Raw genomic sequence first — 217,571 nt, 5'->3', positions numbered from 1 at the left:
GGCCTTCGCGAGCATCGTCTTCCCGGTGCCGGGCGGGCCGTGGAGCAGGACGCCGCTGGGCGGGTCGATGCCGACCTCGCGGAACTGCTCGGCGTTGACCAGGGGCTCCTCGACGGCCTCGCGGACCTCGCGGATCTGGTCCTCGAGCCCGCCGATGTCGTCGTAGGTCACCTCGGGACTGGCGTCGACCTCCATGGCCTGTGCGCGCGCGTCGGTCTCGGCCTCCAGCATCTCCTGGATGCTGAAGGAGTCGTTGATGGCGACGCGGTCGCCGGCTTCGAGGTCCTCGGCCAGCTGTGGCGAGACCTCCGTGAGGACCTCCTGGTTGTTGCCGTGCTGTTTGACGATGACGCCCTCGTCGGTGACCTCCTCTGCGGTCGCGATGTACAGCGAGGAGGTCTTGAGCGTCTCGTTTTCCCGCTCCAGCCGGTCGACCTCGTCGCGGAGGTCGCCCCGCCGGTCCTCGGCGGCGTCGAGTTGTTCTGCTAGCTCTTCGTTCACCTGCACCAAATTCAGGAAGTGCTCCCGTAGCGCGGCCAGCCGCTCGTCCGGAGACATGTCCGGATCGAGGTCCAAGCGCGGCCGGTCCGGGAGCGACGGACTCCGGGACATCTGACTGCCGTATGTTACAGCCCCTCGTAAAAGGGCCTTTGGGTCGCGGCCAGCCTGCGAACGCCGGCCGGAACCGCCCGACAGCGAGGTGTCGCGGCCGGATCCCTACAGCAGGTCGGCGAACTCGCCGAGATAGTCGTCGTACGTCGACAGGGCCGCCTCGACGGGCTCCGGCGAGGCCATGTCCACGCCCGCACCGCGCAGGAGTTCCAGCGGGTACTCCCGGGACCCCTTCCGCAGGAAGTCGATGTACCGCTCGGCGGCGGGCTCTCCCTCCTCGAGGATGCCGTCGACCAGCGCCACGGCCGCGGAGATGCCCGTCGCGTACTGGAAGACGTAGAACGCCCGGTAGAAGTGCGGGATGCGCATCCACTCGCGCGCGATGCTGTCGTCGGTCTCCGCGGGATCGTAGTAGTCCGACTTGAGTTCGAGGTAGAGCTCGTCCAGTCGGTCGGGCGTCAGCGCCTCGCCGGCCTCCGAGAGTTCGTGCGCGCGGTGCTCGAACTCAGCGAACATGGTCTGGCGGTACAGCGTCGACCGGAACCGTTCGAGGTACTCGTTGAGGACGTGCCGACGGAGTTTCTCGTCGGCGACGGTGTCGAGCAGGTGGTGGGTCAACAGCGTCTCGTTGACCGTCGAGGCCACCTCGGCGACGAAGATCTCGTAGCTGCTGTAGACGTATGGCTGTTCATCGCTGGTCAGCTCCGAGTGCATCGAGTGGCCGAGTTCGTGGGCGAGCGTGTACATCGACTCCACGTCGTCCTGGTAGTTCATCAGGATGAACGGCTGTGAGTCGTAGGTGCCGCCGCTGTACGCGCCGGATTGCTTCCCCGCGGTCTCGTAGACGTCGACCCACCGCGACTCGAGGCCCTCGGCGAGCCGCGACTGGTAGTCCTCGCCCAGCGGCGCGACCGCCTCGGTGACGTACTCACAGGCCTCCTCGTAGGTCACTTCGGGGCTCTCCCCCTCGGTCATCGGGACGTAGAGGTCCCACATCTGCAGTTCGTCAGCCCCGATCGACTGCCGTTTCAGGTCCGCGTGGCGGTGCAGTTTGCCGAGGTTGTCCCGGACGGTGTCGACGAGATTGTCGTAGACCGCGGGCGGGATGTTGGGGTCGTCGAGCGCGGCCTCGCGGGCGGTGTCGTAGTTGCGCGCCCGCGCCAGCTTGCTGTCGGTCTTGACGCTGTTCTTGTAGGCCGCGCCGACGGCGTTGCGGACCGTCTCCCACTCGTCGTAGAACTGCTCGTAGACATCCTGCCGGAACGCGCGGTCGGGGTGTTTCTGGAGCGTCGTGAAGTTGTTGAGCGTGATGCGTTTCTGCTCGCCATCCGGCGTCTCGACCGCGGGGAACTCCATGTCGGCGTTGGCGAGCATGTTGTACACTTCGCCGGGCGCGCCGGTGACCTCGCCGAGTTCGGCCAGGAGGTTCTCGACCTCCGCCGAGCGGGTGTGGTCTTTCATCCGCAACACGTCGTCGAAGTAGTGGTCGTAGACCTCGAGGTCGGGCTCGGCCGCGATCATCTCGTCCAGTTCGTCGCGGTCCAGTTCCTGCAGCTCGGGCGTGATGAACGACGACGCGCTCCGGGCGTCGGAGGCCAGCGACTGCGCCCGGGCGTTCAGCGCCTGGTAGTGGCCGTCCGTGGTGTCCTCGTCGCGGCGCATCCGGGCGTACGAGGAGACGTTCGACACCTCCCGCATGACCTCCTCGCGGAGTTCCAGCACCGAGAGCAGGGTCTCGGCGTCCTCGGTGACTCGCCCCTCGTATGCTTCCAGGTCGTCCAGTTTCGCCTCGACGTCCTCGTAGGCGGCCTCCCACGCCTCGTCGTCGGCATAGAGACTCTCCAGCGCCCACTTGTACTCCTCGTCGATGTCGCTGCGCTCGGGAACCGAACTCATGGACCGGCGTAAGGGTGGGTCCGAAGTAAGGCTTCCCACCCACGACGTCCCCGTGAGCTGGATGTCTCCGTGAGCGAGTACTAACGGCCGAGAACGACACACAGGGGACGTGCAGCGACGGCGGTACCTGGCAGGACTGCCGACGCTGACCACCGTCTCGGCCGTAGCCGTCCCGTCGGTGAGACCGACGACTCTGTGACGCGGAGACGACGGAGACGCTCGCGCCCGCCGCCAGCCGTCCCTGGCAGAGAGAAATTCTTATGAGGCTCTTCGACGGACCACCGCTTATGGCCGGTCGATACGGCGATCTGGACTATCCGACACTCACGAAACGGAGCGTACTACTCGGGGTCGCGCTGTTCCTGGTCGGCGCACTCGGCGAAGCAGTGATCGCTCTCATGGGATTGCAGGTCCCCGGCTGGGAAGAGACCCTCCTGTTCGACCTCGAAGTGCTCGGTATCGTCGTCGCGTTCCTCTCGGTGGTCGTGTTCGGTGTCGCGCTCCCGCTCACCGAGTAGTCTCGACTGCCGCCGCGACGAGTCCGTCGGCCGACGAGCCCGCCGAGCAGAAGCACCTTGATCACGACGACCGTACAGCCGGTATGGACCTCGACCGGGCGCTGGGGCGTGCCTGGCGCGACGACGCCCCCTGGCGACTGCTGACGCGGCTGACCGAACTCGACTCCCGGCTGGCCGGCCACCCCGGCGAGCGCCGCGCCGCCGAGATCGTCGCCGAGGCATTCGAGACGGCAGGGCTGCGCGAGGTGACAGAACGGACCGTCCCCGTCCGGCGGTGGACCCGCGGCCACACCGACCTCGCCGTGTCGATGCCGAACCGAGACGTCGACCGGGATTTCGGGGCCGCCGCGCTCCCGTACTCGCCGGGCTGCGACCTCCGGGCGGACCTCGTCGACGCCGGCCACGGAACGCCCGCGGAACTCGACGACGTGGCCGCCGACGGTGCCGTCGTCCTCGCGCGGACCGGGACACCGCCCGACTTCGACCGCTTCTACCATCGCATCGAGAAGGTCGGCCACGCCGCCGCGGCGGGGGCCGCGGGGTTCGTCTTCGTCAACCACGTCCCCGGCCAGCTCCCCCCGACCGGCGCGCTGGCGTTCGACAGCGAGGCGCCGATCCCCGGCGTCGGCGTCAGCAAGGAGACCGGCGCGTGGCTCCGGGAGTACGCCGGCGAGGCGACGGTCTCGCTTGACGTCGACGCCGGCACCGACGAGGGGCGGACCCGGAACGTCGTCGGCCACCTCGGTCCGGACACGGACGAGGAGGTCCTCCTGCTCGCCCACCTCGACGCTCACGACATCGCGGAGGGGGCACTGGACAACGGCTGTGGCGTCGCGGTCCTGCTCGGGGTCGTGCGCACGCTCTCGACGCTCGAATCCACCCTCGACACGCGCGTCCGGGTCGCGGCCACCGGCGGCGAGGAACTCGGTCTCGTCGGGAGCGAGGCACTGGCCGCCGCGGCCGACCACGACCGGGTCCGGGCGGTCGTCAACGTCGACGGTGCCGGCCGGCACCGTCGCCTGCAGGCACTGACGCACGGCTCGGACGCGCTCGCCGAGGTCGCCCGGGGGGCCTGTGAGTCGGTCGACCACCCGCTCGCCGTCGACGACCAGCCCCACCCCTGGAGCGACCACTGGCACTTCCTCCGACGAGGGGTGCCCGCCGCCCAGTTCCACAGCGAACGCCCCGACGCGACGGGCCACTGGGAACGGGGCTGGACACACACCCGCGCGGACACCCGCGACAAGGCCGACCCGCGGACGATCAGGACCCACGCGATGCTCGTCGCGCTCGTCGTTCGCGACCTGGCGACCGGCGCGGACATCCCTCGCGTCGATCCCGACGACATCCGCGACGCGCTGGTCGACAGCGGCGCGAAACCGGGGATGGCGGCTGCGGGCATCTGGCCCGAGGCGTGGTGACCGGCGCGCCCGCGGTTCCCTCAAGCGCTCCCGACGACCTCGCCCGACTCGATGCTCGCGAAGTTTATCACGACGAACGCGACGAGCAGGACCGCCGCGACCAGCGCGAACGCCAGCGAGAGTCGGCTCCGGGTGCCTGCCGACAGCCCCGCCCGTCCGCCCACCCGGTCGCTGGCGACCGCACCGGCCACCACGAGCGCGAGGCCGATACCCGCGATCCAGAGCCCGCCGAGCGCCGACGTCGGGACCAGCAGCATCCCGAGCCCGACCACCCCGCCACCGACGATCATCGCCACACTGCTCACGATTCCCCACTGACCGTCGGACGCGGAGACGTCCTTCATACGTCCCCTGCAACGGAGACCAGGGTAACCCTTCTGTAGACCCCCTGTCAGAAGCCGTCGGCGACGTCGCCCGTGACCCGCGCCCGCGTCCGGTGTTCCACGCGCCGCTTTTCGAACACGGCCCGCGCACTCGCCGCGGCGTCCGCGTCGACCGTGAACGACAGGGCTGGATAGGTCACGTCGACGAGCAGGAGCGGCTCGGGTGGCGCTGGCCCGACTCCCTCGGGGCCGGGGAGCTGTTCGGGCGCGAGCACCCGCTCGACGGCCCCGGGCTCGCGCTCGCCACGCCCGACCTCGGCCACGAGCGTTACCAGCCGACGAACCATCTGGCGCGCGAACCCGTCCGCCGTGAACTCACAGACGAGGAAGTCGCCGTCCCGCGCGACCGACGCCGAGAGGTCCCGGACCGTTCCCGTCTGGTCGGGCGTCAGGTTGTGGAAGTCGTGTTCTCCCCGAAGGCGGTCCAGCGCCGCGCGCACGCGCTCGCCGTCGACGCCGGGGCCGTCCGGCTCCCCGCCGACCACCCCCGTTTCCGGTGCGTGGAGGTGATAGCGGTAGGTCCGGCTCGCGGCGTCGTGGGTGGCGTGGAAGCCCGCTGGCGTGTCAGTACTGGCCCAGGCACGGACGTCCGCCGGGAGCTCGCCGTTGAATGCTGCCGGCGTCAGCCAGTCCGGTGTCTCGAACGCGACGGTCTGTGCGAGCGCGGAGACGCCCGCGTCCGTCCGACCCGCCGCGGCGTAGCCCGTGGGCGTCCCGCCGTCGGTCAGGACGCCGAGGTCACGGAGCGCGCCGAGGAGCGCGTCCTCGACGGTCGGCACGTCCGGCTGGCGCTGGAATCCGTGGTAGCTCGTGCCGTCGTAGGCCACGCGGAACGCCCGCATCAGGGCTCCTCCCGGTCGCCCTCGTCGTCGAACTCGGCGGGGTCGACCCCGTCCTCGACGGCCTCGCGGGCCTCGGCGACGGCGTCGGCGTCCAGCCGTTCCTCGACGCGGGCCGCGAACTCCGCCTCCGTGAGGTCGCCGCGCTCGCGTCGCTCGCGCAGTTCGGCTACGTCCGCCGCGGCCTCGGTCGCTTCCGCACGAGAGGCCCGTGCGTCCTCGCTCCAGGCCGGGCCGCTCCGGCGCCGGCGGCGGAGGGCGTACCGACCCAGCACCACCCCTACCAGTAGGACGAACCCAACGACGGCGATCAGCTCAGTCGGCCCCGCATCGAAGAACTCCGAGACTGCGACGACGAGCAGGAGGAGAACACCGAGAATGACGGGCGCGGAGCGGAGCCGACGGGGCGCCATCAGACGAAGTCGTCGTACGTCGGGCGGTCGCGGTCGCCCGGGAAGTCCGCGACCGGGACCTGCGTCTGGTCGCCGCTTTCCATGTCCTTCAGCGTCACGTTGTCGTCTTTGAGGTCCTGCTCGCCGACGATGACGACCGTCTCGGCGCCGACCCCGTCGGCGTAGTCCAGTTGCGCGCCGAAACTCCGCCCGGACACGTCCGTCTCGACGACGTGGCCCCGCTCGCGGAGGGCTCGCGTGATGCGGGCGGCCACGTCCCGGGTGTCGCCGACCTGCAGGACGTAGTAGTCCGTCGTGAACGCCTCGTCGGGCCAGACGCCGGCGCGCTGACAGAGCAGCGACAGCGGCGCGAGGCCGGGCGCGACCCCCACGGCCGGCGTCGGCTGGCCGCCGAAGCTCTCGATGAGGTCGTCGTAACGGCCCCCGCCGAACACCGAGCGGCCGACCTCGCCGGTCGCGTCGAAACACTCGAAGACGACGCCGGTGTAGTAGTCCAGCCCGCGGGCCGTCTCCAGCGAGAGGGTGCAGTACTCCCGCGCGCCGAAGTCCGCCGCGGCGTCCAGCACCGCCTGCAGGTTCGTGACTGCGTCCTCGACGCGCTCGGTCCCGGCGAACTCGATCAGTTCGTCGAGGTCGCCCTCGTCGACCGCGAGCAGGTCGTCGAACTCCGCGGCCTGGTCGTAGCTCAGCCCCGCGTCGTAGAGCAGGTCGTGGTACTCCGTCCGCTCGATCTTCTCCGATTTGTCGACCGCGCGGATCGCTTCGACGGTGTCCACGTCCGCGTCGAACGCTTCCAGCAGGCCGCCGAGGATGTCCCGGTGGGAGACCCGGAACTCGAAGTCGTCGCCGGTCAGTCCGAGCCCCGTGAGCGCGTCGGCGGCGAAAGCGAGCACCTCGGCGTCGGCTTCGGGTTCCGCCGAGCCGAAGATGTCCACGTTCGTCTGGTAGAACTCCCGGAACCGGCCCTGCTGGGGTTCCTCGTAGCGCCAGAACGGGCGCGTCGAGAACCACTTGATCGGCTTCGAGAGCGCCTGCTGTTTGGCGACGACCATCCGCGCGACAGTCGGCGTCAGCTCCGGGGTCAGCGCCACGTCGCGGCCGCCCTGGTCCTCGAAGGAGTAGAGTTCCTCGACGATTCCCTCGCCGCTCTTGTCGACGTACATCTCCGTCCGCTCCATCGCGGGCGTCCCGACCTCCCGGAAGCCGTACTGCCGCGCCGTCGCCTCCAGTTCGTCGATGATGGCCCGGCGCGGCCCCATCTCGTCGGGGTAGAAGTCGCGAAAGCCCTTCAGCCGGTCGTACATGCCCCGGGGTTCACACAGCGCGCGCTTGAAACTGTCCTTCCCGGGCGCCCGGCCCGCCGGCCACGCCGCCCGTGCCCGGCCCCGATCCGGTACCGCGACGACCCCGCCCGCTCACTCCCCGTCCCGCAGCCCGACCACCCGCGTCTGGTCGTGGTCGGGAAACACCTCGTGCACCCGTTCGTCGCCGTACTCCTCGCGGATCAGCGCCCGGAGTTCCGCCTCGTAGTCGCCTTTCGGTAGCTGTTCGCTCGGGCCGACCTCCACCTCCAACTGCTCGGCGACGAGGGCATCGACGGCTCCGCGCCCGAACCCCGACAGCGGCGCGAGGTAGTCCACGCCGTAGCGGTCCTCCAGGCTCTGGGCCTTCGCCCGCGAGACCGTCGGCACGCGGTCGTCGCGCCGGGTCCCGTCCGCGATGGCGTCGAACCCCTGCCCGGCGAGCCGTTCCAGCGCGTGGTCGTGGACCCGCTGGATGCCGTTCCGGGGGTAGCCGTCCGCAACCATCCGTTCGACGGCTTCGTGGGCCACCGCCTCGTCCAGCTCCAGCCGCTCGAAGGGGTAGCCGAGCGCCGCCGCCGCCTCGGCCGCGTGGTCGGCGTCGTCGGTGATCCCGAACGTCCCACAGACGAGCGTCACGTCGTAAAACGAGTCGAGCACCAGGGCGGCGAGCGCGGAGTCTTTCCCGCCGCTGAACGACAGCCCGACGTCCATCTAGCGCCGCTCGATGTCGAAGCTCTTCGAGTCCGGCTTGAGCTCCGACAACAACTCTTTCATCTTCTCCTCGTCGATCTGTCCCTGGATCCGGCCGCTCTGTGCCAGCGCCACGACCTGCTGTTCCACCTTCTCGCCGAACTCCGGCTTCGACATCTTCACCGTGTTCAGGCGCTTGCGCGCCCCGTCGGTCAGGTGCTGGCGGAGCAGGGCCTTCTTCTGGGCCTCGGCCTGCTGGCGCTGGGCCTCCATCTCCTCGCCACCGCCGCCGCCCTGCTGCTGCTGTTCCCGCAGCTTCTCCATCTTTTCCTGGCGCAGTCGTTCGAGTTCCTCGTCGTCAGGCTCGCCACTCATAGCTATCCCCACTTTGGTGGGTGCGCCCAAAAACCCTAACGCTCCGAACCCCACCTTTTTGCTCGTCGGGTCGCGGCGGAGCCGCGACCGCTCCTCGCAAAAACGTGGGTGAAAAAGGCCGGACGCTCCCTGCGGTCGCGTCCGGTACAACCGCTTGCCGCCACCGCACCGCCTCCGCCACCGCCCCGCCACCACCGAAGTATTTGTTTCCGGCGGTTGCACGGCCGGATATGGTCCACAGAGCCCTCCCCTGGCTCGCGACGGTCGCCGTCACCGCACTCGTCGGCGGCGGCTCGTACTGGCTGCTCGGCTTCCCGTCGCTCGCGCTGTTCACCGGCCTCCTCTGGGGCGCCAGCGCCGGCGTCCTCGTCCGTATCTACCAGCGGTACCCCGACCGCGCCACGGGCACGGCCTGGCGCGACAAGCGCTGGACGGGCCTCGGGATCGGTCTCGTCAACGGTGCCGGCCTGCTGGGCGTCAGCCCGTTTCTCCCAATCCCGAACGACCTCCGGCTCGGCCTCGGTCTGCTCGTAATCGGGACCGGTCTCCTCGGCTACCAGACGGCGTCGATGGCCGAAATGGAGCGAGCACCGCCACTGAGTCGGGCGGAAAATACTGCGGCTGAGAGCGTGGAGTGAGACGGGAGAAGAACCGCTCTACAGGCGGTTCAAGGCGAGTGCCACGGGGCTCGACCCCAGCGACGATACGGCGGTGGATATGCTCGACCTGTCCGACGAGTACGACCGCTACGGGCGCGAACAGCGGAAACTCGACCGCAAACAGCACGGCTCGAACAACTGGGAGAGACAACGGCAGAAGGTCGCCACGGCAAAGCGGCAAATCAAACGGAAAGTGCTGGACTATCAGCACAAACTTACGACGTGGCTGGTTCGAGAGTACGATTTGGTGACCGTCGGGGATTTGGACGTAAAGCCGATGCTGGAAACCAGCCAGAACGCCAAGAACAAGCAGGACGCCGCATGGTCACGGTTTCTGGACCTCTTGGAGTACAAAGCCGACCTGCATGGTACCCACGTCGTTCGAGTCGAACCAGCAGGAACGACCAAAGAGTGTTCGGAGTGCGGTGTGGAAACGTCAAAACCACTCTGGACCCGAGAACACTCTTGTCCAGCGTGCGGTCACACCGAGGACAGGGACCCGAACGCGGCGAAGAACATCCTTTCTCGCGGTCGCTCACAGATAGGGGCGGGGCGCTCCGAATCAACGTCCCCAGAAATCAAAGATTTCTGGTGTGCGAACGAATCGCAGAGCGATTCGTCAACGCCCGTGCAGACTGCGCTCCCTACGGGAACCCTCTCAGTTCCTGCAAAGCGCGTCGTAGAAGCAGAAAGCCCCGAGGCTTGAGCTCGGGGTGGGTTCACGCGTACCGTTCGAGTTCGGGGCGGTCGAGGTCCTCGAGGACCGCCTCCGCGGTGTCGTCGAGCAGCGCGCGGCCGTCGCCGGTGACCTTCCGGCCCTCGCCCTGTGCCGTGTGAATGAGGTTCGCCTCTTCGAGCTGCTGGAGGACCGTCCGGATGATCTTCCCGGAGGCGCCGGTCTTCTGGGGCGGTCGGGTCCGGTAGCGCGTGGAGCCTTTCTTGGAGTCGCCGTAGGCCGATTCGAGCGAGCCGACGCCGACCGGCCCGTCGATGGCGACCTTCCGGAGGATCGACGCGGCACGGCGCTGCCAGAAGTCCTCCTGTTCGGGGGGCAGTTCCCGGCCCACGCCGGTTTTCGTGAACTGTGCCCAGTCCGGTTCGTCCACTGCGTCCTCCTCGGCGAGTTCTTCCGCGACCGCCTCGATGAGGTCCTCAGCGGGTACGTCGTAGAGCGTCGTCATTGCAACTCGATTCCGCCCGCCGTCATAAAAGCGCATCGTTAGCGGCTCGGCGCGGGACGGCGACACACGCCCGGTCAGTCGTCGCCACTCCGTCGCTTCCGGCCGTGTCGCGCCCCGAGCGCGGCCGCCGTCCCGCCCCCGAGGACGGTCGGGAACCAGTAGGTCGCGCCGCGGTGGATGACGACGGCCGCACTCGCGACGGCCGGGGCGATCCCCGTCGTCGAGATCAGCAGGACGACGAACGCGGCCTCGATGCCGCCGAGTCCGCCCGGGAGCGGCGTGATTCCGGCGATGGAGCCGGCGGGGATGACGATCAGGGCGGCCGCGAACGGGATCGAGGCGCCGAGCGCGGTCGCCGAGAGCCACAGCGAGGTCACGAGCGCGAGCCAGCCGCCCAGGGAGAACCCGACGGCGATCACGATGGTCGACCGGCTGTTGGCGACCCGGTCGATGGCGGCGAAAAAGCTCTCGATCCGACGCTCGATGGCCGCGGCCGACGGCGGCTCGCGGCCGGGGACCAGCCGCGCGATGCCGCTGATGATCGGCGTGAGGGCCCGGACGACGGCCGCTTCGAGTTCGTATCGGTAGCGCCAGCCGATGTAGACCGCGACCGGAATCGCCAGCGCCAGCGCCCCGACCGCGGCCGCGGCGATGAGGACGTTGCGTCCGAAGGTCACCGTTCGGACCGCGAAGATGCTCAGCCCGACCACTGCGAGGCCGACCGAGGGGACGAAATGAAGCGCGTCGACGCTCGCGATGGCCGCCAGCCCCGTCTCGTACTCGCTGTCGGTGGCCCGCGAGATCAGAAGTGCCGAGAGGGGTTCGCCACCGGCCTGCCCGAACGGCGTGACGTTGTTCGAGAAGACGGCCGCCGAGAACACGAGGACGGCCTTCGGCGCCGAGATCGACACGCCGAGCGCCCCGAGAACGGTGTGCAACGCCATCCCCCAGCAGCTGAGCCAGAACAGCGCCACCGCGGCGACCAGGGCGACGGTTGGGGGATCGGCACTCGTCAGTGCGTCGACCACCTCGCCGACGCCGACGAACCAGAACAGCACGAGGAGGACGACGAGCGCGCCCGCGAACCCGAGGATCGTCGCCGTCCGGTCACCGTCCATGCCCGCTCCGTCGGCCGTGGGGCGCTTGAACCCACCGGACCAGTTCCGCCCCCACGGACCCCGTCGCCTCCGCTCGCGCTCCCGGCGACCTGTCAATTTTTGGTATCGCACCCGAAGGAGGGGCATGGACGAACGAGCGGCGCTCGCTTTGCTCGGCGAGCGACTCCCGGCCGCCGGCGACGACGCCGCGGTCGTCGGCGAACAGGTCCTCACCACCGATATGCTCCACGAGCGCACGGACTTCCCCACCGGGACGACCAGATACACCGCCGGGTGGCGGGCGGTCGGGGCGTCGCTCTCCGACGTGGCCGCGATGGGTGCCGAGGCCACCGCCGCCGTCGCCGTCTACGGCGCGCCGACCTTCGAGGAAGCCGAACTCGTCCCGTTCGTCGAGGGCGCACGCGACGTCTGTGAGTACGTCGAGGCCGAGTACGTCGGCGGCGACCTCGACGGCCACGACGAGTTCACCGTCGCGACGACCGCCCTCGGCCGGACCGACGACCCCGTCCGCCGGTCCGGTGCCAGCCCCGGCGAGGCCGTCTGTGTCACCGGGACGCTCGGACGCAGCGGCGCCGCGCTCCGGCTGTTCGAGGCCGGCGAGACCGAGCGCGCGAACGACCTCTTTCGCTTCCCACCCCGAATCGTCCCCGGCCTGGCGCTCCGCCCGCACGCGACGGCGATGATGGACTCCAGTGACGGCCTCGCGCGCTCGCTCCACCAGCTCGCCGAGGCCAGCGACTGCGGCTTCGCGGTCGAGACGCCGCTGCCCATCGACGACGCCGTCGATGCGGTCGCCGACGACCCTGGCGAGCGACTCGAACTCGGCGCGTTCTTCGGCGAGGACTTCGAGCTGGTCTTCACCGTCCCGGAGGCCGACCTCCCCGCGGTCCGGTCGCTGGTCGACGTGAGCGTCACGCGGGTCGGGACCGCCACCGACCCGACCGAGGGCGTCCGTCTCGACGGCGACCCGCTGCCCGACCGGGGCTATACCCACGGGGAGTAGGCCGACCTTTGTCGGGAAGTGAGCGTCACACCCTGACGATTTCGAGTGGAATCGGCGTGAAACAGGCCAGCCCGAGCGCGAACGTGAGCACGCCGACGGCCACCCGCGTCCGGTCGAGCGGTTCGTCGCGGACGGGCGTCGTGGGGCCAGCGTAGGCCAGGCCGAGCGCGAACAGACCCCAGACGAACCAGATGAACACCGCGCGGCCGCCCTGTGCGAAAAAGAGGTAGCCCGAGAGGCCGAAGAGGCCGGCCGGGACGAAGGCGCTGAACGTCTCCGTCCGCTCGCCGAGGATGGCCCGGACGATGTGGCCGCCGTCGAGCTGGCCGACGGGCAGGAGATTGAGGAACGTGATGAACATCCCGATCCAGCCGCCCATGACGACGGGGTTGACAGACAGCGACGGGTCGGCGTACCGGAGCGGCTGGCCGGTGAGGTCCGCGAGCGCGTGCAGGAGCAGTGGGTAGTTGAAATCGACGAAGACGGCCTCGCCGCTCTCGGGGATGGGGATGGAGACGGGGTCCATATAGAGGCCGACGACGGTGACGACGCCCGTCGCGACGAGCCCGGCCAGCGGACCGGCGACGCCGATGTCGAACAGGGCGCGGCGGTCGGGGATGCGCCCGCGCATCTTGATGACCGCGCCCATCGTCCCGAAGATGGTCGGAAACGGGATGAAGTAGGGCAGGCTCGCGCTCACGCGGTGGTACCGGCTCATGACGTAGTGGCCGAGTTCGTGGACGCCGAGCACGCCGAGGACGGCGACGGTGAACGGCCACGCCTGGACGATGGCCGCCGGGTCCGCGCTCACGTCGATGCCGTACCACCAGTGGCCGGCGAACAGCGTCGAGACGGCGGTCAACACGAACAGCGCGACGTTCAGCCACGGGACGCCGTCGAGACCGACCGACTGCGGTTCCGCGACCAGTACGTAGTTCCCGGGGAGCACCCGTGGTCCGGTCTCGGGTTCGTATCGGCGACGGAGCGAGACCTCGTACCCGTGCTCGCGGAAGACCGGCCAGAGGTCCCGTTCGAGCGCGTCCGAGTCTGCCGTCGGCTGGCCGACGTACAGGACGGCGTCCCCGTCGCGTCTGACCTCCCGGACGCGAAACGCCGACTCGATGCGCTCGACGGGCGGCGCGCCAGCCGGGGCTTCCCGGGCATCCATCGACCACACGTACGACAGGAATCGGGATAAATCCGGTGCCCGATTCGGCGGCGAAACCGGACGACGACAGCCCCGTCGGTGTGCGTGTGAAAAACGGGGAGAACGTCGGGGAGTGGGGGGTCCGGGGAACCGGGGCGGGCCGCTCGGGGGAACCGGTGGCGGAGCGGCCCGGGGAACCGCCGTCGGGCGGGGGTCGGTCGCGGTGCGGTGTCAGTTACGCGGGTTCGATTCGCCAGGTGGTCGCGCTCGTGTACGACCACTTCTCGATCTCGATCTCCTTGGCGGAGTCTTTCAGTTTGACCATCAGGGCGCCGATCTCCTTCGGGGAGAGGCCGACCTCGTCGGCGATGAACTTCGATTTGAAGTATATCTCGCCGTCGCTCGCCTTCTGGTTCAGGTACGACTTGAGTCGCTCTTCTTTGCTGTCGGTGGAGGGCTGCGTTGTTGCGCTCATGTCTGACACCTCACTTCCCCCTTCCCGCCACCACCCCATATAAAGGGTGGAAGCTTCGGTGCGTTTAGGGTCTGTTTCCGACCTTTTGCGGTTCTGTTGGGTCGAAACCGACGTTTTAAAACACCATCAGACACCTTTAGACGTTTTACAAACTTCTCTGACCCTTCTATTTCCCAATCCCGGGAACGGCGTCAGACCTCCGTGTGACACCGCTTGCTCCCCATCAAAGAAGGATTTTGTTGCCGGTTTATCGCGAGTTGGTCCGTCGAGCGCACAGCCGCCCCCCCGGCCGCCGAGCCGTTCGGGCGGGGTCGTGTCACTCCCGTTCGTGGACCCAGAACTCCTCGTCGACGGTGACCTCCTTCTTGAACAGGGGGACCTCGTCTTTGAGCCGATTGATGCCGTCTTCCACAGTTCGGAACGCCTCTCCGCGGTGGCCGGCGAGGACGACGACGAACACGATGTCCTCCCCGTAGTCGATGACGCCCGTGCGGTGGTGCATCACCACGTCGAGGACGCCCTCTCGCTCTTCCAGCTCCGCGCTGATCGCCTCCATGCGGTCGTCGGCGACGCCCTCGTACTTCTCGAACTCCAGGGACTTCGTCGGCTCGTCGTCGGGCGAATCCTTCGCACGGACCCGGCCGGTGAACGTGGCGATTGCGCCGGCCCGTTCCGCCCGCGGGGATTCCTTGACACGCTGGACGAGCGAGCCCAGCGTCTCGTGGGGTTCGGTCTCCGCCAGCGCGTCCAGTATCTCGCCGGTGTCGATGGCGTCGGCCGTCTCGCCGGTCGCCAGCGCCTCGCCGCGGTGCTCGCGGTCGCCGAGCACGACCTGCGGGACTGCGGCGCCGCTGTACCCCTCGATGACGACGTAGTCGTAGTCGGGGGCCAGGTCGTCCAGCGTCTCCCCGAGGCTTCTGTCCGCGCCGGCAGCGAACCAGCCGTCGTCGTCTGTGAGACCGTAGGTCACGTCGGCCCCGGCCGCGCGGTGGCGGGCGGTGTCTTTCCCCGCCGTGTCCACGTCGGGTTCGTGGGTGCAGTGTTTCACCGTCGCCACCGAGCCGCGCTCGCCGAGCCGGTCGACCAGCCGCTCGACGAGCGACGTTTTGCCCGCGTCCGAGGGGCCGACTACGCCGAGTACCTTCATGTTCTCGCCCTGGCGCGCGAGGCGGATAGCCTTTCGGCTCGTGGGCGACCCGGTCGAGCGTCCCGGAGTATCAACCCTTAAGCCCGCCTCGGGGCAACCCGCGGGTAATGAAAGTCGTCGTCTCCGTCGGCGGGAGCGTTCTCGCGCCCGACCTCGACCCCGAGCGCGTCCGCGCCTACGCCGACGTCATCGAGTCGCTGGCCGACGAGGGCCACCAGCTCGGCATCGTCGTCGGCGGCGGTCCGACCGCCCGCGACTACATCACGACCGCCCGCGAACTCGGCGCCAACGAGATTCAGCTCGACGAACTGGGCATCAGCGTCACGCGTCTGAACGCACAGTTGCTCATCGCCGCGCTCGGCGACCGGGCCGCGCCGACCCCGCCCGAGACCTACGAGGAGGCCGGCGCCGCCTTCCACCGCGGGGACATCCCCGTCATGGGCGGCGTCGCCGCCGCACAGACCACGGACGCCGTCAGCGCCGCCGTCGCCGAGTACGTCAACGCCGACCTGCTCGTCTACGCCACGAGCGTCCCCGGCGTCTTCAGCGCCGACCCCAACGAGGACCCCGACGCGACGAGGTTCGACGAACTGAGCCCCGCCGAACTGGTCGACGTCATCGCCGACATCGAGATGGACGCCGGCAGTAACGCCCCCGTGGACCTGCTCGCGGCGAAGATCATCGGCCGCGCCGGCCTCCGGGCCATCGTGCTGGACGGCACAGAGCCCGAGGCCGTCGCGCGGGCCGTCCGGGCGGACGACCACGACGGCACCGAGATACGCCCCGGTGATCCCGAATGAGCGCGGAGGGGAGCGACGACGTCGCCACGGAGTGGACCGACGAGGAAATCTACGACCCCTACAAGAGCACGGCGAGCGAGCGCGCCTTCTGGGCCGACGCCGTCGCCGATGCCATCGAAGCCAGCGACCCCGCCGACCCCATCGTCATCAAGGGCGGCGTCTCGCCCTCGGGCGTCCCGCACATCGGCCACTTCAACGAGATTCTGCGCAACTACTTCGTCGCCGAGGCGCTCCGGGACCGCGGCCACGAGGTCCGGCAGGTGTTCACCACCGACGACCGCGACCCGCTCCGGAAGATTCCCCGGACGCTCGCGGATCTCGACTGGAACGTCGTCGACTTCGGCCACGACTCGGTGGACTCCGGCGCTGTCGGCTCGAACCTCGGCAAACCGTACACCGACATTCCCGACCCGTTCGGCTGCTGTGACTCCTACGGCGACCACTTCACCCAACTTCTGCTCGACAGCGCCGAGCTGGTGGACGTGCCCGTCGAGTTCGTCTCGAACACCGACCTCTACGAGGAAGGGGCCTTCGAGGACGTGACCGCGCACCTGCTCGACCACCGCGAACAGGCCCGCAAGGTCCTCGCCGAGTACCAGGGCAGCGTCGACGATGAGTACGTCCCGTTCACCCCGCAGTGCGGCGAGTGCGGGAAACTCACCGGCCGGGTGACCGACGTGGACCTCGACGAGCGGACCGTCGCGTACGTCTGTGAGGACGTAGAGGCCGGCGACCGCCCCATCGAGGGCTGCGGGCACGAGGGGACGGCCACCTTCCGGGAGGGCAAACTCCCGTGGCGCTTCGAGTGGCCCGCCCAGTGGCAGGTGCTGGGCGTCGACTTCGAGCCGTTCGGGAAGGACCACGCCGAGGGGTCCTGGCCCAGCGGCGTGGACATCGCCCGGAACGTCCTGGACGTCGAACCGCCGGTCCCGATGGTCTACGAGTGGTTCACGCTGAACGGCGACGCCCTCTCCTCGTCGTCCGGCAACGTCGTCACCGTCGCCGAGGTGCTCGACCTGCTCGAACCCGAGGTGTTCCGCTACTTCTTCACCAAGGACCCCCGGAAACAGCGCGATTTCGCCATCGGGACGCTCGACCAGCTCGTCGACGAGTTCGACCGGCTCGAACGGGTCTACTACGGCGAGGTCGACGCCGACGAGGACGAGCAGGCCCTCGCCGACCGCGTCTATCCCCTGCTCGTCGACGAGGTCACGCCCGAGCGGTTCCGGATCCCCTTCACCTTCGCCGCCGTCCTGGGCATGACCGACGACCTCGAACTCCGGGAGACGATGGCCCGCCGGGAGGGACACGTCCCTGAGGACGCCCCCGTGGACGCGGTCCACGACGCGCTCGCTCGCGTCGAGAAGGCCCGCGCCTGGGCCGAGCGCACGGACAACGAGTACAACTACCGGCTGGCCGAGGACCTTCCCGCGGTCGATGTCGACGCCGCGACGGAGGCCGCGCTGGACGACCTCGCGGACTTCGTCGAGACGACCGACGATGGCGAGGAGATTCAGGGCGAAATCTACGAGACGGCGAAGCGCCACGACGTCGAGGTGGCCGATTTCTTCGAGGCGGGTTATCGGCTCTTCCTCGATACCGACAACGGCCCGCGGCTCGGCCCGTTCCTCGCGGCGCTGGACGAGCAGTTCGTCCTCGACCGGCTCCGCCGGGAGGCGTGAACGGAACCCTCTTGACCGACAGGCTCCACGATTCGCACGATGGTACGCACGCTGACGTGGGTGCTGGCCGGTGTGCTCCTCTATACGGTCGTGTTGATGGCGTTGCGGACCCGCGGGATCCTCCCCGAATCCGTCCGGGTTCAGGGTCCGCTCACGACGATCCACACCAAGCGTGGTCGCGCCTTTCTAAACTGGCTGGCGCGGCCGAAACGGTTCTGGCGCGCCTGGGCGAACGTCGGCGTCGGCTCGGCGCTCGTAGTGATGGTCGGCTCGTTCGTCGTCGTCATCTTCACGGCCATCCAGGCGTTCCAGCGCCCGGAGGCACAGCCGGTCCGGAACCCACAGAACGTGCTCGTGATTCCCGGGGTCAACGAGTTCCTCCCGCTCGCGGCCGCCCCGGAGATCGTCTTCGGCCTCCTTCTCGGCCTGGTCGTCCACGAAGGGGGCCACGGCCTGCTCTGTCGCGTCGAGGACATCGAGATCGACTCGATGGGGCTTGCCCTCTTCGCGTTCATTCCCGTCGGGGCCTTCGTCGAACCGGACGAGGAGAGTCGTGACCAGGCCGACCGCGGCGGGCAGACGCGGATGTTCGCCGCCGGCGTGACCAACAACTTCGCGATCACGATTCTCGCCTTCGTCCTTCTCTTCGGGCCGATCATCGGCGCGATCACCGTCGTCGGCGGTGTGCCCGTCGGTGACGTGGCGCCGGAGTCCTCCGCCGACCAGGCCGGTATAGAGCGCGGCGACGTGATCACGAGCGTCGACGGCCAGCCGGTGACCGACGAGGACGCCTTCGACGCCGTCCTCGCGAACACGAGCGGGCGGTCGGTCGAGATCGGGCGCAAGGACAACTCGACGGTGACGGTCGAGCGGACGCTACTGCTGACTAGAGCCGTCTCCGGCATCCTGGACGGCCGGCTGGCCGACGAAGGGGTCGACCTGAGCGGCGACTCACCGCCGCGGATCACGGCCGTCAACGGTTCGGGGGTCTTCACCGAGCGCGACTTCGACCGCGCGGTCGTGAACCGGTCGGTCGCGACCATCTCGACGACGGCCGGAAACGCCACGCTCCCCGTCGGCGCGCTCGTCACGCCCGTCGCGGACGACGTCCCGCTGGTCGCGGCCGGCGCGCCGCCTGACAGGTCGGTCATCGTCACCAGCATCGACGGGACGCGCACGCCGGACTGGGAGACGCTCCGGGACGAACTCCGGGCCCGCGACCCCGGCGACACCGTTCGGATCGTCGCCTACGTGCCCGGCGACGACCGCGACCGCCCGGTCACCTACGACGTGTCCCTCGTCGCCGACGAGAACCGCCAGTGGCCCTCGATGGGCACCGTCCCGAGTTCCGGGACGAGCGGCATCACCGTCGACGACATCGGAATCGACGCGTACCCGGCCGAGACGTTCCTCGCGGTCCTCGGGGGCGGCGGCGAGGGGGCGACCGACCCCTTCGGCGGCAACATCGTCCAGCGCGTGCTGTTCGTGCTCGGCCTGCCGCTGATCGCCGCGATCTCGCCGAACATCGCGTACAATTTCGCCGGGTTCGTCCCGATGATCGCGAACTTCTACGTCCCGAAGGACGGCGCCCTGCTGGGGGCGCTTGGCGGCTGGCTCTTTACCCTCGCCAACGCCGCCTTCTGGACCGGGTGGATCAACCTCCAGCTCGGCTTCTTCAACTGCATCCCCTCCTTCCCGCTCGACGGCGGCCACATCCTCCGGACGAGCACGGAGGCGGTCGTCTCGCGGCTCCCCATCGAAGGCGGCCGCCGGCTGACGACCGCGGTGACCATCGTCACCAGCCTGACGATGGTCGCGGGGCTCGTCGTGATGATCTTCGCCCCGTCGCTGCTGGCCGGCTGAGAACGGAAGCCTCCTTAGGGCGCCGTTCGAACGTCCGCGTATGCCACAGCGCGATCCGCCGCCGACGGACGAGGGCTGGTACGCCCTCCACGACTGCCGGACCATCGACTGGGACGCCTGGGCCAACGCCCCCGAGCGCCGTCGCCGTGCGGCCATCGACGAAGGTGTCGCCCACCTCCAGTCCCACGTGGACGTGGAAGACGCAGAAGAGGGCCAGTCCGCCCTCTACAGCGTCGTCGGGCACAAGGCCGACCTCATGATCGTCCACCTGCGGCCGACGATCGCCGACCTCGAAACCGCGGAACGGCGCTTCGAGCGGACTGCACTCGCCGAGTTCACCGAGCAGTCCTACTCCTACCTCTCGGTCACCGAGGCCTCGGGGTACACGGAGAAGGCCCGCGAGTACTTCGAGGGCGAGGTCGACGAGGACTCCGGCCTGCACCAGTACATCCAGGACCGGCTCCATCCCGACATCCCCGACGCGGAACACGTCTGTTTCTACCCGATGAGCAAACGGCGCGACCCCGAGCAGAACTGGTACGACCTGCCGTTCGACGACCGGGCCGAGCACATGAGCCGCCACGGCGACCTCGGCCGCGGCTACGCCGGCAAGGTCAACCAGATGATCGCCGGGAGCGTCGGCTTCGACGACTGGGAGTGGGGCATCACGCTCTGGGCCGACGACCCCACCGACATCAAGGACCTCCTCTACGAGATGCGGTTCGACCCCTCCAGCTCGAAGTTCGCCGAGTTCGGCCCCTTCTACTTCGGCCGGCGGTTCCCGCCCGCCGACCTCGGGGCCTACCTCGCCGGCGAACGAGTCCCGGCCGACGACGCCGAGGGGGCGACAGCCGACGCGGGCGCTGGGGCGGCCCCTTCGCCGCGCGGCGGCGCGAGCGACGACGCCGGCCACGCCGCGGGCGGCGACACGGGTACCCACGGCGGCGCCCATCCCGGCAGCGCCAGCCAGGGTGACCATCCCCACGGTGGCGACGACCACCCCGACGACGCCGAGGGCGCCGACTCCGAGCACGGGACGGACCCAGACCACGGCGGGGACGACCACGACGACGCCGAGGAGCGGGACGTGAGCGTCCAGTCCGACGCCGACATCCAGCAGAAACTCGCGACGCTCGGGCTCTACCCCGGCAACGACTACGAGGAGGGTGCGGTCGGCATCGTCCTCTACTCCGAGGCCGACGCGGAGGCCCTGGCCGACGAGGTCGACGGCCTGCGGGGCAACTTCGAGCACTACGACACCCACGTCATGACGACCGTCCGCGCCAACGAGGGGCGGGCCGCCATCGTCTCGGTCTGGGACACCGAATCCGCCGCCGAGACCGCCTCCGGCTTCCTCAACGATCTCTCGGGCGTCGTCGAGGGCTACCGCGGCCGCCTCGGTGAGGGCGACGGCGACGCCGAAGCAACCGACGCCGCCGACGCGGAGGCCGACGCCGAATCCATCCGCGAGGAACTCGCCGACCTCGACGTGTACGCCGGGAAACCCCACGGCGAGGACGTGTACGCCCTCGTTCTCTACTCCGAAGCCGATACCGAGGAGCTGTTCGCGGAGGTCGACGACCTCCGGGACGGCTTCGACCGCTACGACACCCACCAGGGGACGAACGTCTACGAAGCGCGGGGCGACGGCCCGGCCGCCGTCGTCTCGCTGTGGGACACCGAGTCCGCCGCCGACACCGCCTCCGATTTCCTCACCGACCTCCCCGGCATCGTCGGCCGCGCCGGCGACGAGGACGGCTTCGGCACCATGGGGATGTTCTACACCGTCGAACCCGCACACCGCGAGGACTTCGTCGAGAAGTTCGACACCGTCGGCGAGGTGCTCGCCGAGATGGACGGCCACCACGGGACCGACCTGCTCGTCAACCACGAGGACGAGAACGACATGTTCATCGCCTCCCTGTGGGCCTCGAAAGAGGACGCGATGGGCTTTTTCCGCTCCGACGACTTCGCCGACACCGTCGACTGGGGCCGTGACGTGCTCGCCGACCGGCCGCGGCACGTGTTCCTGGCCTAGCACGTTTTTCCGGCGGGGGTTTCCTCGCTCGCGCCTTCGGCGCTCGCTGCGGGAACCCCCGCCGGAAAAACGTGCGCGAAAAAACGGAACTCGCGCTCTGCGCGAGTTCCGTGAACCGCGCTCACTCCGTTCGCGCGGATGCTCGCCTCGGCGCGTGCCTTGCTCGTCCCCACACACTTCGAAACCCCTTACCTTCTGCCCGGGCTTGCCTCTCCTATGAGCACCATTCGGGTCGCGTGGGGGACGGCCACGGGCCCGACGGCGACGGCGTCCTACGACCGGGCGCTCGCCGAGGCGAACGTCCACGACTTCAACCTCGTGACCGTCTCCTCCGTCATCCCCGCCGACGCCAAACTGGAGGTCGTCGGCACCGCCCCCGACCTCGGGGCGGTCGGCGACCAGCTGACCGTCGTTCAGGGGCGCGCGACTCACGGGCCGGGCGAGGCCGGTGCGGCCGGCATCGGCTGGGCCCGGAGTGCGAGCGGGCGCGGCATCTTCTACGAGGCGGACGGCCCCGACGAGGCGACCGTCCGCGAGCGAATCGAACGCGGTCTCGACGCGGGCACGGACCTCCGGGACTGGGACTGGCTCCCCGGCGATTCGGACGCCGTCGTCGTCGCGGCCGACCCCGACCCGGACGCCCACACGACGGCGGTCGTGGTGGCTGCCTACGGGGAGAGCCGTCCGATTCTGCGGTAGCCGGCGGTTTTTTACGTGCGTCTCGCCTACGAGTGGGAGAATGTACGGAAACGCCCCTTTCGCGGGTGCTGACGCCGAATCGCCCCTCTCCGCGGACCAGCGGCGCCGCCTCCGCCAGGACCTCGCGAACGTCGCCGCGCGCACGCGGAAACTCCTCCCCGACGACTTCGCCGTCGGGACCGAACTCGCCCACGGTTCCGAGGGTCCCCACGCCACCGTCGCCGTCCAACCGCCCATCGGCTCCGTCGTCAGCGCCGGCTACTCGCCCGAAGACGAGGCCGACACGACAATCGGCGAGGACGAACGCGCCGAACTCGCCCGCGGCCTCGCGGCCAGCGCCGCCCTCCAGATGAAAGAAGCGATGGGCGACGACACCTCGCCCACCGCCCAGTAGCTACGTTTCGCTTCTTCCGTTCCCGACCGGCGGCCGCAGAAACAGCGCGTAGCCCACCGCAGCGGCCGCCGGCAGGCTCCCGACCGCCAGCGCGAGATGCATCGGCACCCCGAGCACCCCGACCGCGAGCAGGGCGAGCAGGAGCGGCCCGGGAATGAACGAGAGGACCAGATCGGGCGTCGAGAGCGACCCGAGATCGCGTCCGAGCATCGCTTACCTTCCTGTTGTCTCGCTGGCTAATTAAATATTATTACTCCCGCGAGACGCGCCGTCGGTCGAACCCCGGCCTATTTCCGTCCGCTGTCGGTCAGAGATGTATGGGTATCCTGGATTCCTTCGGAGCCTTGGTCGGGAGTATCGTCGCGTCGATCGTCCTGCTCGTGTTCGCCATCGTGAGCTTCTTTATCACCGTCTTCATCGTGCAGGTCGGTGCGGGGCTGGCGGGCTACTCGCCGAGCGGCGACTTCGTCGCCCTCTCGGCCGCGGTCCTGGCGACGGGCGCCATCGTCGCCGGCGCGACGCCGATGTCGAGTCTCGCGGGCGTTGAGGAGTAGGGAAACGCGCTCACTTGCCCCAGAAGACACGGAATTGTGTAGACATACGCCCACACGATTTCTTTGATCTACCAATGATTTGGATCGTGGGTTATGAATAGACAAGGACCCCTACCGTGCTAACCCTTCTCTTGGCTGCTCGTGATTTTCCATACTGGGTAACGGATCGCAAGTCAAAACCAAACGGATGAGCTGAAGAGACAGGTATTTGGCTTGTCCGTGAAGTGGTCTGTATCATGAGTCGGTGGACAATTGTCTCGATTATTCTTACTGTGGTTCTAATCGGAATCCCGACCGCTGCGAATTTTTATCCTCCTATTTTTGCGGGCATTGCCGAGCGATTACCGCTCAACGTCATCCTCACATGGATGGCCCGAATGGGAATTCTCTCTCTTGGATTACTGGGCGGTTGGTGGGCAAGGGGATGGTCGATTGATCAGGTGGGATCAGATGATGGCGACGAGGTAGCTGTTTCCGAGATTGAAGGGTGTATTCAGACTGGCGAAAGTTGCTGGCGAGGGAGCGCGGAGATTTCATCAGATGGAATCGTTGACATTGGGCTTGAAAACAGAGCGTATTGCCCAAATTGCCAGACGGTAATGTACGACGGTGAAAGTTCCCGTGGCCCAGTGAGTAGCGAGATCGGTTTATGGGACTGTCCAAATTGCAGCCACACAGCTTTTGATGAGGGTCATCCCTATGGGGATGCCGAGAAGCTTTTTGAAAGACATATCCGCCAAATTGTAGAAAGCGAAGGAGAGGAATATTCGCTTGAGAACCTCATCGACGGGATAGATAGAGACGTTACACCAAGGCGAATCTGGGAGCAGTATGCGAGTGTAATTGACGATTCCAATGTTTCAATGAATTGCTTCCCATAGTGACTAACGTATTGTGTATACATTCGTCAACACATTCTAGTGGGTGGAGCTTGTGGCTACGGACGTGGAACGATGAGCGAACAAGTCCATATCCGCGTGGGTGAATCCCGACATCAGAAGTGGGTCAGCCACGCCGAAGCAGAGTATGACGGCAACATGTCGAAACTGATCCGCGCCGCAGTCGAGAAGGAAATCGATGGCGCGTTGGACGGCGGCAGTCCCTCCGACGGCGCGGAGACGGTCGAGGCAAACGGGCGGATAGATGACATCCTAAACGGTGTTGAGGACAACGGAAGCACCCTCGAAGCGATAGAGGACCGCCTTGAGAACATGCACGACACCATGCTTTCCCAGGGTGGTATCCCTAACAAGGTGTTCTCTGATGTATACGGCGCACTACCCGTGGTGGAAGAAGGCTTCGAGGGGGCGGACAAGGACGCTATCGCCGTGAAGTTCGGAGCAACGGCGGCTGAAATCGCAGATGACGCGGGTGTGTCGGAACTTGAAGCAGGGAAGGCGCTCGTTCAACTCTACTACGAGGACGATTACAGCGACGTGCAGATGTTGATGACCCACGAGTTTGACGCTCCACACTACTGGAGGGAGGTGGGTCAATGAGTGCCATGGACCCTATCGAGAGTTTCCGCGAGAGTTACGTACTCCGTTCACAGTCGGATGCGGCAGAGAACACAGTAAAACGCCACGTCCGCCACCTTCGCAAGTTCGAGATGTGGCTTCAAGACCGTGGGAAGGAGATCACTGGGGAAATCGAGGTGGAGGATGATTTACTGCGGTTCCATCGGTGGATGAAACAGCGGGGTGCGGGGACCAAGTGCCCCGAGTGCGAGACGATGGCGGACCCTTTCGAGGACCTTTGTCCCGACTGCGGGGCCGACGTGTCGGAGGGTGAACCCGTGGGCTACTCGGAAGGGACGATCAAGAACGCTACGGGTGCCATTAGCAAGTTCTTTCAGATACAGCGTCCAGATGATCCCAACCCCGTAGACCAATGGGAAACCACGGGGTCGGACGGCAAATGGTCAATCACCACGGAGAAGAAGCGGGCCACTCGGGAGGGTGTGTTCTACCTCGAATCCGATGAGGTAGACCAGCTCATTGAGGCGGCAGACGGCTTTCGGGACAAACTGATTATCCGTATTTTAGTATCCACGGGCATGAGGCGGTCAGAGTGTATCAGCCTGCGGCTCAGGGACGTTGAGCCTGACCAGAAGTATATCCTCATCTACGAGCGTAAGAACGACGACTATCGGAAGGTCGGGTTTCGCTCGGACAAACTGGCGCGGGATCTCCAAATGTGGATTGATCACTACAGAGAACAGGAATACGGGGCCGCGGAGAGCGACTACCTCTTTCCGCCTGACGGGAAGGGCAACAGCGACCACCTGGGTGAAACCGTGGTGCGAGACATCGTGGTTGAAGCGGCAGAAAGCGCAGGGATTCAAGACGACTACGGGACTGACGCGATGGGTAGAACGCAACATCTGGTAACGCCGCACGCTCTACGGGCCACGTTCGCTGTCCAATGCGCTAAGAATGGAATTCCCGCGCCGATGGTCAAAGAGGCGTTGGGCCACCACTCATTGAACGTTACGGACATCTATACGTCCGTGATTGACGACGATGCAGCAGACATGATTCGGCGCGACGGACCCTCATTCTGAAATCTGGTGTATTGAAAAATGTGCGCTGTGAATATTCCTGTGTAAGATGATTCTCCCCAGTAATAACAATTCAATTCTAAGGCACTTCACAGCCGATTGTAGCGGTTCAAATCATCACCGAGTAGGACACACCGTCAAAAATCCCGAGCGGCTTGTGAAGCAATCTGGGCGGTTCTGAGGGATCCGTGAAATTGAACCTCATCACCATGGTCCCGACTCGAAGCCCCCCGCACGGGCGGCCGCACACACGCGTGAACCGGCCATGGTCGTGGAGCGACAGGAACGTGGTGTTACCACTATAGTATTATTTCGCCCTATGTCGCGCACACGCGCAAGCCATGGCCGTACCAGAATGTGTCCTTATTACTCATCAGAACTATCGTCGCCTATATTGTTCGCCGCCATCTGAACCAATACTCTCCACCGAGGCTGAATCATACCGTCGAGAGTTGGTGGAGGAGAAATGATCAGATGCACCTGAGAGTTTCGGCCGCAGAACCCTTTTGTGTGAATTTGACTTCAGTATCAGCATGAGCAACGAGGAGCCACCCCGACCGTCTCCTCCTCCAATTGAGACGCAAGAGGTTACACATCCTGATAAATATGTGCTGGAATTTACAGGACCATACTCATTCAGGGTCCCCAATTCAATTGACGAAGAACAACGAGAGGCGGCATACACAGTAGTTTTAGATGATATTGAAGCTGAACTCCGTCTGGGAGAATCAGAGGGTGGTAGAAGTGCGTTCCAGGGAGGTGGGGCCGCCAGCTTCCCCCGTGACAGACATGGACTTTTGTTGAATCAGACTGTCCAGATTCATCTTTCAGAGGATTACATCGCCGCGCTACCTGAAGGGATAGAAGAACCTGTGTATGAAGATATGATTCTTGGATCGAGGACTACTGGGTTACACGAGCGACTAATTAATGATTCTGTTGAGTATTATGATAGATTTATTGAGTGTTACAAAGTCGTGACCGAAAGCTACTGGATGAGGGCGGTGATACCTAACGAGATCTTGAATTTTACAATCAAAAAGGTAGAAGATGGAGATATTATTGAGGAAACCAGTGTAGGTCTCTCTGGAGGCATGTTGCAAATGGGAACGATTTCTCCCGAACAAGATGGTGCATTAAGAAAGAACCTCCAAGAAGAGAACAACGTAACGATGTCCCGACAACTTGATCTTGATATACGGGACAAGATGGACCTTGGAGAATATACTATTGCTGTATACAACTCTAGTCAACTGTTTGAATTTTGGACTCGTAGAGAATACATGAAAATGTTGAGAGCTGAAGGGAAAACGAAAGAAGAAGCAGAAGATAGAATGTGGGACTCTGGCAGTGATCAGTATCACCACATAAAAACGATGTATGATATGATAGAGTCAGATATTGGGGTAGATATTAAGAATACCAAAGAGTGGGAGTTGTGGTACACCCACTGCCGAGATACGCGAAATGAGTTAGTCCATGAGGGTCGGCGAGCTGAGGAGATAGATGCAATATACGCATACTACTATACTCAGAAAGCAATGAAGGAATTTAAACAGCGATTCGTTGATGCGTTCAATTGACTGGAGTGAGGCTTGAAGCAACGTATATTGAATATATTACTTCACGTCAAACCAGTGGTCTAATCGCCGCCAAGGTGTGACGTAGCCATCACCGAGATCGAATCTAATTCGACCGCTGTTTACGATGAACTCGTTGACTCTTATATCACGGGCAAGTCGGTAATGAAGATGGTCTTCGTCGTCCAATAGGGCGAGATTGACGAGTACGACAATAACGACAACTCCCACGGCGGGGAGGGAGCCGTCCCCGAGAATAGCAGAGAAAACCCACTCGATATGTGGGTATAGGATGATCGCTCCAACAACGAGAGAGGAGTATCCAAGATGAGATAGTTGGTAATACCCCTTGCCAAGGCTTTCCTGCTCCATGTAGTGAAGGAATCCCCACCCTCCTAGAATCAACCCGAAGTCTGCATACAGCCCAAGCCAGAGGCCCGATTTTCCAATAGTTAGGAAATGGACGTTGAGGGCCAATACGTTGGTGAAACACGTCACTCGACTCACGTAGTGTTTCTCGACAACGTACCCGATGAGGAGTAAGGATAATTCGGGAAGGAGGACCGCAATCGACTTGGGGAGTAGGTCAATAAGCATACCAGGAACGTTCACAATCCAAACACTACTAGATTACTCCGTCGATATACCTCACTTACCTCTCGTGTGAAAACCCTCCCTTCAGATAACCACGTGTGGGGCTAACCCGCTCACTAATCTTGATTCGTGAGAGTAGCCACCGCTACACGTTCCACCGACTTGAATCCAACACGGAGATCTTGTTGGTAAGCTCGATACCTCGAATATGGGTGAAATGAGGGGTCTATACTCTCGAAACGGCGTAAAACTCTTGAATACCAATCCACTCGTACCAAATGTATGACAGTCCCTTGGGGGAAGATAGCCGCTTTCGGATCGCTGCTCACGTTCCTTGCCGTGGCTCCTTACCTGTTCGGGATGGTCAGTATCACCTCCAGCATGAGTCTGCAGAATGCGGATGTAGCGATGGTTCAGCAGTTGGTCTACCTGTTCGCGGGGGCCGTCAAGGCAATGGTCCCGCTCACCATCGTGGGGGCCTTTGTATTCGTATTCTTTCAATTCGCGGGCGAAATGGCGTGAAACCCTCAGAAGGAGAGCGAGTTGTCGGTTCTTCAACTTTCCGTCAATCCTGCATCTACTCTGAATTCCCACATCATCATGTAGAAGATCATGCAAAGGATTGACCACCCCACGACTGCGACCAATCCATATTCAGTGGAACTATTCGTTTGACTCATTGCCACAAGTCCGCCTCCCCAAAAAATCAAAATGCCTGTTGTAACCGCTGGGTCGATATAGCCTAACAGCTCGGATATTTTCTCTCCAAGCCAACTCAATATTCCCATGTTTTCAAATTGCAGGCTATCTGTTTTAAAACGGGGCGTTTTTTCGGAACAAGTGGTTGAAGCAATGTCACAGCTTTGGAGGGCATTTATCCACCCCTACACCTACGTGAGTGGGGACCCGTTCGCTCTGTAATCTTGATGGGGGACCCTTGTGGATAGTGTTGGTTGGGGTTTGAGTGACGCGCGAGAAGTAGCGAAACGGCTATCTATCAGATTGGTAGAGTAGTCTGGCACGGTTGACCCTGACCGTAGGCTAATACGCTCGAATTTGTGTAGTCAGACGGCTACACAAAACGCCTACTTCCCCCAGAAGGGGTCGCGGTCGCGCTGTTTGTCGAGGTACATCCGGAGCGCGTCGCGTTCGTCGGCGGGGATGTCCTCGCTGAGCTCCTGTTCGAGGATCTTGGCGTGTTTCTCCGGGAGCTCGATCCAGAGTTCGTCGCCTTCCTCGATGTCGCGGCCGACGGTGGGGCCGTCGATGGAGACGGCGACGCGGTCGCCCTTCCGGGCCTCGTCGACGTCCTCGCCTTCGTCCTGGATGGACTTCATGCGACCGATCCGCTCGGGAGCACCCCCATTGAACATCGCGACGTTGGAGTTGCGCGTGATCGTTCCCGAGAGGACTTCGACGCCGACGACGGCCGGGTCGTTCTGTCGGAAGGTGTGGTCGGGGAGTATCTGGAACCGCGCGGGCCGGGTGATGTTTTCGAGCACCTGCTCCTGCTGGGACTGTTCCATCTCCTCGACGTACTCCTCGTAGGACTCGATCAGCCGGTAGATCACGTCGTGCTCGAAGATACGGACGTCCTCCTGTTCGGCCAACTGCTCGGCGTCGTCGAGGATGTCCACCGAGAACGCGAGGATGGACTCGTGTTTCGTCTCCTTGGCGGTCCCGGCTACCCGCACGTCCCGCGGGGCCACGTCGCCGACCTCCGCGCGGACGATGGGGATCTCCTCCTCGTCGAGCGTGCTGGCGAGCGCCTCCAGCGAGCCGAGCGTGTCGGCCTTGACGACGACGCCGTTTTCCTGCGTGTTGACGGTGATCTCCGCGAGTTCCTCCTCGACCTCGGCGACCACGTCCGCGGGGTCGCGGTTCCGGACGACCCGGATGGGTGCGCCGGCCATCGCGTCGTCGAGGTCCGGCGCGGCGATCTTGACCCCCGCGGCGGCCTTGACTTCGGGGACCTTCTCGAACTCCTTCTCGGTGCGGATCTCCTTCAGCGGTTTCGGCTGGAGGAGCGCGCGCACGTCGGTGACGATGGGTTCGTTGAGGCCGCCGACGACGATCTGGTCGTCCGCGCGGATGGTGCCGTCGTAGAGGACGGCGTCGATGGTCGTCCCGAAGCCCTGCGTGTCCTTGACCTCCAGTACGGTACCGGCGCCGGGGCCGGCCACGTCGATGTGCATCTCGTCTTTCATGTACCGCTGGGAGAGGCCCATGAGGACGGTCAGGAGGTCGGGAATCCCCTCGCTGGTGATGGCGGAGACGGGGACGACGCCGACGTTCTTCTGGAAGTTCTGGACGCGCCAGTACATGTCCGCGGAGAAGTCGTGGTCCGAGAGTTCGCCGATGATCTTGTAGAGGTTGTCGTTCACGTCGCCCTGGACGCGCTCCGACTGCTTCTCGAGGGTTTGCTGGATGGGTTCGCCCTCGTTGGGGTTCCAGCCGGGGACGGTGTCGACCTTGTTGGCCGCGACGACGAAGGGCGTGGCCGTCCGCTTGAGTATCTCGATGGCCTCGATGGTCTGGGGCTGGAAGCCGTCGTTGACGTCGACGACGAGGATGGCGATATCCGCGAGCGCGCCGCCGCGGGAGCGCAGCGTCGAGAAGGAGTGGTGGCCGGGCGTGTCGATGAACAGCAAGCCGGGGAGGTCGAAGTCGTCCGGGTCGACGAGACTCCCGGCCATCTCGGAGATGGTGTCGAGCGGGACGGCGGTGGCGCCGATGTGCTGTGTGATGGCACCGGCCTCGCCCTCGCTGACGGCAGAGCCCCTGATCTTGTCCAGCAGTGTCGTCTTGCCGTGGTCGACGTGGCCGAGGACCGCGACGATCGGCGTCCGGAGGTCCCGCGACCCGTCCCCTGTGCCCGCGTCGACGTCAGTGTGAGAATCTGCCATGGGAGATCACCGTCGGAAAATCCTTACCAGTTATCAGCCGTGCGCGCCATTTATAACTCTCGGGTTGGGTCGCCGGCCGCGGTCGGACCGCCCGTCCTGCTCGCGGGCCCGCCGGCCGGCGACGACGCGCTGGCACGGTTAGCGCCCGACAGACGGACGTCTGACGGGTCGTGGCGTTTATGTGAGTGGAATACGCACGCGGTGGTATGGCAGAGATACTGGCCGAGAACCTCTCGGGCAAGGCCGTCATGGGGACCGACGGCACCGAGCTCGGGATGCTGTACAACATCACGATGGACGCCAACTCGGGTCGGCTCGCGAACCTCGTCGTCGATCCCGAGGGGTTCACGCGGGACACCGAGTTCAGCCGCGACGAGGGCGGGCGCCTGCTCGTCCCCGTCGAGCGCGTACAGGCCGTCAAAGACCACATGATCGTCCAGACGTAGGCCGCCCGACCAGATGCACGTTCTCGACACGTCAGCGTTCATCCACGAGTATCACACCCAGGCGAGCGTCGCCTCCATCCCGCTCGTCCGCGAGGAACTCGAAGACGAACACGCCTACCGCTTCGACGCGCTCGAAGGCTCCGGGATGCACCTCCACATCCCCGAGGACGAGACCGTCGAGCGGATCGAACGGGCCGCCCGCGAGACCGGTGACCTCGGGGAGCTCTCGAAGACGGACATCCGACTCGTCGCCGCCGCCTTCGAGCTCGACGGCACGCTCGTCACCGACGACTACGCGATGCAGAACGTCGCGGAGAAACTCGACGTCACCGTCGAGGTCATCGCCCGCGAGGGCATCGACGAACAGCGCGAGTGGCGCTTCCAGTGTGCGGGCTGTGGCCGCGAGTTCGACGACGATCACGACCGCTGTCCCGTCTGCGGGAGCGACCTCTCGCGGAAGAACCCGGCCTAGTCGATGTGCTCCAGCCCGATGTCGAGTAGCTGTCGGAGAACCTCCTCCTCGGTGAGGTCGTACTCCCGGGCGAGCCGCTGGATCTCCCGCGCCCGGTCGCTATCGCAAACGACCGTGTAGCGGGTCGGCATACCACATAGTTCTCGCCGCGGCCGATAAAAACCCGTCAGACCGCCGTCTGACGCCCTCTATGGTGGTTTCGCGGCCTGCGGCGACGAAAGGAACGCGACACCGGCTTCGGATCGGGCGGTCGTGTGGGGCTCGCCATCGCACGGTCAGAGGCCGTACGCGGAGAGTCCGCCGGTCAACTGCACGTAGAGGGCGGCGAACTGGATGGCGTTGAACGCGCCGTGGACGGCGATGGGAACGAGCAGGTTCTCGGTCCGGTAGTAGAGCCAGCCGAGCACCAGCGAGAGGGTGAAGACGATGAACAGCGTCGAGAGCGTGGCGACGGGATTCGGGTCGGCATACTGCCGGAAGTGGACGGCACCGAAGGCGAGACTCGCCATCAGGACGGCCGTGCGACGGGAGAAGTCCTCGTAGAGGTACTTCTGGACGACGTTCCGAAAGACCAGTTCCTCGCCCAGGGCGATGGCGACGAACGAGAGCGGCACCAGCGCGAGCAGGAAGACCGGGTTCGCCATCTCCGCGGCCCGTTCCTCGATGGCGCTGGTCGCCGTGGGGACGCCGAGCCGGTCGAAGGCGAGCCCGACGCCGCCGAGGACCACGAGCAGGAGGACGAGACCGCCGACCGCGACCGCGGCGTCGTGGCGGTCCGGCCACGAGATGTCGACGTACGTCGGATCGAAGTCGCGGTACCGGAGGTAGCCGGCGGTGAAGAGGACGAGCCCCAGCCCCGAGCCGACCGTGGTGACGCTGAAGCGGACGTTCAGGCCGAACGGAAGGGCCAGCGAGCCGAACAGGATGGCGACGGCGTAACTCGCAGCGATGGCGAGGAGCCCGAGCAGGACGGCGACCCCGAAGCCGCGGACCCGCATCCAGAGCGAGTCGTTGGGGAGTGCCAGCCAGTCGGCGACGGCCACGAACACGGCGGCGAACGTCGCCACCGCTGCGACGGGGAGGCCGATACCGACCTCCGGCGTGGTACCGCCGACGGCCGGGCGGAGCAACCGGTAGAGGGCGACCCCAGCGACGCCGACGGAGAACAGTCCGGCGACGACGCTCCCGACCCGACGGTCGAGTACACCGTACCGTCGGAGCGCGAAGGTCCCGGTCGCGACCAGTGCCAGGCCAGCGGCGAGCGCGCTCCCGTCGACTGCCGACACGTCGACGACTGGCGTTCCACCGGTCCAGGGCAGGAAGGTCGCGGCCAGCGCGGTTCCGGCGAGGACCAGCCCGAGCGTCGGCGCGGCGCCAGTCGGCGCCACTCCGTCATCGGAGCGTACTGTGCCCATTCGCCCGGAGGCAGGAGCCGAGCGGGTTTAGGGACTGCGTTCCACGACGAGCTCGGTCTTGTCCGCGACCGCGTCGGCTTCCTCGAAGTCGCCGCCGAGCAGGCCCCGCGCCGCGCGCTTGCCCCACTCGACTGCGGGCTGGACGAACGTCTCGACGCCGTAGAGTTCCCCGGCGAGGATACAGGCCGCCTCCATCGCGTAGAGGAGTTCGCCGACGCCGTGGGCGTCCAGCCTATCGAGTTCGACACGGACGTTGGGCTGGCCGGCAGCCGCGAGGCTCGCCTCCGTCGCCTCGAACTCGGCGTCGAGCAGGGCGCCGAGGCTCGACCCGCCGAGATACGAGAGCCCCTCCACGTCGGTCTCGGGGATGGTCCGGTCGGGTCGCTCCCGGGGGCGGACGAGCGTCACGAGCTTGTCCGTCGGGCCGGCCCGATAGAGCTGGAGTTGGGAGTGCTGGTCGGTCGCGCCGAGCGCCCGCGCGGGCGTCTGCCCGAGGTTGTCCTTTCCCAGACTCTCGGCCCACAGCTGTGCGAACCACTCCGCGAAGAACTCCAGGCGCTCGGCGTAGGGCATCATCACGTCGACCGACGCACCGCGCTGGTCGAGGGCGTAAGCGACCGCGCCGTAGGCGTAGGCGGGGCAGTCGAACAGCGATCCCGAGAGGGAATCGGCGGCGGCCTGCCCGCCCGCGAGGACGGCCTCGATGTCGTGACCCTGGATCGCCGCCGGCACCAGCCCGACGGCCGACAGCGCCGCAAACCGCCCGGGGACGCCGGCGGGCACGTCCAGTTCGGGCAGGTCCTCGGCGGTGGCGAGGACGTGGAGCGGCCCCTCCTCGCCCGTCGTCACGACCGTCCGCTCGGTCCAGTCGACGCCCGCTTCTTCCATCGCCTCGCGGACGACGAGGAAGTTCGAGAGCGTCTCGGCGGTCGTCCCCGACCGGGAGACGACGTTGACGGCGGTCTTGTCCAGCGGGAGGTCGGCGAGCCGTTCCCGGATCGCAGCGGGGTCGACGTTGTCGAGCACGTACAGCGGCGGGGCGTCCTCGCCGCCGCCCTCGATGCCGCCGAGGGCCTGCGAGATGGTGGCCGCGCCGAGCGCGCTCCCGCCGATACCCACCGTGAGAACGGCCTCGGCGTCGGTCAGTGGGGCGACGGCCGACCGGATCGCGTCGGGGTCGGTCCGCTCGGGGAGGTTCAGACTGGCGTAGCCGAACTCGTCGTCGGCGCGGCCCTGCGCGATGCGGTCGTGTGCGCGGGCGACGCGGTCGTCCAGCGCGTCGAGGGCGTCCCGCGAGACCCCGATGTCGGCCTCGCTCGCGAGCGCGTTCCCGATGTCGACGTTCATGTTCGTGCGCTTTCCGCCCCGGACAATAACTCCCCCGTTCGACGGCGGCGAGCGTCCCTGCCACGGTCCGCGCCCGTCCGGAACCGCGCCGCTTTTGCGGGCTTCGTCCCTACTGGCTGGCAATGACCGAACCGGCGACGGACGCGGACGCGGGCGGCGACGAGGACGCCTACGACGGGCTCTTCGGGGCACTCCCGTACGCCCTGCGGACCAGCGACTCGCTGCTGTTCAAGTCCTACGCCGTCCTCGGCGGCCTGCTCGCCGCCCTCGTCGCCGTCGTGTTCCTGTTCGCCATCGTCCAGTTGATCGCCGTCACGACTGGGGGTTCGGGCGGCGTGTTCACCTTCTCGCGGGCCTTCTTCGTCTTCGTGGGCTTTCTGGTGGTCTTCCCGCTGCTCGCGCCCGTCCTCTCGGTCGCGCGCCGCCACCGCCGGACCGGGTCCTCGCGGCGCTACGACGCCAGCTTCGCGGCGACGGGGTACCTGTTCGTGTTCGCGCTGTACCTCACGCTCGTCATCTCGACGCCGGCCGAACAGCAGGAGACGCCGCCGGCCGCCATCGCGCCCGTCGTGGAGTTCCTCTACGGCCTTCCAGCTCCCTACGGACTGATTCCCCCGGTCGCCGTCGGTGCCGGTATGGTCCTGCTCCACCGGTACCTGCACTGACCGCCGGGCCGACGCGAAACGGAAAAAAGGCTCCGCGGTGTACCCGGAACCGATGAAAGAGGGGACGTTTCTCGTGACCCACGCCGACGATGACTCGGCCGTGTTGCGCGACGTGGCCGACGGGCAGGTCCACACGCTGGCCGACAACCCCGGCGTCGAGGGCGGCGCCGTCGTCGAGGCCGCAATCGAGCCCGAGCCGCCGATGGAGGTGGCCTGGACGGTCGCGGAGCTGCGGGGACAGCGAACGATCCCCGTCGAGCGCAGCGCCGAGCCGCCGACCCGACAGGCCGAGGAGATCGCTGCCGACCAGGCCGTCGGCGAGGTGACCCGGCAGGAGCGGGCCGGCGAGGGGGAACTCCACGTCCTGACCGTCCCGGCCGACGGCATCGAGGACGCGGTGACGGACGTGCTCGACGACGAGGAGACCGTCGCCCGGGCGGCCAGGATGGACGTCGCCCGCGTCGAGGTCCGGGCTGCCGAGACTGGCGTCGTCTCCGTGCGGTACCTGCCCAACTGAGCGGCCACGCCAGCGCCGTACTCGCCGGTTCGCGACACTACTTATATATAGCCGGAAGCAACCGGCCGTATCGTTATTCAAGAGGGTAATCAAGGGAGACGTAGTCGAGGGGTCGAGGGGGTACGATAGAGTCGTGTTCTCACCATACGTGCTGGCACTCGCGGTGTCAGCCCTCATCACGGCCGGGTTCGCGGCGGTCACGTGGCGACGCCGCCCGGAACCCGGCACGACAGCCCTGAGTATCCTGCTCGTTGCGGTGCTGTTCTGGGCCGGCTGTTACGGCCTCGCGCTCGTGACGACCGACGCGGGCACGCGCGCCCTGCTCGAACGCGCGATCTGGATCGGCTCGGCGCCGGCCCCGGTCGCGTGGCTGGTCTTCGCGCTCCAGTACACCGGACAGAGCGAACTCGTGACCCGCCGGACGGTCGGGGCGCTCTCGGTGCCGCCGGCGGTCGTGATCGCCCTGGCGTTCACGAACGACTGGCACCACCTGGTCTGGACGAACACCACGTCCGTCCAGCGCGAGGGCGTGGTGCTGTTCGTCCAGAGTTACGGCCCGGCGTTCTGGGCCTACGTCGCGTTCGGGTACACGCTGGTACTGGCCGGGATGGTCCTGCTCTTGCGGCTGGTGTTGACCGCCGACCACCTCTTCGCCGACCAGGCGCTGGCGCTGCTGATCGGTGCGCTGGTGCCGCTGGTCGCGAACCTCCTGTCGCTGGCCGGCGTGGCACCGCTTCCGGGACTGGACCTGACGCCGTACGCCTTCGCCGTCAGCGCCGGGACGTTCGCGTACGCCCTCTACCAGTCGGAGCTGCTCCAGCGGGTGCCCGCGACCAGACGCATCGGTCGCAACGCGGTCGTGACGAACATGCGCGACGGCGTGGTCGTCCTCGACGATAGCGACGTGGTCGTCGACGTCAACCCCGTCGCGGAGGGGCTGTTCGAGTGCGACCGCGACGCCGTCGTCGGCGAACCGGCCGGGGCGCTGTTCGACGACGACTTCGAAATCCCCGACGAGGAGGACACCGTCGTCTGGCCGGGTCGGGGCCCGCGGGTCTACGAGGTCAGCGTCTCGCTCCTGACCGACCAGCACGACCGCGGCGTCGGGCGCGTCCTCGTCGTCCGAGACATCACCAACCGGACGAACCGCCGTCAGCAACTCCAGGTGCTCAACCGCGTGTTGCGCCACAACTTCCGTAACGATATGAACGTCATCGACGTGTGCGCGACACAGCTCTCGGACCGGCTCGACGACGAGAACGAGGAGCTGGCCGACCGCATCCGGATGGTCGCCCGTGACCTGACCGAGACGGGCATGAAGGCCCGCGAGATCGAGCGGATCATGTCCCGCCGGCACAACGACCCACAACCCATCGACCTGCCCGGGCTGGTCCAGCGGCTCGTCGACACCATCCGCCACGAGTATCCCGAGGTGCGCGTCGAGACCGACCTCCCGGACCGGCTGGAGATACGCTCGACCGGCATCCTCGAGTCCGTCCTCCAGAACGTCCTCGAAAACGCGGTCATCCACAACGACGACCCGGAGCCCCGGATCGGCATCACCGTCGACCGCGCCGGCGACGAGATCGAGATCAGGGTCGCCGACAACGGTCCCGGCATCCCGGACCAGGAACGCGAGGTGCTCGTGAAAGGGACCGAGACGCCGCTGGAACACGGGAGCGGGCTGGGGCTGTGGCTCGTCAACTGGGGCGTGACGATGCTCGACGGCGAGGTCTCCTTCGCGGACCGCGCCGAGACGGGAACGCCGCTGGTCGCCGGCGACCCCGCCGAGGACCCCCGCGGCAGCGTCGTCACGATCCGCGTCCCGCGCCAGCACCGCCTCCCGCCACAGGGCCCTCCACCGACGCCCTACGGCGACTGAGGGGTCGGGACCGGTTGCCGATGATTTATTTCCCGCGGCCCTGAACGCGGACGTATGCGACGCCGCCCGTCCCTCCTGGTAGCAACGCTTGCACTCGCCCTCCTCGCGGTCACTGCCGGCTGTGCGTCGCTGACCGGCGACGGCCCGGCCGATACCGCGACGGCGACCGATGCGCCGACGGACACCGCAGCCACGACCGACACAGCGGCCACGACCGACACTGCTACCGATGGCTCGACCGGCGACGATTCGGCGACTGACGACTCGATGAGCACCGAGACGCCGGCCGACGACGCCGTCGTCCGCGCGTCGCTCGTCGGCGTGACCGCGACGGACCTCGACCTGTCCGCCGCGGACCGCAACCGTACGACCGCCATCGCCGACGCGCTCGGCGTCGACACGCGCGACGTGCGGATGCGGCCGGCAGAGGGTACGGTCGAAGTCTTCGACGACGGCGTCTCGGCGGCCGAACTGGTCGACGCGCTCGACGGACAGGACATCGACGCCGCGGCCGGAGACGTCAGGCCGGGCGTCACGCGGGCGACCCAGTCGACGGCCGTCCGGACGCTGTCGGAACGGTTCCAGGTGCTCGGCATCGAGGCGAGCGTCGAGACCGCGACCGTCGACGACCGACGGGGTGTGGCCGTCACGCCGACCGACGGGAACGCCTCGCGGGTCCGCGAGGCCGTCCGTGACCGCGGGACCGTCGAGATCGCCGCGCGCTTCCCGGCAAACGAGACCGCCGACACGGCGGCCGCCGACGCCTATCGCGACGTGACGCTGCTGACGAACGGGGACTTCGTGTCGGTCGGGACGGTCCAGCGACCGGGGCCCGGGAGTCCGGCACCGGCCGTGCCCGTCACGGTGACCGACGAGGCGGCCGCGAACTTCTCGTCGGGGCTCGTTGAGTTCGGCTTCACGGGCGAGGGCGTCGCGAACTGTCCGACCGACGCCGCCCGCGCGGATCCGGCGAACGCGACCGGTTACTGTCTGTTCACGGTCCACGACGGCGACGTGGTCTACGCGGCGGGGATGAGCGCGGGGCTGGCGGATCAGATCGAATCCGGCGAGTGGGCGGCCGACCCGCAGTTCGTCATGACGGCGGCAAACGAGAGCGAGGCGCAGGAACTGCGTGCCCATCTGGTCGCGGGGGCGCTGCCGACGCGGCTCTCCGTCGCGGACTGAGCGGAAATGAGATAAGAAGGCTTATTCGGGGCTGTCGCACACCGTGGCGTATGATGGCAGTCGCGGTACCGAGAGCCGACGACAGGGGGTGGGACGGATGAGCGTCGCCGACATCGAGGATCGGTTTCCGGAGATCGACTACGAGAAGTACTCCAACCGACAGCTGGCGGCGATCCCGCTCGCCGTGCTGGCGCTGGCCTTGCTGATCATCGCCGGCTGGTACGTGATGACCGGCGCACCGGTGACGCCGGGGATCACCTTTACCGGGGGAACGGAGGTCCAGATCGAGACGACCGATTCACAGAGCGAGATCCGGAGTTCGCTGAGCGGCTTCGAGATCGACTCCATCCAGCCCGTCGCCGGGAGCGATCGGTACATTCTGACGACCCAGTCGACGGACACGAGCCTCATCGAGAACCAGATATCGGGCGCCGGCTACGAGGTGATCTCCAGTTCGGAGACCTCGGCGAGCTTCGGGTCCGGCGCGCAGCAACTGGCACTGATCGGCGTCGCGGTCGCGTTCGTCGGGATGAGCCTGCTGATTTTCGCCCTCTTCCGGTCGTTCGTGCCCTCGATTGCAGTGGTCATCTCCGCCTTCTCGGACATCGTGATCCCGGTCGCGCTGATGAACCTCTTCGGCATCAAGCTCTCGCTGGGGACCGTCGCCGCCCTGCTGATGATCATCGGGTACTCGGTGGACTCGGACGTCCTCCTGAACAACCACATCCTCCGGCGGCGGGGGAGCTTCTACGAGTCCACGTATCGCGCGATGCGGACCGGCGTGACCATGACGCTCACCTCCCTGGTGGCGATGGCCGTCATGACGGTCACGGCGACGCTGCTTCGGATTCCACTCCTGCCCGACATCGGCATCATCCTGGTGTTCGGGCTGGCGGCCGACCTGATGAACACCTACATGTTGAACCTGAGCCTGCTTCGCTGGTACAAGTACGAGGGGGTCGCACGATGACGGGAGGTGACCGCTGATGGACCTCCGTGATAACTGGCGGATCCTGCTGCTGCTGGTCTTCTGTCTCGCCAGCACTGCGGTCCTGCTCGGGCCGATGATGCTGCCGGGCGGCGGCGGTGGAACCGGCCTCCAGTACGGGCTGGAGCTGTCCGGCGGGACGCGCATCCGTGCGCCGCTGATCGGCATGACCGCCGAGGAGGTGGACATCAACGGGACGGACAACATCACCGGCGTCCGCCGTGACTTGGTCGACCGGCTCGACGTGGCGAGCAACGATATCCGCTTCGGCCAGCGGTCGCGGACCGTGGAGCTGTTCTCGGACAACGTCTCCCAGGCCGAGTTCGCCGCGGCGTTGCGGGCCAACGGCTTCGAGGTTCAGGAGTCCGACATACGGGACGGCGTGACACAGGCGACCCGCGACGAGGTCGTCACCACGCTCAACGACAAGATCAACCGCGGCGGGCTGACCGGCGGCGGCGCCCGCCAGACCACCTCGGGGACCGGCGAGCACTTCGTCGTGGTCGAGGTGCCAAACGCCGACCGCGACGAGGTCCTCCAGCTGATCGAGGGGCGCGGCGAGGTGTTCGTGACCGCGCACTACCCCGTCCAGCGCAACGGGTCGACGGTCTACGAGGAGACGCGGATGCTCGACAACGACGACTTCGCCTCCATCGGGACGGCCCAGTCGCCGGGACAGTCCGGGAGTCAGCCGTTCGTTCCGGTGACGCTCACGGCGGACGCGTCCGATCGGTTCGTCCAGGTCATGACCGAGAACGGCTTCACCGGGGAGGGCGTCGCGAACTGTCCGACCGGGCAGGCGCTCCAGGACCCCGACAACGCCCAGGGCTGGTGTCTGTACACCGTCCTCGACGGCGAGGTCGTCTACGCGGCCCAGATGAGCCGTGACCTCGCTGGCTCGCTGGAGAACGGCGACTTCCAGCAGGACCCGCGGTTCACGATGACGACGACGAACATGAGCGACGCCTCGCAGCTCTCGATCAACCTGAAAGCCGGCGCGCTCCCGACCCAGCTCGACATCTCCTCGGGGACGAGTTACTTCCTCCAGCCGAGCCTGGCCCAGGAGTTCAAGCTGTTCTCGCTGATCACCGGCCTGGTCGCCTGGCTCGCCGTCAGCGGGATGGTCTTCCTGCGGTACGGGAGCCCGCGCGTCGCGATCCCGATGCTGGCGACGGCCGCCGCGGAGGTGTTCCTCCTGCTCGGGTTCGCCTCGGCGATCGGGCTGGCGCTCGACCTCTCGCACATCGCCGGGTTCATCGCCGTCATCGGAACGGGGGTGGACGACCTGATCATCATCGCGGACGAGATCTTACAGGAGGGGAAAGTCGCCACCGGCAGGGTGTTCCAGAACCGCTTCCGGAAGGCGTTCTGGGTCATCGGCGCGGCCGCGGCGACGACCATCATCGCCATGAGCCCGCTGACCGTCCTCTCGCTGGGCGATCTGACCGGGTTCGCCATCGTCACCATCGTGGGCGTCCTCATCGGCGTCCTCGTCACGCGCCCGGCCTACGGTGACATCCTCCGGAACCTGATGCTCGACCAGGAGCAGGCCTCCTCCTGAGGGCGGTCTTTTCACTGCGAGAAAACGCGCCTCTACTTTTGTATAGATAGCACCCATAGCCTCGGGTGCGGCCAGACGCGAACGGGGTTTGCTGGCCACACCCCCCCACCCCGATCCACCCCCACACCACCCATCTTTCCCACCGTTTTCACCCCCAACTTTCCACCCCTTTTCACCCGCGACGGAGAGCGGTAGCTGGACGCTCAGAACTCGTCCAGACTGGCCTGCGCAGCGGCGGCCAGCACGTCCGCGCTCGTCGCCCAGGACTCGCGGGCGCAGTCGGGGAGCCGTCCGTGGGCGTCGACGTAGTCGGCCAGGAACTCCCGTGTCGTCGGGTCGCTCGGGTAGCCGCTGCCGACCGCCGTTCCCTCGCGCTCGCCGATGGCCGCGACGTGGGCGTCGCGTTCGACCTTGGCGACGATGCTCGCGGCCCCGACCAGCGGCTCCGTCGCGTCGGCGCCGTGTTCGGCGGTCAGGTCGACCACGGCGTCGAGCCGGTCGGTGATGCGGCGACCGAAGCGGTCGGCGTCGGTGTCGCCGGCGTCGACGGTCCCGCAGTCCCCCTCGCGGACGACGGCGGCGAGTGCCTCGGCGTGGGCGGCCACGGTGAGCGTGTTCATGTCCGTCTCGGGGTCGTCGATGCGCGCCGGCGGGATTTCGGCGACGCCGACCGCGATCCGGTCGTCGTCCCGGAGCCGCTCGGCCAGTTTCTCGCGGCGGCGCTCGGACAGGGCCTTCGAGTCGTCGATGCCGTCGGGGAGGTGGGCAGGGTCGGCCCGGACTGCGGCGGCGAACATCGAGCCGAGGACGGGGCCTTTGCCGGCCTCGTCGACGCCGAACTGCATGGACACGGCTGCGGGGGCGACCTGCAAAAAACGGGTGGGTTCGCGGCCCGTCGGCGGGTCGGCGAGCGGGGTCGCGGCGTCAATCGTCGAGCTGTGGTTGCTCGATGTCGGGCTCCGCAACCTCCGCTTCACCGATCTCCGGTTCCGCGATGTCGACCTCGGCCGGTTCCTCCTCGTCGTCCGCGTCGGCCTCGTCGATTGCTTCGCGCCAGTCCGTGTACGCCGAATCCATGTGGTGGCACATGGTATGTCACCTCATACCTTGATTGGGCTTCAGGCTGGTAAACGTTGCGCCGGTGCGGGACGTGGCCCACGGGGGCGAACGGTGCGGGGGCACTCGGTCCTCACTCGTCCGTCTCGCGGAAGAACTCGGGTTTCGCGAAGGGTTCGTCTTCCCCCTCGACGTCCAGCACGTCGAGGGCGGTCACTTCGGCGCCGACGCCGAGCAGGCCGGCGAGGGACGGTTCGGTGCGGCCCGCGTCGCCGCTGACGAGTTCCTTGACGTAGAGGCCGCCCTCGCCGTGGACGTCGACGGTGGCCTCGCGCTCGCTCTCCAGTTCGCCCGAGATCTCGTAGACTTCGCGGGTCCGGGTCACGTCGGCGCGGCGGTGGGTGACCCGCTGGGGAGTGTCCTGGTGGATGGTCGTGCCGTCGAGGTCGTCGAGGGCGTCGGCGAGGGCCTCGTCCGTGATCGGCTCCTCGAACGCGACCTCCATGCGGTAGGTCTTCGAGGCGTCCAGTCCCTTGACGCGTTCGACCATGTCGTGGGTCGCCAGTCGCAGGTCCGTGACCTCGACTTTGCCGTCGGCGAACTCGTCGATGTCGGCTTCCAGGTCCGCGGGGTCCACGTCGCGGACGCGGGGCTCTTTGACCTCGATGACGAACGGGCGGCCGGAGCCGAGCATCAGGGCGTCGACGTCCTCGCGGCCGGCGCCGTGGAAGACCGCCTCCTCGCCGTCCATCGCCTCCAGCACGACGGGGGCGGTGAGCTGTTCGACGGACTCGTCGTAGCGGTAGCCGGAGCCGCCACAGCCGTCACAGGACGCGCCGCGTTTCCGCCCGGAGCCGCCACACTCGTTGCAGGGCCACTTCGTCTGGGGGATGTCCCGCTTCAGTTTCCGGTAGCGGCCGTAGACGAACGCGGAGTTGACCTGCACCTCGAGTTCGTCGGTGGCGAGGTCGAGCAGGACGAGCACGTCCGGGCGCTCGAAGTCGACCTCGGTCTCGGTGCGCCGGCCGAGGCGTTTGCCGACCTCGCGGTTGATCTCGCTTTTCAGGAGTTCGCCCGCGTCGGGGTCGAGCCCGGCCTCCTCGCGGAGGAGTTCGTCGTTTTCCGCCAGTAGCGGCGGGACCTTCGTGCCGGTCTGGTAGGTGGAAAAGTCGTACTCGCCGACGGCGCGTTCGGCGCGGGTGGCCCACTCCTCGTAGCGGGCGGACTCGCCCTCACAGACCCAGCACTCCCCGTCGGGTTCGAGGTCCGCGACGGGAACGTCGTCGTCGAGGGCGACGGCGACACGGAGCGAGCGGCCGCGCTCGTCGTTGGTGAGACCGAAACTCCGGTCGGCGACGAGACGGCCGAGACAGGGGTCACAGAGCGGGCCGGTGTCGATGGCCCGGCGTGCGGTGTCGAGAAGCGTCATTACCGCGGACTTGGAGACCCCCGTGTAACTCCCTTGCCATTCAGGTGCCCGAGTGGGCGCCCGCTCCGCTCGCGTCGTCGCTGTCGCCGGCGCTCGCGTCACCGACCTCGCCGGGACGCACGCTCTCGTCGCCGCTCGCACTCTCGTCGGCACCGTACAGGTTCCTGAAGTTGTAGGGTTTCTCGCCGCTGCACCACTCGAAGACGTACTCGGCGCTGGTGAGGCTCGTGCGGACGCCGTCGTGGTCGGCCGCGATGGCGACGTTCTCGGCGCCTTCGAGCGCGGGGCTCTCCGCGCAGTTCCAGAACAGCGGGTCGTTCGTCCCCCGGAGCGTGTAGTAGTCGACGTCGCCGGGCGTCTCGTTCTCGTTGAGGGTCGCGAGTGGGTGGTCGTCGAGTCGCTCGTAGTCGTCACGCAGGAAGTGACTCATCTTGTAGGTGCCGCCGTTGATCCCGGTCCGGGCGGCCATCGAACTCAGGACGGTACCGTGGTTCGCGCCCGCGAGGCCGACGAAGGTCTCCACCCAGTCGAGTCGGTCGTCGCGACACATCCAGTAGCGAAGCCCGGTGACGCCGAGGCTGTGGCCGACGACGGCCACCTCGTCGGCGCCGGTGTGGTCGCGAACGTTCGCGACGAAGTGGTCGAGCTGGTCGGCCATGGCGTCGTGACTCGGACTCCCCGAGCCGAAGGTGATCGCCCAGAGCTCGTCCCCGCCGTACGCCCGGTTCGTGAAGAAGTCGGCGTGGACCTCCCAGTCACAGGCGTCGCGCTGGTTCCCGTGGACGAACACCACCGGCGTCCGGTCGGCACCGGCCTCGGTGTCGTGGTACTCGTGGCCGCCCCAGCCGCCGTAGTCCTCGGTGTCCCAGGGCAACCGCTCGTCGGCGGTCCGGTCGTGGTCACAGTCGATTCGACAACCGTCGTTTCGACGACAGCGCCGCAACCCCGCGAGATTCGACGCGAGGCGCCGCCACAACGACGGGCCCCCTGCAGGGCCCCTATCGGCAGACATACACTCCCATGTGAGTGTCTGTCGTATATAGGTATGGATTTACAACGGTGTTCGAAACGCGGAATAAACGTCTGACTGGTAAGTTCTCGTGAGACTGGCTTACCGACGAACACGTTCGATCCGTCAAAATTTAACTACCTGGAACCGGGGCCCGACAGGACCGTCCGAACGCACGGCTCGGCCCCGATAATGTGACCGTTCGGGAACCCACCGCTCGGCCGCCGTGGGGAGGGCCGGTCTCGCGGCCCCGGGCAGCGGCGCCGGACGGTCACCGGTGCCGTTTCCATCGGTGCCGTCTCAGCCCGGAACGATCTCCGTCAGCACGCGCGCTTCGATCTTCCGGAGGTGCTCCCCGACGGTCACCGGCGCGAGGTCGAGCGCGGCGGCGATGTCCTCGTAGGTCGCCTCTCGCGGCACGTCGTAGTAGCCCATGTCGACCGCCGTCAGGAGGATCTCCTGCTGGCGTTCGGTCAGCGCCGAGAACAGCTGTCGGTCGTCGGGGTGGTAGTCGCCCATCGTCTCCAGTTCCACGTCGATGGCGTCCGGGATGAGCGAGATGGCCGTCGTCAGCGTCTCGTGGTCGCCCAGCGCGGTGACCCTGATACCGCCCTCCGAGAGGCACTCGATGGGTGTGTCGACAACGAGGCTGTACTCCTGTGGGAGCCGAAAGAGGGCGTCGACGATCTCGTTCGGCTCGAAGTGGATGTACGCGTGCAGGTCCCTGTCCGCCCGGGAGATGCTATGGGTCAGCACGTCCGCGTGGGCCGTCAGGATTTCCCGGGCGCGGTCGAGGTCGCCCTGCAGTTGATAGAGAAAGACGATGGTGTCGTCGTCCAGCTGGTTGATGTGGTGGATGGCGACCCGCTCGACCGTCGGGGCGTCGACCAGCGCCCGGTCCGCCGGATGGAACCCCGCCCGTCCCGGCCGCAGGACCAACTCCGCGTGACGCATACACCCCCGTTCCGGCTGGAGCCATATCGTTCTTCGCGATCCAACACTTAAACCTGCCAACGAAGATTTGCACCAGTGGTAGGAGCCGACTTCCCCTACGTGTGGGTGTAACATGACGCAGGTAGAGGACGACAGTCGCGCGATGCGGCTGGACCGGGATTCGTTCGCACAGGGGTACTTCAAAAACGCCGTCTATCGCCACTGGGATCCCTACGAGATCGAGGGGTTGGCGGGTGACAAAGAGCGGTTCCTCGACGAGGAGCCGAGCAAAGCGGAGTTCGAGGAGTTCCGCACCGCAGTCTCGCGCTTCGGCGCGGGCGAGGAGGCGGTGACGGAGGACCTGATGCCGCTGGCGCTGGTGTTGGAGGACATCAACGACCAGATGTTCATCTCCAGTCAGATCTACGAGGAGGCAAAACACACCCAGTTTTTCGACCGCTACTGGCGCGAGGTGATCGACCCTGTCGCGGAGGAACTGGGCTACGAGAAGACGAACCCGACCGCCCAGCGGTACTTCAACGACCACTACGTCGCGCTGTTCGACAAGACCGAGGCCGCGATGGAGCGACTGCTCACGGAGGACACGCCCGAGAACCGGGCGCGGGCCTACTGTCACTACCACCTGACCGTCGAATCCGTGCTCGCCCAGACCGGCTACTACGGGTTCACCTCCGCGTTCTCGCCGGGTGGGAGCGACGAGGTGGCAAAGCGGGAGTGGCCCGACATGGATGGCATCGTCAACGGTATCACGAAAATCCGCAGTGACGAGGGCCGCCACGTCGGCTTCGGCATGCACAAGGTCCGGACGCTCGTCCAGAGCGGCGAGGTCGACGAGGCGGTCGTCCAGGAGACGCTGCAGGACCTGATGCCCCACGTCGCGGGCACGGTCGGCGACTTCGGCGACGCCATCAACCCCGCGCCGCTCGTGGGCTACGCGCGGGACAAACTCACGCGGCGACTCGACATCATCACCGACGCCGACGCCGAAGTGCCGCCCGTCGACGATCTCGTCGACCTCGGAGACGACACCGTGGCCGCCGACTGACGGGCGAACCGAACGGTCTTTTTGTGGGGGCCTCCCGGACAGGGGTATGGACCCGCGCGTGGTAGCCGTCCTGGTCGGCATCGTCCAGGGCGTCCTGGAGTGGTTGCCGGTCTCCAGCGAGGGCAGCGTCGCGTTGCTGCTCACGCTCGTCGGGAACGCCTCCCCGGAGGTCGCCGTCCAGTACGCCCTCTTTCTCCACGCCGGGACGGCCGTCGCCGCGACGACGTACTACCGCGACGACGTGTGGGCGCTCCTGCGGAAACTCCCGCGGTGGCGACCCGCGGGAGCCTTCGACGCGGACCGCGCGGAGTTCACCTTTCTCGCGACCGCGACGCTGTCCTCGGCGCTGGTCGGGGCGGTCGCCTACACCCTCCTCGAAGACCTCGCCTCGGAACTCGCCGGCGGGGCGTTCGTCGCGCTCATCGGCGCCCTGCTGATCGTCACCGGTGTCGTCCAGCGGGTGGCGTCGGACCGTGGTGCTGAGGCGACCGCGACAGCCGACGAGTCGCGGCCGGACGGCGGTGCGGACGCGGATGGCGATCCGTCCGCCCAGCGCCCGACGCTGCTCGATGCCCTCCTCGTCGGCGGTCTGCAGGGGCTGGCGATCCTGCCCGGCGTCTCCCGGTCCGGGACGACCGTGAGCGCGCTCCTCCTCCGTGGACACGCGGGCGTCGACGCACTCAGGCTCTCCTTCCTGCTGTCGATTCCCGCGGCGGCCGGCGCGGGCGTGCTCGTCCTCGCTGACACGGGCCTGCCGGGGATCGACCCGACCGCGGCACTGCTCGCGCTGGCGACCAGCGCCGTCGTCGGCTTTCTGACCGTCGACGCGCTCGTTCGCCTCGTCCGCCGGGTCGCGTTCTGGGGCGTCTGTGTCGGGTTCGGCGCGCTCGCGGTCGTCGGCGGTGCGCTGTTGCTCGTGTGACCGCCGCACCACCGAAACCCGACGGCACGCCCACCTTCGCTACAGATTCTGAGAACGGTCCGGCAACGTTTATTTTTCCGAGGCGGGTACGTGCCGGTAGGAGACCGTCATGCGCCCGCATCGCTCGCCGACCGCTCGTTCCCGGGGCAACCGATGAGCGACGCGGAGCAGAAACTCTTCGACGGGCAGGGCGACTACCTCTACGCGGTGCGGTCCGGGGAGGTGAACGCGGGTGCCGAGTGGGGCTCTTGCCGACTGGTGCTCACGAACAAGCGATTGATCGTCGCGACCAGCGGCAACAAGCAGACGGTGCCGCTGGCGAAGGCCCAGCTCGTCGAGGAGGTGCCCGACATCGACGCCCTGGACCACGTGACCGACGTGACGGCGATCAGGATCGGCTCGAACGTGCTCTGTGTCTCCATCCCGGACGGCGGGTTCGAGGTGGACTTCTGCAGAGCGACGCTGCACGACCGGATCGTCCTCGTCCGGCACCCGGCGGTCGAGGGTGGGGTCGTCCAGGACACCGACTGGGAGAAAGCGAAGTTCCGCTACGTCGACGACACGATCAAGATGGCCCTCTCCGACGGTCGACTCGCCATCGACATGGACAACGTCGGCGGCATCGAGACGACGACGAAGACCGTCCGCGACCAGGAGCGGACCGTCGTCTCCGTCGAACACACGGAAGACGACATCAGCGTCGAGACGTACCTCACCGGGAGCGATCGCGACTCGAAGGCGCTGTCCTCGCTCTTTACGAGCGCCGTCGAGAAGAACGAGGCCGACGTGGGCGAACTCGGCGAGATGGAGAGCCAGGTGTTGATGGCGCTGTACTCGGGGGTCTCCCCCTTCGAGATGTCCGACTTCGTCGGCATCCCGCCCGACGAGGTCGAGGAGATCTACCAGCACTTGCTGGAGATCGGGGCCGTCGACGAGGTGCGAACCCGTACCGAGGTCGCGTTGAACGCGCGTGGACGAAACCTGGCGAGCGATGCCATGAGCGAACAGTAGAAGCTCTATAATTCGACGGTCGGAACCTTATAGGCCGACTACCGCCGAGAATCCGCTAATTGACCGGGAGGACGGTCAGAACGTTGAAAAGGTACGGCGGCGATGTGTGGGTATGAGCGTCAGCACGGCGGTCGTTCTGGCAGCGGGAGAGGGGACGCGGTTGCGCCCGCTGACGCGCAATCGCCCGAAACCCATGCTGCCGGCGGCCGACCGCCCTATCCTCGAATACGTCTTCGACGCCCTCGTCGAGGCCGGCATGGACCGGCTGGTCTGTGTCGTCGGGTACAAACACGACCGGGTCCAGGACCACTTCGGTCCGACCTACCGGGACCGCCCCGTCGAGTACGTCAGACAGCACAAACAACTGGGGAGCGGCCACGCCCTCCTGCAGGCCCGCTCCGCCGTCGACGGCCCGGCACTCGTCGTCAACGGCGACCGCCTCGTCGAGACCGACATGGTCGAGCGCGTCGTCGACACCTTCGAGCGCGACGACCCGGCGGCGGCCCTGGCCGTCCTCCAGCACCCCGACGCACAGCAGTACGGCGCCGTCGTCCTACAGAACGACGAGATCGTCGAGATCATCGAGAAACCGACGACCGACGACTACCGGCTCATCAACGCCGGCATCTACGCCTTCGGCGCCGACATCTTCGACGCCATCGCGGACACGCCGCGGTCGGCGGGCGAACTCGCCTTGACCGACACGATCTCGCGGCTCGTCGACGAGGAGCACGTCCAGGGCGTCCACTGCGAGGGGATGTGGGTCGACGCGACCTACCCCTGGGACCTGCTGACCGTCGCGACGGAGGTCCTCGCTCGCGGTCGCACGGACACGCCCGAACGACGCGAGGGAGTGTGGGTCGACGACGACGCACGTGTCCACGACGCGGCGACGCTGCGTGCGCCCGTCGTCGTCGGTCCCGACTCGGAGGTCGGCCCCGGCGCGGTCGTCGGCCCCGACACCGCCCTCGGGCGCAACGTCACGGTCGGCGCGAACGCGACCGTCGAGGCGTCGGTGCTTGACGCGGACACGCGGATCGACGCCGGGACGATCCTGCTCGACACCGTGACGGGCCAGGACGTCCACCTCGGCGCGGGCTCGGTCGCGCCGGGCGGGCCTGCCGACGTGCGCGTCGGCAACCGCGTGTTCGAGGACCAGCGCCTCGGTGCCGTCCTCGCGGACCGCGTGCGCGCGGCCGGCGACGTGAGCTTCGAGCCGGGGGCGCTGGTCGGCCCCAGCGCGACCCTGCACGCCGGCGTCACCGTCGACGGGCAGATCGGCGAGGACGCGGAGGTGGTGCGCTGATGTGCGGGATCATCGGCTGTGTCGGCCGCGGCGACGAGACCCTCGACACCCTCGTCCACGGGCTGGCGAAACTGGAGTACCGCGGCTACGACTCGGCGGGCGTCGCGCTCGCGACGGACACCGTCGACGTCTGCAAGAAGTCGGGCAAGATCGACGACCTGCGCGCGGCCCTGGAGAGTCGGACGTTGTCGGGACCGGTCGGCATCGGCCACACCCGCTGGAGTACCCACGGGCCGCCGACCGACGAGAACGCCCACCCGCACAGGGACTGTCGGGGCGAGGTCGCCGTCGTCCACAACGGCATCATCGAGAACTACCAGTCGCTCCGGGACGAACTCGCCAGCGCCGGCCACGAGTTCCGCTCGGACACCGACACCGAGGTCGTTCCCCACCTCATCGAGGACGCGCTGGCGGACGGCGCAAACCCCGAGACTGCGGTCCGGGAGGCCATCGCCCGGCTGGAGGGGAGCTACGCCGTCGCGGTCGTCATCGCCGGCGTCGACGCCATCTTCGCCGCCCGCAACGACTCGCCGCTCGTGCTCGGCATCGACGACGGCGAGGAGGGAACCGGAGACGCACCCGGCGGCGCCTACTACCTCGCCAGCGACGTGCCGGCCTTCCGGGACCACACCGACCGCGTCGTCTACCTCGACGACGGCGAGTTCGCCCGCCTCAGTTCGCGGGGCTGGCGCGTCACCACCCTCGACGGCGAGCCCGTCGAGAAGGCGGTCGACACCGTCGACTGGGACCCCGAGGAGACGGGCAAGAGCGGCTACGACCACTTCATGCTCAAGGAGATTCACGAACAGCCCCGCGCGCTCCGGCAGTGTCTCCGGGGCCGCGTGGACGAACTCTCCGGGACGGTCGACCTGGGCGACCTGGGCGACCTCACGCCGCGTGCGGTGCAGTTCGTCGCCTGCGGGACCAGCTACCACGCCGCCATCTACGCAGCCCAGCTGTTCGAGGAGGCGGGCATCCCCGCGAAGGCCTACCTCGCCAGCGAGTACGCGAGCAAGACCCCGCCCATCGGGGACGCGCTGGTCATCGGCGTCACCCAGAGCGGGGAGACCGCGGACACCCTCTCGGCGCTCCGGGAGGCGCGCCGGCGCGGCGCGCGGACGCTGGCGGTGACCAACACCGTCGGCTCGACGGCGGCCCGGGAGTGTGACCACACGCTGTACATCCGGGCCGGCCCGGAGATCGGCGTCGCCGCGACCAAGACCTTCGCCTCACAGCTCGCGGCGCTCAATCTCCTCTCGCTGTCGGTCACGTCGGTCTCGGACAGCCGCGACGTGATCGCCGGCCTCCGGGAACTCCCCGGCGCGGTCCAGGAAATCCTGGACGACTCGAACGCGGAGGCCGTCGCCGAGACCTACGGCGACGCCGGCGCGTACTTCTTCATCGGGCGGGGCCTGCACTACCCGGTCGCGCTGGAGGGCGCGCTGAAGATGAAGGAGATCACCTACAAACACGCCGAGGGCTTCGCGGCCGGCGAACTCAAACACGGGCCGCTCGCGCTCGTGACCGAGAACACGCCCGTCTTCGCGGTCGTGACCGGCGACGACGAGATGGCCCGTAAGACCATCGGGAACGTCAAGGAGGTCGAGGCCCGCGACGCGCCGGTCGTCGCCGTCACTGACGGCCAGTCCGACGTGGAGCGGTACGCCGACCACGTCCTCCGGGTGCCGGACACCCACCGCCGGATCGCCGCCGTCGTGGCGAACGTTCAGCTCCAGCTCGTGGCCTACCACACCGCGGCCCAGCTGGACCGCTCCATCGACAAACCCCGGAACCTCGCGAAGAGCGTCACCGTCGAGTAGTCAGTCCCGCTGTTCGACGGTCGCGTCGTCGGTTTCGCCGGCTTCTGTCTCCTCGTTTCTCTCCTCGCCACCCGCGCGCTCCCGCGCCGGCTCCGCCGGCGGCTCCAGCAGTTTCCAGAGCCCCGAGGCGGCCAGGTCGGCCGCGGTCGCCGACGACTGCGTGCCGAGCAGGGCGGCACCGAGGACGAACAGCCGGAGGGCGAGCCCCGTCCTGGTGAACCCGTCAAGTGCGAGCGAGACGAGCGTGTTCGTCAGGAGCGCGACGAGTACGACGATACTGGCGACCCGGACCGGCCGCCGCTCGACGGCCGCCGACAGCGTCGCGAGGCCGTCGGCGCCTGCTCGGCCGACCCGCGTGTCGGCGACGAACCGTCCCGCGCGGTCCAGCCCCGCGAGAATCGGCCCGACCGTGTAGGTCTCACGGAGGTCGATGACGATCACGTCCGGGTCCGGCTCGGCCGTGAGCCATCGAAAGAGGTACGACCCGCGTACCCACCGCTGGAGTGTCTCGCCCGCGCCCGTCAGCCGAGACCGTTCGAGTGCGACGCCCAGTTTGTTGCCCAGTTCACGCGCTGCCGAAACGAGTGTCGAGTTCTCCCGTGCTTGACTCATGAACGCCCCGTGTCACGCCTTGTCCCGGAATCGACGGCGACCCTGTTAGTTCGTTCGGAACCCGACGACGGTGCCGCGAACGTCGACGCGCTCGAAGTCGAGTGCGACCGCGTCCCCGACGCCGAGCGGCCGGCCGTGGAACCGGAGTTCGTCGCCCACGCGCCGTGCGGTCACGTCGAGCGTCAGCGTCACGTCGCGGTTCCGGGGGTGGGTCGTCTCGACTAGCCGGCCGTCGTCGGTCGCCGTCACGACGGTCGCGGGCTCGGACTCGACGGCCTCGACGGTCGCGGTCGCGCCGCGGTGTCGCTCTTCGAGGCCGGCTTCCAGCTGGTCGGCGACGGTCGGTGACACGTCCGCCAGGCTGACAGTCACGGTCGCGTCGGTCGGCTCGCCCAGCAGTCGCGCCCGGTTCGTTGCGGTTATGACTGCCTCGAACTCAGAGTCGTCGGTCCGGACGTTGACCTCCCGCCCGATGACGACCGGCGAGGCCCCGTACACCAGCCTGTCCCCCTCGGAAATCGTTCGTAGCCGCAATCCGACGACGGCCCGGATGGATTCGTTGTCGCTCTGTGGGTACGCGGTTACCGACGCGACGGTGGCGACCGTCTCCCCTTCAACCGTGAGTTCGTCACCGGCCTGGAGCGCGTCGAGGCGTGCGGGGGACAGGTTCGTCTCGACCACGACCGGCGTCGTTCGGGTCGGGAGCGAGGCGCCGGTTTCGTTGGCCGCGAGGACGCGCGCCTGCGCCCCGAGGTCGTCCTCCCGGAAGTTGATCGCGTTCCCGATGGGAACCGCCGAGCCGTCGACCGTCGGGAGCGTTCCGTTGTACCGGACGCGGGCGACAACGCGGGTCCCGCCGTTGGTCGGTGCGACGTACGTGTCGGTGACGCGCAGCGGCGTTCCCGACGGCAGCGGCTGGATGGTGTCGTTCACGTCGATACGCCCGCTGAGGTTCGCCACGTCGCTCGTCACCGACAGCGTCGCGTAGCGGACGGTGGTCGTCCCGTTCGTCGCGTTCGAACCGGTGTCTGGCTGTTGCCCCTGGTCGTCCCCGCCCGTGAGGAGCGCGACGCCGGCCGCGACGACGGCGACCACCACGAGTACGACGAGCAGGTCGATGACGTTCACGACGCCGAACAACCGGCCTTCCTCGTCGATGACGGCCATGTCGGTCGTCTCGGCTATCTCCCGCCCCCAGTAAATGCGTTCCCCTCCCGGCCGACCGCAGGTGAAAAAGTATTTGTCCGTGCGCGGTTACTCACGAACTGAGTAACTAATGACTATCCTCGTCACCGGCGGTGACGGCTACATCGGGTGGCCGACCGCCCTGCGCATCGCGACCCGAACGGACGACCGCGTGCTGGCCGTCGACAACTTCGCCCGGCGCGACTGGGTCGAGGAGGTCGGCTCCGTCAGCGCCGTCCCCGTCGCCTGGATGGACGAGCGCCTCGAAGCCGCTCGCGAGGTCCACGACGTGCACAACCTCTCGTTCGTCCAGGGCGACCTCACCGAGCGGTCGTTCGTCGACGAACTCCTGGAGGTCCACGAACCCGAGACCGTCGTCCACGCCGCGGCCCAGCCCTCGGCGCCGTACTCCCAGATCAACGGTGAGCGGGCCAACTACACCCAGCACAACAATATGCAGGCCACGCGCAACCTCGTGTGGGCCCTCGAAGAACACGACATGACCGACACCCACTTCATCGAGACGACGACGACGGGCGTCTACGGCGCGCCGGAGTTCCCCATCCCCGAGGGCGGCGCGGTCATGGAGAACCAGGGCGAGCGCGACGAGGTGCCGTTCCCGGCGATGGCGGGGTCGTGGTACCACCTCACGAAATCCCACGATGCGGCGAACCTCCGCCTGGCGGCCCAGCAGTTCGGCATCCCAATCTCGGACGTGCGGACGGCCATCACCTACGGCACCGAGACCGAGGAGACCCGCGCGGACGACCGCCTCAAGACGCGGTTCGACTTCGACTACTACTTCGGGACCGTCGGCCACCGCTTCTGTGCGCAGGCCGTCGCCGGCTACCCCGTGACGGTCTACGGGAAGGGCGAACAGCGCAAGCCGTTCATCAGTCTGGAGGACGCCGTCGAAGGGCTGGCACGGCTCGCCCTAGAGTACCCCGACCCCGCTGGCGAGGTGACGGTCTACAATCAGGTCACGCGGGCCATCTCCATCGTCGAGATCGCCGAAACTATCGCCGAGGTGGGCGACGAGTACGACCTCGACGTCGCCGTGGAGCACTTCGAGAACCCGCGCGACGAGGACGAGACCCACAAGATGGAGATCGAGAACGACCGGTACGTGGACCTGATCGGCGAGCAGGCCCAGGACTTCGAGGACGGCGTCCGCGACATCTTCGGGACGCTCACCCAGTACCGCGAGACCATCGAGGCCCACGAGGATCGCTTCCTCCCGGGCGTCCTCGAAGACGACGAGGACTGAGGCATGGACGTGCTCGTCACCGGCGGCTGTGGCTACATCGGGAGCGCCCTCGTGCCGATGCTGCAGGCCGACGACGTCGTCGACAGCGTAACCATCCTCGATTCGCTGTCGAGTGGCTCGCCGCGGGCGCTGCTCGGGACGCTCGGCGGCGCGACCGACGAGGACAGCGAGTCCGCCGGCGTCGACTTCCGCCGCGGCGACGTCCGGGAGTACGGCGACGTGGAAAACGCCATGCGCGAGGTGGACACGGTCATCCACCTCGCGGCCATCACCGGCGCGGCGAGCACCCACGACCGCCGCGACGAGACCTTCGCCGTCAACTACGACGGCACCGAGAACGTCCTGAAAGCCGCCGGCAAACTCGGCGTCGACAACGTCGTCTTCGCCTCTTCGTGTAACATCTACGGTCGTGCGACGAGCATGGACATCGACGAGTCCGTCGAACCGGACCCCATCAACCCCTACGCCGAGGCGAAATACGAGGCCGAGTCACTGCTCGCGGACTACTGCGACGACCACGACATGCAGGGGACCGCCCTGCGGATGGCTACGAACTACGGCCACTCCCCCGGCGTCCGGTTCAACCTCGTGGTCAACTACTTCGTGTTCCGGGCGCTCACCGGCCGCGCGCTGACGGTCTACGGCGACGGCTCGAACTGGCGGCCCTTCATCCACGTCGAGGACGCCGCCCGGGCGTACAAGGCCGCCGCGCTCTCGCCCGCCGACTGGGACCGCCGAGTCTACAACGTCGGCGCGAACGACGACAACTACCAGATCAGCGAGATCGCCGAGGTCGTCCGCGAGGAGGTCGGCCCCGTCGATATCACCTACCTGGAGGACGAACATCCCGGCCCCTCGTATCACGTCGACTTCGACCGCCTCGCCGAGACGGACTTCGAGACGACCTGGACGCTCCGGGAGGGCGTTCGGGACCTCGCAGAGCGGTTCACCGAGTCCGGGACGTAGGTTTACAGCGCGAACGACCAACTCACTGGTATGACGGAAATCGTGCGGTGGGACGACGTGATGGGGGGTGCCCCACGCATCGAGGACGCCGTATCTCGGTCCTCCAGGTCGCGGACATGGTCCTCGATGCGGCCTACTCGCCGGAACATGTCGCCGACCAACTCGATATCTCGCTCGCCGAGGTGCATACGGCACTCGCGTACTACTACGAGCACCCCGAGGAGATGGAGGCGACGCGTGAGCGTCACGATCGACTGGAAGCGACGCTGGCAGAGAGGGCTGTCGCGCCGGAGCACGTCGAGCAGTGAGCAGGCTGTCCTTCTGCACCGACGAACACGTTCCACAGGCGTTTTCGACGGCACTGGAGTCGACCGGCAGTTCACGACGGCGGAGATGGCGGACACGCTCGTCTGGCTGGAACAGTGGCTCTGATCCGGTCCAGCAGTGAATCCCCGAGCGAACGGAGAACGGTTCCTTTTTTCACTCTCGTTCGATACGGGGGGCATGGACCGCCTGCACGAGTCGTTGCACGAGGCGCCGATCGTCGACAAGGACGGGTACGAGTACCTCGTCCACCCGATCAGTAACGGCGTGCCGATGCTCGACCCCGCACTCCTGCGGGAGGTCGTCGTCGAAGTCGTCAGGCGAGCAGACCTCGCCGGTGTGGACAAGATCGTCGCCCCCGAGGCGATGGGCATCCACCTCGCGACCGCCGTCTCGCTCCAGACCGACGTGCCCCTCGTCGTCATCCGCAAGCGCGCCTACGGACTGGACGACGAGGTCGCGCTCCACAAGACGACGGGCTACTCCGAGTCGGAGATGTACATCAACGACGTCGACGCCGGCGACCGCGTCCTGATTCTGGACGACCTCCTCTCGACCGGGGGGACGCTGGCCTCGATCTGTAACGCGCTCGACGACATCGGCGCCGAGATCAGCGACATCGTCGTCGTCATCCGCAAGGTCGGCGACTCCGCGATGGACGACGTGGACCACGACGTCGAGAGCCTCGTCGACATCACCGTCCAGGACGGCGACGTCACGATCCACGACTGACGCAGTCGTTCTTGCCGCGTCCGCGGCCTCAGTCGTCGGCTTCGGCGTCGCCGTCCCCGTCGACGGCCGCGTGTTTCGTGCTGTCGACGCTGACGGTCTCCCAGTCGTGGTCGGAGTGGGCGCCCTCGCGTTCCTGTGCGCTGGCGGCGACGCGGATGAACGCCGCCGACTCCCGCGCTTCGGGGATGGTGTGGCCGCCACAGTATGAGAGTCCCGACCGGATGCCGGCACAGAACTCGTCGACCACGTCGGCGACCGGTCCCTTGTAGGGGGTCAGCCCCTCGACGCCCTCGTCGGCGGTGACGTTCTCGGCCTTGTCCGAGCGCTCCTCGGCGGCCGTCGTCGTCGCCATCCCGCGCGAGCGCTTGTAGCGGACACCGTCGACCTCGATGGTCTCGCTGGGGGCCTCCGCCGTCCCGGCGAAGAGACTGCCCAGCATGACGGTGTCGGCCCCGGCCATCAGCGCCTTCACGGCGTCGCCGGAGGTCCGGATGCCGCCGTCGGCACAGATCGTGACCCCCTGCTCGGCGGCGGCGTCGGCGCAGTCGTCCACGGCGGTCAACTGCGGGACGCCTGCGCCCGCGACCTTCCGGGTCGTGCAGTGTGACCCCGGGCCGATGCCGACCTTCACGCAGTCGGCGCCGGCCGCCGCGAGGTCCTCGACGCCCGCGGGCGTGGCGACGTTGCCCGCGACGAGGTCGAGCGCCGGGAACGCCTCGCGGATGTCCGCGACGGCGTCGAGCGTCCGCTCCAGGTGGCCGTGGGCCACGTCGACGACGACGGCGTCGACGCCCGCTTCGACCAGCCCCTCGGTGCGGTCCACGTAGTCCTCGTCGATGCCGACCGCCGCCATCACCGGCTGGCCGGCGTCGACGACCGCCGCGACCTCCGCTGCCTGCTCGGGGGGCGTCAGGAAGCGATGAATCGTCCCGATGCCGCCGGCCTCGGCCAGCGCGACCGCGAGGTCGGCTTCCGTCACCGTGTCCATCGCCGCCGAGACGAGGGGGTTCTCCAGGGTGAGTCCCGGCGTCAGTTCCGTCGCGAGGTCGATGTGCTCGCGGCTGTCGACCGGCGAGCGCTGGGGTACCAGTAACACGTCACCGTAGCTCAGGCCCGTTCGCAGATCGTCCATGACCGACACAATGCAATACACTTCGACATAAAAAAGTCGCGGTCGACGCGGACGAGCAGGGCCCTCCGATCCCTGCCGGTCGGAGACCACCGGCTGTATATACCAGCGTGTCGATGCGTCGGCCATGACGGACGCTACGGACGTGACGGTCGCGGTGACGGGGGCTGCGGGCTACATCGGTAGCCGTGTCGTTTCCGAACTCCAGGACCAGCACCCCGACTGGACGGTGACCGCCCTCGACAACTTCTATCTCGGCGACGTGCGGGAGATCGGCGACGTGACAGTCGAGCACGTCGACATCCGCAACCGCGACCGCCTGGAGGACGCCCTCGCCGGCGCCGACGTCGTGCTCCATCTCGCGGCCATCTCGGGGGTCGACGACTGCGACGAACGGTCCGACCTCGCCTACGAGGTCAACGTTCAGGGGACGAACAACGTCGCGTGGTGCTGCCGGAAGTCCGGCGCGGCGCTGGCCTTCCCCTTCTCGATGGCCGTCCTGGGCGACCCACAGTCGTTCCCCATCACCGTCGACCACCCGCGGGACCCGATGAACTGGTACGGCCGGACGAAACTGCTCGGCGAGCGCGCCATCGAGGACTTCGCCGCCGGCGCCTTCCCGGCCCACCAGTTCATGATTTCCAATCTCTACGGCGAGCACGAGATCGACGGCCGGACGGTCTCGAAGGGGACCGTGACGAACTTCTTCGTCGGCCGGGCGCTCGCGGGCGAGCCGCTGACGGTGTACGAGCCCGGCTCCCAATCCCGGAACTTCGTCCACGTAAAGGACGTGGCCCGGGCCTACGTCCGCAGCGCCGAGCGGCTCGCGGAGCAACTCGACGCGGGCGAGACCGGCGTCGAGAAGTACGAGATCGCCACCGACGAGGACCCGAGCGTCATGACGCTCGCGGAGTGGGTCGCCGAGATCGCCCGCGAGGAGCGGGACCTCGACCCCGACGTCGACCTCATCGAGAACCCCCGGAGCGGCGAGACGCTGGTCGACACCTTCGAGGTCGACACGACCGCGGCGCGGGAGCACCTCGGCTGGGAACCCGAGGAGTCGGTGCGGGCGTCGATTCGGGGACTGTTGGCTTCGGCGTAGGGGCCGGCCAGCCAGTGCGGGCCGACGGGGTCGTTTTGGGTGGGTCTTCGATGCTGTGCCGGGCCGACGGTCGTGCTACGCTACGACGACCGCCCCCTTCATGCCGAGTGCCTTGTGGGGATTGCAGTAGTAGAGATACGTCCCCGAGTCGCTGAAGGTGTGCTCGAAGGTCACGTCCGTCCCGGAGACGGCTTCGCCGCTGTCGAAGGCCCCGTCCTCCGCGACGACGTTGTGCAGGCCGCCGCCGCCGGTCCACTCCCAGACCACCGTGGTCCCGGCGTCGACGCGGATTGCTGGGGGCGCGAACGCGAAGCCGTCACCGCCACCGACCGACACGCTCACCTCGCCCCGGCCGGTCCTGTCGGTGATCGACCCGTCGTACTCGTTCGCATCGGAGAGGTAGTCGTCGACTTCCGACCCGCCGCCCGACTCGGTCGGCGACGGTGTCGCGGTGGCCGTTTCGGTCGCCGTTGCCGTTTCTGTCGCGGTGGCCGTTTCGGTCGCTGTCGCCGTTTCAGTCGCCGTGGCCGTCTCGGTCGCTGTGTCCGTGTCCGTCGCCGGCGCGCCGTCGGTCGTCGTTTCGGCCGCCCCGTCACCGCCCCCGGTACAGCCCGCGAGCGGGACGGCGAGGGTCGCGAGGACGCCCACGACTCGTCTGCGAGTGAAGCTCCGTTTCATTCCACTATCAGTACCCCGAGATATCGAATTCACCGAGCGCCGTGAACGTGGAGATGCCCGACGGGTGGGGCGTCTCGTGGATCGGGGCCTCCAGGATGAGCCAGGCGACGACGTCTCGATCCTGGATGAACTCGCCGCTCACGTACTGCGCGGGGTGGTAGAAGTTCTCCTCGGCGAAGGTGTCGACGACGCGGGTCTGCTGGCCGATCTCGTCGTCGTCGGGCCGGACGACCACCATCTCCTTCCGGTCGTCGAGCGGGATGTCGATCGTCTGGTCGCCCTGGCTGTTGGCGAACCGGACGATCGTCCGGTCGTCGCCCTCGACGTAGAACTCCTCTCGGGGCCGTTGCCACTCGTTCCCGTCGAACAAGTGTGTCTCCACGTTGCCACCGTCGCCCGGCGTCGGCCTGAACGCCCAGAACGAGAGGTAGTACTGGACGGGCCCCTCGTGGTCCCGGCGGTCGGGGTTGTTCAGGTACTCCGTGATGTAGCCCGGTCCCTGGCGCTGCCAGGAGGGCATGAACACGCCGTCCTCGTAGAAGTCGAAGTTGATGTAGTAGTTGTACGGGCCGAAGCGATGCCCGGAGTGGAAGTCCCGTGCGTTCGGGAGCGCGCCCGTGTGGTAGTGGGTCCGGAGCCGGAACCCTTCGGGGTGGCTCCCCGTCTCCGGGTGGTCCGTCTTCCCGAGCACGCCCGGGCCGCCGAAGGTGGGGCTGTGGATGTCCCAGTAGAGGAGGTTGCCGCTGAACACCGTGTCGTCGTCGGGGAAGAACCACTCTCGGGTGTTGCGACCGTTCCGCTCTGGCAGGTCGTACCCGGTCGGGGTCGCCACCGCGGCCAGTTCCCTGAACACCTTCTCGCCGTCGTAGTCGGCGTCGACGACGATCCCCTCGGTCACCGGCGGGTCCCACCGCACGTCCCAGTTCGACTGCCCGATCGACTGCGGGGGCACGTCGATGTTGTGGAACCCCTGCGGGCCGGTGATCTGTGGCCGTTTGTCCATCGGCGGCACGGGGAGGTCGCCGAGTTGTGACTCGCCCGTCGGGTCCATCCGCGAGGCGATCTCCATGGGCGACATGCGGACGAACTCGTCGACGCGAGTCACGTCGAGCAGATCGAAACTACTGCCGGACACGTCGACGAACGTACTCAGCAGGGAGAGGCCGCCGTCGTCGTTGATGAAGAAGTACGCGATCGGCGTGACGTCGCCGTGTGGGTAGTCGTCGTAGCCCGTGATGATCTCCGCGACCTTCACGAAGGGGTACCACTGCCGCCCTTCGAGGTGTTGCCAGACCTCGTCCTGGTTGAGCGTGAACTCGTGGCGACGCCGCTGGAGCTCGTTGGTGAAGCCACGCTCCCACTCGACGTCCATCGGGGACGTGAGGTGGACCCCGACGAGTTCGTCCGTCACCCGGTCGATCAGCCCGTATCCGACCTGTCGGTCGACGGCGGTGACGTTGAACGTCGTCTGTTCGGCGGTGATCTCGCCCGGGGACACCTCCGACACGTCGAACGTCTGTGAACCGCGCGAGGCTTCGACCGTCATGTCGGTCGTCCCCTGGATGCTGATGGCGTCGAGGTCGTTCGTCAGCGGGTCGTAGGCCTCGAACGCCGCGAGCCAGTCGCTCGCCGTGTCGTGGACCTCCGGCTCCAGGAGGAGCGTCTCGACGGCCTGTCGTTTCCGGTAGGCCCACAGCATGTGGTAGTTGCGCTTGTCGACGTCGCGCGGCCCGATCCGGCGTGCGCCGGTGATCCGGTCACTGGGCTCGGGCGTGTCCTCCTGGTCGTCCTCCTGTGCCGTCGTCTCGGCCGCGACCGAGCCACCGGCACCGGCCATCGCGCCGGCACCGACGAGCCCGCCGCCGAGGGACGCCATGAATTTTCGCCGCTCGATACTGTCGATCGGAAGGGGTAGGTCATCGTCTGTCATTGTCTGTGGGTGTCACTGTTCGTGACGATACCGAACGTCCCGTGGGTGTGCCCGGGGCGCGTCTCCGTCGGGTACACCGCTCCGCCCGTCACCGCTCCACTGCCCCGGCCCAATACTGCCCATTGTTACCACGGTACGCGAAGGACGAGTCGGTCTCGGCTATAGAAAATATAGGACCACTCGACAGTGGTAAGTGACCTCACCCCACTTCGCTCGGGGGCAACCGCCCCGCTCGCTCGCCGAGGGTGGGGCTTTCGCGTGGACTCCCGTTCTACGCCGCATCAGCGGCGGAAAGATCGTACTCTCCACTCACGTTCAGCGTCCCGCGATTTAAGCGCACACTTACGGGTGCGCCTCCGACGTCTGCGTTTTGCCGACGTTGACGAGACGCGGAGCGTCTCGTTCGCCCGCCAGAAATCTTCGATTTTCGGGATCACGAGAATCTTCGATTCTCGGACGACTCCTTGAGGGCGGGGCCTCCGCCTCAAATTAGGTGAATCGGGACGACGGGCGAGTCGGCGGACCCGGCCTCACGTCCGTTCGGGAACCGGCTCCCCGGCGTGGTGCTCCCACGTGAGGGCGAAGAACTCGGCGAGCGTCTCGTAGAGGTTGGTGCTGTTGATGACGACGCCGACGTACTGGGTGTCCGCGTCGTTGCGGAACGCGACGACGACCTTCGACCCGTCGATCAGGTAGACCCGGCCCGCGATACCCGAGACCGGCCTGACCGTACTCCACTCCCGCGCGGTCTCCCACACCTCGGGGTCGATCGCGTCGGCGTCGGACACGAGCACCCTGATATCGACGCCGTCGGCGGCGCGCTCCGCGAGCACCTCCTTGTGTGCGGCGACGACACGCTCGAAGCTGTACGCCGCCGTCAGCATCAGAATCTCCGACTCGGCCTCCCGACAGAGGTTGCCGAAGTGGATCAGGAGGCGGTTCTTCCCCGCGTACGACCAGAAGATGTCGATGTCGTCGTGGCCGTTCGTCCCCTGCTGTCGCGGTTCGAACTCCTCGACGAGCGCCTCGCCGACGGACCGCGTCTTCGACAGCTCCGCCTCGAACTCGTCGCGCTTGTACTCGCAATACTGCGTGACTGCCGTCTCCGGCTCGATCGCCCCGTACTTCTTCGGCCTGCCCTGCTGGACCTTGACGAACCCCTTCCGTTCCAGGGAGTCGAACACGTCGTAGATGCGCGACTGCGGGATGTCGGTCGACTCCGTCGCCGCACTCGCCGTCAGGATTCCCTGCTGCAATACTGCCAGATACGCCTTGGTCTCGTACGCGGAGAGTCCCATCTCGTGTAGATATGTTTCTAACTCCGCCTGATCGTCCATTACTACTCGTTCTCCGCTCGGAGCCACTTATATTTGTAGCGTGGTAGCACTTCTTGTGGTCAACTCGGGACGCCTGGGGCCTCGACGGCGAGTGTCGGCCACCGCCAGTGGTATAGTGTCTCATTCCATTCACTTCGGGCATGGAGATCAACGACTTCGACCGCCCGGCGGCCGACCGACTGGACGAACTCAGCGGCGTCTCCCCGAACGACCTGGGGCATCGACTCTCCTTTCGCTTCCCGACTGCGGACATCGAGTACCTCGGAGGCGAGCGGCCGGTCGAACTGATCGGGTCCGTCCTCACGGTGCGCATCCCCCCCGAGGATTCGACGATGGTCCACAAGGCGATCGAACTGGCCCAGCCGGGGGACGTCATCGCGATCGACCAGCAGGGTCACGGCGAGAACGCGCCGTGGGGCGAGGTGACGACGCGTGCGGCGCTCGAACGCGGAGTAGCCGGGACCATCGTCGACGGGAGCATCACGGACTCGGCCGCCATCGAGCGGCTGGGGTTCCCGGTCTACGCCCGGGGACGGTCGGCACGGACGACCCGCCTGCACGGGACCGCCGGCGATATCAACGTCCCCATCCAGATCGGCCGCACGAGCGTTCGGCCCGGCGACGTCGTCGTCGGGAACGCGGACGGGCTGCTCTTTCTCGACCCCGACGACATCGAACGAGCGGTCTCGATCCAGGCCGAGGAGGCCGACAGGGAACGCGAGGTACTGGACCGTCTCGCAGCGGGCGAGTCCCTCGCGTCCGCGTCGGGCGCGGCAGACCTCCTCGACGACGAGTGACCGGTGGGGAATCTTCTTTTAGCAGGCTATCGTCTGCCGTGGTATGCCATCCCAGAGTGATGTCGTCTCGCGGTGCGAGTCGGACGATATCCGACTCGTCCGGTTGCTGTACGTCGGCAACGACGGCGTCGTCAGGGGACACGTGGTCGATGGCAACCGGATCGCTCACAGCTTCGAACACGGCGAGAACCTCGCGACAGTCGTGCAGTCGCTGACCGCGACCGACGTCGTCGCGCCGACGGGCGAGTTCGGTGCGACGGGCGAGGTCCGCCTCCGCCCCGATTCGACCACGTTCCGGCCGCTCCCGTACGCCGACCGCACGGCGGCCATGCTCTGTGACCTCTCCACACTGGACGGGGAGCCGTGGGTGGCGGACCCGCGGTCGACCCTCGGGGAGTATTCCGATTCACTCGCGAAACGGGGACTCACGGCCCGGCTCGGGTTCGAGAGCGAGTTCTACTTGCTGGTCGACGACGGGACCGACGCGGGTCCGCGGCCCGTCGACGACAGCCCGTGCTACGCTGCCGAGGGGATGCAGACCGTCGACGACGTAATCCTGGCGACGCTCGAGGCGCTCGACGACCAGGGTATCCCCGTCGGCGCGTACCACCCGGAACTGGGACCGGGACAGCAGGAGTTCGTCCAGGACCACGCCGCCGGACTCGCAGCGGTCGACGACCACCTCTTTCTCCGCCGGACGGTCCAGGCGGTCGCGCGCGCTCACGGTCTCGACGCGTCGTTCGCTCCGAAACCGCTGCCCGACGCCGCCGGCAACGGCTGTCACGTCCACCTCTCGCTGTGGGCCGACGGTCGCAACGTCTTTTTCGACGCCGAGCGGGACTCGCCGTACGGTCTCAGCGAAACGGGCCGATACTTCGTCGGCGGACTGCTCGAACACGCCCCCGGCCTGGTCGCGCTGACGGCCGCCAGTCCCGCCTCGTACCGTCGCCTCCAGCCCAGTTCCTGGGCGTCGGCGTACACGTGCTGGGGTGCCGACAACCGGGAGGCCGTCGTTCGCGTCCCGTCCGCCGACCGGGGCCGGCGCGAGGCGTCGACTCGCGTCGAATTCAAACCGTCCGATCACACGGCGAATCCGTATCTCGCCGTTGTGGGCATCCTCGCTGCCGGAATGGACGGAATCGACGGCGAAATCGATCCGGGGAGGCCGCTCGACGTCGACCCGGCGACCCTCGGCGAGTCGGAACTGCGTGCTCGCGGGATCGAGCGGCTTCCCGAGTCGCTCGACGCGGCCCTCGACGCGCTGGCGGCGGACGAGGTACTGACCGCGGCACTCGGCGAGACGCTGGTCGAGTCCTACATCGCAGTCAAGCGCGCCCGTTGTGAAACGTCCGGGTCGGGTACCGGGGCGCCGTCCGTCTAATCACACGGGCTCCGGGACCGGCGCCGCGCTCTCGGCACCCTACTTTTCTCGCTGCGGGAACTCCTCCAGCGCGTGGGCGTCGCTGAGCGTCGAGACGTTCCCGGCGGGCTGGCCGCGATAGACGGCCTCGATGACGCCGCGCGGAATCTTCCCGGTCTGGGTCCGCGGGAGCGCGGGGACGACGTGGACCGCTGCCGGGCGGTACGGCGCTCCGAGGTCCGTCGCGACGCGCTCGCGGACGCTCTCTGCCAGTTCGTCGTCGCTCTCGCCGCCCTCCCCGCCTCCGCCGCCATCGCCGCCGTCGAGGCGCGTGACGAACGCGACCGGCACCTCGCCTTTCACGTCGTGGGGGACCGGGACGACCGACGCCTCCTCGACCGCCGGGTGGCCCGCGATGACCTCCTCGATTTCGGGTGCGGTCACCCGGCGCCCGGCGACGTTCATGGTGTCGTCGGCCCGGCCGGTGATGTACCAGCAGCCGTCGGCGTCGCGCTCGGCCCAGTCGTTCTGGTTCCAGACGCCCTCGAACTCCCGCCAGTACTCGTCGAGGTAGCGCTCGTCGCCCGCGGTCAGGCTGTTGGTCATCCCCGGGATGGGCTGTTCGATGACGAGATACCCCTCGTTGGCCGGCTCGCCGTTTTCGTCGTAGATGTTCGCCGCGACGCCCGGCGCCGGCCCGGCCAGCGTCGCCGGCTTCAGCGGCGTCAGGGGCGTCGGCACGAGGATGGCGCCGGCCAGCTCCGTCCCGCCCGAGGCGTTGATGACCGGCACCTCGCCGCCGCCGACTTCCTCGAAGAACCACTGCCAGCCGTCCTCGTCCCACGGCTCGCCCGTCGAGCCGATGGCTCTGAGACTACTGAGGTCGTAGTCCTCGCTTGGCGTCTCGTTCGACTGGCGCAGTCCGCGGGCACCGCTCGGCGAGATGCCGAACGCGGTGACCTCGTGTTCTTCGATGGCCCGCCAGACGCGGTCGCCGCTGGGGTGGTCGGGTGCGCCCTCCAGGAGAAGCGTCGTCGCGCCCAGGGCCGGCGCGCCGGCGAGCATCCAGACCGGGACGATGATCCAGCCGAAGTCGGTGACCCACGCGAGCGTGTCGCCCTCGTCGAGGTTGAAGTGGTAGCGCACCTCCTTGTTCCCCATCACCAGCAGCGAGGCGTGGGTGTGGATGGTCCCCTTCGGCGCGCCGGTCGTCCCCGAACTGTAGGCGAGGAAGGAGGGGTCGCCCGAATCCATCACGGCCGTCTCCGCGTCCGTGCCGTAGCCGTCGACGAACCCCGCCCAGTCGTGGGTCGTCGCGTCAGAGACGGGCGTGTCGAGCCCGACGTGGTCCCGGACGACGATGTCGGTGACCGATTCGGCGCCGGCGACCGCGTCGTCGAGTTTGGCGAGGAGGTCGACCGTCTCGCCGCCGCGGACGTAGCCGTCGGCCGCGACCACGAGTTCCGCGCCGGCGTCGTCCAGGCGGAGGCCCATCGCGTCGGCGCCGTAGCCCGGGAAGACCATCGTGAACGCCGCGCCGATCCGCAGGGCGGCGAGACAGGCCGCGAACCCGTCGGGGTGCATCGGGAACGTGACGCCGACCACGTCGCCACGCTCGACCCCGTGGTCACGCATGGCGTTTGCCAGCCGGTTCGTGCGGGCCGCGAGGTCGGCGTAGGTGACCGTCGCCTCGCGTCCGTTCTCGTCTTCCCAGACGTAGACCGCTCTGTCCGGTGTCCGCTCGACCCACTGGTCCAGGATCGTCTCGACGGCGTTGAGCCGCCCGCCAGTGTACCAGTCCGCGAACTCGACGCCGTCGCTCGTGTCGACCACCGCGTCGTAGTCCTCGCGCCAGACGACGCCCGTGTCCTCGGCCGCCGCGCCCCAGAACCGCGCGAGATCGGCCTCGGTCTCCGGAATCAGGTCGTCGGCGCCGTCGTAGTCGTACTCGTCGATGAACTGTGCGAGGTTACTCTCGGTCTCGTGGTATTCGCTCGGCTCCCAGACGAACTCGTCGGCCATGCCCCCAACAGCGGGAGGGGCGCTGGTAAAGCTATGGGCGTCCACGTCGGGGTCCGTGGCCCGACTCTCCGGCGGTCGTGTCGCTGGTCCCGACCGCGTCAGTCGAACAGTTCGCCGCGGTCCCGCTCGGCGACGGCCTGCTTGAACCCGACCTCCTCGCACCGCTCCTTGAACGCGACGCCTTCGGGCGTGTGGCGGGCCATGCCGTCGAAGACGGTCGCGAACATCTGGGTCGATTCGAGCCCCATGTTCTCGTAGGCCTGGTTGACGGCGAGTTTCTGCATCATCAACTGGTTGCGTGGGACGCCGGCGATGCGCTGGGCGAGTTCGTCGACCCGGTCGTCCAGTCGCTCGCCGGGGACGGCCTCCCAGACCAGCCCCATCTCGGCGGCCTCGCTGCCGTCGACGAGATCGCCGGTGAACAGCATCCGTTTCGCCCCTGCAGGGCCGAGCCGGTAGACCCACATCATCGTCGTCGGACAGCCCCAGACCCGCGCCGGCGGGTAGCCGATGGGGGCGTCCTCGTCCACGACGATCAGGTCGGCACACAACGCGATGTCGCTTCCCCCTGCGACAGCCGGCCCGTTCACCTTGCAAACGACGGGCGTGTAGCTGTGCCAGAGGCTCATGAAGTCCTCCGTGTTCGACTTCATCAACCGATAGTCCTGCATCGGGTCCCAGGGCATCTCCTGACTGCCCTCGGTGGGCCGTGGCGCCTCCGCGTATCTCTCGAGGTCGTAGCCCGAACAGAAGGCGTCACCCGCCCCCGTGAGGACGATGACGTGCACGTCGTCGTCCGCGTCGGCCCGTTCGACGGCCTCGCGCAGGTCGCCGGGCATCTCGCCGTCGATGGCGTTGTACCGCTCGGGCCGGTCCAGCGTCAGCGTCGCGATCCGTCCGTCGCGCTCGTATCGCACCGTGTCACTCATACACGTGGGGCAGCGGGCCCGGGCTTGAATCTATCGCTGTGGTCAGCCACTGACCAGCCGGACGGGTGGTCGCTCCCGGACGGATTCTGCCGGCGGAAACCGACGGTAGCCGTCGGTACGCACCCGTTGCCGGCCACCACGAACGTTTATGTGTCACATGGTGTCACGTATATTGGACGATGAACGTCACAGTTAGATTCGGACACCGGATGGAACAGATGGGCGAGGAGACGGCCATCGTCGGGGGAGACGAGCGGACCGAAACGTACGCGGACCTGTTACGCCAGACTCGCCAGGTCGCGGCGTGGCTCGACGAGCGCGGTCTCGGCACGGGCGACTGCGTCGCGGTCTACCTGCCCGACACCCCCTCGTACGTGCCGGTCGTCCTCGGCATCTGGCACGCGGGCGCTATCGCCAGCCCGATCAACACGCGGTTCGGCCTCGAAGAACTCGAATACACCCTGTCGGACCTGGAGCCGGCGGCCCTGCTCGGGTCGGACGTCTTCCAGAACAACGTCGCCGATCTCCGCGAGCGGATCGACGGCCTCGACGACGAGACGACCCTCCTCGTCGACCAGGCGGGGGCGTTCGTCGCCGAGGAGTTACCAGCCGCAGAGGAAGCGCCCGGGATCGCCCGGCGGCTCGACGACGATCCGGCAGTCGTGATGTACACCTCGGGGACGACCGGCCACCCGAAAGGCGTCGTCCAGACGCATCGGAACGTCGACGCACAGCTGGACGTCAACGTCACTCACTTCGATATCAGTGACGAGGACGTCACCGTCTCGGCCGTCCCGCTGTTTCACGTCGGCGGCCTCTACGGCGGCGCACTGCCCGCGATGCTCGAGGGGGCGAAACTCGTCGTCCCCGGGCAGTGGGATGCAGCGCTGTGGGCCCGCCTCGTCGAGGAACACAACGGCACCTTCTCCGGGCTCATCCCGACGATGATGCTGGACGCGCTGAACACCGAGGCAGCCGTCGAACGAGACACCTCGTCGCTGGAGACCGTCGTCTACGGCGGCTCACCTGCCACCGAGGACACGCTGTCGGCCTTCGAGGAGACGTTCGGCGTCGACAGCCTGCGCAACTACTACGGGCAGACCGAGAACACGGGGCTGAGCGTCACCTACGACGCCGACACCGAACGCCGGCCCGGACTGTCGGGGCGGCCGGTCCACGCCGTCGACTACCGCATCGTCGACGTGACGGCCGACGATCTCGTCGACGTAGCGACGGGCGAGGAGGGGGAACTACTGTTGCGTGGCGACATCATCACGCCGGGCTACTGGGACCAGTCACTGAACGCCGACTACTTCACCGACGGCTGGCTGCACACCGACGACGTGTTCCGCGAGGACGAGGACGGCCTGCTGTACTACGTCGACCGCGTCGACGACATGATCCTCTCCGGCGGCGAGAACGTCGCCCCCAGCGAGGTCGAGAACGCGCTCCAGGACCACCCCGACATCGAGGCCGTCGCCGTCTTCGGTACCGACCACGAGCGCCTGGGTGAGACCGTCACCGCTGCCATCGTCTCTGCGGATCCCGATCTCACTGCCGACGGCGTCGAAGAGTGGTGGCGCGAGAACGCGGCTCTCGCCGGGTACAAGCGCCCTCGCCGCGTCGACTTCGTCGAGGAGTTCCCCCGGACGGCGACCCAGAAGATCGACAAGGTAACGCTGAAAGATCGCGTCACCGACTGAGCGGGCCCGACTTCCCGCCGAGACGGGGTCGCGTTCGAGAAATCGAGACCGGGCCTGCCCGAGGGTCGGTGTCCCTGCTGTGCGTGGTTCGGTATCCCTCGCCATCGGCCGTGACCGATTCCGGGCGGTAGTGGCAACGTTTGAGTGGCCGGGCCGGGAGCCTCCGGTAGCAATCGCATGGATCGTTCGGAACTCCCGCTGTCAGGCTGGGGATTCGTCGCCGCTGCCGCCCTCGCGATGGGGACGGCCGGCATCTATCAGTTCGGCTGGTCCTCGATCCGCCTCCCGGTCGGCGCGCGACTGGGCGTCGCCGAGCCCGCGCTGGGGACGGTGTTCACGCTGTTCGTCGTCTTCCAGACGCTCGGCCAGTTCCCCGCCGGGTGGGTCCGGGACCGGTACGGCCCCCGACTCCCGCTTCTGGTCGGGGCCGCGTGCATGGCCGGTGGGTTCGGACTCGTCGCGGTCGCCGACTCGCTGCCCGTCGTGTACGCCGCCTACATCCTCGGTGGCGTCGGCGTCAGCAGCACGTACACGGTCGCCGTGAACACGGCCGTCAAGTGGTTCAGCGCGCGCCGTGGCCTGGCCTCCGGGATCGTCACGATGGCCTACAGCGGCCTCAGTTTCGCCGCGATTCCCGTGATCCGGGGACAGATCGAAACGGGCTTCCAGGCGACGCTGCTCGTCCTCGCGGTGCTGGCCGGGCTGGCGTCGCTGCTGGCCGCAGTCGTGCTCCGTGACCCGGAGAGGGCCGATACTGACGATCCCACGACGGACACCGCGACCGACCGGGCCTGGGGCTGGCGCCAGGCCATCCGTACGTGGCAGTTCTGGCTGCTCTATCTCGTGTTCGTGCTGGTCAACGGCGTCGGCCTGATGCTCATCGGCAAGATCGTCTCCTTCGCTGGCGTGCTCTCCTTCCCCGAATCGATCGCGACGGCGAGTGCCTCCGTCGTCGCCCTCGCCGACGCCGGCGGGGTCCTGCTCGGGGGAAGCCTCTCGGATCGGCTGGGTCGGCGCCGAACCACCGCCGGCTCCCTGCTCTGCTGTGGCCTGGCGCTGGCGGGGGCCGTGTTTCTCGGCCAGCGCGGCCACCCACTCGGCTTCCTCGGCCTGATCGCCGCCGCGGCGCTGTTCCGGAGCCCGCCGTTTTCCGTCTTCCCGGCGATGGTCGGTGAGTTCTACGGGAAACGGTACTCCTCCGAGAACTACGCCGCACTGTACACCGGGAAACTGTTCGGCGGGGTGTTCGGCGGGACGGTCGCCAGCGCACTGGTGGTCTCACTCGGCTGGTCGGAGTCGTTCCTGCTCGGTGCTGGCGCGGTGATGCTCGCGGGCGTTCTCCTCCTCTTTCTCCGCCCCGTCGAGACCGCCAGCGAGTCCGCGACGAACGCGGCGTCGGAGGCCTGACTGCGTGCAGCCGACGGCGACGCGACCGCACTAACCGATAAAGTAAATTTCGAACGACTCCGTCAGCGTCTCCAAGACGGCCACTGTTTTGTCCCCCCGGTACCGCTGCCACCCGGTTATCTTCCCGGGACCGCTCGTTGCCTCATCCTGAACCGCGTCGGTTTCGTCGCCACCCTTCTCGACTTGACCGAGGTGGAAAATCACCGTCCGTCGGAACTCCGGAACGTCGCGACCGAACTCCCAATCAGCCGCCTTCAGAGAGCGTTCATCGCGGTCGTGGCGACGCGGTCGTTCGTGTCGATGCGGAGCCGTTCGAGGACAGACTCCGCCTCGGGGTCCTCGAGATCGGCACAGACCTCGCAGACGGCGACGCGAACCGCCGGATCGTCGGCCCGCGAACAGGCCGCGAGCGTCTTGACGACGGCCTCGGGCGGGCTGTCTGACGGGACCGCTTCGCCCAGTTCCCGGACCGTCTCCGGATCGGGCGGCTCCGCCCGGAGGCTATCGAGGAGGGGGTCGATCTCGTCGGATACTCCATCCGCGGCTGTCTCGTCGTCCCCAGTGCCTTCGTCGTCCGACGCGACTGTTGCTTCCCCGGTGGTCGTGGTCGCGTCCGTGGTCGCGCCCCCAGACTCGGCCTGGTCCGACGGACTCGGGTCGCTGTTCTCGGCCGGGCCGTTCTCAGTTGCCGGGGCCGCGGTCGCAGTACTCGGCGTGTCGGCCGCCGTCGACGCCGCGGATGGCGTCGGATCGTCGCCCGGCCGGTCCCGACTGGCTTCGCCGGCGGCCGTCCTCGAACTCGACGCCTGCGGTGACTGCTCCGCGGCAGCGGGGGACGCCGACGACGCGGTGGTGTCAGCGCCCGCCGATTCCCGCGTTCCGCCACCGCTTTCCGTCGGTTCCGGAGCCACCGCACCGGGCTGGCCGACGGCGGTACGCCCGGTCGCGCCGAAGAACAGTGCTGCGCCGAGGACGGCCAGACTGGCGAGCTGCAGGAGCGCGAGGATCGGCTGGACGTCGAAGACGGAGCTGTTCGGGACGGCGACGGTGAACGCCGTCGTGGTCGCCAGCGACAGGAGGAGCATGATCGCGGCGTACCCCATCGTGACGCCCCACGCGACTTTCGAGCGCGTCCGCGTCCAGTACCACAGTCCAACGGGGACGACGCCGTTGGTCAGGCCGCCGATCACGAACTGCCCGCCGAAACCGTACGCCAGTAGGTTCGTGTCGACGAGCAGCCAGAGAACCGTGAGCGCGTAGAGGCCCGCGAACGCGAGGAGTGACTGCCTGAATCGCCGGTATTTCGATAGCGATCCTGCCGAGGCCGTCGCGGCCGCCGCTCCGCCCGCTGGGGCGGTCGCCTGCTGGCGGTCCGTCGTCTCCGCGCTGGTCGCCGACTGCGTTTCAGTGTCCGGTCGCTTTCCTGTCGCCCCCGCCGTCGTCCCCGCGTTCGTGTTCGCGCGTGAGGGCGTCGCCGAGCGAGACTCCTCGTCGCTGTTGGCGAACCCGGCGAGTTTCATCGTGATCCTGATCGGGAGTTTGACCAGCCAGACCGTGCCCATCACGAGTTTCTTGAGGAGCTTCAGCGCGAGGAAGAACACGGCCGGTCACCTCCCGTATCGCTGGCGTTGGTCGACCGACGCGGCGTCGGCGCTATTCCCCGGTTCGACGCGTCCGTTTCGGGGTGTGGTGTCTCCGTTCGCATCGGTCTAGATGTCGGGGTACTGTGACTCGTCGACGCCGAGCGTTTCGAGGATCTCCGTCGCCGGTGGCATGTCCTCGCTCGATGTCGCACCGACGACGTCGTCGAGGATGTCTTCGAGTTCCTCGAGACGGTCCGTCACCGCTTCGAGGTTGAGTATCCGCGGCGAAAGCGAGAGGTACGTCGACCCCTCGACCTCGACGATGTCGCCCTCGTCCATCTGCGGGAGTGCAGCCTCACCGGTGTCGAGCTCGCCCAGACCAGTGACGACGACGGGCGTCGCGAACTGGATCTCGCCCTCGACGGCCGCCTGCGGGAGCACGATCGACAGCTGCGCCAGCTTCGTCTCGCCGTACGACTTGAACGTGTAACAGAGCGTGTTCTCCGCGACGAACTTCCGCTCGGCGGTGACGAGGCCGATCACGATACAGTCCTCGAGGATCACGTCGGTGCCGACGACGTTCCCGTAGACGACGGAGTCGGTCAGGCGGACCCGCTGGCCGGTCACAGTCCCGTAGACGGTCGCGCCATCGGCGAGGATCTTCCCGTCGGAACCGACCTCGCCGTGGACCGTGGCGTCCTCGAACTCGGCACCCTCGGAGGCCATGACCGACCCGTCGACGGTGCCGCTCTGCACTTCGACGGTCTCACCGTAGACGCTCCCCTGGACCGTCGCACCGGCCTTGATCTTGACCGGCCGACCGAGTTCGGCCTTCACCGTCGGGGTGATTTTGCCGTCGTATGTCTCGTCCTGCTCGACGACGGCGCGTGTCTTCTCGATCGAGGCCACGGTCAGTCACCCCCCTCGACGGCCACGTCGATCTGGCCCGGGATCGCGCCCTCGACGGCGCTCCCGTAGGAGACCAGCGGCCGGTCGTCGGTGACGTTCCGGGTGGCGAGCGCCTGCCGGACCGATCCGCCCGTCATCGTCTGGCTCTGGGCCCGGTTGAGCTCCGTCCGCGAGATCAATTCGTCCATGCCGGGGAGCGTCCGAAGACCGGCATTCCCGTCGTCGTCCGCCTCGACGATCGACGGCCCGATGACGTGGGTCTCGGTCGCCCCGCCGCGCTCGACGGTCACGGCGTAGTAGGGCAACTGGACGCGACCGGGGTCGCCGGTCCCGTCGCCGACGTCTGCACGGACGTTCTCGATCCGGTCGACCAGTTGCTCCTGTCGCTGGACGAAGTCGTGAATGTCGGTGACGACGTCGCCGGTCCGCGATTCGACCTGCTCGCGCCGGTCTTCCTCGACGGCGGCGTTGTGGGCCTGGAGGGAGGCCCAGGCCGACGTGACGTGCTCGACGAACGGCGACTCGATACCGTCCTCGAACTCCCGCTCGTCGACCTCGAAGATGTGCGATCCGAGGTCGCGGATGCGACTGGCCGCCTTCTCGTCGAGTTCCTCGTGTTTCCGCTCGTAGCGCTCCGCGATCCGGTCGAGGCTCTCGTCGAGTTCCGACTCTTCGATCTCGATGCGTTCGTTTTCGGCCTCGAGCTGCGGGACGATCGACTGCACCTCGACGACGTGTTCCATCATCTTCAGCTCCGCCTGGGCCTGGATGTTCTCGTGGATCGCGTCCCTGATCGAGTCCGCCGCCTCCGTGACCGCGGTGTGGACCTTTCGGACCTCGCCTTTCACCTCCTCGACGGTCACCAGCAGGTCGCCGATCGTCTCGTGGATCTTGCTGAGGATCGGATGGAGATCGTCGTTGCCCGTCATCGGTTACTTCCCCCTCCGGTCGGGTTTGTGCTGATTCGTCGCCTCGATCGTCTGGATGACGCCCTTGTCCCGTTTTGCCTGGCGCGCGTCACTGACCTGTGCTCTGTGGGCCGCCTGTTCCTGTTCGAACTCGGCGCGTTCGTCCGCGCGGTCCTGTTCGAACTCGGCGCGTTCGTCCGCGCGCTGCTCCTGATACGCGATCAACTCACGCTGGAACTGCCGTTCCTCCTCACGCATCGTCTCCGCTTTCTCCTTCGCTTCTTTTTCGGCCTCGTCGATGCGGTCCTGCACGATGTCTCTGGTCTCTTCGAGGATCTCTTCGGTCTCCTCGTCGATCTCCTCGAAGGCCTCGGTCACGTTGTCGCGGAACTGCTCTTTTTTGCGCTCGTTGAGCCGCTCGTACTCGACCATCAACTCGCCGATCCGGTCGACGATCCCCTCCTTGGCCTTGGCCTCCGTCTGGAGGTCGCGGATGCGGGCGCGGACGTCCTTGATCCGCTCTTCTGCCGTCCGAATCTCCTCGCGGCGCTGTTCGAACTCGCGTTCCTCGAGTTCGGCCTTCTGGTCCTCGATGGACTCGTAGATCTCCCGGCGCTGGTCGTCTTTCTCGATCCAGAGCTGTTCGGTCATCTCGAGGACGATGTCGTCGCGGATCCGGTGGCGCGGGACGCCGTTGCCGGGCTCGAAGTTCGACCGGCAGGTCTCACAGTACCACTGGCTGTCCGAGCCCCGGACCTCGAGCCGGGACTCGATGTCGTCGTCGATGCAGTCGGGGCAGTAGAAGTGATACGACACCTGCCCGAAGGTGTCCCCGACTGTTCCGATGTGGTCGTTGAGGAGGCCGATCGCGGTCTCCTGCAGTCCCGAGAGCTCGCTGGCGAGTTCGCGGCTCTGCTCGCTCACGTTCAGCAGGACCGACTCGCCGTGGTCCTCGTCGGCCATCTCCTCGAACTCGTCGAAGGCGTCGACCTGCTCGTGAGCGTCGTTCATCGACACTGAGACGCCACCAGCGTCGATGGGGTCGGCCCTCGCCTCCGGGACGAGGCGTGAGAGCGTCTCCATCGCCGGATCGTCACCCTCGATCACCGGTGCGTCGATCTCGTGAGTAGCAGCGTCGTCGAGTGCCGACTCGAGGTCCGAGAGCGAGTCGACGAACGATTCCTCGACGTCCCCCTCCCGTTCGAGGACGACCGGGAACTCCCGGATCGATTCGAGTTCGCGTTGAACCGCCGCTGCCTGCTCGGGGTCCTCCAGCAACTCGAGGGTAAACTGCCGGCGCTCGATCGTGTCTGTCGCGTCGAACACCACCGTGCCGTTCCGGTCCGGAATCATGTAGCCCGTCCAGTAGCCCTTCTCGACCGATTGCACGGACACGTCCGGTTCCTGGCGCCGGCTGTAGGCGACGCCCCCGCCGGCGATGGCGACCCCGAGGACGAGGAGACCGGCTCCGAGCCCCGGACTGTTCGTCGCCAGCAGTCCTATGCCCAGTACGGCGGCGCCAGCACCGACTGCGCCCGCCCGTTTGATGTTCGTCCACTGCTTGTCGAGGTGATCGGAAAGGTGGTCCCCGATCACCTCGTGAACCGCCAGTGCCCGTGCCTCCTGTTCGTCCACAGGAGACCCGCCGTCGAAGACGACAGATGCCAATCGCATGACAGAGGGAAGACACTTGGAAACGAAATATAATTTGCGTGTATTTCGGATATTCACGCTGAGGAGTAATTATAAAACGCCCCGCTCGAACGCCGCAGCGCCCGAGCGGACGGGGCGACCGCTGGTGCCCATTCCATCGGAGGTTCACTTGTAGCAGCCCGCACATCTTTAATCGATGCTAGGGAAGGAATCACCCTCTATATCCAACAGTTGCTGAATCAGCAGGTCAGAGTACTATCTGACTGTCTCGTGCAAGACGGAACGCATGTATGCACCACGTCGCAGGCCGAGGATCGGAATCGTCTGACTCGTACAGTACAGACCACCTTTTTCCCGCTCGGGTTGCGGCTTCGCCGCAATCACTCGCGGCGAAAACGTCCCCAGAAATCGGAGATTTCTGGTGGGCTGCACGAGAGCTGCGCTCTCGTGAACGTGGGCGAAAAAGGCTGAACCCGAGCGAAGCGAGGGTTCGGAGAACCGCGCCTCGCGTTGCTCGGTGCGGGTGCTGGCGTTCAGTTGGCACGCACACTGAGGAGTGTCCTCGAATCGAATGGGTCCGCCCCGCTCAGTCTCCACGCACCGCCTCCGCAATCTCTTCGACGGCTTCGAGGGACACGTCGTGCGCCTCGGCGATTTCTTGCGTGCGGGCCGCCGAGAGCCGCCCGTTCGTCTTCGCCGCGCTCGCGCCGTCCCCCCGTCGGACCGCCGGCTCCAGCGTCTCGTCGCTGATTTCCAGACTCACGGCGTCCCACCGGGTGTAGTGACCCATCGCGTCGAAGTAGGCCTTCGTGGCGCGGCGCTCGTCGCGCTCGAAGTCGGCGGTGAGCAGTCCCTCCTCGCCGACGAGCGGGCCGGCCTTCACGATGCCGGCGGGGTTGATGAGCATGCTCCCGCCGGCGGCGACGTTGAAGCCGAGTTCCTCCTGGGAGAACTCCTCGGGGATGTCGTCGCTCATGTACGCCGAGCAGGCGGCGACGTAGGACTGCGTCTCGAAGGCGTACTCCCGCATCGCGGGGTAGATGTCGCAGGTGTCCATCGCCTCGCTCGACTCCGCGCGGGTCTTGTCGCCGGGGTGGCCGTCCTGCTCCCAGAAGCCCGGCCAGACGGCGGCGTGGATCTCCTCGCCCATCGCCGTCAGCGCGGCCTTCGAGAGCGTCATGTGGTTCTCGTAGCAGATCAGGCCGCCGAGCGTCCCGATGTCCGTGTCGTAGGTCGCCAGGCTGGATGGGTCGCCACGGCCCCAGATGGCCCGCTCCTCGTGGGTGGGCATCAGCTTCCGGTGGCGGCCGACGAGGTCGCCGGTCCGGTCGAAGTAGAAAATCGAGTTGTAGAGCGTGTCGCTGCCCCGGCGGTCGCTCACCTCGTTGGTCCCGAGCGCGAGGTGGACGCCGGCCTCTTCGACGGCCTCGCCCAGGATTTCGACGGCCTCGTCGTCGACGTGCAGGCTGTTTTTCTGGAGGTCGACCATCAGGTCGGTCCAGCGCGGGATGGAGACGCTCCCGCGCCAGTAGGGGTAGCCCGGGAAGTACGTCTCGGGGAAGACGACGAGGTCCGCGCCCGCGTCGCCCGCCCGCTCGACGTACTCGCAGGTCTTGTCCAGCGTCCCCTCCTTGTCGTGATAGACCGGTTCGATCTGTGCCGCCGCGAGCGTGAACGATTCACGTGGCATACTACTACCCCTAGCGGCCACGGACTAACCGTTTTCCCGGGACGGACCGCGCGCTGACCGTCGACAGCGCGCCAGGCACCTGAGAAGGCGTGGTGATGCTGATCGCGGCTCAGTCCCTGTCGACCGGCCGCCCCCGGTACGTGACCGTGAACTCCTCGTCGTCGCCGGCCGTGTCGTCGGTCCCGCCGTCGGTCCCGGACGCGTCGTTGCTCCCCTCCTCGGTCGTGGGATCGTCGGCCGTGTTCTCACCGTCCGAATCGGTGTTCCGTTCGACCGGTCGACCGCGGTACATCACGCGGCTCGCAGTGTCACCGTCGTCGATCGCTTCCGGGTCCTCGGTCTGTCGCTCGGCGACGAACTCGGTCGTGCGTTCGAGCAGCTCCGCGTCGGTCTTCCGGTGAACCCAGCAGTGATACGCGCTCCGCGGCGTTCTGAGGACGAGCCTGTGTTTGCGGAACCCGGTGCTGTACCGGATCTCTGCGACCGACTCGTGTGGAATCTCGATCGTCTCGTCGCCGTCCCGCTGGCCGACGAGACAGAGCGTCCGCCGCCCGGTCACGAGTACCACGGTTCTGTACTCCCCGTCGGGCGTGACGGTGTTGCTCTTGACACCGCGTCCGACGCCCCGTTTCCCGTTGGTCAGGACGTAGACCGGCGCTTCCGTCTCGGCGAGGTACGTCACCGGCGGCTCGTTGAGCGGCTCGGCCCGCGAGAACCTCCCCTCCCGCCCGGCCAGCACGGACATCGTTACTGATTCGTCGGACGCCATCTCCGCGAGCGTGAATGCCCTGTCGGCGATATCCGGGTCCGTCATCGCTCCCCGGGGCGCGTCGCGTCGACAGTCGTCGGGTGGTTCATGTTACAACTGTTTGGTTGGTAGGATATTATACTTACGAACGTTTTACTGCTACCTCATTTAACTCCTATTATAATACTTTCCGCCCCTCTAGCTTGGACAATATATGATATCTCGATCATCGGTGTCGGTATTTGCAGTTCGGGCCGGGGGACTCGGCACTCACGGCGCCTGCGGGTGAGTTTCGCCGCTCCTGGCACTGACCGCTCGGCGGGCGAAACGCGTGTGAAATCGGTTCCAGCGGTTAGAACGCGCCCGCCTGTTTCCCGCCGCCGTCCTGTGCGTTCGCGAGCACCGCGCCGACCGCGCCGAGTACGAGGGGGTAGACCAGGCCCGCGATGACGACGGCGGTCGCGAGTTCCGGGCCGACTGCCAGTTCGGCTCCCAGTATGTCCCCGGAGGCCTCGAAGAGGAACGCCCCGAGCAATCCGAGGACGATGTATCCGGTGACGAGTGTCGCCCCGACGGCAGCCACCTGCGGCGTCTCCAGGCGGCTGGTATCCGCCCGCTGGTAGGCGACGTAGCCGGCACCGAGCAAGACGACGACCGGGACGAGGAAGTAGACGAACTGTGGGACGGTACTGCCCAGTCCGGAGACCCCCTGCTCGAAGAGGTCGACCGTCTCGGACCGCGACCCGAGGTCCGACGACGCCGTCGCCTCGATCCGAGCGTTGTGAGCGGCGTAGAACACCCAGCCGACCGCCTTCCAGGTCGACACACTGCCGGACGTCTCGACCCCGTCGACGACGGTCAAAAGGAACGTGAGGACGTACCCGGTGACGTAGGCGCCGGCACCGACGAGCGCGCCGCTCGCGAGGTTCCGCTGGACCACGTCACCGATGCTGTCGGACTGCCGGCTCAGGCCAGCCATACGAACACGTCCCCCGACAGGGGTAAATATCGACCGGTTTCGGGTCGAAACCGAGTGCCGTCCCCCGACCGTGACGGCCTACCGGCCCCACTCGCGGTTGTCCTTCGGACGGGCGGCGATGTCCTGGACGTTCAGCGGCTGGTCGGCGGACTCGATGGCTTCGAGCGCCGCCTCCGCGCTCTCGCGGGTCGAGAAGTACGTCGTGGTCTCCGTGACGCAGGTCTCCAGTAGCTCGCGGTTGCGCGAAAGGACGATGTCGATATCGCCGTCGGAGACGGCCTGTTTGGCCGCCTCGACGTCCTCGAAGTCGTCCTCCAGATTCAGCGTCTCGAAGTCCTCCTCGAAGCCGATGACCGGGAGGTCGACGATGGCCGTCCCCTCCAGGGGGATGGGCTTGCCGACGGCCATCTGGGCCTTCTGGTACGCTTTCCCGAAGGAGCCGGCCGTGCCCATGACCTCGCCGGTGGACTTCATCTCGGGGCCGAGACGGGGGTCACTGCCCGGCAGCCGGTCGAAGGGCAACACGACCTCCTTGACGCTGACCTGGTCCGGGATGTGTTCCTGTACGTCGAGGTCCGCGAGGTCCGCGCCGGCCATGACCTTCGCGGCGATCTTCGCCAGCGGGACGCCAGTCGTCTTCGCGATGAACGGCACCGTACGGGAGGAGCGAGGGTTCGCCTCCAGCACGTAGACGGTGCCGTCGCGAACGGCCAACTGGACGTTCAGCAGGCCCTCCGTCTCGAGGGCCTCCGCGATGTCCTCGGCGACCTCGCGGATGCGCGGCATCACCTCCTTGATATCCTGGGAGCGGGGCGGGATCATACACGCGGAGTCCCCGGAGTGGACGCCCGCGGTCTCGACGTGTTCCATCACGCCGCCGATGAGTACCTCGTCCTCGTCGGCCACGGCGTCGACGTCCAGTTCGACGGCGTCCGCGAGGAAGTCGTCGATGAGGATCGGCTTGTCCGGGCTGACCCTGACGGCCTCCTCGATGTAGGTCTTCAGGTCGTCGTCGTTGTAGACCACGTCCATCGCGCGGCCACCGAGCACGTAGCTCGGGCGCACCAGCACGGGATAGCCGATGTCGCGAGCGATCTCCAGGGCCTCCTGCTCGGAGGTCGCTGTCCCTCCCTCGGCCTGCTCGATACCGAGGTCGTCCATCAGTTGATTGAAGCGGTCGCGGTCCTCCGCGAGGTCCATCGCCTCGACGGACGTACCCATAATCTCACAGTCGAGACCGCGGCGCTCGATCTCGTCTTCGAGCGGTTCGCCGATGTCGACCGACGTTTGCCCACCGAACTGGACCATCACGCCGTCGGCGTTCGTCGACTCGATCACGTCCGCCACTTCCTCGGCGGTGATGGGCTCGAAAAAGAGGCCGTCGGAGGTGTCGTAGTCCGTCGACACCGTCTCGGGGTTGTTGTTGACGACGTGGGCGTCGATGCCCACCTCCTCCAGCGCGCGGACGGCGTGGACCGAACAGTAGTCGAACTCCACGCCCTGCCCGATACGGATGGGGCCCCCGCCGACCACGACGACGCTCTCGACGTCGGTGTCGACCTGGACCTCGTCGGCCGCCGCCGCACCGAAGTTTTGCGGTTCGCGCGACGAGTAGTAGTACGGCGTCGAGGCGGCGAACTCGCCGGCACAGGTGTCGACCTGTTTGAACACGCGGCCGGTGGTTTCGGCCTCGACCTCGCTGACGGTCACGCCGGCCCCGACGGCGCCACCGTCCGCCTGCACCTCCTCGCTGTCGACCGTGTTCGACTCGTCGCGCCCGGGCAGCCAGGAGGCGTGGGTGTCGTTGAACTCCCCGCCGGCGATGGCGGTGATCTCCTGGTCGGTGAAGCCCACGTCGCCGGCGATCTCGAAGTCGCCGTCCTGGGCGGCCTCGGCGGCGTCGGCGATCCACTGGAAGCGTTCGAGGTACCACTCGCGGATCTCGGTCAGGTCGTTGATCTCCTCGACGGTGAAGCCACGGCGGAACGCCTCGAAGACGGCGTAGGGGCGGTCCGGCGTCGGGCGTTCGAGGTAGTCCTCTGTGAGTTCCTCGTCGTCGACGTCTTCCCAGTCGGCGGCGGGGTCGTACTCGGTCGAGCGCAGGGCCTTCAGCAGCGACTCCTGGAAGGTCCGGCCGATGGACATGGCCTCCCCGGTCGATTTCATCGCCGGCCCGAGCTCGAACTCCACGTCGCGGAACTTGTCCTTGGGCCACCGGGGAATCTTCGTGACCACGTAGTCGATTGCCGGCTCGAAGGCCGCGGTGGTCTGTCCCGTGATCTCGTTTTCGATCTCGTGGAGGCGCTTGCCCAGCGCGACCTTCGCGGTGACGCGGGCGATGGGGTAGCCCGTCGCCTTCGAGGCCAGTGCGGAGGAGCGCGAGACACGGGGGTTGACCTCGACGACGCGGTACTCGCCGCCAGGAGAGCCGTCGTCGTGCCACGCGAACTGGATGTTACAGCCGCCCTGGATGCCGAGTTCGCGGATCACCTTGAGCGCCGTGTCGCGCATGGTCTGGTGGCCCTCGTCCGGGATGACCTGCGAGGGCGTGACGACCATGGACTCGCCCGTGTGGATACCCATCGGGTCGAGGTTCTCCATGTTGCAGATGATGATACAGGAGTCGTCGGCGTCGCGCATCACCTCGTACTCCAGTTCGATCCAGCCGTCGATGGACTCCGTGATCATCACGCGGTTGTCACGCGAGAGATTGAGTCCCTGTCGGACGGCCTCTTTGAGTTCGTCCATCTCGCTGATGACGCCCGACCCGGCACCGCCGAGCGTGTACGTGGTGCGCATGATGACGGGGAGGCCGCCGACCTGTTCGACGGCGTCTTCGACCTCGTCCATGCTCTCGATGGTCACCGACTCGGGCACCGGCTCGCCGATCTTCTCCATGCGCTGGCGGAACTGGTCGCGGTCCTCCGTCGCGTAGATGGTGTCGAGCGGCGTCCCCATGATCTCCACGTCGTGCTCCTCGAGGACGCCTTCCTCGGCCAGTTCCGCGGTGACGTTCAGCCCCGTCTGTCCGCCCAGTCCGGCGATGACCCCGTCCGGCTGTTCCTTCCGGATGATCTCGGCGATGGCCTCGGTGTTGATCGGCTCGACGTACACCTTGTCGGCCATCTCCGGGTCCGTCATGATCGTCGCCGGGTTGGAGTTCACCAGGACGACTCGCGCCCCTTCCTCCTGGAGTGCCCGGCAGGCCTGTGCCCCCGAGTAGTCGAACTCGGCGGCCTGCCCGATCTTGATAGGGCCGCTGCCGATGAGCAGAATCGTCCTGTCCTCCGACGCCGCGTCGGGCGCTCCCGCGTCCGCCGCGTCGTCCGTAGCTCCGTCTGTCATCACCCGGTTCGAGTTCGCACATCGTAATAAACCCGGCGAAAGATTGCGATGCTCGTAGTCCGGTTTCGAAATTCGTATTCTGCCGGGACGGCGCCGGGCGCGGTCGCGCACGGGCGAGAGCGTCGTCAGCCCGTCCGGTTCCGGACGAAAACGAGGACCGTCCGCCCCTCGAACTCCCGTTCGAAGCCGAGCACCGAGAGGGTTCTGTTCTCGGCTCGCAGGAGCAGCGACTCCTCGTGGACACGGTGGTCCGGGAGGCGGTCACGCAGGACGCGCTCGTGGTTCGGCCCGGCGACGACGACCGGCGGCGCGTCGGGCCCGACCGTCCGCGGGTCGGGCGCGCTCGCGACATCTAACCGTGCCGCTTCCGTGTACCAGGGCAGGGGAAGCCGGTCGTACCACGCCGCGGCCGCGGGCGGCGCGTCGTTCTCGCGCTCGTCCGCGACCGCCAGCCGCCCGACGTAGAGCACGTCCGGACCGCTGGTTCCCCCGGTCGCCGCGACGGCCTCGGCCATCGCCGCGTTCAGGTCCGACCCCGGCTGTGCGCCCTGCGCGAGGAGGTTGAACTCGTGTGGCCCCGCCCGATAGCTCGTCTCGGCCGTGACGACCGCGACCTGCAGCCCGGCCAGGAGGAGCAGGGTCGCCAGCGCGACCGCCACGGCCCGCTCGCGGTCGGCGCGCGCCCGTCGGAAGCGTCGACCGACGGCCGCCAAGCCCACGGCCGCCGGTACCGCCAGCGCGACGACGACGTGGACGGCCAGCCAGGGCGCGAAGATGTCCGCGACGAAGGGGTACCCCGCGGCGCTCGACAGCCCCCACCAGCCACAGAACGCCACCAGTGCGCGCCCGCGCCCGCTGACGAGACCCGCCGCGGCGAGGACGACCAGCGGCCCCGCCCCGGCCGCGAGCACCGCCGCGTAGTAGCCGAGATAGAGGAGATAGGGGTGCGCGCGCATCTCCCCGGCCAGCCACACGTCGGCGACCTTCGCGGCGGAGCCGACCGTCGCTTCCCGGACCACGGCCGGCAACAGCGCCGGGTCCCCGACGGCGTTCCACAGGCCGACGCCGCCGGCCGTCCCCGACCGCGGCGCGTAGAAGCCGACGAGAACGACGACCGCGAGCGCCAGCGACGCCAGGAGGTGGCCTCGCCACCCCCACAGCCCGCGGCCGAGCGCCCGGAGTCGCTCGCGGAGGGTGCTCGCCCGATCGTCGGCCGGCATGGTCCGGTACCACCACGCCGCGACGAGCGTCAGCGCGCCCGCCCAGGAGAGGGGGTAGAGGACGACGTTCTCCTTCGCCGTGGCCGCAAGCGCGAACGCGAGCGCGCCGGCGTACACCCACCGGACGCGACCGGTGTCGAGCGCTCGCAGGCCACAGCCGAGGGCGACGAAGGCGAAGGCCGCGAGCACCACGTCACTGCGCATGAACCGCGAGAAGTGGACGAGAAGGGGGTTCGCGGCGAGGGCGACCGCCAGCGCGACGAGTTCGTCGTCGGCCAGCCGCGTGCGATAGAGGAGCGCGGCGAGGGGGAGCAGTCCGCCGACGAGCGCGACGACGGTCCGCATCGTGTAGGGGTTCGGGCCGACCGTCTCGATCACGAGCCGGGTCGTGTGCTGGACGAAGGGGCCGTGGATGATCGGCCGATAGGCCCAGTCCCCGGTCGCGCTCGTCCGGAGAATCCAGTAGCCGACGCGGGCCTCGTCCCAGTGGACCGCGCGCACGCCGAGGGCGAGCAGGCGAACCAGGAGCGCGGCGAGCGCCACGGCGATGACGAGACGGGTGCTCCCGATCCGGGCGAACGCCGACGGTCGGTCGGACACAGCCATGGTCTCAGTCGAACCGTGCTGTGAGGAAGCGGGCCCCGGCCACGCTCGCGACCCCAAGGGCCGCCCCCGCGACCACGTCGACCGCCCAGTGGATGCCGAGATACATCGTGGAGACGGCGACGGCCGCTCCGAGCGGGGCGGCGAGGGACAGCCAGCGGGGATAGAGGTCGCGCCACAGGACCGCCAGTCCGACGACGGTGATGGCGAGGGAACTGTGCAGGGACGGGAAGACGTTGGTGTTGTGGTTCACCCGACTGGTCAACAGCTGTGACTCGGGCCAGCTCGTGTACAGGAGCGGTTGGACCAGCTCCGGGATGAAGTTCCGGGGGCCGTACGCGATGAAGAGGACGTAACACGCCAGCCCGCCGACGTAGTTCAGGGCGTACGCGATGGCCGTCGTCCGGAGCGGCGTCGGGTCATCGGCGGCCAGGTACGCGACCAGCGGGAAGATCAGCAGGAAGACGTAGCCGTACACGTAGATCACCGAGAAGGCGGCGGTGAGCGGGGGCGACGCCACGGACTGGAGGGCCGCGACGAACGGCCCCTCCACGGCGTAAATATTGCCCGTGATGTTGATGCCGACGAGCCACGAGAGGTCGACACCGGCGTCGCGAACGGCCCCGTTCACGACGAGGACCGCGCCGAGCCCGCCCAGGGGGACGCCAGTCTGCCGGAGCCTGGCCGGCAGGGACCCCCACGTCTCACGGAGGCGTCGCGGGCCGACGATCAGCAGCGCCGTGGCCCCGACGAGCGCGGCGACGATGGCGACCAGCCGAGCGACGACTTGGAGCAGTCCCACGGTATCACCGGACCACCAGTCTGTCGTCGCTGTAGTTGTAGCCCGCCGCGCGGAACGCCTCCCGGGCACGGGCCGCGTCGAGCTCGCCCTCGGAGCCGAAGAAGGGCGTCACCGGGTCGGCGTCCTCGAAGGTGAGATCGGCGGGCGCCCAGTCCGTCTCGGCGAGCAACGTCGTCGCTGGTCGGGCGTATCCCTCGAAAACCGTCTCGACCAGCTGTGCTTTGTCGATGAGGTGTCCCAGCCCGTTCCGGAACCGCGGGTTCGTCAGCGGTTGGCGGCGCGTGTTGTACCCGACGAGGTAGAAGGAGTTGGCTGCCGTGACGAGGAGCTCGAGGTCGGACTCCCGCCCGATGCGGGGGACGGCCCGCGCCCCGAGACTGGAGCCGGTCACGTCGGCCTCCCCGTTCGCGACCTGCTCGACGGCGGCCGCGTCGGACCCGACGACCGAGACGACGAGCCGTTCGAAGTCGGGCCCGTCCCGGACCGGCGTCGGCACGGACGCCGGCCCCTCGTCGTAGAGGAAGTGGTCGTCGAACCGTTCGAGGACGAGCGACTGTTTCGGGGTGTTCCGTACGAACGCGACCGGGCCGCTCCCGACCGCGGGGACGTTGGCCGCGACGAGGGCGTCGGTCACCTGCCCGTTCAGTTCCACGCCGCCGACCCGTGCCACGTCCGTCCGCTCGGTCCAGACGTGTTCCGGCAGTATCGGGACGGTGAACGCCCGCCGTGCCACGGGGCGGATCGCGTCGCCGAACTCGAGCGTGATCGTGCGCGAGTCGATGACGGTCGTCGACTCGACCAGGCTGGCACGACCGTAGAACCGCGGCGTCGGGACCGCGTTCTCACCGGCTTCGAGGCTCGTATCGCGCAGGAAGTCGTAGGTGAACGCCACGTCCCCGGCCGTCAGCGGTTCGTCGTCGTGCCAGGTCAGGTCGGACCGCAGGCGGACCGTGGCCCGCAGGCCGCCGTCGACGGTCCGGAACTCGACGGAATCCGCGAGCCAGGGCGTGAGCCCGGTGTCGGTCCGCTGGCAGAGGGTGTCGTAGAGCAGGCCCGTCACCGTTCCGTGGCTCCGGAACTCGACCGCGAGCGGGTTCAGGTTCTCCGTCACGCGCTGGTTCGTGGTCACGACCCGGAGGTCCTCGGCCGCCTCGTCCGTGTCGTCGTGGCGCTCGACCGCCAGATACCCCAGCGGGGAGTCGAGGTCGACCTCCCGCCAGCCCTCGTAGCGGTCGGTCCGGGCGGTGCGGATGTTCTCCGGCGCGGCGACGACGCTGAACGGTTGCGTCTGTGTGACCATCCCGAGCAGTTCGGTGACGGCCGACTGGCGCGCCTGCCCCTGGACCCGGCGTTGCCGGTCGAGGAGTTCGTCGACCCGGAGGTTCGTGTACCCGAAGGGGTTGCGCCAGCCGAGCGCCGAGACGCCGGTCGAGTGCAGCAGCGAGTGCAGGGCGTCGGGCGTCCGGTCGACCATGGGCACCCGCGCGACGAACACGTCGAACCCCTGGTTCAACAGGACCTGTCGTCGCAGCTCCTCGGTCGCCATCGGCGTGATGTTGGCACCGATGCCGGCGGTCTCGAACCGGGATTCGATATCGCGGGCGATCCGCAGCGAGTAGGGGTCGGCGTCCGGCGGTTCGGTCTTGATGCCGAGCGTCACCCGCCCGGACGGCTGGAGCCCGAAGATGCTCCGGAGTCGGTCGAGACAGCCGGTGGTCGCACCCGCGCCGACGACGGCGGCCGCAGCGAGCGCTTTCCGTCGTGTCGTGGAGGGGTCCGACACCGGAGCAGCCATTGCTGCGTGGTTTCTTCGTCCCACCCATATCTTTTCCGCATCGGAGGATTCGTCTGTTGGCTGGTCTCGCACCCGGAACGAAACAGAACCGATAAACGAGCGGGAGTCACTAACCCGGGCGATGACAAGCCCTCGGGTGTGGCGGGTGGCCTTCGGCGCGACACTGGTCCTGTCCGCGCTGGTCCTCGCGGTCGGGTACGTCGGCGGTGCCGGCTACGAGACGGTCGGGAACGCCTCCGTGGAGCGAGCGATGGCGACGGGCGCGGACGACCAGGTCGTCGGCCCCCGCGAGAACGTCACCGTCGTCACGACCGACTCGAACGTCGTCGTCGGGGACGAGGGTGACGGTCCCCGCGCCCGCGCCGAGATCGTCGCCTTCGCGCCCGACGGGCGCATCCTCTACTACAACGACAGCCACACGCGGTACTGGGACGTGGACCCGGTCCCCGGCGAGCGGCTGACCGTCGAGTTCGTCGCCGCCGACCACCTGAGTCCCGACGCGTGTTCGGGCGAGACCGTCTGCACCCGGAACGTCGTCGAACGGGTCAACCTCTCCACGGGCGAGACGACGCGGCTCTACGACCGCGTCACGCCCGGGAAACACTCGACGCGGTGGCACGACTTCGACCGCGTCGACGAGGACAGCATCGCCGTCGCCGACATCCACCAGGACCGGGTGTTCGTCGTCAACACGACCTCCGAACTGATCGAGTGGTCGTGGGAGGCCGAGACCGACTACGCCCGCCCGTCGGGCGGCCCCTACCCCGACGACTGGACCCACGTCAACGACGTCGAGGTGCTACCTGACGGGCGGCTGATGGCGAGCCTGCGAAACCAGGACCAGGTCGTCTTCCTCGACCGCGAGACCGGCCTGGAGGCGTCCTGGACCCTCGGGACGGACGACGACTACGACACCCTCTACGAACAGCACAACCCCGACTTCCTGCCGGCCGAGAGCGGTCGCCCGTCGGTGCTGGTCGCCGACTCGGAGAACCGGCGGGTCGTCGAGTACGTCCGGACCGGTGACGACTGGGACCGCACCTGGGAGTGGCGGGACAGCCGGCTCCAGTGGCCCCGTGACGCCGACCGACTCCCGAACGGGAACACGCTCGTCACCGACTCGAACGGCGACCGCGTGCTCGAAGTCGACCGCGACGGCGAAGTCGTCTGGAGCGTCGACGTCGGGTTCCCCTACGAGGCCGAACGGCTCGGGAGCGGCCCCGAGAGCGCGGGCGGCCCGAACGCGTCGGCGGCCGGCCTCCAGTCCCGGACCGACGGCGAGGCGGCGGACGGACTGTCGGCACTGGCGAGCGCTCGCGACCTCCTCCCCGCCAAGCTGGTCAACGCCGTCACCTACGTCCTCCCGGGCTGGGTCGGGGGCCTCGAAATTCTGGCACTCGTCGCGTTCGTCCTGACCGCGCTGGCCTGGCCCGTCGTCGAGTACCGCCGTGCCGACTTCGGAATCGACCTCCAGCGACCGTTCCGGGTCCGGCGGGACTGACCATGACCGACGAGCCGCTGACGGCCCGGGATCTGCGCTGGCTCGCGCCCGTCCTGTTCGCGGGGGTCGCCGTCGCCGTGGTCTACCTGGCGACGAACCGGTACCCGGCCTTCGGGGCCGGGCTGTACTTCGCCGTCGTCGAGGAACTGCTCGCCTGTTTCCCCTGTCTCCCGGCCACCATCCCACACTACACGGCCGCGGGCGTGCCCTTCGCGTACCCGCCGGCCGCCTACGTCCTGCTCACGCCGCTTGTCGCCGCCGGCGCCGATCCGATCCTCGTGAGTCGGCTCGTCCCGCCGCTGTGGACGGTGCTGTATCTCGTCCCCGCGTACCTGTTCGCCCGCGACCTGCGGGACTCCCGGGCGGTCGGCGCCGTCGCGGCGCTGTTGATCGCGGTGAACCCGCAGATCCTGCAGTGGCACGTCTCCGCCGGGGGCGTCGTCCGCGGGTTCGCCATGCTGGTCGTCCTGACCGGGCTGTACACCGGCCTTCGCCTGTTCCGGACGGGCGACCGCCGGTGGCTCGCGGCGTCGACGGCCCTGTTCGGCCTCGCCGTGCTGACGCACCCGACCTACAGCCTCTTTTTCGTCACCGGGTACGCCCTCCTGTGGGCGACCGTCGACCGCTCCCTTCGCGGCTTCGGCCGCGGGCTCACGGTCGGCATCGGCGGCGTCCTGCTCGCGTCGCCGTGGTGGCTGTCGGTCGTCGCGACACACGGTCCGACGGTGTTCACCGCGGCCGCGGGGACCCACGGCGGCATCGGCGGCGGGATCGCCCGCCTGCTGGACGCGTCGGGCTGGTCGCTTCTCGTCCTCGCCGGCGGTGCCCTCCTGCTCGCCGCCGGCCACGTCCTCCTGCCGGCCTGGCTACTCGCCAGCGAACTCCTCTTCATCCAGCCACGGTTCGCGTACCTCGTCGGCTCGGTCGTCCTCGCGGTCCTGACGGTCGAACACGCCCTGCCCCGACTCGCGTCGTCGGACCGCGTCGCCGCCGCCGTGGGTCGCGTGGCCGCCACGGTGACCGGGGCCGCGAATCGCGGGAGTGACGGCGGGAACGCTTCGTCGAGCGGGGAGGGAGCGGCGAGCGACGGACGCGGCGTGGTCACCACGCTCGCCCTGGGGTTCCTCCTCGTCGGCGCACTGGTCGGGCCCGCGGTCTTCGCCGCACACGTCACCGTCGGGAGCGACTCGACGACTCCGCAGTTCGTCGACGGTTCCGACCGCGAGGCGATGGCGTGGGCACGGGCGGAGACGGCGCCCGACGCGACGGTCGTCGTCCTGAGCGACGCCGCGGAGTGGTTCCCGCTGTACGCCGACCGGACGATGCTCGTCGGGCCGTGGGGCGTCGAGTGGCGCAGTCAGGACGCCTACGACCGACAGCTCGACACCTTCGTCGAGATATCGGCCTGCGAGACCGTGGAGTGCGTCGACTCGGAACTCGCCGCCGCCGGCGTCGCGCCGGACTACGTCTACGTCCCGACCGACGAGTACACGATCCGTGGTCGACGGCACGCCCCGACCGGGCTCGCGGCCGCGATGGACGGCTCCGCCCGGTACGAACGCGTCTTCGAGAACGACGGTGTCGCCGTCTTCCGGCGGACCAGCGGCTGAGTCAGAGGCCGAACAGCGGGACGGCGAGCGCGAGGAGCCAGCAGGCGACACCGAGGGCCAGGAGCCAGCGGTCCCGGCCGTCGAGCGTCCGACGGTCGCGAATCGCCGCCTCGCGGGCGCCGGCCGCCGCGACGATGCCGAGGGCGATTCCGAGTCCGACCCGGTGCTGGAGGAGCCCGGCCGGCGGGATGCCGATGCCGACGACCAGCCCGTCGAGGAGAGTCACGCCGACGAGCGACCCGCCCGCCACGATGCCGGCGACGCGCGGGTCGAGTCCCCCGCCGAGCCAATGCGCGAGAATCGGCGTCCCCGCCGCGAGCACCGGGTACAGCAGCGCGGCGATGACCTTCGGGTGGAGCCACGGGAGGAACCCCTCGATGGCGACGCCGGCGACCCTGATGCCGAGGGAGACGCCCGCGACGCCGACGGCCAGCAGGAGGGCGCGCCGGCGCTTCGCAGTCAGCGTCCCGACCAGCGCGGTCACGCGGCGACGGGTCCCGATTACCAGAACGAGAGCGGCGGCGACCGCGATACGCGTGATGCCCTGGCTGTTTTGCCCTCCGTGAGCGGGGTGGTCGCGTTCGATGCCGTCGACGACCGGCTCACCGGCGAGATCGCGTTCGAGCGACGCCTGCGCCGTCGCGACGCCGGTCACGGTGTGTCGGAGACGGAACCAGTCCCACCACTCGCCGTGTGCCTGGAGCGCCGTCCACCCGCCCGAGGGGGGACCGTACAGCCGAATGTGCCGACGGGTCCCGAGGTACGATCCGTCGTGGATCTGGGCGGTCTCGGTCACCCACCTGCCCCCGGTCGCCCCGGGCCGGACGTAGGTGTACCGCGTCGCACCGTGCGTCGAGCGCCAGACCACCTCGAAGCCGGACGCCGACACCGAGAGGTCGTCGCCCTCGGTCTCGATCTCGATTCCCTCGACTCCCAGCAGCGGCACCGTCACGTTTCCCTCGTCACTCACGTTTCCGTCAACGGTCACGTTCCCCTCGGCAGTTACGTTCTCCCCGTTGCTCGTGGTTCCGTCAGCGGTTGCGTTCCCCGATCCGGGAGTGAGGGTCGTGCGCTCCCCGGTTGCGTTTTCACCGCTCGTTCCCGTCGTATCGGAGACCTCGGTCGCGTTCGCGTCGTCGGTCGCGTCAGCGGTCACGTCCGCCGGTTCCCAGTCGGTGTCGGTCCGTCTGGTCAGGACGCGGACGACGCGGTCGGGGGATGCGTCCACGATGACGTTGATGGCGAGCGTCCGGCCCGCGACCGACTGTGACCGACTCGTGTACGGCCAGAGCCTGTCGCCGCTGTCGACCGGTTCGATGGTCGCGGACGCGGGCGGCGTTGACCCGCCCTGGCCCACGGAGGCACCGCTGGCGGCGAGCAAAAGTGCCAGGATAGCGGTCGATATCCACGCCGGTCTCGGCATTCCCTGTCCACTACGGGACCCGGGCATTCAATAGTTCGCGTCGGTGCGGGGAACGGCGCGGCTCAGGAGCCGTCCTGGAATCGATACCGGTAGGGCTGATCGCGGATAACCTCGACGTCGCCCGTTTCGGCCCGCCGGCCCAGAACCGTCGCGATCCGGTGGGCGCTGTCGAACTCCTCGCCGTGCTCCTCGAGCAGGTCGAGTATCTCGCGTGCTGTCAGCGGCTCGTCGGGATCGGCGCGCCGGAGCACCGAGCGGATCCGTTCGAACTCGCCCTGACGTACGCGCATACACATACACTCAACCTTATCCCTCATTAAACGCCGTCAGACAGCCGTCTGACGGCAGAATACGGAAAACCACGGGACGGCAAACCGTCTGCTACGTCATCTCGTGTCAGACGATGACCCCGTTCACGTCGGCTATCGGAAAAATAATCCCGAACACCGGAGGGTCCGCGCCCGGAACGCCTCGCGCGCGGACGAACGAGTTTCCCTCGTGTGTTTTCGTCTATATACCACTCTACAGAGATATCGAGTGCGAGCGGCGGTCCCGAGACCGCCACAGGGAGTTCGCGTCGAGTCCCGAGATGCCCGTTAGGAGTTCGCGTCGAGCATCGACACGGCTCAGATCGCCGTGTCGTGTTCGGACTCGAACGGCCGGTGGACGCGGTCCACCGACATCCCGGTCGCAGAGCTCCCGGGATTCCCGCTGGGAGTTCGCGTCGAGCCTCGACACGGCTCAGATCGCCGTGTCGTGTTCGGACTCGAACTCCCGCTGGTCGCGGTACTGCTCGACGAACTCGCTCACGTCGAACTCGAGCATCTGCTCCTCGAACTCGGTCATCGCGCCCTCGTCGTCGGCGTGGCTCATCGCGTGTTCCATCAGTTCGACGAGCAGTTCGACGATAATCTCGTGGAGGCGCCTGGAGTCGAAGTCGGTGACCCAGACCATCGCGTACCCGACCTGGCCGTCGTCGGACGTGTCCTCGACGGCGACGGCCTCCGGGAACTCCTCGATGACGACCCCCATCAGGTGCGCCGTCGTGAACTCGTCGAACTCGTCGGCCGGTTCGATGGTCTCCCGCAGGACCGCCGCCAGGGACTCGGGCACGAACCGCCCGAGTGGGTGCATATCCATCACGACCGCGTGGGTGTCGCCACACTCGCAGGCGAACTCCCGCAGTCCCATGTCCAGTTCCGTGAGCGCGACCGTCTCGCCGCAGGGCAGTTCGAGAACCGAGCTGTCGCCCCCCGGGACGCGTGGTTCTGCCATTACCGGCCGTTGTGGCCCCGAGCGGGTAAAACCCGCGCGTTCGTCCCGCGACCGCCGGCGCAGTCAGTCGTCGAACTCCTCGGACGCGTCCGCCTCGTCCGCATCGCGGTCGTCGTCTCCGGCCTCGTGGTCGTCGTCTCCGGCCTCGTGCTCTTCTTCCTCACCATCATCGGCTTCGTCGTCGGCTTCTCCATCGGCTTCGTGCTCATCCCCCTCCTCGTCTTCGCCGCCTTCGATTTCGACCTCGACCTCGACTTCGATCTCCAGCCCGGCTGTCTCGAGTTCGGCCTCGGCCTCGTGGGTGTCGCCCACCTCGATCTCCAGTTCGTCCTCGTCGACCTCTACTTCCACCTCGACCTCGACTTCTGTCTCGGGCATACGGCCGGATTCAGAGGGCACAATCAAAAGTAACGGGAAACCAACGTGTCCTTGCCGGCGGTCCGGTCGACGACAGCGGTTCAGGGCCAGTCGTCGCGGGTCTCGGTCTCGTCCGTGTCGGGCGATTCGGGTTCGCCCAGTTCCCAGTCGGCCGCCGCGGCAGCGTCCTCCAGCGGGAGGTACTCCCAGTCGACCTCCTCGGCGAGGGCGGCGTCCTCTTCGCTGGTCCCGACGAAGACGTGTCGGTCCGTGTCGAACTGTCCTTTGACGTTCGTGAGGCTGTCCCCCCGGCCCCGCGGCCCCGAGAAGAAGTCCTGTCGGATGCGGTGTTTGCGCGTGAAGTTGGTCACGACGTAGGTCGGCTTCTCCGAGACGACGCCGACGTACTCGCTCCACTGGCGCGCGTCGTTGAACACGGCATCCGGGTACGCCAGTTGCTTGAGCGCCTCCAGTTCGAAGGCCAGGGTCATGTCGCTTGAGCCGCCACCGTCCATACCTACTGCTCCGCAATCTCTGGAGAAAAGGCCGTCGGTCCCACCTCCACGTTTTTACTTCGTCGGGTGCGCCTTCGGCGCACCTCCCCTCGTAAAAACGTGGGCGAAAAACTGCCGGACGCTCGGCCGCTGGCCTCGCGTCCGGTGCAACGAACTGCTGCCGACCGCGACCGCACCAGAGTCGACCGCCGGCCGCTCAGTGGTCCCGCTGTGCCTCGGCGAGTTTCTGGGCTTCCTCGCTCGTACGCTCCAGTTCGCGCTCGACCTCCTCGCCCCCGCCGCCGTGGGCGTAGTGGATCGACCGGTCCAGCAACGACCCGCGGAACCGCGAGTCCTCGTCGCGGCGCGTCCACTCGCGGAGCCGCCGGTAGAGGGCACGGAGCATACACGAACGTTTCGTACGGACGGCGAAAAAGGTAGCGGCGCCGCGTTACTCGGACTCGACTTCCGCGGTGTCGTCGAGCTTCTCGAGGTCGACGGTCTGCTCCAGCAGGACCTCCTTCTGGTCGGCGACCTCGCGTTCCTCGCGGATGAGCTGTTTGAACTTCGACTGCGGCGCGAGGTCACCGATGAGAACCCCACCGACGACCTTGCCGTCCTTGAACGCGATGCGGCGCCACTCCGTGTCGGAGTACTTCCGCTCTGCGTGGTCGTCGCCGATGGTCGGGTGGCCGAACGAGAGGAAGGGGAAGTCGAAGTGGGTGATCGAGTACGAGGGGACCCAGCGGAACTCCTCAGCCCCGTCGTCGACGGCTTCGCCGTCTGCTCGTTGCGTCTCCGACGCAACGGTGTCGGCGACCATGTTCTGCCCGGCAACGGCACCCTGCTCTTTGGCCGAGCCCCAGGCACCGTTCTGCGTGTGTTCGCCGAGGATGGTGTCGTAGAAGCGCGTGATGTCGCCGGCGGCGTAGACGTCCTCGGCGTTGGTCTGCATGTACTCGTCGACGACGATACCGTCGTCGAGTTCGATCCCGCTGTCGGCGAGGAACTCCGTGTTGAAGTTCAGGCCGATGGCGACGCCGACGAAGTCGCCGTCGTACTCGTCGCCGTTGGGGTCGACCGCGCCCGTGACGACGCCGTCGTCGTCGGTCGTGAAGTGGTCGACGCCGGAGTCGAAGACGGGCGTGACGCCGTGGTCTTCCAGCGCGTCGTGGATGATCTCGGCGCCGTCGAGCGACAGGGCGTAGCGCCACCAGCGGTTGCCACGCATCAGGTAGTGAGCCTCGACGTCCTGGGCGCCACAGATGGCCGCGAGGTCGATGCCGAGCAGGCCGGCACCGACGACGATCCCCGTGTCGGCATCGTCGGCGTGCTCGCGGATGGCGCGGGCGTCCTGGAACGTCCAGAAGTGGTGGACGCCGTCGGCGTCGGAGTTGTCGACGGGCAGTTGCGTGGGCGTTCCGCCGGTTGCGACGAGCAGTTTGTCGTAGTCGTAGGTCCCGCTCTCGTGGGTGTGGACTGTCTTCTCGTCGGTGTCGACGCTCGTGACCACGGTGTCGAGCGCCAGGTCGATGTCCCGCTCCGCGTACCAGTCTTCCTCGTGGATCGAGATGGGTGCCTCCGGCAGTTTGCCCTTGGCGAACTCCTTGATGAGAATCCGGTTGTAGAGGGCCTCCCCCTCCTCCGTGATGACGGTAACGTCGGCGTCCGGGTCCTGTTCCCGAATGGTTTCCGCCGCGGAACTCCCCGCGATACCGTCACCGATTATGACGTGCGACGCGCTCATGTACAGAGAGTTTGCGCACCGGAACTAAAGTGAATTGCTATCTCCGCGACGCTCGCCGCTCGGCCGACCGAATCGGGCCGCCCATCGCCGCCACGGCCGGCGGAGGGCAAGCCGGGACGTTTTAGAGTATCCCGTCCCTAGTGAACCAACGAGATGAAGATCCGTCAAAACGTCCGCCACTGGGCCGCGAAGAAGGCGCTGACGATGCCCGTCGTCGGTCAGAAGACGAACGACTGGCTGGTCGACCTCCACACGAAGGTCTTCCTCGACAAGGCCGACGAGGAGCGTGCCGAGGAACGGCGCGCGCACCTCGACGACTTCTTCGACGCGACGATGGACACCTACGTCGCGGCGCTGGACTCGGGGTACCCGGAGGCCGAGGCACGCGAGATCACCCACATCCAGGCCAACTTCGACTTCTACAACCACGGCTGGACCGAGATGATGGAGTTCCCGAGCGACGAACTCGAGGACCATTACGAGCGGTACGGGGAGTTCTTCGAGCGGTGGGACATCACCATCGACGACCCGCTGGGCGACTTTCGACCCAACGGCGGCATCGCCGACGCACCCTCGACCCCGGAGAAACTCGACGACCCCGAACACCCCCACGCCGAAGGCGGCTTCGCCGACGACGTCTACGTCGAGACCGACGACGGCGAGATCGTCGTCGGCGGACAGGCCGAGCCCGCCGACGTGGACGTCGAAGACGCTCCCGGCGTCGACGCCGACGACGCCGAGGAAGCCGGCGCGGACTGACGGAGTATCACGGTTGATATTCGCAGGGATATTTTCTTGTTCGCTTCCTCGTTGGCACATCACATGGGCGACTGGAACGTCGAAGCGGACACGGAGAAGGGCCGACTGTACATCGAACTGAGCGGGTACATCGAGGGCGAGGAAGCCGAGCGGTCGACCAACGCAGTCGTCGAGGCCGCCGAGAAGATGGACGAGGGGTTCGACGTCATCACCGACATCGCCGACGTGCAACCGGGTGACGCGGAAGCGGTCGAGAACATCAAACGCGGGAAGGAGGCCGTCGCCGAGAACGGAGCCACGGCCGCCGTTCGCATCACGCCGGAGTCGACGACCGGGCAGATGCAGTTCGAGCGCGCCGGCGACGAGCCGTACGCGGTGGCGATGGCCGACTCCGTCGAGAAAGCCGAAAAGCTCCTCGACCAGCGCCGCGCCGAGCAGTGACGGCCACGGGGCCGTAACCGGCAGCCGGGACCGACACCCGGAGCCGGTCGCGGGACACCGCGCCGGCCCCGCTCGACTCGAACGCGTGAACTTTCGTTTTCATCGAAGATAATCCCATGCCGAGGCTTATGCATACGTATTGGTCACGATAGATTAGAATCATGTCGACGACAACTGACGGCGAGGGCCCCGGGGAGACGGTCATCTCCGCGGACGCGTCCGGGACGGCGCTGTTCTGGAAGTTCAGCGGCGGTGCCTCGAACGCCGTGAAGGGACTGACCCCGGCGGGCTGGCGGCGGACGCTGAACAGACAGCTCTGGGCCCACGCGCTGATCGCGACGGGCGGCCCGCTGCTGATCGCAGTGTTCGTCCTGCAATCGGCACTCATGGCCGCGGCGCTGCTCGTGATGACGCTCGGCGTGGGCGGCTTCATCTACGGTGAGATGTATCTCATCATCAAGAACCTCGAACAGGCGAACGCCGCCATCGCCGACGGCGAGTACGACGTGCGGATCGACGCGCAGCGGACCGACGAAATAGACGATGTCTACCGCGGGACCGAGGAACTCGCAGGCAGCCTCGACGAGCGGATCACGGAGGCAGAAGAAGCCCGCGAACAGGCCGAACGCGAGCAGAAACGAGCGGAGGACGCGCTCGAGGAGGCCGAAGCCGCGAAGCAGGAGGCCGAGGCCATCGCCGAGCGGTTGCGGACGCGGGCTCGCGAGTACGGCGACGTGATGCACGCCGTGGCCGACGGCGACCTGACCCGGCGGCTCGACACCGACGCGGACAACGAGGCCATGGCCGACATCGCGGCGGCGTTCAACGGGATGCTCGACTCGCTGTGTGCGACCCTCGAGGAGGTCAAGACCTTCGCGGAGACGGTCTCGTCGGTCAGCGAGGACGCCGCAGCCAGCGGCGACGAGATTCGGGCGGCCAGCGACGACGTGAGCAGTTCGATGGAGGAGATCGCCAGCGGTGCCGAGGACCAGCGCGAGCAGGTCACGGAGGCTGCCGACCGGATGAACGAACTCTCCGCGACCATCGAGGAGATCGCCTCCTCAGCGACCGAGGTAGCCGATACCGCCGCGGAGGCGGCCGACACCGGCGAATCGGCCCGTGTCGCCTCCGAGACTGCCGTCGACGAGATCGAGTCCATCCGCGAGAACGCGGGCTCGGCCGCGACGGAGGTCGAGACGCTCGACGACCGGATCGAGCGGGTCGGCGATATCGTCGACCTCATCGACGGGATCGCGGAGCAGACCAACACGCTCGCGCTCAACGCCTCTATCGAGGCCGCACGCGCCGGTGAGGCCGGCGAGGGGTTCGCCGTCGTCGCACAGGAAGTCAAGAGTCTCGCCGAGGAGACCCAGGACGCGACCGACCAGGTCGAGGACGTGATCGACGAGATGCGCGAACAGGCCGGGTCGGCCGTCGACGAGATGGAGGCAATGGAAACGAGCGTCGAACGCGGCGCCGACACCGTCGAAGAGGCCCTCGACGCGCTCGCAGCCGTCGTCGACGCCATCGAGGACGTCGACGCCGGGATGCGCGAGATCGACGACGCTACCGACCGCCAGGCCGAGATGACCCAGGAGGTCGTGACCACCATCGACGAGGTCGCGGACATCAGCGACGAGACCGCCGCCGAGGCACAGTCCGTCTCGGCCTCCGCCGAGGAGCAGACCGCCGCCACCGCCGAGGTCACCGAGACCGTCGAGACGCTCTCGGAGGAGTCCGCCTCGCTCCGGTCGCTGTTGGACGACCTCACCGTTTCGGGCGGCAGTTCGGGACGGACCCCGACAATCGACGCGACCGTCGACCCTGCCGACGACTGACGGTCGCGGAGCGTCAGTCACTCCTGCCGACGCACCGCGAACAGCGCGATACACTCGACCTGCGTGCCGTCGTTCGGTCCGTCTCCGTACGCGCCCGTGACCTGAAACGCGTAGACGCCGTCGGCGAGGTCCTGGACGACCGCCAGCGTGTCCCCGCTCATCGGCGCCGGGTGTTGCTGAACCGTCAGCCGCCACGTGTAGGTCTCGCCGGACTCGACGGTGTACCACGGTTCGACGTGTTCCTCGGGTGCAACGAACGACCAGTCGTCCTCGGTCCGGCGCCAGATCGCCCAGTCGTGGGGGTTCAGCCCGAAGGACTGTTCCGACCCGTTGTGCAGGACGAACTCGAGCGAGGCTACCTCCCCGTCGTCCGCCGTCGGCTCGAAAACGACCGACGACGCATCGAGATAGAGCGGCTCGTCGGACAGGTCGCCGTGGGGCCAGCACACCGTCCGGTCGACACCCTCCGCGAAGGACGGACACGGAACCCCCGAGAGCGGGTCCCGAGGGGTGCCGCCGGGACCGTCCGTCGGTTCGTCGGTCGGCTCCGTCGTATCGGTGGGCGTCGCTGTCGGATCGTCGGTGGCCGTCGTGTCGGCTGTCGGCTCGCCGCCGCCGCGGTTCAGACAGCCGGCGGTCAGGGCGGTCGTGCTCCCGAACGCCGCGAGGAGGGCGCGTCGTCGCATGCGCCACCGTACGCGACCGAACCTAAACACCCTTCCGTACCCTCAAAGAGCCGTTTGACTCTCCGAACGGGACCACAGCACCGGCTTCAGCGCCCCTCGAACTCCGCGTCGCGGCCCTCCATGAACGCGCTCGCCCCCTCCTGATGGTCGTGAGTGCCGAGCGCGAGCGCCTGCGCCGTCGCCTCGTCGTCCAGCGCCTCCGTCAGCGACTTGTTCGCGTTCTGTCGGAGCAGGCGCTTCGAGATCTGCAGGCCGACCGTCGGCCCCGTCGCGATTTCGGCGACGATCTCGGCCGCGCGGTCCGCGAACTCGTCTTCGGGGACGGCGTCGGTGACGACGCCCATCTCCGCGGCTTCCTCGGCGGTGAACACCTCGCCGGTCAGGACCAGCCGCTTTGCCGTGTTCTCGCCGACCAGTCGCGGGAGCATCCACGAGGTGCCCGAGTCGACGGCGAGGCCGACCTTCCGGAAGGCGAAGCTCATCTCCACGTCCGCGCGGGCGACCTGAATGTCACAGGCGATGGCGAGGCTCGCACCCGCGCCGAAGGCCTGGCCGTCGATCTTCGCCACCGTCGGCAGGGGACAGCGGACGATCCGCTCGATGGCCTGGTGGAGCCCCTGCATGATCTCCGTGGCCTTCCGGTGGGCCGGCACGTCGGTCCCGAGACCCTCCATCATCGTGTTGATGTCCCCGCCGGCACAGAACGCCGAGCCCGCGCCCTCGATGACGACGACCCGCGCGTCCGACCTCGACACACTATCCATCGCCGCGACGAGGCCGTCGGACACGTCCTCCGTCAGCGCGTTTCGCATCCCCGGGTTGTTCAGCGTCACCGTGGCGATTCCGTCCGCGATATCGACCACAACGGCGTCCTCGCTGTCGCTCATGTGCTCCGAAGCGCGGCCCACACACTAAAAGCGTTGTCCGTTTTCGGCGGTCTCGCCGCCGTGTCTCACTCCGGCACCGGCTCGGCGACGGTCCGCTCGCCGTCGGGCCGGGGCCGCGTCCCGACGATCCGGTTCGCGGCCGCGAAGCCCGCCTCGATGCCGCCGTTGAGGCTGCGCTCGGGGTACTGCGCCTTCGAGGCCATCCCCGCGTAGTAGACCCCCTCTGCGACCGCGTCGGAGAGGTCGTAGGGCACGACCATGTCGAGATACCCCCGCTCGTAGACCGGCGCAGTCCGGGGGTTGCGGGCCGTCTCGACCCAGTTGACCGACGCGGGATCGAACGCGGGGAACAGGTCGGCGATGCCGTCCCGCCAGTGGGCCTCGACCGCGCCGTCGTCCATGTTCCAGAGGTCCTCGCTCGGGTCCTGGACGTAACTCGCGGTGTAGTAGAGGTGTTCCCCGCCGTAGCGCTCGGGCGGGACGAAGTTCGTGTGCTCGATGAACACGCCGAAGGGCGCCTCGTCGGCGAGGTTCAGCCAGTAGGTGTCGGTCAGTGACTCGTCCAGGCTCCAGACCGAGCAGACCGTCCCCTGGAAGTCGATCTCGCAGGGGTAGCCGGTCAGGTCCTCGAGGACGTTCGGCATCGCCGCGACGACGACCTCGTCGACCTCGTGGGTCTCGGTCCCGTCACCCGTCTCGGCGGAGAGCGTCCGGACCGCGCCGCCCGAGCAATCGAGATCCGTCACGCGCGCGCCGGTGGTGATGTTGTCCCGGCCGACGGCACCGATCAGGGCGTCGATCAACTGGTGGAAACCGCCGTCGAGATACCCCAGGATTTCGCCGCGCAGGAGGTCGCGCTCGCCGCGGAACTTCACCCGGCCGAGCAGCCACGCCGCGCTCACGTCCTCCTTCCGGCTCCCGAACTTCGCGTCCAGCAGCGGCTCCCAGAAGTTCTCGTAGACGCCGCGGGTGGTGTGGTCGAGCAGGAACTCCTTGATGGGCACGTCCTCGAAGTCCGCGAGGTCGTCGTACGTGTCGAACGAGGGCATCCCGCCGCGAACGTCGACCTCCATCGTCAGCATCGTGAGCCGGAACTTGTCGTAGACGCTGAGGTGGGGGTAGGCTGCGATCTCCCAGGGGGTGTCGAGCGGCCGGACCTCGCCGTCGGCGAGGAAGGCGTTCTTCCCGACGCGCCACTCGACCGCGTCGCCGAGCCCGAGGTCTTCAGCGAGTTCGACGATGGTCTCCTCCGACTTCGAGAGGTGGTGGTAGAACTTCTCGATGGGGTCGCCGGCGGTCTCGTAGACCGCCGCCAGCCCCCCGAGGTCCTCGCTGGCCTCGAACACCTGCACGTCGTAGTCACACCGCTGGAGGCGGTAGGCCGCTGACAGCCCCGCGATTCCGCCACCGACGACACCGATCATACGCTCCCTTCCCAGTCGAACGGAATGTACCTTTCCACTCCCTCATTCGTCGTCGCTCGGCGATTCCGCCTCCACAAGGCATATCCCGACCTTCCCGGTAGTCACGTTGCGGCCCGGCGGTCGCGGCCGCAGGGCAAGGGGTACGCCCTTGTTTATTTACGTGCGCCAGCGGCGGCTTTTTCCCACCACCGCGTGCAGGAAGGGTATGAGAGTCCCCACCACGGTACTCGCGCTCGTGGCTCTCGCCGCGCTCGCCGGGTGTGCCGCACCGGCCGCCGAGGACGGTGACACGGGACGGAACGTCTCGGTGACGGTCACGAACAACGCCGACACGGCCTACGACGTGCGGGTCGTGCTCGCTACCGAGCCGTTCGACGGCGTCGAGATCACGTACCGAAACGGCTCGACGCGTCGCCTCGCCGTCGACCGCATCGACCGGATTCCGCCCGCGCGTCTCGAACGCGCGACCGACATCGCCGTCGAGGCCGACCCCGTCCAGACCAGCCAGTACACCCTCAGGGCCGGGAGTGGGATCGGCGCGAGCTATACCGACGTGCCCGACGACACGACGGTCGTGTACTTCCTCAGAGCGCGGGCGAGCGACGCCAACGCCAGCATCGGCGCGGTCCGCTGTGGCGGGGGCTCGCGGCTGACCGAGCTGACAGTCGATATCAACCCCGACGGGTCGTTCAGCGTCACGAACGCCTGTTCGGGGACCTGATGGCGGTGCCTACGTGAGCCGGTCCCGTCGTCGCTCGAACTCCTCCTCGTCGATCTCGCCGGCGGCGTAGCGCCGCCGCAGGACCGTCAGTGCGTCGTCGTCCCCGCCGCCGTCGCGGCGCTCGCGAACCAGAACGACCGCGGCGACGAGCGGGAGGCCGACGACCAGCAGCAGTACGACCGGAACCCAGAGCCAGCCGAGACCACCCATCCAGCCGTCGTGGCCCATCACGCCGTCGTGACCCATCACCCCGTCGTGGTGGTGACGGCCGTCGTCCCCGCCGTGTGCGACGGCGACGCCGCTGACCGCGAGCAGTCCCACCAGCAGGACGGTGAGGGCTCGTGCGACCGACGCGGCCCTCGCGGTTGTCTTCCTCATATATACTGGTACGAAACCACCACTTACGCCGTTTCCCCTTCAGAATCCAAGGCCGAAACGGTCGAATATCTTCGGAAAGAAGGTGGCCGGAACACGCTCAGGAGCATGAAGTAGTCACACGAGCATCCGCGCGAGAGCAGCGAGCGCGGTTCACTTCACGCGAGGCCGCAGGCCGAGCGTGAAGCATCGTTTTTCCCCAAGTTTTTGCGACCGAGTGGTTCCCGCAGCGAGCGATAGCGAGCGAGGAAACCCGAGAGAGTAAAAAGTGGTAGTGCGCTGGCCGAGATTTGAACTCGGGTTAGGACCGTGGCAGGGTCCTGTGATACCACTACACCACCAGCGCGCAATCACCAGTTCTGTCGAGAGTAGTATAAGGCTTCCGAATCGCGAGGAAAACCGCAGGGCGGCGTGTCACCGCCTGTCAATCGCGCGCCGCTACGGAGGGGTCGTTCGGTCACTGTCCGCCAGCGTACGGGACCGTCGAGAGCAGTGCGTTTTCGGCCTGCCGGGAGTCAAGACGCGTGTGTTGACAGACGATCGGCTGGTCGGACTCGAGAACGCTGGCGAAGTCGGTACCTCGCGGGATCGGCTCCGGGTCGTCGAGGCCGTTGAATTTGACGTGGCACGTCCGCTCGGCGGGGACCCGCAGCTCGTAGGGACCGACCGGGTCCCTGTCGCCGAAGTAGACGGTCACCTCGACGTGGGCGTCCTGATCGGTGGGGTTGAGCAGACAGACCGTCTCGTGGCTGGTCATCTCGGAGTCCGGGCCAGTACTCGTTTCGGGGATGTACCCCTCCGCGATATCCCACCGGGTGCGTCCGATCAGGACTGGTGCGTACGCGACGGATTCCGATAAACGGTTGACGGCAAGTCCGCTCCGGGTACCGACGGGTCGTCACCGGTTCCCTGCGAACTCGTGTCAAAGTACCTGCGGAGTAAAATCGGCGTCGTAGCCGCTCACTGGCCCGTGTGAACCCGTCCCACCGCGCACGCAAAGCGGGCACTTTTTAAGAAGGGAGTCGAGTATCATTCGGCACAGTCTAGTGGCGTGGCGTGGAAGCGTCACGGCATGACAGTCAGCGTGCTCGTGCCGTCATCGCTGGTCCGGGAAGCCGAGGACAAACGCGAGGCGACTCGCAAACTCGGTTACGTCGCCCGCGCGGCGACGGTCTTCCGGGTCGACCGCCTCGTCGTCTTTCCGGACGACGCGGGCGAGAACCAGTTCGGTGGCGGGTTCGTCGAAACCGTGCTGCGGTACGCCGCGACGCCCCCCTACCTCCGAAAGGAGGCCTGGGGGCAGCGGGACGAACTGGAGTACGCGGGCGTCCTGCCGCCGCTCCGCGTCGCACCACGGACCGGCTCCGGTTCGGACGAATCGGGGTCGTTAAGACAGGGAATCGTGACCGAGGTCGGATCTGAGGGACGCGTCCGGGTCAATTGCGGACTGCAACACCCGATCTCCCTCGTCGTTCCTGACGGTATGGAACTCGGCGAGGGGGAGCGCGTAGCCATCAGGGTCTCTTCGCGACGGCCGGTCCGAGCGAAGATCGTCGACGACCCCCTCCCGGGGTACGACGTGATCGCTTCGGACCTCTCGACGGAACTCTCGCGTGACGACGCCGGCGTGCGAATCGCCACATCGCGGCACGGTCAGCCGCTTAGCGTCGGCCGGCTCGGCGACGTCGTCGCCGACACCGGCGAGCGAGGGATGACGGTCGCGTTCGGAGCGCCCGAGCGCGGCCTGCCAGCGATCCTCGACATCGACGTCGAGGCGGTACCGGGCGGGGAGACCGAGCGAGAATCGACGGTCGTCTCCGACGAACCGGATGGGACCCGGTTCGACCTCTGGCTGGATGCGATTCCGAACCAGGGCAGCGAGGTCGTGCGAACGGAAGAAGCGCTGTTCGCCGTCCTCGCTCCCCTCTCACTCACGGAGTGAACCAGAATGCCACAACCAAGCAGACCACGCAAAGGCTCGTTGGGCTTCGGCCCGCGTAGTCGTGCGGCCAGCGAGGTACCGCGATTCGGTACCTGGCCGGACGACGACGGACAGCCGGGTCTCCAGGGTTTCGCCGGGTACAAGGCCGGCATGACCCACGTCGTGATGATCAACGACGAACCCGACTCCCCCCGCGAGGGACAGGAGGAGACCGTGCCTGTCACCGTCGTCGAGACGCCGCCGATGCGCGCCGTTGCCCTGCGTGCCTACGAAGACACGCCCTACGGCAAGCGACCCCTCACGGAGGTCTGGACCGACGAGTTCCACAGCGAACTCGACCGGACCCTCGACCTCCCCGAGGAGCACGACGCCGACGGGGCACGCGAAGACGTACAGAACGCACTGGAGAACGGGAACCTGGCGGACGTGCGTGCCATCACGCACACCGTTCCCGACGACGTGCCGAACGTCCCCAAGAAGAAACCGGACGTGATGGAAGCCCGGATCGGCGGCGGCTCCCTCGAGGAGCGCGTCGAGTTCGGCCTCGACCTCGTCGAGGACGGCGGGGAACACACGATGAACGACGTGTTCCGCGCCGGCGAGTACGCCGACGTGGCGGGCATCACCAAGGGCAAAGGGACCCAGGGTCCCGTCAAGCGCTGGGGCGTCCAGAAGCGGAAAGGCAAACACGCTCGCCAGGGGTGGCGGCGCCGGATCGGTAACCTCGGCCCGTGGAACCCCTCGCGTGTGCGCTCGACGGTCCCCCAGCAGGGACAGACCGGCTACCACCAGCGCACGGAGCTGAACAAGCGCCTCATCGACCTCGGCGAGGGCGACGACGCCTCCGTCGACGGCGGCTTCGTCAACTACGGCGAGGTCGACGGCCCGTACACGCTGGTCAAGGGCTCGGTGCCCGGTCCGGACAAGCGCCTCCTGCGCTTCCGGCCCGCGGTCCGGCCGAACGACCAGCCGCGTCTCGACCCCGAGGTGCGCTACGTCTCCCAGGAGAGTAACCAAGGATGAACGCGACAGTACACGACCTGGACGGCGGCGACGCGGGCGAGGTCGACCTCCCCGAGGTCTTCGAGACGCCGCTCCGACCGGACCTCATCCGGTCGGCGGTGCTCGCCGCCCAGGCCAACCGGAAACAGGACTACGGCAGCGACGAGTACGCCGGCCTGCGGACCCCGGCCGAGTCGTTCGGTTCGGGCCGCGGCATGGCGCACGTCCCCCGAGAGGGCGGGCAGGCACGCCGCGTGCCCCAGACCGTCGGTGGGCGCCCGGCCCACCCGCCGAAGTCCGAGAAGGATCGCACGCAGGACATCAACGACAAGGAGCGGAAACTCGCCGTCCGGTCGGCCATCGCGGCCACCACCGACGCCGACGTCGTGGCCGAGCGCGGGCACGACTTCGACGACGACGTGGAACTGCCGCTGGTCGTCGACGACGAGTTCGAGGACCTCGTCAAGACCCAGGACGTCGTCGACGTGCTCGAAGCCCTCGGCATCCACGCCGACATCGAGCGGGCCGACGAGACCAAGATCAAGGCCGGGCAGGGGAAGGCTCGCGGGCGGAAGTACCGCCGGCCGAGTTCGATCCTCTTTGTCACCAGCGAGGAGCCCTCGAAGGCGGCCCGCAACCTCGCGGGCGCGGACGTGACGACCGCACGCGAGGTCAACGCGGAGGACCTCGCGCCGGGCACGGAGCCCGGGCGGCTCACCGTCTGGACGGAGAGCGCCGTCGCGGAGGTGGCGGACCGATGAACGTGCTCCATCACCCCCACGTCACGGAGAAGTCCATGAACAAGATGGACTTCGAGAACACGCTCGAGTTCATCGTCGACACGGGCGCCTCGAAAGGCGAGGTCGCTGACGCCATCGAGACGCAGTTCGATGTCGAGGTCGCGAACGTGAACACGATGGTGACCGCACAGGGAACCAAGAAGGCGACGGTGACCCTCGGCCCCGACGACGACGCCGAGGAGATCGCCAGCCGTATCGGGGTGTTCTGATCATGGGACGACGAATCCAGGGACAACGACGCGGTCGCGGTGGCCCCACGTTCCGGGCCCCGTCACACCGCTACAAGGCGGAACTGTCACACCGGAAGGTCGAAGACGGCGACGTGATCGCCGGCCAGGTCGTCGACATCGAGCACGACCCGGCCCGCAGCGCGCCCATCGCCGCCGTCGAGTTCGAGGACGGCGACCAGCGCCTCGTCCTCGCGCCGGAAGGCATCGGCGTCGGCGACGAACTGCAGGTCGGCGTCTCCGCGGAGATCGCGCCCGGGAACACGCTCCCGCTGGCCGAGATCCCGGAGGGCGTGCCGGTCTGTAACGTCGAGGCCAACCAGGGCGACGGCGGACGGTTCGCCCGGGCCTCGGGCGTCAACGCCCAGCTGATCAGCCACGACCGCAACGTCGCGGTCGTGAAGCTACCGAGCGGCGAGATGAAGCAGCTCGACCCGCAGTGTCGAGCCACCATCGGCGTGGTCGCCGGTGGCGGCCGTACCGAGAAGCCGTTCGTCAAGGCCGGGAACAAGCACCACAAGATGAAAGCGCGCGGGACGAAGTGGCCGAACGTTCGCGGTGTGGCGATGAACGCCGTCGACCACCCGTTCGGTGGCGGCGGCCGCCAGCACCCGGGCAAGCCGAAGTCCATCTCGCGCAACGCGCCGCCGGGCCGGAAGGTCGGGGACATCAGTTCCCGGAAGACCGGGCGCGGCGGGAAGGGTGGTAACGAATGAGTTCGGAATACCAGATCGGTCACGAGGGCGAGTTTACCTACCGTGGCCACACGCTCGACGAGTTGCAGGACATGGACCTCGACGAGGTCGCGGCACTGCTCCCCGCACGCCAGCGGCGAAGTATCGAACGTGGCCTGTCCGAGGAGAAAGAGAAGCTCCTCGAATCGGCCCGTGAGGCCGGCGAGGAGGAGACGGCCAACGACCCCATCCGGACCCACCTGCGCGACATGCCGGTGGTGCCGGAGATGATCGGCATCACGTTCGCGGTCCACAACGGCGAGAGCTTCGAGCGCGTCGAGGTGGAGCCGGAGATGCTCGGCCACTACCTCGGCGAGTTCCAGCTCACACGGACGGACGTCGAGCACGGACAGGCAGGGATCGGGGCGACCCGGTCCTCGAAGTTCGTGCCACTCAAGTAACCATGGGAATCAGCTACTCAATCGATCCGGACCCGGACACGACGGCGAAAGCGATGCTCCGGGAGCGGCAGATGAGCCACAAGCACAGCAAGGCCATCGCCCGTGAGATCAAGGGCATGACCGCCGGCGAGGCGGTCGCGTACCTCGAATCGGTTATCGAGGGCGAGCAGTCGGTCCCCTTCAAGTCTCACAACGCGGGCGTCGGCCACCGAGACGACATCGAAGGCTGGGACGCCGGTCGCTACCCCGAGAAGGCCAGCGAGGCTTTCCTCGACCTCATCGAGAACGCGGTCGGCAACGCCGACCACCAGGGCTTCGACGGCGAGGAGATGACGATTCTCCACGTCGCCGCCCACAAGGTCGGCGAGTCCCCGGGCCGCAAGCCCCGCGCGATGGGGCGGGCCGACCCGTGGAACAGCCCCGAGGTCGACGTCGAACTGATCCTGCAGGAAGCCGAGGAGGTGGAGGCCTGATGGCGGACGAACAGCAGTTCATCCGTGACGGTCTCCAGCGGACCCAGATCGACGAGTTCTTCGCCGACGAACTGGGCCGTGCCGGCTACGGCGGCATGGACGTCGCCAAGACGCCGATGGGGACCCAGATCGTCCTCAAGGCCGAGAAGCCAGGCATGGTCATCGGCAAGGGCGGGAAGAACATCCGGAAGGTCACGACGGAACTCGAGGAGCGGTTCAACCTCGAAGACCCCCAGATCGACGTGCAGGAGGTCGACGAGCCGGACCTCAACGCACGGATCGTCGCCGACCGGCTTGCCAACGCGCTCGAACGCGGCTGGTACTTCCGGAAGGCCGGTCACACGACCATCGACCGCATCATGGAAGCCGGCGCGCTGGGCGCGGAGATCGTCCTCAGCGGGAAGGTCACGGGCGCACGCTCACGCGTGGAGAAGTTCAACCGTGGCTACATCAAGCACAACGGCGAACCCGCCGAGGAGATCGTCGACCACGGGCAGGGCGTCGCGGTCATGAAGCTCGGCACTATCGGCGTCGACGTGAAGATCATCCCGCCGAACGCGGAACTCCCCGACGACTTCGAGATCTACGAGGACGTCGAGATCGAGGACTACGTCGCAGACGTCGACGAGGAAGGCGTCGAGGACCTCCTCGAGGGCGAACCCGAGGACGACGAGGCCGGCGAGGCCGAACCCGAGACGGGCGCGCCGCCCGAGGACGACGAGGCTGAAGCGGCCGACGACGAAGCCGAGCCCGACGTCGACGAGGAAGTCGTCGAAGAGGAGATCGTCGAGGAGGACGTCGAGGTTCCGGACGAGGAGCCCGACGACGTCGACATCGACGAACTCGACGAGGCCATCGAGTCGGAGGTCGACGAGGACGCCGAGGCGGAAGCCGAGGACCTGATGGACGAGATGGAAGACGAGGAGGCCGACGCCGAAGCGGAGGCGGACGCCGACGAGGAGGGTGACGACGAATGACCATCCTCCACGCCGAGGAAATCCGGGACATGACGCCGGCCGAGCGGCAGGCAGAGCTGGAGGACCTCGAGACGGAACTGCTGAACTCCCGGGCCGTCCAGGCCGCGGGTGGTGCCCCGGAGAACCCGGGGCGAATCAAGGAGATGCGTCGCGCCATCGCGCGGATCAAGACGATCCAGCGCGAGGAAGGCGACGTCGAACAGTAAGATGCCACTGACACCCGCAACCCTCACGCGACACGAACTCATCGGCCGGCCCGTCAGGGTCACGGCCGCCTCGAACCCCGACCTCGTCGGGATCGAGGGCGAGGTCGTCATGGAGACGACGAAGACGTTCAGTGTCGAGGGCGACCAGCGGGTGTGGCAGGTGCCGAAGGCCGACGCGACGTTCGCGTTCGACGTGGAGGGTGAGACGGTCACCGTCGACGGCGACGTGCTCGTCGCGCGACCGGCTCGACGCACGGAACGAACAGGTGATTCGAAATGGCGCTAGGACTCAACGTAGACACGCCGGAGGAGACCTGTTCCGACGAGAACTGTCCCTTCCACGGCACACTCGGTGTGCGTGGCGGGACGCTCGAAGGAACGGTCGCCTCCACAGACATGGACAAGACCGTCGTCGTCGAACGCGAGTACGACGTGAAGGTGCCGAAATACGACCGGTTCATGAAACGACGGTCGCGTGTGCCCGCACACGCACCGCCGTGCATGGACCTGTCGGTCGGCGACACGGTCCGTATCGCAGAGACACGACCGCTCTCGAAGACGAAAAGCCACGTCGTCGTCGAGCGGCTGGCCGCGGCAGATGCCGTGACGGCCGCCGAGGTGGCTGGCCCCAGCGACGGAGGTGACGACTGATGGAAGCGCTCAACGCCGACGTGACCCAGGGCCTGGAGAAGGGCTCGCTGATCACGTGTGCGGACAACACGGGCGCACGCGAACTGAAGGTCATCTCCATCACGGGCTATTCGGGAACGAAAAACCGCCACCCGAAGGCGGGCCTCGGTGACAAGATCACCGTCTCGGTCACCAAGGGGACGCCGGAGATGCGTCGCCAGGTGCTCGAAGCGGTGGTCGTCCGCCAGCGGCAGTCGATCCGCCGGCCGGACGGGACCCGGGTGAAGTTCGAGGACAACGCGGGGGTCATCATCGACGAGAACGAGGAGCCCCGCGGGACCGAGATCAAGGGCCCCATCGCCCGCGAGGTGGCAGAGCGGTTCGGAACCATCGCGAGTACTGCAACGATGATAGTATGACACGACAACCGAGCAAACAGCGAACGCAGACCGAACGCGCCTCGCTGCACGAGAAACAGAAGCAGGTGCGCGCGACGCTGACCGGCGACCTCCGCGAGGAGTACGGCCAGCGCAACGTGCGCGTCAACCAGGGCGACACGGTCGAAGTCATGCGCGGCGATCACGCCGGCGAGGACGGGGAAGTCGTCACGGTCGATCTCAAGCAGGGCGTCGTCCACGTGGAGGACGTCACGCAGGAGACGGCCGACGGCGAGGAGGTCCCCTTCCCGCTGGAGCCGAGCAACGTCCGCGTGACCGGTCTGGACCTGGACGACGACAAGCGGCGCGACCGGCTGGAGTCGGAGGCGGATAGCGCATGACCAAACACCAGAAGCGACTGTCGGTGCCGAACTCCTGGCCCGTCGAGCGCAAGACGGAGACGTTCACGGTCAAGGCCGACGCCGGTCCGCACGGCGAGGCGGGGGTTCCCCTGCTGATCGTCCTGCGGGACGTGCTGGGCTACGTGGACAACCGGAAGGAGGCCCGCTACGCTCTCAACCAGGACAACGTCCTGATCAACGGGAAGCCGGTCTCCGACGAGGAGCGCCCGGTCGGGATGTTCGACATCGTGGCCTTCGCCGAGCGCGAGGAGTTCTACCGCGTGTTCCCCGACGAGGGTGGTCGGCTCGCGCTGACCCCCATCGACGAGGAGAGCGCGGGATCGAAGCTCGGTAAAATCGTCAACAAACAGCACGTCCCCGGCGGCAAAGTGCAGCTGACGCTGCACGACGGGGAGACGCTGACCGTCGACGAGGACAGCGAGTACAGCGGGAGCGACTCGGTCGTCGTCTCGAACGACGACGGCGAGATCGTCGCCCACTTCCCCTACGAAGAGGGGGCGCTCGTGACCGCGGTCGACGGCGCACACGCCGGCGAGATCGGCGAGATCGACGAGATCCAGGTCACACCTGGGAGTTCGGCCAACAACGTGCTGGTCGAACAGGACGACGGCGACAGCGAGGCGTCAGCCGCAGAAGGCGGCGAAGCCGCCGGTGGCTTCGAGACGATTCAGGAGTACGTCGTCGTCATCGACGAGAACTTCACCGACGGAGGTGACGACTGATGAGTTCCGAATCGGACACTGGCGGCGCGGACTTCCACGAGATGCGCGAGCCGCGCATCGAGAAGGTCGTCGTCCACATGGGCGTCGGTCAAGGTGGCCGCGAACTGGCGAACGGCGAGGAGATCCTGGAGGAGGTCGCGGGCCAGCAGCCGGTCCGAACGACGGCCAAAGAGACCATCGGCGAGTTCGGTATCCGGCAGGGTGACGTGGTCGGTGCGAAGGTCACGCTGCGGGACGATGCCGCCGAGGAGTTCCTGGCGACGGCGCTCCCGCTGACGGAGCTGTCGGCGTCGCAGTTCGACGACACCGGGAACTTCAGTTTCGGCGTCGAGGAACACACGGACTTCCCGAGCCAGGAGTACGATCCGAACATCGGAATCTACGGGCTGGACGTGACGGTCAACATGGTCCGCCCCGGCTACCGCGTGGCGAAGCGCGACAAGGCGTCGCGCTCGATCCCGTCGACGCATCGACTGGACCCGGACGACGCGGTCGCGTACGTCGAGGCGAACTTCGACGTGGAGGTCAACGAATGAGCGAGAGCGAACCCGAAGTCGACGCCGAGGAGGCCGAGGCCGACGAGGATACCCAGACCCAGCGGCGAGAGCTGCGGTCCTGCCAGCGCTGTGGGCGCGAGCAGGGTCTGGTCGGGAAGTACGACATCTACCTCTGTCGGCAGTGCTTCCGCGAGATCGCACGCGGTATGGGATTCAAGAAGTACTCATGACAGGGAACGATCCACTGTCCGCCGCCCTTTCGGGGTTGAACAACGCCGAGAGCGTCGGACACCTGGAGCAGACGATATCGCCCGCCTCGAACATGATCGGGTCGGTACTCGAGGTCTTCTACGACCGCGGGTACATCGACGGATTCAGTTTCGTCGACGACGGCAAATCCGGCGAGTTCGAGGTCGAACTGAAGGGAGCGATCAACGAGTGTGGCCCGGTCAAGCCCCGCTACAGTGCGGGCGCCGACGAGTTCGAGAAGTGGGAGAAGCGGTTCCTCCCCGCCCGTGACTACGGGACGCTCGTCGTGAGCACCAGCCACGGTATCATGAGCCACTACGAGGCCCGCGAGGAGGGCATCGGTGGCCAGGTGATCGCGTACGTCTACTAACAATGCCACGAACAGAACTCGAAATTCCGGACGAAGTCAGCGCCGAGACGGACCACCTCGACCTCACGGTCGAGGGGCCGAACGGCAGCGTGACGCGACGGCTCTGGTATCCCGACGTCGACGTCGCCGTCGACGACGGCGGAGTCGTCGTCGAGAGCGAGGAGACAGACGCGGAGACGATGGCGACGCTCGGCACCTTCGAGAGTCACGTCAGGAACATGTTCCACGGCGTGACCGAGGGCTGGGAGTACGAGATGGAAGTCTTCTACTCCCACTTCCCGATGACGGTGCGGGCCGAAGACGGCGAGATCGTCATCGAGAACTTCCTCGGCGAGAAAGCGCCCCGGCGGACGCCGATCCACGGGGACACCGAGGTCGAGATCGACGGCGAGGAACTCACGCTCAGCGGCCCCGACATCGAGGCCGTGGGCCAGACCGCCGCCGACATCGAGCAGCTCACCCGAGTCAAGGACAAGGACATCCGGGTGTTCCAGGACGGCGTCTACATCACGGCGAAGCCGAACCGAGGTGACGCCTGATGGCCGACGACGAACCCGCGGAGATCGAGGACATCGCTGGCGTCGACCGCGAGACGGCCGCGACACTCCGTGGTGCTGGCTACGAGTCCGTCGAGGACCTCGCGGCGGCCGACCAGGACGACCTGGCCGAGATCGAGGGCATCGGCAACGCGCTGGCGGCCCGGATCAAGGCCGACGTCGGTGGCCTCGAAGTCGACGAAGAGGCCGAAGCCGAGGTCGAGGAGGACGCGCCCGCCGAAGACGAGGGCGAGGCCGACGAGTCCGAGTCGACCGACGACGCGGAGGACGAAGCGGACGAACTGGAGGACCTGACCGACATCAGCGGCGTCGGCAACTCGAAGGCGGCGGCGCTGGAAGGCGCCGGCTACCGGACGGTCGACGACGTCCGCGGCGCGAGCCAGGACGAACTGGCCGAGGTCGACGGCATCGGCAACGCGCTGGCGGCCCGGATCAAGGCCGACGTCGGCGGTCTGGAAGTCGACGAGGAGACCGAGGCCGAGGTCGAAGAGGAAGCGCCCGAGGCGCCCGAGGAGGACGTGGAGACGGAACTGCGTGCCCGCGGGCTGACCGAGAAGACGCCGGACCTGTCGGACAACGAGAAGCGGCTCCTGAAGGAGCGCGGGAAGGTGAACAAGCCGCAGTTCAACCGTCAGGACCACCACAAGAAAAAGCGCGTCTCGACGTCGTGGCGCCGCCCCCGCGGGCAGCTCTCGAAGCAGCGCCGCGGCATCAAGGGCAAAGGCGACACGGTCCAGGCCGGCTTCCGGACGCCGGAAGCCGTCCGGGGCAAACACCCGAGCGGCTTCGAGGAGGTCCGCGTCCACAACGTGGACGACCTCGAGGGCGTCGACGGCGACCGCGAGGCGGTCCGGATCGCCTCGAAAGTCGGCGGCCGGAAGCGCGAGCGCATCGAGGAACAGGCCGAAGAGCAGGGCATCCGGGTCCTGAACCCGACCTACGAGGAAGTGGAGGTCGACTCATGACGAATCTGAGCGCACAGAAACGACTGGCGGCGGACGTCCTCGACGTCGGGAAGAACCGGCTCTGGTTCGACCCCGAAGAGCAGGGCGAGATTGCGGACGCGATCACCCGCGAGGACATCCGCGAGCTGGTCGATCAGGGTATCATTCAGGCCGACGAGCCGTCGGGGAACTCCCGCGGTCGCGCACGCGAGCGCGCCGAGAAGCGGTCGTACGGCCACCAGACCGGTCCGGGCTCCCGTCGCGGGAAGGCCGGCGGTCGGCAGAACGAGAAAGACGAGTGGCGGAACCGGATCCGCGCCCAGCGGCGGCGGCTCCGCGAGCTCCGTGACGACGGCGAGCTGTCGAGCTCGGCGTACCGCAAGCTGTACGATCAGGCCGGCGGTGGCGAGTTCGACAGCGTCGACGACATGGAGCGGTTCATCGACGAGCAGTACGGAGGTGAGTGACTATGGCAACAGGACCACGATACAAGGTGCCGATGCGGCGTCGCCGCGAGGCCCGAACGAACTACCATCAGAGGTTGCGCCTGCTGAAATCCGGGAAACCCCGGCTGGTCGCTCGGAAGAGCAACCGGCAGACTATGGCGCAGCTGATCGTCACCGGGCCACAGGGTGACGAGACAGTCGCGAGTGCACAGTCGACCGACCTGGACGAGTTCGGCTGGGAGGCCCCCACCGGGAACCTGCCGGCCGCGTACCTGACCGGCCTGCTGGCTGGAAAGCGCGCGGTCGCGGCCGGGTTCGAGGAGGGCGTCCTCGACATCGGACTCAACTCCGCGACGCCCGGCAACAAGGTGTTCGCGGTACAGGAAGGTGCGATCGACGCAGGGCTCGAAATCCCGCACAACGACAGCGTGCTGGCCGATTGGGAGCGGACCCGCGGCGAGCACATCGCCGAGTACGCGGAGAGTCTCGACGAGGAGCTGTACGGCGGCGACTTCGACGCCACGGAACTGCCCGCCCACTTCGACGAGGTGCGGGAGACACTGATGGAGACTGAACTATGAGTACTGACGGATGGGAACCACGAACCCGTCTCGGACGGAAGGTCCGGGACGGCGAGATCGATTCGATGACGGAGGCGCTGAACTCCGGCCTCCCGCTGAAGGAGCCGGAGGTCGTGGACCAGCTGGTCCCGGACCTGCAAGACGAGGTCCTGGACATCAACATGGTCCAGCGGATGACCGACTCCGGCCGCCGGGTGAAGTTCCGGTGTGTCGTCGTCGTCGGCAACCGCGACGGGCTGGTCGGCTACGCCGAAGGGCGTGACGACCAGGTCGGCGGCGCGATCCAGAAGGCCATCGAGGTCGGCAAACTGAACCTCATCAACGTCTCCCGGGGCTGTGGGTCCTGGGAGTGTGGCTGCGGTCGCCCGCACACGGTCGCGCTCCGGACGACGGGCAAGGCCGGGTCGGTCGAGGTCGAGCTCCAGCCGGCACCGCGCGGGCTGGGCCTCGCGGGCGGGGAGACCGTCCGCCACGTGCTCGAACTCGCCGGTATCGAGGACATCTGGACGCGCAGTTCGGGGAACACCCGCACCACGGTCAACTTCGCGAAGGCGACGTTCAACGCCCTCCGGAACACGGCCGAGGCGCGTGTCCCCCAGCGGACGATGGAGAAACGCGAGGTGATCGAGTGATGCAGGCGCTCGTCCAGGTCCGCGGTGAGGTGAACATGGATACTGCAGTGGCGGACACGCTGGAGATGCTGAACGTCCACGACGTGAACCACTGCACGTTCGTCCCCGAGGAAGACACCTACCGCGGGATGATCACGAAGGTCAACGACTACGTGGCCTACGGCGAGCCCAGCCAGGAGACGGTCGAGACCCTCCTGCGTCGCCGCGGCGAACCCCTCGAGGGCGACGCCGACATCGACGACGAGTGGGTCGCAGAGCACACCGACTACGACGACATCGCGGGACTGGCCTGGGGTCTGCTCTCCGAGGAGACGACGCTCCGTGACGCAGGACTGGCGCCGGCCATCCGGCTGCACCCGCCGCGTGGCGGCCACGACGGCGTGAAGAAGCCGACCGCCGAGGGCGGCCAGCTCGGGAAACACTCCACCGAGGAGATCGACGCACTGCTGGAGGCGATGCGATAATGACGAGCAAGAAACGACGACAGCGCGGCTCGCGCACGCACGGCGGCGGCAGCCACAAGAACCGCCGCGGCGCCGGCCACCGGGGCGGGCGCGGGCGTGCGGGCCGTGACAAACACGAGTTCCACAACTACGAACCGCTCGGCAAGTCCGGCTTCAAGCGCCCGGAGAAGTCCCAGGAGGAGGTCGCGGAGGTCGACGTCCGCGAACTCGACGAGGACGCGCCGCTTCTGGTCGCGGACGACCTCGCCGAGGAGACCGGCGGTGGCTACCGCATCGACGCCCGCGAGGTCGTCGAGGACGGCCACGAGGTCGACGCGGTGAAGGTCCTCGGGAGCGGGCAGGTCCGCAACGAACTGGACGTCGTCGCGGACGCGTTCTCCGAGAGCGCCCGCGAGAAGATCGAGGACGCCGGCGGCAGCGCTGAGCTGACCGAACACGGCGAGGAGCGCAAGGCCGAACGCGAAGCCGACACATCTACGGAAGAGGAGCAAGAAGGGGCGGCGTAACATGGGTTGGAAGGAGACAGCGGAACCGATACTCACCCGGATGCCGTCCGTCCGTCGCCCGGAGGGGCACGTCCCTTTCAAGCGGAAGCTGGCGTGGACGGCCGGCGTTCTGGTGCTGTATTTCTTCTTGACAAACGTCTTCCTCTACGGGCTGGGGACGGGCAGTGGCGACCTGTTCGGTCGCTTCCGCTCGATCCTCGCCGGGGGACAGGGGACCATTCTGCAGCTGGGGATCGGGCCCATCGTCACGGGCTCCATCGTCCTGCAACTGCTCGGCGGTGCGGACCTGCTCGGACTGGACACGCAGAACAATCCGCGCGACCAGGTCCTCTACCAGGGCCTCCAGAAGCTACTGGTCATCGTCATGTGTGTCCTGACCGGGTTCCCGATGGTCTTCGCCGGCAACTTCCTGCCGGCGGACCCGCAGGTCGCCCAGCAACTGGGTATCGGGCTGCTCGGCGTGAAGTGGCTGATGTTCCTGCAGGTGTTCGCCGGCGGGGTGCTCATCCTCTTTATGGACGAGATCATCTCGAAGTGGGGCGTCGGCTCCGGCGTCGGGCTGTTCATCATCGCCGGCGTGAGCCAGTCGCTCATCGGCGGTCTGGTCTCCGTGCCGGCGCTGGGCGCCCAGCAGCCGGGCCTCATTCCCACGTGGATCTCGATCCTGCTCGGGAACGCGAACACCGGACCCCTGCTGAGTCCGAGCGGGCTCCAGGTCCTGCTGTTCGGCCAGGGGCAGATCATCGCGCTGTTCACGACGCTGTTGATCTTCGTGATCGTCGTGTACGCGGAGAGCGTCCGCGTCGAAATCCCGCTGAGCAACACGCGGGTGAAAGGTGCACGCGGTCGCTTCCCGGTGAAGCTCATCTACGCGAGCGTCCTGCCGATGATCCTCGTCCGCGCGCTGCAGGCGAACATCCAGTTCCTCGGCCGCATCCTTCGGGCACAGCTCGGCAACGGAATGCCGGCCTGGCTGGGGGTGTACTCCTCCGGCCAGCCTGTCGGCGGCCTCTTCTACTACCTGGCGCCGATTCAGACGCCGGGCCAGTGGATGTGGTGGCTCGGGCAGACGAGCGCGACGCCGCCACAGATCATGGCGCGGGTCGCCGTCGACCTCACCTTCATGGTGATCGGCGGGGCCATCTTCGCCATCTTCTGGGTGGAGACGACCGACATGGGGCCGGAGGCGACGGCCCAGCAGATTCACGGGTCCGGGATGCAGATCCCCGGCTTCCGGCAGAACCCACAGGTCATCGAGACGGTCCTGGAGCGGTACATTCCGCAGGTGACGGTCATCGGCGGTGCGCTCGTCGGCGTCCTCGCCGTCTTCGCGAACATGATGGGGACGGTCGGTGACGTCTCCGGGACGGGCCTGCTGCTGACGGTCTCGATCACCTACAAGCTCTACGAGGAGATCGCCGAAGAACAGCTCATGGAGATGCACCCCATGATGCGCCAGATGTTCGGCAGCGACTGAGGCGGTCGCCGACTCCCTTTCTTCTCGACATTCGGACGGCGAGTGGTAACACGGTCCGCGGCGAACCGCAATGACGTGAGCGTCGACCCATGGTCGGATGGCCCGCGGGACGACACGGACGACCTCGACCGCCCGCACAGACCGTGGCCGGTCACGTCATGGCGGGCGGTCCGTTGAGGGCGGTCGAACGAGATTCCGTCCGGGTTACCCAGGTCCGGCCCGGGCGTCACCCGAACAGTCGTTCGAGCAGCGACCGGGGGCGTGCTTTCTCGGCGAGCAGGACCGAACAGTCCACGTCGTCGACGACGTCGAGGACGAGCGAGCCGCGGACGAGGCGTTCGAGCAGCCCCTCCTCAGTGGCGCCGATGACGAGCAGCGAGGTGTCGGCGGCGGCGGTCTCGATTGCGGTCTCGACGTCGCCGGTCTCGACGCGGAGCGTGGCGTCCCCGAGGTCGTGGTCGGCGGCCCACTCGGCGAGGAACTGCTCGCCGGCGTCCTGGTCGTCGGCGACGTGGAGCAGGGTGATCTCGGAGTCGAATTCAGCTTCGAGCATGTTGGCGACAGCGGCGGAGAGGTCCGAATCGGGACCGCCCGCCGTGGGGACCAACAGTCGCGACGGATCGAACCCGCGGTTCTTGTACACGAGGAAGTCACAGGGGAGGTCGTGAGCGAGTTCGTCGATAGCGCTTTCGGCACGACCGGGCGAACCGTGGGAATCGGGGCCCCAGCCCATGACGACCATGTCGGCGTCGTGGGTGCGGGCGGCGGTGAAGATCTCCTCGAAGGAACGGTGCGAGAGGATGGTCCGGGTCTCGACCGGGACGTCGAAGGTCTCGGCGTCGGCCCGGGCCGCCCGAAGCAGGTCGTCGGAGTGTGCGTCGAGCTGGTCGACGTGTTCGGCCCCGTACTCCAGCGTGGTCTGGTCGGGGACGGTGACGATGTGGACCGCGTCGACGGACCCGCCGCGCTGTTTCGCGATGGCGCTGGCGAGCGTGATGAGGTCTTTCTCGTGTTCGGGGTTGGCCAGCGGGACCATCACGCGGAAGTCGCCGCCGTCGGGCTGGACGCCGGCGGCGGCCGAGACGGCCGCGTCGGGCATCGTCTCCGAGCGCGAGAGGATGTACTGGCCGAGGATGCCCTGTTTGTCGGCCCGCGTCCGTACATAGCCCAGATACCAGACGATGCCGAACCCGACGAAGGCGAGACTGAGCGCGATTTCGATGGGCGCCATGAACGCGATGAGGCCAAAGGAGAGGACGGCCCCCAGAATCGGCGTGAACGGATACAGCGGCACTGTGAAATCCGGTTGGTACTCGGGCACGTCGGCTTCCCGCATGACGATGAGCGCGAGGTTCATCAGCCCGTAAACGATGAGGTGGAGGACGCTCCCGGCTTTCGCGAGCGTCTTGATATCGCCCACGGCGATGAACGCCAGGATGAACGCGCCGGTGACGGCGATAGAGCGGTACGGCGTGGCGAATCGGGAGTGAATCTCGTTCAGCCAGGCCGTGATCAGTTTGTCGCGACCCATCGCGAAGTTGATGCGCGAGGACGCGAGGATGGATGCGTTCGCGCTGGAGGCAGTCGCGAGCAGACCTGCAAAGAGGATGAGGCCGCCGCCGACGACGGAGAGTCCGAGGGCGTTGCCGAACGCGACCTCCGCCACGTCGATGACGGGCGTGCTCGACTGTGCGAGAACGTCCCAGTTGATGACGCCCATCAGCACGACCATGATGATCGCGTACATGACCGTCACGATGACGACCGAGCCGACGATTGCCAGCGGGAGGTTCCGGCCTGGGTTCTTGATCTCCTCGGCGACGGTCGTGATCTTCGCGAACCCGAGAAAAGAGACGAACACGAGCGCCGTTCCGGGGAGCAGCGAGTCCAGACCGAAGGGGGCGATGGGCGTCAGCGTCGAGAGGTCCGCGCTCAGCGCCCCGAGGACCGTGAACACGGTCAGGATGGCGACCAGCGTGACGACGATGATGTTCTGCAGCCGACCGGTCTCTTTCGCGCCGACGTAGTTGACGAGCACGAACGCCGTCCCGGCGACCAGGGCCGCGACCTGGGTCGGGTCGAGGACGAGGACGACGAGGTCGAGACGCGGGATGGCGACGAGTTCGATCAAAAATCCCCCGAACCCGATCATGTAGAACGCGGAGGCGAATGCCAGCCCCATCCAGTTGCCCATGCCGGCGATGGAGCCGAACAGGGGGCCGAGCGCGTGATTGACGTAGTAGTAACTGCCGCCGGCCTTCGGCATGGCGGTGCCGAGTTCGCTGGCCGACAGCGCGGTAAACAGCGAAATGACGCCGCCGACGACGAACGACGCTGCGACGAGCGGGCCGGCGACGCCAGCAGCCTCACCGGGCAACACGAATATCCCCGCCCCGATCATTGTCCCGACGCCGATAGTCAGCGCCGCGAGCGGGCCGAGGTCCTTCGCGAGTTCTTCGTCGCTACCGCTCATCGGTCTGTCCCCACTGGTTTGATCGTCATTCTTCCTCGCTCACGTCCGGCAGGACGACTACTGGGCGGTCGGTTTTATTGACGAGGTCCATCGCCACGTCACCGGTCAGCAGTCGGAGCCACCGGCTCCCGCCCCGCGGCGTGAAGATGATCGCCGTCGCGTCGACGTCGGCAGCCGCGTCGAAGATCGCGTCGGCCACGTCCGTGTCGTAGCGGATCGTGGTCTCGACCTCGGTCACGTCGCCGAGGCGGTCGCGGACGACCGCGAAGGCATCCTCGGCCACCAGTTCGCGCTGTTCGACGGAGGCCTTGTCCGGCGCGCCGCCGGCTTTCTCGACGACGTTGCAGGCGACCACGGACGCGCCCACGTACGGTTCGATGGCCCGGCAACTGGCCTCGGCGTCGTCGTCGTTTGCGACCGGAAGGAGGACGCGCTCAAAGACGTCACTCATCGTCGGAGTCGCGTGTGTCGCGCGGTTCGCGCACGTCACCACCCGCTCCGTGGACGGCACTGTCGGTCATCGTTGTCCGGTTGTGGCCCCACCGGCATTAAGTTCTCGCACACGGCGCCGTGATGGGGCCAGAGAAAGGGAAATCCTCTTCCCGAAGCGCTCGGAACGTGTGCGGCATGACAGCGGCGTCGGGTGATCGACCGTGCGCGTGATCGTCGTCGGTGCGGGACAGGTCGGTTCGAGCATCGCGGAGAGCTTCGCGGACACGCACGACGTGGTCGTCGTCGACATCGACGGGAGCCGCGTGGAGTCACTCAACTACTCCGTCGACGTACTGGCTATCCAGGGTGACGGTCGCGACCTCGACACGCTGGCGGAAGCCGGCGTACAGGACGCGGACATGGTCATCGCGAGTACCGACATCGACGACGCCAACATCGTCACCTGCGGGACGGCCTCGGCCGTGTCGGACGCGTTCACCATCGCCCGGGTCAAGCGCCCCCAGTACCTCCGGGCCTGGCAGCGCTCGCACACGCCCTTCGGCGTCGACTTCATGGTGTGTACGGACCTGCTGGCAGCGAAGACCATCGTCGGCATCATCGGATTACCGACTGCACAGGACGTGGACATGTTCGCGGACGGCCTCGTCCAGATGACCGAATTCGAGATTCCGGCCGAGAGCCCTGTCGCGAACCAGACGGTCCGGGAGGCCGACCGCTTCGAGTCGCTGACGTTCGTCGCCATCATGCGCGACGAATCGGTCGTCATCCCGCGCGGGGACACGACGATAGAACCGGGCGACGACGTCGTCGTCATCGGCAGTCCGGAGAGCACGCGCGAGTTCAGCGCCGCGATAGCGCCCGAAAAGGACGGACCGGACGACATCGTCGTCGTCGGCGGCGGGGAGATCGGCTTCCAGACGGCTACCCTGCTCGAAGAGCGGGGGTTCACCCCGCGGCTCGTCGAACGCGACGAGGAACGCGCCCGCTGGCTGGCCGAGAACCTCCCGAAAACGACGGTGATGCACAGTGACGCGACCGACCAAGAGTTCCTCGAACGCGAGAACGTCGACAGGACCGACGTGTTCATCGCCGCCCTGGAGAACGACCAGCAGAACCTCCTGGCGACGCTGCTGGCGAAGCGGATCGGTGCCGAGCGGACCATCGCGGTCGTCAACACCGGTGACTTCACCGACATCTTCGAGGCCGTCGGCGTCGACGTGGCGGTGAGTCCCCGGGAGGCGACCGCCGAGGAGATCATCCGCTTCACCCGCTCGCGCCGCACCGAGAACGTCGCCATCATCGAGGGCGACCGGGCCGAAGTGCTCGAAATAGAGATCGGTCCCGACAGCCTCCTCGCCGGGCGCACGATCCGGGAGGCGGCCGACGACCTCCCCGACCGGGTCGTCATCGGCGCCATCGCCCGGGACGGCGAGCACATCACGCCACGCGGTGATACGAAGGTCCGGGTCGGCGACCACGTCGTCGTCTTCGCCGCCGGTGGCGTCGTCGGCGAAGTCACGAAGTCGATATGAGAACTCGGGTCGACTGGCGCACCAGTCTCGCGCTGGTCGGCACGGTCCTGAAGATGCTGGCGGTCCCGCTTCTCGCCGTCGCGCTCGTCGCACTCTGGTACCGGGAACCGCCGGTTCCCTTCCTCGCGACGGCCGTGCTCTCGGCCGGGCTCGGATTCGGCCTGGAACGGCTCGATCGCGACGAACTCGGCCTGCGGGAGGCGTTTCTGGTGGTCTCGCTGACGTGGCTGGCCGTCGCGCTCGTCGGGATGGTCCCGTTCGTTGTCGTCGGGTCGGGGGTGTTCAGCCAGCCCAGCAACGCCCTCTTCGAGAGCATGAGCGGCGTGACGACGACGGGCGCGACGGTCATCGTCTCCTTCGAGGCACACGGGCAGGCACTCCTGCTGTGGCGGGCGGTCCTCCAGTGGATCGGCGGGCTGAGTATCCTCGTGCTGGCGGTCGCGTTGCTTTCACAGCTCTCCGTGGGAGGTGCTCAGTTGATGGAGACCGAGAGCCAGACGAACGACGTGACGAAACTCACGCCACGCATCGCCGAGACGGCACGCATCATCGGCGCGCTGTACGTCGCCCTGACCGCCGTGATGGTGGCCGTTCTTCTCGGACTCGGACTGGTCGGACTCGCGCCGGAAATGACACTCTACGACGCGGTCGCGCACGCCTTCACCGCGGTCTCGACGGCGGGCTTTTCCCCGCGGGCCGAAAGCATCGGCGCGTTCTCACCGGCCGTCCAGTGGGCCGTCATTCCGTTCATGTTCCTCGGCGCGACGAACTTCGTCCTGCTCTACCGGCTGACGCGGGGGGATCTGACGCGGCTCCGCCGGAGCGACGAGTTCCGGTTCTACGTCACGGTCCTCCTCACGTTCACCGGACTGACCGCGGTCTTCCTGTGGTTCGACGGCCAGTTCGCGACCGTCGAACGGACGGTTCGGCACGCCCTCTTCCAGACGGTCTCTATCGTCACGACGACCGGCTACGCGACGGTGGATTTCGACATCTGGTCGGCGGCCGCGAAGCACATCCTCTTTCTCGGGATGTTCGTCGGCGGCATGGCCGGCAGTACGACCTGTTCGATCAAGACCCTCCGCTGGCTCGTGGTCATCCGGGGACTGCGCCGTGACCTGTTCACGCGCGTTCACCCCGAGGCCATCAGGCCGCTCCGGGTGAGCGGACAGGTCGTGGACGAGGGGGTCGTGCGCGACGTGTTCGCGTACACGCTGTTGAGCGTCCTGATTTTCGGCCTGACGACGGTCTTTCTCGTCACGGACGCGGCACGGGTCGGCCTCGCGCTCGGGGAGTTCGAGGCGATGGGGGCCGCGGCCGCGACGTTCCTCAACATCGGCCCGGCGTTCGGCTTCGCGGGACCGTACGGGACCTACGAGCCGTTCTCGGCCTCGACGAAGCTCACGATGACTGCGCTGATGTGGATCGGTCGGATCGAGGTCATCCCGGTGCTGGTCGTCCTCTCGCCGGCGTTCTGGACGTCCTGAGCGGGTCATATCCACTCGGACTCGTCGTCGGAGAACGCAGGATTCATACCGCGGCCGACAATCGCTCAGGTGTATACCGATGGCGCTGTCCGATACGGTCCGCGTCGACTGGCGGGCGAGTCTCAGTCTCGTCGGAAGTGTCGTCCGCTTTCTCGCCGTGCCGCTCACGTTTCCGACCCTCCTCGCACTCTACTACGGCGAGGATCCGCTTCCGTTCCTCGTGACTATCCTCGTCGCGGTCGGCGTCGGCACGCTCATGCAACGGCTCCGGCCCGACCCGGACCTGGGTCACCGCGACGCCTTCCTGATGGTCGCGCTCACCTGGGTCGCAGTGCCGCTGGTCGGCATGCTCCCCTACCTCGTCGCCGGGCAGGGGACGGTCGCCCACCCCGTCAACGCCCTGTTCGAGAGCATGAGCGGGTTCACGACGACCGGCGCGACCGTGCTCGGCGAAATCTCCTTCGAGCAACACTCCCGGTCGATGCTCATGTGGCGCCAGGTCACCCAGTGGCTCGGCGGCATGGGGATCGTCGTCCTCATGGTCGCCATCCTCCCCGAACTCTCGGTCGGTGGCGCGCGGCTCATGCAGGAGGAGTCGCCGGGGCTGTCGGTCGAGAAACTCACGCCGCGCATCCGCGAGACCGCTCGCGCGCTGTGGCTCATCTACATCGGCCTCACCGTCGCCTGTTTCGCGGTCTACTTCTCGCTGAACCTCCTCGGACTGGCGCCGAACATGGGCCTCTACAACGCCGTCGCCCACGCGCTAACGACGCTGCCGACCGGCGGCTTCTCGCCGGAGGCGCGGAGCATCGAGGCGTTCACGCCCATCGTCCAGTGGGCCGTCATCCCCTTCATGATCCTCGCCGGGGCGAACTTCGCGCTGTTCTGGTACGTCATCCGGGGCCAGCCCGAGCGGCTGATTCGCAACGCCGAGTTCCGCTCGTACCTGTTCGCGATGGGCGTCGTGGTGACACTGCTCGCCGGCCTCCTCTTTCTCGGGTTCGGGCTGGAGACGATTCCGGAGAACGTCGATACCATCGCGGGCAACGCCGAGAACTCGCTCCGGCAGGCCACCTTCCAGGCCGCGGCCATCGTCACGACGACCGGGTACGCGAGCATGGACTTCAACACCTGGAGCCAGTCGGGACAGACCATCCTTTTGTTGGCGATGTTCCTCGGCGGGTCCGCGGGGTCGGCAGCCGGGTCCATCAAGATCATCCGCTGGTACGTGATCCAGCGGTCGATCCGCCGCGAGCTGTTCTCGACTGTCCACCCCGAGGCCGTCGAGGCCGTCCGCGTCGACGACAGCATCATCGACGAGGAGACCATCCGCGGGCTGTTCGTGTTCACGTTCGTCTTCCTGACCATCTTCGCGCTCTCGACGGTCCTCATCTTCCTCGACGCGAACCGGACTGGGATCGCCCTCTCGACCGGCGAGGCGATGAGCGTCGCCGTCGCGACGCTCGGTAACATCGGCCCCGGGTTCGGCGTCGTCGGCCCGATGAACAACTTCCTCCCCTTCTCGGCGCCCGCGAAACTCTACATGGTCCTGCTCATGTGGATCGGCCGGCTGGAGATACTCTCGGTGCTCGTCCTGTTCTCGCCGTCGTACTGGCGGAGTTAGTCCTCCACGACCAGTCCGTACCCTGCGCCGGCCTCGAACACGTCGAGAAAGAGCCGGTCCACGAAGTCGGCGGCGTGCTTCGGGTCCGCGATGGCCGAGACGTGGACGACGCCGTCGCCCGCCTTCCGGGTCGCCGGCTGTGCGATCTTGAAGACGGTGAACTCCCCGAGGAGGTCGTCGAGCCGGTCGCGCTCCGCGTCGGTCAGTTCGACGGTTATCTCGCGGTCCTGGTAGTCGACGAACGGGCGAGTGGCGGTCGAGTCGTTCCCGCCACCGTCCCCACGGTCATCGTCCCGCTCGGCCCCGGTAGCGAACAGGACCGGTTCCTCGCTTCCGGCCTGCCGGTGGGCCGTGATGGCCTCGGCGATCCGCGCCCGTCGCGTCGCCGCGTCCGCGTTCGAGTCGGTCATACTCCCCGATACGCGGCCGAGCGACAAAAGGACGGCCACCCGCATTTGTGAACGAGCCACACGACTGTCGAACTCCAACAGGTAGAAGTCGGGGCGTGGAGAAGCCGGCAGTATGGCGCAACCGCACGTACTCATCCTCGGGCCGCCGGGAGCGGGCAAAGGCACACAGAGCAGCAACATCGCGGAGACGTTCGGCGTCGAGCACGTCACCACGGGCGACGCGCTCCGGGGCAACAAGGACATGGACATCTCCGACATGGACACGGAGTACGACACGCCCCGCGAGTACATGGAAGCGGGCGATCTCGTGCCGGACGCGGTGGTCAACGCCATCGTCGACGAGGCGCTCTCACAGGCCGACGGCTTCGTGCTGGACGGCTACCCGCGCAACATGGACCAGGCCGAGGAACTCGCGGACATGACCGACCTCGACGTCGTTCTCTCGCTCGAGGTCAGCCGCGACGAACTCGTCGACCGCCTGACCGGCCGCCGGGTCTGTGACGACTGCGGCGCGAACTTCCACGTCGAGTTCGAGCCGCCCGAGGAAGAGGGCGTCTGCGACGAGTGTGGCGGCGAACTCATCCAGCGCGACGACGACAACGAGGAGTCCGTCAACAACCGCCTGGACGTGTTCGACGACAACACCGCGCCGGTCATCGACCACTATCGCGGCGACGACGCGTTCGTCGAGATCGACGGCGAGCAGACGCCGGACGAGGTCTGGGCCGACATCGAGGCGGCCATCGAGGAGCAGACCTGAGCCTCGCCGACGACACGGACGGGCGTCTCGTCGCGCGGCCGCTATCGCGGGGCCAAGGTAAAAGCTTGATTAGCGGTGGTGTCCTAGCGAGTCGGTAATGGCACGGACAGCGAACAAAGTAGAGGACCTCGCCCGGGAGGACGGGGAGTTGCTCGAGGCGCTCGAAGCCGTCCTCGACGTGGCCGAAGACGAGGGGACCGTCGAGTGGGCCGACGTGAGCGACCGGATGACCAGCGGCCAGTGGGGGCGACTCATCGAGAAAGGGCTGCTCGTCGACGCCGGGGGCGACGGGTTCGTCGTCGACGACCCCGACGGCGTCCGGGAGGCGTTGTCCGACGACGAGGTCGAGGACGCCGCCGACTTCAGTTCCGACGACGACTCCTCGTGGTCGCGATACGACAAGTTCGCGGCGCTCGGCGCGCTCGCGATGTTCGGCGGCTACTCCATCCCGCCGGTCCGGGACACCATCGGCTCCGGGCTCAACACCATCTTCGGGCCGCTCGAGACGATGCTGCCCTTCTACGTCGTCATCATGATCCTGTCGGTCCTGACGGGGCTGTACTCGACGCTGTTGCAGGCCAACCTGATGGACATGGACAAGATGGCCGAGTACCAGGAGCAGATGCAGGCCATCCAGGAGAAACGCAAGGAGGCCAAGGAGCGCGGCGACGACGAGGCCCTCGACAAGATCAAAGACGAGCAGATGGACGCCATGGGCGACCAGATGGGGATGTTCAAAGAGCAGTTCCGCCCGATGGTCTGGATCATGCTCTTTACCATCCCGGTGTTCCTCTGGATGTACTGGAAGATCCTGCCGACCGGGAGTGCGGCCGTCTCGCCCAACTCGATGGTCATGCCCCTCATCGGGAGCATCGAGTGGCAGACCGGCGTGCTCGGCCCGCTCCAGGCCTGGATCGTCTGGTACTTCGTCTGTTCGATGGCGTTCACCCAGGTCGTCCGGAAGTCGCTGAACATCCAGACGACGCCGACGTAGCGGTCCCCACCTCGTCAGTTCCTCCCGGCTCTCAGTTGTAGTCCCGCCACCGGTTTCCACAGTCCTGGCACTTGAAAAAGCGCGTCGGCGGTTCGTCCGCCGAGCCGGTCTGTTTGATCGTGTACCAGGCTTTCCCGTGGCCGCACTCGTCGCAGGTCACGTCGTCGGCGGTCGGTTTCCCCTCGAAGTCGGCCCCCTCTTCGGTTTCGATCACGTCGTCATCGCTCTGTTCCTCGGTGCTGACGAACTCGGCGGCGGCCTCCTCGTCCTTGGCGACCCGCGCCCCACAGGACTTACAGACCATCTCGTCGCCACCACCGGACTCCGTCCGGTTGTCAGTCGAACTCCGTTCGACGCTATCGGCGTGCATCATCGAGCCGCAGTCGTCACAGAACTGCATACCCGGGCCGTCGTCGCCGCGCGGGCAAAAGCGTCCCGTCTGACCGACCACCTCGGCGGTCGCGCCGTCGTCAGAACGGCTGGAGGGAGTCGACGCCGGTGATCTCGAACCGTGCGCCGCCGTCGGTGCCTTCGGCGGCGGTAATCGTCCAGCCGTGGGCCTCGACGACGCGCTCGACGATGGCGAGTCCCAGACCCGTCCCCTCGGTCGAGGAGGTGACGCCCGGCTCGAACACCTCGTCGCGCTCATCGGCGGGGATGCCGGAGCCGTCGTCCGCGACGTAGAAGCCGTCGTCGAGGGTCCCGACGCGGACGCTCACGTCCGCCCCGCCGTGTTCGACTGCGTTGCGAAACAGGTTCTCGACGGACTGGCGGAGGCGGCTCGGGTCGGTCTTGAGGGTCATGCTGCCGTCGGCGAGTTCGAGCGTGGCGTCGCCGGTCTCGACGGTCTCCCAGGCGGCCTCGATCACGGATTCGAGGGTGACGCGCTCGGTTTCGTCGATGGCTTCGCCCTCGCGTGCGAGGTCGAGGACGTCGTCGATGAGCGTTCCCATCCGGTCGAGGGAGTCGGCGACGCGGTCGAAGTCCTCGGGGTCGCCGTCCTCGCGGGCGCGTTCGAGGTAGCGCTCCGCGATGGAGATGGGGTTGCGGAGGTCGTGTGAGACGACGGAGGCGAAGGCTTCGAGCTGTTCGTTGTCGGCCTCCAGTTCGTCGATACGGTTCGCGTACTCCGAAACGTCGGTGTAGACGAGGAAGCCGCCGTCGCCGTCGGGGACGTTCCGAACCCGGAACCGGCGCCGGCCGTCGACGGTGGCACAGGCGACGGTGCGGTCGAGGGCCTCGCCTGCGACGACGGCCTCGGCGACGGTGTCGAGGTCGTCGTCGCTCGCGATCGTGTCGTCGAGGGCGACCGAACTCCCGTCGTCGCCGAACGTCGACTCGAAGGCCTCGTTGACGCGGCGGACGCCGACCCCACCCTCGCCTTTCGCGTACTGGATGACGGGGTCGGGGTGGACCGCGAGCAGGTCGCCCATGTGTCTCACGGTGCTTTCGAAGGGCGAAGCATAAGTCCTCGCGCCGGTTTGGCTGGTGAAACCCGAGCTATTCGGGCTCGTACCGGGTCACGTCCTCGCCGAGTTCCTCCTGTTCGGCGACGACGGGGCAGTTGACAAGCCGGACGGTCTCCATGTCGACGAACTCGACGATGTCTGCACCCTCGAAGGTACACGTCGCCCCGGGTGGCCCGGAGAAGTACTCGCACCGCTCGCAGAACCGGTGTTTCGACACCTCGTAGTACACCCTGCCGTCGAACTCCTCGGTCGCGTCCTCGAGCGACGAGAGGTTTGCCCAGACCTCGTCGGGGTCGACCTCGTCCACGTCGACCGACTCGAAGGAGTCGAACGGGTCGTCGCTGCTGGTGCCGTCGTCGCCCCTGGTCCGGGGCTGTGGCCCGCCACCGAGGTCCGCGAATGGGTCGTCGTCGCCCGCCTCCGGGACCGACGGCTCGTTCACCATCGAACCGAGGCCCTCCGTCGCGGACTCGTCGGTCGCGGGCTCGTCGCCGTCGGCGTCGTCCGGCCCCGACTCGATACCAGGGGGCCGGTCCGTCCCCGCCGCGTCGCGGTTCGTGAAGGGGTCGTCCGGGAGTCGCCCGGGGTCGGCCTCCTCGTCGATAGGGACGGGGCCGTCGTCGGGCGCGTCCCCGTCGGCCGGGACGTCCTCGTCCGCGTCGAGGTCCGCGAAGGGGTCGTCGTCCTCGTCGGGCCGCTCGAACTCGTCGAAGGGGTCGTCCTCGTCGTCGGTCATGGGTGGTTCACTCCTCGTCGTCCGCGGGTTCGATCCCCTGTGCTTTGACGAGCATCGGTTTGCCGAACAGTCCCTCGCCCGGCCGGACGTCGGTGACCGTCGCCTCGCAGTGTGGGCACTCCGGCCCGGTCATGAGGCCGATCTCGACGCCCTCGCCACAGGCCTCACAGCGGGCGCGGTCCAGGTCCTCCTTCGCGGCGGCCTGCTTGATCGCGTCGACGGAGGCCGCGCGCTTGTTCTCCATCTCGCTGCCGTCACGGAGGTCCCTGACGACGTAGGCGACGGTTTCGAGCTTGTCCTGCAGGTCCCAGACCGTCTCGTCGAGCTCGTCGAGCCGTTGCTCCTGGCTGTCGAACTGGCCGTCGAGATCGGCCCGCAGGTCGTCGAGATCGTCCTGGACCGCGTCCACGTCGCTTTCGAGCCTGTTGAGTCGGTCGACGAGGTCGGGGTGGTCGTGTTCCGCCGGCGCCTTCCGGTCGGTCTCCTTTTTCACCTGTATGACCCGGTCGCGCACGTCGTCGAGGTTCTCCGAGAACTCCGATTCGAGCGTGGTGAGCTCGTTGTCGACCTGTCTGGTCGCGCGGTCGACCGCCGACTGGGTGAGTTCGGAGCTGCGGGCCTCGATCGCGTCTTCGACCTTGCGTTCGACCGCCAGTTGCTCGGCGACGGCCCCCGCGATGTCGTTCATCCGCTCGGCGATGACCGAACGGACCTCGTCTTCGACGGACACGCCGTCGAGCGAGCCGACATCGACCCCGTCGTCCATCTCGTCGGCGGCCCGGTGGGCCGCCAGCAACTGCACGAGAACTGTCTCGCGGTCGGCGCCCCGGTCGGCCGCCTGGCGGTCGATCCACTCCGCGAGATCCGACGGTAGTGACACTGACAGCGACTCGTCGGTCGGCTCACTCGCCATCTATCGATTCGTTGGCCGCTCGTGTAGTTAAGGGTTTGCCACGGGTTATCAGTCGTTATCACGAGCCTAGCGCTTCGTAGTCGGCGCTTTCGGAGGACGTGCGTCGGTCGGCTCACCGGATCTTGCGCACGTCGCTGATGTCGAACCCGGCGTCGCCGATCTCGGTCTCGAACTGGATGATGTTCTCGTCTTCCAACTGGGAGAGGACGCCCCGGAACTTCCGGAAGACGAGCGTCCGCGCCCGTTCGCTGCCGCCGGACTCCCACTGGAACAGCATCGTCCCGTTGGCCGCGTCGATGAGCTGGCCGTGTTCCTGGTCGGTGACCGTCTCGTGGTTGACGTGGACGAGGATCAGCCCGTTCCACTCGTGAGCGGCCTTCTGGAGTCCCTTGACGAGGTAGACCACGTCCGACCAGTCCCGCTCGCCGCCCAGGGAGCTAATGAGGTCGGACAGCGAGTCGATGACGACGAGGTTGTTCGTCGCGTTGTCGCTGAGGTACTCCCCGAGGGCACCGAAGAGGCTCTCGCGGTCGTGACGCCCGGCCATGTCCCGGATGTGGCCCGTCTCGCCGGCGTACCAGTCCCGCGGGACGCTGCTGGTGTGGAAGTAGGCGTCGGACATGTCCCTGAACGTCACCGTCCGAAAGGCCGACTCGACGATTTCGGTGTCGAGCACTCGGTCCATCTCCCGGTAGAGCTGGTCGCTGTCGGCGGTAAAGGAGACGTAGTGGATTTCCCCCGGCAGCGACGCCCGACTGGCAAGCTGGCCGTAGTAGAGGTCGTGGAGTTCCTCATCGGTCTCCGCGAGGGCGTTGAGGATGGCGCTCGTGTACATGAACTCCCGGGAGCCGGCCCCGGCCTCCCCGGAGAGTAAGACGACGCTGCCCGGCGGCGCACCCCCGTCGATGACCGTATCGAGCTGGCGGACGCCGAAAGGGATGCGGTCCATACCTCACCATTCGACTCCGGCGATTTACGCATTGTGGACGTTTCGACCCGGGAAAGTACCGGCCGTCCGGCCCGGCTGTCGGTTCCAGGCCCCCCTCCCTGAACCCGGCGCTGTCACCGCTCTATCTCGACGCCGTGGTTGCGGGGCGTCGTCTCGACGACCTCGCCGTCGATACCGGTCGCGGCGAGGGCGTCCCGGGCCGCGTCACGGGTCTCTGCCACCCCGGTCCGGTCGGTCAGGGCGTAGACGGCCGGCCCCCACGAGGACTGGCCGGCACCGGTAACGGCCGGGCAGTCGTCGAGCGCATCGATCAGGCGGCCGGCCGGCGGGCGGTAGATACCGCCCTGTTCGTCGGCGTACCAGGCGCCGTTGAGCCGGCCGAGGTCCGCCGCCGCCGCGCCGAAGGTCTGGCGGTCCCCCTCGGCGGCCGCCGGGAGGAGGCGCCGGAGGAGGACGCCGCCGATCTCGTCGGCGATACCGGGGTCGGCCCGCTCGACGGCCTGGCGCATACTCGCGTCCTCCGTCTCGCCGCTGCGGCCCGACTCCGCCTCGGGGAGGACAACGACGAACCGCCAGTCCGGCGGGAGTTCGTGGCGCGCGGTCACCGGCGGGACCGTCCACGCGCCCTCCTCGGGCGGGGCGGTGGTGAACAGTTCCGTGGGGTGGCCGCCGTCGACGACGAATCCGCCATGCTCGAAGGCGGCGATGCCGACGCCGCTGCGGCCGCCGCGGCCGAGCGCCGGCGCGTGCTCGCGCACGGCCGGATCGAGGTCGTAGGCGCCCGCGATGGCCGCGAGCGTCGCGAGTGCGAACTGCGTGCCGCTGCCGAGGCCGACGTGGCGAGGGAGCCGTCGTTCGACCTCGACCGCGGCGCCGCTCACGCCGAGGGCGTCGACGGCCTTCCAGGCGTACTCGGCGGCGAGGTCGTCGACACAGCGGATGCCTTCGGCTCGCTCGGCCTCGATTACGATAGTGGGCCGGTCGAGCGCGACGCCGACGCCGCCGTACAGACGCTCCCGCGCGAGCGAGAGGTTCTGGAAGCCGAAGTGCAGGCGAGCGCCGGCCTCGACGCGGACGGTCATTGCCGAGTCTTCCCGTTCCGGCGGCATCAGTCTTGGCGATTCGGGCGGTCGCGGCCCGAACCCGTTCGGCGCGAGAACGACACCCGACGGCGCTCGTCCGGACGATTAAAGCCCGTCGCCCGTCTGGGTGGGAGTATGAGCCAGCAACCGCAGGAGCCGGCGCGGCAGGACGAGGGGAAACCCGACGACCTGCCCAGCACGGAAGTCACGGAGGGGCGGGACAAAGCCCCTCACCGGGCGATGTTCCGCGCGATGGGCTACGACGACGAGGACCTCTCCTCGCCGATGGTCGGCGTCGCTAACCCCGCCGCCGACATCACGCCCTGTAACGTCCACCTCGACGACGTGGCCGACGCTGCCTACGAAGGCATCGACGAGGGCGAAGGGATGCCCATCGAGTTCGGCACTATCACCATCTCCGACGCCATCTCGATGGGGACCGAGGGGATGAAGGCCTCCCTGATCTCGCGGGAGGTCATCGCCGACTCCGTCGAACTGGTCGCCTTCGGCGAGCGCATGGACGGGCTCGTCACCATCGGCGGCTGTGACAAGAACATGCCCGGGATGATGATGGCCTCGATCCGCACGGACCTGCCCTCCGTCTTTCTCTACGGCGGCTCCATCATGCCGGGCGAACACGACGGGCGCGAGGTCACCATCCAGAACGTTTTCGAGGGCGTCGGTGCCGTCGCCGACGGCGAGATGACCGAGGACGAACTCGACGACCTCGAACGCAACGCCTGCCCCGGCGCGGGGTCCTGTGGCGGGATGTTCACCGCCAACACGATGGCCTCCATCTCCGAGGCGCTCGGGTTCGCGCCGCTCGGCTCGGCCTCCCCGCCCGCCGAGGAGGAGTCCCGCTACGAGGTGGCCCGCGAGGCCGGCGAACTCGCCGTCGGGGTCGTCCAGGAGCGGCGCAAACCCTCCGATTTCCTCACGAAGGAGTCCTTCGAGAACGCCATCGCCCTGCAGGTCGCGGTCGGCGGCTCGACGAACGCCGTCCTCCACCTGCTCGCGATGGCCGCCGAGGCCGGCGTCGAACTCGACATCCAGGACTTCAACCGCATCAGCCGGAAAACACCGAAGATCGCCAACCTCCAGCCCGGCGGCGAGCGCGTGATGAACGACCTCCACGAGGTCGGCGGCGTGCCGGTCGTCCTGAACGCCCTGTACGAGGCGGACCTGCTCCACGGCGACGCCCTGACCGTCACTGGCGAGACGATGGCCGAGGCGCTGGAAGCCTACGACCCGCCGGCCATCGCGGACCTCGACGTGGACTTCCTCCACACCGTGGCCGACCCCATCCACGAGCGCGGCGCCATCCGCATCCTCACCGGCAACCTCGCGCCGGAGGGCGCGGTCATCAAGATTACCGGCGAGGACCACCTCCACCACGAGGGGCCGGTCCGGGTCTTCGAGGAGGAGGCAAACGCCATGGAGTACGTCCAGGAGGGCCACGTCGAATCGGGCGACGTCATCTGCATCCGTAACGAGGGGCCCCGCGGCGGTCCCGGAATGCGAGAGATGCTCGGCGTCACCTCCGCGGTCGCCGGTCAGGGCCACGCCGAGGACGTGGCGCTGTTCACCGACGGGCGGTTCTCGGGTGCGACCCGTGGCTTCTCCATCGGTCACGTCGCGCCGGAGGCGTTCGTCGGCGGCCCCATCGCCGCACTCGAGGACGGCGACACCGTCACCATCGACATCGACGACCTCGAAATGTCGGTGGACCTCTCCGACGAGGAGATGGAGCGACGGCTCGAAGACTACGAGCCCGAACCGAACTACACGAACGGCGTGCTGGCGAAGTACGGGCAGACGTTCGACTCGGCGGCCAACGGCGCGGTGACGAACCCCGGCGCCAAGCGGGACTGAGGGCGCGACCGAACACCGCATCGAGACGCGCGGGCACTCACGTCTTCTCGGCGATCTCCTCGACGGCGACGACGAGCCTGTAGAGGAGATACACGACGAAGACGGTCAGCGCGAGGCCGAGGACCGTCGACCACAGGGCGAACCACACGAGGATGTTCGCGGTAATCAGGACGCTGTACGCGAAGGTCGCGAGCATCAGGGCGGCGACTGCCGGCACGAGCCACCTCGGGAACTCGTCGCGGAGGCGGTGGTCTGCCATACGCACCCATCCACGGCCCGAACTGTCAATAATCCCCACGGTGTGGCGGTGGAATCACGACGAGAGAGCCGTCGACGACGGTACCTCTCGGTGGTTCCGGGGGGCGTCGTTCTTTTCCACGTTCATATATCCCAACAGACATAAGTGGCTGGCTGGGCCAAGCGCCGGGTGCCATGGACGAAGCGCTCGAAGCCGTCGAGGTGGCACAGGAACTCGGCCTCGAAGGCGTGTTCGCGTGGCTCCTCCGCGTAATCGGGCTCGTGGCGCTACTCGTCGGCGCGTACCTCTGGCTGGGGGCCGGGCTGGAGTTGCTCGTCGTGCCGGCGGTCCTGATGGTGCTCGGCGTCGTCCTGCTGATCGCGCCGAGCGTCCTGCTGGCACTGGCGGAACTGGCCTGAATCGAACTGACCCGGGGGCTGACAGAGGGTGTTTTCAGGCGTCGAGGCGTCGCGCCTGCAGGAAGACGAAGGCAGCGAAGCAGACGGCGCCGACGAACTCCGGGACGGCGAAGTAGGTCCAGGTGTCGCCGTCGTCGGTGAACAGGAACGCCTCGAGCATGATCCAGACGATCCAGGCGACGGCGTGGACGTTCGCGAACCAGACGGCGCCGAGGCCGTGGTCGCCGCCGGTGCGTTTCGCCAGCCCGGTTCCGTAGACCCACAGCGTGAACGTCAGGCCGAAAAAGAAGACCATCGCCGCGAGGAAGTGGAAGGGGTCGAAGGGGCCATCGAGGAAGGCGACGGCGACGCCGATGCTCCCCAGGAGCGTGATGGCGGCGAGTCCGATCCCGATGCGTTCGATCCGGTTCCCGCTGTCGGCCCAGAGGACGGCCAGGAAGGGGAGACCGAACAACCCCGCGGCGAACAGCCCGAGATTGAAGGCGCTGAAGGCGAGCTGGTCGAGGTTCCCGAGCGCGGTCAGCGACTGCCCGGTCGCCTCACCCATGCTCGACAGCGACCGCGAGCGCCAGTCGAACTTCGGGTCGAGCAGCGTCGCGAGGACGGTCAACCCCACCGAGACTACCGGTCCAACGTACCCCAGTTTCGTCAGGGCCACTCGCCGTTCGACCATCTGTCGGCTCGACGGCCCGTCCGCACTAAAGCCCTCCCTCCGATTCGGCTCGTGACACAGTGAGAACGGCTACCGCACGTCGCCGGCGGCGATGACCTGTCGAACGAGTCGGGCCTCGGCCTTCCGGAGGTGCGTCGAGGCCGTACTCGCCGCGCAGTCGAGTTCGGCGGCGACGTCGGCGACCGACCCCGACCGCGGCACGTCGTAGTAGCCGACGGCGACGGCCGCCCGGAGCGCGTCGCGTTGTCGGTCGGTCAACAGCGACGAGAAGGCCGACAGCGCTCGCTCGTGTTCGCCCACTTCGTCGATGCGGACTTCGATGCGCTCGTCGAAGGCGTCGACGGTCGCGCCCACGTCGGCCTGGCGGCCAACGAGTTCGACCGCGACCGTGCCGTCCGCGCGGTAGGTGATGGGCGGAATGGGGAGGACCCGCCGGTCGAGGAACGGCTGACGGAAGGCGGCGTCGGCGTCCCGCGTCTCGTGTTCGACGTAGGCGTAGAAGGAGTCCTCGTCGATGCGGGCCGTCTCGTGGCCGACGACGAAGTCAGGCTCCGACAGTGCCGCGAGGTATGGCTCCATCGCGCCGACCACCCGGAAGAGCAGCACGTCGAAGTCGCCGTCGCCGGCGTTCCAGTTCAGGAGCCGCGTCTCCTCCATCGCGTCGTGCTCCACGACGAACGTGTGCATCGGATTGCGCCACTCCGGCGGCTCCCTGATCGTGAGGTGGACGTACTTCATCGATGCAGCTCTCTCGGCCGTCCCTCCGTACGCCGCCCGTAAAAAAGACGCTAGTGGGTACGTGCCAATCCGCTTGGTCCTCGGCTGTGAAGTGCAACTGTCATGAGAGTAGGTTCCCTCACAGGCCTGTCAGTGCAGTCGGCGACCGCGGTCGCGACGGTGTCGCCCGTCGGGGGTGGCGTATGAGCCTCGAAGAGCCCGCGGAGCGGGCCGACAGTGCAGTCGAGGGGGTGGCCGCCCCCGACGCCGACGCGCTGGCGGCCCTCGTCGGTGACGACCTGCTGGACCGCGAGGAGCACGTCAACGCGCCGGCGTTCGTCATCCGGCCGGACGCCGTACAGGACGTGCTCTCGCGGTTGAAGGAGAAGGCGGGCTTCGACCACCTCGCCTGCGTGACGGCCCAGGAGTACCACGACCGCTACGAGACGATCTACCACCTCCGGTCGTACGACGACCCGACCCGCGAGGTGGGCGTCGTCGTCCCGACGACCAGGGACGACCCGGTCAGCGAGTCGGCCGACCCCGTGTTCCGGACCGCCGACTGGCACGAGCGGGAGGCCTACGACCTGATCGGCATCGAGTACGAGGACCACCCGGACCTCCGTCGCATCCTCCTGCCCGAAACCTGGCAGGGCCACCCGCTCTCGATGGACTACGACCAGACAAAGCCACAGATCGTCACGCTCCGGGAACACGCGAACCCCCTCGAGGAGGACCACCGCGGCGACGGTGCCGACGCCGACACGATGTTCATCAACGTCGGGCCACACCACCCCGCGACTCACGGCGTGCTCCACCTCCAGACGACGCTCGACGGCGAGCAGGTCGCAGACGTCGAACCCGACATCGGCTACATCCACCGCTGTGAGGAGCAGATGTGCCAGCAGGGGACCTACCGCCACCAGATCATGCCGTTTCCCGACCGGTGGGACTGGCTCTCTTCCGGCCTCCTGAACGAGTGGGCCTACGCCCGCACCGCCGAGGACCTGGCCGACATCACGGTGCCCGAGTACGCACAGGTCGTGCGGACGATGGGTGCGGAACTCTCGCGGCTCGCCAACCACTTCATCGCGATTGGGACCTACGCGCTCGACGTCTTCGGGGAGTTCACCGTCGCGTTCATGTACGCGATGCGGGACCGCGAGGTCGTCCAGGACGTGCTCGAGGACCTCACCGGCCAGCGGATGATGTTCAACTACCTCCGCCTGGGCGGGGTCGCCTGGGACGTCCCCGAACCCCGTGCGGACTTCTTCGACTCGATTCGGTCGTTCCTCGACGAACTGCCGGCGAAACTCGACGAGTACCACACCCTCCTGAGCAGTAACGAACTCTTCCAGATGCGGTGTGCCGACACGGGGTATCTCGACCCCGACGTGGCCCGGGAGTACGGCGTCACGGGGCCGGTCGCCCGTGCCTCGGGGGTCGATTACGACCTCCGCCGGGACGACCCCTACGGCTACTACCCCGAACTCGACTGGGACGTGGTGACCGAAGACGACGGGGACAACTACGCCCGCGTCCTCTGCCGACTGCGCGAACTCGAGGAGTCCGCGAAGATCATCGAACAGTGTGTCGACCTCCTGGAGGGGTGGCCCGAGGACGACCGCCAGGTGCAGGCCAACGTCCCCCGGACCCTGAAGCCGGAGCCGGACACCGAGATCTACCGCGCAGTCGAGGCCGCGAAGGGCGAACTCGGCATCTACATCCGCGCGGACGGCACCGACACGCCCGCCCGGTTCAAGATCCGCAGCCCCTGCTTCTCGAACCTCCAGGCGCTCCCCGAGATGGCCGAGGGTGAGTACGTCCCCGACATGATCGCCACGCTCGGCAGTCTCGATACGATCATGGGCGAAGTCGACCGCTGACGGGACCGCTGTTCCCCACCCCGGTCCCGACACGGCGTCGTCCAGGCCACGCGGTCCTCGTTTGCCGGATTCCGGCCGGGCACTCCCAGGGCGAGTACCCGAAAGCTATAATTTCCTGGCGGACCGTCGATAGTAGTACCCGCTTTGGGGGTGGGTGAAATTGTCACGTGAACAGTCAACGACGGTTCCCTCGACCGACGTCGAGGGACCAGAGCGACCGGCGGAGTTGTCGGGGACGGGGACGGAGTCGGCGGCACCGGACGGACCGCTCCGGGAGCGCCTGGAGATACTCGAACCGATCTTGATGGATTTCGGTGACGCGCTTGGCGGTGATCCGGTCGACCTCGGCGACCTCCCGTTCACGGAGGGGACCGCCGAACAGTTGCCGGCGTCGCTGTTCGTCGCCCACGACCGGACGATGCTCGATCTCGTCGCGGAGTGGCTCGACGCGGGCCACCACGTCGGCATCACGAGCGAGGCCGGCTCGGGCAAGAGCGCGCTCCGGGCCAACGTCGAGCGCGAACTCGGGGGGCGCGAGGAGTACGTGGTCGCGTCGGTCGACCTCGCGAGTGCGACCGAGCGGCGCGTCCACGAGCGGCTCCTCCGTGCCTGTCGGACGCGGGGCTACGAGGTCGACCCGGACGACTACTGGGAGGTCGCCGACGGGATTCCCTGGACCACCGAGGGGACGCGCCGCGCCGTCGTCGACGTGGCCGAACAGGCCGCCGCCGACGACCGGACCGTCTACCTCGTCGCCGACGGGTTCGAGGACGTCACGGACGCTACGTTCGAGACGCTCCGGGCCGTCGCCGACGCCGGCGTCCGCCTGTTCGTCCTCGGTCGGCCGGCGGGCCGCTTCCGCCGGAACGAACTCGCCGCCGACCTGGCGGCCGAGATGCGGGTTCTCGACGGCTTCGAGGGGTTCGACGAGCGGGACGTGGCCGAGTACTGCGCCCGGTCGCTCGCCCGCTTCCGCGGCGAGTCCTTCGACGGCACTCCCTCGGGGCTGTTCAGCGGCGACGCCATCTCCTCCGTCGCCGAACGGAGCGACGGGAACCCACGCCGCGTCCGCCTGACCTGTCTCGACCTCTTTACGCGTGCCGCACACGCCTGGCACCACTCCGAGGCCGGCATCGACGAGGTGACCGTCACCACTGGCCTCCTCGATCACGACCTCGGCTTCGAGACCGAGACCGCGCCGTTCGGGGACTGACGCGGCATCGCCGGCGGCAACCAGTGGCAGGTTTTATACCACACATCGTTCATGCACGACCATGTCGACCATCGTCGAGCATTTTGAAGATGTCGACGCCGATCTGCGGACCGTGGTGGCACTCCACGGGACGACGTGGGAGATCGAGTATATGTGCGACGACGTCAGGGCGGCCTACAGCGACGCCGACCTCGACGCTGCCTACCGGTCGCTGATGGCGAACCAGGCCTCCTCGGACGACTTCGACCAGCTGATCGAGTTCGGGGAACTGGAAGCACAGGTCTACGTCTTCGAGGAAATCCTCGCCTTCCAGTTTCACACGTCCAGATACGAGAGTCTCTACGTCTCCTACGACCGCGAGGAACCGTTCCCGTTCTTCGACGTCGTCGACGTGGCCGCGGCGGCCCTCGATACCGACTGAGCCGTCACAGCAGGAGAACCCGGTCCGGGTTTGACGATCATCTCGCTTATCAGCACACGTAGCACTACGCTCTCCTTTGCGGGTACTCAGTCGTCGGCGGCTTATCGGGGACTAGCTTGCCGAACGTAAATATCAGACATCACATATGTTTTTCTATCATAATTTTAGCCTCGGTTCTGTTTTCTTCATACATTTGAATTGCTTCAGAAATATCATTCATTGCTTGAATACCTCCTTCATCTAATGCAGCCTCCAACATTTTCTCAGCAAGCTTTTGATGATGCTTATAAATCGAATGGAATCTAACCAATCTTAATTGTTCTTCTTCGGTTAATAGAGCCAAATTATCTTTATTTGCTTCAAAAAACGGATAATCCAGCGTCGTAAGTATCACTAATGCCTCTACACTAAATTCTCCGTCCTCAATCACGTTCTCTAAAGTCTCACTGTAACCTTGCATCTGAACCAACTCCGTCCTAAGACCCTTTCTTAGGCGATTCTTCTCCCTATTCTGTTGCTGCTTATTCAAGATCAACTGTACAAAATATGTCACCAAGGCACCTACAATAGCTGCTAATATTGTTGGACTGCTGATTACTGCCTGTGCCATAGTATCACCACAGACATTACCTTATTAAAACGTCATATCTGTATGTACACTGAGTATCGAAGCTCATCACCATACGTCTACTATCGGCGGGTCGTTCTCTCGGTCGATCACTGGATACTTGTCGCCGTCATCGACGAGATCTTCGACGGCTTCGAGATCGCGTGACTGTTCGGGACGCTCGCAACTCGGCAGGTCCCAGTAGGCATACGCACCTATTTAGTCCACCACACAGCGGTACCGGCTTCGTCGGGTAATGTCGACCGTACAGCAGGGACCTCTAAGTCAGACAGCACACGCTCTATCGCGGCGTCAAGGTCGTCGAGGTCGTCCCATCGACGCCGGGCGAAGGCATCGGAGATCGAGGTCTCACTCGCCGCTCGCACGGAGTCAAGCGAGCACCAGCGGACGGCTTCACGCACGTCCGGCTCCTGCGTGTGGTCGTTCGGGTCGATCCCGTTCGTGATCGACTCCGAGCAGGACCAGAACCGGCGGTTCGTGGTCCAGTACAGCGCCAGTTTCCACGTCGCGGCTTTGTCAGCGTAGGACTCACGACGTTCGGCCTCCGTGTCGACGGACTCTGTTGCTTCGAGCAGGGAGCTGGTATGTTGCTGTGCGGTGCTGTAGCACTCAGTTTTTGTACCGGACGCGAGGCCGGAGGCCGAGCGTCCGGCAGTTTTTCCCCAGGTTTTTGCGAGGAGTGGTGCGCCTCCGGCGCACCCGACGAAGTAAAAAGTGGAGTGGGACCGCCGAGATTCGAACTCAGGTCCGACGCACCCCATGCGCCGAGGATACCGCTACCCCACGGTCCCGTACACGGACGGTGGAGGGTCCACGAATTAAGGGTGTCGTTTCGACCTCACACTAGCACCCGCTCCAGTTCGACGACGACCCCGCTGTCGGCGTCGGGGTCGCCGACCAGCCGGCCGAGACAGACGGCGGCGTCGTTGGGCGTGTAGCAGGCCACGAGCGGGCGCTCGGCGTCAGGTTGGTCGGCATCGATGACGCCGGGCGCGTAGACGGGCGCGCCGTCGGCGACCGACTCGGCGGCGCTGGGGGCGATGGTGACGCGGGCGAGGTCGACGAGCGCGCGCTCGGCGGGTTGGACGACGTCACGGAGCGGTGCCTCGTCGCCGTCCTCGCGGTACCAGGTCAGCGCGTCGGCGAGGTCCTCCAGCGTGGCGAGCGTCGTGTCGTCGAAGGGGTCGGTGGCGGTCCGGCGGAGGTGGCCCATGTGTGCGCCCGTGCCGAGCGCCAGCCCGATGTCGTGACAGAGCTTCCGAATGTAGGTGCCGCTCTCGCAACGGACGCGGAGGAGGGCCTGCCGGCCGTCGACTTCGAGCACGTCCAGGGCGTGTATCTCGCGGACGCGCAGCCGTCGCTTGACGGCGCTCTTTCGGGGCGGTTTCTGGTAGATGGGGGCCTCGAACTCGGCGACGACGGAGTCGAGGTCGGCGGGCGGCGAGCCGTGGCATTCGAGGACGGCGACGTACTCCTTGCGGCTGTCGTCGAAGACCTGCGCCATGCGGGTGGCGTCGCCGAGCAGGAGCGGGAGGCAGCCGGTGACTTTCGGGTCGAGCGTGCCGGCGTGGGCGGCCCGTTCCTGGTCGGTCAGGTCTCGGACCCACGCGGCGACCTGGTGGGCGGAGGGGCCCGGTGGCTTGTCGAGGTTGACGACGCCGAAAGCGAGCAGGTCGGGGATCGACCGCTCGTCTGGTGCGGGACGGAGTGTCATCGGTGATACGTTCCTCGGGCGATGGCGCGGCGGTACCGGCGCCCGACAGTCGTATCACGTTCTCGGGGTCGCGAATATAAGTATCTCGGTCCGTTCGACGGCTCGAAGTGAGACGCCCGTTTTTGCCGAGTGGGAACCAGTCGCTACGCATGGGCATCCTGCGGAAAGTTGTCGTCGGCATCGTGCTGGTGATCGCGGTCGTGGTCGGTCTGTACGTTGCGGGAGTGTTGCAGGCCCCCACCGTCGGCGTCGCGGACGTCGGTGACTGGGGCACCGTCTCCGAGGAGGAGACGGAGATCGTCACGACGGTCTGGGTCGACAACCCGAACCCGGTCGGCGCCTCTGTCGGTGACGGGCTGAGCGCGTCCTACCACATCGACATGAACGGCGTCCGCCTGGCCGAGGGCGAAAAATCCGGGGTCACGATCCAACCCGGGAACAACACGGTCGCACTGCGGACGAACGTGCAGAACGAGAACATCGCCCCCTGGTGGGTCGCCTTCGTCCGAGCCAACGAGACGATAAACCTGACCGCCGGCGGGACGGTCACTGCGAACACGGGACTGACGGCCACCGCCGACGTCCCGTCGGTCGACCGGACGCTCCTCGCGGATTCCACGCCGGTCATCGACGCGCTCTCCGCTGCCGCGAACGAGTCGACGGGGACCTACACCGTCGGGACGAGCGACGTGACCGGCGACGGGCTGGGCGACGCGGACCGCACCGTCGGCTACAGGATCGAACGCGGGTGGGCGACGTGGGGGCCGGTCGACGAGTCGACCACGACGGCCCGCTTCCACTTCGTCGTCTCGAACCCCGGTGACGTGCGGGTTCCCGCGGAGCCGGACGGCTTCCGGCTGAACCTCGTGATGAACGACGTGGAACTGTTCACCGCGGAGGGCGACGCCCTGACGCTGTCCGACGGAGTACCCGAGACCATCCCGCCCGGCGAACGGCGGGTCGTCAACTACACCGTGACGATGGACAACGACAAGGTGGACGACTGGTTCCGCAGCCACGTCCGCAACGGCGAACGGACCGACGTCGAGGCGAACCTCCAGCTGGTGTTCCGGCCCGAACGGGTGTCGGGGGTCGAGATCGCCGCCCCCGCCGGCGGCGTCACGGCCGCGACCTGCGACCTCCAGACCGCCATCCTCGTCGACGACCAGGAGACCGAGACCACCTGCGCCGGGCCCGCCGGGGTCACGGAAGCAGGTCTCGTGACCGACAGCGATAGCGACGAGTCGGACGGCGATGCCGGCGATTCGGTCGACGACGCGACGGACAGGGTGACGAACGCCACCGACGAGACCGCTGACGCAGTGACGAACGCCACCGACGGGACGACGGCCACGGTGACCGACGGCGTGACGGACTCGACCGACGTGGAACTGGACCCGGTGGCGACCGCGAGTCCGGAGAGCGGGGAGGCGCCACTCGACGTGCAGTTCGACGCCACCGAGTCGACCGTGACGGGAACGGCCGTCGCGGAGTACGTCTGGCGGTTCGACGACGGAACCCCGCCGGCCCGCGGTGACCGCGTGGATCACACCTTCAGGACGGCGGGCACCTACGAGGTGGAACTCACCGTCGTCGGGGAGAACGGGAACACCGCGTCGACGACGGTGACGGTCGAGGTCGAGGGGCGCCTCTAGAACTCGTAACGGACGCCCTCGACGGCGTACGCCCCTTCGTCGCTCTCCGGGTCGTAGGCGTCGGCGGCATCGAGCACGAGCGAGAGGCAGGCGTCGGCGCTCCAGCGCGCGGTGTTGAGCGTCAGGTCGTAGATCGACCGGTCGTCGATATCGATGCCGTAGTACTCCTCGTAGCGCTGTGCCTCGCTTTCCGTCCGCGTCCGTGTCTCCTCGCGGACCTGCGCGACGGGCTTTTCCTCCCGGTCGGCGATGCGGGCGGCCCGGGCATCGAGAGGGGCGTCGAGCCAGAGCCGAAGGTCGGCGTAGTCGCCGGCCATCCACCCGGCGAGCCGGGATTCGAGGACGATGTCGTCGCCCTCGCGGGCGGTCGTCCGCAGCCGCTGGTCCAGATCGCGGTCGATCTGATCGTCTTCCTCGGCGAGTTCGTTGAACTCGACGAGCGATACCCCCCGTTCCTCGGCCAGCGAGCGAAAGATGTCGCCCCCACTGACGTGCTCGTAGCCGAGCGCGTCGGACAGACCCGCCGCGAGCGTGCTCTTGCCGCTCCCGGCAGGGCCGGACACGGTGATCAACATATACTACCTCCGGCAGAGGTCCTAAAAGGGATTGTGTATTCGGCTGAGAGACCTGTCGGATGCGCCCGCGAAGAACCGATCCGACGGTTACTCCGCGTCGGTACCGCGCCCGCTGTCGTCGCCGTCAGTGTCTCGTCCGGTACCAGCATCGTCGTCGGCGTCCTCGCTCCGTGCCGGCCGCCCGAGTTCGTCCTCGACGGCGGACACCTTCTCCGCGGCGGCCACGTCACGAGTCCGCTTGTCGTCGATCTTCAGGAACGTGCTCACGCGGTCGGCATCGACGGCCTCGTGGGCTGCCTGTGCCGCGTCGAACAGGTCACCGACCGCGGCGGCCTCGATCGTCGTTCCCATCGGCGTCGTCTCGTAGGTTACGTCGTGCTCGTCGAGGGCCGCGACGGCCTTCGCGACTTCCGAAGCCATGCTCTCCTCCTGAACCGGTGCGACGCTGAGAAAGCCGACGACTGTCATACGCTGCCCTACGATATCCGGGCTGAAAACTCCTCGCGCCGGCCCAGCCGACACGGCGCTCGGAATGTCAGCCGCTCGTCATCGGTCCGCTCGATTCGGGGGAGCGAAGCCGAAAGACGAATGTGTTTGTAGAGTATCCTGTTAGCTTGTAATGACCGACGAACTGTCACGACGGGCAGCGATCAAACTCGGGGCGGCGACCGCGGGGGTGGGCGCGATGGGCGGCCTCGCGGGCTGTAGTTCCATCCCGTTCATCGGCGGCGGGGGCGGCTACACGAACTGGCTCGCCGAGCCGGGTGTCGTCGCCGACGACGACGCGTACCGGTTCAGCTGGACGGACGCCCAGCAGGTGCGGAACAACGAGGACGAGTTCGACGAGGACGTCTACGACAGCTACGAGAGCTTCAACGAGGAGCGACTCGACCAGGCGGGCCTGGACTACGACGACGTGAACACGTTCCTGTCCTTCCAGACCGTCACCGTCGTCGACGCCTCGTTCGACCGGGACGACGTCGCCGACGAACTGGAGGACAACGACTACGAGGACGACACCGACCACGAGGGGTACACGATCTACCTCGGCGACAGCGAGTTCCGGGCCGTCGGCGTCTCGGGCAGCGACCTGATCTACGGCCGGCGTAACAGCGATAACGACGCCGTCGAGGTCGTCGAGGCCGCAATCGACACGAACAACGGGGACGAGGACCGGTACGTCGACGAGAACGACGACTTCGCCGAACTCACCTCGAACCTGGGCACGGGGACGTTCACGTCCGGCGGCACCATCGACAACGACTCGGACCAGGTCGCATCGGGACGGACGATCTCCGTCAACGGCGAGATCTCGAGCGTGGAAGCGATCAGCGTCTTCGACGAGGCCGACGACCTCGATCAGGACGACGTCGACGACCTGCAGGAGGAAGGCGAGGACAGCAACGACGTCGATAACTTCTCCGCGACCAAGACCGGCCGCGTCCTCACCGTCAGCTACGACGTGGACACCGACGAGATCGGGACCGGCGAGTTCGGCGGCTTCGTCGGGTTCTGACCGACCCGCGGCCCCTCGCCGCCCCGACTCCGCGAAAGTAAAGTAGCCGCCGGCCGACCGTCCGAGTATGTCAACGACGGAGACGGTCACGGCAAACGGGGTCGAGTTCGCCTGTCAGCGGTGGGGGTCGGGCGACCGGCTCGCGCTCTGTCTGCACGGCTTCCCCGACGACGCCGGGTCGATGGCACCGGTCGGCGAACGCCTTGCGGAGGAGGGATTCACCGCGGTCGCGCCCTACATGCGCGGGTACGGCCCGACCGGGAGCGCGCCGGACGGCGACTACTCGGCGACGGCGCTCGGGACCGACGCCGTCGAACTCGCATCGACGCTTGTCGAGGACGAGGAGCTGCGGGACCCGGTACTCGTCGGCCACGACTGGGGTGCGGTCGCCGGCTACAGCGCCGCTCGCGCCGACCCCGACCGCTTCGAGCGGATGGTCACGATGGCGGTGCCGCCGGCGTTCACGAGCGAGCTCTTCGGCCACCCGCGGCAGTTCCTCCGGAGCTGGTACATCTGGCTGTTCCAGCTCCCCTTCGCGCCCGAGAGCTACCTCCGTCGCCGCGACTTCGCGCTGATCGAGGTGCTGTGGAACCTCTGGAGTCCCGGCTGGGACTACCCCGACGAGCGCATCGCGTCGGTCAAGGAGACGTTCCGGACCGACGACACCGTCGAGAACGCGCTCGCGTACTACCGGCAGTTCGTCCGCCCGGTGGCACTCGACCTGCTCCGCTCGGGGCTGCCCGACGCCGACGACGCGCCGCCCATCGAGACGGAGACGCTGGTGCTCGCGGGGGCCGACGACGGCTGTATCGGGGCGGACCTGTTCGAGAACGCCGGCCAGGCTTTCACAGCGGACTGTCGGGTCGCGCGAATCCGCGATGCCGGCCACTTCATGCACCAGGAACGGCCCGACGTGGTGGGCGACGAGATCGTCGATTTCCTCGCGGACTGAGGCCCCGAAGCCCCATAGTTCGCTACCTTTTTGCCACCCTCGTTGAAAGTCACGTGCATGCTGACCGTCCGGGCGCCGGCCACGAGCGCGAATCTCGGGAGTGGCTTCGACGTGTTCGGGGTCGCGCTCGACCGCCCGGGGGACGTGGTTCGCGTCTCGAAAGCCGACGCGGTCTCAATCGACGTGACCGGCGTCGGGAGCCAGTACATTCCCGAGGACCCGGAGAAAAACACCGTTGGCGCCGTCGCCGAGGCCCTGGAGGCGCCCGCACACATCGAGATCGACAAGGGCGTCCGGCCCGCCTCGGGCCTCGGCTCCTCGGCCGCCAGCGCCGCCGCCGCAGCCGTCGGCCTCAACGAACTCTACGACCGGGGCTACTCCCGCGAGGAACTGGTCCCCATCGCTGCCAAGGGCGAGGCCGTCGTCTCCGGGGACGCCCACGACGACAACGTCGCCCCCTCCATCATGGGTGGGTTCACAATCGCCACCGACGAGGGCGTCACGAGGGTCGACGCCGACATCCCCTTGGTGGCCTGCCTGCCCGATATCGTGGTGTCGACCCGGGACGCCCGTCGGGTCGTCCCGGAGTCGGCCCGGGTCGAACAGCTCGTCGAGACCGTCGGCCGGGCCGCGACGCTCACGACCGGGATGCACCGCGACGACCCCGACCTCGTCGGCCAGGGGATGTACGACACCGTCGTCACCCCCGCTCGCGCGGAACTCATCGACGGCTACGAGCAGGTCCGGACCGCGGCACAGGAGGCGGGCGCGACCGGCGTCACCATCAGCGGCGCCGGCCCGACCGTCATCGCCGCCTGTCACCAGGGCAACCAGCGCGCCGTCGGGACCGCGATGATAGACGCCTTCGAGGCCGTCGGCGTCGACGCCCGCGTCTATCAGACGGCCATCGGTGAAGGCGCGACGGTGTTTTAGAGGGGGTTGCGGATGCGGGAGCGGTAGCGGTCGCGGCAGGAGGAGAAGCATCCGCGCGCCGGAGGCGCGCGGTTCCCCGGATTCGCGCCGTCGGCGCGAATCCGGCCTTTTTAGCGTAGATTTTTACGGCGAGTGGTTCCCGCAGGCCGCCGCAGGCGGCCGAGGAAACCCGAGCCGTAAAAAGGTACTCGCGAAAGGTACTACCATTGCTGATCGCCTTCGCCGATCCACTTGAACCGGCTGTCCCCGGCGGCTTCCTCGTCACGATTGGGGTCCTGCCAGGCGATGCAGAGACAACCGCCGACGATGCCGACGAGCATCCCGATGACGAGGCCGCCGAAGGCGCCGATCAGCGAGAGGATGGACATGGCGACGCCGGTGACGCCGACCAGCGTCGACAGTTCGGGTTTTAGCAGGGCAAAGAGGCCACAGGCGGCGACCATGGCCGCGAACGCGATGCCGATGCTGGCTCCGGTCGTTCCCGCGAAGGTCTGCTGGATGCGGATGGGGATAGCGCCGATGATGAACCCGGCGAGGATCAGCATCGTGCTCCCGGCGAAGGGGCGCTGGACCCGCCAGGCGGCGAAACCCTGTTTGCCTGCCAGCGGATCGTCCTCGGCGGCGGGCTCCGGTTCGGGCGGTCCGGCCGACGGGAGGCTGAAGTCAACGTCCTCCAGTTGGAGCCCGTAGTTCACGCCCAGGGCCTGCCCGTAGAGGACGAACGCGAGGATGACGAGCGGCGTCGTCGCCGGAATCGGGCCGAACAGCGCGACCAGATAGAAGAGGACGCCGACGCCGAGCCCGAAGCCCAGTCCCATACTGCTCGCGGTCGTGGTCAGGGCGGCGCGGGTGATGAGCGGCACCAGGATCTTCTGGGTGAGTTTCGAGCGCCGCGAGAACATGATCACCGTGTTCGTGAAGTCGTTGATCGTCCGGGAGACGTAGGCGACGAAGACGAGGCCGAGGGCGACGCTGAGGCCGAGCCAGACGGCGAAGCCGCGCCAGAGGCCGACGGCCTGGAGGAGCGGGTCGTCGCCGGGCACGACGCCGGTCAGGACCAGCAGGAAGATGACGACGCCGCTGAGGAGGCCGGCGATGGGTGCGGCCTTCAGCCCGGCGACCTGCTCCTCGGAGAACAGCGGGCCGGCCATGCCGACCTTCTCGATCATCAGGCCGTAGACGTTGCCGAGGACGTAGCCGTAGACGGTGAAGCTCACGATGCCGGCCAGCCCCAGCGCGGGGAGGGGGAGGCCAGCGGCAGCGGCGACGGTCCAGACGAGACCGATCCCGAGGCCGTAGACCAGCCCCATGCTCCCGGCGGTGACGGTCAGGGCGGCGCGGGTGATGAGCGGCACCAGTATCTTCTGGGTCGCCTTCGAGCGCCGCGAGAACATGATCACCGCGTTCGTGAAGTCGTTGATCGTCCGGGCGAGGATGGGCGCGAACGCGATGCCGAAGACGACCGCCAGAGCCATGTAGACGGCGGCGCCGAAGCGGACCGACGAGCCGCCGGCGAGGTTCCCGACCGCAACGAGCGCGTCCTGCCCGCCGAGGACCGAGAGGACGCCGGCACCGGCGAGGCCGCCGACGATAGCGCCGAGGAAGGCGGCGTTCTGCTCGTCGGCGTTGCGACTGGGGTGGAACCAGTGTGCTTCGAGGAGTTGTCCGTAGACGGTCCCGAGCGTCTGGGCGTAGATGATGTAGCCGAAGATGACGACGAAGTTTGCCTGGACGAAATCGGCCGGAATCCCGTGGATCTGGGCGATGATCGGCGTGATGTACGCGTAGAAGCCGAACCCGAGTATCTGTCCGTAGATCAGCCCCATGCTGCCGGCGGTCAGCCCGAGCGCGGACCTGTGGAGGAGCGGCACCAGTATCTTCTGGGTGAGCTCGCTCTTCCGGGACACCATGATGACGGTGTTGGTGAACTTGTTGACGTTCCGGGCCATCGCGCCCCCGAAGTAGAGGCCGAAGCCGACCGCCAGCGCCATCCAGACGGCCCAGCCCTGGCTCGGGTCCGTGCTCCCGATGAGCCAGGAGAACGTGACCATCGCGTCGGCGCCGCCGACGATATCCATGAAGACGCCGGCCAGCACTCCGCCGACGAGTGCCCCGATGAGCGCCGCTACCTGCTCGTCTCGTTCGAACTTCGATGTCTGATCCACACTCATTGTCCCGTGCGAGCGCCCCGCAACATCCCCCGTGTGCGTGGCTGCGTTACGCAGTGTATCGTCGACTCGCTACTAAAACGTTCTGCGTATGATACACGGGGGTTTATACCGTAGCTCGTCGACTCCAGTTTAAAATACGTCTAATCTTCGGTAATATAAATGGTAGAACTGTTATGGCAGAATCCTTTTAGGAACCCCTGACGTTCCACGGAACGGAGGGAACACGGATGGCAATACCGTTTCCGACGGACGAGTGGATCGAGGAGTGGGAGGAGCAACTGAACGACAACGAGGACTATCAGGAGACCAGCGAAGGCTGGGGGGTCGATTTCAACGGAAACTTCATCTTCCACCTGGAGGCCGACGACCGGCTCCCGGAGGACAGGTACTACTTCATCGGCCTGGAGGACGGCGATGCCTTCGACTGCCGCGAGGTCGACGATCCCGAGGACACGGATTACGGCTTCATCTATCGGGGCGACTACTCGGACTGGGTCCGTCTCACCGAGGGTGAGGTCGGTGCCATCGACGGCCTGATGTCCGGCGTCTTCGAGCTCGACGGCGACATGCAGAAGGTCCTGCAGTACTCCGACGCCGCCGTCAACATGGTCGAGACCGCCAGCCAGATCGAAACCGACTACCAGTACTGACCGCGGGCGTCGGGGGGCGCCCCGGTCGGCACCGGTCGGACGCGGTCGGGCGAAAGATTCCTGTCGCTCTCGGCACGAGTGGCCGGTACGCCCGACCGTTCTCGCGTCCTTTTCGTGGCACTGTTGCTCGTGACCGGGTCCGTCAGCCGGATCCGGAAGCGGGGGCCGTCGGACTGGCCCCGGAAGAACGACAGCTGACACGCGCGGGCGGTCGCTGGGTCCTCACCCTCTGGGACCGTGCCCGTCGGGATACCGTTCCGCCTCCGCACGCTCCTCGGCGACCCGGAACCCACCGGTCTCGGCTCGGCCGGAGAGTTCCCGCTGTGGGTAGGGAATCTTGATGCCCTCGCGGTCGAACGCGTCCTTGACGGCGTTGACGACTGCCGCCTGGGTGCGCCACTTCTTGGGCGGGGTCGGCCGCTCGATCCAGAAGCGCATCTCCAGGACGACTGCCGAGTCCCCGAAGGACTTCGGGAAGACCTTCGGGGGCGGGGTCTCGGTGACGGTCTCGACGGTCCGAATCGCTTCCAGTGCGACCACCTCCGCGCGTTCGGGGTCGGCGTCGTAGTCGATACCCACGTCGACCCGCAGGCGGAGCCGCCCCTTCTGACTCTTGTTCGTGACGGGGCTGTCTGCCACCTTGTCGTTCGGGATGACGATGAACTCCCCGTCGAAGTTCTCCAGACGCGTGTTGATGATCGTGATGTCAGTCACGACGCCCTCCTGGTCGTCGCCGACGACCACCCAGTCGCCGATCTCGAACGGCCGCGAGAACATCAGCACGAAGCCGGCGATGAGCGATCCGAGCGTCTGTCTTGCGGCGAAGCCGACGACGATCCCGAGAAACCCCGCGCCGACCAGCAGTCCCTGCGGATTGACGTTCCAGACCGACAGCGAGAGCAGTCCGACCAGCAGGAGCATGGACAGTTGCCCGACCCGCGTGATTATCTGCTCCTGGTGGGCCGTCATCCGGGTCGTTCCCTGGCTGAACGACTCGATCGTGTCTTCGAGCAGCCCCATACCCACGTAGGCACCGACCAGAAGCGCGGCGGTGAGTACGCCGCGGCCGACGATTACCGGCGACACCTGGACCGCGGACAGCACCGTCAACGCCGCGTCGGTCCGGTTCCAGACGGCCAGCAGGGCGACGCTCGTCGTCACGAGAACCGTCGCCTGCAACCCCCTGAGGACGAGACGGACGGGCGTCGTGAGCGGGAACCGTTCGGTGACCTCGTCGGCGACCGCCGCCAGCCGACCGCCGAGGAACCGATGCGCGATGAACCGACGTGCCCAGCGGACGGCGGCGGGCGCGAACAGGGCTGCGACGACCACGGCCCCGACGACCAGCAGGGCACTCGCCACGAGTCGCTCGTCGGTCCCCGAGAGCGACCGCAGGACCGGTACCGCACCGAGCACGACCGAATCTGCCATCCTCTGTCGAAGACACACGGTGCCGAGACCATAAACCGGCGGCGTCACTCACGTGCCGAAACCCGGGCCCTCAGTCCGTGTCGAGGGCGCGCTCGGTGAACCGCTCGCGAACCGTCGGCGGGGGCACCTGACACGATTCCGAGCGGCCGAACAGCCGGTACCGGTGCTCGGCGACGAGGTCGTAGACGCCGTCCCGGAGGCGCCGGGGGAGAAAGACGAGCGGATACGCGAGCGGCCAGGGTCCATCGAGGCGGCGCGCGACCCGGAGCGCGGCCGTCGATTTCGTGTAGCATTCGCCGTCCTCGACGAGGACGACTGTATCGAACGCCTCGTCCTCGGTCGGCAGGCCGTGTCGGGCGAGCAGTTCCTGCGCGACCGGGGACTGGAGCGGAGCGTACCGGAAGACGCCGTCGTGGTCGAAGCGGACGACGAAGCGGACGAACCCGTTACAGAGGTTGCAGACGCCGTCGAAAAGCAAGACCGGCCCGTCGATGTCGTCGACGACCGCCGCCGGATCGCGGCCGCTTCCCGTCTCCGGGGTGGACTCGCCGGCCGCTGCCTCGTCCCCGGCGGGCGTATCGTCGGCGTCGGAATCCGGGTCGGTCGGCACAGTCCCGCCTCAGACGCCGCGGCCCTGCAGTTTCTCCTCTTCGGGGAGGTCGGCGTTGGCGTCGCCGGACATCCCTTTGCCGACGTTCCGGGAGATCTCGGCGAGGCGGTCGGGGTCGTCCCAGTTGTTGACGGCCTCGACGATAGCCTCGCCCATCGCGCGGGGGTCCTCCGCGCCGAAGATGCCCGAGCCGACGAAGATGCCGTCACAGCCGTGGTGCATCATCAGCGCCGCGTCGGCGGGCGTGGCGATACCGCCGGCCGCGAAGTTGACGACGGGGAGCCGGCCCATCTCGGCGGTCTCGTGGACGAGGGTGATGGGCGCGTCGTTCTCGCGGGCCCAGGCCTCGCGTTCCTCGTGGGTCATACCCTCGAGTTTGCGGATGGCGCTCTTGATGTTGCGCTGGTGGTGGACGGCCTGGTTCACGTCGCCGGTGCCGGCCTCGCCTTTGGTGCGGATCATCGCCGCGCCCTCGTGGATACGCCGGAGCGCCTCCCCGAGGTTCCGGGCGCCACAGACGAACGGCGTCGTGAAGTCGCGCTTGTCGATGTGGTAGCGGTCGTCGGCGGGCGTCAGCACCTCGGACTCGTCGATCATGTCGGCGCCCGCGGCCTCCAGAATCTGGGCCTCCTTCGTGTGGCCGATACGGGCTTTCCCCATCACCGGAATGGACACTTCCTCGATGACTCCGTCGAGCGAGGCCGGGTCCGCCATCCGTGCGACCCCGCCGCGCTTGCGGATGTCCGCGGGGACGGCTTCGAGGTTCATCACCGCCACCGCACCCACGTCCTCGGCGATGCGGGCCTGCTCGGCGTCGACGACGTCCATGATGACGCCGCCTTTCTGCATCTTCGCGAACCCACGCTTGACCAGTTCGGTCCCGCGCTGGAGGTCCTCGAGGTTAGTCTCCTCTGGCATACCAACGGATTAGGGTTTCACGCACTTAACCCGTGTCCTTCGTGCGGCAACGGGACCGTGCGGCGGCGGGGCAGCGCGCCGTCCACGGCCACCGTGGCGGCCCCGCAGCACCACGGCCCCCCTGTGCAACCGCTACCGTTTTCCCCCGCCCGGCCGACCCATCGCGTATGTCGGTCGTCAGTCGCGCAGGGCGTCGGTTCGAGCAGTTCCTCGCGCGGTACTTCGGCGGGGACCTCCCGGAGCGGGAGTCGCTGCCGTGGTACGTCGCGCCCCTCCCCGGCTGGCTCGAAGACGCCGCCCTTCGACTGGCCTGGCCCATCGTCCTCGTCAACCTCGTCGGCACCCTCTTTGGCTTCTGGTACTACGCCGGCCGGCGGTTCTCCGAGCCCTTCGTCGCCGGCCAGCTCGGCGCGACGCCGCTCGTCGCCTGGCCGGTCGTCCCCGACAGCCCCGTCGCGACCATGTTCATCGGCCTCTCGCTGGCGGCCTGGAAGCTCGACTACGACGCCGAGTGGCTCCACGTCATGGCCTTCTTCGGCTGTATCAAGCTCGGCCTCTGGACGCCCTACGTCCAGTATTTCGTCAACGGCCTCGGGGAGGTCCCGCTGTGGCTGTATCACTTCCTCATCTGGAGCCACCTCGCGATGGCCGTCGAAGCCTTCTTTATCTACCGCTACAGCGACTTCCCGGTGTGGGCCGTCGGGCTGGCGGCAGGGTGGTACCTCTTCAACGACATCGTGGACTACTTCATCCCCGTCGTCGGGGACTTCCACCACACGCTCCTCCGTGCGGAACTCACCGCGACGGGGTACGACCACGCCCTGCCAGCCCACGAGATGGCCGCCGCGGGCGCTGTCTTTCTGACCGTCCTCGCGGTCTTTCTCGCGCTGGCGACGCGGGTGAAGAAAGTCGAGTAGGACCGCGGGCGGTCACTCGTCCTCGTCGGCGTGCGCCCGGACCCACAGTTCGCCGATACGGGAGAGGCGCGTCCGGTAGGATTTGCCGTGCTGTTCCTGTTCGATGTAGCCCTTGCCGCCGGGGCCGAGGCGGTCGACGTTGTAGATGACCTTCGAGCGGAAGCTGTCGGTGTACTCCTCGCCGAGTTCGCGGGCGAGTTCCTGTGCCAGCTCCGAGACGGACTCGAACTCGCCGTGTTCGCCGAGGGTGAAGAGGATGATCTCCTCGAAGGGCTTGACGTTCGAGAAGGAGGCGACGGGGAGTTCGATGACGTGGCTGCCGTCGATCTCCTTGGCGCCGATGGTGGTCCCGCGTTCGTCGAACTCGGCGAGCAGCGAGCGGGCGCTCTCCAGGCGGTCGGCCACGCGGTCGTCGTCGACGGTCTCTCGGAGGTCCGAGAGGAGGGCGATCTGCTGGCGGAGTTCCTCGGCGAGTTCGGTTTCGAGGTACTTCTCCGGGACGGTGTAGTAGGTGTGGATGCGGTCGCGGTCGCCCTCGTGTTCGACCATGATGGAGTGGGCGGCGGTCGCGAACGCGAAGGAGACGGTGCGGGGCATCGCGGAGATGTTGACCCAGACCTCGCCGTCGCCGCCCGCGTCGCGCTCGCGGTCGAGTTCGGCCATGATGAGGGCGTACGCCTGCTCGAAGGCGGCGTCGTAGTCGTAGACGTCCTCGACGACCATCCGCTCGGTTTTGGCCCCCAGCAGGTTCGTGAAGTCCTGCTCCAGTTTCTCCGCGAGGTTGCGCGAGTACTCGACGTTGGCCTCGCTCCCCACGGCCCCCTCCAGGAGGATGACGCGGTCCACGTCGAGCTGGTCGCGCACGAGCGGCGCGATGAGCCGGTCGTAATCGAACCCGACCGGGACGATGTGGGTCTGCATACCCGTATCACCGTCCGAGAGATATAAAAACCACCAAGACTCGCCCGTCCGACGGCCCACGTGGTGGCCCCGTCGTCGGCTCAGTCCGCCGAGAGCCCCTCGTATGCGGTGGCGTCCTCGGCAGCGCCGGCTGCGGTGACCGCCGAGACGCCGACGGTCAGGGCGAAGCCGAGCACGATCCCGACGACGGAGGGCTGGAAACCGCCGAGGCCGGGTGCGAACGGGAGCACGTAGCTGGCGGGGAACAGGCCCGCCACGGTGGCGAGGGCGGACAGGACCGGCACCGACTCAAGCGCCCCGAAGGGCAGAACGCTCAGGCAGTAGAACGCCTGACTGCCGGCGACGCCGGCGTACATCCCGGTCCGCGTCGTCCCGCGCCAGTACAGCGCGACGGCGACCGGCAGGGCCAACTGGGCGAAGCCGCCGAAGGCGGTGTCGCCGATCTCCACCAGGGTCGCCGGCCGAAACAGGCTCAGGACGAACGAGACGAGGGCGATGGCGACGACGCCGGCCTGTCCGACCAGCGCCTCCCGGCGCTCGGTGACGCCGGCCGCGACCTGCCGGTAGACGTCCCGGGTGAGGTACGACGACCCCGACAGGAGCATCGAGTCGCTGGAGGACATCATCGCGGCCATCGCGCCGGCGACGACCAGCGCCGCGAACCAGGCCGGCGTGTACTCGTTCAACAGCAGCGGGAGGACGTTCTCGCCCTGCTCGGCCGCGATGCCGAGTCCCTGTGCCCACGCGCCGAGCATGAACGCGGGGACGAAAAGCAGGACGACGAGGACGGGCCACAGCGCGAAGGTCCGCTTGAACACCGTCTTCGACCCGGCGACGAAGAAGCGCTGGTTCACCTGTGGGAACATCGTCACGCCGAACGCGATGGAGACGGCCGTCGAGATGATGAACGCGGGCGAGTAGAGCCCGCCGCCGAAGGCGAGGAACTCGGGGCTGGTCTCGGCGAGGCGCCCCGTCGCGGCCGAGGGGCCGCCGACGGCTGCCAGGACCCACGCGAACGCCACCCAGACCATCCCGAGCATGAACACGCCCTGGAGGGTGTCCGTCCAGGCGACCCCGCGCATCCCCGAGACGGCGACGTAGAGTATCATGAACAGCGTGATGCCGCCCGCGCCGGCCCAGTAGGGAACCGCGCCGTTCGTCAGCGCCGTCACGGCGGTCCCCGCCCCCTGCTGCTGGAGCATCACGTACGGGACCAGCCAGAAGAGGCTGATGCCGGCGACGAGGACGCGCAGGCTCCGCGAGCCGAAGCGGTCCCCGAGCATCTCGCCGAGGGTGACGTAGCCGTTCGCCTTCCCGACGAGCCACTGCTTGTACCCGATGACGTACCACAGGACGGCGAAGATGACGCCGTCCATCAGGCCCATCACGAGGATCCACTCCGGCCCCGCGTTGTACGCGAGGTTCGGCCCGCCGAAGAACGTGAAGGCCGACAGCAACGTCGCGAAGGTAGTAAACAGCAGGACGACGGTGCCGAAACTCCGGCTCGCGAGGAAGTAATCCTCGGCGGTCCGGTCGGTCACCCGGTAGGCGACCAGCCCGACCGCCAGCGCGACCAGCAGGTACGCGGTGACGATCCCGAGCTGGAGCGCCGTGTCAGCCATCCGGCCCACCCCCGGGCTCGACGCCGAGGCCCCAGTCCGTCCGGGTGAAGGCGTAGAAGACGGCCGAGGTCAGCGCCAGCCAGCCGACGTGCCACCAGATCCAGACCGGGAGTCCCGCGACGACGGTACTCGACCCCCACAGGAACCACGGCACCGCGAGGGTCACGAGCACGATTGCCACGACTGCCCAGCCCAGCGCCCGTGCGCTGTCGGTCATATGTAGACATAACTACTACCTCGTCGCACTTATCTGCATCGAAAGTGAACGGAGTAGCCTATCGAAGAGATATTCTATTCAATACAGCCGCGTCCCGTCGGGCACCTCGCGTTCGGGCTGGAGGTGGACCACGTCACCGTTGTCGTCGTCGACGCCCGTCACGAGACACTGGCTCTCGAAGCCGGCGATGGTGACGGTCCCGAGGTTGACGACCGCGAGCACCTGCCGGCCCTCCAGTTCGTCTCTGGTGTAGTTGTCCGTCAGGCCGGCCGCCGACTGGCGGACCTCGGTCCCGAAGTCGACTTCGAGTTTGTACACGTCCTTGCGCGCTTCGGGGAACTCCGCGACCGAGCGGATCGTTCCGACGCGCATCTCCACGTCCTCGAGGAAGGCCGCGGGGTCGATGTCGTCCGTTTCGATGCCCATGTCGCCCCGATTACGCCGGGCCAGTATGTGGTTTGTGCAAGGGGCGACGAGCGGTACATATATCGGCCTGCCGAGACGACTTTCGAAGGCATCCATGGTCAGCATGGACGCGACATCATCATCACGCCCCACACCGGGGCAGTTCATCACCAATGCAGGAATCAGCCAAATACCTCATTCACGCGGACGTCACCGCCAACGGGGTGGTAGAGCGGAGTGACGTCGTCGGCGCCGTCTTCGGGCAGACCGAAGGACTGCTCGGCGACGAGCTCGACCTCCGTGACCTCCAGCAGTCCGGGAAGGTCGGCCGCATCGACGTCTCGATCCGCTCGGAGAACGGCCAGTCGTTCGGCGACGTGACCATCGCGAGCGGCCTCGACAAGATCGAGACCTCGATCCTCGCGGCCGGGCTGGAAACCATCGAGCGGGTCGGCCCCTGTCGGGCCGACGTGTCGGTCGACCGGATCGAGGACGTCCGAGCAGCAAAGCGCCGCGCCGTCGTCGAGCGCGCGAAGGAACTCCTCTCGGAGTTCGACGAGGACGTGATGTCCAGCGACGAGATCGTCGCGGAGGTCCGCCAGGCCGTCCGCGTCGCGGACATCACCCAGTACGAGGGGCTGCCGGCCGGCCCGCGGGTCGCGGACAGCGACGCCATCATCGTCGTCGAGGGGCGGGCCGACGTGCGCCAGCTCCTCCAGTACGGCATCAAAAACGCCATCGCCGTCGAGGGAACGAACGTCCCCGACGCGGTGGCGAACCTCACACAGGACCGGACGGTGACGGCCTTCCTCGACGGCGACCGCGGCGGCGACCTGATCTGTAAGGAACTCGACCAGGTCGGCAACATCGACTACGTCGCCTTCGCCCCGGCCGGCGAGTCCGTCGAGGACCTCTCCCGTGACCAGATCATGGCCGCCCTGCGGGAGAAGGTCCCCTACGAGGCCATCGCCGACGCCAGTTCGCCACACGAGACCGTCACCGCCACCGACGGCAGTGCCAGACCCGCACCGCCCGACGCGATGGAAACACCGGGTCCCGACGACGAGGGTGTGGCAGCCGACGACGCGGACGAACCGTCACCCAGCGACGCGGGCGCCGAAGCGTCGGCGGCCGACGACGCCGCAGGTGCCGCGGCGAAGTCGGACGCCGAAGCCGCGTCGGACACCGACGGGTCGGAAGACGGCGAACCGGGAGACGGAGAGCCGGGAGGCGACGAACCGGCTGGTGGGCAGTCGGACGAGGAAGCGGCCGTCGAGACGGGAGCGGAGGCCGCGCCGTCGGACCCGGACACGCTGGCGGGCCACGTCCTCGCGGTCGTCGGCGAGGAGAGCGGGACGGTCCGCCTGCTCGACAGCGAGTTCGGGGTCGTCGATTCGGCCCCGGTCGCCGAGGCGTTCGAGAGCGTCGCGAACGCCGAGCAGGTGCCGGCGACGGTCGTCATCGACGGGGAGTTGACTCAGCGCGTTCTCGACGTGGCCGCACAGCGCGGCGTCGAGCGGATCGTCGCCGAGAGCGAGGGCGAGTTCGTCAAGAAACCCACCGGCGTCCGCATCAGGACGGCCGAGGAGTTCGCGGGCGAACAGCCCTCCGCGACGAGTCACTGAAGCGGCCGCACCAGTTCCAGTCCGTCGCCGTCCTCGTAGTGGTGCGGGAGCAGTGCCCGGACGCGGAAGTCGTGGGTCTCGTAGAAGGCCCGCGCGCCGCGGTCGTCCACCCGGACCGTGAGCCACGCTCGCTCGAAGCCCTCGGCCGCGAAGCCAGCGAGGAGGTCCCCCAGGAGGTGCGAGCCGTGGCCCTGCCGGCGGTGGGCGGGCGCGACCGCGATCTCCGCGAGGTACGCCGCCTCGTCCTTCGGGAGCGCGACCGCGTAGCCGACGGGCTGGTCGGTGTCGCCGCTGGCAGCGTCGACAGCGGTGTCTGCAGTCGTTCCGCTGGCATCGGGTGCCGTCACGACGCGGACGACGCCGGCCCCGTCGACGGCGGTTTCGAGGAGTTCCGGCCAGGGTTCGGCGAGCGAGACGGTCTGGATGGCCCGGAGTCGCGGGCGGTCGGCGGGTCGGGCGGGGCGGATCATAGCGGGGTGAGGCCGGTCGCGACGGCGAGGGCGGCGCCGGCGACGGCGGCCACGACCGTCGCGAGGAAGTTGACGCCCTGGTTGCCGATTCCCCGACCCTCGACGGTCGCGCCGAGGAGGCTGTCGGCGGTCATGCCGACGACACCGGCGGCGAGGATGACGGCGACGCCGACCGTCGCGACCGACTGGAACATCAGCCCGGCGATGCCGGCGATAAGACCCGCGCCGACGACGCCGGCGAGTTCGCCCTGCCAGGTGACGGCCCCGTCGGTCCCCGGGGGGACGGGGCGGAGGGTCGTGATCAGCCGCGGGTTATCGAAGAGGCCGCCGATCTCGCTGGAGAGGGTGTCGCTCATCGCGGCCGCGATGGCCCCCGCGAAGGCAAAGAGGAACACCTGCGGGTCGGCGGGGATGAACTCGGGGCTGGCCGCGGCCGCGAGCAGGGACAGGAGCGCGGTCAGCGAGTTCGCGAGGACGTTCCCGCTGCCGCGAGCGCCCTCGTTCTCCTCGGCGATGCCGCGGGCTTGCTTCTCCTCGTAGCGGAACTTCGTCGAGAGGCCGCCGACGCCGAAGAAGGTGATGAGCATGAGAAACCAGCCGTAGTCGCCGAGGACGATGGTGAGGAGTCCGAGTAGGACGCCAGTGAGCATCCCCGGGAGCGAGGCCGTCTCCAGCGCGTAGGAGACGTAGCCGAGGCCGACGGTCACGCCGAGCGCGACCAGGACGCGGGTGGTCTCGACGGGCACGTCGAGGTCGGCGAACAGCCACAGCAACAGCGCGATGGAGACGACGACCAGCGGATCGTCGCGCTCGAAGAGGACGGTCCGGAGCAGGGCACCGAGCAGGGCGCCGCTGGCGGCGAAAAACAGCGTCGTCGGGAGGTCGAGCCCGGTCCCGGCGAGGATGGCACTGGCGACCTGGGCCCCGACACCGGCGAGGAAGCCGGCGGCGCTGAACCCGGCGACGGCGAAGACGGGTTCGTCGCTGTAGGCCCGGACCGCCTGTTCGCCGAGGTTGCCGTACGCGAGGATACAGACGGCGCCGACGTAGCCGGCGACCGCGAGATCGAACTGGACGGTGATGAGCGCGAGCCCGGCGGCGGCGAGGGCGAAACCGGCGAGGCCGTAGAGGCGCTGGTCCCGGCGGTCGCCCGGGCGGGCGAACAACTCGAAGAGAACGCCGTCGTCGACGACGTACAGCGACAGCACGGCGATGGCGACGAACGGTGCCGTCCCGATGACGGTCGTCGTCGCCGGGTCCTGCACGCGCCCCGCTGCCGGCACGAGCAGGGCCAGCGTTCCGATGGCCGCGAAGGCGCCCGCTCGCCGGACTGTCGACGTCACGAGCGCTCTTTCCCCCGAGAGGCACTTACCCTTTCCGAACCCTGCGGGGAGGTCGCCGGACGCTTTTTGCCTTCGGCGTCCCACCCTCGGATATGGACGTACGCGAGTCGGGGTTCAAGAAGATGACACGGCTCCGCGAGGCCCGCGAACGGCTCCGCGAAGCCCTCACTCCCCACGACCGAACCGAGACGGTCCCGCTGACCACGGCCGGGGGACGGGCCCTCGCGTCGACGGTAACCGCCCGCCGGGAGGTGCCACACTACGACCGGGCGGCCATGGACGGGTTCGCCGTCCGTGCCGAGGATACCTTCGGCGCCGGCGACCGCTCGCCCGCCATCCTCCGGGCGAAAGAGCCGCCCGCGGAGACCGACGACGACCCGCCCGCGGTCGGTCCCGAGGAGGCTCTCCGGGTCCACACCGGGAGCGAGATTCCCCCCGGCGCGGACGCCGTCGTGATGGTCGAACACACCGACACACACCGCGACGAGGTGGAGGTGTTCGACGCCGTCGCGGAGGGGGAAAACGTCGCGCCCGCCGGCGAGGACGTGGCGTCGGGACGGACGCTCTACGAGCCCGGCCACCGGCTCCGCCCCTCCGATATCGGCCTGCTCAAATCCGTCGGCGTCGACGAGGTCGAGTGCTACCAGCGCCCGGAGGTAGCGGTGACGCCGACCGGGGAAGAACTCGTCCAGCGCGACCCCGCACCGGGCGAGGTGATCGAGACCAACGGCCTCACCGTCGCCCAGTACGTCGAGCGCTGGGGCGGGAAGGCGACCTACCGGAACGTCGTCACCGACGACCACAGCTCCCTCCGGGCGGCCATCGAGCGCGACCTCGTGCGGGACGTGATCGTCACCACCGGCGGCTCCTCGGTCGGCGAGCGCGACCTCCTCCCGGAGGTCATCGACGACCTCGGGGAGGTGCTGGTCCACGGCGTCGCGTTGAAGCCCGGCCACCCCGTCGGCTTCGGCGTCGTCCGCGAGACGCCGATCATCATGCTCCCGGGCTACCCCGTCGCCTGCATCGTCAACGCCGTCCAGTTCCTCCGCCCGGCGGTCAAGTGGAGCGGCCACTACCCGCTCGACTCCCACCCCACCACCGAGGCCGTCCTCGGCCGGAAGGTCGCCAGCGAGCCGGGCGTTCGGACGTTCGCCAGGGTCCGGCTCGACGACGGGGGTGACGAGCGAACCGCCATCCCGACGAGCGCGACCGCAGACGCCGAGGGCGATACGCTGGACGCGGACCGCCCCGTCGCGGAGCCGACCCGAGCGAGCGGTGCGGGCGTCCTCTCCAGCGTCGCCCTCGCCGACGGGTGGGTCGTCGTCCCCGAGGACCGCGAGGGGTTCGCCGAGGGCGAACGCGTCGCCGTCCAGAACTGGGAGTGGTCGCCGTGAGGGGGGTCCGCGATGAGTGACAGAAAGGAGTTCCGCGACCTCGCGCCACCCGCGGACGCCCACGACGCCATCGACTCGCTGGACCTCGGCGGCGAGAGCGAGACCGTCCCCCTCGACGACGCGCGGGGTCGGGTCCTCGCGGAGCGGGTCGACGCCACCCTCGACGTGCCCGGGTTCGACCGCGCCTCGATGGACGGCTACGCGGTCAGGGCCCGGGACACCTTCGGCGCGGACGAGGCCGACCCCGCCCGCCTCGCGCTCGCCGGCGCGGTCCACGCGGGTGCGGAGCCCGACGTAGAAGTCGCCGAGGGCGAGGCCGTCGAGGTCTCGACGGGGGCGGTGATGCCACCCGGCGCGGATGCCGTCATCATGGTCGAGCGAACCGACGAAACGGACGACGGCGAGGGCGTCCTCGTCCGCAAGTCCCTCGCGCCGGGCGACAACGTGATGCTCGCGGGCGCGGACGTGGCCGCCGGCGAGCGCGCGCTCGGCCCGGGGACGCGGCTCACGGCCCGCGAGATCGGCCTGCTCTCGGCGCTCGGTGTCGACGCGGTGCCCGTTCGAGCGAAGCCCCGCGTGGGAATCATCTCGACGGGCGACGAACTCGTCCGGCCCGGCGAGGAACTGAACGCCGACGCCGGGCAGATTTACGACGTGAACAGCTACACCGTCGCGACGGGCGTCGAAGAGGCGGGCGGCGAGGCCGTCCTCTACCCCCACGCCGGCGACGACTACGACGAGATGGAGCGCATCCTGACCGAGGCCGCCGACGAGTGTGACCTCGTGCTCTCCTCTGGGTCGACCAGCGCCTCCGCCGTCGACGTGATTTACCGCGTCATCGAGGAACAGGGCGAACTCCTCTTACACGGCGTCGCGGTCAAGCCGGGCAAGCCCATGCTGATCGGCCGGCTCGCGGACTCGGCCTACGTCGGCCTGCCCGGGTATCCGGTGTCGGCGCTGACCATCTTCCGGACGTTCGTCGCGCCCGCGATCCGCGAGGCCGCGGGCCTGCCCGAGCCGGCGACCGCGACGGTCTCCGGCCGGATGGCCGTCGAGGAGCGGTACGCGGAGGGACGCCTGCGACTGATGCCCGTCGGACTGGTGGAAAATGGTGACGGCGACACGCTCGTCTACCCCGTCGACAAGGGCAGCGGCGCGACGACGAGCCTCGTGGAGGCCGACGGCATCGTCGCCGTCCACCCCGACACGGAGTACCTCGCGGCCGACGAGGACGTCGAAGTTCAGCTGTTCTCGCCGGACGTGCGCCCGCCCAGTCTCTTCGCCGCCGGCGAGGACGACCCCGCGCTCTCCCGCATGCTCGACTCGCTGCGGACCCCCCGGTACCTCTCGCTGGGCACCCGAGAGGGACTCCGCCGGCTCCGCAACGGCGTCCCCGACGCCGCCGTCGCCGCCGGGGTCGACCCCGCCGAGATCGACGCCGCCCACGAGGTCCTGGGCGGCTGGACCCGCGAGTGGGGCCTGCTCGTCCCCGCGGGCAACCCCGACGAGGTGTCCGGCCTCGCCGACCTCGTGGACCGGGACCTGCGGCTCGTCAACCGCGGGACGAACTCGGGACTGCGGACGGCGCTCGACGACGCCCTGGCCGACCTCGCCGCCGACCGCGACGCCACCCGCCGGGACCTGACCGACGCCATCGACGGCTACGAACTCACCGTCAAAGCCCACGAGAGCCCGGCCCGGAAGGTCGCAGCGGGCGACGCCGACGCCGGCCTCGGCCTCCGGGCGACCGCGACGAAACTCGACCTCGGGTACGTCCCGCTCGGCGAGCAGTCGGTCACGGTCCTGGCGAACCCCAATCGGACGGAGAAAGACGGCGTCCAGGCCCTCGACGAAGCGGTCGAGGGGGCCGACTCGGTGCTGGCCGACCTCGACGGTTACAGCCGCTAGGAACAGTCAGCCCCGCGTTCGTCGCGGGGTCAGTCGCTCGATTGCTGTGGGTGGAGTTCGGGGAGGTCGGTGAACGCCTCCACGCGGTAGTCCCCGAGCACGCACTGGCCGCGCCGGTGCGGGTCGTGGCGCTCGACGTGAATCCCGTCGAGGCCGGCGTTCCAGGCCGCGCCGATGTCGTGTGGACCGTCGCCGACGAGGACGCCCGCCCGCCGGCTGTCGGCCGTGTGGTTCCCGTCGTGGGCGACCCCGAGGTCCCGCATCGCCAGTTCGACCGGGCCCGGGTCGGGTTTCCAGCCGATCTCCTCGTCACAGCAGACGACGGTGTCGAACCAGTCGCGGATGTCGAGCCGGTCCAGGACTGGGTCGGTGAGGTACTCCTGGCAGTGCGTGACGACGCCGACCGGTCGGTCCAGGTCGGCCACGAAGTCCGCGTCGTCGTAGAGGTAGGTGTGCTCGGCGCGGGCCTGCGGGTCCTCGACCTCGTGGAAGGTCTCCCAGAACCGCTCGACGTCGACGCCCCACTCGGCGAGTTGCTCGTTTCGCTCCCCGCCCAGGCCGTGCCAGACCACCTCGGCTTCACGGTCCGTGAACTCCCGGCCCATGCGAGCACCGACCTCGTCGAACACGCCGTGGACGTACGCCGGTTCGACGTCCACGAGCGTCCCGTCGAGGTCGAGCAGCCAGAAGTCGTACTCGGACACCATCGTCGTCGGGATTCCGTCTCTACGCGGTTAGTAAGTAAGTGCTTTCCGCCCGTCTCGCGCGGCCGGGGCCGGAACCGACCGGGCGCAGGCAGCGACTACCCTCTCGGCCGCAAACGGCCGCTCAGGTCGTATCCCCGCCGTCGTCGCGCGGGCGAACGTGGATCGAACTCCCGAGGTACTTCGAGCGGACCTCCGAGACGCCGTCGGCGTTGAACAGGTCGAGGTTCGCGGCGATCTCGGTCTCCAGGGCGTCGAGGTACGCCTCGTCCGTCCGCAGTTCACGGAAGTCCACGGACCGGACGGACACCCCGAGGGCCTCCTCGGTGAGTTCGCGGAAGTACACCCGGTCGTTCAGTTCGCCACGCCACAGATTGTCGCGGAAGAACAGCCAGCCGTCGCTTCCCGGCGGGTCGGCCCGCCTGTACAACGTCGTCTCGAACTCCTCTGGGGACGCGCGCAGGCCCGTCACGCTCGGGTCGAGCCGGAAGCGGACTTTGAACACGTACTCGGCGTCGCCGACCGCCTCCTCGTCGGCACCGGCCTCGTCGTCGCCATCGCCAGCGGGTCCGCCACCGCCCATCAGTCGTACACGTCGTCGAACCGCGTCGCGAGATCGATGTCCTTCCCGGTGATACCACCCTCGTCGTGGGTGGTCAGTCGGACCTCGACTTCGCCCCAGGTGATGGTGATTTCGGGGTGGTGCCACGCGTCCTCCGCGATGCCGCCGATACCGGCGGCAAAGCCCACGCCGGGGAGGTAGGAGTCGAACTCGTACGTGCGGACGATCTCGTCGCCGTCGCGCTCCCAGTCGTCGGGCAATCGGTCCGCGATTTCGGAGTCGTCGAGCAGGTCTACCATACCCCATTGGTCGGCCGGAACACCGATAAAAGTGGGCCTCGCGGAAGCAGTGCGGTCGCGGAGGCGGAAGCGGTGCGGTCGCGGAGGCGGAAGCAGTGCGGTCGCGGAGGCGGAAGCGGTGCGGTCGCGGAGGCGGCGACAGGAGCATCCGGCGGCGGAGCCGCCGGTTCACTCCGCGCGAACGAAGTGAGCGCGGAGAGGGTTTTTCCCCACGTTTTTCCAGGAGGGGGTGGGCGCAGCGCACCCCCTCCTGTAAAAAGTGGTGCTAGTCGTCGAGTTGATTGAGCACCGCGGGTGACATCTCGGATTTCATGTCGTCCGGGATGTCCTCGGGGTCCATGCTGGAGACGAAGTCGGGGACCTCCGAGCCGAAGTCGGGGTCGAACAGCTGGAGCGCGGTGTTGATAGTCGTCCAGTCGTCCTCCTCGGCGGCGTCCCGGAGGCTCTGGGTGGGTGGGGCGAGCAGTTGGCTCACGAGAGCGTCGGCCATCGATTCGACGACCTCGCGCTGTTCGTCGTCCAGGTCGTCGAGTTTGTCGAACGCGGTGTTGAGTTCGGCGGTCTTGATCCGCTCGGCGGACTCGTACATACCGGCGATGACCTGGTCGGCCCGCTTGCGCTTGTACTGGGTGAGCAGGTGCTCGAACTCCTCGTCGACGATGGCCTCGACGCGCTCGGCGGCCTCCTGACGCTGTGCCCGGGAGGACTCGGTGACCGATTCGAGGTCGTCCAGGTCGTGAATGGTGACGTGGTCGAACTCGGCGACAGCCGTCGGCACGTCCCGGGGCTGTGCGAGGTCGACGACGAGCGTCCGGTCGACGGTCGCCAGGTCCGTCGCGTCGAGGATCGGTGCCGGACTCCCGGTGGCGGTCACGACGAGGTCGGCCTTCCCGACGGCGGCGGGAACGGCGTCGATAGCGAGCGCGCTCCCGTCGGTCGAGAGCCGCTCGACGAGGTGTTCCGCGTGCGGGACGGTTCGGTTCGCGACGAGGACGCGGTCGACGGTGCCGTCGAGCGCCTTGGCGACGAGCGATCCCATCTCGCCGGCGCCGACGACGAGCGCGGTGGCCTCGGCGAGGTCGCGCTCCCCGCGGGCGAGGTTCACGGCGGCACTGCCCAGGGAGACGGTGCCCTCGTTGATCGCCGTCTCCGTGCGGGCGCGCTCGCCGACGTGCATCGCCTTGGTGATACCGTCCTCGAGGACGGGTCCGATCCCGCCGACGCCGCGGGCGTCCTGGTAGGCGTCCCGGACCTGGCCGAGTATCTGGTCCTCACCGAGGACGATGGATTCGAGGCCGGCGGCCACCCGCAGGAGGTGCCGCAGGCTCTCCTCGTGGTCCATCTCGACGAGGACGTCGTCGGCGACGCCCTCGAAGTGCTGGCCGAGCACGGCGTGGCCCGCCTCGTCGCCGGCAGTCACGACGTACGCTTCCGCCCGGTTGCAGGTCTGGAGAACGTACGCCTCCTCGACGCCGGGATGCGAGAGCAAGGACTCGACGGCCGCGCGCTGGCTCTCCGCGGCGGCGATCTCGATGTCGTCGACGCTCGCACGCTCGTGCGAGGCGCTGACACCGGAGATGACGCCAGTCCCATCAGTCATCTAAATCACCAGTCACGTCTGAGATCACGTCTTCGGCTACTTGTCGTGCCTTCGTGCTTCCCCTATCTAAATTTGTCCAAACGCGTCCCGACCGGACGACCTCGCGGACGGCCGCTCGCCGGCGATCCGCCGGGACCGCTCGCTCCTGTAGCTCGTTGCGAAGGTCGCCCGTCAGCCGTGCCATCTCGCCCGCGCCATCGATCTCCGTCTCGATTCGCTCCCGGAGGTAGCGGCTCAGCGCCGGACTCGCCCCGCCGGTCGCGATCGAGACGACGACCGGCTCGTCCCGCACCGTCGCGGGCACGACGACGCTGTCCGGGTCACGGCCGCCGTGTTCGTCCGTCCGGTTGACCATCGCACCCGCTTCGCGCGCGGCGGATTCGATGGTCGCGTTCAGGTCCCCGTCGTCGGTGGCGGCGACCACCAGCGCAGGCTCGGTCCGGTCGATCCACTCGCGGACGCCCTCGGCGTCCGGCGCCGCCCTGACGCGTTCGGCGCCGCCGAAGTCCGCGTCGGCGAACGACGGACTCACGACGACTACCTCGGCCTCGCGGGCGAACCGGCGCGCCTTCCGCGCGCCGACCGTCCCGCCGCCGACCACCAGTACCGTCTCGCCTTCGAAGTCGTGGAGCAACGGAATCATGTGTCAGTCGTCGACCGTCTCCGCACCCGCGTCCTCGACCGTGTTCGCCGCCGCCCGGTCCCCGATACGGATACCCGTCTTCTTCAGGATACGCGTCGAGAACAGCGTGTCCCAGTCGTCCTCGCCGACCGTCCAGAAGTCGGTCATCCGCTCGCGGACCTGCTCGACGCGGCGCTGGCTCTCGTCCTCGCTGCGCCCGTGGGTCATCGCGAAGAAGTTGTACGGCCACACGCCCTCGTGGCGCGGCCGCTCGTAACAGTGCGTGACGAACCCGAGGGAGGCGATGGCCGGCCCAACCTCGTCCAGCTTCTCGTCCGGAACGTCCCAGACCGTCATGCCGTTCTCCGTGTACCCCAGCGCGTAGTGGTTCGGGACGACGCCGATCCGCCGTATCTTCCCCTCGCGCTCGAACCGTTTGACAGTCGCCAGCACCCACTCCGTGTCCGCGTCGATGGCCGCGGCCACGTCCCCGTAGGGCGTGGCCGACAGCGGAAGCCCGTCCTGAATCTCCCGGACCAGGTCGACTTCCTGCGGCGTGAGTCCCTGCCGGTCGGTCGGCGTCACGTCCGGCCCCAACGCCGAGCAGTCGAGGCCGCCGTCCGAAATCGGCCCGTCGACGAGGAACTTCGCCTCGACGCGGAACTCCTGTTGTTTCGGGAGGTTGTACGTCTCCTGGCCGGTCTCGGCCTCGATCTCGGCGAGCACCTCGTCGACGCGGTCGGCGTCCGCGACGCTGACCACGAACCACATGTTGAGGTGGGGGTGTTCGCGCTCGTAGTTGTGTGCCACTTCGTCGTGCGCGTTCACCTGCTCGGCGACCTCGTCGAAGCGGTCCTCGGGGGCGTGCATCGCGACCAGCGTCGCGGCCCCGCCGATCTCCTCGGCGTTGATCAGCGGCCCGAACCGCGTCAGGACGCCCCGCTCGTCCAGGTCGCGAACCAGTCCGAGCAGGTCGTCTGCGTCGAGGTCGATACCGCGGTCCTGCAACGCCGCGGCGGCCGGCTCGAAGGGACGCTCGACGACGGGGAATCCGCCCTGGAACGCGTTGACGACCGCCCGCTCGTCGGTCCCCAGTTCCTCGTCCATACCCACCGTTCGGAGTTCGGCGGTTATAAATCCGCGCTCACGTTCCTGCAGTGTGAAACTCCACTGCGGACCGCCGGTCGCCGTCGCTCGGCTGTGCGTCGGGCGCTCGCCGGTCACCCGTTCCAGCGAGCGGGCGATCAGGCGGTCGTCTCGGCCTGCAACGCGGTCAGAACGAGGAACAGTCCGAACCCGACGGTGAGCCCGAACGAACTCCCGATAGCGACCGTCGCGACCCTGCTCGATTCGCCGATGACCCCCGCAGTGTCCACCGCGAGTACGCTTCCGAACGCGAGCGTCGCGCCCAGCAGAGCGATCGCGGCCGGTCGCGTGACTGGCGACTCCATATCGGTGCTCATACGCCGAGTGATAAGAAGCGGGCGTCCGTTCCCGCGTCGCAGGAACGCACCACAGTCCGTTCCGACGTCAGGGCTCCTCGACGCCCTCGACGGTGTAGCCCGCCTCGCGCATGGCGTCGATCAGCCCGTCCTGATCCACGTCGGCCTCGTAGTAGAACACGATGCGGAAGGTGTCCTCCCGGAGGAGTTGCTGACACTCCCAGACGAACTCGTCGCCGTCCAGCGTCAACCCCTGGTGCTGATTCAGCCCGAAATCGGGGTCGTCGTTGCCCGAGTAGACGTAGGTGTCTTTCGGGTCGATGCCCTCGTACTCGGCGATCAGTTCGCCGAGTTCGATGGTCGTCTGGTGGAGGTCCGCCTCGGCGTCGCTGTCGAGGTCCGTGTGGACGATGGCGCCGGCGAGGTCGATCTCGCCCGGTTCGAGCAAGGCGAGCGTCCGCTGGTAGAGGTCCCGGTCGATGGGCTCCTGGTCGCTCATTGGTCGACACTCGCGGGGCCTGATTCTTACCTCTCACGGTCTCGGCGTCCGGCCCGTGCGGGGCGAGACCCGCGGCGCTGGCCGCGTCGCCACTCGGCGACGACCGCCGATAAAAACGACCGGGCCGGTCCCGGCACACACCCGGATTACAGTCGTTCCAGGTTGGTCGCGCGCGGACCCTTGTCCGCCTGTTCGATATCGAACTCGACTTCCTGACCCTCTTCGAGGTCGGGGCCGCCCACGTCTTCCATGTGGAAGAACACGTCCTCGTCCGCGTCGTCGGTCTCGATGAAGCCGTAACCACCGGTGTCGTTGAAGAAGTCCACTTTGCCTGTCGCCATCGTTAGAGTCGCTCCAGGTTGGTCGCTCGCGGACCCTTGTCCGCCTGTTCGATATCGAACTCGACTTCCTGACCCTCTTCGAGGTCGGGGCCGCCCACGTCTTCCATGTGGAAGAACACGTCCTCGTCCGCGTCGTCGGTCTCTATGAAGCCGTAGCCACCAGTGTCGTTGAAGAAGTCAACCTTTCCTTTCGCCATTGTTAGAGCCTCGTGAGGTTTTTCGCTCGGGGACCTTTGTCTGCCTGTTCGATCTCGAATTCGACTTCCTGCCCTTCCTCGAGGTCGGGACCGCCCACGTCCTCCATGTGGAAGAACACGTCCTCGTCCGCGTCGTCAGTCTCGATGAAGCCGTAGCCACCAGTGTCGTTGAAGAAGTCCACTTTGCCTGTCGCCATCGTTAGAGTCGCTCCAGGTTGGCCGCACGCGGACCCTTGTCCGCCTGTTCGATATCGAACTCCACGTTCTGTTCCTCTTCGAGGTCCGCGCCGCCGACGTCTTCCATGTGGAAGAACACGTCGTCGTCCGCGTCGTCAGTCTCGATGAAACCGTAACCGCCAGTGTCGTTGAAGAAAACGACCGTACCGTTCGCCATTGCAACTCACCAGAGAACGTCAGGGTATTAAAACCCTGCGGGCGAGCGACGCCGAGGTGTCGCCGAGAGACAAGATACTTATTACGGGGTCGATACCAACCTGTAATGCTCTCGTGGGTGCGCAGGCAGGCCGTAAAAGGGTACGAGCGGGTCCTCAGGTGGGAACTCTCCGGAGCGCCGGCCCACGTCGCGGTCATCCAGGACGGCAACCGGCGGTACGCGCGCAAGGCGGGCGAAGAGAAAACCGAAGGCTACCGCGAGGGGGCCGAGACGACCGAACAGGTCCTCGACTGGTGTGACGAACTCGGCATTCGGGAACTCACGCTCTATGCCTTCTCCTCGGAGAACTTCGAGCGGCCGAAAGAGGAGCGCGAGACCCTCTTCGACCTCATCGAGGAGAAGCTCTACGAGTTCGCCGACGCCGACCGCGTCCACGACGCCGAGGTCCGTATCCGCGCCATCGGCGAGACACACCGCCTCCCTGACCGCGTGCAGGACGCCGTCCGCTACGCGGAGTCCCGCACCGCCGACTACGACCGCCTCCAGCTCAACATCGCGCTGGCCTACGGCGGCCGCGAGGAACTGCTCGGCGCCGCCCGCGACGTGGCCCGCGACGTGGCCGCCGGCGACCTCGACCCCGACGACATCGACGCCGAGACCGTCGCCGGACAGCTCTACGAGGGCCCGGTCCGCGACGTGGACCTCATCATCCGCACCGGCGGCGACGAGCGGACCAGCAACTTCCTCCCCTGGCACGCCAACGGCAACGAGGCCGCGGCCTTCTTCTGTACCCCCTACTGGCCCGAGTTCCGGAAGATCGACTTCCTGCGGGCCATCCGCACCTACGAGCACCGCGAGGAGTCCTGGCGGACGGCGAGAGCCCGCCGCGCCCTCGCGCTCGTTCGCGCCGTTGGAACCGCCGAACTCGACGAGGCCCGGACCGTCCTCCAGCGGTTCCGCGACGCCCTCCCGAGCGAGGACCGCGAGGCGGTCGAGGCGGTCGACGAGGAGTTCGAGCCGGCCGACTGACGGCTCCCGATTATCCTTCGATACTTTTCGTGCTGAAATTTAATACCCGGGCGGTCGAACCCGGAGAGACGACGGTCCACCCGCGGACGACCGTGGGCCGGGAACCGAGGGTTACGACATGGATACGAACCGACCGGGCCGCCGAGCGGTCCTGCGAGCGAGCATCGCCGTCGGAACGAGCATCGCCGCCACCGTCCCAGTGAGCGGCCGGCAGTCGAAGGGTGAACGCGGCCGCCGGCGGGGGAACGGCAGGGGGTCGGACGGTCGAACCGGCGGTGGCTTCCCGCCGGCAGGCATCACCGACTACGGTCGTGCGGTGACTGTCGGCGACGGCACCGTCCGACCGTTCACCACGGAGACGCCGTCGGGCGAGCCGCGATACCACGGCGTGGAGTTCGACCGCGACGCGCTGTCGGGGCTCCCCGACGCGGCCGCCCTCGCGGACGCGGACGATACGGCAGAGACCGACAAGTACCGGGCCAGCGGGCAGGCCACCGAGATCCACCGGCGCTGGTCGCGGCAGTACTTCGTGCCGTTCCCGGACGCGGCGGCCACCCCGTTCACCTTCCTCGGCCTCAACTGGAACCCCGAGGGACACCCGGGTGCGGGCGGGGCGTGGGCCGTCCCCCATTTCGACATCCACTTCCACATGCTCCCGCCGGCGACGGTCGACGCCATCACCGGCCCGAGTGAACCGCCGTACGGCGAGATACCGGACGAAATCGTTCCCGAGGGCTATGCCCGCGGCCCCGTTCCATCCGAGCGGTACATCACCGACATGGGCGAACACCTCGCGCCCGCGGACGCGCCGGAGGTTCCCGGGAACCCGGAGGCGTTTACCGCCACACTCATCCAGGGGTTCGTCGGCGTCGGCGCGGCGGAGCGCCCGCGGCTGGCGTTCGTCGAGCCGATGCTCACCCGGGCGTTCCTCCGGAACCACACGGGCGTTGCGACCTTCGAGGTCCCACAGCCGGAGACGTACCCGACCGACGAGCAGTACCCCACGACGTACAGCGTCCGGGACGTGCCGTCGAAGGACGCGGTCGCGGTGGTGCTCGGGGACTTCGAGTGACGTGATTCGGTCTATCGGCCGAACTTCCGAAAACCGAGCGAAGCGAGGTTTTCGGAAGTTCGGACGGCTCGCTTCGCTCACCGTCCAAACCGCCGTCACGTCGCTACGCTCGTGACGTGATTCGGCCTACCGGCCGAACCGCCGCTGACGGTCCTGGTAATCCCGGAGCGCCCGGAGATAGTCGCGTTTCCGGAAGTCCCGCCAGTTCACGTCGGTGAAGTACAGCTCGGAGTAGACCGACTGCCAGATCATGAAATCCGAGAGGCGTTCCTGGCCGGTCTTGATGACCAGGTCGGGGTCGGTCGGGAAGACCAGCCGGTCCTCGATGTCGGCCTCGTCGATGTCGTCGGGGTCGAGGTCGCCGGCGTCGACGGCCTCGGCGACGCCGGAGACGGCGGTGGCGAACTCGTGTTTGCCGCCGAGGCCGATGGACACTTGGATGGGCGCGTCGGCGCGGCGGTCGTCGTCGGGGCCGCGGACGGCCATCTCGCGAGGGGCGTCGATGGCCGCCAGTTCGCGCCGGAGGGTGGGGACGGCCCCCTCGTCGAGGACGGAGACGTAGACCATCACGCGGTCGGCGCCGTACTCGATGGCCCACCGGAAGCAGTCGGCCAGGGTGTCGTAGGCGCCCTGTTCCAGCAGGTCACGCTCCGTGACGACGAGGGCGACGTTGTCGGGGGTCGCCGCGTCGCTGCGGCGGACCCGCAGGGCGAGATATCGGTCGTAGATGCCCACGGGCCGATTACCCCAGCGGCCCAAATCAAGGTCACGACTCGGGAGTGGGCGGCGCCGAGGCGGAGTCGGCCGTGCGTTCCCGGGGCCCCGAGACCGCGACCTTTAACGTGGGGACGCACATACCATCGGCTATGTCAGCGCTGCGCGATGCGTTGCGGGACCTTCCCGAGACGGTGTTCGCGGACCTGCTGGAGAGCGACGACGCCTACCTCCTGGTGATCGATCTGCCGGGGGCGACGGGCGAGACGGTCGACGTGCGCGTCTCCGCGGGCCGGCTGGAGATCGAAGCGCGGCGTGAGAAGGCCCTGCCGCCCGAGTTCCGGTACGTCGAGGAGGACCGGGCCCTCTTTCTCGACGCCGAACTCCCCCTGCCGCCGGACGCGACCGGCGCCGACGCCGAGGGGACGATGGAACGCGGCGTCCTCGAACTCCGCCTGCCCAAGGCGAGCGCGGCGCCGGAGACGACGATCCCCGTCGACGACGCGAGCGCGTAAGTCCGGGGTGGCAAGTCGGTGAATCTCCGTGCGTACCGACGGTTCGTCACCGTCGCACGCCAGTTCCTGCCACTCCTGCTCTCCTATGCGCGTGACCGCAACCGGTTTCTCCTCTTCGGGAAAGGCCGGCAGGTCCCGCCCGCCGAGCGGCGCCGCCGCGCCGCGACCCTCCTCGAATCGCTGCTGACGCTCGGGCCGACGTTCATCAAACTCGGCCAACTCCTCTCGACCCGGCCGGACATCCTCCCCCCGGAGTACATCGACGAGTTCACCAAACTCCAGGACGAGGTGCCGCCGGCCGACTGGGCCGAGGCGCGCCGAGTCATCGAGGAAGAGATCGGCCCCGTCGACGACTACTTCGAGAACTTCGACACCGACTCCATCAGCGGTGCGAGCCTCGGCCAGGTCTACTACGCCGAACTCGACGACGGGCCGGTCGCGGTGAAGGTCCGGCGCCCCGGCGTCGAGGACCTCGTCGAGGCCGACCTCCGTGTCATCCGCTGGTCGCTCCCGCTCATCATGCGGTTCATCGGCGAAGCCCGCTCTTTCTCCCTGGAGACGCTCGCCGACGAGTTCGCCAAGACCATCCGCCAGGAGATGGACTACGAGCGCGAGGCGCGGATGCTCGGCGAGATCAGCGAGAACTTCGCCGAGGACGAGCGCATCATCATCCCCGACGTGGTCGATTCCCACTCCACCGGCCGCGTCCTGACGATGGAGTACGTCGAGGGGACGAAGATCAGCAACATCGGGGAACTCGACGAGGTCGGCGTCGACCGCACGGACATCGCCGAGACGCTCCAGCGTGTCTACCTCCAGATGATCGTCGAGGACGGCGTCTTCCACGCCGACCCACACCCCGGGAACCTCGCGGTGAAGCCCGACGGCCGAATCGTCTTCTACGACTTCGGGATGAGCGGCTACGTCGAGCCGTTCATCCAGGACCGGATCATCGAGTTCTACATCGCCGTCGCGAACCAGGACACCGACGCGATCCTCGATACGCTCATCGAGATGGGGACGCTCTCCCCCGAGGCCGACCGCGAGGTGATGGGCGAGGTGATGGAGCTCGCCATCGCGGACGCACGCGGGGACGACATCGAGCAGTACCGCATCCAGCAGATCGTCCAGCAGGTCGAGGACACGATCTACGAGTTCCCGCTCCGCCTGCCCTCGAATCTCGCGCTCGTCCTGCGCGTCGCCACCGTCGTCGAGGGAGTCTGTGTCACGCTCGACCCCGAATTCGACTTCATCTCGGTGGCGACCGACTACCTCCGCGACCAGGGCTACCTCGAAGCGGGCATCCGCCAGTACTTCGAGGACCGGGCCGACGAGGTGCAAAACGCCGCGACCTCGGCGATACGGACGCCGCCGAAACTCGAGCGGACGCTCGACAAGATCGAGCGCGACGACCTCCGGGTCAACGCCGACATCGAGGACTCCGACGACCTCCTGCGGAAGATGGCGAAGCGGTTGATCTTCGGGATGGCCCTCGCCGCCGGCATCGTCTCGACGGCCGTCCTCTACGCGTTCGCGACCGTCCAGGCGGCGGGCATCGGCGCCGCGGGAACGCTGGCCGTCGCCGTCATCCTCTACTTCTCGTTCCGCCAGGCGAGCGGCATTCGCGCGGAGCCGCAGTTCACCCGGCAGAACCTCCGCGAGCGTGAGGGTGGGGAGGGTGACGGCAGTGCCGTCGGCGAGATCGGCCTCGGTGACAGTTTCGGCGAGGCGGTCGTCGACACCGACGACGGACCCCCCGGCGGGGGCGATGCGGCCGACGGTCGCGGGAACTGAAAGGCGGCCGACGGTCGCGGGAGCCGACGACGTGGCACGCTAGCGGGGAAGACGTAACTCCCTCGGGCCGGTTGGTGGTCGCATGGGCGACGAGACGGACGTACCACGCGCGCTCCGGCCGGGCACCACCCACACGTACGAGCGGTCGTTCGACCACGAAGACGTTCACGCCTGGGCGGACATCTCCGGCGACCAGCAGGACAGACACTTCGAGGCGGACGAGGCGGGGCGACTCCTGCTTCACGGACTGCTGACGGCCTCGCTCCAGACGAAGATCGGCGGCGACCTCCAGGTCCTCGCGAGCCGAATGGACCTGCGCTACCGGCGCCCGGTCTACACCGGACAGACGATTCACTGCACGTGGGAGAACGAGACCGCCACGGAACGCGAGGACCGGTACGCGCTCACGGTGGCCGTGGAGATGACCGTCGAGGGGACGGTCGTCCTCGACGGGACCGTGGAGGGGGTCGTGATGAAGGCGGACGTCGACCGCATCGACCCCCCGGACGGGAGCTGAAAGGAGTCGTCACTCGAAACCCCAAGAACGTTTTTCGTGCGGAGACATACAGCAACTGGTATGGTCGGGCTGGTCCGGATCGGAACGCCCGAGAAGGTCGTGCTGGTCGGGCTCGGACTGGTGTTGCTCTCGCTGTTTCTCCCGTGGCTCACGGCGTCCGAACCCGTGCTCCTCGTCGACGCGGACCTCCAGTCGGAGCTGACCGGGGCGGAAGCGACCGACGGGAAGGTCGCTGCGGGCGGGGCCGTCCTCGCGGCGATCTGTGTCCTCGTCGACTGGCGACGCCGGGTCTCGAACGGGCTCGCGGGCATCTTCGCGGTCGTCGTCGTCGGCATCGGGTCGCTGTACGTACTGAACCCGACGGCCGGGGCCGAGGCCTCCTCGCCGGACGTGTTCGAACTCGTCGACCCCGGCGTTGGCCTGTACATCGCCGCGCTCGGCGGTGTCGTCCTCTTTCTCGGCGCGGTCTGGAGCGACCGGGAACAGCGCCGACGGCATCGCGCGTCGGAAAGCGGCCACGCGCAGCCAGCGGGATCGGGTGCGACCGCGGGACAGCGCCGGCAGGGGACCGCGGGGGACGGGCCGCGTACCGCAGGCCCCGGACCCGCGACGGGGACGGGCGACCGACCACGACAGCCGGTCGCGGACCGGCCACCGCGACAGCCCAGTGAGATGGAGTCGGCCACGTCGGAGCCGGCGACGACCGATGCCGGCTGGAAGCGCTCCGCGGAGTGGGTCTACGGCGTACTCGGGAGCCTGGCGATGGTCCTGATTATGACCGGGATCCTCGTAGTGGACCCGGCAGTGAGCGAGTCCGAGGAGGCACTGCTGGGACTGCTCCTCATCGGGACGTGGATCGCGGTGCCGGTGACGACCTGCTTCGACCTGAAACACGTCCGGGCGCGACGGGGATGGCGCCCCCGCTGGTGGCTGTGGACGGTGCTGGTCGCAGTCCCCTTCCTCCACACCGTCACGCTCCCGCTGTACCTGCTTTTGCGGTGGCGCAACGTCGGTAACGACCGGGCGGGCGACGGCTCGGCCGCCGACCCGGACCGGCGACAGCCCGGCACCGGTTCGGCGCCGCGACAGCTCGGAACCGATCCGGAGCACCGACAGGCGGACCGGACTGCACGGGGCCGGGGAAGGGCGGAGGCGACAGCACGGGACCGCCAGCAGGCGGGCCAGCGGGGGCAGGGCCAGCAGCAGTCGAGGAAGGGGGCCGGCGAGCGCCGTGGGAACGGTCCCGACGGCGACTGACGCCGGCACAGGGCGCGTCGTGGTGTTCCAAACCGTTTATACTGGCAGGACAAGTACCGCGGGGTATGGCAAGAGAGCAGACGGAAGTGCGAGAGCTCGACGAGGGGAGTTACGTCATGATGGACGACGCACCGTGTAAGATCAACTCCTACAGTACGGCAAAGCCGGGCAAACACGGCAGTGCGAAGGCCCGCATCGAGGGCAAGGGCGTCTTCGACGGCAAGAAGCGCTCGCTCTCCCAGCCGGTCGACGCGAAGGTCTGGGTGCCGATCATCGAGCGCAAACAGGGCCAGGTCGTCAACGTCGAGAGCGCGGACGTGGCCCAGGTGATGGACCTCGACACCTACGAGACGATCACGATGAAGGTGCCCGGGGACCTGACCCTGTCTGCCGACGACGACATCGAGTACCTCGAGTACGAGGACCAGCGCAAGATCGTCCAGTCGTAGATGTTTCCCGGGGCGCGGGCCGACCGCGAGTCGGCCGACTACGTCGTCGTCGGCGCGCCGCTGGACGCCTCGACGACCTTCCAGCCCGGCACCCGCTTCGGCCCGCGTCGCGTCCGCCACTTCGCGCAGTCCTTCGACGACTACGACCACCACACCGCCCGGTCGTTCACCGATCTCGCCGTCCACGACCACGGCGACGTGCGACCGGGCGACGACGCCGCCGAGTATCTGACCTTTCTCCGTGGCACGCTCGCCGACGTTCATGACGAGGGCGCCGTCCCCCTGACCGTCGGCGGCGAACACACCGTGACCGTCGCGGGCGTCCGGGCCGTCGACCCCGACGTGTTCGTCTGTCTCGACGCCCACCTCGACCTCCGCGAGGAGTACGCCGGCAACGAACTGAACCACGCGACCGTCACGCGCCACGCCCTCGACGTCGCCGACGAGGCGGTCCTGCTCGGGGCGCGGACGGGTAGCGAGGCCGAATGGGAGCGGGCCAGCGAGGCCGACGTGACGGTCGTGCCTCCGGAGGCGGTCGCGGACTGGTCGCCGCCAGACTTCGGCGAGCGGTCGGTCTACTGCAGCGTCGACATCGACGCCGCCGACCCCGGGGTCGCGCCGGGGACGGGCACGCTCGAACCGTTCGGCCTCGACGCGGCGACGATGCACGAGGTCGTTCGGTCGGTCGCGCCGGCGGCCGACGGGTTCGACGTGGTCGAGGTCAACGACCGCGACGACGGGCAGGCGGCGACGCTGGCGGCGAAACTGCTCCGGGCGTTCGTCCACGCCCACGCCGACGGCTGAGGGCGGGGCCGCCCGTGACCCGCGAGGGTCGAACCGGCCGCGGGGTTTTAGACGGTGGCGGGAGTCGGGGGGCGCATGAGCGAACTCTCGTCGTGTTACTTCTGTGGGACCGCACTCGACGCGCCGGTGGAGCGGTATCCGCTGACCCCGCCGACCGTCGACGCCGACACCGGCCGGAGCGTCGCGCTCTGTCCGACCTGCCGCCGGAAGCTCGTCAAAGTCCTCGAAGCCGTCGCCGGCGAGTTCGGCGCCGTCAGCGAGGCGGCCGAGACTGACGCGGCGGCCACAGCGGGGACGGCCGACAGCGACCCCTCGGCCACACCCGAGGCCGGGGCCGACGACGACGCGACGGCCGGCGAGGTAGACCAAGCGGATGCGGCCACGGGCGACGCGGCGACCGAGGCGAGTGACGACGAGGGTGAAGCGGTGGCGACCGAATCGGGCGACGACGAGGATGCCGAGGAGAGCGCGACGGACGACGGATCTGCCCGTGTCGAGGCCGCCGAGGGCGGTCAGGCCGGCGATGCCGTCGGCGAATCGGCCGAGACGCCGGGAACCGACACCGACGAGGCACCCGGTCAGGCCGCGGGCGACGGTGGCGCGGCGGTCGGCGAGGACCCGGCTGCGGAGCCGACGGCCGAGGAGTCGGCGGACAGTGATCCGACGGCCGAGGAATCGACGGACAGTGATCCGACGGCCGAGGACTCGGCGTCTTCCGGTGGTGAGAAGCCGGACCTGCTCTCGACGCCAGCGGCACAGCAGGTCATCAAGCTCCTCCAGAACCGGGAGTTTCCGCTGGACCGGGAGGAGTTCGAGGTGGTCGCCTCGAACGCCTACGACATCCCGATGCGGGACTGCCAGGACGTGATCGACACGCTCGTCGCGGAGGGGTACGTCGCCGAGGACGGCGACCAGCTCGTCCGGCCCGAGTGAGCGGGCGAGGCGAGGCCAGGGGCCGCAGTGTCGCGGTCCGGTAGCGACCCACAACCACTACCACCTGGGCCGGCGAAGTCCGGGTATGCTCTGTGCGGAACTCGCGGCACGGTTCGACGAGGAACTGCGGACGGACGCATACGCCGACCTCGACGCCAGTCCCAACGGCCTGCAGGTCGGGCCGGCCGACCGGGAGGTCGAACGCGTCGCCTTCGCCGTCGACGCCGCGGCAGCGACCGCCGAGGCCGCCGTCGAGGCCGGGGCCGACCTGCTCGTGACCCACCACGGCTACGTCTTCGGGAGCGTCGAGCGCGTGACCGGCCGCTTCCACGACCGGCTCGAACCCCACTACGCCAACGACCTCCCGCTGTACGTCTCGCACCTCCCGCTCGACGGGCACCAGGACCTCGGGAACGCCGCCGGGCTCGCGAATCTACTGGACCTCACCGACCGCGCGCCGTTCGGCGAGATGGGGCCGGAGGTCGTCGGCCAGCGGGGAACGGCCGTCGACCCCTACACCGTCGACGAACTCGTCGACCTGCTCGACGCGGAACTCGACCACGGCGGCGAGGGCGTGCAGGTCCTCGATTTCGGCCCTGAGGAGGTCGAGGAAGTTGCAATCGTCACCGGCAGCGGCGTCGACTGGCTGGACGAGGCCGTCGCCGCCGGCGCCGACGCGCTGGTGACCGGCGAGGGGAAACAGCAGGTCTACCACGAGGCCCGCGAGGCCGGCATCAACGTCATCCTCGGCGGCCACTACGCCACCGAGACGTTCGGAATCGAGGCCCTCGCCGACCTCGCCGCGGCCTGGGGCCTCGACACGACCGTCCTCGACCACCCGACCGGGCTGTGACGCGGCCGCGGCGCCTGTGGCCCGCCGAGGCCGTGACGCCCCTCTGTGTGTGACTCTCACCCGCGACGTGTCGGATTGGAAACCGTTTAGCCCGCGCTGCCGGTAGGGAGGGCAATGAGTTACAAGATCGGTCTCGTCGGCAAGCCCTCGGTGGGCAAGTCGACGCTTTTCAACGCCGCGACGATGAACGACGTGCCCGAGGGGGCCTATCCGTTCACGACCATCGACCCGAGCGTGGGCGAGGCCTACGTCCGCGTCGAGTGTGCCGCCCCTGAGTTCGAGGGCGGCCACGAGTGTACCCCCAACCACGGCTTCTGCCGGGACGGCGTCCGCTACGTCCCCGTCGAACTCGTCGACGTGGCCGGACTCGTCCCCGGTGCCCACGAGGGCAAGGGGCTCGGCAATCAGTTTCTCACCGACCTGAACGAGGCGGACGTGCTGGTCCACGTCGTCGACTTCTCGGGCGAGACCGACCTGGAGGGCGAACCGGCCGAGGACCACGACCCCCGCGAGGACATCGACTTCCTCGAACGCGAACTGGACATGTGGTATCTGGACATCCTCGAGAAGGGGATCGAGCGCCACGAGACGGGGTATCACGGCGCCGACGGCGACATCGAGGCGGACCTCGCCGAGCAGATGAGCGCGTTCCGGACGAACGAGGACGAGATCAAGCAGGTGATCCTCTCGCTGGACCTCGAACTGGACCCGGAGACCTGGGGCGACGAGGACCGGGCGGCGCTGGCCCGCGAGATCAGGATTCGGACGAAGCCGATGATCGTCGCGGCGAATAAGATGGACACCCCCGCCGCGCAGGACAACTACGAGGCGATCACGAGCGACCCCGACTACGACCACCTGACGGTCGTGCCGGTGTCGGCCCACGCGGAGAAGGCGCTGAAGACCGCCGACGAGCAGGGGGCCGTCGCGTACCGCCCCGGTGCCGAGGACTTCGAGATCGCGGGCGACGTGAGCGACGAGCAGGCGGCCGGCCTCCGACAGATCGAGTCGTTCGTCGCCGAGTTCGGCGGCACGGGCGTCCAGTCGGCGCTCGAAACCGCGCTGTTCGAGGAGTTCGGCGCCAAGGCGGTCTTCCCCGGGTCGGGGAGTCCGCGGGACACCGGCGAGTTCCTGCAGGACTGCCTCGTCCTGCCCGAGAACGCCACCGCCGAGGACTTCGCCTACCACCTCCACTCTGACATCGGCGAGGGGTTCCTTCACGGCATCGACGCGCGCTCGGGCCGGCAGGTCGGGGCCGATACCACGCTCGATCACCGCGACGTGGTCGAGATCGTCACGACGAACTGACCGCCTCGCGGTCGTGTACGCGGCCTGCCGACTCGAGAGAGGTTTAGTGGCTGGCTCGCGTAGGAGGGACCGATGCGCACGGAGTCGGAGGCTGACGAGTCCGTCGTCGACCTTGCGGCGGTGACCGGCCGCTATCGCGTCCTCGTCGTCCTCGCGGTCGCGGAGTTGCTTGCGATGACGCTGTGGTTCAGCGCCTCGGCGGTCGGGCCGGAGCTCGCGGCGGCCTGGAACCTCTCGGGCGCCGAAACGGCGTGGCTCACCAACGCCGTGCAACTGGGCTTCGTCGTCGGCGCCCTGCTCTCGGCGACGCTGACCGTCTCCGACACCGTGCCGCCGCGGTACCTCTTCGCCGTCTCGGCCGCGGTCGGCGCGGGCGCGACCGCCCTCATCGGCGTCGCCGTCACGTCGTTTCTCCCCGCCGTCGCCCTCCGCTTTCTCACGGGCGTCGCGCTCGCCGGCGTCTATCCGCCGGGCATGAAGATCATGGCCGGTTGGTTCCGGCAGGGGCGCGGGTTCGCCATCGGCGCGCTCGTCGGCGCGCTGACCGTCGGCTCGGCGATGCCACACCTCCTCCGGGTCGTCGGCGGCGTGGACCGGCCGCGGCTCGTCCTCCTCGGCGCCGCGGGGCTGGCGGCCGTCAGTGCCGTGCTCGTCCTCGTCGTTCGCCCGGGACCACATCAGGCCCCGGCGGCACCGTTCGACCCCGGTGCCGTCCGGCGGATGCTCGGGGACCGCGGGACGATGCTCGCCAACCTCGGCTACTTCGGCCACATGTGGGAACTGTACGCCGTCTGGACGTGGATTCCCGTCTACCTCGCCGCGAGCCTCGCGGCGGGTGGCGACCCCGCGCCGGCGCTCGCCGCCCTGCTCGCGTTCGGCACCATCGCCGTCGGCGGGATCGGCGCGCTCGTCGCCGGCGCCTTCGCCGACCGCATCGGGCGGACGACGGTCACGAGCGCGAGCATGGCGATCAGCGGCGTCGCCTGCGTCGTCGCCGGGTTCGTCTTCGGCGGGCCGCTCCTCGTCCTCGTCCCGTTCCTGCTGGTCTGGGGATTCGCCATCGTCGCAGATTCCGCGCAGTTCTCGGCCGCGGTCTCGGAACTCGCCGAGGACGACTACGTCGGCTCGGCGCTCACCCTCCAGACGGCGGTCGGATTCCTGCTCACCATCGGCTCGATCCAGGTGACGCCCGTCGTCGCCGACGCCGTCGGCTGGCGGTGGGCGTTCGCCCCGCTGGTCGTCGGCCCGCTCGTCGGCACCGCGGCGATGCTCCTGTTGCGCGCCTCGCCGGCCGCCGACTCGCTCGCGGGCGGACGCGGGTGACACCGTGACCGAATCGGGGCGGTGAAACCGGTCGCGTGACCGAACCGGGGCGTTGAAACTGCTCGGTGCCGACCCTCCGGGCATGACCGACGATTCCGCCGCGGACGACCACCACGACGCGACCGGGGGCGGCGACGGCCACCACCAGCCCGAGCGCGAGACCTTCCACCACGACCCCATCGGCCACGCGGAGGTCCGCGCGGGGATGACCGTGGGCGAACTCGCCGACGAGTACGGCGAGGCCGGCATCGGCGCCGCCGACCTCCACGAAGCCGTCGACGTGTTCGCCGAGATGCTCGCCGAGGACGCGACAGTCTTCTTCGGCCTCGCCGGCGCGATGGTGCCGGCGGGGATGCGCGGGATCGTGACGGAGCTCATCCGCGACGGCCACATCGACGTGCTCGTCACGACCGGCGCGAACCTCACCCACGACGCCATCGAGGCAATCGGCGGCAAACACCACCACGGTGCCGTCGGCGAGGCAGGCAAGACCGAGCGCGAACACGACGAACAGCTCCGCGACGAGGAGGTCGACCGCATCTACAACGTCTACCTCCCACAGGAGCACTTCGCGCTGTTCGAGGGCCACCTCCGCGATGAGGTCTTCCCGCCGCTCGCCGAGGAGGGACGGGTCGGCATCCAGCGGCTCACCGAGGAACTCGGGCGGGCCAACGCCGCGGTCAACGACCGCGAGGGGGTCGACGAGGACGCGGGCATCGCCGCGGCCGCCTACGAGCACGACGTGCCGGTCTACTGTCCCGCGATCCAGGACTCCGTCCTCGGCCTGCAGGCCTGGATGTACAATCAGACGAGCGACTTCACGCTCGACGCACTGGCCGACATGGACGGCCTGAACGACCGGGCGTTCGCCGCCGAGCAGTCGGGCGCGGTGGTCGTCGGCGGCGGTGTCCCGAAGAACTACGTCCTCCAGACGATGCTCGTCGCGCCCGACGCCTACGACTACGCCGTCCAGTTGACGATGGACCCGCCGACCACCGGCGGCCTCTCCGGGGCGACGCTGGACGAGGCTCGCTCGTGGGGGAAACTGGAGAAGGCCGCGCGGAACGCCTCGGTGTACGCCGACGCGACGATCACGCTTCCGCTTCTCGTCGCCGCCGCCCGCGAGCGGGTCGGCGAGTGAGGACGAGGAATTAAGCGGGTGGCATCGCTCATCGCGCACCATGGACGATGAGTCGGCGCCGATCCGAGTCCTCCACGTGGAGGACGACGAGGCGTTCGCCGAGGTCGTGGAACTCAAACTGGAGACCGCCGGCCCGTTCGAGGTCGTCACGGAGACCGACCCGCGGGACGCCCTCGACCACCTGGAGACCGACATCGACTGCGTCGTCAGCGATTACGACATGCCCCACATGGACGGGCTGGAGTTGCTCGAAGCCGTCCGTGACGAATCCGACGACGTGCCGTTCATCCTCTTTACCGGGAAGGGGAGCGAGGCCATCGCCAGTCGTGCCATCTCCGCCGGCGTGACCGACTACCTCCAGAAGGGGGCAGGGTCGGACACGTACGCGCTGCTGGCGAACCGCATCGAGAACGCCGTGGCGGGCTACCGGACCGCGAAGAAACTCGACGCCCAGGAACGACTCTCCGAGCGGATCGTGCGGGCCGCGCCCGTCGCCATCGTCGTCCACAACCGCGACGGTGACGTGATGCTCGCAAACGAGCGTGCCACGGCGGTCCTCGGCACCGACGCGAGCGAACTCGACGCGGCGGCCTATCCCGAATCCGATTGGGAACTGACCGACGCCGACGGCGACCACGTTCCCCTGGGCGCGCTCCCGTACAGTCGAATCGTCGCCGGCGAGACGATCCACGACGAGCGCTATACCGTCCGGACCGGCGACGGCTGCGTTCGCGACATCGTCGTCCACGGCGCCCCGCTGCGCGACGACAACGGCGACGTGGACGGTGCCGTCGTCTCGTTCATGGCCGCCGACGAGTGACCGACCGACCTTTTGCTCTCGCTCGCGTAGCGGCGGCCGGCCGATGACGAATAGCGGTTCCGAGCCGGCCTCGACACCCGGCCGTGACGAGCCCTATGAGTGCCGAGGCCAGCTTTCTATCCATACATTTGCGAGGAGAAGTGTATGAACGTTGGAAAATCGCGTCTGCTACCCGCTGAGAGAGGACAATTGAAAATTAGTGATTAAACAGAGGTCACTCCGGCGGGTCTAGCGGCCGAACGGAATCATGCTGACCGTTGTACCTGTTTACGTGTTCCTGTCCATTTTGATCCTCGAGGTCGTAGAGGTCAAACACCACTTGGCCGATTTCTTGCCCAGGTTCGTCGATATCACTCTCGTTCCGTGCCGAGATAGATTAATCGAGAGCTTCCCACGAAATAGCCTCGTCAGGTTGGCTACTCGATGTAAACTCGATGGTCGAGGACTCGTGTACGCGGAGGAAATCGTAGTCTTTGCCGCCGCTGGTCGCTGAATCGGTCCATTCGACCAACTGAATGTTGTCGAAGTTGGCGACGCGTTTCTCTCCTTCGTCAGGAGGATAGAGACGGAAGTAAACGCGGACGTGGGTAGCTTCCTCGGGTGTCGACAGTGACTGTTCGAGACGTTCCCAGCCAGTCGTTCGGTCGAGGTCGATCGACACTGAATCGAGTGCCGAACCACTGGTCGACTCGTACCATCGCACGAGCAGTTCCAGTCGGGTGTCCGTCTCGTGGCGGTACTGGCCGAGAAGTGTCGTCGGTCCGGCTAGCGGGACACGTGCAGCGGTCGTCAAAATCGACCGTTCGGTGTTATCTGCGGTTCGAGAGAGTTGAATCCCGCCACTCCCGTCGTATCCGAACTCCGGACCGTTGGAGTCACCCCCACGACCGAACCGCCACAATGGACCTTCGTGCCGTTCGTCGTCGATATCAGGGTCGTCGAACGTCCCAGTCGGAAGCAGGTCACGGCCCAGTTCGACAGACTCCGCCCCGTCTACGACTCGGTTGACCCATCCCGAGTTCCGCGTGTAAATCGTCCCGTCTCCGTCCAGCGTTCGGGTTGCCGTCTGGGCCGGTGTCTCGTCTTTTGCGACGTATTCCAGCCTGTCGTGGTCAAGTGAGAACTCATCGGACGACAACGCGGCAGTTTCTCGGAGTTGCCACGTCCTCGGTTTGTCGACCACTCCTTTCGGAACGTATCCTTCAACCAACAGCGGGTCAACGTACGCTCTGGTAATTCCATCGGCAGTGACGTGGACCGTCAAGAGATACGACGGAAACGTCGACCAGAACTCTTGATCGAACACGAGGTTTCCAAGCGTCCACGCAACCAGTGTCCCACCTCGTAGTTCTAGTCCACCGGTTACGTGTGGATGGTGATTGACGACAACGTCTGCACCGGCTGTCTTTGCCGTTTCGGTGAGGCGTCTGATTTCGTCGGTCGGTTCCTGTTGATACTCGGAGCCGCCGTGGATCTGGACGACGGTTACGTCCGCGTTCGCATCCACCTCCGATACCGTCCGGGATATTCGGTCGCGAGTCGCCGCTGCTACCCCGGCACTTCCGGAGAACGTCAGTTGCTCAGTGTCGGGTATCCCGGCCGCGTCGTCTCCCGACACTGAGTATGTCTCGGACTGGTTGTCGTCGGCTGCCCAGTCGATATCGTACTGGTCACCCGTAACGGTCGTACAGGAGACCAAGCCGATGGTAAGTCCCCGCCGCTCGAAGTACGTCGGTTCCCACGCTTCTGTGCTGGATCTGCCGGCACCAGACCGTTCGATCCCAGCAGCGGAGAGTGCCTGTACTGTCTCATCCAACCCCGGCGTCAGCGCGTCGAGCGTGTGGTTGTTCCCGAGTGCGACGTAGTCAATCCCGGCATCGGCCATCGCGGGTGCGGCGTCCGGGTGCGATACGAAGTGGTACCGTTTCGATGGGTGTCTCCATGCCGTCGTCGTCAGCGGTGTTTCGAGATTCACTGACGTGAGATCGGCGTCCTGTAAGAGGGGAGAGATGTACTGTAGTATCCTCCGGTGTGATTCCAGCCGGTCATCGGGTCGAATCTGGAAGTGCGGCTCGAGAGGGTGGTCGTCCTCGTAGAACCGACGGCCAAACATCACGTCGCCGCCGAAACTGAGCGCGACTGTTCCCTCACGAGGAGAGAGTCTGATGCGAGGAGTTGTTCCCGGGGCCACGGCGACAGTCCGTCCGATAAAACCCGTTTTCGTTGCGCGAAGCCAGATAGGTCCGTCGAGCTCCACTAGTTCGAATCGGCCTTGCTCATCAGTGGTCGTCTCGGCTACGGATCCTCTCCCTGGGACGATCGCGTTCAGCGTCGCACCGGTGATCTCCTCGCCGTCTATGTCGACAACTCGCCCCGATATGGGCTCGAATCTACGTGCGGATTTTTGTCCGGCTTGTTCCGTCTGGGGATCGTCCTCGGTCGACTCCGACGGCGAAAGGGCGTTACACCCGGCAATTCCCGCTCCCGCTCCGACCGTTGCAATCCGGACGAGTTCACGACGGGACCACTGATCCATCGATCTAACCAAACACTCTCCGTTATAAAAAGGATCGAGTATCATCTCCACTGTTCACTCCACAAACCGAGAGACTTCGACGAAACGCGGTTCCACGGCTGGAGGCCGAGGGATACACCGGGGTCCTTCTCAAGCCACAGAGCCCACATGTCTGTTGACGAGATGATAAGCTAGTCGCAGAACGTGTCTGTTCTGAACCCGAGGATTCCGAGTATGAGGGTTCGAGGTACTGCAATCCAGCAGGCCGCTGCTTCGTTACCCTTCGTCGTGAACCGGCAGGTTAGCAACCGCTTCAGAGTCGCAGTCGAACGGGCTTGGGAGTTCGTGAACGAAAGCCCGCGTTTCGATTCTTCTATTCTAAGACACATCCGAGAGGAGTAGCAAGAGAGAGAGTGAACAAGTTACGTATTGTATGGTGTCTACAGGCTCGCTAAACACATTCACTATGGATAGATTGTGAGTCGTGAGTGCCGAGGCCACGTTTCTATCTACAGATCTCCGAGGAGATATCGACGACCGTTAGAGAATCGCGTCTGCTACCTCTGAAGAAGTCGTCTTAGTCAGCAGGCGAACAGAGTTCACTCTGGGACTTCGTATCTGTACGGTGGTTTCGCCCGCGAAACCTCGTGACCAATCAGATACTTTATACTTTATCATCGCCCCCGACGTTGGTGCGAGTGGAACGAAACCAATGGCTGCACTCACAGATTCAGACGCTGAGGAGACCGCACAGAAGGTTGCACTCATCACCGGTGCCTCGTCGGGTATCGGGAAATCGGCGGCAAAGACGCTCGCTCGTGAGGGCGTTCGTGTCGCACTAGCCGCCAGACGGAAAGACAAACTCCGTCAGCTCGAAGACCACATCGAGTCCGAAGGTGGCACTGCGCTCGTCGTCGAAACGGACGTCACCGACGAAGACGACGTACAGGAGACGATAGAGGAGATACAGGACAGTTTCGGTCGCCTCGATATCCTGGTCAACAGCGCTGGCATGATGGCGCTCAACCGGGTCGAAGAGGCGGATATGGCGGAGTTCCAGCGGATGATAGACGTGAATCTGAACGGTTTGATGCAGGTCACCCAGGCAGTCTTGCCGCTGATGCAACGGCAGGGCTCGGGCCACGTCGTCAACATCTCCTCGCTTGCGGGACGGAAATCGTTCCCGGGCGCCAGCGGATACAGTGCGTCGAAGTACGGTGTGAACGGGTTCTCCGAGGCACTCCGCGAGGAGTTCACCGGTGAGGATACGGAGTTCATTCGCGTGACGGACATCGAACCAGGGTTCGTCGAAACCGACCTCTCTGAGGGTCTGCCACCGGAGTGGATGGAAACGCTCGACCCCGCTGATGTCGCTCGGTCCGTCAGGTACGCGGTCAGCCAACCGCCCCACGTCGACGTCAACGAGATCCTCCTCAGACCAACCCAGATGGAGCTCTGACGCGTCTCACCGCACAAACCGATGGACTCAACAATCGTACTCTGTGACGAGAAGACGGTCGACCAAACCGATCAGGTCGAGATTCTGGAGGCGGCTGGCGCGACTCTCGAGACGCTGGACAAAAAGACCGAAGCCGCCGTTGAAGCGGCCGTAAGCGGTGCAGATGGAATCATTGTCGACGCGGCCACACCCGTCACACGGCGCGTCATCGAACGCACTGACACGCTCGAGGTCGTCGGACGGGCGGGTATCGGCGTCGACAACATCGACGTCGAAGCGGCGGTCAACAATGATATCACTGTGGTGAACGTCCCAGATTACTCCCTTGAGGAGGTCTCGACACACGCGTTCGCGTTACTTCTGGCGTGTAACAGGGGAATCTCACAGTACGACCGTGCAGTGAAGTCCGGAACGTGGGACTGGAAAGCCGGTCGCCCGCTCCATCGATTATCGAGCGGGACACTCGGACTCGTCGGTTTCGGTGGGATCGCGCGTCGACTCGCCGCTAAACTCCGGACCTTCGGTGTCGATGTGATCGCGACCGATCCCTATGTCGATGCGTCGACGATGCGCGACTATGGGGTCGGGAAGGTATCGTTCGACGAGTTGCTCGAGCGAGTCGAGTATCTCTCGATTCACGTTCCACTGTACGACGAGACGCGGCACATGTTCTCTGTCGACGAATTCGAGCGGCTCCCTGAGAGCGCTATCGTAATCAACACTTCTCGTGGCCCTGTAATCGATGAGCCTGCTCTCGTAGCAGCACTCGAAAGCAGTGAAATTGCTCGCGCAGGGCTCGACGTCCTCGAGTCGGAACCACCTGCTCCCGATAATCCGCTTCTCGAACGGGACGATGTCGTCGTCACACCGCATACGGCGTGGTACTCCCGTGCGAGCCGGAGAGATCTCTCGGAAGGGGTCGCCCGCGCAGTTGCGGCTGTCCTACGGGGCGATCCCAATCATAGCGTCGTCGATCCCGAAACACCCTGGATATAAATCCGCTGGCAAGAGGATCCCGTCTCGACAGAGGGGCACAAAATCTCTCCCTTGCTCATGGGACGATCGAGCCCGGGGCCACTGGCATGCCGTCGATATTGACGCCCAACACTGGACTGACCTATCCCTCGTGGTCTACGATCGATTCCGCTTTGGACTCCGCTGGCTGGAAGTTGTTTGCGGCCCACGTTTCCAGCGATTCGATCACTGGCGCGAGTGACCGCCCGCGCTCGGTAAGTGAGTACTCGACTTCGACGGGCTTGTCGTTGACGACGGTTCGTTCGGCCAGGTCTTTCTCTTCGAGATCTTCGAGACTTGACGAGAGTACTTTGTTCGTGATCGCGCCACCGATCTCCCGGGAAAGTTCGTTGAAGCGAAGCGACTCGTGTTTCAACAATCGGTCGATGATAACTGGATGCCACTTGTACCCGATGACGTCCATTCCGATCGTCACTGCGCACCAATCCTCTTGCGCAGACCACACCGGAAGCCGATCGATCTCATCGGATTCAGTCGATTCTGACATACAGCCAGTATATCGCCCACGGTCAAAGCATTTTTGAGGTTATCGGGGTCTGCCCCTCAAGAATGAATCCCACTCTCGTCTGAGGGGTTGCGGTTTCGTGTTCCATTCGTTCCCGTTGCGACACGATCCATCTCGGAGAACTGCTTTCGGAGTAGATATCTCAAGGGAGTTGGAAAGTACGTACCCCATGGATAGATTGTGAGTCGTGAGTGCAGAGGCCGCTATTTTTCAGGGTAGACGGTGTCTCTGACGGGGTCTGGTCGTGGCCACAGTAGACATGGGCCCCGGTCAGATTCTCGTCGGGCGGGCAGACGCGGATTTATGAACGTTGCCGAGCAATCACTCTGTATGGCCGCCGAAATTTCCGATCGGGTTCGAGAAATCGCGGAGGCTCGCGGTCTTCCGGAATCCGAAGTGTTCGAGCGAGCACTCGAACGCGGTCTCGAAGACTTGTGGGAGGACCTCGTGCTCGCACAGTACCTCGACGGCGAACTCGACCGCGAGGAAGCAATCGAACGTGTCGGTCGGACGAAAGTCGAGCGAGCGGACCGAGAGCGGGAGGTCGTCGAGGAGGATGTCGACTGGGGCCTGAACGCGTGACGCTCGCGGCTGTCTCTGATACAGGACCGCTCATTCACCTCGCCGAAATCGATTCGCTCGAACTGCTCGCGACGTTTGACACACTCCTCGTTCCAGAGACCGTTTACGAGGAGGTCGACGCCGGTGGTGTTCCGGACGGGCTGGCCGACCTTTCGTACGAGCTCGTCGAAGCCGATGAAAGTCGAGTCGGAGTTCAAGAACTGGACACCGGAGAACGCGCCGCGATTGCGGTCGCTGAAGAGCGGGGCGTCGTTCTCCTAACCGACGACCTCGCTGCCAGAGAGGTAGCATCCGACGCTGGCGTCGAAGTACACGGTTCTATCGGCGTAATTGCCCTCGGTCACGCTCGGCGATCACTCGATCGGGACGAGGCGGCATCACTCATGCGGGCACTCCAACGTGAGACGAGCCTGTTCGTGACCGAGGCGATCGTGGAGCAAGGCATCCAGATGCTGGACGAACAGTAACGGAACGAACGGGCTCTATAGCCGTGCAAAACACATCCACTATGGATAGATCCTGAGTCGTGAGTGCCGAGGCCAGCTTTCCATCCATATACCTGCGAGAAGAAGTGAGCGAACGTCGGAGAATCGCGCCTACCCGCTGAGAGAGGACAGTCGTACTCAAAAGGCGAATGAGTACACGCCGACGATATCGCCGTTCTCGCAGTCGTTCGCCAGCACGTCGTGGACGCTGGCGCTGAAGACCAGCCCCTCGGCGACGGCTGGTGCCGACGACGCCGGCGATTCACAGCGCCACCTGCAGTCGCCGGTCGCCGCCTCGACGGCCATCGTTTCCCGGCTGCTCACCACGTAGACGGTGCCCTCGACGACGGCTGGCGACCTGGCGGAACTGCCGGCATCGACCTGCCACTCCCGGGGGCCGGCTCGGCGTGCCGGTCGGAGAGGTAGTTGCCGAACCACGGTGCGACGTCGCTCCCGACCCGCTCGAAGTCGGCGCGGTCCCAGGCGTCCTGTTTGGCGATCCACGCCGGGTCTGCGAGATGAATATCCTGTTCAGGCCGTAGAGCGTCTCTTCGTCCGACTCCCAGGAGGAGTACTGCCCGGTCCAGTCCAGCGAGACGCCGGGCAGTCGCTCGAAGAACTGGTTCCACAGTCCGTCGTAGTAGTCCGGGACGTGCATCGCGTTGATCGTGTCCCCGCGTCCGAGCGCGAACGCCACGTCCGCGTGGTGCGTGAGCCGCGTGAACACCGTCTCCGGCGGCGACTCGAAGGTGACCTCGCCCAGCGGCGACATCGAGACGGTGTAGGACCCGCACCCCGGCGTGGCGGTGGTCCCACCCTGACCGACCAGGTCCGAACACCCCGCGACGGCCCCACCGACCGCCAGCGCGCCGCCGCAGGTCAGGTACTGTCTCCGTGTCCGTCCACCGCCACCGTCCGTCTCGCCCACCATACGATTTAGGCCCGCCTAAAGATGTAAACCGGTTTCGCATTTTACCAGGGCATAAAAGCCGCCGCTGTCGTGGGGCTCGGTGCGTTCACTCGGGTTTCCAGTCGAGTTCGATCCTGATCGTCTCGCGGTCACCGCGGAAGCGAGTTCGTTTCTCGATCACGTCGAGTCTGAAGTTGACAGAGTCGGTCGGCGCCAGCGTGATGTCTTTGTTGCCGACGCTGACGCTGATCCTGTCGTCGGTCCTGAGTGCGCTCGCGATCTCCGTCAGTCGGTCCGCGGCGTCTTCGCGCGCGATGGAGTCGACGGTCGTCGTCTGATCGGCCATGTGGTCACGGACGGTGGGGACGGCTTGGTTATGGGGCACCTTCGTCCCGGCAGGCTACCCGGACTTTATTCCGATGCCCGTTGCACGGGTGGACAGCATCCATGCCACAGGCCGCGACCGTCCAGCAGGACCTCGCCGTCTCGAACGCGCCCGCGGACCGATTCCGGGACCTCTCACAGGCCCGCCAGCGCGAGGTGTTTTTCGCCCTGCCGGAGACGGTCAGGCAGTCGCTGGTGGCCGACATGAGCGCCGACCAGCTCCATGCCTTCGTCCGGCGGCTCGACCCGGACGAGGCGACCGACGTCCTCGGCGTCACCGACGAGGCCACCCGGACCGAGGTGCTGTCCCGACTCGAGAAGAACCGCCGGGAGAAAGTCGCGTTCCTGCTCGAGTTCAGCCCGGAGAGCGCGGCGGGACTGATGCATCTCAACTACGTGACCGTCGACGTGAGCCGGGGATTCGGCGAAATCGGGGCTCGCGTTCGGCGTCACGAGGAGCGGACCGGCCGGTTCCCGACGATCTTCGTGACCGACGGTGACCGCCTTCTCGGGGAACTCCCGGGACAGACGCTTGCAATCGACGAGGGCGAGGTCGGCAGTCTCACCGACTACGTCAGGGAGACGCCGACGGTCAGGTACGACGCCCCGGACACCGAGGTCGTCGAGGTGTTCCGGTCGAACCCCGAGCGGACGGTCGCGGTCCTCGACGACGACGGGAGCATCTTCGGCGTGATCTACGCGGCCGACCTCCTCCGGGTCATCGAGGCCAAGGCGGGCGAGACCCTCTACGATTTCACCGGCGTCGCCGAGGAGGAGAGCGTCCTCGACGGCCCCCTCGCGAAGATCAGGAGCCGGTACAAGTGGCTCGTCATCAACCTCGGGACGGCCTTCCTCGCGGCCGCGGTCGTCGGCCTCTTCGAGGACACCATCGCCGCGTTCACCCTGCTCGCGGTCTACATGCCCGTCGTTGCCGGCATGGGCGGCAACGCCGGCACCCAGTCGATGGCGGTCACGGTCCGTGGCGTCGCGCTCGGCCAGGTGTCGCTCTCGACCGGGAGGCGCGTCATCGGCAACGAGGTGATCGCCGGGGCCGCAAACGGCACGATCACCGGTGTCCTCGTCGCCGTCATCGCCACCGTGTTCAATCGGAGCCCGCTTCTGGGCCTCGTCCTCGGGGTCTCGATGGTCCTCAACCTCGTCATCGCCGGCTTCTTCGGGACGCTGATCCCGCTCGTGTTGAGCCGGGTCGGCAAGGACCCCGCGACCTCGGCGACCATCTTCATCACCACCGCGACCGACGTACTCGGCTTTTTCATCTTCCTCGGGCTCGCCAAAGTCCTCCTCGGGATCTAGCGCGGACGGCCTCGGGGAGTCCAGCTCCAGGCGATTGCGACGGTCCCGGCCTCCTCGTGGTCGGCACGTCGCTGTCGCCGGTTCTCGTGGTGCTGTGTGGAAGCGCACGCACCGGGCGTGGGTTTATGCGGCTCACGGCCGACAACTCTACCATGGCAGACGTACTCGTCGTCGGCGGCGGTCCCGCGGGGCTCAGTGCCGCGCTGTTCACCGCGAAAAACGGCCTCGAAACGACCGTCTTCGACACGGACGACACGTGGATGCACAAGGCACACCTGTTCAACTACCCCGGCATCGGCTCGCTGGACGGGTCGAACTACGTGGAGACCCTGCGCGAGCAGGTCGACGACTTCGGCGTCGAGCGCGTCCAGGACACCGCCGTGACGAGCGTCGAAGCCACCGACGACGGCTTCACCGCCGAGACGGCCGCGGGGGACGAGACCGGCGACTACCTCGTCCTGGCGACGGGCGCGAACCGCGACCTCGCCGAGGACCTCGGCTGTGCGTTCACCGGCGAGGACGTCGTCGACGTGGACGTGACGATGGAGACGTCGGTCGAGGACGCCTACGCGACCGGGGCGATGGTGCGCGCCGAGGAGTGGCAGGCGGTCATCTCGGCGGGCGACGGCGCCGCCGCCGCGCTCAACGTCCTCAGCAAGGAGAAAGGCGAACACTTCCACGACTTCGACACGCCGGGCGATGCCGAGGATCTGTTCGGCTCGCTCGTCGACACGGACTGACCGCGTTCCGTAGCGTTCGAGTGGGTTCCCCACGAACCGGTAGTCCGGAGTAGCGCCGTCGCGGGGTCGAATCGCCCGCGTTGAGCCCGACTCCCCGGCCCCGTCGCGAACCACCCGGTGTCCTCGAATGAGTGACCGACCCCGTCTCGCCCTCGTCGTCTGGAGCGTCCTCGTCTCACAGGTGTTTCTCTACCCGGGGCTGGCGGAGACGGTCGCCGCGCTCGGCGGCGGGAGCGGCATCCTCGCGGGGACGTGGTTCCTCGTCGCCGAGTTCGGCGCGTTCGTCGTCTGTGCGTCCCTGTGGGGTGTTCTCAGCGACACGCTCGGCACCCGGACGCCGCTGGTCGTCGCCGGAGCCGCCGGCGGAGCCGCGAGCTATCTGACCGTCGCGCTGGCGCCGGGGATCGGCCTCGGGTTCGGCGCCGTGCTGGTCCTGCGGGCCGTCGGCGGCGCGTTCACCATCGGCGCGTTCTCCCTGTCGATCACGATGCTGATGGACCTCTCGGGCGGCCACGGGCGGAACATGGGCGCGGCCGGCACCGCCATCGGCGTGGGCGCGGCGTTCGGGTCGGTCGTCGGCGGCCGACTGGCGGCGGTCGACCCGCTCGCCCCCCTCTACGGCGGGGCGGTGCTCCTCGGCGGAAGTGCCCTCCTCGCGGCGACGGTCCCGGACCGGAGCCCCGGGGACGGTCTCCCCGTCGACACGCTGGTCGACCGCGTCCGAACGCGACCACACCTGCTCGTGCCCTTCGCCTTCGGCTACATCGACCGGCTGACCGCCGGCTTCTTCGCGCTGACCGGCGTTGCCTACTTCCGGGATACCTTCGGCATCGATGCGGCACAGGCGGGCGTCACGCTGGCGCTCTTTTTCGTCCCCTTCGCCGCCGTCCAGTATCCGGCCGGCTCGCTGTCGGACCGGATCGGCCGATACCTCCCGGTCGTCGCCGGGTCGGTGCTGTACGGCGTGGCGATTATCGCCGTCGTGCTGGCGCCGGGCTATCTCCTCGCCGCCGGGCTGATGGTCGTCGTCGGCGTCTGTGGTGCGTTCGTCTCGCCGGCGACGATGGCACTCGTCACCGACATCGTCCCGCCGACGGAGCGTGGCGCGGCGATGGGTGGGTTCAACGTCTTCGGCAGTCTCGGAATGCTGAGCGGCTTCCTCGTCGGCGGGATCGTCACCGACCAGTACGGCTACGTCACCGCGTTCCTGACCGCTGGCGGGCTCGAAATCGCCATCGCCCTCGTCGCCGCGGGAGCCGTCAGGCGACTCGCCGGCGGTCGGCCGGAGCGAGGACGAACGCACTCGAAAGAAGGGTGAGGGGGCGCCCGACTGGATTACTCGGCTCGGTCGGCGGCCCTGACCTCGGTGACCACGACGTCCCAGTCCAGACCGTCGGTGTCAGCCGAACACGTCCAGCCACCGCGCACGTCGACGTCGTTGTCGCGTGCCCGACGGAGGAGCGCAGCGAGTTCCGCGTTCAGTGCCGCGGCGGACGTCGGCGTCGTGTCGTCGGTCATTGGTCCAGGGAGGACTCGGCCCAGTCGGTCGTCTCCTCGCCGTCCGCCGGGACCATCGTGACGAGCCCGTAGCTGTGGACGGTGAGGGAGTACGCCGCGTGGGAGATCGACACCGTCACGTCGCCGACACTCTGGTCCTGAACGCAAACGAGCGCGTCGAGTGCGTCGGTGTCGACCATCTCGTAGATCGGGTCTAGGTCCATCGCCGCGACGTCCAGTGCGCTGGACAGCGCCGCGACGACGGCCATGCTCGGTGGAGTCCGTTCCGGGTCGAACGTGAACCGGTAGCTGTCCGAGTCGCTGTCGTACGCCATCGATTCCAGTTCGACGCCGGCCTGCGTGGCTACCATACCCCATACGAATCGCCGCGGCCGGGTCAGTTGGGCTTCTTACTATACAGAGGGTACAAGTGGGGTCGCCTATCAGGATTTCGTCGCCCCGTGAACGAGCGTCGCGGCGATGAGCCGACGGTGGCCGCGCCTGAGCCGTGACGACAACGACTGCTGGGTGATGCCCAGTTCGTCGGCGACGGTCTCCATCGAACACCGCCGCGGCGAGTCGAAATACCCGAGTTCGAAGGCGGTGACGAGCGCTTCCTGCTGTGTATCGGTCAGCTCGTAGCCTTCCCCCTGGATGGGGAGCAGGGCGTGGACTGCCGTGATGTCGATATCGACGTCGTGTTCCTGGCAGTAACTCCGGAACGCGCTCACGTCGTCTCTGGTCTCGCCGCGGACCTCGAAGTGCCAGCCGTCGCTCGTCCCGATCCCCGAGAGGACGATCAGGTGGGTCTCGGCGAGCGCGCTGGGGATGCCGACGTACTCCTGGTCCCACTCGGCGCGCATGAGGTACTCCTCCTCGACGCTGTCGACGAGCACGACATCGGAGACCCCGTCCTGGGCGCCGAAGGCGTCCTCGATGTCGGCGACGTCGCCACCGCGGACCCAGAAGTACGGAATGTCGAAGTCGTCGTGGGGGACGATTCGCTCCAGTTCGACCGTCACCCCGGGCAGTTCCTCGAAGACGCTGCCGAGCGGGAACTCCGCGGCCGGACTCGTGAACTCCATGACGGTCGCCATATCCAGTAGTTCGGCGCGCGGGCGGATAACCACCCGGGATGACCAACCATGCCAGCCCGGCGGCCGCCGTATCCGGACCGCCGTTGACCCCCTCCCACCCCCAAACAGCAGTTGCCGAAGTAACCAAGCGTCGATTATTCTCGCTGCTCTCGTCTCGATATGGTCGAGACAGCAGCCACCAAACAGGTGAGCGGCGACCGCTCCCCGGGGGGTCTCAGTCGTCCCCGGCGCGGAACGCCCGGACCGTATCCCGGTCGTGAGCGCGCGTCGCGACCGTCTCGAACCCCCGGGCCGTGAACACGCGCTCCCAGTCGCGGTAGTAGAGGGGGAACTCGTCGTGGACGTAGTTCACGTCCGCGGTCGACGGGTCCGTGGGGTCGCCGTCGCCCTCGTTCTCGACGGTGACGAGGAGGTCGGCGGTGATCCGTGCGAGGTCGCCGAACACCCACTCCGCGTCGGGGTGGATGTGCTGGAGCGTCTCGACGGAAAAGACCGCGTCGAAGCGGTCGTCGTCGAATCCCGGCAGAACCGCCTCGATGGCGTCGTGATGGAAGGTCCCCTCCGCGGCGAGGTCCGGGTACGCCTCGGCCATCACGTCGAAGGCCTCGCCGTTGACCTCGACCCCGGTCAGGTCCGAGAAGCCGTGGTCCCGCAGGTGTGCGAGGTGTCGCCCGGAGCTACAGCCCAGTTCCAGCACGGCCGCGTCGCGGTCGACGTACCGACTCAACAGCTCCCGTACCGCCTCACTCCGCTTGTCCGGGCCGTAATAGGCGTAGTACTCGGGGGAGTACTCCCCGGATCGTTCGGCCCACTGTCGGCGAACCTCGTCAGAATCCACGTGGAGTACACTGCCCCCCGACGTAAAGCCCCTCGGATGTGCCGACCCGGTATCACGGCGTCAGACGGTCGCGTTTTCGGCCGGGAACTGCCGATTCCATCGAAGAATCCGCGAGATGTGACCGTCCGAACGAACGCGGCGCTCTCGCCCCGCTGTACCGAAACAAACGAAAGATAGAATGGGTAAATCGAATACGAACGTCCGTAAAAAACCCGACAAGGATTACAAGTCGGAACCCTTATCCCCGCGTCGGCGGTTCGTCTAGTCGCAATGGCAAACGGTAAGGTTGATTTCTTCAACGACACTGGCGGTTACGGTTTCATCGAGACTGAGGATTCGGACGAGGACGTTTTCTTCCACATGGAGGACGTTGGCGGTGAGGATCTGACCGAAGGGACCGAGATCGAATTCGACATCGAACAGGCCCCGAAGGGCCCGCGCGCGACGAACGTCGTTCGCGAGAACTAAACTCCCGTACTGTCGCCACACGGCGGCACGCGTGACTGCGTTTTCTTCGAGACTATCTGCGAGCAGTGCCGTCACTACCGCTCGACAGTTCGATTGGCGGCGTCGCTGGTCCAGCGGATTGCCGCGTCGCTGCTCGATCGGGAATACCCGCGTCGCGGCTCACTCGGAAATCCGAGCGTGACCGCCGACGTCGGAAGAAATTAGGCGGAGAGTTCGCCGTCGAGGTGGCCTTCGCGGCGGAGCTGGTCGGCGTCCTGGCCGTCGTAGCGCCACTCGATATTGGCCTTGTCGTCGTCCCAGTCCCACGGCTCGGCGATGACGACGTCGTGCTCGTTGATCCAGGTCCGGAACTTCATGCGACCGGGAATCCGGCCCATCCGGTTTTTGCCGTCGGCACACTGGAGTCGTACGTGATTACCGCCGTTGTGTTCCGTCACGACCGCGAACAACTGATCGCTGTTGGGCATCCGGAGGTTCCGGCGCCCGCTGTCTTCGCTCATACCATATAAAGCAGCCCCGGACTGATAAGTCCCCCGCGAGTCGTGGTATCGCGACTCACCCGACCGGTGGCCGGCCCGTGGTATCGCACACCCCAATCGGTACACTGAAGCGTCGGCCGGCCCCGATTCCGGGCGATGCACGAGGCAGACTTCGACGTGGCGGGCCAGACGGCCATCGTCACCGGCGCCAGTCAGGGAATCGGTCGTGCCATCGCCGAGACGCTCGCGGCGGGCGGCGCGGACGTGGCTGTCTGTTCGCGCGATATCGACCGCGTCGGCCCCGTCGCGGACGGAATCAACGAAGAAGCGGAGGGCGACGCCCTCGCCGTGGAGTGTAACGTCCGCGAGCGCGACCAGGTCGAGGCGTTCGTCGAGGAGACCGTCGAGGAGTTCGGCGACGTGGACGCCCTCGTCAACAACGCCGGCGGGGAGTTCGTCGCCGCCTTCGAGGACATCTCGCCCAACGGCTGGAACTCCATCGTCGACCTGAACCTCAACAGCACCTTCCACTGCACGCAGGTCGCCGGCGAGGTCATGCGCGAGGGCGACGGCGGCTGTATCGTCAATCTCTCCTCGGTCAACGGCCAGCACGCCGCGCCCAACGAGAGCCACTACAGCGCCTCGAAAGCGGCAATCATCCGCCTGACCGAGACGCTGGCCGTCGAGTGGGCCGACGACGGCATCCGCGTCAACTGCGTCGCGCCGGGCCTCGTCCAGACCCCCGGCGTCGCCGAGACGCTGGGCATCCAGAGCGACCAGATGCCGCCCCGCGAACAGGTCGACCGCCGCATCGGCCACGGCGAGGACATCGCCGACGTGGTGCAGTTCCTCGTCTCGCCCGCCGCCGCCTTCATGACCGGCGAGACCGTGACCGTCAAGGGCGTCCCCCGGCCCGGCAACTCGATGCAACACGACCTCGGACTGGAGTGAGCAGGCGGTCGCTGGCGTCGGGTCTCGGGGCCGCTCGACCCCATCGCCCAAGCCTTAACCGCCCCGCCCGCCAGTGGGTTGTATGGCAATCGAAGACGGCGACTCGGTGACCTTCGAGTACACCGGGCGCCTCGAAGACGGGACCGTGTTCGACACGTCCCACGAGTCGGTCGCGGACGAACAGGACCTCGCGGACGCCGGGGAGCGGGATTTCTCGCCGCTGACCGTCGAAGTCGGTGCCGGGCGGATCGTCGAAGGGCTCGAAGAGGGGCTTCGCGGCCTCGAAGAAGGTGAGGAAGCGACCGTCGAGGTGGCGCCCGAGGCCGGGTACGGCGAGCGCTCCGAGGACCGGATCGTCGAGTACGACGTGGCGGAGTTCAGCGACATGATCGAGGGCGAGGAGCCCGAAATCGGCCTGACCGTCCAGACGGAGCAGGGGCTCCCCGGCGAGGTCGTCGCCGTCGAGGACGGCATCGTCAGCGTCGATTTCAACCACGAACTCGCGGGCGAGGACCTCGTTTTCGAGGTGGAAATCGTCGAGGTCCGCGACGCGGTCGACGGGAACGTCCCCTGAGACCGAAACGAATCCATCAAGGGAGCGGACCGAGAACGCCCCGGTAGATGTACGACCACATCCTGCTGCCGATAGACGGGACCGAGTCGCTCTCGGAAGTGTTCCCGCACACGCTCGACGCCGCGGACCGCCGGGACGCGACGGTCCACCTGCTGTACGTCGTCGACGACCGCGCGTTCCTGACGCTGGCCGACGGAATGCGCGAGGAAGTCATCGAGGAGTTCCGCAGCGAGGGCGAGGCCGCCATCGACGAGGCCGAGTCCCGCTTCGCCGACGAGGGCGTCGAAACCACGACCGAACTCCGGCGTGGTAACCCCGTCGAGGAGATCCTCGACTACATCGACACAGCCCCGATCGACCTGGTGACGATGGGCACCCACGACGACGACTCCCAGGAGTCGGTCGTCGGCAGCGTCAGTCAGAAAGTGGTCAAGCGCGCGCCGGTGCCGGTCCTCACCGTCAAGATCGAATAAGCGCCACTCCCCCGCGCCGAGACGGCCGGCGTCCGCCGCCGGTTACTCCTCTGCGTCGAGGTCGAGCGCGAGCGAGTTGATGCAGTAGCGTTTTCCCGTCGGGTCCGGCCCGTCCTCGAAGACGTGGCCGAGGTGGCCGTCACAGGTCCCACAGCGGACCTCGGTGCGGCGCATCCCGTGGCTCGTGTCCAGCTCCGTCTCGATGCCGTCCCCGATGGCGTCGTAGAAACTCGGCCACCCGGACCCGGACTTGAACTTCGTCCCGGAGTCGAACAGCTCGGCGCCACAGCCGGCACAGCGATAGACGCCGTCGGCGTCGGTGTCGACGTACTCGCCGCTGAATTTCGGCTCGGTCCCGGCCTCCCGGAGGATGCGGTACTCCTCTTCGGACAGGTGTTCGCGCCACTCGGCATCGGAGTCGGGCAGGTCGTCAGCCGTCGCGTGGTCCGCCGCGTCGCCGTCCGCTGAGTCGCTCGACATACCCACTGATAGGGCCGCGGCGTCCTTACGACTTCCGCCGACTCCCTCCGCCTCTCAGTCGTCGTTCGGCGCGAGCGTGAGGCCGACCGGCGGCTCGGCGTAGGTCCGGGAGAGCGACTCGTACTCGGCCGCCGCGTCGTCGCCGTCGGCGGCCAGCCGGTCGAGCCTGTCGAGGACGGTCACGGTCTCCTCGGGGCCGGAGACGGGTCCGACGAACCGGAGGTCCGCACCCGCGTACTCCGCGAGGGTCATGACCGGCACCGAAAGCGTCCGGTAGGTCTCCCCGAGCAGGTGGGATTCGATCCGCTGGTGTTCGAACTCGTCGACCGTGAAGCCGTTGCGGTCGGCCCACTCGGCGAAGACGGCGGCGCGGTTCAGCGCGAACAGCCCCGCGTCAGTCCGGGCGTCCGCCGGGCTCCCCGGCATCCGGTCGCCCCATACGAGCACCTGAAACTCGTCGATGGCCCCCTCGCGCTCCAGCGTCTGCAGTCGCTCGACGACCGTCTCCTGGCGGTCCCCCGCAGTTCCGGGGTGGAGCGACCGCACGTACAGTTCGAGCCGAATCGGGCTGTCAGCCGCCGACACCGGGGCACCTCCAGCCACTGGCTGCCCGTCCCGTTCTCGTTGACATTCTGCCCACCAAGTGGTAAACAGGTGACTGCGAACGCACCTATCTCTGTCGCCAACTGTCACTGAGACGGAGCGAGCGGGAAATCCCGCCGTCGCGGACGCTCCACCGCCGGCATCGAGGGTGTCCGTCCGCCGGGCAGTGGTGGTAATTCAAGTGGTCGCGGACTGAACCGCGTGACCGATGTACGACAGGATACTCGTCCCGACCGACGGGAGCAGCGGGACCGCGAAGACGCTCGACCACGCCTGTTCGATCGCGAACGACAACGACGCGACTCTCTACGCGCTGTACGTCGTCGACAAGCGGCTCTTTCTCGCCGCAGCGGACGACACCAAAGACGAGGTCCGGGGCAACCTCGAAGCGGAGGGCGAGCGCGCCCTCGAAGCGGCCGCCGACAGGGCGCGGGAGGACGGCATCGCGATCGAGACCGAGCACCGCGAGGGCATCCCCCACAACACCATCGTCGACTACGCGGCGGAGATCGGCGCCGACCTCGTGGCGATGGGGACCCACGGCCGCACCGGCCGGGACCGCCTCGCCGCACTCGGGTCGGTCACCGAACGCGTCGTCGAGACCGCCGACCGCCCCGTCCTCGTCGTCAACATCGACGACGGCGAGTGACGCGGGTCGATGGCGAGTGACACGCGACGACAGCGGGACAGTCGCCGACCCCGTCGTCGGCACCCGCCGGCTGCCGGTTCGGTCACCGCGGCTGTCACGGGCGCGGTCTGACGACCGCCGAACACGAGCGTCGGACCCTTTTGTCGCTGGCGGCCCGACTGCCCGTCGATGAGCGCGGACCCGGTGGGGCTCTCACGCGACCTCCTGCGTGCGGTCAAGCTCGGTGAGCCGACGACGGACCTGGAGCGTGCCCTCCGGGACCTCGACGCGGGCGTTCTCGACGCGGCCACGACCGACGACGCCGCTGCGTTGGCGTTCTGGCTCAACGTCTACAACGCCGTCACCCAGCTCGAACTCGCACGGAACCCCGACCGGTACGACAAACACCGCTTCTTCCGCCGCGAGGTCGTCCCCGTCGCGGGCCGGCGGTTGCGCCTCGACGACGTGGAACACGGTATCCTCCGGCGTAGCTACCACCGCTGGGGGCTGGGGTACGTCCCGTGGCCGACCCGGAGCGCGTTCGTCCGCCGGATGCAACCGAGCGAGCGCGACCCCCGCATCCACTTCGCGCTGAACTGCGGCGCAGCCAGTTGCCCACCCATCGCCGCCTACACCGCCGGGAGCATCGACGAGGAACTCGACCTCGCGACCGCCTCGTACCTGGGGAGCGAAGTCGCGTACGACCCGGCGACCGAGACGGTCACCGTGCCGCGCACGCTGCTCTGGTTTCGTGGCGACTTCGGCGGGAAACGGGGGATTCTCGAACTCCTCCGCGAGTTCGACTGCATCCCGCCGGACGCGACGCCATCGCTGGCCTACGACGAGTACGACTGGACCCTCGACCGCGGGAACTTCGGCGAGGGAAGCGAGGCCTGAATCGGCCGCTCACTCGACCGTGTTCCGGAGCGTACCGATGCCCTCGTAGCGGATTTCGATCTCGTCGCCGGGTTCGACGAGGCCGGGGTTCGCGGGCGAACCGAAGGAGATCACGTCGCCGGGGCGGAACGTGTACCGCTCCGAGAGGAAGGCGACCGTCTCGCGGGGCTTGTTGAACATGTTTTCCGTATTGTCGTGCTGGCGGCGCTCCCCGTTGATGTGGGTCTCCATCTCCTTGCCGACCGGTTCGTAGTCTGTCTCGATCCACGGGCCGAGCGGGCCGGAGCCGTCGAAGGCCTTCCGCGCGGTGCGGCGCTCCTGGTCCAGCGCGTCCATGTCGTTGAGGACCGTGTACCCGCGGAGGACGTCGTCGACCTCGTCCTCGGTGATGTCGTGACAGCGCTCGTCGACGACCGCGGCGAGTTCGCCGGCGTAGGTCAGTTCGTCGGTCCACTCGGGGTAGGGAATGGGCGTCTCCGGCGGGTGCAGGCTGTGTGGCGGCTTGATGAACCAGTCCGGGACGTCCGGGACCTCGTAGTCCATCTGGTCGACCTTCTCGCCGAAGTTGCGTCCCACGCAGAAGAGGGCGTCCGGGTCACAGGGCGCGAGCAGGGTCGCGTCGTCGCCGATCTCGTAGCTCCCGTCGTCGGTTTCGAGGGTCCCGTCGACGTACTCGCCCTCGACGATGCCGTCCGGCGTCTCCGCGCGTGCGAGTCTCATCGCGCGGTGGTTCCCGGCCCTCCGGCTTACCTTTCCCGATGTCTCTCGGACCCGGTGCGACGGTGATCGGACCGCTCCTGCCGCGAGCGTCCCCCCACCGTTTTGACCGCTCGCGTTCAGTGTTCACACATGCCAGACAGCAGAGAGTACGCGTTCGAGGGAACGAAACCGGACGTCGACGGGTACGCCCACGTCAGCCGCGAGGCGACGGTGGTGGGAGACGTGACCATCGAGGCGAACGCGAGCGTCTGGCCGGGCGTCGTCCTCCGGGGTGACGTCGGGCCGGTCGTCGTCGGCCACCAGTCCCACGTCGGCGACAACGCCGTGCTCCACGCCTCCGAACTCGGCGCGGACGTGATGGTCGGGCACGGCGCGGTCCTCAACGACACTGTCGTCGGCGACAAGACCATCGTCGGCTTCAATTCGACCGTCACCGACGCCAGTATCGGTGCGGGGAGCATCGTCGCCACCGGGACGGTCGTCCCGGCGGGCTACGAGGTCCCACCACGGTCGTTCGTCCGCGGGATGCCCGCCTCGGTCACGCCGCTCGAGGAGACCAGTATCGACCCCGACGCCGTGTTCGAGGCCTACCACTCCGGCGACTACACGAACCTCGCACAGCGCCACGACGACCTCTTCGAGTGAGTGGGCTGCTGCTTCGCTCGTCGGTGAGCGGTGTGGAAAAGTGGGCCGGCGCGAATGTCGAACACTGGAAGACGGTCGCTCACTTCGTTCGCGCTGCGACTTCCCTGCTCGAATTCGCTTGGCCCCATTTTCACACGACACGGACCGCTCGCTGTCGCTCGCGGTTGTGGTGTCGTGGAAAAGTGGGCCGGCGCGAATTCGAATCGCGGTTACGGCCACCCGAAGGCCGAAGGATACCAAGCTACCCCACCGGCCCGCTTGGTGCACTCGGGTTTTGGCGAGGCCCGGTTTTAACGGTTGCGAAACCCCGGCCGCGTCGGGCGGGACTCACCCGTAGGTGTAGCCCTCGAACCGCCGGACGACGGCCCGCGCGGACCAGCCGGCGAGCAGGACGGCAGCGAGGAGCCCCAGCGCGTAACCGCCCCAGTGGACGGGCGTGAGCGGGAGCGCACCGATCTCCGCGCCGACGCCCGAGAGCCACGACGCGACGCCGCCGGCCGGCCCCAGTCCCGCGTCCGCGAGCAGGCCGAAGGGGACGGGGAGGAGGAAGCCGACGACGAGCGAGAGGGTGTTGCGGAGCGTCGCGGGGGAAACGGCCGCGGTGATCGCGACGCCGCCGGTAAGGCCGAGCGCGAGCGTGTAGAGCGCGACCGCGCTCAGGCTCGGGGGGACCACCTCGCGGTCGCTCCGGACCTGGATCGGGTCGTACCGCGGGAACGTCATCCCGACCGCAGGCGCGAGGACCACGGCCGCGACCGCGAGGACCGCGCCGGCGGCGACCAGCAGGCCGACCTCGACCGGCGGGACCGGGGCGACGACGCCGGCCACGGCCGTGAGGGCGACGGTGAGGGGGAGTCCGAGGAGGAGGCCCGGGAGCGCGAGTCCGGCGGCGTACTGGCGGCCGCTGGGCAGGGAGACGAGCGTCGCGGGCAGGACCGCGCCCTCGTCGCCGAAGGGGTTGAGGCCGAAGGTGCCGCCGGCGAGCCAGGGGACCAACAGCGGGACGGCGACGGCGAGCGACTCGGGGAGGCCGCCGGCCTCCGCCGCGCCGTAGAGGTACGAGCCGGCGAAGATCAGCGGGAAGAGGAGAAAGGAGAGCCGCGAGGGGTTCCGGCGCGCGACGACGACGGCCCGTTGTGCGACCCGGCGCGTGGGCCGGGCGACCGCGGGGAACCGGAGCGGGCGGACGGCGGCGGCCAGCGGGTCGCGCGCACCGTCGGCGTCGACGCGGGCCTGCGCTTCGGCGACCTCGTTTCGCACGGAGTCGCCGAACCAGTAGGCGGTCGCGAGGCGTTCGACGACGAGACCACAGCCGGCGAGCCAGGCGACGCCGCCGACGGCCGCGACGGCGGCCCGCGGGACCGAGACGACCACCGGCGAGCCCAAAAGCGCGAGGTCGACGAACCACGCGAACGGCGCGAGTCCGAGGAGTGCCATCGCGCCGTCGGCGACGAGGTTCTGGGCGCCGAAGTACGCCCCGAAGAAGACGATCACGACCACGACGGCCAGGGCGGACTTGTGCCGCGCCACGAACCGGACGCGGGCGACGAGGAGGTTCGCGGCCAGCCCGAGTGCGTAGCCCAGTACCGCCGCCGTCGCGATCGAGAGGACCACCGCGAGGGCGAGGAAGGGGACCATCAGCGGCGAGGCGGTCGCGTACACGAACGCGCCGCCGAGGAGGGCGATGGGGATGCCGATGTACGCGAGCGCACGAGCGACCTCCGCGGTGACGATGCCGATCGTGACCGACCGGACCGAGACCGTCGTCAGCACGAGCGGTTCGCTGTCGATGCGGTCGTGGCGCGAGCCGGCCCGCTGTGCGAAGATGAAGACCGCGAAGAGCCACTGGAGCGCGATGGAGCCCCGGATACCATCGGTGAGCGACACCGGACCGAGCCCGTCAGCGAAGCGAAGCACCAGCCACGTCCCGAGGAGCGTCACCGACCCGAAAAAGAGGGCGACGAAGCCCATGAGGACGAGCCGGGTCGAGTCGCCGCGCAGGGACCGCACGGTGCGGCGGAACTCTTGTCGCCCAATTGCCAACCCGTGGCGCGACCAGTTCGGCTCAGGCATCGGGCGACCCCTCCGTGGCGGGGCCGGCACCCCCGCCGACCGCGCCGCCGGCGGCGTCCTCGGCGGGGTCCTCGCTGGTCACTTCGAGGAAGACGTCCTCCAGGGTGCGGTCCGACTCCGCCTCGGCCTGCCGGGTGAGGTCGTCGGGCGCCCCCTCCGCGACCAGCCGACCGTCGGAGAGGACGCCCACGGTGTCTGCGTGTTCCTCGACGACTGGGAGGATGTGCGTCGAGAGGAAGACCGTCGTCCCGCGGGCGGCGCGTTCGTCGATCAGCTCCCGGATGGTCCGGGCGGCCCGCGGGTCGAGGCCGCTGGTCGGCTCGTCCAGGAAGAGCACGTCGGGGTCGTGGAGGAGCGCCTGGACGAACGCCGTCTTCTGTCGCATCCCCTTCGAGTAGGCGTCGATTCGCGTGTCCGCGTCGTCGAGCAGGTCAAGCCGGTCCAGTTGCGTCTCGATTCGCTCCTCGGTCCGGTCCGCGGGGAGGTCACGGAGGCCGGCCACGTAGGTCAACTGCTCGCGGGCGGTGAGTTCGTCGTACAGCGGCGGCTCCTCGGGGAGGTAGCCGATGCGTTCGATGAGTCGTTGGCGGTCGGTGACCGGGGCGCCGGCGACGCTGGCGGTCCCGCTGGTCGGCCGCGTCAGCGCGGTGAGCATCCGCATCGTCGTCGTCTTGCCCGCGCCGTTGGGCCCCAGGAAGCCGTAGACGACGCCTTCGGGGACCGCGAGGTCCAGTTCGTCGACCGCCGTCGTCGACCCGTAGCGTTTCGTCAGGGCGGCGGCGTCGATAGCTGCCATCGTGCCCGGGCTTCTTCGTGCCACTACTTAAGCCCGGACGGGGAGTTTCCGACTCGGAAAGACGACTCACGGCCGGCGGGAGCGGGCCGCGCCACTGACGCTTTTGGGTCCCCGCGCCGTGTCCTCGGATATGCACATCGGCATCGTCTCCGACACCCACGACAACTACGCCGCCGCGGAAGCCATCGCCGCCGAGTTCGCCGACCGCGACATCGAGACCGTCTGCCACTGTGGCGACTTCATCGCCCCGCCGCTCCTCTCGGCGTTCGAGGGCCACGACTTCGCCGTCCACGGCGTACTGGGCAACAACGACGGCGAGCGCGACGGGCTGGAGCAGACCATCGACGGCATGAACGACCGGAGCCACCTCCACGGCCGTTTCGCCACCCTGGAGTTCGACGGCTCGACCGTCCACATGCTCCACGGCGACCAGGGTATCGACGAGGTCAACGCCCGCGCACGGTCCGGCGAGTACGACTACGTCTGCTACGGCCACTTCCACGTCGCCGAGGAGCGCGAGGAGGACGGCACGACGGTCGTCAACCCCGGCGCGCACTTCCCGACCGTGCCCGCGGAGAACCGCAGCGTCGCCGTCATCGACACCGACGCCGACGAGGTGGAGTTCGTCGGGATCGGGGAGTGATCTGCACTCCTCAGACCGTTAGCTCCGGAAAGTACCGCCCGTGGAAGTCGAACGGGACGGCGTGGGGCAGCGGCGCGCGGGCGCGTTCCGTCATCGTCTCGCCGTCGAGGACGACGAGGACGGAGCGGTCGGCCCCGGTGTCGAGTGCGACGGTCAGGACGACGCCGTCGTCCTCGCGGTCGCCGTCCGGCCGCGGGACGAAGATGGGTTCGCTGAAGTGGTCGCCGGTGTCGTCGTACTCGACCACGTCGCCGGTCTCGGTGTCGATCTTCCGGACGGCCGTCGGCCACTCGGTGACCGGCTGGTCGGTGCCCTGCGAGTAGACGTACCGGTGACGGTCGAGCCACACGTCGGGCGAGACCGTCGGGAGGGCCGTGCCGCCACCGTAGAGCAGGCGGCGTTCGACGCGAGCCGTCCCCTCCGGGTCGACGATCCGGTAGCGGTGCAGGCGGCCGCCGAAGGCGTCGAGGTCGCCGGCCCGGAGCGCAGCGAGCGAGAGCGTCTCGATGGCCGCCGCGTCCGGGACGGTTTCGAGGTCGAACACGATGTCACCGTCGTCCTCGAAGGCGTTGACGTGGTGGAAGCCGAAGGTGGCCGGTGACCGCGCCGTCGCGACCACGCCGCCGCCGGTCCGGTCGACGATGTGAACCCGCGTCCCCGCCGCCGGCCGCCAGTCGAAATTCTCGACGAACGGTCCCTGTCGGCCGGGTTTGAAGAAGGCGAGCGGGTTCACGTCGAAGGGAAACTCCGTGAGCACGACGTAGTTCGGCGTCAGCGCGAAACTGTGCATATACGCCGGCCGGTCGACCGGGATCGAGGCGAGTACCTGCCGCCGGCGCGGCGACCGCATCTCGTAGACGTGGTAGTGACTCTGTCGCCCGAACTCCACGTCGAAGGTGACGTGTGTGTCCCGGGCGGGGTCGTACTGGAAGTGGGCACAGGTGAGGTCGCCCGCCGGTGCAGGACCGTCGTACTGGACGTGGCCGGTCGTCGCCAGGGTTTCGGGATCCAGCCCGACCCAGCGGGGGCTCTCGGTGAGCGCGAGGTACTCCTCGCCCACCCGCTCGACGATGATGTTGGTGTTGTCGTAGGGCTCGGCGAACAGCGTGTCGTAGAGGCGGTCCCGGAGGGTGGAGGTGCCGGTCGCGAACCCGCCGTCGAACTCGCCGTCCTGTGCGGCCGCGTAGGCGTCGGTGCGGAGGAAGCGATTGCGGTAGTGAACCGCACCATCGGCGAAGGAATACCGCTGGACCATTGCCAGGCCGTCGAACCAGTGGTCGACGCTGTCCTCGCCGACGCGGAAGGTGCCGGGGCCGTTCCTGAAGAGCGTCCCGGAGAGCCACGACGGCACCGCGCCGGTGACGGCGAGTCGCTCGTCACGTTCGTCGTCGATGGAGTGGAACCCGAGGGGCTCGTCGGTCGCGGCCGGACTGTCGGACATCGCGACCTGCTACGGAACGCAGGCTCAAGTGTGCTGTCCGTGTGGTCGCCGCCGTAACCGCGGTCCCACCGCGCCGATCAGTAGGTCCGGAAGCCGTCGGTGTCGAGCCAGTTGTGCGCGACCGTGATGGCGTGGTCTGCGTGCAGGCGCTCGGGCGACAGCGAGACGCGCTCGTCGGCGGCGTCGGCGAGCAGTTCGGCCTCGGCGTCGGTGAAATCGTGGTGGTCCGAGAGGACGAAGACGGGATTCTCCGGCGCGTCGAGGGCGGTGACGGGATCGCCGTCGGCGTGGAGCTGGACGACCGTCCCCTCGGCCGCTGCCCCCTCTACGACCGTCTCGAAGCTTTTCCGGGAGATCGAGACGCCGGGCGAACTCTCCGCGGCGACGTGGCCGACGGCTTCCTCGCGGTGCTCCAGCGCCGTCCGGACGAGCGCGGCCGTGCTCCGCTCGTCGGGGTTGAAATTGCGGAGGTCACCACCGTCGAAGTGGACCGTGAACTCGTCCTGCAGGACCAGGTGGGCGCGCACGTCCTCGCGGAGGCCGTGTGAGAGGACGAACGCCGAATTGAGACACCGGCAGAGGACGTCAAGGCGACCGGCCTCGCTCGGGAGCGCGTCGAGGGCGAAGTCGGGCGTCGTCGGCGCGTCGTGGCCGATGACGATGAACTGGCGCATGGCCCCACTCCAGGGGCCAGGTACTGAAGCACTTCGGAGTCCGTGTGACCCCTTCTGGAATTTCCGGAAACCACCCGGGTAGCCTTACGCCCGACCATCGCGCACGACGAGGTATGAGTGACCTCACGCCGGTCGCGTTCGACATCGAAACCTCGGGCCTCGGCGACGACGCCGTCCTCACCGTCGCCGGGTTCGCCCTCGGGTTGGGCTGCTGGCTCGGTCTCAACACCGCCGGCCGCGCGGCCGACGCCGAGCGACTGCGCGACGACCTCGAAGAACAGGTCGACGAGACGGTGCAGGTGAGCGTCCACGGAGACGAAAGAGAACTGCTCGACGCGGTCGCGGAGTTCGCCACCGAGCGCCTCGACGACGACCGCCACTACCTGACCGCGTACAACGGCGAGACCTGGCGCGGCGGCTTCGACCTCCCCTTCCTCCGACGGGCCTGTGTCCGCCACGATGCGGACTGGCCCTTCCGGGAGATCGCCTACGCGGATACGATGACGATGTTCGACCGTTTCGACACGGACGACACGAACGACCTCCCCGGCGTCTACGACGACCTCGTCGGCGGCGACCACTGCGACCCGTTCGCGGACAGCGGCGCCGCGGTCACCGCGTTCGAGGCCGGCGACTGGATCGATCTGCTCGCGCACAACCTCGCGGACATCCGGCGCACGCGGGCGCTCGCCCGCCTCGCGGAGCGGTACGTCCCCCAGTCCGACTTCGGGATGAAGAACCTCGCGCCGCCGTCGGGGTGAGGCCGCCACACTCAGGACGAGTCGAACGCGACGACCGACCAGTTGCCCCCTGGCCCGGCGCCACCCCGGACGGCCGTGTGTGATCGGTTCAACCCCGCCAAAGTCCGGTTCGTGACGACCGCCAGCCGTACCTCTCGGTCGCTGTCCAGTTGCGAAGCGTTCGCTGTCGAGAACGTCCGTCCGGCGTAAAACGACAGCGGATAGAGTCCCCCTCCGACACCGGGGCCGATGTGGACTGTCGCGTCGCCAGCGGTCCGCTGGTCGATGGACTCCCCGAGCGAGCGCTGTGTGTAGGCGCCCCCGAACTCGTACATCGGAACGGTGAGACCGGCGGCGAAAAGCACCAGCCAGCAGGCCGCGACCGCGCGAACGGCGTCCGGGTACGCGTCGAGACCGAACCGGGACGCCGCCGAGGAAAGCGTGGGGGCGAGCGCGACCAGAGCACCGCCGACGAGAACGACCAGCGGATAGTGGACCGACGCGGTCCGATACGAGAGAAACAGCGTCGCGAGCGTTCCGGCGACGACCCCGACCCGCGCGGGCAGGTCGCCCTCGACGGTGAGGGCGAGCCCCCAGCCGACGAGCAGGGCGAGCGGGACGTACGCCGGGAGGACGTACCAGAGGTGGTTCCCGACGAGTGCGAAGACCCCGAACACGAGCGCCGCCCAGGCCCCGAGCCAGGCGGCGAAGACTCGCTCCGAGCGGTCCCCGGTCCGCCGAACCGCGAGCGCGACGGCGACCGCGAGGGGGCCGAGCAGGTAGAGCCACGGCCCGAACGACCAGGGCAGGGTCGTCAAGTATCCGGTGCCGAAGGCGACGCTGCTCTCGGCGGCGCGGCCGACGACCTGATCGAGGAGGAAGGGCCGGACGAACCGCTCGCCGAACCGCGCCCACATGAGCGCGGGCCACCAGCCACCGACGAGGAGCGCGGCGCCGGCGGCGGCGACGACGGGCCGTATCTGGACCCGGTCGCGGTACGCGACGAGAAGGCCGACGGCCGCGGCGACGAACGTGAAGACGGCGACGCCTTTCACCAGCGCAGCGAGGCCGCCAGCGACACCGGCGGCGACGACGTATCGCCCGCGCCGGTCGGTGAGGCCGACCCACAGCAGGGCCAGCGACAGCGTTCCGAAGAAGACGAGCGCCGGGTCCGTCGCCCCGTCCCGCCCGCCGTTCATCCCCTCGAATACGTGGGGAGTGGCGAGGAAGACGACCGCGGCGAAGCCGCCCGCGCGACGGGAGACGACCCGCGCGCCCCACCAGAAGACGAGCAGGGCCGTTCCGAGGACGAAGAGGACCGAGGGCAGGCGAACGGCGAGTTCCGTCGGCCCGAGAAGCGCGATACTACCGGCCTGCAGCCAGATCACGAGCGGCGGCTTCTCGAGGAACAGGTGCGGTTCGATTCCGCCGAGGCCGCCCTGAATCCGGGGGACGAGAACGGACCCCGTTCGGAGCAGCAGGCGCGCGCTGGCGGCGTAGATACCTTCGTCGTACACCGCCAGCGGCGTGTCGAGCCGTCGCAGGTAGACGACCGCCCACAGCGACAGGAGCGCCCCGAGCCAGACTACAGTGGAGCGACTCGGACGCGGACGGTCGGCGACGTGGCGCGACAGCCAGTCGGGTGCTGGCACGTGTACACCCTCGTTCGAGCGCTGGTTTGTATGCTTTCGTGTCCGTCGCGCTGTCGCCCGCTCACCCCTCGAAGAAGTCGCGAACGCGCTCCTGGGTCTCGCCTTCCTGGTAGGCCGCGATGGCGTGGTGGATGGCCTGTTCCATCGCCTCGTCGAGATTGAGTGGCCGGGCCGAGTGGACCTGGCGCTTGGTCAGGCCGTGAATGTACGTTGGTTTCGCCGCCAGCGTCGCCTCCAGGTCGGCGAGTGCAGCCTCGAACTCGTCGGCGTCGTGGCGCTCTTCGACGAGGCCGGCCTCGAACGCTCGCCGTGCGTCGATGGTCTCGCCCGTCATGATCAGGTACTTCGTCAGTCCCTCCCCGACGAAGGAGGGGAGCTTCTGGGCACCGCCCAGGTCCATCGCCAGCCCCATCTCGGACTCGGGCAGGCCGAACTCGGCGGTCTCGCTGGCGACCCGGAGATCACAGCAGAGGGCCAGTTCCAGTCCGCCACCGAGGACGTGGCCTTCGAGCGCCGCGACCACTGGCGCATCGAGGGCCTCGATGGCGCGCAGCGAATCGTGGATGCCCTCCAGTTCGTCGCGCACTGCCAGCGGGTTCGTCTCCCCCCACTCGGGAACGCCCGACATGTCGACGCCCGCCGAGAAGTGGCCGCCCGCGCCCCGGACCGTGACACCGTCGATGTCGTCGCCGGCGAACGACTCGAACGCGTCGCCGATCGCTGCGAACATCTCGCCGGTCAGCGCGTTGGCTTTCGACGGCCGGTCCAGCGTCAGCGTCGCCCAGTCGTCGGCCCGTTCGATGGTGATGTGAGACGTCATAGCTAGACGTCCGGTGGGAGGGCCTTAACTCTCGTCCGCCGCGGATCGGCGTTCGACTGACTGCCCAGCGCAATCGCCCGCTCGGACAGTCGCTCGCCGGCCACGACCGCCGACTCGATGCCGACCGGGTAGTCCGTCCAGTCGGGTATTCGAGACGCGGCCGGCGTGGCTAACGGGAACACCTATTCGGCGCTCGGTCGTGCTGTCGCACATGAAAGACGTCGTCCGGCGGAACTTCGATGCCAGCGTCGACGCGTACGCGACCTACGAACGGCGGACCAACCGTTTCACGGCGCTCGCGCGACTGCTCGCGGCCGAGATGCGTGTCCGCACCGACGACGGACTCGGAACCGTCCTCGACGCGGGCGCAGGGACGGGAGTGAGTACGCGCGTGTTCGCCGAGACGGCGACGAACACCATCGCTCTCGACGTGAGCCGGGAGATGCTAAAGGAAGTCGACGCCGCGCCCCGCGTCCAGGCCGACTTCGACCGGCTACCGTTCGTCGACCGGTCGGTCGACGGGGTCGCCTTCACCGCCTCGCTCTTTCTCGTCCCGGACCCGGCAGTCGCCGCGCGGGAGGCCGCCAGAGTCCTCCGACCGGGCGGCGTGGTCGGTGCCGTCGCACCGCTGGGCTGGACCGACGCCGACGGGGACGACGCGTTCGAAGGGCTCGAACGCGACTCACGCTCCCCGGCGGGTGCGACCGCAGTCCGGGACGCCCTCGCGGACGAGTTCGCGATCGCGACGGGGACGTGGCAGTTCTCGACGACCGCCGCGAACCTGCGGCTGTTCCACGCTATTCCCGCGATGGCCGCACGCCTCTACCCGAAACTGGACACCGACGAGCGCGTCGCGAAGGCCCGGGAGCTGCTCGATTCCCTCGACGGAACCTTCGAACAGCGGTGGCGCTGGATCGTCGGCGTGACCGAGTAAGCGACGTGGAGACGACCGCGGTGCAGGGCAATCGTCACTCGGCGTGGTCGCGTTTCAGCGAGAGCGCAGTCCGGTCGAACTCGCAGACGAGGGGTTCGTCGTCCTGGTTGACTTTGAACACCTCGACGTGCATCGTGACGATGCCGCGCTCGCCGTCGCTGGTCTCGCGTTTGTCCGTCACCGTCGACTGGACGCGAATGGTGTCCCCGTGGAAGACCGGGTTCGGATGTTCGACGTTGTCGTACGAGAGGTTCGCGACGATGGTGCCGTCGGTCGTGTCCGGGATGGTCAGCCCGACGGCGAGGCTCATCGTGTAGAGCCCGTTGACCAGCCGCTCGCCGAACTGGGTGTCGTCGGCGAACGCCGCGTCGAGATGCAACGGCTGCTGGTTCATCGTCATGTCGCAGAACCGCTGGTTGTCGCTTTCGGTGACGGTGCGACGCTTCTCGTGTTCGATGGTCTCGCCGACCTCGAACTCCTCGTAGTACAGTCCGGTCATATGATCGTCCCGTGTTTCTTGTCCGGCAGGTCCTTCTCGACGGTCTCGTAGAAGGCGAAGCGGGCGTCGAGTTCCTCCCGCAACGTCGAGGGCGGGATTATTTCGTCGATGACGACCTCGCTCGCCATCCGGTGGACGTCGATGTCCTCGCGGTACTCCTCGCGG

236 protein-coding genes, 3 tRNA genes and 3 pseudogenes (2 of these 242 running past the window's edge) are annotated in these 217,571 nt (G+C 67.5%); 121 read left to right on the top strand and 121 right to left on the bottom strand.

The window, feature by feature from the left end; all coding sequences use genetic code 11:
• Positions 1 to 612: the 5' portion of a proteasome-activating nucleotidase Pan2 gene (gene pan2 / locus MUG96_RS16485; RefSeq protein ID WP_246984489.1), read on the bottom strand. Its footprint begins 609 nt before the window's first position; the window shows 612 of its 1,221 coding nt (coding positions 1–612); the start codon lies at positions 610 to 612; the stop codon falls past the left edge of the window.
• A gap of 105 nt (positions 613 to 717) precedes the next feature.
• Positions 718 to 2,508 carry an oligoendopeptidase F gene (pepF, locus tag MUG96_RS16480; RefSeq protein ID WP_246984487.1) on the bottom strand — a complete coding sequence of 597 codons (1,791 nt, stop codon included), beginning with the start codon at positions 2,506 to 2,508 and terminating at the stop codon, positions 718 to 720.
• Between the two features lie 287 nt (positions 2,509 to 2,795).
• Between pepF and MUG96_RS16475 the strand changes: the two genes are divergently transcribed.
• Positions 2,796 to 3,026 carry a DUF7860 family protein gene (locus MUG96_RS16475; protein WP_246984486.1) on the top strand — a complete coding sequence of 77 codons (231 nt, stop codon included), beginning with the start codon at positions 2,796 to 2,798 and terminating at the stop codon, positions 3,024 to 3,026.
• Positions 3,027 to 3,109: 83 nt separating this feature from the next.
• Positions 3,110 to 4,447, top strand: coding sequence for a M28 family metallopeptidase (locus MUG96_RS16470; protein ID WP_246984485.1), 1,338 nt, complete (start codon positions 3,110 to 3,112; stop codon positions 4,445 to 4,447).
• Between the two features lie 20 nt (positions 4,448 to 4,467).
• On the opposite strand, the gene MUG96_RS16465 is transcribed toward MUG96_RS16470, so the two are convergent.
• The 6 genes from MUG96_RS16465 to MUG96_RS16440 form a co-directional block, all read right to left on the bottom strand.
• A complete protein-coding gene (locus MUG96_RS16465) occupies positions 4,468 to 4,791 on the bottom strand; it encodes a hypothetical protein (RefSeq protein ID WP_246984484.1) in 324 nt (107 codons plus the stop codon).
• A 47-nt stretch (positions 4,792 to 4,838) separates the two neighbouring features.
• On the bottom strand, positions 4,839 to 5,672 hold the full coding sequence (truA, locus tag MUG96_RS16460) for a tRNA pseudouridine(38-40) synthase TruA (protein WP_246984483.1): 834 nt from the start codon (positions 5,670 to 5,672) through the stop codon (positions 4,839 to 4,841).
• The gene (locus tag MUG96_RS16455; protein ID WP_246984482.1) at positions 5,672 to 6,082 is read right to left on the bottom strand and encodes a hypothetical protein; all 411 of its coding nucleotides are present in this window, start codon (positions 6,080 to 6,082) and stop codon (positions 5,672 to 5,674) included. The genes truA and MUG96_RS16455 overlap by 1 nt, the downstream gene beginning before the upstream one ends.
• Positions 6,082 to 7,386, bottom strand: coding sequence for a histidine--tRNA ligase (gene hisS / locus MUG96_RS16450; protein ID WP_246984481.1), 1,305 nt, complete (start codon positions 7,384 to 7,386; stop codon positions 6,082 to 6,084). The genes MUG96_RS16455 and hisS overlap by 1 nt, the downstream gene beginning before the upstream one ends.
• Positions 7,387 to 7,497: 111 nt before the next feature.
• Positions 7,498 to 8,097: a DUF7411 family protein gene (locus tag MUG96_RS16445; protein WP_246984480.1), complete on the bottom strand. Its 600-nt coding sequence runs from the start codon at positions 8,095 to 8,097 to the stop codon at positions 7,498 to 7,500.
• Positions 8,098 to 8,451 carry a DNA-binding protein gene (locus MUG96_RS16440; RefSeq protein WP_246984478.1) on the bottom strand — a complete coding sequence of 118 codons (354 nt, stop codon included), beginning with the start codon at positions 8,449 to 8,451 and terminating at the stop codon, positions 8,098 to 8,100.
• A gap of 230 nt (positions 8,452 to 8,681) precedes the next feature.
• On the opposite strand from MUG96_RS16440, the gene MUG96_RS16435 reads away from it, so the two are divergent.
• Positions 8,682 to 9,089 carry a sterol desaturase gene (locus MUG96_RS16435; RefSeq protein ID WP_246984477.1) on the top strand — a complete coding sequence of 136 codons (408 nt, stop codon included), beginning with the start codon at positions 8,682 to 8,684 and terminating at the stop codon, positions 9,087 to 9,089.
• A gap of 58 nt (positions 9,090 to 9,147) precedes the next feature.
• Positions 9,148 to 9,816, top strand: a pseudogene (locus tag MUG96_RS16430) (RNA-guided endonuclease InsQ/TnpB family protein); the annotation flags it as partial.
• A 13-nt stretch (positions 9,817 to 9,829) separates the two neighbouring features.
• Here the strand turns inward: MUG96_RS16430 and MUG96_RS16425 are convergent.
• Positions 9,830 to 10,291, bottom strand: a complete 462-nt coding sequence (locus MUG96_RS16425; RefSeq protein ID WP_246984475.1) for a 30S ribosomal protein S19e — start codon at positions 10,289 to 10,291, stop codon at positions 9,830 to 9,832.
• Positions 10,292 to 10,365: 74 nt separating this feature from the next.
• Positions 10,366 to 11,409, bottom strand: coding sequence for a lysylphosphatidylglycerol synthase transmembrane domain-containing protein (locus MUG96_RS16420; RefSeq protein WP_246984473.1), 1,044 nt, complete (start codon positions 11,407 to 11,409; stop codon positions 10,366 to 10,368).
• 124 nt (positions 11,410 to 11,533) lie between these two features.
• Between MUG96_RS16420 and thiL the strand changes: the two genes are divergently transcribed.
• Positions 11,534 to 12,412, top strand: coding sequence for a thiamine-phosphate kinase (gene thiL / locus MUG96_RS16415; RefSeq protein WP_246984471.1), 879 nt, complete (start codon positions 11,534 to 11,536; stop codon positions 12,410 to 12,412).
• Between the two features lie 25 nt (positions 12,413 to 12,437).
• Here the strand turns inward: thiL and MUG96_RS16410 are convergent, their stop codons facing one another.
• From MUG96_RS16410 to MUG96_RS16400, 3 genes are all read right to left on the bottom strand, one after another.
• Positions 12,438 to 13,580, bottom strand: coding sequence for a site-2 protease family protein (locus MUG96_RS16410; RefSeq protein WP_246984469.1), 1,143 nt, complete (start codon positions 13,578 to 13,580; stop codon positions 12,438 to 12,440).
• Between the two features lie 214 nt (positions 13,581 to 13,794).
• A complete protein-coding gene (locus MUG96_RS16405) occupies positions 13,795 to 14,034 on the bottom strand; it encodes a DUF7123 family protein (RefSeq protein ID WP_246984467.1) in 240 nt (79 codons plus the stop codon).
• Positions 14,035 to 14,350: 316 nt separating this feature from the next.
• Positions 14,351 to 15,181 (bottom strand): molybdopterin synthase, encoded by an 831-nt coding sequence (locus MUG96_RS16400; RefSeq protein ID WP_246984465.1) that lies wholly within the window; start codon positions 15,179 to 15,181, stop codon positions 14,351 to 14,353.
• A 107-nt stretch (positions 15,182 to 15,288) separates the two neighbouring features.
• On the opposite strand from MUG96_RS16400, the gene pyrH reads away from it, so the two are divergent.
• The 6 genes from pyrH to MUG96_RS16370 all read left to right on the top strand — a co-directional run bounded on the left by pyrH (position 15,289) and on the right by MUG96_RS16370 (position 22,657).
• Positions 15,289 to 15,981, top strand: coding sequence for a UMP kinase (pyrH, locus tag MUG96_RS16395; protein ID WP_246984464.1), 693 nt, complete (start codon positions 15,289 to 15,291; stop codon positions 15,979 to 15,981).
• Positions 15,978 to 17,663, top strand: coding sequence for a lysine--tRNA ligase (lysS, locus tag MUG96_RS16390; protein ID WP_246984463.1), 1,686 nt, complete (start codon positions 15,978 to 15,980; stop codon positions 17,661 to 17,663). The genes pyrH and lysS overlap by 4 nt, the downstream gene beginning before the upstream one ends.
• Before the next feature lie 39 nt (positions 17,664 to 17,702).
• Positions 17,703 to 19,526, top strand: a complete 1,824-nt coding sequence (locus MUG96_RS16385) for a site-2 protease family protein (protein WP_246984462.1) — start codon at positions 17,703 to 17,705, stop codon at positions 19,524 to 19,526.
• A gap of 40 nt (positions 19,527 to 19,566) precedes the next feature.
• On the top strand, positions 19,567 to 21,564 hold the full coding sequence (locus tag MUG96_RS16380) for a heme-binding protein (RefSeq protein WP_246984461.1): 1,998 nt from the start codon (positions 19,567 to 19,569) through the stop codon (positions 21,562 to 21,564).
• A gap of 216 nt (positions 21,565 to 21,780) precedes the next feature.
• Positions 21,781 to 22,263: a pyruvoyl-dependent arginine decarboxylase gene (locus MUG96_RS16375; protein WP_246984460.1), complete on the top strand. Its 483-nt coding sequence runs from the start codon at positions 21,781 to 21,783 to the stop codon at positions 22,261 to 22,263.
• 40 nt (positions 22,264 to 22,303) lie between these two features.
• Entirely contained in the window at positions 22,304 to 22,657 is a 354-nt protein-coding gene (locus MUG96_RS16370; protein ID WP_246984459.1) for a DUF5811 family protein, read from the top strand.
• Here MUG96_RS16370 and MUG96_RS16365 read toward each other — a convergent pair whose 3' ends face one another.
• Complete coding sequence (locus MUG96_RS16365) at positions 22,658 to 22,867, bottom strand: DUF8015 family protein (RefSeq protein WP_246984458.1); 210 nt, start codon at positions 22,865 to 22,867, stop codon at positions 22,658 to 22,660. It lies immediately after the preceding gene.
• Between the two features lie 107 nt (positions 22,868 to 22,974).
• Between MUG96_RS16365 and MUG96_RS16360 the strand changes: the two genes are divergently transcribed.
• From MUG96_RS16360 to MUG96_RS16340, 5 genes are all read left to right on the top strand, one after another.
• Positions 22,975 to 23,211: a hypothetical protein gene (locus MUG96_RS16360; protein ID WP_246984456.1), complete on the top strand. Its 237-nt coding sequence runs from the start codon at positions 22,975 to 22,977 to the stop codon at positions 23,209 to 23,211.
• Between the two features lie 236 nt (positions 23,212 to 23,447).
• Positions 23,448 to 24,092, top strand: coding sequence for a hypothetical protein (locus MUG96_RS16355; RefSeq protein ID WP_246984455.1), 645 nt, complete (start codon positions 23,448 to 23,450; stop codon positions 24,090 to 24,092).
• A gap of 72 nt (positions 24,093 to 24,164) precedes the next feature.
• Positions 24,165 to 24,710 (top strand): hypothetical protein, encoded by a 546-nt coding sequence (locus MUG96_RS16350; protein ID WP_246984454.1) that lies wholly within the window; start codon positions 24,165 to 24,167, stop codon positions 24,708 to 24,710.
• On the top strand, positions 24,707 to 25,774 hold the full coding sequence (locus MUG96_RS16345; RefSeq protein WP_246984453.1) for a tyrosine-type recombinase/integrase: 1,068 nt from the start codon (positions 24,707 to 24,709) through the stop codon (positions 25,772 to 25,774). Before MUG96_RS16350 ends, MUG96_RS16345 begins: the two co-directional genes overlap by 4 nt.
• A gap of 530 nt (positions 25,775 to 26,304) precedes the next feature.
• Positions 26,305 to 27,354 (top strand): hypothetical protein, encoded by a 1,050-nt coding sequence (locus MUG96_RS16340; RefSeq protein WP_246984452.1) that lies wholly within the window; start codon positions 26,305 to 26,307, stop codon positions 27,352 to 27,354.
• Between the two features lie 36 nt (positions 27,355 to 27,390).
• Here the strand turns inward: MUG96_RS16340 and MUG96_RS16335 are convergent, their stop codons facing one another.
• Positions 27,391 to 27,948: a hypothetical protein gene (locus MUG96_RS16335; RefSeq protein WP_246984451.1), complete on the bottom strand. Its 558-nt coding sequence runs from the start codon at positions 27,946 to 27,948 to the stop codon at positions 27,391 to 27,393.
• A 279-nt stretch (positions 27,949 to 28,227) separates the two neighbouring features.
• On the opposite strand from MUG96_RS16335, the gene MUG96_RS16330 reads away from it, so the two are divergent.
• Complete coding sequence (locus MUG96_RS16330) at positions 28,228 to 28,467, top strand: hypothetical protein (RefSeq protein WP_246984450.1); 240 nt, start codon at positions 28,228 to 28,230, stop codon at positions 28,465 to 28,467.
• A 563-nt stretch (positions 28,468 to 29,030) separates the two neighbouring features.
• Here the strand turns inward: MUG96_RS16330 and infB are convergent.
• The gene (gene infB / locus MUG96_RS16325) at positions 29,031 to 30,851 is read right to left on the bottom strand and encodes a translation initiation factor IF-2 (protein WP_246984448.1); all 1,821 of its coding nucleotides are present in this window, start codon (positions 30,849 to 30,851) and stop codon (positions 29,031 to 29,033) included.
• A 206-nt stretch (positions 30,852 to 31,057) separates the two neighbouring features.
• On the opposite strand from infB, the gene MUG96_RS16320 reads away from it, so the two are divergent.
• Positions 31,058 to 31,297, top strand: a complete 240-nt coding sequence (locus tag MUG96_RS16320) for a PRC-barrel domain-containing protein (protein WP_246984446.1) — start codon at positions 31,058 to 31,060, stop codon at positions 31,295 to 31,297.
• A gap of 13 nt (positions 31,298 to 31,310) precedes the next feature.
• Complete coding sequence (locus MUG96_RS16315) at positions 31,311 to 31,769, top strand: NOB1 family endonuclease (protein ID WP_246984443.1); 459 nt, start codon at positions 31,311 to 31,313, stop codon at positions 31,767 to 31,769.
• Here MUG96_RS16315 and MUG96_RS16310 read toward each other — a convergent pair.
• From MUG96_RS16310 to MUG96_RS16300, 3 genes are all read right to left on the bottom strand, one after another.
• Positions 31,766 to 31,900 carry a CopG family transcriptional regulator gene (locus MUG96_RS16310; protein WP_246984441.1) on the bottom strand — a complete coding sequence of 45 codons (135 nt, stop codon included), beginning with the start codon at positions 31,898 to 31,900 and terminating at the stop codon, positions 31,766 to 31,768. The genes MUG96_RS16315 and MUG96_RS16310 overlap by 4 nt on opposite strands.
• A gap of 144 nt (positions 31,901 to 32,044) precedes the next feature.
• Complete coding sequence (locus MUG96_RS16305; RefSeq protein ID WP_246984439.1) at positions 32,045 to 33,184, bottom strand: CPBP family intramembrane glutamic endopeptidase; 1,140 nt, start codon at positions 33,182 to 33,184, stop codon at positions 32,045 to 32,047.
• Between the two features lie 27 nt (positions 33,185 to 33,211).
• Positions 33,212 to 34,531: a phosphoglucose isomerase-related protein gene (locus MUG96_RS16300; protein WP_246984437.1), complete on the bottom strand. Its 1,320-nt coding sequence runs from the start codon at positions 34,529 to 34,531 to the stop codon at positions 33,212 to 33,214.
• A gap of 122 nt (positions 34,532 to 34,653) precedes the next feature.
• Here MUG96_RS16300 and MUG96_RS16295 point away from each other — a divergent pair, with 122 nt between their 5' ends.
• From MUG96_RS16295 to MUG96_RS16270, 6 genes are all read left to right on the top strand, one after another.
• Positions 34,654 to 35,196: a DUF8056 family protein gene (locus MUG96_RS16295; protein ID WP_246984435.1), complete on the top strand. Its 543-nt coding sequence runs from the start codon at positions 34,654 to 34,656 to the stop codon at positions 35,194 to 35,196.
• A gap of 52 nt (positions 35,197 to 35,248) precedes the next feature.
• Positions 35,249 to 35,713, top strand: coding sequence for a DUF5812 family protein (locus tag MUG96_RS16290; RefSeq protein ID WP_246984433.1), 465 nt, complete (start codon positions 35,249 to 35,251; stop codon positions 35,711 to 35,713).
• Between the two features lie 163 nt (positions 35,714 to 35,876).
• On the top strand, positions 35,877 to 37,595 hold the full coding sequence (locus MUG96_RS16285) for a sensor histidine kinase (RefSeq protein ID WP_246984431.1): 1,719 nt from the start codon (positions 35,877 to 35,879) through the stop codon (positions 37,593 to 37,595).
• Between the two features lie 54 nt (positions 37,596 to 37,649).
• Complete coding sequence (locus MUG96_RS16280) at positions 37,650 to 38,780, top strand: preprotein translocase subunit SecD family protein (protein ID WP_246984429.1); 1,131 nt, start codon at positions 37,650 to 37,652, stop codon at positions 38,778 to 38,780.
• A 97-nt stretch (positions 38,781 to 38,877) separates the two neighbouring features.
• Complete coding sequence (gene secF, locus MUG96_RS16275) at positions 38,878 to 39,750, top strand: protein translocase subunit SecF (RefSeq protein ID WP_246984427.1); 873 nt, start codon at positions 38,878 to 38,880, stop codon at positions 39,748 to 39,750.
• Between the two features lie 16 nt (positions 39,751 to 39,766).
• Positions 39,767 to 41,329, top strand: coding sequence for a preprotein translocase subunit SecD (locus tag MUG96_RS16270; protein ID WP_246984424.1), 1,563 nt, complete (start codon positions 39,767 to 39,769; stop codon positions 41,327 to 41,329).
• 203 nt (positions 41,330 to 41,532) lie between these two features.
• On the opposite strand, the gene rnhB is transcribed toward MUG96_RS16270, so the two are convergent.
• The 5 genes from rnhB to MUG96_RS16245 form a co-directional block, all read right to left on the bottom strand.
• Entirely contained in the window at positions 41,533 to 42,174 is a 642-nt protein-coding gene (gene rnhB, locus MUG96_RS16265; protein ID WP_246984422.1) for a ribonuclease HII, read from the bottom strand.
• 79 nt (positions 42,175 to 42,253) lie between these two features.
• Complete coding sequence (locus MUG96_RS16260; protein ID WP_246984420.1) at positions 42,254 to 42,418, bottom strand: hypothetical protein; 165 nt, start codon at positions 42,416 to 42,418, stop codon at positions 42,254 to 42,256.
• A gap of 100 nt (positions 42,419 to 42,518) precedes the next feature.
• Positions 42,519 to 43,814, bottom strand: coding sequence for a tRNA pseudouridine(54/55) synthase Pus10 (locus MUG96_RS16255; RefSeq protein ID WP_246984418.1), 1,296 nt, complete (start codon positions 43,812 to 43,814; stop codon positions 42,519 to 42,521).
• Between the two features lie 40 nt (positions 43,815 to 43,854).
• The gene (locus MUG96_RS16250; RefSeq protein WP_246984416.1) at positions 43,855 to 44,826 is read right to left on the bottom strand and encodes an esterase/lipase family protein; all 972 of its coding nucleotides are present in this window, start codon (positions 44,824 to 44,826) and stop codon (positions 43,855 to 43,857) included.
• Positions 44,827 to 45,123: 297 nt separating this feature from the next.
• A complete protein-coding gene (locus tag MUG96_RS16245) occupies positions 45,124 to 45,777 on the bottom strand; it encodes a helix-turn-helix domain-containing protein (protein ID WP_246984414.1) in 654 nt (217 codons plus the stop codon).
• Between the two features lie 112 nt (positions 45,778 to 45,889).
• On the opposite strand from MUG96_RS16245, the gene MUG96_RS16240 reads away from it, so the two are divergent.
• The 5 genes from MUG96_RS16240 (at position 45,890) to glmS (ending at position 51,881) form a co-directional block, all read left to right on the top strand.
• Complete coding sequence (locus tag MUG96_RS16240) at positions 45,890 to 46,822, top strand: ferritin family protein (protein ID WP_246984412.1); 933 nt, start codon at positions 45,890 to 45,892, stop codon at positions 46,820 to 46,822.
• Between the two features lie 46 nt (positions 46,823 to 46,868).
• Positions 46,869 to 47,744, top strand: a complete 876-nt coding sequence (locus MUG96_RS16235; RefSeq protein WP_246984410.1) for an undecaprenyl-diphosphate phosphatase — start codon at positions 46,869 to 46,871, stop codon at positions 47,742 to 47,744.
• A gap of 153 nt (positions 47,745 to 47,897) precedes the next feature.
• Positions 47,898 to 48,755, top strand: a complete 858-nt coding sequence (locus MUG96_RS16230) for a CheF family chemotaxis protein (protein WP_246984408.1) — start codon at positions 47,898 to 47,900, stop codon at positions 48,753 to 48,755.
• A 112-nt stretch (positions 48,756 to 48,867) separates the two neighbouring features.
• A complete protein-coding gene (glmU, locus tag MUG96_RS16225; protein ID WP_246984406.1) occupies positions 48,868 to 50,061 on the top strand; it encodes a bifunctional sugar-1-phosphate nucleotidylyltransferase/acetyltransferase in 1,194 nt (397 codons plus the stop codon).
• On the top strand, positions 50,061 to 51,881 hold the full coding sequence (glmS, locus tag MUG96_RS16220) for a glutamine--fructose-6-phosphate transaminase (isomerizing) (RefSeq protein ID WP_246984404.1): 1,821 nt from the start codon (positions 50,061 to 50,063) through the stop codon (positions 51,879 to 51,881). Before glmU ends, glmS begins: the two co-directional genes overlap by 1 nt.
• On the opposite strand, the gene MUG96_RS16215 is transcribed toward glmS, so the two are convergent.
• Together MUG96_RS16215 and MUG96_RS16210 are read right to left on the bottom strand one after the other, a co-directional pair.
• Positions 51,882 to 52,493 carry a hypothetical protein gene (locus tag MUG96_RS16215; protein ID WP_246984402.1) on the bottom strand — a complete coding sequence of 204 codons (612 nt, stop codon included), beginning with the start codon at positions 52,491 to 52,493 and terminating at the stop codon, positions 51,882 to 51,884.
• A gap of 45 nt (positions 52,494 to 52,538) precedes the next feature.
• Complete coding sequence (locus MUG96_RS16210; protein WP_246984400.1) at positions 52,539 to 53,660, bottom strand: DUF4330 domain-containing protein; 1,122 nt, start codon at positions 53,658 to 53,660, stop codon at positions 52,539 to 52,541.
• A 109-nt stretch (positions 53,661 to 53,769) separates the two neighbouring features.
• Between MUG96_RS16210 and MUG96_RS16205 the strand changes: the two genes are divergently transcribed.
• The 4 genes from MUG96_RS16205 to hpt all read left to right on the top strand — a co-directional run bounded on the left by MUG96_RS16205 (position 53,770) and on the right by hpt (position 56,967).
• Positions 53,770 to 54,945, top strand: coding sequence for an NAD-dependent epimerase/dehydratase family protein (locus MUG96_RS16205; protein WP_246984398.1), 1,176 nt, complete (start codon positions 53,770 to 53,772; stop codon positions 54,943 to 54,945).
• 3 nt (positions 54,946 to 54,948) lie between these two features.
• Positions 54,949 to 55,911 (top strand): NAD-dependent epimerase/dehydratase family protein, encoded by a 963-nt coding sequence (locus MUG96_RS16200; RefSeq protein WP_246984396.1) that lies wholly within the window; start codon positions 54,949 to 54,951, stop codon positions 55,909 to 55,911.
• Between the two features lie 47 nt (positions 55,912 to 55,958).
• Positions 55,959 to 56,219, top strand: coding sequence for a DUF433 domain-containing protein (locus MUG96_RS16195; protein ID WP_246984394.1), 261 nt, complete (start codon positions 55,959 to 55,961; stop codon positions 56,217 to 56,219).
• 196 nt (positions 56,220 to 56,415) lie between these two features.
• Positions 56,416 to 56,967, top strand: coding sequence for a hypoxanthine/guanine phosphoribosyltransferase (gene hpt / locus MUG96_RS16190; protein ID WP_246984392.1), 552 nt, complete (start codon positions 56,416 to 56,418; stop codon positions 56,965 to 56,967).
• 28 nt (positions 56,968 to 56,995) lie between these two features.
• Here the strand turns inward: hpt and MUG96_RS16185 are convergent, their stop codons facing one another.
• The gene (locus MUG96_RS16185; RefSeq protein ID WP_246984391.1) at positions 56,996 to 58,099 is read right to left on the bottom strand and encodes a guanosine monophosphate reductase; all 1,104 of its coding nucleotides are present in this window, start codon (positions 58,097 to 58,099) and stop codon (positions 56,996 to 56,998) included.
• Positions 58,100 to 58,223: 124 nt separating this feature from the next.
• Between MUG96_RS16185 and MUG96_RS16180 the strand changes: the two genes are divergently transcribed.
• Complete coding sequence (locus MUG96_RS16180) at positions 58,224 to 59,198, top strand: NAD-dependent epimerase/dehydratase family protein (protein WP_246984389.1); 975 nt, start codon at positions 58,224 to 58,226, stop codon at positions 59,196 to 59,198.
• A gap of 75 nt (positions 59,199 to 59,273) precedes the next feature.
• Here MUG96_RS16180 and MUG96_RS16175 read toward each other — a convergent pair whose 3' ends face one another.
• The 4 genes and pseudogenes from MUG96_RS16175 to MUG96_RS16160 all read right to left on the bottom strand — a co-directional run bounded on the left by MUG96_RS16175 (position 59,274) and on the right by MUG96_RS16160 (position 63,143).
• Entirely contained in the window at positions 59,274 to 59,876 is a 603-nt protein-coding gene (locus tag MUG96_RS16175; protein WP_246984387.1) for a halocyanin domain-containing protein, read from the bottom strand.
• Positions 59,877 to 59,883: 7 nt separating this feature from the next.
• Positions 59,884 to 61,752 (bottom strand): hypothetical protein, encoded by a 1,869-nt coding sequence (locus tag MUG96_RS16170; RefSeq protein WP_246984385.1) that lies wholly within the window; start codon positions 61,750 to 61,752, stop codon positions 59,884 to 59,886.
• Between the two features lie 325 nt (positions 61,753 to 62,077).
• A pseudogene (locus tag MUG96_RS16165) lies at positions 62,078 to 62,188 on the bottom strand (RNA-guided endonuclease TnpB family protein); the annotation flags it as partial.
• Between the two features lie 148 nt (positions 62,189 to 62,336).
• Positions 62,337 to 63,143 carry a TrmB family transcriptional regulator gene (locus tag MUG96_RS16160; RefSeq protein ID WP_246984383.1) on the bottom strand — a complete coding sequence of 269 codons (807 nt, stop codon included), beginning with the start codon at positions 63,141 to 63,143 and terminating at the stop codon, positions 62,337 to 62,339.
• A 140-nt stretch (positions 63,144 to 63,283) separates the two neighbouring features.
• Between MUG96_RS16160 and MUG96_RS16155 the strand changes: the two genes are divergently transcribed.
• On the top strand, positions 63,284 to 63,940 hold the full coding sequence (locus MUG96_RS16155; protein WP_246984381.1) for an RraA family protein: 657 nt from the start codon (positions 63,284 to 63,286) through the stop codon (positions 63,938 to 63,940).
• 43 nt (positions 63,941 to 63,983) lie between these two features.
• A complete protein-coding gene (gene glnA2 / locus MUG96_RS16150) occupies positions 63,984 to 65,321 on the top strand; it encodes a gamma-glutamylputrescine synthetase (RefSeq protein ID WP_246984380.1) in 1,338 nt (445 codons plus the stop codon).
• A gap of 39 nt (positions 65,322 to 65,360) precedes the next feature.
• On the opposite strand, the gene MUG96_RS16145 is transcribed toward glnA2, so the two are convergent.
• Together MUG96_RS16145 and MUG96_RS16140 are read right to left on the bottom strand one after the other, a co-directional pair.
• The gene (locus tag MUG96_RS16145) at positions 65,361 to 67,322 is read right to left on the bottom strand and encodes an AMP-binding protein (protein WP_246984377.1); all 1,962 of its coding nucleotides are present in this window, start codon (positions 67,320 to 67,322) and stop codon (positions 65,361 to 65,363) included.
• 98 nt (positions 67,323 to 67,420) lie between these two features.
• On the bottom strand, positions 67,421 to 68,251 hold the full coding sequence (locus MUG96_RS16140; protein ID WP_246984375.1) for a crotonase/enoyl-CoA hydratase family protein: 831 nt from the start codon (positions 68,249 to 68,251) through the stop codon (positions 67,421 to 67,423).
• A 179-nt stretch (positions 68,252 to 68,430) separates the two neighbouring features.
• Here MUG96_RS16140 and MUG96_RS16135 point away from each other — a divergent pair, with 179 nt between their 5' ends.
• Positions 68,431 to 69,954, top strand: a complete 1,524-nt coding sequence (locus tag MUG96_RS16135; protein ID WP_246984373.1) for a class I adenylate-forming enzyme family protein — start codon at positions 68,431 to 68,433, stop codon at positions 69,952 to 69,954.
• A gap of 177 nt (positions 69,955 to 70,131) precedes the next feature.
• Positions 70,132 to 71,361: an MFS transporter gene (locus MUG96_RS16130; RefSeq protein ID WP_246984371.1), complete on the top strand. Its 1,230-nt coding sequence runs from the start codon at positions 70,132 to 70,134 to the stop codon at positions 71,359 to 71,361.
• Positions 71,362 to 71,391: 30 nt separating this feature from the next.
• Here MUG96_RS16130 and MUG96_RS16125 read toward each other — a convergent pair whose 3' ends face one another.
• The 12 genes from MUG96_RS16125 to MUG96_RS16070 form a co-directional block, all read right to left on the bottom strand.
• Entirely contained in the window at positions 71,392 to 71,565 is a 174-nt protein-coding gene (locus MUG96_RS16125; RefSeq protein WP_246984369.1) for a hypothetical protein, read from the bottom strand.
• 50 nt (positions 71,566 to 71,615) lie between these two features.
• Complete coding sequence (locus tag MUG96_RS16120) at positions 71,616 to 72,962, bottom strand: HEAT repeat domain-containing protein (protein WP_246984367.1); 1,347 nt, start codon at positions 72,960 to 72,962, stop codon at positions 71,616 to 71,618.
• A 108-nt stretch (positions 72,963 to 73,070) separates the two neighbouring features.
• Positions 73,071 to 73,853 carry a polymer-forming cytoskeletal protein gene (locus MUG96_RS16115; protein ID WP_246984366.1) on the bottom strand — a complete coding sequence of 261 codons (783 nt, stop codon included), beginning with the start codon at positions 73,851 to 73,853 and terminating at the stop codon, positions 73,071 to 73,073.
• A 2-nt stretch (positions 73,854 to 73,855) separates the two neighbouring features.
• Complete coding sequence (locus MUG96_RS16110; protein ID WP_246984364.1) at positions 73,856 to 74,782, bottom strand: hypothetical protein; 927 nt, start codon at positions 74,780 to 74,782, stop codon at positions 73,856 to 73,858.
• A gap of 3 nt (positions 74,783 to 74,785) precedes the next feature.
• Complete coding sequence (locus MUG96_RS16105; RefSeq protein ID WP_246984362.1) at positions 74,786 to 76,435, bottom strand: hypothetical protein; 1,650 nt, start codon at positions 76,433 to 76,435, stop codon at positions 74,786 to 74,788.
• Positions 76,436 to 77,000: 565 nt separating this feature from the next.
• Positions 77,001 to 78,104, bottom strand: a complete 1,104-nt coding sequence (locus MUG96_RS16100; protein ID WP_246984360.1) for a carbon-nitrogen hydrolase family protein — start codon at positions 78,102 to 78,104, stop codon at positions 77,001 to 77,003.
• 109 nt (positions 78,105 to 78,213) lie between these two features.
• Positions 78,214 to 78,918 carry a hypothetical protein gene (locus MUG96_RS16095; protein ID WP_246984358.1) on the bottom strand — a complete coding sequence of 235 codons (705 nt, stop codon included), beginning with the start codon at positions 78,916 to 78,918 and terminating at the stop codon, positions 78,214 to 78,216.
• 286 nt (positions 78,919 to 79,204) lie between these two features.
• Positions 79,205 to 79,831, bottom strand: coding sequence for a DUF7978 family protein (locus tag MUG96_RS16090; RefSeq protein WP_246984356.1), 627 nt, complete (start codon positions 79,829 to 79,831; stop codon positions 79,205 to 79,207).
• A gap of 78 nt (positions 79,832 to 79,909) precedes the next feature.
• Positions 79,910 to 83,176: a carbamoyl-phosphate synthase large subunit gene (gene carB, locus MUG96_RS16085; RefSeq protein ID WP_246984354.1), complete on the bottom strand. Its 3,267-nt coding sequence runs from the start codon at positions 83,174 to 83,176 to the stop codon at positions 79,910 to 79,912.
• Positions 83,177 to 83,301: 125 nt separating this feature from the next.
• Positions 83,302 to 85,002 (bottom strand): flippase activity-associated protein Agl23, encoded by a 1,701-nt coding sequence (locus MUG96_RS16080; protein WP_246984352.1) that lies wholly within the window; start codon positions 85,000 to 85,002, stop codon positions 83,302 to 83,304.
• Between the two features lie 4 nt (positions 85,003 to 85,006).
• Positions 85,007 to 85,801 carry a phosphatase PAP2 family protein gene (locus MUG96_RS16075; RefSeq protein WP_246984350.1) on the bottom strand — a complete coding sequence of 265 codons (795 nt, stop codon included), beginning with the start codon at positions 85,799 to 85,801 and terminating at the stop codon, positions 85,007 to 85,009.
• A gap of 4 nt (positions 85,802 to 85,805) precedes the next feature.
• On the bottom strand, positions 85,806 to 87,596 hold the full coding sequence (locus MUG96_RS16070; RefSeq protein WP_246984348.1) for an ABC transporter substrate-binding protein: 1,791 nt from the start codon (positions 87,594 to 87,596) through the stop codon (positions 85,806 to 85,808).
• 121 nt (positions 87,597 to 87,717) lie between these two features.
• On the opposite strand from MUG96_RS16070, the gene MUG96_RS16065 reads away from it, so the two are divergent.
• Positions 87,718 to 89,097 carry an aryl-sulfate sulfotransferase gene (locus MUG96_RS16065; RefSeq protein ID WP_246984347.1) on the top strand — a complete coding sequence of 460 codons (1,380 nt, stop codon included), beginning with the start codon at positions 87,718 to 87,720 and terminating at the stop codon, positions 89,095 to 89,097.
• A 2-nt stretch (positions 89,098 to 89,099) separates the two neighbouring features.
• On the top strand, positions 89,100 to 90,707 hold the full coding sequence (locus MUG96_RS16060; RefSeq protein WP_246984345.1) for a glycosyltransferase family 39 protein: 1,608 nt from the start codon (positions 89,100 to 89,102) through the stop codon (positions 90,705 to 90,707).
• Position 90,708: 1 nt separating this feature from the next.
• On the opposite strand, the gene MUG96_RS16055 is transcribed toward MUG96_RS16060, so the two are convergent.
• The 7 genes from MUG96_RS16055 to MUG96_RS16025 all read right to left on the bottom strand — a co-directional run bounded on the left by MUG96_RS16055 (position 90,709) and on the right by MUG96_RS16025 (position 96,003).
• Positions 90,709 to 92,130 (bottom strand): hypothetical protein, encoded by a 1,422-nt coding sequence (locus MUG96_RS16055; RefSeq protein ID WP_246984343.1) that lies wholly within the window; start codon positions 92,128 to 92,130, stop codon positions 90,709 to 90,711.
• A 62-nt stretch (positions 92,131 to 92,192) separates the two neighbouring features.
• Positions 92,193 to 92,420, bottom strand: a complete 228-nt coding sequence (locus MUG96_RS16050) for a hypothetical protein (protein WP_246984341.1) — start codon at positions 92,418 to 92,420, stop codon at positions 92,193 to 92,195.
• A 451-nt stretch (positions 92,421 to 92,871) separates the two neighbouring features.
• Complete coding sequence (locus tag MUG96_RS16045) at positions 92,872 to 93,405, bottom strand: DUF5815 family protein (RefSeq protein ID WP_246984339.1); 534 nt, start codon at positions 93,403 to 93,405, stop codon at positions 92,872 to 92,874.
• Between the two features lie 63 nt (positions 93,406 to 93,468).
• On the bottom strand, positions 93,469 to 93,783 hold the full coding sequence (locus MUG96_RS16040) for a hypothetical protein (RefSeq protein WP_246984337.1): 315 nt from the start codon (positions 93,781 to 93,783) through the stop codon (positions 93,469 to 93,471).
• An 80-nt stretch (positions 93,784 to 93,863) separates the two neighbouring features.
• A complete protein-coding gene (locus MUG96_RS16035; protein ID WP_246984335.1) occupies positions 93,864 to 94,277 on the bottom strand; it encodes a DUF7124 domain-containing protein in 414 nt (137 codons plus the stop codon).
• A gap of 196 nt (positions 94,278 to 94,473) precedes the next feature.
• Positions 94,474 to 94,662, bottom strand: coding sequence for a hypothetical protein (locus MUG96_RS16030; RefSeq protein ID WP_246984332.1), 189 nt, complete (start codon positions 94,660 to 94,662; stop codon positions 94,474 to 94,476).
• A 45-nt stretch (positions 94,663 to 94,707) separates the two neighbouring features.
• A complete protein-coding gene (locus MUG96_RS16025) occupies positions 94,708 to 96,003 on the bottom strand; it encodes an NAD(P)/FAD-dependent oxidoreductase (protein ID WP_246984331.1) in 1,296 nt (431 codons plus the stop codon).
• Between the two features lie 153 nt (positions 96,004 to 96,156).
• Between MUG96_RS16025 and MUG96_RS16020 the strand changes: the two genes are divergently transcribed.
• The 3 genes from MUG96_RS16020 to MUG96_RS16010 all read left to right on the top strand — a co-directional run bounded on the left by MUG96_RS16020 (position 96,157) and on the right by MUG96_RS16010 (position 99,041).
• Entirely contained in the window at positions 96,157 to 96,762 is a 606-nt protein-coding gene (locus tag MUG96_RS16020) for a DUF6149 family protein (protein WP_246984329.1), read from the top strand.
• Between the two features lie 63 nt (positions 96,763 to 96,825).
• Positions 96,826 to 97,203 (top strand): hypothetical protein, encoded by a 378-nt coding sequence (locus tag MUG96_RS16015; protein WP_246984326.1) that lies wholly within the window; start codon positions 96,826 to 96,828, stop codon positions 97,201 to 97,203.
• 161 nt (positions 97,204 to 97,364) lie between these two features.
• Positions 97,365 to 99,041 carry a methyl-accepting chemotaxis protein gene (locus tag MUG96_RS16010; RefSeq protein WP_246984324.1) on the top strand — a complete coding sequence of 559 codons (1,677 nt, stop codon included), beginning with the start codon at positions 97,365 to 97,367 and terminating at the stop codon, positions 99,039 to 99,041.
• Positions 99,042 to 99,058: 17 nt separating this feature from the next.
• Here MUG96_RS16010 and MUG96_RS16005 read toward each other — a convergent pair whose 3' ends face one another.
• From MUG96_RS16005 to MUG96_RS15995, 3 genes are all read right to left on the bottom strand, one after another.
• Positions 99,059 to 99,727, bottom strand: coding sequence for a hypothetical protein (locus tag MUG96_RS16005; protein ID WP_246984321.1), 669 nt, complete (start codon positions 99,725 to 99,727; stop codon positions 99,059 to 99,061).
• An 86-nt stretch (positions 99,728 to 99,813) separates the two neighbouring features.
• On the bottom strand, positions 99,814 to 100,614 hold the full coding sequence (locus MUG96_RS16000) for an enoyl-CoA hydratase/isomerase family protein (RefSeq protein ID WP_246984319.1): 801 nt from the start codon (positions 100,612 to 100,614) through the stop codon (positions 99,814 to 99,816).
• Positions 100,615 to 100,679: 65 nt separating this feature from the next.
• Entirely contained in the window at positions 100,680 to 102,038 is a 1,359-nt protein-coding gene (locus MUG96_RS15995; RefSeq protein WP_246984317.1) for an NAD(P)/FAD-dependent oxidoreductase, read from the bottom strand.
• 205 nt (positions 102,039 to 102,243) lie between these two features.
• Between MUG96_RS15995 and MUG96_RS15990 the strand changes: the two genes are divergently transcribed.
• Entirely contained in the window at positions 102,244 to 102,759 is a 516-nt protein-coding gene (locus MUG96_RS15990) for a hypothetical protein (RefSeq protein ID WP_246984316.1), read from the top strand.
• Between the two features lie 9 nt (positions 102,760 to 102,768).
• On the opposite strand, the gene MUG96_RS15985 is transcribed toward MUG96_RS15990, so the two are convergent.
• From MUG96_RS15985 to MUG96_RS15975, 3 genes are all read right to left on the bottom strand, one after another.
• Complete coding sequence (locus MUG96_RS15985; RefSeq protein ID WP_246984315.1) at positions 102,769 to 103,137, bottom strand: SHOCT domain-containing protein; 369 nt, start codon at positions 103,135 to 103,137, stop codon at positions 102,769 to 102,771.
• Between the two features lie 272 nt (positions 103,138 to 103,409).
• A tRNA-Gly gene (locus tag MUG96_RS15980) sits at positions 103,410 to 103,480 on the bottom strand.
• A gap of 111 nt (positions 103,481 to 103,591) precedes the next feature.
• Positions 103,592 to 103,963 (bottom strand): sensory rhodopsin transducer, encoded by a 372-nt coding sequence (locus MUG96_RS15975; RefSeq protein ID WP_373222118.1) that lies wholly within the window; start codon positions 103,961 to 103,963, stop codon positions 103,592 to 103,594.
• Positions 103,964 to 104,206: 243 nt separating this feature from the next.
• Between MUG96_RS15975 and MUG96_RS15970 the strand changes: the two genes are divergently transcribed.
• From MUG96_RS15970 to secY, 25 genes are read left to right on the top strand one after another with little or no spacing between them, the layout of a single operon-like run.
• Positions 104,207 to 105,076 carry a putative RNA uridine N3 methyltransferase gene (locus MUG96_RS15970; RefSeq protein WP_246984314.1) on the top strand — a complete coding sequence of 290 codons (870 nt, stop codon included), beginning with the start codon at positions 104,207 to 104,209 and terminating at the stop codon, positions 105,074 to 105,076.
• A 6-nt stretch (positions 105,077 to 105,082) separates the two neighbouring features.
• Positions 105,083 to 106,099 carry a 50S ribosomal protein L3 gene (locus MUG96_RS15965; protein ID WP_246984313.1) on the top strand — a complete coding sequence of 339 codons (1,017 nt, stop codon included), beginning with the start codon at positions 105,083 to 105,085 and terminating at the stop codon, positions 106,097 to 106,099.
• A complete protein-coding gene (gene rpl4p / locus MUG96_RS15960) occupies positions 106,096 to 106,839 on the top strand; it encodes a 50S ribosomal protein L4 (protein ID WP_246984312.1) in 744 nt (247 codons plus the stop codon). Before MUG96_RS15965 ends, rpl4p begins: the two co-directional genes overlap by 4 nt.
• Positions 106,836 to 107,087: a 50S ribosomal protein L23 gene (locus MUG96_RS15955; RefSeq protein WP_246984311.1), complete on the top strand. Its 252-nt coding sequence runs from the start codon at positions 106,836 to 106,838 to the stop codon at positions 107,085 to 107,087. The genes rpl4p and MUG96_RS15955 overlap by 4 nt, the downstream gene beginning before the upstream one ends.
• Before the next feature lie 2 nt (positions 107,088 to 107,089).
• On the top strand, positions 107,090 to 107,821 hold the full coding sequence (locus MUG96_RS15950) for a 50S ribosomal protein L2 (RefSeq protein WP_246984310.1): 732 nt from the start codon (positions 107,090 to 107,092) through the stop codon (positions 107,819 to 107,821).
• The gene (locus MUG96_RS15945; protein ID WP_246984308.1) at positions 107,818 to 108,240 is read left to right on the top strand and encodes a 30S ribosomal protein S19; all 423 of its coding nucleotides are present in this window, start codon (positions 107,818 to 107,820) and stop codon (positions 108,238 to 108,240) included. Before MUG96_RS15950 ends, MUG96_RS15945 begins: the two co-directional genes overlap by 4 nt.
• A 2-nt stretch (positions 108,241 to 108,242) precedes the next feature.
• Positions 108,243 to 108,713 (top strand): 50S ribosomal protein L22, encoded by a 471-nt coding sequence (locus MUG96_RS15940; protein WP_246984306.1) that lies wholly within the window; start codon positions 108,243 to 108,245, stop codon positions 108,711 to 108,713.
• On the top strand, positions 108,713 to 109,690 hold the full coding sequence (locus MUG96_RS15935; protein WP_246984303.1) for a 30S ribosomal protein S3: 978 nt from the start codon (positions 108,713 to 108,715) through the stop codon (positions 109,688 to 109,690). The genes MUG96_RS15940 and MUG96_RS15935 overlap by 1 nt, the downstream gene beginning before the upstream one ends.
• Positions 109,687 to 109,896 (top strand): 50S ribosomal protein L29, encoded by a 210-nt coding sequence (gene rpmC, locus MUG96_RS15930; protein WP_246984301.1) that lies wholly within the window; start codon positions 109,687 to 109,689, stop codon positions 109,894 to 109,896. The genes MUG96_RS15935 and rpmC overlap by 4 nt, the downstream gene beginning before the upstream one ends.
• A gap of 1 nt (position 109,897) precedes the next feature.
• Positions 109,898 to 110,182 (top strand): ribonuclease P protein component 1, encoded by a 285-nt coding sequence (locus tag MUG96_RS15925; protein WP_246984299.1) that lies wholly within the window; start codon positions 109,898 to 109,900, stop codon positions 110,180 to 110,182.
• A complete protein-coding gene (locus MUG96_RS15920) occupies positions 110,173 to 110,547 on the top strand; it encodes a 30S ribosomal protein S17 (RefSeq protein ID WP_246984297.1) in 375 nt (124 codons plus the stop codon). The genes MUG96_RS15925 and MUG96_RS15920 overlap by 10 nt, the downstream gene beginning before the upstream one ends.
• Entirely contained in the window at positions 110,547 to 110,945 is a 399-nt protein-coding gene (locus MUG96_RS15915; RefSeq protein ID WP_246984295.1) for a 50S ribosomal protein L14, read from the top strand. Before MUG96_RS15920 ends, MUG96_RS15915 begins: the two co-directional genes overlap by 1 nt.
• On the top strand, positions 110,942 to 111,304 hold the full coding sequence (gene rplX, locus MUG96_RS15910; RefSeq protein ID WP_246984293.1) for a 50S ribosomal protein L24: 363 nt from the start codon (positions 110,942 to 110,944) through the stop codon (positions 111,302 to 111,304). Before MUG96_RS15915 ends, rplX begins: the two co-directional genes overlap by 4 nt.
• The gene (locus MUG96_RS15905) at positions 111,301 to 112,047 is read left to right on the top strand and encodes a 30S ribosomal protein S4e (RefSeq protein WP_246984291.1); all 747 of its coding nucleotides are present in this window, start codon (positions 111,301 to 111,303) and stop codon (positions 112,045 to 112,047) included. Before rplX ends, MUG96_RS15905 begins: the two co-directional genes overlap by 4 nt.
• The gene (locus MUG96_RS15900) at positions 112,047 to 112,583 is read left to right on the top strand and encodes a 50S ribosomal protein L5 (protein WP_246984289.1); all 537 of its coding nucleotides are present in this window, start codon (positions 112,047 to 112,049) and stop codon (positions 112,581 to 112,583) included. The genes MUG96_RS15905 and MUG96_RS15900 overlap by 1 nt, the downstream gene beginning before the upstream one ends.
• Positions 112,580 to 112,774, top strand: coding sequence for a 30S ribosomal protein S14 (locus MUG96_RS15895; protein WP_246984287.1), 195 nt, complete (start codon positions 112,580 to 112,582; stop codon positions 112,772 to 112,774). Before MUG96_RS15900 ends, MUG96_RS15895 begins: the two co-directional genes overlap by 4 nt.
• Positions 112,771 to 113,163 (top strand): 30S ribosomal protein S8, encoded by a 393-nt coding sequence (locus MUG96_RS15890; protein WP_246984286.1) that lies wholly within the window; start codon positions 112,771 to 112,773, stop codon positions 113,161 to 113,163. Before MUG96_RS15895 ends, MUG96_RS15890 begins: the two co-directional genes overlap by 4 nt.
• 2 nt (positions 113,164 to 113,165) lie before the next feature.
• On the top strand, positions 113,166 to 113,702 hold the full coding sequence (locus MUG96_RS15885) for a 50S ribosomal protein L6 (RefSeq protein WP_246984285.1): 537 nt from the start codon (positions 113,166 to 113,168) through the stop codon (positions 113,700 to 113,702).
• On the top strand, positions 113,702 to 114,685 hold the full coding sequence (locus tag MUG96_RS15880) for a 50S ribosomal protein L32e (protein WP_246984284.1): 984 nt from the start codon (positions 113,702 to 113,704) through the stop codon (positions 114,683 to 114,685). Before MUG96_RS15885 ends, MUG96_RS15880 begins: the two co-directional genes overlap by 1 nt.
• Positions 114,682 to 115,131 carry a 50S ribosomal protein L19e gene (locus MUG96_RS15875; protein ID WP_246984283.1) on the top strand — a complete coding sequence of 150 codons (450 nt, stop codon included), beginning with the start codon at positions 114,682 to 114,684 and terminating at the stop codon, positions 115,129 to 115,131. The genes MUG96_RS15880 and MUG96_RS15875 overlap by 4 nt, the downstream gene beginning before the upstream one ends.
• Before the next feature lie 2 nt (positions 115,132 to 115,133).
• The gene (locus tag MUG96_RS15870; RefSeq protein ID WP_246984282.1) at positions 115,134 to 115,691 is read left to right on the top strand and encodes a 50S ribosomal protein L18; all 558 of its coding nucleotides are present in this window, start codon (positions 115,134 to 115,136) and stop codon (positions 115,689 to 115,691) included.
• The gene (locus tag MUG96_RS15865) at positions 115,688 to 116,323 is read left to right on the top strand and encodes a 30S ribosomal protein S5 (protein WP_246984281.1); all 636 of its coding nucleotides are present in this window, start codon (positions 115,688 to 115,690) and stop codon (positions 116,321 to 116,323) included. Before MUG96_RS15870 ends, MUG96_RS15865 begins: the two co-directional genes overlap by 4 nt.
• On the top strand, positions 116,323 to 116,787 hold the full coding sequence (gene rpmD / locus MUG96_RS15860; RefSeq protein WP_246984280.1) for a 50S ribosomal protein L30: 465 nt from the start codon (positions 116,323 to 116,325) through the stop codon (positions 116,785 to 116,787). Before MUG96_RS15865 ends, rpmD begins: the two co-directional genes overlap by 1 nt.
• On the top strand, positions 116,787 to 117,293 hold the full coding sequence (locus MUG96_RS15855; protein WP_246984278.1) for an uL15m family ribosomal protein: 507 nt from the start codon (positions 116,787 to 116,789) through the stop codon (positions 117,291 to 117,293). Before rpmD ends, MUG96_RS15855 begins: the two co-directional genes overlap by 1 nt.
• Position 117,294: 1 nt before the next feature.
• On the top strand, positions 117,295 to 118,770 hold the full coding sequence (gene secY / locus MUG96_RS15850; RefSeq protein ID WP_246984276.1) for a preprotein translocase subunit SecY: 1,476 nt from the start codon (positions 117,295 to 117,297) through the stop codon (positions 118,768 to 118,770).
• 226 nt (positions 118,771 to 118,996) lie between these two features.
• Here the strand turns inward: secY and MUG96_RS15845 are convergent, their stop codons facing one another.
• Positions 118,997 to 121,243, bottom strand: coding sequence for an amino acid permease (locus MUG96_RS15845; RefSeq protein ID WP_246984274.1), 2,247 nt, complete (start codon positions 121,241 to 121,243; stop codon positions 118,997 to 118,999).
• 25 nt (positions 121,244 to 121,268) lie between these two features.
• Complete coding sequence (locus MUG96_RS15840; RefSeq protein ID WP_246984271.1) at positions 121,269 to 121,694, bottom strand: universal stress protein; 426 nt, start codon at positions 121,692 to 121,694, stop codon at positions 121,269 to 121,271.
• Positions 121,695 to 121,896: 202 nt separating this feature from the next.
• On the opposite strand from MUG96_RS15840, the gene trkA reads away from it, so the two are divergent.
• From trkA to MUG96_RS15825, 3 genes are all read left to right on the top strand, one after another.
• The gene (trkA, locus tag MUG96_RS15835; RefSeq protein WP_246984270.1) at positions 121,897 to 123,228 is read left to right on the top strand and encodes a Trk system potassium transporter TrkA; all 1,332 of its coding nucleotides are present in this window, start codon (positions 121,897 to 121,899) and stop codon (positions 123,226 to 123,228) included.
• Positions 123,225 to 124,715 carry a TrkH family potassium uptake protein gene (locus MUG96_RS15830; protein ID WP_246984269.1) on the top strand — a complete coding sequence of 497 codons (1,491 nt, stop codon included), beginning with the start codon at positions 123,225 to 123,227 and terminating at the stop codon, positions 124,713 to 124,715. The genes trkA and MUG96_RS15830 overlap by 4 nt, the downstream gene beginning before the upstream one ends.
• A gap of 79 nt (positions 124,716 to 124,794) precedes the next feature.
• A complete protein-coding gene (locus tag MUG96_RS15825; RefSeq protein WP_246984268.1) occupies positions 124,795 to 126,339 on the top strand; it encodes a TrkH family potassium uptake protein in 1,545 nt (514 codons plus the stop codon).
• Here the strand turns inward: MUG96_RS15825 and MUG96_RS15820 are convergent.
• Positions 126,336 to 126,749 carry a DUF7975 family protein gene (locus MUG96_RS15820; protein ID WP_246984267.1) on the bottom strand — a complete coding sequence of 138 codons (414 nt, stop codon included), beginning with the start codon at positions 126,747 to 126,749 and terminating at the stop codon, positions 126,336 to 126,338. The two genes, MUG96_RS15825 and MUG96_RS15820, sit on opposite strands and share 4 nt — an antisense overlap.
• 112 nt (positions 126,750 to 126,861) lie before the next feature.
• On the opposite strand from MUG96_RS15820, the gene MUG96_RS15815 reads away from it, so the two are divergent.
• Both MUG96_RS15815 and MUG96_RS15810 read left to right on the top strand, forming a co-directional pair.
• Positions 126,862 to 127,509, top strand: a complete 648-nt coding sequence (locus tag MUG96_RS15815; protein ID WP_246984266.1) for an adenylate kinase — start codon at positions 126,862 to 126,864, stop codon at positions 127,507 to 127,509.
• A 97-nt stretch (positions 127,510 to 127,606) separates the two neighbouring features.
• The gene (locus MUG96_RS15810; RefSeq protein ID WP_246984265.1) at positions 127,607 to 128,503 is read left to right on the top strand and encodes a DUF106 domain-containing protein; all 897 of its coding nucleotides are present in this window, start codon (positions 127,607 to 127,609) and stop codon (positions 128,501 to 128,503) included.
• Positions 128,504 to 128,534: 31 nt separating this feature from the next.
• Here MUG96_RS15810 and MUG96_RS15805 read toward each other — a convergent pair whose 3' ends face one another.
• The 6 genes from MUG96_RS15805 to MUG96_RS15780 form a co-directional block, all read right to left on the bottom strand.
• Complete coding sequence (locus tag MUG96_RS15805; RefSeq protein ID WP_246984264.1) at positions 128,535 to 128,903, bottom strand: RPA12/RPB9/RPC11 RNA polymerase family protein; 369 nt, start codon at positions 128,901 to 128,903, stop codon at positions 128,535 to 128,537.
• A 70-nt stretch (positions 128,904 to 128,973) separates the two neighbouring features.
• Entirely contained in the window at positions 128,974 to 129,936 is a 963-nt protein-coding gene (locus MUG96_RS15800) for a sensor histidine kinase (RefSeq protein ID WP_246984263.1), read from the bottom strand.
• Between the two features lie 67 nt (positions 129,937 to 130,003).
• A complete protein-coding gene (locus tag MUG96_RS15795; protein WP_246984260.1) occupies positions 130,004 to 130,708 on the bottom strand; it encodes a DUF8135 domain-containing protein in 705 nt (234 codons plus the stop codon).
• Positions 130,709 to 130,715: 7 nt separating this feature from the next.
• Complete coding sequence (locus MUG96_RS15790; RefSeq protein ID WP_246984258.1) at positions 130,716 to 131,621, bottom strand: hypothetical protein; 906 nt, start codon at positions 131,619 to 131,621, stop codon at positions 130,716 to 130,718.
• 112 nt (positions 131,622 to 131,733) lie between these two features.
• Positions 131,734 to 132,570, bottom strand: coding sequence for an RAD55 family ATPase (locus tag MUG96_RS15785; protein ID WP_246984256.1), 837 nt, complete (start codon positions 132,568 to 132,570; stop codon positions 131,734 to 131,736).
• 113 nt (positions 132,571 to 132,683) lie between these two features.
• Positions 132,684 to 133,652 (bottom strand): beta-ribofuranosylaminobenzene 5'-phosphate synthase family protein, encoded by a 969-nt coding sequence (locus tag MUG96_RS15780; protein ID WP_246984254.1) that lies wholly within the window; start codon positions 133,650 to 133,652, stop codon positions 132,684 to 132,686.
• A gap of 135 nt (positions 133,653 to 133,787) precedes the next feature.
• On the opposite strand from MUG96_RS15780, the gene ilvD reads away from it, so the two are divergent.
• A complete protein-coding gene (gene ilvD, locus MUG96_RS15775; protein ID WP_246984252.1) occupies positions 133,788 to 135,524 on the top strand; it encodes a dihydroxy-acid dehydratase in 1,737 nt (578 codons plus the stop codon).
• Positions 135,525 to 135,561: 37 nt separating this feature from the next.
• Here the strand turns inward: ilvD and MUG96_RS15770 are convergent, their stop codons facing one another.
• Complete coding sequence (locus MUG96_RS15770) at positions 135,562 to 135,783, bottom strand: DUF8066 domain-containing protein (protein ID WP_246984250.1); 222 nt, start codon at positions 135,781 to 135,783, stop codon at positions 135,562 to 135,564.
• A 173-nt stretch (positions 135,784 to 135,956) separates the two neighbouring features.
• Between MUG96_RS15770 and MUG96_RS15765 the strand changes: the two genes are divergently transcribed.
• The gene (locus MUG96_RS15765) at positions 135,957 to 136,181 is read left to right on the top strand and encodes a hypothetical protein (RefSeq protein ID WP_246984248.1); all 225 of its coding nucleotides are present in this window, start codon (positions 135,957 to 135,959) and stop codon (positions 136,179 to 136,181) included.
• 34 nt (positions 136,182 to 136,215) lie between these two features.
• Here the strand turns inward: MUG96_RS15765 and MUG96_RS15760 are convergent, their stop codons facing one another.
• Both MUG96_RS15760 and MUG96_RS15755 read right to left on the bottom strand, forming a co-directional pair.
• Entirely contained in the window at positions 136,216 to 136,854 is a 639-nt protein-coding gene (locus MUG96_RS15760) for a DUF998 domain-containing protein (protein ID WP_246984247.1), read from the bottom strand.
• Positions 136,855 to 136,923: 69 nt separating this feature from the next.
• A complete protein-coding gene (locus MUG96_RS15755; RefSeq protein WP_246984246.1) occupies positions 136,924 to 137,592 on the bottom strand; it encodes a helix-turn-helix domain-containing protein in 669 nt (222 codons plus the stop codon).
• Between the two features lie 182 nt (positions 137,593 to 137,774).
• On the opposite strand from MUG96_RS15755, the gene MUG96_RS15750 reads away from it, so the two are divergent.
• From MUG96_RS15750 to MUG96_RS15740, 3 genes are all read left to right on the top strand, one after another.
• Positions 137,775 to 139,457 carry an NADH-quinone oxidoreductase subunit D gene (locus MUG96_RS15750; RefSeq protein ID WP_246984245.1) on the top strand — a complete coding sequence of 561 codons (1,683 nt, stop codon included), beginning with the start codon at positions 137,775 to 137,777 and terminating at the stop codon, positions 139,455 to 139,457.
• 160 nt (positions 139,458 to 139,617) lie between these two features.
• Positions 139,618 to 140,670, top strand: coding sequence for a hypothetical protein (locus MUG96_RS15745; RefSeq protein WP_246984242.1), 1,053 nt, complete (start codon positions 139,618 to 139,620; stop codon positions 140,668 to 140,670).
• A gap of 61 nt (positions 140,671 to 140,731) precedes the next feature.
• A complete protein-coding gene (locus MUG96_RS15740; protein WP_246984240.1) occupies positions 140,732 to 141,091 on the top strand; it encodes a DUF7522 family protein in 360 nt (119 codons plus the stop codon).
• A 139-nt stretch (positions 141,092 to 141,230) separates the two neighbouring features.
• Here MUG96_RS15740 and MUG96_RS15735 read toward each other — a convergent pair whose 3' ends face one another.
• Positions 141,231 to 141,701, bottom strand: coding sequence for a hypothetical protein (locus MUG96_RS15735; protein WP_246984239.1), 471 nt, complete (start codon positions 141,699 to 141,701; stop codon positions 141,231 to 141,233).
• A gap of 42 nt (positions 141,702 to 141,743) precedes the next feature.
• On the opposite strand from MUG96_RS15735, the gene MUG96_RS24170 reads away from it, so the two are divergent.
• On the top strand, positions 141,744 to 141,866 hold the full coding sequence (locus tag MUG96_RS24170; protein WP_256465390.1) for a hypothetical protein: 123 nt from the start codon (positions 141,744 to 141,746) through the stop codon (positions 141,864 to 141,866).
• 573 nt (positions 141,867 to 142,439) lie between these two features.
• On the opposite strand, the gene MUG96_RS15730 is transcribed toward MUG96_RS24170, so the two are convergent.
• A tRNA-Pro gene (locus tag MUG96_RS15730) sits at positions 142,440 to 142,510 on the bottom strand.
• 47 nt (positions 142,511 to 142,557) lie between these two features.
• On the bottom strand, positions 142,558 to 143,433 hold the full coding sequence (locus MUG96_RS15725) for an RNA-guided pseudouridylation complex pseudouridine synthase subunit Cbf5 (protein WP_246984237.1): 876 nt from the start codon (positions 143,431 to 143,433) through the stop codon (positions 142,558 to 142,560).
• 149 nt (positions 143,434 to 143,582) lie between these two features.
• On the opposite strand from MUG96_RS15725, the gene MUG96_RS15720 reads away from it, so the two are divergent.
• Positions 143,583 to 145,088 carry a PKD domain-containing protein gene (locus tag MUG96_RS15720; RefSeq protein WP_246984235.1) on the top strand — a complete coding sequence of 502 codons (1,506 nt, stop codon included), beginning with the start codon at positions 143,583 to 143,585 and terminating at the stop codon, positions 145,086 to 145,088.
• Here MUG96_RS15720 and cmk read toward each other — a convergent pair.
• Together cmk and MUG96_RS15710 are read right to left on the bottom strand one after the other, a co-directional pair.
• Positions 145,085 to 145,663: a (d)CMP kinase gene (cmk, locus tag MUG96_RS15715; protein WP_246984233.1), complete on the bottom strand. Its 579-nt coding sequence runs from the start codon at positions 145,661 to 145,663 to the stop codon at positions 145,085 to 145,087. The genes MUG96_RS15720 and cmk overlap by 4 nt on opposite strands.
• 87 nt (positions 145,664 to 145,750) lie before the next feature.
• Entirely contained in the window at positions 145,751 to 146,131 is a 381-nt protein-coding gene (locus MUG96_RS15710) for an MTH1187 family thiamine-binding protein (protein ID WP_373221859.1), read from the bottom strand.
• Positions 146,132 to 146,282: 151 nt separating this feature from the next.
• Between MUG96_RS15710 and MUG96_RS15705 the strand changes: the two genes are divergently transcribed.
• The 3 genes from MUG96_RS15705 (at position 146,283) to MUG96_RS15695 (ending at position 149,064) form a co-directional block, all read left to right on the top strand.
• Positions 146,283 to 147,179 (top strand): hypothetical protein, encoded by an 897-nt coding sequence (locus tag MUG96_RS15705; RefSeq protein ID WP_246984231.1) that lies wholly within the window; start codon positions 146,283 to 146,285, stop codon positions 147,177 to 147,179.
• A 67-nt stretch (positions 147,180 to 147,246) separates the two neighbouring features.
• Entirely contained in the window at positions 147,247 to 148,131 is an 885-nt protein-coding gene (locus tag MUG96_RS15700) for an alpha/beta fold hydrolase (protein ID WP_246984230.1), read from the top strand.
• A 57-nt stretch (positions 148,132 to 148,188) separates the two neighbouring features.
• Positions 148,189 to 149,064 (top strand): homoserine kinase, encoded by an 876-nt coding sequence (locus MUG96_RS15695; RefSeq protein ID WP_246984228.1) that lies wholly within the window; start codon positions 148,189 to 148,191, stop codon positions 149,062 to 149,064.
• 200 nt (positions 149,065 to 149,264) lie between these two features.
• On the opposite strand, the gene MUG96_RS15690 is transcribed toward MUG96_RS15695, so the two are convergent.
• Complete coding sequence (locus MUG96_RS15690; protein ID WP_246984226.1) at positions 149,265 to 151,229, bottom strand: DUF6114 domain-containing protein; 1,965 nt, start codon at positions 151,227 to 151,229, stop codon at positions 149,265 to 149,267.
• 233 nt (positions 151,230 to 151,462) lie between these two features.
• Between MUG96_RS15690 and MUG96_RS15685 the strand changes: the two genes are divergently transcribed.
• Positions 151,463 to 151,885 carry an SCP2 sterol-binding domain-containing protein gene (locus tag MUG96_RS15685; protein WP_246984223.1) on the top strand — a complete coding sequence of 141 codons (423 nt, stop codon included), beginning with the start codon at positions 151,463 to 151,465 and terminating at the stop codon, positions 151,883 to 151,885.
• A gap of 222 nt (positions 151,886 to 152,107) precedes the next feature.
• On the opposite strand, the gene MUG96_RS15680 is transcribed toward MUG96_RS15685, so the two are convergent.
• From MUG96_RS15680 to pdxS, 3 genes are all read right to left on the bottom strand, one after another.
• Entirely contained in the window at positions 152,108 to 153,316 is a 1,209-nt protein-coding gene (locus MUG96_RS15680) for a mechanosensitive ion channel family protein (protein ID WP_246984221.1), read from the bottom strand.
• A 70-nt stretch (positions 153,317 to 153,386) separates the two neighbouring features.
• A complete protein-coding gene (locus MUG96_RS15675; protein WP_373222117.1) occupies positions 153,387 to 153,809 on the bottom strand; it encodes a thiol-disulfide oxidoreductase DCC family protein in 423 nt (140 codons plus the stop codon).
• A gap of 126 nt (positions 153,810 to 153,935) precedes the next feature.
• Positions 153,936 to 154,844, bottom strand: a complete 909-nt coding sequence (gene pdxS, locus MUG96_RS15670; protein ID WP_246984217.1) for a pyridoxal 5'-phosphate synthase lyase subunit PdxS — start codon at positions 154,842 to 154,844, stop codon at positions 153,936 to 153,938.
• Between the two features lie 167 nt (positions 154,845 to 155,011).
• Here pdxS and MUG96_RS15665 point away from each other — a divergent pair, with 167 nt between their 5' ends.
• The gene (locus tag MUG96_RS15665; RefSeq protein ID WP_246984216.1) at positions 155,012 to 155,761 is read left to right on the top strand and encodes a DUF1405 domain-containing protein; all 750 of its coding nucleotides are present in this window, start codon (positions 155,012 to 155,014) and stop codon (positions 155,759 to 155,761) included.
• 12 nt (positions 155,762 to 155,773) lie between these two features.
• On the opposite strand, the gene MUG96_RS15660 is transcribed toward MUG96_RS15665, so the two are convergent.
• The 4 genes from MUG96_RS15660 to MUG96_RS15645 form a co-directional block, all read right to left on the bottom strand.
• A complete protein-coding gene (locus MUG96_RS15660) occupies positions 155,774 to 156,682 on the bottom strand; it encodes an HFX_2341 family transcriptional regulator (RefSeq protein ID WP_246984215.1) in 909 nt (302 codons plus the stop codon).
• An 80-nt stretch (positions 156,683 to 156,762) separates the two neighbouring features.
• Entirely contained in the window at positions 156,763 to 158,304 is a 1,542-nt protein-coding gene (locus MUG96_RS15655) for a sodium:solute symporter family protein (protein WP_246984214.1), read from the bottom strand.
• A complete protein-coding gene (locus MUG96_RS15650; RefSeq protein ID WP_246984213.1) occupies positions 158,297 to 158,521 on the bottom strand; it encodes a DUF3311 domain-containing protein in 225 nt (74 codons plus the stop codon). Before MUG96_RS15650 ends, MUG96_RS15655 begins: the two co-directional genes overlap by 8 nt.
• A 78-nt stretch (positions 158,522 to 158,599) precedes the next feature.
• Positions 158,600 to 158,947: a tRNA-binding protein gene (locus MUG96_RS15645; protein ID WP_246984212.1), complete on the bottom strand. Its 348-nt coding sequence runs from the start codon at positions 158,945 to 158,947 to the stop codon at positions 158,600 to 158,602.
• Positions 158,948 to 159,099: 152 nt separating this feature from the next.
• Between MUG96_RS15645 and dnaG the strand changes: the two genes are divergently transcribed.
• On the top strand, positions 159,100 to 160,551 hold the full coding sequence (gene dnaG / locus MUG96_RS15640) for a DNA primase DnaG (RefSeq protein ID WP_246984211.1): 1,452 nt from the start codon (positions 159,100 to 159,102) through the stop codon (positions 160,549 to 160,551).
• Here dnaG and MUG96_RS15635 read toward each other — a convergent pair.
• Together MUG96_RS15635 and MUG96_RS15630 are read right to left on the bottom strand one after the other, a co-directional pair.
• Positions 160,545 to 161,021, bottom strand: a complete 477-nt coding sequence (locus tag MUG96_RS15635) for a GNAT family N-acetyltransferase (protein WP_246984209.1) — start codon at positions 161,019 to 161,021, stop codon at positions 160,545 to 160,547. The two genes, dnaG and MUG96_RS15635, sit on opposite strands and share 7 nt — an antisense overlap.
• Positions 161,018 to 162,364, bottom strand: coding sequence for a DUF92 domain-containing protein (locus MUG96_RS15630; RefSeq protein ID WP_246984207.1), 1,347 nt, complete (start codon positions 162,362 to 162,364; stop codon positions 161,018 to 161,020). The genes MUG96_RS15635 and MUG96_RS15630 overlap by 4 nt, the downstream gene beginning before the upstream one ends.
• Before the next feature lie 92 nt (positions 162,365 to 162,456).
• Between MUG96_RS15630 and MUG96_RS15625 the strand changes: the two genes are divergently transcribed.
• Complete coding sequence (locus MUG96_RS15625; protein WP_246984205.1) at positions 162,457 to 163,758, top strand: molybdopterin molybdotransferase MoeA; 1,302 nt, start codon at positions 162,457 to 162,459, stop codon at positions 163,756 to 163,758.
• 12 nt (positions 163,759 to 163,770) lie between these two features.
• On the top strand, positions 163,771 to 165,666 hold the full coding sequence (locus tag MUG96_RS15620) for a molybdopterin biosynthesis protein (RefSeq protein WP_246984203.1): 1,896 nt from the start codon (positions 163,771 to 163,773) through the stop codon (positions 165,664 to 165,666).
• 29 nt (positions 165,667 to 165,695) lie between these two features.
• On the opposite strand, the gene MUG96_RS15615 is transcribed toward MUG96_RS15620, so the two are convergent.
• From MUG96_RS15615 to MUG96_RS15560, 12 genes are all read right to left on the bottom strand, one after another.
• Positions 165,696 to 166,373 carry an HAD family hydrolase gene (locus MUG96_RS15615; protein ID WP_246984201.1) on the bottom strand — a complete coding sequence of 226 codons (678 nt, stop codon included), beginning with the start codon at positions 166,371 to 166,373 and terminating at the stop codon, positions 165,696 to 165,698.
• Between the two features lie 121 nt (positions 166,374 to 166,494).
• Positions 166,495 to 166,953: an LWR-salt protein gene (lwrS, locus tag MUG96_RS15610; RefSeq protein ID WP_246984199.1), complete on the bottom strand. Its 459-nt coding sequence runs from the start codon at positions 166,951 to 166,953 to the stop codon at positions 166,495 to 166,497.
• Complete coding sequence (locus MUG96_RS15605) at positions 166,953 to 167,231, bottom strand: 4a-hydroxytetrahydrobiopterin dehydratase (RefSeq protein ID WP_246984197.1); 279 nt, start codon at positions 167,229 to 167,231, stop codon at positions 166,953 to 166,955. Before MUG96_RS15605 ends, lwrS begins: the two co-directional genes overlap by 1 nt.
• A gap of 265 nt (positions 167,232 to 167,496) precedes the next feature.
• On the bottom strand, positions 167,497 to 168,831 hold the full coding sequence (gene hemA / locus MUG96_RS15600) for a glutamyl-tRNA reductase (RefSeq protein WP_246984195.1): 1,335 nt from the start codon (positions 168,829 to 168,831) through the stop codon (positions 167,497 to 167,499).
• A complete protein-coding gene (locus MUG96_RS15595; RefSeq protein ID WP_246984193.1) occupies positions 168,824 to 169,474 on the bottom strand; it encodes a precorrin-2 dehydrogenase/sirohydrochlorin ferrochelatase family protein in 651 nt (216 codons plus the stop codon). The genes hemA and MUG96_RS15595 overlap by 8 nt, the downstream gene beginning before the upstream one ends.
• A gap of 3 nt (positions 169,475 to 169,477) precedes the next feature.
• Entirely contained in the window at positions 169,478 to 170,560 is a 1,083-nt protein-coding gene (gene ahbB, locus MUG96_RS15590) for a siroheme decarboxylase subunit beta (RefSeq protein ID WP_246984191.1), read from the bottom strand.
• A 137-nt stretch (positions 170,561 to 170,697) separates the two neighbouring features.
• Positions 170,698 to 170,916, bottom strand: coding sequence for a hypothetical protein (locus MUG96_RS15585; RefSeq protein WP_246984189.1), 219 nt, complete (start codon positions 170,914 to 170,916; stop codon positions 170,698 to 170,700).
• Positions 170,917 to 170,983: 67 nt separating this feature from the next.
• Entirely contained in the window at positions 170,984 to 171,394 is a 411-nt protein-coding gene (locus MUG96_RS15580; RefSeq protein ID WP_246984187.1) for a DUF5778 family protein, read from the bottom strand.
• 146 nt (positions 171,395 to 171,540) lie between these two features.
• Entirely contained in the window at positions 171,541 to 171,735 is a 195-nt protein-coding gene (locus tag MUG96_RS15575; protein ID WP_246984185.1) for a cold-shock protein, read from the bottom strand.
• Positions 171,736 to 171,737: 2 nt separating this feature from the next.
• A complete protein-coding gene (locus MUG96_RS15570; protein ID WP_166968126.1) occupies positions 171,738 to 171,932 on the bottom strand; it encodes a cold-shock protein in 195 nt (64 codons plus the stop codon).
• Between the two features lie 2 nt (positions 171,933 to 171,934).
• Positions 171,935 to 172,129 (bottom strand): cold-shock protein, encoded by a 195-nt coding sequence (locus MUG96_RS15565; protein ID WP_246984183.1) that lies wholly within the window; start codon positions 172,127 to 172,129, stop codon positions 171,935 to 171,937.
• 2 nt (positions 172,130 to 172,131) lie between these two features.
• On the bottom strand, positions 172,132 to 172,326 hold the full coding sequence (locus MUG96_RS15560) for a cold-shock protein (RefSeq protein WP_246984181.1): 195 nt from the start codon (positions 172,324 to 172,326) through the stop codon (positions 172,132 to 172,134).
• A gap of 105 nt (positions 172,327 to 172,431) precedes the next feature.
• Here MUG96_RS15560 and uppS point away from each other — a divergent pair, with 105 nt between their 5' ends.
• Entirely contained in the window at positions 172,432 to 173,355 is a 924-nt protein-coding gene (gene uppS / locus MUG96_RS15555; protein WP_246984180.1) for a polyprenyl diphosphate synthase, read from the top strand.
• Positions 173,356 to 173,473: 118 nt separating this feature from the next.
• On the top strand, positions 173,474 to 174,427 hold the full coding sequence (locus tag MUG96_RS15550; protein WP_246984179.1) for a hypothetical protein: 954 nt from the start codon (positions 173,474 to 173,476) through the stop codon (positions 174,425 to 174,427).
• Positions 174,428 to 174,553: 126 nt separating this feature from the next.
• Here MUG96_RS15550 and MUG96_RS15545 read toward each other — a convergent pair whose 3' ends face one another.
• Positions 174,554 to 175,162 carry an undecaprenyl diphosphate synthase family protein gene (locus MUG96_RS15545; protein WP_246984178.1) on the bottom strand — a complete coding sequence of 203 codons (609 nt, stop codon included), beginning with the start codon at positions 175,160 to 175,162 and terminating at the stop codon, positions 174,554 to 174,556.
• Between the two features lie 131 nt (positions 175,163 to 175,293).
• Between MUG96_RS15545 and MUG96_RS15540 the strand changes: the two genes are divergently transcribed.
• The 12 genes from MUG96_RS15540 (at position 175,294) to MUG96_RS15485 (ending at position 186,855) form a co-directional block, all read left to right on the top strand.
• Complete coding sequence (locus tag MUG96_RS15540; RefSeq protein ID WP_246984177.1) at positions 175,294 to 175,656, top strand: Hsp20/alpha crystallin family protein; 363 nt, start codon at positions 175,294 to 175,296, stop codon at positions 175,654 to 175,656.
• An 18-nt stretch (positions 175,657 to 175,674) separates the two neighbouring features.
• On the top strand, positions 175,675 to 177,450 hold the full coding sequence (locus tag MUG96_RS15535; protein WP_246984176.1) for an ABC1 kinase family protein: 1,776 nt from the start codon (positions 175,675 to 175,677) through the stop codon (positions 177,448 to 177,450).
• A gap of 82 nt (positions 177,451 to 177,532) precedes the next feature.
• Positions 177,533 to 177,967, top strand: coding sequence for a hotdog family protein (locus tag MUG96_RS15530; protein WP_246984175.1), 435 nt, complete (start codon positions 177,533 to 177,535; stop codon positions 177,965 to 177,967).
• A gap of 60 nt (positions 177,968 to 178,027) precedes the next feature.
• Positions 178,028 to 179,224 (top strand): hypothetical protein, encoded by a 1,197-nt coding sequence (locus tag MUG96_RS15525; protein ID WP_246984174.1) that lies wholly within the window; start codon positions 178,028 to 178,030, stop codon positions 179,222 to 179,224.
• A gap of 65 nt (positions 179,225 to 179,289) precedes the next feature.
• On the top strand, positions 179,290 to 179,673 hold the full coding sequence (locus MUG96_RS15520; RefSeq protein WP_246984172.1) for a translation initiation factor IF-5A: 384 nt from the start codon (positions 179,290 to 179,292) through the stop codon (positions 179,671 to 179,673).
• Positions 179,674 to 180,477 carry an arginase family protein gene (locus MUG96_RS15515; protein ID WP_246984171.1) on the top strand — a complete coding sequence of 268 codons (804 nt, stop codon included), beginning with the start codon at positions 179,674 to 179,676 and terminating at the stop codon, positions 180,475 to 180,477. It abuts the gene before it with no gap.
• A 75-nt stretch (positions 180,478 to 180,552) separates the two neighbouring features.
• On the top strand, positions 180,553 to 181,410 hold the full coding sequence (locus tag MUG96_RS15510; protein WP_246984170.1) for a hypothetical protein: 858 nt from the start codon (positions 180,553 to 180,555) through the stop codon (positions 181,408 to 181,410).
• Between the two features lie 85 nt (positions 181,411 to 181,495).
• Positions 181,496 to 182,263, top strand: coding sequence for a Nif3-like dinuclear metal center hexameric protein (locus MUG96_RS15505; protein ID WP_246984169.1), 768 nt, complete (start codon positions 181,496 to 181,498; stop codon positions 182,261 to 182,263).
• A 114-nt stretch (positions 182,264 to 182,377) separates the two neighbouring features.
• Positions 182,378 to 183,571, top strand: a complete 1,194-nt coding sequence (locus MUG96_RS15500; protein ID WP_246984167.1) for a redox-regulated ATPase YchF — start codon at positions 182,378 to 182,380, stop codon at positions 183,569 to 183,571.
• Between the two features lie 72 nt (positions 183,572 to 183,643).
• Positions 183,644 to 184,894, top strand: coding sequence for an MFS transporter (locus MUG96_RS15495; protein WP_246984165.1), 1,251 nt, complete (start codon positions 183,644 to 183,646; stop codon positions 184,892 to 184,894).
• Between the two features lie 82 nt (positions 184,895 to 184,976).
• Complete coding sequence (locus MUG96_RS15490) at positions 184,977 to 186,035, top strand: deoxyhypusine synthase (RefSeq protein ID WP_246984163.1); 1,059 nt, start codon at positions 184,977 to 184,979, stop codon at positions 186,033 to 186,035.
• A 40-nt stretch (positions 186,036 to 186,075) separates the two neighbouring features.
• Positions 186,076 to 186,855, top strand: a complete 780-nt coding sequence (locus MUG96_RS15485) for a response regulator (RefSeq protein ID WP_246984161.1) — start codon at positions 186,076 to 186,078, stop codon at positions 186,853 to 186,855.
• A gap of 376 nt (positions 186,856 to 187,231) precedes the next feature.
• Here the strand turns inward: MUG96_RS15485 and MUG96_RS15480 are convergent, their stop codons facing one another.
• The gene (locus tag MUG96_RS15480; protein WP_246984158.1) at positions 187,232 to 189,391 is read right to left on the bottom strand and encodes a CapA family protein; all 2,160 of its coding nucleotides are present in this window, start codon (positions 189,389 to 189,391) and stop codon (positions 187,232 to 187,234) included.
• A gap of 691 nt (positions 189,392 to 190,082) precedes the next feature.
• Between MUG96_RS15480 and MUG96_RS15475 the strand changes: the two genes are divergently transcribed.
• Positions 190,083 to 190,829: an SDR family oxidoreductase gene (locus MUG96_RS15475; RefSeq protein ID WP_246984156.1), complete on the top strand. Its 747-nt coding sequence runs from the start codon at positions 190,083 to 190,085 to the stop codon at positions 190,827 to 190,829.
• Positions 190,830 to 190,850: 21 nt separating this feature from the next.
• Complete coding sequence (locus MUG96_RS15470) at positions 190,851 to 191,825, top strand: C-terminal binding protein (protein WP_246984154.1); 975 nt, start codon at positions 190,851 to 190,853, stop codon at positions 191,823 to 191,825.
• Between the two features lie 121 nt (positions 191,826 to 191,946).
• On the opposite strand, the gene MUG96_RS15465 is transcribed toward MUG96_RS15470, so the two are convergent.
• Entirely contained in the window at positions 191,947 to 192,267 is a 321-nt protein-coding gene (locus MUG96_RS15465) for a winged helix-turn-helix transcriptional regulator (protein ID WP_246984152.1), read from the bottom strand.
• Positions 192,268 to 192,699: 432 nt separating this feature from the next.
• Between MUG96_RS15465 and MUG96_RS15460 the strand changes: the two genes are divergently transcribed.
• Both MUG96_RS15460 and MUG96_RS15455 read left to right on the top strand, forming a co-directional pair.
• On the top strand, positions 192,700 to 192,951 hold the full coding sequence (locus MUG96_RS15460; protein ID WP_246984150.1) for a hypothetical protein: 252 nt from the start codon (positions 192,700 to 192,702) through the stop codon (positions 192,949 to 192,951).
• Positions 192,948 to 193,418, top strand: coding sequence for a PIN domain-containing protein (locus tag MUG96_RS15455; RefSeq protein WP_246984148.1), 471 nt, complete (start codon positions 192,948 to 192,950; stop codon positions 193,416 to 193,418). The genes MUG96_RS15460 and MUG96_RS15455 overlap by 4 nt, the downstream gene beginning before the upstream one ends.
• 156 nt (positions 193,419 to 193,574) lie before the next feature.
• Here the strand turns inward: MUG96_RS15455 and MUG96_RS15450 are convergent, their stop codons facing one another.
• The 3 genes and pseudogenes from MUG96_RS15450 to MUG96_RS15440 all read right to left on the bottom strand — a co-directional run bounded on the left by MUG96_RS15450 (position 193,575) and on the right by MUG96_RS15440 (position 194,692).
• Positions 193,575 to 193,874, bottom strand: a complete 300-nt coding sequence (locus MUG96_RS15450) for an outer membrane protein assembly factor BamB family protein (protein WP_246984146.1) — start codon at positions 193,872 to 193,874, stop codon at positions 193,575 to 193,577.
• Positions 193,826 to 194,367, bottom strand: a pseudogene (locus MUG96_RS15445) (ABC transporter substrate-binding protein); the annotation flags it as partial. The gene MUG96_RS15450 and the pseudogene MUG96_RS15445, both read right to left, overlap by 49 nt.
• 85 nt (positions 194,368 to 194,452) lie before the next feature.
• On the bottom strand, positions 194,453 to 194,692 hold the full coding sequence (locus MUG96_RS15440) for an amphi-Trp domain-containing protein (protein WP_246984144.1): 240 nt from the start codon (positions 194,690 to 194,692) through the stop codon (positions 194,453 to 194,455).
• A gap of 101 nt (positions 194,693 to 194,793) precedes the next feature.
• On the opposite strand from MUG96_RS15440, the gene MUG96_RS15435 reads away from it, so the two are divergent.
• The 3 genes from MUG96_RS15435 to MUG96_RS15425 all read left to right on the top strand — a co-directional run bounded on the left by MUG96_RS15435 (position 194,794) and on the right by MUG96_RS15425 (position 198,102).
• Positions 194,794 to 196,044, top strand: a complete 1,251-nt coding sequence (locus tag MUG96_RS15435; RefSeq protein WP_246984142.1) for a magnesium transporter — start codon at positions 194,794 to 194,796, stop codon at positions 196,042 to 196,044.
• A 152-nt stretch (positions 196,045 to 196,196) separates the two neighbouring features.
• The gene (locus tag MUG96_RS15430) at positions 196,197 to 196,784 is read left to right on the top strand and encodes an NAD(P)/FAD-dependent oxidoreductase (protein ID WP_246984141.1); all 588 of its coding nucleotides are present in this window, start codon (positions 196,197 to 196,199) and stop codon (positions 196,782 to 196,784) included.
• A 127-nt stretch (positions 196,785 to 196,911) separates the two neighbouring features.
• A complete protein-coding gene (locus MUG96_RS15425; protein WP_246984140.1) occupies positions 196,912 to 198,102 on the top strand; it encodes an MFS transporter in 1,191 nt (396 codons plus the stop codon).
• A gap of 17 nt (positions 198,103 to 198,119) precedes the next feature.
• Here MUG96_RS15425 and MUG96_RS15420 read toward each other — a convergent pair whose 3' ends face one another.
• The 4 genes from MUG96_RS15420 to MUG96_RS15405 all read right to left on the bottom strand — a co-directional run bounded on the left by MUG96_RS15420 (position 198,120) and on the right by MUG96_RS15405 (position 200,216).
• Positions 198,120 to 198,302 (bottom strand): hypothetical protein, encoded by a 183-nt coding sequence (locus MUG96_RS15420; protein WP_246984139.1) that lies wholly within the window; start codon positions 198,300 to 198,302, stop codon positions 198,120 to 198,122.
• Positions 198,299 to 198,652, bottom strand: a complete 354-nt coding sequence (locus MUG96_RS15415; RefSeq protein ID WP_246984138.1) for a HalOD1 output domain-containing protein — start codon at positions 198,650 to 198,652, stop codon at positions 198,299 to 198,301. Before MUG96_RS15415 ends, MUG96_RS15420 begins: the two co-directional genes overlap by 4 nt.
• Before the next feature lie 72 nt (positions 198,653 to 198,724).
• Positions 198,725 to 199,378, bottom strand: a complete 654-nt coding sequence (locus MUG96_RS15410) for a helix-turn-helix domain-containing protein (RefSeq protein WP_246984137.1) — start codon at positions 199,376 to 199,378, stop codon at positions 198,725 to 198,727.
• 214 nt (positions 199,379 to 199,592) lie between these two features.
• Positions 199,593 to 200,216, bottom strand: a complete 624-nt coding sequence (locus MUG96_RS15405; RefSeq protein ID WP_246984136.1) for a class I SAM-dependent methyltransferase — start codon at positions 200,214 to 200,216, stop codon at positions 199,593 to 199,595.
• 270 nt (positions 200,217 to 200,486) lie between these two features.
• Between MUG96_RS15405 and MUG96_RS15400 the strand changes: the two genes are divergently transcribed.
• On the top strand, positions 200,487 to 200,684 hold the full coding sequence (locus tag MUG96_RS15400) for a cold-shock protein (protein WP_246984135.1): 198 nt from the start codon (positions 200,487 to 200,489) through the stop codon (positions 200,682 to 200,684).
• A gap of 200 nt (positions 200,685 to 200,884) precedes the next feature.
• Here MUG96_RS15400 and MUG96_RS15395 read toward each other — a convergent pair whose 3' ends face one another.
• Complete coding sequence (locus tag MUG96_RS15395; protein ID WP_256465389.1) at positions 200,885 to 201,184, bottom strand: translation initiation factor eIF-1A; 300 nt, start codon at positions 201,182 to 201,184, stop codon at positions 200,885 to 200,887.
• A gap of 135 nt (positions 201,185 to 201,319) precedes the next feature.
• Between MUG96_RS15395 and MUG96_RS15390 the strand changes: the two genes are divergently transcribed.
• The 3 genes from MUG96_RS15390 to MUG96_RS15380 all read left to right on the top strand — a co-directional run bounded on the left by MUG96_RS15390 (position 201,320) and on the right by MUG96_RS15380 (position 203,161).
• Positions 201,320 to 202,114: an SDR family NAD(P)-dependent oxidoreductase gene (locus MUG96_RS15390; RefSeq protein WP_246984134.1), complete on the top strand. Its 795-nt coding sequence runs from the start codon at positions 201,320 to 201,322 to the stop codon at positions 202,112 to 202,114.
• Positions 202,115 to 202,196: 82 nt separating this feature from the next.
• Positions 202,197 to 202,688, top strand: coding sequence for an FKBP-type peptidyl-prolyl cis-trans isomerase (locus MUG96_RS15385; protein WP_246984133.1), 492 nt, complete (start codon positions 202,197 to 202,199; stop codon positions 202,686 to 202,688).
• 47 nt (positions 202,689 to 202,735) lie between these two features.
• Positions 202,736 to 203,161 carry a universal stress protein gene (locus MUG96_RS15380; RefSeq protein ID WP_246984132.1) on the top strand — a complete coding sequence of 142 codons (426 nt, stop codon included), beginning with the start codon at positions 202,736 to 202,738 and terminating at the stop codon, positions 203,159 to 203,161.
• A gap of 42 nt (positions 203,162 to 203,203) precedes the next feature.
• Here the strand turns inward: MUG96_RS15380 and msrB are convergent, their stop codons facing one another.
• Both msrB and MUG96_RS15370 read right to left on the bottom strand, forming a co-directional pair.
• A complete protein-coding gene (gene msrB, locus MUG96_RS15375) occupies positions 203,204 to 203,641 on the bottom strand; it encodes a peptide-methionine (R)-S-oxide reductase MsrB (RefSeq protein ID WP_246984131.1) in 438 nt (145 codons plus the stop codon).
• A gap of 54 nt (positions 203,642 to 203,695) precedes the next feature.
• A complete protein-coding gene (locus MUG96_RS15370) occupies positions 203,696 to 204,226 on the bottom strand; it encodes an HTH domain-containing protein (protein WP_246984130.1) in 531 nt (176 codons plus the stop codon).
• 226 nt (positions 204,227 to 204,452) lie between these two features.
• Here MUG96_RS15370 and MUG96_RS15365 point away from each other — a divergent pair, with 226 nt between their 5' ends.
• Together MUG96_RS15365 and MUG96_RS15360 are read left to right on the top strand one after the other, a co-directional pair.
• On the top strand, positions 204,453 to 204,893 hold the full coding sequence (locus MUG96_RS15365; protein WP_246984128.1) for a universal stress protein: 441 nt from the start codon (positions 204,453 to 204,455) through the stop codon (positions 204,891 to 204,893).
• Positions 204,894 to 205,061: 168 nt separating this feature from the next.
• Entirely contained in the window at positions 205,062 to 205,769 is a 708-nt protein-coding gene (locus tag MUG96_RS15360; protein WP_246984126.1) for a DUF547 domain-containing protein, read from the top strand.
• A 9-nt stretch (positions 205,770 to 205,778) separates the two neighbouring features.
• Here MUG96_RS15360 and MUG96_RS15355 read toward each other — a convergent pair whose 3' ends face one another.
• Positions 205,779 to 206,489: a fumarylacetoacetate hydrolase family protein gene (locus MUG96_RS15355; RefSeq protein ID WP_246984124.1), complete on the bottom strand. Its 711-nt coding sequence runs from the start codon at positions 206,487 to 206,489 to the stop codon at positions 205,779 to 205,781.
• Positions 206,490 to 206,618: 129 nt separating this feature from the next.
• Between MUG96_RS15355 and MUG96_RS15350 the strand changes: the two genes are divergently transcribed.
• On the top strand, positions 206,619 to 207,134 hold the full coding sequence (locus MUG96_RS15350; RefSeq protein WP_246984122.1) for a gamma carbonic anhydrase family protein: 516 nt from the start codon (positions 206,619 to 206,621) through the stop codon (positions 207,132 to 207,134).
• Between the two features lie 183 nt (positions 207,135 to 207,317).
• Here MUG96_RS15350 and MUG96_RS15345 read toward each other — a convergent pair.
• The 3 genes from MUG96_RS15345 to MUG96_RS15335 form a co-directional block, all read right to left on the bottom strand.
• A tRNA-Pro gene (locus MUG96_RS15345) sits at positions 207,318 to 207,390 on the bottom strand.
• A 71-nt stretch (positions 207,391 to 207,461) separates the two neighbouring features.
• A complete protein-coding gene (locus MUG96_RS15340) occupies positions 207,462 to 209,207 on the bottom strand; it encodes a hypothetical protein (RefSeq protein ID WP_246984120.1) in 1,746 nt (581 codons plus the stop codon).
• Positions 209,200 to 210,003 carry an ABC transporter ATP-binding protein gene (locus MUG96_RS15335; RefSeq protein ID WP_246984118.1) on the bottom strand — a complete coding sequence of 268 codons (804 nt, stop codon included), beginning with the start codon at positions 210,001 to 210,003 and terminating at the stop codon, positions 209,200 to 209,202. The genes MUG96_RS15340 and MUG96_RS15335 overlap by 8 nt, the downstream gene beginning before the upstream one ends.
• 130 nt (positions 210,004 to 210,133) lie before the next feature.
• On the opposite strand from MUG96_RS15335, the gene MUG96_RS15330 reads away from it, so the two are divergent.
• A complete protein-coding gene (locus MUG96_RS15330) occupies positions 210,134 to 210,646 on the top strand; it encodes a YfcE family phosphodiesterase (RefSeq protein WP_246984116.1) in 513 nt (170 codons plus the stop codon).
• Positions 210,647 to 210,656: 10 nt separating this feature from the next.
• Here the strand turns inward: MUG96_RS15330 and MUG96_RS15325 are convergent, their stop codons facing one another.
• On the bottom strand, positions 210,657 to 212,087 hold the full coding sequence (locus MUG96_RS15325) for a carotenoid oxygenase family protein (protein WP_246984114.1): 1,431 nt from the start codon (positions 212,085 to 212,087) through the stop codon (positions 210,657 to 210,659).
• A gap of 77 nt (positions 212,088 to 212,164) precedes the next feature.
• Positions 212,165 to 212,761 carry a tRNA (pseudouridine(54)-N(1))-methyltransferase TrmY gene (gene trmY, locus MUG96_RS15320; RefSeq protein ID WP_246984112.1) on the bottom strand — a complete coding sequence of 199 codons (597 nt, stop codon included), beginning with the start codon at positions 212,759 to 212,761 and terminating at the stop codon, positions 212,165 to 212,167.
• A 113-nt stretch (positions 212,762 to 212,874) separates the two neighbouring features.
• On the opposite strand from trmY, the gene MUG96_RS15315 reads away from it, so the two are divergent.
• Positions 212,875 to 213,522 carry a 3'-5' exonuclease family protein gene (locus MUG96_RS15315; protein WP_246984110.1) on the top strand — a complete coding sequence of 216 codons (648 nt, stop codon included), beginning with the start codon at positions 212,875 to 212,877 and terminating at the stop codon, positions 213,520 to 213,522.
• Between the two features lie 11 nt (positions 213,523 to 213,533).
• Here MUG96_RS15315 and MUG96_RS15310 read toward each other — a convergent pair whose 3' ends face one another.
• The 3 genes from MUG96_RS15310 to MUG96_RS15300 all read right to left on the bottom strand — a co-directional run bounded on the left by MUG96_RS15310 (position 213,534) and on the right by MUG96_RS15300 (position 216,155).
• Positions 213,534 to 215,153: an ArnT family glycosyltransferase gene (locus MUG96_RS15310; protein ID WP_246984108.1), complete on the bottom strand. Its 1,620-nt coding sequence runs from the start codon at positions 215,151 to 215,153 to the stop codon at positions 213,534 to 213,536.
• Between the two features lie 61 nt (positions 215,154 to 215,214).
• The gene (locus MUG96_RS15305) at positions 215,215 to 215,973 is read right to left on the bottom strand and encodes an enoyl-CoA hydratase/isomerase family protein (protein WP_246984105.1); all 759 of its coding nucleotides are present in this window, start codon (positions 215,971 to 215,973) and stop codon (positions 215,215 to 215,217) included.
• Positions 215,974 to 215,975: 2 nt separating this feature from the next.
• Positions 215,976 to 216,155, bottom strand: coding sequence for a hypothetical protein (locus tag MUG96_RS15300; protein WP_246984103.1), 180 nt, complete (start codon positions 216,153 to 216,155; stop codon positions 215,976 to 215,978).
• Positions 216,156 to 216,184: 29 nt separating this feature from the next.
• On the opposite strand from MUG96_RS15300, the gene MUG96_RS15295 reads away from it, so the two are divergent.
• A complete protein-coding gene (locus tag MUG96_RS15295) occupies positions 216,185 to 216,907 on the top strand; it encodes a class I SAM-dependent methyltransferase (protein ID WP_246984101.1) in 723 nt (240 codons plus the stop codon).
• A gap of 34 nt (positions 216,908 to 216,941) precedes the next feature.
• Here MUG96_RS15295 and MUG96_RS15290 read toward each other — a convergent pair whose 3' ends face one another.
• Complete coding sequence (locus MUG96_RS15290) at positions 216,942 to 217,406, bottom strand: MaoC family dehydratase (RefSeq protein WP_246984099.1); 465 nt, start codon at positions 217,404 to 217,406, stop codon at positions 216,942 to 216,944.
• A protein-coding gene (locus tag MUG96_RS15285; protein ID WP_246984097.1) for an acyl-CoA carboxylase subunit beta crosses the window boundary here: on the bottom strand, positions 217,403 to 217,571 show its end. Its footprint extends 1,577 nt past the window's final position; 169 of the gene's 1,746 nt are visible here — the last part of the coding sequence; its start codon lies beyond the right edge, outside the window; it ends in the stop codon at positions 217,403 to 217,405. Before MUG96_RS15285 ends, MUG96_RS15290 begins: the two co-directional genes overlap by 4 nt.

It is taken from the genome of Halorientalis marina (genome assembly GCF_023028345.1).
Taxonomy (GTDB): domain Archaea; phylum Halobacteriota; class Halobacteria; order Halobacteriales; family Haloarculaceae; genus Halorientalis; species Halorientalis marina.
The sequence above is the reverse complement of the archived record's forward strand: the minus strand, read 5'-3'. Positions and strand labels throughout refer to the sequence as shown.

What these genes read in the sequence shown, in the direction of transcription:
- pepF (WP_246984487.1), bottom strand. Translation starts at nt 2,508, where the DNA reads ATGAGTTCGGTTCCCGAGCGCAGCGACATCGACGAGGAGTACAAGTGG.
- MUG96_RS16475 (WP_246984486.1), top strand. Translation starts at nt 2,796, where the DNA reads ATGGCCGGTCGATACGGCGATCTGGACTATCCGACACTCACGAAACGG.
- MUG96_RS16470 (WP_246984485.1), top strand. Translation starts at nt 3,110, where the DNA reads ATGGACCTCGACCGGGCGCTGGGGCGTGCCTGGCGCGACGACGCCCCC.
- MUG96_RS16465 (WP_246984484.1), bottom strand. Translation starts at nt 4,791, where the DNA reads ATGAAGGACGTCTCCGCGTCCGACGGTCAGTGGGGAATCGTGAGCAGT.
- truA (WP_246984483.1), bottom strand. Translation starts at nt 5,672, where the DNA reads ATGCGGGCGTTCCGCGTGGCCTACGACGGCACGAGCTACCACGGATTC.
- MUG96_RS16455 (WP_246984482.1), bottom strand. Translation starts at nt 6,082, where the DNA reads ATGGCGCCCCGTCGGCTCCGCTCCGCGCCCGTCATTCTCGGTGTTCTC.
- hisS (WP_246984481.1), bottom strand. Translation starts at nt 7,386, where the DNA reads ATGTACGACCGGCTGAAGGGCTTTCGCGACTTCTACCCCGACGAGATG.
- MUG96_RS16445 (WP_246984480.1), bottom strand. Translation starts at nt 8,097, where the DNA reads ATGGACGTCGGGCTGTCGTTCAGCGGCGGGAAAGACTCCGCGCTCGCC.
- MUG96_RS16440 (WP_246984478.1), bottom strand. Translation starts at nt 8,451, where the DNA reads ATGAGTGGCGAGCCTGACGACGAGGAACTCGAACGACTGCGCCAGGAA.
- MUG96_RS16435 (WP_246984477.1), top strand. Translation starts at nt 8,682, where the DNA reads ATGGTCCACAGAGCCCTCCCCTGGCTCGCGACGGTCGCCGTCACCGCA.
- MUG96_RS16425 (WP_246984475.1), bottom strand. Translation starts at nt 10,291, where the DNA reads ATGACGACGCTCTACGACGTACCCGCTGAGGACCTCATCGAGGCGGTC.
- MUG96_RS16420 (WP_246984473.1), bottom strand. Translation starts at nt 11,409, where the DNA reads ATGGACGGTGACCGGACGGCGACGATCCTCGGGTTCGCGGGCGCGCTC.
- thiL (WP_246984471.1), top strand. Translation starts at nt 11,534, where the DNA reads ATGGACGAACGAGCGGCGCTCGCTTTGCTCGGCGAGCGACTCCCGGCC.
- MUG96_RS16410 (WP_246984469.1), bottom strand. Translation starts at nt 13,580, where the DNA reads ATGGATGCCCGGGAAGCCCCGGCTGGCGCGCCGCCCGTCGAGCGCATC.
- MUG96_RS16405 (WP_246984467.1), bottom strand. Translation starts at nt 14,034, where the DNA reads ATGAGCGCAACAACGCAGCCCTCCACCGACAGCAAAGAAGAGCGACTC.
- MUG96_RS16400 (WP_246984465.1), bottom strand. Translation starts at nt 15,181, where the DNA reads ATGAAGGTACTCGGCGTAGTCGGCCCCTCGGACGCGGGCAAAACGTCG.
- pyrH (WP_246984464.1), top strand. Translation starts at nt 15,289, where the DNA reads ATGAAAGTCGTCGTCTCCGTCGGCGGGAGCGTTCTCGCGCCCGACCTC.
- lysS (WP_246984463.1), top strand. Translation starts at nt 15,978, where the DNA reads ATGAGCGCGGAGGGGAGCGACGACGTCGCCACGGAGTGGACCGACGAG.
- MUG96_RS16385 (WP_246984462.1), top strand. Translation starts at nt 17,703, where the DNA reads ATGGTACGCACGCTGACGTGGGTGCTGGCCGGTGTGCTCCTCTATACG.
- MUG96_RS16380 (WP_246984461.1), top strand. Translation starts at nt 19,567, where the DNA reads ATGCCACAGCGCGATCCGCCGCCGACGGACGAGGGCTGGTACGCCCTC.
- MUG96_RS16375 (WP_246984460.1), top strand. Translation starts at nt 21,781, where the DNA reads ATGAGCACCATTCGGGTCGCGTGGGGGACGGCCACGGGCCCGACGGCG.
- MUG96_RS16370 (WP_246984459.1), top strand. Translation starts at nt 22,304, where the DNA reads ATGTACGGAAACGCCCCTTTCGCGGGTGCTGACGCCGAATCGCCCCTC.
- MUG96_RS16365 (WP_246984458.1), bottom strand. Translation starts at nt 22,867, where the DNA reads ATGCTCGGACGCGATCTCGGGTCGCTCTCGACGCCCGATCTGGTCCTC.
- MUG96_RS16360 (WP_246984456.1), top strand. Translation starts at nt 22,975, where the DNA reads ATGGGTATCCTGGATTCCTTCGGAGCCTTGGTCGGGAGTATCGTCGCG.
- MUG96_RS16355 (WP_246984455.1), top strand. Translation starts at nt 23,448, where the DNA reads ATGAGTCGGTGGACAATTGTCTCGATTATTCTTACTGTGGTTCTAATC.
- MUG96_RS16350 (WP_246984454.1), top strand. Translation starts at nt 24,165, where the DNA reads ATGAGCGAACAAGTCCATATCCGCGTGGGTGAATCCCGACATCAGAAG.
- MUG96_RS16345 (WP_246984453.1), top strand. Translation starts at nt 24,707, where the DNA reads ATGAGTGCCATGGACCCTATCGAGAGTTTCCGCGAGAGTTACGTACTC.
- MUG96_RS16340 (WP_246984452.1), top strand. Translation starts at nt 26,305, where the DNA reads ATGAGCAACGAGGAGCCACCCCGACCGTCTCCTCCTCCAATTGAGACG.
- MUG96_RS16335 (WP_246984451.1), bottom strand. Translation starts at nt 27,948, where the DNA reads ATGCTTATTGACCTACTCCCCAAGTCGATTGCGGTCCTCCTTCCCGAA.
- MUG96_RS16330 (WP_246984450.1), top strand. Translation starts at nt 28,228, where the DNA reads ATGACAGTCCCTTGGGGGAAGATAGCCGCTTTCGGATCGCTGCTCACG.
- infB (WP_246984448.1), bottom strand. Translation starts at nt 30,851, where the DNA reads ATGGCAGATTCTCACACTGACGTCGACGCGGGCACAGGGGACGGGTCG.
- MUG96_RS16320 (WP_246984446.1), top strand. Translation starts at nt 31,058, where the DNA reads ATGGCAGAGATACTGGCCGAGAACCTCTCGGGCAAGGCCGTCATGGGG.
- MUG96_RS16315 (WP_246984443.1), top strand. Translation starts at nt 31,311, where the DNA reads ATGCACGTTCTCGACACGTCAGCGTTCATCCACGAGTATCACACCCAG.
- MUG96_RS16310 (WP_246984441.1), bottom strand. Translation starts at nt 31,900, where the DNA reads ATGCCGACCCGCTACACGGTCGTTTGCGATAGCGACCGGGCGCGGGAG.
- MUG96_RS16305 (WP_246984439.1), bottom strand. Translation starts at nt 33,184, where the DNA reads ATGGGCACAGTACGCTCCGATGACGGAGTGGCGCCGACTGGCGCCGCG.
- MUG96_RS16300 (WP_246984437.1), bottom strand. Translation starts at nt 34,531, where the DNA reads ATGAACGTCGACATCGGGAACGCGCTCGCGAGCGAGGCCGACATCGGG.
- MUG96_RS16295 (WP_246984435.1), top strand. Translation starts at nt 34,654, where the DNA reads ATGACCGAACCGGCGACGGACGCGGACGCGGGCGGCGACGAGGACGCC.
- MUG96_RS16290 (WP_246984433.1), top strand. Translation starts at nt 35,249, where the DNA reads ATGAAAGAGGGGACGTTTCTCGTGACCCACGCCGACGATGACTCGGCC.
- MUG96_RS16280 (WP_246984429.1), top strand. Translation starts at nt 37,650, where the DNA reads ATGCGACGCCGCCCGTCCCTCCTGGTAGCAACGCTTGCACTCGCCCTC.
- secF (WP_246984427.1), top strand. Translation starts at nt 38,878, where the DNA reads ATGAGCGTCGCCGACATCGAGGATCGGTTTCCGGAGATCGACTACGAG.
- MUG96_RS16270 (WP_246984424.1), top strand. Translation starts at nt 39,767, where the DNA reads ATGGACCTCCGTGATAACTGGCGGATCCTGCTGCTGCTGGTCTTCTGT.
- rnhB (WP_246984422.1), bottom strand. Translation starts at nt 42,174, where the DNA reads ATGCAGTTCGGCGTCGACGAGGCCGGCAAAGGCCCCGTCCTCGGCTCG.
- MUG96_RS16260 (WP_246984420.1), bottom strand. Translation starts at nt 42,418, where the DNA reads ATGTGCCACCACATGGATTCGGCGTACACGGACTGGCGCGAAGCAATC.
- MUG96_RS16255 (WP_246984418.1), bottom strand. Translation starts at nt 43,814, where the DNA reads ATGACGCTTCTCGACACCGCACGCCGGGCCATCGACACCGGCCCGCTC.
- MUG96_RS16250 (WP_246984416.1), bottom strand. Translation starts at nt 44,826, where the DNA reads ATGTCTGCCGATAGGGGCCCTGCAGGGGGCCCGTCGTTGTGGCGGCGC.
- MUG96_RS16245 (WP_246984414.1), bottom strand. Translation starts at nt 45,777, where the DNA reads ATGCGTCACGCGGAGTTGGTCCTGCGGCCGGGACGGGCGGGGTTCCAT.
- MUG96_RS16240 (WP_246984412.1), top strand. Translation starts at nt 45,890, where the DNA reads ATGACGCAGGTAGAGGACGACAGTCGCGCGATGCGGCTGGACCGGGAT.
- MUG96_RS16235 (WP_246984410.1), top strand. Translation starts at nt 46,869, where the DNA reads ATGGACCCGCGCGTGGTAGCCGTCCTGGTCGGCATCGTCCAGGGCGTC.
- MUG96_RS16230 (WP_246984408.1), top strand. Translation starts at nt 47,898, where the DNA reads ATGAGCGACGCGGAGCAGAAACTCTTCGACGGGCAGGGCGACTACCTC.
- glmU (WP_246984406.1), top strand. Translation starts at nt 48,868, where the DNA reads ATGAGCGTCAGCACGGCGGTCGTTCTGGCAGCGGGAGAGGGGACGCGG.
- glmS (WP_246984404.1), top strand. Translation starts at nt 50,061, where the DNA reads ATGTGCGGGATCATCGGCTGTGTCGGCCGCGGCGACGAGACCCTCGAC.
- MUG96_RS16215 (WP_246984402.1), bottom strand. Translation starts at nt 52,493, where the DNA reads ATGAGTCAAGCACGGGAGAACTCGACACTCGTTTCGGCAGCGCGTGAA.
- MUG96_RS16210 (WP_246984400.1), bottom strand. Translation starts at nt 53,660, where the DNA reads ATGGCCGTCATCGACGAGGAAGGCCGGTTGTTCGGCGTCGTGAACGTC.
- MUG96_RS16205 (WP_246984398.1), top strand. Translation starts at nt 53,770, where the DNA reads ATGACTATCCTCGTCACCGGCGGTGACGGCTACATCGGGTGGCCGACC.
- MUG96_RS16200 (WP_246984396.1), top strand. Translation starts at nt 54,949, where the DNA reads ATGGACGTGCTCGTCACCGGCGGCTGTGGCTACATCGGGAGCGCCCTC.
- hpt (WP_246984392.1), top strand. Translation starts at nt 56,416, where the DNA reads ATGGACCGCCTGCACGAGTCGTTGCACGAGGCGCCGATCGTCGACAAG.
- MUG96_RS16185 (WP_246984391.1), bottom strand. Translation starts at nt 58,099, where the DNA reads ATGGACGATCTGCGAACGGGCCTGAGCTACGGTGACGTGTTACTGGTA.
- MUG96_RS16180 (WP_246984389.1), top strand. Translation starts at nt 58,224, where the DNA reads ATGACGGACGCTACGGACGTGACGGTCGCGGTGACGGGGGCTGCGGGC.
- MUG96_RS16175 (WP_246984387.1), bottom strand. Translation starts at nt 59,876, where the DNA reads ATGAAACGGAGCTTCACTCGCAGACGAGTCGTGGGCGTCCTCGCGACC.
- MUG96_RS16170 (WP_246984385.1), bottom strand. Translation starts at nt 61,752, where the DNA reads ATGGCGTCCCTCGGCGGCGGGCTCGTCGGTGCCGGCGCGATGGCCGGT.
- MUG96_RS16160 (WP_246984383.1), bottom strand. Translation starts at nt 63,143, where the DNA reads ATGGACGATCAGGCGGAGTTAGAAACATATCTACACGAGATGGGACTC.
- MUG96_RS16155 (WP_246984381.1), top strand. Translation starts at nt 63,284, where the DNA reads ATGGAGATCAACGACTTCGACCGCCCGGCGGCCGACCGACTGGACGAA.
- glnA2 (WP_246984380.1), top strand. Translation starts at nt 63,984, where the DNA reads ATGCCATCCCAGAGTGATGTCGTCTCGCGGTGCGAGTCGGACGATATC.
- MUG96_RS16145 (WP_246984377.1), bottom strand. Translation starts at nt 67,322, where the DNA reads ATGGCCGACGAGTTCGTCTGGGAGCCGAGCGAATACCACGAGACCGAG.
- MUG96_RS16140 (WP_246984375.1), bottom strand. Translation starts at nt 68,251, where the DNA reads ATGAGTGACACGGTGCGATACGAGCGCGACGGACGGATCGCGACGCTG.
- MUG96_RS16135 (WP_246984373.1), top strand. Translation starts at nt 68,431, where the DNA reads ATGAACGTCACAGTTAGATTCGGACACCGGATGGAACAGATGGGCGAG.
- MUG96_RS16130 (WP_246984371.1), top strand. Translation starts at nt 70,132, where the DNA reads ATGGATCGTTCGGAACTCCCGCTGTCAGGCTGGGGATTCGTCGCCGCT.
- MUG96_RS16110 (WP_246984364.1), bottom strand. Translation starts at nt 74,782, where the DNA reads ATGACGGGCAACGACGATCTCCATCCGATCCTCAGCAAGATCCACGAG.
- MUG96_RS16105 (WP_246984362.1), bottom strand. Translation starts at nt 76,435, where the DNA reads ATGCGATTGGCATCTGTCGTCTTCGACGGCGGGTCTCCTGTGGACGAA.
- MUG96_RS16100 (WP_246984360.1), bottom strand. Translation starts at nt 78,104, where the DNA reads ATGCCACGTGAATCGTTCACGCTCGCGGCGGCACAGATCGAACCGGTC.
- MUG96_RS16095 (WP_246984358.1), bottom strand. Translation starts at nt 78,918, where the DNA reads ATGACGGACCCGGATATCGCCGACAGGGCATTCACGCTCGCGGAGATG.
- MUG96_RS16090 (WP_246984356.1), bottom strand. Translation starts at nt 79,831, where the DNA reads ATGGCTGGCCTGAGCCGGCAGTCCGACAGCATCGGTGACGTGGTCCAG.
- carB (WP_246984354.1), bottom strand. Translation starts at nt 83,176, where the DNA reads ATGACAGACGGAGCTACGGACGACGCGGCGGACGCGGGAGCGCCCGAC.
- MUG96_RS16080 (WP_246984352.1), bottom strand. Translation starts at nt 85,002, where the DNA reads ATGGCTGTGTCCGACCGACCGTCGGCGTTCGCCCGGATCGGGAGCACC.
- MUG96_RS16070 (WP_246984348.1), bottom strand. Translation starts at nt 87,596, where the DNA reads ATGGCTGCTCCGGTGTCGGACCCCTCCACGACACGACGGAAAGCGCTC.
- MUG96_RS16065 (WP_246984347.1), top strand. Translation starts at nt 87,718, where the DNA reads ATGACAAGCCCTCGGGTGTGGCGGGTGGCCTTCGGCGCGACACTGGTC.
- MUG96_RS16060 (WP_246984345.1), top strand. Translation starts at nt 89,100, where the DNA reads ATGACCGACGAGCCGCTGACGGCCCGGGATCTGCGCTGGCTCGCGCCC.
- MUG96_RS16055 (WP_246984343.1), bottom strand. Translation starts at nt 92,130, where the DNA reads ATGCCGAGACCGGCGTGGATATCGACCGCTATCCTGGCACTTTTGCTC.
- MUG96_RS16050 (WP_246984341.1), bottom strand. Translation starts at nt 92,420, where the DNA reads ATGCGCGTACGTCAGGGCGAGTTCGAACGGATCCGCTCGGTGCTCCGG.
- MUG96_RS16045 (WP_246984339.1), bottom strand. Translation starts at nt 93,405, where the DNA reads ATGGCAGAACCACGCGTCCCGGGGGGCGACAGCTCGGTTCTCGAACTG.
- MUG96_RS16040 (WP_246984337.1), bottom strand. Translation starts at nt 93,783, where the DNA reads ATGCCCGAGACAGAAGTCGAGGTCGAGGTGGAAGTAGAGGTCGACGAG.
- MUG96_RS16035 (WP_246984335.1), bottom strand. Translation starts at nt 94,277, where the DNA reads ATGGACGGTGGCGGCTCAAGCGACATGACCCTGGCCTTCGAACTGGAG.
- MUG96_RS16030 (WP_246984332.1), bottom strand. Translation starts at nt 94,662, where the DNA reads ATGCTCCGTGCCCTCTACCGGCGGCTCCGCGAGTGGACGCGCCGCGAC.
- MUG96_RS16025 (WP_246984331.1), bottom strand. Translation starts at nt 96,003, where the DNA reads ATGAGCGCGTCGCACGTCATAATCGGTGACGGTATCGCGGGGAGTTCC.
- MUG96_RS16020 (WP_246984329.1), top strand. Translation starts at nt 96,157, where the DNA reads ATGAAGATCCGTCAAAACGTCCGCCACTGGGCCGCGAAGAAGGCGCTG.
- MUG96_RS16015 (WP_246984326.1), top strand. Translation starts at nt 96,826, where the DNA reads ATGGGCGACTGGAACGTCGAAGCGGACACGGAGAAGGGCCGACTGTAC.
- MUG96_RS16010 (WP_246984324.1), top strand. Translation starts at nt 97,365, where the DNA reads ATGTCGACGACAACTGACGGCGAGGGCCCCGGGGAGACGGTCATCTCC.
- MUG96_RS16005 (WP_246984321.1), bottom strand. Translation starts at nt 99,727, where the DNA reads ATGCGACGACGCGCCCTCCTCGCGGCGTTCGGGAGCACGACCGCCCTG.
- MUG96_RS16000 (WP_246984319.1), bottom strand. Translation starts at nt 100,614, where the DNA reads ATGAGCGACAGCGAGGACGCCGTTGTGGTCGATATCGCGGACGGAATC.
- MUG96_RS15995 (WP_246984317.1), bottom strand. Translation starts at nt 102,038, where the DNA reads ATGATCGGTGTCGTCGGTGGCGGAATCGCGGGGCTGTCAGCGGCCTAC.
- MUG96_RS15990 (WP_246984316.1), top strand. Translation starts at nt 102,244, where the DNA reads ATGAGAGTCCCCACCACGGTACTCGCGCTCGTGGCTCTCGCCGCGCTC.
- MUG96_RS15985 (WP_246984315.1), bottom strand. Translation starts at nt 103,137, where the DNA reads ATGAGGAAGACAACCGCGAGGGCCGCGTCGGTCGCACGAGCCCTCACC.
- MUG96_RS15970 (WP_246984314.1), top strand. Translation starts at nt 104,207, where the DNA reads ATGACAGTCAGCGTGCTCGTGCCGTCATCGCTGGTCCGGGAAGCCGAG.
- MUG96_RS15965 (WP_246984313.1), top strand. Translation starts at nt 105,083, where the DNA reads ATGCCACAACCAAGCAGACCACGCAAAGGCTCGTTGGGCTTCGGCCCG.
- rpl4p (WP_246984312.1), top strand. Translation starts at nt 106,096, where the DNA reads ATGAACGCGACAGTACACGACCTGGACGGCGGCGACGCGGGCGAGGTC.
- MUG96_RS15955 (WP_246984311.1), top strand. Translation starts at nt 106,836, where the DNA reads ATGAACGTGCTCCATCACCCCCACGTCACGGAGAAGTCCATGAACAAG.
- MUG96_RS15950 (WP_246984310.1), top strand. Translation starts at nt 107,090, where the DNA reads ATGGGACGACGAATCCAGGGACAACGACGCGGTCGCGGTGGCCCCACG.
- MUG96_RS15945 (WP_246984308.1), top strand. Translation starts at nt 107,818, where the DNA reads ATGAGTTCGGAATACCAGATCGGTCACGAGGGCGAGTTTACCTACCGT.
- MUG96_RS15940 (WP_246984306.1), top strand. Translation starts at nt 108,243, where the DNA reads ATGGGAATCAGCTACTCAATCGATCCGGACCCGGACACGACGGCGAAA.
- MUG96_RS15935 (WP_246984303.1), top strand. Translation starts at nt 108,713, where the DNA reads ATGGCGGACGAACAGCAGTTCATCCGTGACGGTCTCCAGCGGACCCAG.
- rpmC (WP_246984301.1), top strand. Translation starts at nt 109,687, where the DNA reads ATGACCATCCTCCACGCCGAGGAAATCCGGGACATGACGCCGGCCGAG.
- MUG96_RS15925 (WP_246984299.1), top strand. Translation starts at nt 109,898, where the DNA reads ATGCCACTGACACCCGCAACCCTCACGCGACACGAACTCATCGGCCGG.
- MUG96_RS15920 (WP_246984297.1), top strand. Translation starts at nt 110,173, where the DNA reads ATGGCGCTAGGACTCAACGTAGACACGCCGGAGGAGACCTGTTCCGAC.
- MUG96_RS15915 (WP_246984295.1), top strand. Translation starts at nt 110,547, where the DNA reads ATGGAAGCGCTCAACGCCGACGTGACCCAGGGCCTGGAGAAGGGCTCG.
- rplX (WP_246984293.1), top strand. Translation starts at nt 110,942, where the DNA reads ATGACACGACAACCGAGCAAACAGCGAACGCAGACCGAACGCGCCTCG.
- MUG96_RS15905 (WP_246984291.1), top strand. Translation starts at nt 111,301, where the DNA reads ATGACCAAACACCAGAAGCGACTGTCGGTGCCGAACTCCTGGCCCGTC.
- MUG96_RS15900 (WP_246984289.1), top strand. Translation starts at nt 112,047, where the DNA reads ATGAGTTCCGAATCGGACACTGGCGGCGCGGACTTCCACGAGATGCGC.
- MUG96_RS15895 (WP_246984287.1), top strand. Translation starts at nt 112,580, where the DNA reads ATGAGCGAGAGCGAACCCGAAGTCGACGCCGAGGAGGCCGAGGCCGAC.
- MUG96_RS15890 (WP_246984286.1), top strand. Translation starts at nt 112,771, where the DNA reads ATGACAGGGAACGATCCACTGTCCGCCGCCCTTTCGGGGTTGAACAAC.
- MUG96_RS15885 (WP_246984285.1), top strand. Translation starts at nt 113,166, where the DNA reads ATGCCACGAACAGAACTCGAAATTCCGGACGAAGTCAGCGCCGAGACG.
- MUG96_RS15880 (WP_246984284.1), top strand. Translation starts at nt 113,702, where the DNA reads ATGGCCGACGACGAACCCGCGGAGATCGAGGACATCGCTGGCGTCGAC.
- MUG96_RS15875 (WP_246984283.1), top strand. Translation starts at nt 114,682, where the DNA reads ATGACGAATCTGAGCGCACAGAAACGACTGGCGGCGGACGTCCTCGAC.
- MUG96_RS15870 (WP_246984282.1), top strand. Translation starts at nt 115,134, where the DNA reads ATGGCAACAGGACCACGATACAAGGTGCCGATGCGGCGTCGCCGCGAG.
- MUG96_RS15865 (WP_246984281.1), top strand. Translation starts at nt 115,688, where the DNA reads ATGAGTACTGACGGATGGGAACCACGAACCCGTCTCGGACGGAAGGTC.
- rpmD (WP_246984280.1), top strand. Translation starts at nt 116,323, where the DNA reads ATGCAGGCGCTCGTCCAGGTCCGCGGTGAGGTGAACATGGATACTGCA.
- MUG96_RS15855 (WP_246984278.1), top strand. Translation starts at nt 116,787, where the DNA reads ATGACGAGCAAGAAACGACGACAGCGCGGCTCGCGCACGCACGGCGGC.
- secY (WP_246984276.1), top strand. Translation starts at nt 117,295, where the DNA reads ATGGGTTGGAAGGAGACAGCGGAACCGATACTCACCCGGATGCCGTCC.
- MUG96_RS15845 (WP_246984274.1), bottom strand. Translation starts at nt 121,243, where the DNA reads ATGAGCGGTAGCGACGAAGAACTCGCGAAGGACCTCGGCCCGCTCGCG.
- MUG96_RS15840 (WP_246984271.1), bottom strand. Translation starts at nt 121,694, where the DNA reads ATGAGTGACGTCTTTGAGCGCGTCCTCCTTCCGGTCGCAAACGACGAC.
- MUG96_RS15830 (WP_246984269.1), top strand. Translation starts at nt 123,225, where the DNA reads ATGAGAACTCGGGTCGACTGGCGCACCAGTCTCGCGCTGGTCGGCACG.
- MUG96_RS15825 (WP_246984268.1), top strand. Translation starts at nt 124,795, where the DNA reads ATGGCGCTGTCCGATACGGTCCGCGTCGACTGGCGGGCGAGTCTCAGT.
- MUG96_RS15820 (WP_246984267.1), bottom strand. Translation starts at nt 126,749, where the DNA reads ATGACCGACTCGAACGCGGACGCGGCGACGCGACGGGCGCGGATCGCC.
- MUG96_RS15815 (WP_246984266.1), top strand. Translation starts at nt 126,862, where the DNA reads ATGGCGCAACCGCACGTACTCATCCTCGGGCCGCCGGGAGCGGGCAAA.
- MUG96_RS15810 (WP_246984265.1), top strand. Translation starts at nt 127,607, where the DNA reads ATGGCACGGACAGCGAACAAAGTAGAGGACCTCGCCCGGGAGGACGGG.
- MUG96_RS15805 (WP_246984264.1), bottom strand. Translation starts at nt 128,903, where the DNA reads ATGCAGTTCTGTGACGACTGCGGCTCGATGATGCACGCCGATAGCGTC.
- MUG96_RS15800 (WP_246984263.1), bottom strand. Translation starts at nt 129,936, where the DNA reads ATGGGCGACCTGCTCGCGGTCCACCCCGACCCCGTCATCCAGTACGCG.
- MUG96_RS15795 (WP_246984260.1), bottom strand. Translation starts at nt 130,708, where the DNA reads ATGACCGACGACGAGGACGACCCCTTCGACGAGTTCGAGCGGCCCGAC.
- MUG96_RS15790 (WP_246984258.1), bottom strand. Translation starts at nt 131,621, where the DNA reads ATGGCGAGTGAGCCGACCGACGAGTCGCTGTCAGTGTCACTACCGTCG.
- MUG96_RS15785 (WP_246984256.1), bottom strand. Translation starts at nt 132,570, where the DNA reads ATGGACCGCATCCCTTTCGGCGTCCGCCAGCTCGATACGGTCATCGAC.
- MUG96_RS15780 (WP_246984254.1), bottom strand. Translation starts at nt 133,652, where the DNA reads ATGACCGTCCGCGTCGAGGCCGGCGCTCGCCTGCACTTCGGCTTCCAG.
- ilvD (WP_246984252.1), top strand. Translation starts at nt 133,788, where the DNA reads ATGAGCCAGCAACCGCAGGAGCCGGCGCGGCAGGACGAGGGGAAACCC.
- MUG96_RS15770 (WP_246984250.1), bottom strand. Translation starts at nt 135,783, where the DNA reads ATGGCAGACCACCGCCTCCGCGACGAGTTCCCGAGGTGGCTCGTGCCG.
- MUG96_RS15765 (WP_246984248.1), top strand. Translation starts at nt 135,957, where the DNA reads ATGGACGAAGCGCTCGAAGCCGTCGAGGTGGCACAGGAACTCGGCCTC.
- MUG96_RS15760 (WP_246984247.1), bottom strand. Translation starts at nt 136,854, where the DNA reads ATGGTCGAACGGCGAGTGGCCCTGACGAAACTGGGGTACGTTGGACCG.
- MUG96_RS15755 (WP_246984246.1), bottom strand. Translation starts at nt 137,592, where the DNA reads ATGAAGTACGTCCACCTCACGATCAGGGAGCCGCCGGAGTGGCGCAAT.
- MUG96_RS15750 (WP_246984245.1), top strand. Translation starts at nt 137,775, where the DNA reads ATGAGCCTCGAAGAGCCCGCGGAGCGGGCCGACAGTGCAGTCGAGGGG.
- MUG96_RS15740 (WP_246984240.1), top strand. Translation starts at nt 140,732, where the DNA reads ATGTCGACCATCGTCGAGCATTTTGAAGATGTCGACGCCGATCTGCGG.
- MUG96_RS15735 (WP_246984239.1), bottom strand. Translation starts at nt 141,701, where the DNA reads ATGGCACAGGCAGTAATCAGCAGTCCAACAATATTAGCAGCTATTGTA.
- MUG96_RS24170 (WP_256465390.1), top strand. Translation starts at nt 141,744, where the DNA reads ATGTACACTGAGTATCGAAGCTCATCACCATACGTCTACTATCGGCGG.
- MUG96_RS15725 (WP_246984237.1), bottom strand. Translation starts at nt 143,433, where the DNA reads ATGACACTCCGTCCCGCACCAGACGAGCGGTCGATCCCCGACCTGCTC.
- MUG96_RS15720 (WP_246984235.1), top strand. Translation starts at nt 143,583, where the DNA reads ATGGGCATCCTGCGGAAAGTTGTCGTCGGCATCGTGCTGGTGATCGCG.
- cmk (WP_246984233.1), bottom strand. Translation starts at nt 145,663, where the DNA reads ATGTTGATCACCGTGTCCGGCCCTGCCGGGAGCGGCAAGAGCACGCTC.
- MUG96_RS15710 (WP_373221859.1), bottom strand. Translation starts at nt 146,131, where the DNA reads ATGACAGTCGTCGGCTTTCTCAGCGTCGCACCGGTTCAGGAGGAGAGC.
- MUG96_RS15705 (WP_246984231.1), top strand. Translation starts at nt 146,283, where the DNA reads ATGACCGACGAACTGTCACGACGGGCAGCGATCAAACTCGGGGCGGCG.
- MUG96_RS15700 (WP_246984230.1), top strand. Translation starts at nt 147,247, where the DNA reads ATGTCAACGACGGAGACGGTCACGGCAAACGGGGTCGAGTTCGCCTGT.
- MUG96_RS15695 (WP_246984228.1), top strand. Translation starts at nt 148,189, where the DNA reads ATGCTGACCGTCCGGGCGCCGGCCACGAGCGCGAATCTCGGGAGTGGC.
- MUG96_RS15685 (WP_246984223.1), top strand. Translation starts at nt 151,463, where the DNA reads ATGGCAATACCGTTTCCGACGGACGAGTGGATCGAGGAGTGGGAGGAG.
- MUG96_RS15680 (WP_246984221.1), bottom strand. Translation starts at nt 153,316, where the DNA reads ATGGCAGATTCGGTCGTGCTCGGTGCGGTACCGGTCCTGCGGTCGCTC.
- pdxS (WP_246984217.1), bottom strand. Translation starts at nt 154,844, where the DNA reads ATGCCAGAGGAGACTAACCTCGAGGACCTCCAGCGCGGGACCGAACTG.
- MUG96_RS15665 (WP_246984216.1), top strand. Translation starts at nt 155,012, where the DNA reads ATGTCGGTCGTCAGTCGCGCAGGGCGTCGGTTCGAGCAGTTCCTCGCG.
- MUG96_RS15660 (WP_246984215.1), bottom strand. Translation starts at nt 156,682, where the DNA reads ATGCAGACCCACATCGTCCCGGTCGGGTTCGATTACGACCGGCTCATC.
- MUG96_RS15655 (WP_246984214.1), bottom strand. Translation starts at nt 158,304, where the DNA reads ATGGCTGACACGGCGCTCCAGCTCGGGATCGTCACCGCGTACCTGCTG.
- MUG96_RS15650 (WP_246984213.1), bottom strand. Translation starts at nt 158,521, where the DNA reads ATGACCGACAGCGCACGGGCGCTGGGCTGGGCAGTCGTGGCAATCGTG.
- MUG96_RS15645 (WP_246984212.1), bottom strand. Translation starts at nt 158,947, where the DNA reads ATGGGCATCGAAACGGACGACATCGACCCCGCGGCCTTCCTCGAGGAC.
- dnaG (WP_246984211.1), top strand. Translation starts at nt 159,100, where the DNA reads ATGCAGGAATCAGCCAAATACCTCATTCACGCGGACGTCACCGCCAAC.
- MUG96_RS15635 (WP_246984209.1), bottom strand. Translation starts at nt 161,021, where the DNA reads ATGATCCGCCCCGCCCGACCCGCCGACCGCCCGCGACTCCGGGCCATC.
- MUG96_RS15625 (WP_246984205.1), top strand. Translation starts at nt 162,457, where the DNA reads ATGGACGTACGCGAGTCGGGGTTCAAGAAGATGACACGGCTCCGCGAG.
- MUG96_RS15620 (WP_246984203.1), top strand. Translation starts at nt 163,771, where the DNA reads ATGAGTGACAGAAAGGAGTTCCGCGACCTCGCGCCACCCGCGGACGCC.
- MUG96_RS15615 (WP_246984201.1), bottom strand. Translation starts at nt 166,373, where the DNA reads ATGGTGTCCGAGTACGACTTCTGGCTGCTCGACCTCGACGGGACGCTC.
- lwrS (WP_246984199.1), bottom strand. Translation starts at nt 166,953, where the DNA reads ATGGGCGGTGGCGGACCCGCTGGCGATGGCGACGACGAGGCCGGTGCC.
- MUG96_RS15605 (WP_246984197.1), bottom strand. Translation starts at nt 167,231, where the DNA reads ATGGTAGACCTGCTCGACGACTCCGAAATCGCGGACCGATTGCCCGAC.
- hemA (WP_246984195.1), bottom strand. Translation starts at nt 168,831, where the DNA reads ATGACTGATGGGACTGGCGTCATCTCCGGTGTCAGCGCCTCGCACGAG.
- MUG96_RS15595 (WP_246984193.1), bottom strand. Translation starts at nt 169,474, where the DNA reads ATGATTCCGTTGCTCCACGACTTCGAAGGCGAGACGGTACTGGTGGTC.
- ahbB (WP_246984191.1), bottom strand. Translation starts at nt 170,560, where the DNA reads ATGGACGAGGAACTGGGGACCGACGAGCGGGCGGTCGTCAACGCGTTC.
- MUG96_RS15585 (WP_246984189.1), bottom strand. Translation starts at nt 170,916, where the DNA reads ATGAGCACCGATATGGAGTCGCCAGTCACGCGACCGGCCGCGATCGCT.
- MUG96_RS15580 (WP_246984187.1), bottom strand. Translation starts at nt 171,394, where the DNA reads ATGAGCGACCAGGAGCCCATCGACCGGGACCTCTACCAGCGGACGCTC.
- MUG96_RS15575 (WP_246984185.1), bottom strand. Translation starts at nt 171,735, where the DNA reads ATGGCGACAGGCAAAGTGGACTTCTTCAACGACACCGGTGGTTACGGC.
- MUG96_RS15570 (WP_166968126.1), bottom strand. Translation starts at nt 171,932, where the DNA reads ATGGCGAAAGGAAAGGTTGACTTCTTCAACGACACTGGTGGCTACGGC.
- MUG96_RS15565 (WP_246984183.1), bottom strand. Translation starts at nt 172,129, where the DNA reads ATGGCGACAGGCAAAGTGGACTTCTTCAACGACACTGGTGGCTACGGC.
- MUG96_RS15560 (WP_246984181.1), bottom strand. Translation starts at nt 172,326, where the DNA reads ATGGCGAACGGTACGGTCGTTTTCTTCAACGACACTGGCGGTTACGGT.
- uppS (WP_246984180.1), top strand. Translation starts at nt 172,432, where the DNA reads ATGCTCTCGTGGGTGCGCAGGCAGGCCGTAAAAGGGTACGAGCGGGTC.
- MUG96_RS15550 (WP_246984179.1), top strand. Translation starts at nt 173,474, where the DNA reads ATGGATACGAACCGACCGGGCCGCCGAGCGGTCCTGCGAGCGAGCATC.
- MUG96_RS15540 (WP_246984177.1), top strand. Translation starts at nt 175,294, where the DNA reads ATGTCAGCGCTGCGCGATGCGTTGCGGGACCTTCCCGAGACGGTGTTC.
- MUG96_RS15530 (WP_246984175.1), top strand. Translation starts at nt 177,533, where the DNA reads ATGGGCGACGAGACGGACGTACCACGCGCGCTCCGGCCGGGCACCACC.
- MUG96_RS15525 (WP_246984174.1), top strand. Translation starts at nt 178,028, where the DNA reads ATGGTCGGGCTGGTCCGGATCGGAACGCCCGAGAAGGTCGTGCTGGTC.
- MUG96_RS15520 (WP_246984172.1), top strand. Translation starts at nt 179,290, where the DNA reads ATGGCAAGAGAGCAGACGGAAGTGCGAGAGCTCGACGAGGGGAGTTAC.
- MUG96_RS15515 (WP_246984171.1), top strand. Translation starts at nt 179,674, where the DNA reads ATGTTTCCCGGGGCGCGGGCCGACCGCGAGTCGGCCGACTACGTCGTC.
- MUG96_RS15510 (WP_246984170.1), top strand. Translation starts at nt 180,553, where the DNA reads ATGAGCGAACTCTCGTCGTGTTACTTCTGTGGGACCGCACTCGACGCG.
- MUG96_RS15505 (WP_246984169.1), top strand. Translation starts at nt 181,496, where the DNA reads ATGCTCTGTGCGGAACTCGCGGCACGGTTCGACGAGGAACTGCGGACG.
- MUG96_RS15500 (WP_246984167.1), top strand. Translation starts at nt 182,378, where the DNA reads ATGAGTTACAAGATCGGTCTCGTCGGCAAGCCCTCGGTGGGCAAGTCG.
- MUG96_RS15495 (WP_246984165.1), top strand. Translation starts at nt 183,644, where the DNA reads ATGCGCACGGAGTCGGAGGCTGACGAGTCCGTCGTCGACCTTGCGGCG.
- MUG96_RS15490 (WP_246984163.1), top strand. Translation starts at nt 184,977, where the DNA reads ATGACCGACGATTCCGCCGCGGACGACCACCACGACGCGACCGGGGGC.
- MUG96_RS15485 (WP_246984161.1), top strand. Translation starts at nt 186,076, where the DNA reads ATGGACGATGAGTCGGCGCCGATCCGAGTCCTCCACGTGGAGGACGAC.
- MUG96_RS15480 (WP_246984158.1), bottom strand. Translation starts at nt 189,391, where the DNA reads ATGGATCAGTGGTCCCGTCGTGAACTCGTCCGGATTGCAACGGTCGGA.
- MUG96_RS15475 (WP_246984156.1), top strand. Translation starts at nt 190,083, where the DNA reads ATGGCTGCACTCACAGATTCAGACGCTGAGGAGACCGCACAGAAGGTT.
- MUG96_RS15470 (WP_246984154.1), top strand. Translation starts at nt 190,851, where the DNA reads ATGGACTCAACAATCGTACTCTGTGACGAGAAGACGGTCGACCAAACC.
- MUG96_RS15465 (WP_246984152.1), bottom strand. Translation starts at nt 192,267, where the DNA reads ATGGACGTCATCGGGTACAAGTGGCATCCAGTTATCATCGACCGATTG.
- MUG96_RS15460 (WP_246984150.1), top strand. Translation starts at nt 192,700, where the DNA reads ATGGCCGCCGAAATTTCCGATCGGGTTCGAGAAATCGCGGAGGCTCGC.
- MUG96_RS15440 (WP_246984144.1), bottom strand. Translation starts at nt 194,692, where the DNA reads ATGGCCGATCAGACGACGACCGTCGACTCCATCGCGCGCGAAGACGCC.
- MUG96_RS15435 (WP_246984142.1), top strand. Translation starts at nt 194,794, where the DNA reads ATGCCACAGGCCGCGACCGTCCAGCAGGACCTCGCCGTCTCGAACGCG.
- MUG96_RS15430 (WP_246984141.1), top strand. Translation starts at nt 196,197, where the DNA reads ATGGCAGACGTACTCGTCGTCGGCGGCGGTCCCGCGGGGCTCAGTGCC.
- MUG96_RS15425 (WP_246984140.1), top strand. Translation starts at nt 196,912, where the DNA reads ATGAGTGACCGACCCCGTCTCGCCCTCGTCGTCTGGAGCGTCCTCGTC.
- MUG96_RS15420 (WP_246984139.1), bottom strand. Translation starts at nt 198,302, where the DNA reads ATGACCGACGACACGACGCCGACGTCCGCCGCGGCACTGAACGCGGAA.
- MUG96_RS15415 (WP_246984138.1), bottom strand. Translation starts at nt 198,652, where the DNA reads ATGGTAGCCACGCAGGCCGGCGTCGAACTGGAATCGATGGCGTACGAC.
- MUG96_RS15410 (WP_246984137.1), bottom strand. Translation starts at nt 199,378, where the DNA reads ATGGCGACCGTCATGGAGTTCACGAGTCCGGCCGCGGAGTTCCCGCTC.
- MUG96_RS15400 (WP_246984135.1), top strand. Translation starts at nt 200,487, where the DNA reads ATGGCAAACGGTAAGGTTGATTTCTTCAACGACACTGGCGGTTACGGT.
- MUG96_RS15395 (WP_256465389.1), bottom strand. Translation starts at nt 201,184, where the DNA reads ATGAGCGAAGACAGCGGGCGCCGGAACCTCCGGATGCCCAACAGCGAT.
- MUG96_RS15390 (WP_246984134.1), top strand. Translation starts at nt 201,320, where the DNA reads ATGCACGAGGCAGACTTCGACGTGGCGGGCCAGACGGCCATCGTCACC.
- MUG96_RS15385 (WP_246984133.1), top strand. Translation starts at nt 202,197, where the DNA reads ATGGCAATCGAAGACGGCGACTCGGTGACCTTCGAGTACACCGGGCGC.
- MUG96_RS15380 (WP_246984132.1), top strand. Translation starts at nt 202,736, where the DNA reads ATGTACGACCACATCCTGCTGCCGATAGACGGGACCGAGTCGCTCTCG.
- msrB (WP_246984131.1), bottom strand. Translation starts at nt 203,641, where the DNA reads ATGTCGAGCGACTCAGCGGACGGCGACGCGGCGGACCACGCGACGGCT.
- MUG96_RS15365 (WP_246984128.1), top strand. Translation starts at nt 204,453, where the DNA reads ATGTACGACAGGATACTCGTCCCGACCGACGGGAGCAGCGGGACCGCG.
- MUG96_RS15360 (WP_246984126.1), top strand. Translation starts at nt 205,062, where the DNA reads ATGAGCGCGGACCCGGTGGGGCTCTCACGCGACCTCCTGCGTGCGGTC.
- MUG96_RS15355 (WP_246984124.1), bottom strand. Translation starts at nt 206,489, where the DNA reads ATGAGACTCGCACGCGCGGAGACGCCGGACGGCATCGTCGAGGGCGAG.
- MUG96_RS15350 (WP_246984122.1), top strand. Translation starts at nt 206,619, where the DNA reads ATGCCAGACAGCAGAGAGTACGCGTTCGAGGGAACGAAACCGGACGTC.
- MUG96_RS15340 (WP_246984120.1), bottom strand. Translation starts at nt 209,207, where the DNA reads ATGCCTGAGCCGAACTGGTCGCGCCACGGGTTGGCAATTGGGCGACAA.
- MUG96_RS15335 (WP_246984118.1), bottom strand. Translation starts at nt 210,003, where the DNA reads ATGGCAGCTATCGACGCCGCCGCCCTGACGAAACGCTACGGGTCGACG.
- MUG96_RS15330 (WP_246984116.1), top strand. Translation starts at nt 210,134, where the DNA reads ATGCACATCGGCATCGTCTCCGACACCCACGACAACTACGCCGCCGCG.
- MUG96_RS15325 (WP_246984114.1), bottom strand. Translation starts at nt 212,087, where the DNA reads ATGTCCGACAGTCCGGCCGCGACCGACGAGCCCCTCGGGTTCCACTCC.
- trmY (WP_246984112.1), bottom strand. Translation starts at nt 212,761, where the DNA reads ATGCGCCAGTTCATCGTCATCGGCCACGACGCGCCGACGACGCCCGAC.
- MUG96_RS15315 (WP_246984110.1), top strand. Translation starts at nt 212,875, where the DNA reads ATGAGTGACCTCACGCCGGTCGCGTTCGACATCGAAACCTCGGGCCTC.
- MUG96_RS15305 (WP_246984105.1), bottom strand. Translation starts at nt 215,973, where the DNA reads ATGACGTCTCACATCACCATCGAACGGGCCGACGACTGGGCGACGCTG.
- MUG96_RS15295 (WP_246984101.1), top strand. Translation starts at nt 216,185, where the DNA reads ATGAAAGACGTCGTCCGGCGGAACTTCGATGCCAGCGTCGACGCGTAC.
- MUG96_RS15290 (WP_246984099.1), bottom strand. Translation starts at nt 217,406, where the DNA reads ATGACCGGACTGTACTACGAGGAGTTCGAGGTCGGCGAGACCATCGAA.